This window comes from Microbulbifer sp. MCCC 1A16149 (assembly GCF_050368945.1).
Lineage (GTDB): Bacteria > Pseudomonadota > Gammaproteobacteria > Pseudomonadales > Cellvibrionaceae > Microbulbifer.
The window spans coordinates 4,008,529-4,239,214 of the sequence record NZ_CP185959.1; the positions used below are offsets into that span (position 1 = coordinate 4,008,529).

The 230,686-nt window shown below is 59.2% G+C and carries 200 protein-coding genes (2 of these 200 running past the window's edge); 82 read left to right on the plus strand and 118 right to left on the minus strand.

Annotated elements, in window-relative coordinates; all coding sequences use genetic code 11:
- Positions 1-328, plus strand: the 3' portion of a protein-coding gene (gene dtd / locus ACONT6_RS16525) for a D-aminoacyl-tRNA deacylase (protein ID WP_181254935.1). 119 nt of this gene lie to the left of the window's left edge; the window shows 328 of its 447 coding nt (coding positions 120-447); its start codon lies off the left edge, out of view; it ends in the stop codon at positions 326-328.
- Here dtd and ACONT6_RS16530 read toward each other — a convergent pair.
- The gene (locus tag ACONT6_RS16530) at positions 259-1,359 is read right to left on the minus strand and encodes an aminopeptidase (RefSeq protein WP_428819514.1); all 1,101 of its coding nucleotides are present in this window, start codon (positions 1,357-1,359) and stop codon (positions 259-261) included. The genes dtd and ACONT6_RS16530 overlap by 70 nt on opposite strands.
- Positions 1,360-1,438: 79 nt before the next feature.
- Here ACONT6_RS16530 and ACONT6_RS16535 point away from each other — a divergent pair, with 79 nt between their 5' ends.
- On the plus strand, positions 1,439-1,672 hold the full coding sequence (locus ACONT6_RS16535) for a hypothetical protein (protein ID WP_181254933.1): 234 nt from the start codon (positions 1,439-1,441) through the stop codon (positions 1,670-1,672).
- A 27-nt stretch (positions 1,673-1,699) separates the two neighbouring features.
- Here the strand turns inward: ACONT6_RS16535 and ACONT6_RS16540 are convergent, their stop codons facing one another.
- From ACONT6_RS16540 to ubiE, 9 genes are all read right to left on the minus strand, one after another.
- Complete coding sequence (locus ACONT6_RS16540; RefSeq protein WP_428819515.1) at positions 1,700-2,476, minus strand: esterase/lipase family protein; 777 nt, start codon at positions 2,474-2,476, stop codon at positions 1,700-1,702.
- 176 nt (positions 2,477-2,652) lie between these two features.
- Positions 2,653-3,399, minus strand: coding sequence for a twin-arginine translocase subunit TatC (tatC, locus tag ACONT6_RS16545; RefSeq protein WP_428819516.1), 747 nt, complete (start codon positions 3,397-3,399; stop codon positions 2,653-2,655).
- A complete protein-coding gene (gene tatB / locus ACONT6_RS16550) occupies positions 3,396-4,121 on the minus strand; it encodes a Sec-independent protein translocase protein TatB (RefSeq protein WP_428819517.1) in 726 nt (241 codons plus the stop codon). The genes tatC and tatB overlap by 4 nt, the downstream gene beginning before the upstream one ends.
- A gap of 42 nt (positions 4,122-4,163) precedes the next feature.
- Entirely contained in the window at positions 4,164-4,418 is a 255-nt protein-coding gene (tatA, locus tag ACONT6_RS16555) for a twin-arginine translocase TatA/TatE family subunit (protein ID WP_078083979.1), read from the minus strand.
- 60 nt (positions 4,419-4,478) lie between these two features.
- A complete protein-coding gene (locus ACONT6_RS16560; protein ID WP_428819518.1) occupies positions 4,479-4,826 on the minus strand; it encodes a phosphoribosyl-ATP diphosphatase in 348 nt (115 codons plus the stop codon).
- Between the two features lie 8 nt (positions 4,827-4,834).
- The gene (hisI, locus tag ACONT6_RS16565) at positions 4,835-5,233 is read right to left on the minus strand and encodes a phosphoribosyl-AMP cyclohydrolase (protein WP_428819519.1); all 399 of its coding nucleotides are present in this window, start codon (positions 5,231-5,233) and stop codon (positions 4,835-4,837) included.
- A gap of 59 nt (positions 5,234-5,292) precedes the next feature.
- Positions 5,293-6,930 (minus strand): ubiquinone biosynthesis regulatory protein kinase UbiB, encoded by a 1,638-nt coding sequence (gene ubiB / locus ACONT6_RS16570; protein WP_428819520.1) that lies wholly within the window; start codon positions 6,928-6,930, stop codon positions 5,293-5,295.
- A 1-nt stretch (position 6,931) separates the two neighbouring features.
- Positions 6,932-7,603: a ubiquinone biosynthesis accessory factor UbiJ gene (locus tag ACONT6_RS16575; RefSeq protein WP_428819521.1), complete on the minus strand. Its 672-nt coding sequence runs from the start codon at positions 7,601-7,603 to the stop codon at positions 6,932-6,934.
- A gap of 183 nt (positions 7,604-7,786) precedes the next feature.
- Positions 7,787-8,536 (minus strand): bifunctional demethylmenaquinone methyltransferase/2-methoxy-6-polyprenyl-1,4-benzoquinol methylase UbiE, encoded by a 750-nt coding sequence (ubiE, locus tag ACONT6_RS16580; RefSeq protein WP_181254925.1) that lies wholly within the window; start codon positions 8,534-8,536, stop codon positions 7,787-7,789.
- 341 nt (positions 8,537-8,877) lie between these two features.
- Between ubiE and ACONT6_RS16585 the strand changes: the two genes are divergently transcribed.
- Entirely contained in the window at positions 8,878-11,736 is a 2,859-nt protein-coding gene (locus tag ACONT6_RS16585) for a TonB-dependent receptor domain-containing protein (RefSeq protein WP_428819522.1), read from the plus strand.
- Between the two features lie 157 nt (positions 11,737-11,893).
- On the opposite strand, the gene ACONT6_RS16590 is transcribed toward ACONT6_RS16585, so the two are convergent.
- The 6 genes from ACONT6_RS16590 to hslV form a co-directional block, all read right to left on the minus strand.
- A complete protein-coding gene (locus ACONT6_RS16590; RefSeq protein WP_428819523.1) occupies positions 11,894-13,495 on the minus strand; it encodes an alkaline phosphatase in 1,602 nt (533 codons plus the stop codon).
- Positions 13,496-13,635: 140 nt separating this feature from the next.
- Complete coding sequence (locus ACONT6_RS16595; RefSeq protein ID WP_428819524.1) at positions 13,636-15,291, minus strand: hypothetical protein; 1,656 nt, start codon at positions 15,289-15,291, stop codon at positions 13,636-13,638.
- Positions 15,292-15,411: 120 nt separating this feature from the next.
- On the minus strand, positions 15,412-17,262 hold the full coding sequence (locus ACONT6_RS16600; RefSeq protein ID WP_428819525.1) for a PhoX family protein: 1,851 nt from the start codon (positions 17,260-17,262) through the stop codon (positions 15,412-15,414).
- A 167-nt stretch (positions 17,263-17,429) separates the two neighbouring features.
- The gene (locus ACONT6_RS16605) at positions 17,430-17,831 is read right to left on the minus strand and encodes a gamma-butyrobetaine hydroxylase-like domain-containing protein (RefSeq protein ID WP_428819526.1); all 402 of its coding nucleotides are present in this window, start codon (positions 17,829-17,831) and stop codon (positions 17,430-17,432) included.
- 73 nt (positions 17,832-17,904) lie between these two features.
- On the minus strand, positions 17,905-19,218 hold the full coding sequence (gene hslU / locus ACONT6_RS16610) for an ATP-dependent protease ATPase subunit HslU (protein ID WP_428819527.1): 1,314 nt from the start codon (positions 19,216-19,218) through the stop codon (positions 17,905-17,907).
- Positions 19,219-19,439: 221 nt separating this feature from the next.
- Positions 19,440-19,979, minus strand: a complete 540-nt coding sequence (gene hslV, locus ACONT6_RS16615; RefSeq protein ID WP_428819528.1) for an ATP-dependent protease subunit HslV — start codon at positions 19,977-19,979, stop codon at positions 19,440-19,442.
- Positions 19,980-20,099: 120 nt separating this feature from the next.
- On the opposite strand from hslV, the gene ACONT6_RS16620 reads away from it, so the two are divergent.
- A complete protein-coding gene (locus ACONT6_RS16620; RefSeq protein WP_428819529.1) occupies positions 20,100-20,336 on the plus strand; it encodes a DUF2798 domain-containing protein in 237 nt (78 codons plus the stop codon).
- Between the two features lie 18 nt (positions 20,337-20,354).
- Here ACONT6_RS16620 and ACONT6_RS16625 read toward each other — a convergent pair whose 3' ends face one another.
- Together ACONT6_RS16625 and ACONT6_RS16630 are read right to left on the minus strand one after the other, a co-directional pair.
- Entirely contained in the window at positions 20,355-20,921 is a 567-nt protein-coding gene (locus ACONT6_RS16625) for an SPOR domain-containing protein (protein ID WP_428819530.1), read from the minus strand.
- A 77-nt stretch (positions 20,922-20,998) separates the two neighbouring features.
- Positions 20,999-23,194, minus strand: coding sequence for a primosomal protein N' (locus ACONT6_RS16630; protein WP_428819531.1), 2,196 nt, complete (start codon positions 23,192-23,194; stop codon positions 20,999-21,001).
- A 454-nt stretch (positions 23,195-23,648) separates the two neighbouring features.
- Here ACONT6_RS16630 and ACONT6_RS16635 point away from each other — a divergent pair, with 454 nt between their 5' ends.
- From ACONT6_RS16635 to rsd, 12 genes are all read left to right on the plus strand, one after another.
- Positions 23,649-24,233: a hypothetical protein gene (locus ACONT6_RS16635; protein ID WP_428819532.1), complete on the plus strand. Its 585-nt coding sequence runs from the start codon at positions 23,649-23,651 to the stop codon at positions 24,231-24,233.
- Complete coding sequence (locus ACONT6_RS16640) at positions 24,230-24,535, plus strand: winged helix-turn-helix domain-containing protein (RefSeq protein ID WP_428819533.1); 306 nt, start codon at positions 24,230-24,232, stop codon at positions 24,533-24,535. Before ACONT6_RS16635 ends, ACONT6_RS16640 begins: the two co-directional genes overlap by 4 nt.
- A 178-nt stretch (positions 24,536-24,713) precedes the next feature.
- Positions 24,714-24,926 carry a 50S ribosomal protein L31 gene (gene rpmE, locus ACONT6_RS16645; protein WP_078082942.1) on the plus strand — a complete coding sequence of 71 codons (213 nt, stop codon included), beginning with the start codon at positions 24,714-24,716 and terminating at the stop codon, positions 24,924-24,926.
- 32 nt (positions 24,927-24,958) lie between these two features.
- On the plus strand, positions 24,959-25,786 hold the full coding sequence (locus tag ACONT6_RS16650) for a thermonuclease family protein (protein WP_428819534.1): 828 nt from the start codon (positions 24,959-24,961) through the stop codon (positions 25,784-25,786).
- Between the two features lie 169 nt (positions 25,787-25,955).
- Positions 25,956-27,209, plus strand: coding sequence for a malic enzyme-like NAD(P)-binding protein (locus tag ACONT6_RS16655; protein ID WP_428819535.1), 1,254 nt, complete (start codon positions 25,956-25,958; stop codon positions 27,207-27,209).
- A gap of 236 nt (positions 27,210-27,445) precedes the next feature.
- Positions 27,446-27,904 (plus strand): hypothetical protein, encoded by a 459-nt coding sequence (locus ACONT6_RS16660; protein WP_428819536.1) that lies wholly within the window; start codon positions 27,446-27,448, stop codon positions 27,902-27,904.
- 146 nt (positions 27,905-28,050) lie between these two features.
- Positions 28,051-29,640, plus strand: a complete 1,590-nt coding sequence (gshA, locus tag ACONT6_RS16665) for a glutamate--cysteine ligase (RefSeq protein ID WP_428819537.1) — start codon at positions 28,051-28,053, stop codon at positions 29,638-29,640.
- A 153-nt stretch (positions 29,641-29,793) separates the two neighbouring features.
- Positions 29,794-30,387, plus strand: coding sequence for an ACP phosphodiesterase (locus tag ACONT6_RS16670; protein ID WP_428819538.1), 594 nt, complete (start codon positions 29,794-29,796; stop codon positions 30,385-30,387).
- Between the two features lie 34 nt (positions 30,388-30,421).
- Positions 30,422-30,922, plus strand: a complete 501-nt coding sequence (locus ACONT6_RS16675; RefSeq protein ID WP_428819539.1) for a disulfide bond formation protein B — start codon at positions 30,422-30,424, stop codon at positions 30,920-30,922.
- Between the two features lie 3 nt (positions 30,923-30,925).
- On the plus strand, positions 30,926-31,321 hold the full coding sequence (locus ACONT6_RS16680; RefSeq protein ID WP_428819540.1) for a CidA/LrgA family protein: 396 nt from the start codon (positions 30,926-30,928) through the stop codon (positions 31,319-31,321).
- Positions 31,311-32,057, plus strand: a complete 747-nt coding sequence (locus tag ACONT6_RS16685) for an LrgB family protein (RefSeq protein WP_428819541.1) — start codon at positions 31,311-31,313, stop codon at positions 32,055-32,057. The genes ACONT6_RS16680 and ACONT6_RS16685 overlap by 11 nt, the downstream gene beginning before the upstream one ends.
- 140 nt (positions 32,058-32,197) lie before the next feature.
- Positions 32,198-32,665 carry a sigma D regulator gene (gene rsd, locus ACONT6_RS16690; protein WP_428819542.1) on the plus strand — a complete coding sequence of 156 codons (468 nt, stop codon included), beginning with the start codon at positions 32,198-32,200 and terminating at the stop codon, positions 32,663-32,665.
- Positions 32,666-32,751: 86 nt separating this feature from the next.
- On the opposite strand, the gene ACONT6_RS16695 is transcribed toward rsd, so the two are convergent.
- On the minus strand, positions 32,752-33,537 hold the full coding sequence (locus ACONT6_RS16695; RefSeq protein ID WP_181254905.1) for an FKBP-type peptidyl-prolyl cis-trans isomerase: 786 nt from the start codon (positions 33,535-33,537) through the stop codon (positions 32,752-32,754).
- A 521-nt stretch (positions 33,538-34,058) separates the two neighbouring features.
- On the opposite strand from ACONT6_RS16695, the gene ACONT6_RS16700 reads away from it, so the two are divergent.
- Positions 34,059-35,075 (plus strand): histidine kinase, encoded by a 1,017-nt coding sequence (locus ACONT6_RS16700; RefSeq protein ID WP_428819543.1) that lies wholly within the window; start codon positions 34,059-34,061, stop codon positions 35,073-35,075.
- A 49-nt stretch (positions 35,076-35,124) separates the two neighbouring features.
- On the opposite strand, the gene ACONT6_RS16705 is transcribed toward ACONT6_RS16700, so the two are convergent.
- Positions 35,125-35,691: a TIGR02444 family protein gene (locus ACONT6_RS16705; RefSeq protein ID WP_428819544.1), complete on the minus strand. Its 567-nt coding sequence runs from the start codon at positions 35,689-35,691 to the stop codon at positions 35,125-35,127.
- A 68-nt stretch (positions 35,692-35,759) separates the two neighbouring features.
- On the opposite strand from ACONT6_RS16705, the gene ACONT6_RS16710 reads away from it, so the two are divergent.
- Positions 35,760-37,679 (plus strand): ATP-binding cassette domain-containing protein, encoded by a 1,920-nt coding sequence (locus ACONT6_RS16710; RefSeq protein ID WP_428819545.1) that lies wholly within the window; start codon positions 35,760-35,762, stop codon positions 37,677-37,679.
- 33 nt (positions 37,680-37,712) lie between these two features.
- Here ACONT6_RS16710 and ACONT6_RS16715 read toward each other — a convergent pair whose 3' ends face one another.
- The 7 genes from ACONT6_RS16715 to ftsY all read right to left on the minus strand — a co-directional run bounded on the left by ACONT6_RS16715 (position 37,713) and on the right by ftsY (position 44,663).
- The gene (locus tag ACONT6_RS16715) at positions 37,713-38,549 is read right to left on the minus strand and encodes an outer membrane beta-barrel protein (RefSeq protein ID WP_428819546.1); all 837 of its coding nucleotides are present in this window, start codon (positions 38,547-38,549) and stop codon (positions 37,713-37,715) included.
- A gap of 93 nt (positions 38,550-38,642) precedes the next feature.
- Positions 38,643-39,380: a tRNA (guanosine(46)-N7)-methyltransferase TrmB gene (trmB, locus tag ACONT6_RS16720; RefSeq protein ID WP_428819547.1), complete on the minus strand. Its 738-nt coding sequence runs from the start codon at positions 39,378-39,380 to the stop codon at positions 38,643-38,645.
- Positions 39,381-39,591: 211 nt separating this feature from the next.
- Positions 39,592-39,969 (minus strand): DUF423 domain-containing protein, encoded by a 378-nt coding sequence (locus ACONT6_RS16725; protein WP_181254900.1) that lies wholly within the window; start codon positions 39,967-39,969, stop codon positions 39,592-39,594.
- Positions 39,970-40,233: 264 nt separating this feature from the next.
- On the minus strand, positions 40,234-41,088 hold the full coding sequence (rpoH, locus tag ACONT6_RS16730; RefSeq protein WP_078082715.1) for an RNA polymerase sigma factor RpoH: 855 nt from the start codon (positions 41,086-41,088) through the stop codon (positions 40,234-40,236).
- Positions 41,089-41,468: 380 nt separating this feature from the next.
- A complete protein-coding gene (ftsX, locus tag ACONT6_RS16735; RefSeq protein ID WP_428819548.1) occupies positions 41,469-42,467 on the minus strand; it encodes a permease-like cell division protein FtsX in 999 nt (332 codons plus the stop codon).
- Positions 42,451-43,134, minus strand: coding sequence for a cell division ATP-binding protein FtsE (gene ftsE / locus ACONT6_RS16740; protein ID WP_078082713.1), 684 nt, complete (start codon positions 43,132-43,134; stop codon positions 42,451-42,453). Before ftsE ends, ftsX begins: the two co-directional genes overlap by 17 nt.
- Positions 43,135-43,391: 257 nt before the next feature.
- Positions 43,392-44,663, minus strand: a complete 1,272-nt coding sequence (gene ftsY, locus ACONT6_RS16745) for a signal recognition particle-docking protein FtsY (RefSeq protein ID WP_428819549.1) — start codon at positions 44,661-44,663, stop codon at positions 43,392-43,394.
- A 149-nt stretch (positions 44,664-44,812) separates the two neighbouring features.
- Here ftsY and rsmD point away from each other — a divergent pair, with 149 nt between their 5' ends.
- The 3 genes from rsmD (at position 44,813) to ggt (ending at position 47,848) form a co-directional block, all read left to right on the plus strand.
- Positions 44,813-45,406 carry a 16S rRNA (guanine(966)-N(2))-methyltransferase RsmD gene (rsmD, locus tag ACONT6_RS16750; RefSeq protein ID WP_428819550.1) on the plus strand — a complete coding sequence of 198 codons (594 nt, stop codon included), beginning with the start codon at positions 44,813-44,815 and terminating at the stop codon, positions 45,404-45,406.
- A 109-nt stretch (positions 45,407-45,515) separates the two neighbouring features.
- The gene (coaD, locus tag ACONT6_RS16755) at positions 45,516-46,004 is read left to right on the plus strand and encodes a pantetheine-phosphate adenylyltransferase (protein ID WP_428819551.1); all 489 of its coding nucleotides are present in this window, start codon (positions 45,516-45,518) and stop codon (positions 46,002-46,004) included.
- Between the two features lie 68 nt (positions 46,005-46,072).
- Positions 46,073-47,848, plus strand: a complete 1,776-nt coding sequence (ggt, locus tag ACONT6_RS16760) for a gamma-glutamyltransferase (protein WP_428819552.1) — start codon at positions 46,073-46,075, stop codon at positions 47,846-47,848.
- 52 nt (positions 47,849-47,900) lie between these two features.
- On the opposite strand, the gene ACONT6_RS16765 is transcribed toward ggt, so the two are convergent.
- The 6 genes from ACONT6_RS16765 to radC all read right to left on the minus strand — a co-directional run bounded on the left by ACONT6_RS16765 (position 47,901) and on the right by radC (position 51,270).
- Positions 47,901-48,482, minus strand: coding sequence for a disulfide bond formation protein B (locus ACONT6_RS16765; RefSeq protein WP_428819553.1), 582 nt, complete (start codon positions 48,480-48,482; stop codon positions 47,901-47,903).
- Between the two features lie 10 nt (positions 48,483-48,492).
- Positions 48,493-48,645 carry a DUF5993 family protein gene (locus ACONT6_RS16770; RefSeq protein WP_428819554.1) on the minus strand — a complete coding sequence of 51 codons (153 nt, stop codon included), beginning with the start codon at positions 48,643-48,645 and terminating at the stop codon, positions 48,493-48,495.
- Positions 48,646-48,712: 67 nt separating this feature from the next.
- Positions 48,713-49,528: a bifunctional DNA-formamidopyrimidine glycosylase/DNA-(apurinic or apyrimidinic site) lyase gene (gene mutM, locus ACONT6_RS16775; RefSeq protein WP_428819555.1), complete on the minus strand. Its 816-nt coding sequence runs from the start codon at positions 49,526-49,528 to the stop codon at positions 48,713-48,715.
- Between the two features lie 233 nt (positions 49,529-49,761).
- Positions 49,762-49,917: a 50S ribosomal protein L33 gene (gene rpmG / locus ACONT6_RS16780; RefSeq protein ID WP_066960071.1), complete on the minus strand. Its 156-nt coding sequence runs from the start codon at positions 49,915-49,917 to the stop codon at positions 49,762-49,764.
- A gap of 32 nt (positions 49,918-49,949) precedes the next feature.
- On the minus strand, positions 49,950-50,186 hold the full coding sequence (gene rpmB / locus ACONT6_RS16785) for a 50S ribosomal protein L28 (RefSeq protein WP_010132080.1): 237 nt from the start codon (positions 50,184-50,186) through the stop codon (positions 49,950-49,952).
- A 409-nt stretch (positions 50,187-50,595) separates the two neighbouring features.
- Positions 50,596-51,270, minus strand: a complete 675-nt coding sequence (gene radC / locus ACONT6_RS16790) for a RadC family protein (RefSeq protein ID WP_428819556.1) — start codon at positions 51,268-51,270, stop codon at positions 50,596-50,598.
- 141 nt (positions 51,271-51,411) lie between these two features.
- Here radC and coaBC point away from each other — a divergent pair, with 141 nt between their 5' ends.
- The 4 genes from coaBC (at position 51,412) to slmA (ending at position 56,899) form a co-directional block, all read left to right on the plus strand.
- Entirely contained in the window at positions 51,412-52,632 is a 1,221-nt protein-coding gene (coaBC, locus tag ACONT6_RS16795) for a bifunctional phosphopantothenoylcysteine decarboxylase/phosphopantothenate--cysteine ligase CoaBC (protein WP_181254890.1), read from the plus strand.
- Between the two features lie 100 nt (positions 52,633-52,732).
- The gene (locus tag ACONT6_RS16800; RefSeq protein WP_428819557.1) at positions 52,733-55,081 is read left to right on the plus strand and encodes a phosphomannomutase/phosphoglucomutase; all 2,349 of its coding nucleotides are present in this window, start codon (positions 52,733-52,735) and stop codon (positions 55,079-55,081) included.
- Between the two features lie 56 nt (positions 55,082-55,137).
- A complete protein-coding gene (gene argB / locus ACONT6_RS16805; protein ID WP_428819558.1) occupies positions 55,138-56,070 on the plus strand; it encodes an acetylglutamate kinase in 933 nt (310 codons plus the stop codon).
- A gap of 217 nt (positions 56,071-56,287) precedes the next feature.
- Positions 56,288-56,899, plus strand: coding sequence for a nucleoid occlusion factor SlmA (gene slmA / locus ACONT6_RS16810; RefSeq protein WP_078082858.1), 612 nt, complete (start codon positions 56,288-56,290; stop codon positions 56,897-56,899).
- Positions 56,900-57,098: 199 nt separating this feature from the next.
- Here the strand turns inward: slmA and ACONT6_RS16815 are convergent, their stop codons facing one another.
- Positions 57,099-57,695 (minus strand): hypothetical protein, encoded by a 597-nt coding sequence (locus ACONT6_RS16815; protein ID WP_428819559.1) that lies wholly within the window; start codon positions 57,693-57,695, stop codon positions 57,099-57,101.
- 97 nt (positions 57,696-57,792) lie between these two features.
- The gene (gene pyrE, locus ACONT6_RS16820; RefSeq protein ID WP_428819560.1) at positions 57,793-58,449 is read right to left on the minus strand and encodes an orotate phosphoribosyltransferase; all 657 of its coding nucleotides are present in this window, start codon (positions 58,447-58,449) and stop codon (positions 57,793-57,795) included.
- Between the two features lie 123 nt (positions 58,450-58,572).
- On the opposite strand from pyrE, the gene ACONT6_RS16825 reads away from it, so the two are divergent.
- Positions 58,573-59,340 carry an exodeoxyribonuclease III gene (locus ACONT6_RS16825; protein WP_078083116.1) on the plus strand — a complete coding sequence of 256 codons (768 nt, stop codon included), beginning with the start codon at positions 58,573-58,575 and terminating at the stop codon, positions 59,338-59,340.
- A gap of 94 nt (positions 59,341-59,434) precedes the next feature.
- Here ACONT6_RS16825 and ACONT6_RS16830 read toward each other — a convergent pair whose 3' ends face one another.
- Entirely contained in the window at positions 59,435-61,132 is a 1,698-nt protein-coding gene (locus ACONT6_RS16830; RefSeq protein ID WP_428819561.1) for a hypothetical protein, read from the minus strand.
- A 201-nt stretch (positions 61,133-61,333) separates the two neighbouring features.
- Positions 61,334-62,053, minus strand: a complete 720-nt coding sequence (gene rph / locus ACONT6_RS16835; protein ID WP_181254884.1) for a ribonuclease PH — start codon at positions 62,051-62,053, stop codon at positions 61,334-61,336.
- Positions 62,054-62,192: 139 nt separating this feature from the next.
- Here rph and ACONT6_RS16840 point away from each other — a divergent pair, with 139 nt between their 5' ends.
- Genes ACONT6_RS16840 through ACONT6_RS16850 form a run of 3 tightly spaced genes read left to right on the plus strand, consistent with a single transcriptional unit; the run spans position 62,193 to position 65,587 of the window.
- Positions 62,193-63,068, plus strand: a complete 876-nt coding sequence (locus ACONT6_RS16840) for a YicC/YloC family endoribonuclease (protein WP_181254883.1) — start codon at positions 62,193-62,195, stop codon at positions 63,066-63,068.
- A 7-nt stretch (positions 63,069-63,075) separates the two neighbouring features.
- Entirely contained in the window at positions 63,076-64,314 is a 1,239-nt protein-coding gene (locus tag ACONT6_RS16845; protein WP_428819562.1) for a glycosyltransferase, read from the plus strand.
- Positions 64,280-65,587: an MFS transporter gene (locus ACONT6_RS16850; RefSeq protein WP_428819563.1), complete on the plus strand. Its 1,308-nt coding sequence runs from the start codon at positions 64,280-64,282 to the stop codon at positions 65,585-65,587. Before ACONT6_RS16845 ends, ACONT6_RS16850 begins: the two co-directional genes overlap by 35 nt.
- 86 nt (positions 65,588-65,673) lie before the next feature.
- On the opposite strand, the gene ACONT6_RS16855 is transcribed toward ACONT6_RS16850, so the two are convergent.
- The gene (locus tag ACONT6_RS16855; RefSeq protein WP_428819564.1) at positions 65,674-66,225 is read right to left on the minus strand and encodes a DUF805 domain-containing protein; all 552 of its coding nucleotides are present in this window, start codon (positions 66,223-66,225) and stop codon (positions 65,674-65,676) included.
- 460 nt (positions 66,226-66,685) lie between these two features.
- Between ACONT6_RS16855 and ACONT6_RS16860 the strand changes: the two genes are divergently transcribed.
- Positions 66,686-68,773, plus strand: a complete 2,088-nt coding sequence (locus ACONT6_RS16860) for a S8 family peptidase (RefSeq protein ID WP_428819565.1) — start codon at positions 66,686-66,688, stop codon at positions 68,771-68,773.
- Positions 68,774-68,868: 95 nt separating this feature from the next.
- Here the strand turns inward: ACONT6_RS16860 and ahr are convergent, their stop codons facing one another.
- Complete coding sequence (ahr, locus tag ACONT6_RS16865) at positions 68,869-69,876, minus strand: NADPH-dependent aldehyde reductase Ahr (protein ID WP_428819566.1); 1,008 nt, start codon at positions 69,874-69,876, stop codon at positions 68,869-68,871.
- A 145-nt stretch (positions 69,877-70,021) separates the two neighbouring features.
- Between ahr and ACONT6_RS16870 the strand changes: the two genes are divergently transcribed.
- From ACONT6_RS16870 to ACONT6_RS16890, 5 genes are all read left to right on the plus strand, one after another.
- Complete coding sequence (locus ACONT6_RS16870; RefSeq protein WP_428819567.1) at positions 70,022-71,266, plus strand: sterol desaturase family protein; 1,245 nt, start codon at positions 70,022-70,024, stop codon at positions 71,264-71,266.
- 239 nt (positions 71,267-71,505) lie between these two features.
- Positions 71,506-72,126 carry a guanylate kinase gene (gmk, locus tag ACONT6_RS16875; protein ID WP_181254877.1) on the plus strand — a complete coding sequence of 207 codons (621 nt, stop codon included), beginning with the start codon at positions 71,506-71,508 and terminating at the stop codon, positions 72,124-72,126.
- A 205-nt stretch (positions 72,127-72,331) separates the two neighbouring features.
- Positions 72,332-72,595 (plus strand): DNA-directed RNA polymerase subunit omega, encoded by a 264-nt coding sequence (gene rpoZ / locus ACONT6_RS16880; RefSeq protein WP_428819568.1) that lies wholly within the window; start codon positions 72,332-72,334, stop codon positions 72,593-72,595.
- Between the two features lie 56 nt (positions 72,596-72,651).
- Positions 72,652-74,769 carry a RelA/SpoT family protein gene (locus tag ACONT6_RS16885; protein WP_428819569.1) on the plus strand — a complete coding sequence of 706 codons (2,118 nt, stop codon included), beginning with the start codon at positions 72,652-72,654 and terminating at the stop codon, positions 74,767-74,769.
- Positions 74,770-75,096: 327 nt separating this feature from the next.
- Positions 75,097-75,480, plus strand: coding sequence for a RidA family protein (locus ACONT6_RS16890; RefSeq protein ID WP_181254874.1), 384 nt, complete (start codon positions 75,097-75,099; stop codon positions 75,478-75,480).
- 53 nt (positions 75,481-75,533) lie between these two features.
- On the opposite strand, the gene ACONT6_RS16895 is transcribed toward ACONT6_RS16890, so the two are convergent.
- A complete protein-coding gene (locus ACONT6_RS16895; RefSeq protein ID WP_428819570.1) occupies positions 75,534-76,412 on the minus strand; it encodes an NAD-dependent epimerase/dehydratase family protein in 879 nt (292 codons plus the stop codon).
- Positions 76,413-76,627: 215 nt separating this feature from the next.
- Positions 76,628-76,879 carry a GlsB/YeaQ/YmgE family stress response membrane protein gene (locus ACONT6_RS16900; RefSeq protein ID WP_428819571.1) on the minus strand — a complete coding sequence of 84 codons (252 nt, stop codon included), beginning with the start codon at positions 76,877-76,879 and terminating at the stop codon, positions 76,628-76,630.
- A gap of 236 nt (positions 76,880-77,115) precedes the next feature.
- On the opposite strand from ACONT6_RS16900, the gene ACONT6_RS16905 reads away from it, so the two are divergent.
- The 4 genes from ACONT6_RS16905 (at position 77,116) to ACONT6_RS16920 (ending at position 81,978) form a co-directional block, all read left to right on the plus strand.
- Complete coding sequence (locus tag ACONT6_RS16905) at positions 77,116-78,039, plus strand: hydrogen peroxide-inducible genes activator (protein WP_078082899.1); 924 nt, start codon at positions 77,116-77,118, stop codon at positions 78,037-78,039.
- On the plus strand, positions 78,036-80,141 hold the full coding sequence (gene recG / locus ACONT6_RS16910; protein ID WP_428819572.1) for an ATP-dependent DNA helicase RecG: 2,106 nt from the start codon (positions 78,036-78,038) through the stop codon (positions 80,139-80,141). The genes ACONT6_RS16905 and recG overlap by 4 nt, the downstream gene beginning before the upstream one ends.
- 202 nt (positions 80,142-80,343) lie before the next feature.
- The gene (locus tag ACONT6_RS16915) at positions 80,344-81,027 is read left to right on the plus strand and encodes a hypothetical protein (protein ID WP_428819573.1); all 684 of its coding nucleotides are present in this window, start codon (positions 80,344-80,346) and stop codon (positions 81,025-81,027) included.
- A gap of 270 nt (positions 81,028-81,297) precedes the next feature.
- A complete protein-coding gene (locus tag ACONT6_RS16920) occupies positions 81,298-81,978 on the plus strand; it encodes a hypothetical protein (protein ID WP_428819574.1) in 681 nt (226 codons plus the stop codon).
- 93 nt (positions 81,979-82,071) lie between these two features.
- Here ACONT6_RS16920 and ACONT6_RS16925 read toward each other — a convergent pair whose 3' ends face one another.
- Positions 82,072-83,382: a dicarboxylate/amino acid:cation symporter gene (locus tag ACONT6_RS16925; RefSeq protein WP_428819575.1), complete on the minus strand. Its 1,311-nt coding sequence runs from the start codon at positions 83,380-83,382 to the stop codon at positions 82,072-82,074.
- Positions 83,383-83,567: 185 nt separating this feature from the next.
- Here ACONT6_RS16925 and ACONT6_RS16930 point away from each other — a divergent pair, with 185 nt between their 5' ends.
- The 4 genes from ACONT6_RS16930 (at position 83,568) to phoR (ending at position 87,428) form a co-directional block, all read left to right on the plus strand.
- Positions 83,568-84,143, plus strand: coding sequence for a chorismate--pyruvate lyase family protein (locus ACONT6_RS16930; RefSeq protein WP_428819576.1), 576 nt, complete (start codon positions 83,568-83,570; stop codon positions 84,141-84,143).
- Between the two features lie 18 nt (positions 84,144-84,161).
- The gene (ubiA, locus tag ACONT6_RS16935; protein ID WP_428819577.1) at positions 84,162-85,043 is read left to right on the plus strand and encodes a 4-hydroxybenzoate octaprenyltransferase; all 882 of its coding nucleotides are present in this window, start codon (positions 84,162-84,164) and stop codon (positions 85,041-85,043) included.
- 131 nt (positions 85,044-85,174) lie between these two features.
- Complete coding sequence (gene phoB, locus ACONT6_RS16940) at positions 85,175-85,879, plus strand: phosphate regulon transcriptional regulator PhoB (protein WP_428819578.1); 705 nt, start codon at positions 85,175-85,177, stop codon at positions 85,877-85,879.
- Between the two features lie 235 nt (positions 85,880-86,114).
- Positions 86,115-87,428, plus strand: a complete 1,314-nt coding sequence (gene phoR, locus ACONT6_RS16945; protein ID WP_181254864.1) for a phosphate regulon sensor histidine kinase PhoR — start codon at positions 86,115-86,117, stop codon at positions 87,426-87,428.
- A gap of 70 nt (positions 87,429-87,498) precedes the next feature.
- Here phoR and ACONT6_RS16950 read toward each other — a convergent pair whose 3' ends face one another.
- From ACONT6_RS16950 to ACONT6_RS16965, 4 genes are read right to left on the minus strand one after another with little or no spacing between them, the layout of a single operon-like run.
- The gene (locus ACONT6_RS16950; protein ID WP_428819579.1) at positions 87,499-87,858 is read right to left on the minus strand and encodes a hypothetical protein; all 360 of its coding nucleotides are present in this window, start codon (positions 87,856-87,858) and stop codon (positions 87,499-87,501) included.
- 20 nt (positions 87,859-87,878) lie between these two features.
- Positions 87,879-88,475: a DUF938 domain-containing protein gene (locus ACONT6_RS16955; RefSeq protein WP_428819580.1), complete on the minus strand. Its 597-nt coding sequence runs from the start codon at positions 88,473-88,475 to the stop codon at positions 87,879-87,881.
- A gap of 6 nt (positions 88,476-88,481) precedes the next feature.
- Entirely contained in the window at positions 88,482-89,261 is a 780-nt protein-coding gene (gene yaaA, locus ACONT6_RS16960; protein ID WP_428819581.1) for a peroxide stress protein YaaA, read from the minus strand.
- Between the two features lie 56 nt (positions 89,262-89,317).
- Complete coding sequence (locus ACONT6_RS16965; protein WP_078083360.1) at positions 89,318-89,809, minus strand: DUF4265 domain-containing protein; 492 nt, start codon at positions 89,807-89,809, stop codon at positions 89,318-89,320.
- Between the two features lie 98 nt (positions 89,810-89,907).
- Here ACONT6_RS16965 and ACONT6_RS16970 point away from each other — a divergent pair, with 98 nt between their 5' ends.
- Entirely contained in the window at positions 89,908-91,200 is a 1,293-nt protein-coding gene (locus ACONT6_RS16970) for a M48 family metalloprotease (protein WP_428819582.1), read from the plus strand.
- A gap of 86 nt (positions 91,201-91,286) precedes the next feature.
- Here the strand turns inward: ACONT6_RS16970 and ACONT6_RS16975 are convergent, their stop codons facing one another.
- The 6 genes from ACONT6_RS16975 to ACONT6_RS17000 form a co-directional block, all read right to left on the minus strand.
- Positions 91,287-92,087, minus strand: a complete 801-nt coding sequence (locus ACONT6_RS16975) for a putative porin (protein WP_428819583.1) — start codon at positions 92,085-92,087, stop codon at positions 91,287-91,289.
- Positions 92,088-92,524: 437 nt separating this feature from the next.
- Positions 92,525-93,220 carry a phosphate signaling complex protein PhoU gene (gene phoU, locus ACONT6_RS16980; RefSeq protein ID WP_078083357.1) on the minus strand — a complete coding sequence of 232 codons (696 nt, stop codon included), beginning with the start codon at positions 93,218-93,220 and terminating at the stop codon, positions 92,525-92,527.
- A 25-nt stretch (positions 93,221-93,245) separates the two neighbouring features.
- The gene (gene pstB / locus ACONT6_RS16985; protein ID WP_255463603.1) at positions 93,246-93,986 is read right to left on the minus strand and encodes a phosphate ABC transporter ATP-binding protein PstB; all 741 of its coding nucleotides are present in this window, start codon (positions 93,984-93,986) and stop codon (positions 93,246-93,248) included.
- A 222-nt stretch (positions 93,987-94,208) separates the two neighbouring features.
- On the minus strand, positions 94,209-95,495 hold the full coding sequence (gene pstA / locus ACONT6_RS16990) for a phosphate ABC transporter permease PstA (protein ID WP_428819584.1): 1,287 nt from the start codon (positions 95,493-95,495) through the stop codon (positions 94,209-94,211).
- Positions 95,488-96,867: a phosphate ABC transporter permease subunit PstC gene (pstC, locus tag ACONT6_RS16995; RefSeq protein WP_181254853.1), complete on the minus strand. Its 1,380-nt coding sequence runs from the start codon at positions 96,865-96,867 to the stop codon at positions 95,488-95,490. Before pstC ends, pstA begins: the two co-directional genes overlap by 8 nt.
- A gap of 155 nt (positions 96,868-97,022) precedes the next feature.
- Positions 97,023-98,090, minus strand: coding sequence for a PstS family phosphate ABC transporter substrate-binding protein (locus tag ACONT6_RS17000; protein WP_428819585.1), 1,068 nt, complete (start codon positions 98,088-98,090; stop codon positions 97,023-97,025).
- Positions 98,091-98,353: 263 nt separating this feature from the next.
- Between ACONT6_RS17000 and ACONT6_RS17005 the strand changes: the two genes are divergently transcribed.
- Together ACONT6_RS17005 and ACONT6_RS17010 are read left to right on the plus strand one after the other, a co-directional pair.
- Complete coding sequence (locus tag ACONT6_RS17005) at positions 98,354-98,989, plus strand: TRAP transporter small permease subunit (RefSeq protein WP_428819586.1); 636 nt, start codon at positions 98,354-98,356, stop codon at positions 98,987-98,989.
- Positions 98,986-100,344, plus strand: coding sequence for a TRAP transporter large permease (locus ACONT6_RS17010; RefSeq protein WP_428819587.1), 1,359 nt, complete (start codon positions 98,986-98,988; stop codon positions 100,342-100,344). Before ACONT6_RS17005 ends, ACONT6_RS17010 begins: the two co-directional genes overlap by 4 nt.
- A gap of 351 nt (positions 100,345-100,695) precedes the next feature.
- On the opposite strand, the gene ACONT6_RS17015 is transcribed toward ACONT6_RS17010, so the two are convergent.
- From ACONT6_RS17015 to ACONT6_RS17030, 4 genes are all read right to left on the minus strand, one after another.
- Complete coding sequence (locus tag ACONT6_RS17015) at positions 100,696-103,824, minus strand: efflux RND transporter permease subunit (protein ID WP_428819588.1); 3,129 nt, start codon at positions 103,822-103,824, stop codon at positions 100,696-100,698.
- Complete coding sequence (locus ACONT6_RS17020; RefSeq protein WP_428819589.1) at positions 103,821-105,464, minus strand: efflux RND transporter periplasmic adaptor subunit; 1,644 nt, start codon at positions 105,462-105,464, stop codon at positions 103,821-103,823. Before ACONT6_RS17020 ends, ACONT6_RS17015 begins: the two co-directional genes overlap by 4 nt.
- An 18-nt stretch (positions 105,465-105,482) precedes the next feature.
- Entirely contained in the window at positions 105,483-106,772 is a 1,290-nt protein-coding gene (locus ACONT6_RS17025; protein WP_428819590.1) for a TolC family protein, read from the minus strand.
- An 81-nt stretch (positions 106,773-106,853) separates the two neighbouring features.
- Entirely contained in the window at positions 106,854-107,234 is a 381-nt protein-coding gene (locus tag ACONT6_RS17030; RefSeq protein ID WP_428819591.1) for a hypothetical protein, read from the minus strand.
- A 196-nt stretch (positions 107,235-107,430) separates the two neighbouring features.
- Here ACONT6_RS17030 and ACONT6_RS17035 point away from each other — a divergent pair, with 196 nt between their 5' ends.
- Together ACONT6_RS17035 and ACONT6_RS17040 are read left to right on the plus strand one after the other, a co-directional pair.
- Complete coding sequence (locus ACONT6_RS17035) at positions 107,431-107,820, plus strand: acyl-CoA thioesterase (protein ID WP_078083180.1); 390 nt, start codon at positions 107,431-107,433, stop codon at positions 107,818-107,820.
- Positions 107,821-108,055: 235 nt separating this feature from the next.
- Complete coding sequence (locus ACONT6_RS17040) at positions 108,056-108,346, plus strand: hypothetical protein (RefSeq protein ID WP_428819592.1); 291 nt, start codon at positions 108,056-108,058, stop codon at positions 108,344-108,346.
- 57 nt (positions 108,347-108,403) lie between these two features.
- Here ACONT6_RS17040 and ACONT6_RS17045 read toward each other — a convergent pair whose 3' ends face one another.
- The 3 genes from ACONT6_RS17045 to uvrD form a co-directional block, all read right to left on the minus strand.
- Positions 108,404-108,940, minus strand: a complete 537-nt coding sequence (locus ACONT6_RS17045; protein WP_428819593.1) for a demethoxyubiquinone hydroxylase family protein — start codon at positions 108,938-108,940, stop codon at positions 108,404-108,406.
- Positions 108,941-108,985: 45 nt separating this feature from the next.
- The gene (locus tag ACONT6_RS17050) at positions 108,986-110,134 is read right to left on the minus strand and encodes a TRAP transporter substrate-binding protein (RefSeq protein ID WP_428819594.1); all 1,149 of its coding nucleotides are present in this window, start codon (positions 110,132-110,134) and stop codon (positions 108,986-108,988) included.
- 67 nt (positions 110,135-110,201) lie between these two features.
- On the minus strand, positions 110,202-112,430 hold the full coding sequence (uvrD, locus tag ACONT6_RS17055; RefSeq protein WP_428819595.1) for a DNA helicase II: 2,229 nt from the start codon (positions 112,428-112,430) through the stop codon (positions 110,202-110,204).
- A gap of 276 nt (positions 112,431-112,706) precedes the next feature.
- Between uvrD and hexR the strand changes: the two genes are divergently transcribed.
- The 3 genes from hexR to ACONT6_RS17070 all read left to right on the plus strand — a co-directional run bounded on the left by hexR (position 112,707) and on the right by ACONT6_RS17070 (position 116,769).
- Entirely contained in the window at positions 112,707-113,561 is an 855-nt protein-coding gene (hexR, locus tag ACONT6_RS17060; protein ID WP_428819596.1) for a transcriptional regulator HexR, read from the plus strand.
- Positions 113,562-113,573: 12 nt separating this feature from the next.
- The gene (locus ACONT6_RS17065) at positions 113,574-115,367 is read left to right on the plus strand and encodes a DUF4153 domain-containing protein (RefSeq protein ID WP_428819597.1); all 1,794 of its coding nucleotides are present in this window, start codon (positions 113,574-113,576) and stop codon (positions 115,365-115,367) included.
- Between the two features lie 154 nt (positions 115,368-115,521).
- The gene (locus ACONT6_RS17070; RefSeq protein ID WP_428819598.1) at positions 115,522-116,769 is read left to right on the plus strand and encodes a multidrug effflux MFS transporter; all 1,248 of its coding nucleotides are present in this window, start codon (positions 115,522-115,524) and stop codon (positions 116,767-116,769) included.
- A 7-nt stretch (positions 116,770-116,776) separates the two neighbouring features.
- Here ACONT6_RS17070 and gstA read toward each other — a convergent pair whose 3' ends face one another.
- From gstA to ACONT6_RS17100, 6 genes are all read right to left on the minus strand, one after another.
- On the minus strand, positions 116,777-117,376 hold the full coding sequence (gene gstA, locus ACONT6_RS17075; protein ID WP_428819599.1) for a glutathione transferase GstA: 600 nt from the start codon (positions 117,374-117,376) through the stop codon (positions 116,777-116,779).
- Positions 117,377-117,457: 81 nt separating this feature from the next.
- Positions 117,458-118,069, minus strand: a complete 612-nt coding sequence (locus tag ACONT6_RS17080) for a hypothetical protein (RefSeq protein WP_428819600.1) — start codon at positions 118,067-118,069, stop codon at positions 117,458-117,460.
- 201 nt (positions 118,070-118,270) lie between these two features.
- On the minus strand, positions 118,271-119,245 hold the full coding sequence (locus tag ACONT6_RS17085) for a glutathione S-transferase family protein (protein ID WP_428819601.1): 975 nt from the start codon (positions 119,243-119,245) through the stop codon (positions 118,271-118,273).
- A gap of 13 nt (positions 119,246-119,258) precedes the next feature.
- Positions 119,259-119,663, minus strand: a complete 405-nt coding sequence (locus tag ACONT6_RS17090; RefSeq protein WP_428819602.1) for a DoxX family protein — start codon at positions 119,661-119,663, stop codon at positions 119,259-119,261.
- A 176-nt stretch (positions 119,664-119,839) separates the two neighbouring features.
- The gene (locus ACONT6_RS17095; protein ID WP_428819603.1) at positions 119,840-120,826 is read right to left on the minus strand and encodes a Gfo/Idh/MocA family protein; all 987 of its coding nucleotides are present in this window, start codon (positions 120,824-120,826) and stop codon (positions 119,840-119,842) included.
- Between the two features lie 57 nt (positions 120,827-120,883).
- Positions 120,884-121,771 (minus strand): LysR family transcriptional regulator, encoded by an 888-nt coding sequence (locus ACONT6_RS17100; protein ID WP_078083714.1) that lies wholly within the window; start codon positions 121,769-121,771, stop codon positions 120,884-120,886.
- 139 nt (positions 121,772-121,910) lie between these two features.
- Between ACONT6_RS17100 and ACONT6_RS17105 the strand changes: the two genes are divergently transcribed.
- The 3 genes from ACONT6_RS17105 to ACONT6_RS17115 all read left to right on the plus strand — a co-directional run bounded on the left by ACONT6_RS17105 (position 121,911) and on the right by ACONT6_RS17115 (position 126,105).
- Positions 121,911-122,801, plus strand: a complete 891-nt coding sequence (locus tag ACONT6_RS17105; RefSeq protein WP_428819604.1) for a pirin family protein — start codon at positions 121,911-121,913, stop codon at positions 122,799-122,801.
- 62 nt (positions 122,802-122,863) lie between these two features.
- Positions 122,864-124,162, plus strand: coding sequence for a cation:proton antiporter (locus ACONT6_RS17110; RefSeq protein WP_428819605.1), 1,299 nt, complete (start codon positions 122,864-122,866; stop codon positions 124,160-124,162).
- Positions 124,163-124,209: 47 nt separating this feature from the next.
- Entirely contained in the window at positions 124,210-126,105 is a 1,896-nt protein-coding gene (locus ACONT6_RS17115) for a monovalent cation:proton antiporter-2 (CPA2) family protein (RefSeq protein ID WP_428819606.1), read from the plus strand.
- A gap of 20 nt (positions 126,106-126,125) precedes the next feature.
- Here ACONT6_RS17115 and ACONT6_RS17120 read toward each other — a convergent pair whose 3' ends face one another.
- From ACONT6_RS17120 to glmU, 16 genes are all read right to left on the minus strand, one after another.
- On the minus strand, positions 126,126-127,292 hold the full coding sequence (locus ACONT6_RS17120; RefSeq protein ID WP_078083717.1) for a lipase family protein: 1,167 nt from the start codon (positions 127,290-127,292) through the stop codon (positions 126,126-126,128).
- Between the two features lie 17 nt (positions 127,293-127,309).
- Positions 127,310-127,714, minus strand: coding sequence for a DUF6795 domain-containing protein (locus ACONT6_RS17125; RefSeq protein ID WP_428819607.1), 405 nt, complete (start codon positions 127,712-127,714; stop codon positions 127,310-127,312).
- Positions 127,715-128,078: 364 nt separating this feature from the next.
- Positions 128,079-129,401 (minus strand): c-type cytochrome, encoded by a 1,323-nt coding sequence (locus ACONT6_RS17130; protein ID WP_428819608.1) that lies wholly within the window; start codon positions 129,399-129,401, stop codon positions 128,079-128,081.
- Between the two features lie 2 nt (positions 129,402-129,403).
- Positions 129,404-131,011 (minus strand): GMC family oxidoreductase, encoded by a 1,608-nt coding sequence (locus ACONT6_RS17135; RefSeq protein WP_428819609.1) that lies wholly within the window; start codon positions 131,009-131,011, stop codon positions 129,404-129,406.
- A 3-nt stretch (positions 131,012-131,014) separates the two neighbouring features.
- A complete protein-coding gene (locus ACONT6_RS17140) occupies positions 131,015-131,551 on the minus strand; it encodes a sugar dehydrogenase complex small subunit (RefSeq protein WP_428819610.1) in 537 nt (178 codons plus the stop codon).
- Positions 131,552-131,689: 138 nt separating this feature from the next.
- On the minus strand, positions 131,690-132,232 hold the full coding sequence (locus tag ACONT6_RS17145) for a lipocalin family protein (protein WP_428819611.1): 543 nt from the start codon (positions 132,230-132,232) through the stop codon (positions 131,690-131,692).
- A gap of 7 nt (positions 132,233-132,239) precedes the next feature.
- On the minus strand, positions 132,240-132,479 hold the full coding sequence (locus tag ACONT6_RS17150) for a VF530 family DNA-binding protein (RefSeq protein WP_181254820.1): 240 nt from the start codon (positions 132,477-132,479) through the stop codon (positions 132,240-132,242).
- Between the two features lie 141 nt (positions 132,480-132,620).
- Positions 132,621-133,196, minus strand: coding sequence for a cysteine hydrolase family protein (locus ACONT6_RS17155; protein WP_428819612.1), 576 nt, complete (start codon positions 133,194-133,196; stop codon positions 132,621-132,623).
- Between the two features lie 139 nt (positions 133,197-133,335).
- Positions 133,336-136,797, minus strand: coding sequence for a GlyGly-CTERM sorting domain-containing protein (locus ACONT6_RS17160; protein WP_428819613.1), 3,462 nt, complete (start codon positions 136,795-136,797; stop codon positions 133,336-133,338).
- Positions 136,798-137,249: 452 nt separating this feature from the next.
- The gene (locus tag ACONT6_RS17165; protein ID WP_428819614.1) at positions 137,250-144,356 is read right to left on the minus strand and encodes a GLUG motif-containing protein; all 7,107 of its coding nucleotides are present in this window, start codon (positions 144,354-144,356) and stop codon (positions 137,250-137,252) included.
- 444 nt (positions 144,357-144,800) lie between these two features.
- Complete coding sequence (glmS, locus tag ACONT6_RS17170; protein WP_428819615.1) at positions 144,801-146,630, minus strand: glutamine--fructose-6-phosphate transaminase (isomerizing); 1,830 nt, start codon at positions 146,628-146,630, stop codon at positions 144,801-144,803.
- A 204-nt stretch (positions 146,631-146,834) separates the two neighbouring features.
- Positions 146,835-147,596 (minus strand): DeoR/GlpR family DNA-binding transcription regulator, encoded by a 762-nt coding sequence (locus ACONT6_RS17175; protein ID WP_428819616.1) that lies wholly within the window; start codon positions 147,594-147,596, stop codon positions 146,835-146,837.
- 83 nt (positions 147,597-147,679) lie between these two features.
- The gene (locus ACONT6_RS17180) at positions 147,680-148,879 is read right to left on the minus strand and encodes a dihydrolipoamide acetyltransferase family protein (RefSeq protein WP_428819617.1); all 1,200 of its coding nucleotides are present in this window, start codon (positions 148,877-148,879) and stop codon (positions 147,680-147,682) included.
- On the minus strand, positions 148,879-149,883 hold the full coding sequence (locus ACONT6_RS17185) for an alpha-ketoacid dehydrogenase subunit beta (protein WP_428819618.1): 1,005 nt from the start codon (positions 149,881-149,883) through the stop codon (positions 148,879-148,881). Before ACONT6_RS17185 ends, ACONT6_RS17180 begins: the two co-directional genes overlap by 1 nt.
- Positions 149,884-150,999 (minus strand): pyruvate dehydrogenase (acetyl-transferring) E1 component subunit alpha, encoded by a 1,116-nt coding sequence (gene pdhA, locus ACONT6_RS17190; RefSeq protein WP_428819619.1) that lies wholly within the window; start codon positions 150,997-150,999, stop codon positions 149,884-149,886.
- Between the two features lie 297 nt (positions 151,000-151,296).
- The gene (gene glmU, locus ACONT6_RS17195; RefSeq protein ID WP_428819620.1) at positions 151,297-152,658 is read right to left on the minus strand and encodes a bifunctional UDP-N-acetylglucosamine diphosphorylase/glucosamine-1-phosphate N-acetyltransferase GlmU; all 1,362 of its coding nucleotides are present in this window, start codon (positions 152,656-152,658) and stop codon (positions 151,297-151,299) included.
- 158 nt (positions 152,659-152,816) lie between these two features.
- On the opposite strand from glmU, the gene ACONT6_RS17200 reads away from it, so the two are divergent.
- On the plus strand, positions 152,817-153,710 hold the full coding sequence (locus ACONT6_RS17200; RefSeq protein WP_428819621.1) for a cation diffusion facilitator family transporter: 894 nt from the start codon (positions 152,817-152,819) through the stop codon (positions 153,708-153,710).
- Positions 153,711-153,720: 10 nt separating this feature from the next.
- Here the strand turns inward: ACONT6_RS17200 and ACONT6_RS17205 are convergent, their stop codons facing one another.
- Entirely contained in the window at positions 153,721-154,524 is an 804-nt protein-coding gene (locus ACONT6_RS17205) for a formate/nitrite transporter family protein (RefSeq protein WP_428819622.1), read from the minus strand.
- A 270-nt stretch (positions 154,525-154,794) separates the two neighbouring features.
- Between ACONT6_RS17205 and ACONT6_RS17210 the strand changes: the two genes are divergently transcribed.
- Positions 154,795-158,121 (plus strand): amidohydrolase family protein, encoded by a 3,327-nt coding sequence (locus ACONT6_RS17210; RefSeq protein WP_428819623.1) that lies wholly within the window; start codon positions 154,795-154,797, stop codon positions 158,119-158,121.
- 304 nt (positions 158,122-158,425) lie between these two features.
- Positions 158,426-159,523 carry a class I SAM-dependent methyltransferase gene (locus ACONT6_RS17215; protein ID WP_428819624.1) on the plus strand — a complete coding sequence of 366 codons (1,098 nt, stop codon included), beginning with the start codon at positions 158,426-158,428 and terminating at the stop codon, positions 159,521-159,523.
- An 84-nt stretch (positions 159,524-159,607) separates the two neighbouring features.
- Here ACONT6_RS17215 and ACONT6_RS17220 read toward each other — a convergent pair whose 3' ends face one another.
- From ACONT6_RS17220 to rpmH, 22 genes are all read right to left on the minus strand, one after another.
- Positions 159,608-161,071: a tetratricopeptide repeat protein gene (locus tag ACONT6_RS17220; protein WP_428819625.1), complete on the minus strand. Its 1,464-nt coding sequence runs from the start codon at positions 161,069-161,071 to the stop codon at positions 159,608-159,610.
- Complete coding sequence (locus ACONT6_RS17225) at positions 161,068-162,084, minus strand: patatin-like phospholipase family protein (protein WP_428819626.1); 1,017 nt, start codon at positions 162,082-162,084, stop codon at positions 161,068-161,070. The genes ACONT6_RS17220 and ACONT6_RS17225 overlap by 4 nt, the downstream gene beginning before the upstream one ends.
- A gap of 143 nt (positions 162,085-162,227) precedes the next feature.
- Positions 162,228-164,681: a hypothetical protein gene (locus ACONT6_RS17230; protein WP_428819627.1), complete on the minus strand. Its 2,454-nt coding sequence runs from the start codon at positions 164,679-164,681 to the stop codon at positions 162,228-162,230.
- Positions 164,678-165,286: a hypothetical protein gene (locus tag ACONT6_RS17235; RefSeq protein ID WP_428819628.1), complete on the minus strand. Its 609-nt coding sequence runs from the start codon at positions 165,284-165,286 to the stop codon at positions 164,678-164,680. The genes ACONT6_RS17230 and ACONT6_RS17235 overlap by 4 nt, the downstream gene beginning before the upstream one ends.
- A 384-nt stretch (positions 165,287-165,670) precedes the next feature.
- On the minus strand, positions 165,671-166,090 hold the full coding sequence (locus tag ACONT6_RS17240) for a F0F1 ATP synthase subunit epsilon (protein ID WP_428819629.1): 420 nt from the start codon (positions 166,088-166,090) through the stop codon (positions 165,671-165,673).
- Between the two features lie 66 nt (positions 166,091-166,156).
- Positions 166,157-167,554: a F0F1 ATP synthase subunit beta gene (gene atpD, locus ACONT6_RS17245; RefSeq protein ID WP_428819630.1), complete on the minus strand. Its 1,398-nt coding sequence runs from the start codon at positions 167,552-167,554 to the stop codon at positions 166,157-166,159.
- Positions 167,555-167,592: 38 nt separating this feature from the next.
- Positions 167,593-168,453, minus strand: coding sequence for a F0F1 ATP synthase subunit gamma (atpG, locus tag ACONT6_RS17250; protein WP_428819631.1), 861 nt, complete (start codon positions 168,451-168,453; stop codon positions 167,593-167,595).
- A 71-nt stretch (positions 168,454-168,524) separates the two neighbouring features.
- Positions 168,525-170,069, minus strand: a complete 1,545-nt coding sequence (gene atpA / locus ACONT6_RS17255; protein ID WP_181254802.1) for a F0F1 ATP synthase subunit alpha — start codon at positions 170,067-170,069, stop codon at positions 168,525-168,527.
- Positions 170,070-170,120: 51 nt separating this feature from the next.
- Positions 170,121-170,654 carry a F0F1 ATP synthase subunit delta gene (locus ACONT6_RS17260; RefSeq protein ID WP_181254801.1) on the minus strand — a complete coding sequence of 178 codons (534 nt, stop codon included), beginning with the start codon at positions 170,652-170,654 and terminating at the stop codon, positions 170,121-170,123.
- An 11-nt stretch (positions 170,655-170,665) separates the two neighbouring features.
- Positions 170,666-171,136, minus strand: coding sequence for a F0F1 ATP synthase subunit B (locus tag ACONT6_RS17265; RefSeq protein WP_181254800.1), 471 nt, complete (start codon positions 171,134-171,136; stop codon positions 170,666-170,668).
- Positions 171,137-171,191: 55 nt separating this feature from the next.
- Positions 171,192-171,440 (minus strand): F0F1 ATP synthase subunit C, encoded by a 249-nt coding sequence (gene atpE / locus ACONT6_RS17270; RefSeq protein WP_010131056.1) that lies wholly within the window; start codon positions 171,438-171,440, stop codon positions 171,192-171,194.
- A 93-nt stretch (positions 171,441-171,533) separates the two neighbouring features.
- On the minus strand, positions 171,534-172,475 hold the full coding sequence (gene atpB / locus ACONT6_RS17275; protein WP_428819632.1) for a F0F1 ATP synthase subunit A: 942 nt from the start codon (positions 172,473-172,475) through the stop codon (positions 171,534-171,536).
- A gap of 107 nt (positions 172,476-172,582) precedes the next feature.
- Positions 172,583-173,068: an ATP synthase subunit I gene (locus ACONT6_RS17280; protein WP_428819633.1), complete on the minus strand. Its 486-nt coding sequence runs from the start codon at positions 173,066-173,068 to the stop codon at positions 172,583-172,585.
- 178 nt (positions 173,069-173,246) lie between these two features.
- Positions 173,247-174,155, minus strand: a complete 909-nt coding sequence (locus ACONT6_RS17285) for a ParB/RepB/Spo0J family partition protein (protein WP_181254798.1) — start codon at positions 174,153-174,155, stop codon at positions 173,247-173,249.
- Between the two features lie 18 nt (positions 174,156-174,173).
- Positions 174,174-174,995, minus strand: a complete 822-nt coding sequence (locus tag ACONT6_RS17290; RefSeq protein WP_428819634.1) for a ParA family protein — start codon at positions 174,993-174,995, stop codon at positions 174,174-174,176.
- A 195-nt stretch (positions 174,996-175,190) separates the two neighbouring features.
- Positions 175,191-175,835, minus strand: coding sequence for a 16S rRNA (guanine(527)-N(7))-methyltransferase RsmG (gene rsmG, locus ACONT6_RS17295; protein WP_428819635.1), 645 nt, complete (start codon positions 175,833-175,835; stop codon positions 175,191-175,193).
- A 4-nt stretch (positions 175,836-175,839) separates the two neighbouring features.
- On the minus strand, positions 175,840-177,729 hold the full coding sequence (gene mnmG / locus ACONT6_RS17300; RefSeq protein ID WP_428819636.1) for a tRNA uridine-5-carboxymethylaminomethyl(34) synthesis enzyme MnmG: 1,890 nt from the start codon (positions 177,727-177,729) through the stop codon (positions 175,840-175,842).
- A gap of 812 nt (positions 177,730-178,541) precedes the next feature.
- Positions 178,542-179,915 (minus strand): tRNA uridine-5-carboxymethylaminomethyl(34) synthesis GTPase MnmE, encoded by a 1,374-nt coding sequence (mnmE, locus tag ACONT6_RS17305; protein ID WP_428819637.1) that lies wholly within the window; start codon positions 179,913-179,915, stop codon positions 178,542-178,544.
- Between the two features lie 115 nt (positions 179,916-180,030).
- Positions 180,031-181,689 carry a membrane protein insertase YidC gene (gene yidC, locus ACONT6_RS17310; protein ID WP_428819638.1) on the minus strand — a complete coding sequence of 553 codons (1,659 nt, stop codon included), beginning with the start codon at positions 181,687-181,689 and terminating at the stop codon, positions 180,031-180,033.
- A gap of 31 nt (positions 181,690-181,720) precedes the next feature.
- Positions 181,721-181,966: a membrane protein insertion efficiency factor YidD gene (yidD, locus tag ACONT6_RS17315; protein ID WP_181254792.1), complete on the minus strand. Its 246-nt coding sequence runs from the start codon at positions 181,964-181,966 to the stop codon at positions 181,721-181,723.
- Positions 181,963-182,445 (minus strand): ribonuclease P protein component, encoded by a 483-nt coding sequence (gene rnpA / locus ACONT6_RS17320; protein ID WP_428819639.1) that lies wholly within the window; start codon positions 182,443-182,445, stop codon positions 181,963-181,965. The genes yidD and rnpA overlap by 4 nt, the downstream gene beginning before the upstream one ends.
- 44 nt (positions 182,446-182,489) lie before the next feature.
- Entirely contained in the window at positions 182,490-182,624 is a 135-nt protein-coding gene (gene rpmH, locus ACONT6_RS17325) for a 50S ribosomal protein L34 (RefSeq protein WP_078085405.1), read from the minus strand.
- A 679-nt stretch (positions 182,625-183,303) separates the two neighbouring features.
- Here rpmH and dnaA point away from each other — a divergent pair.
- The 4 genes from dnaA to gyrB all read left to right on the plus strand — a co-directional run bounded on the left by dnaA (position 183,304) and on the right by gyrB (position 190,024).
- Positions 183,304-185,043, plus strand: coding sequence for a chromosomal replication initiator protein DnaA (gene dnaA, locus ACONT6_RS17330; RefSeq protein WP_428819640.1), 1,740 nt, complete (start codon positions 183,304-183,306; stop codon positions 185,041-185,043).
- An 87-nt stretch (positions 185,044-185,130) separates the two neighbouring features.
- Entirely contained in the window at positions 185,131-186,240 is a 1,110-nt protein-coding gene (gene dnaN / locus ACONT6_RS17335; RefSeq protein ID WP_428819641.1) for a DNA polymerase III subunit beta, read from the plus strand.
- A 150-nt stretch (positions 186,241-186,390) separates the two neighbouring features.
- Complete coding sequence (recF, locus tag ACONT6_RS17340) at positions 186,391-187,479, plus strand: DNA replication/repair protein RecF (protein WP_428819642.1); 1,089 nt, start codon at positions 186,391-186,393, stop codon at positions 187,477-187,479.
- Between the two features lie 124 nt (positions 187,480-187,603).
- Positions 187,604-190,024, plus strand: a complete 2,421-nt coding sequence (gyrB, locus tag ACONT6_RS17345; protein WP_428819643.1) for a DNA topoisomerase (ATP-hydrolyzing) subunit B — start codon at positions 187,604-187,606, stop codon at positions 190,022-190,024.
- Positions 190,025-190,138: 114 nt separating this feature from the next.
- On the opposite strand, the gene ACONT6_RS17350 is transcribed toward gyrB, so the two are convergent.
- Positions 190,139-190,606, minus strand: coding sequence for a GNAT family N-acetyltransferase (locus ACONT6_RS17350; RefSeq protein ID WP_428819644.1), 468 nt, complete (start codon positions 190,604-190,606; stop codon positions 190,139-190,141).
- A gap of 183 nt (positions 190,607-190,789) precedes the next feature.
- Between ACONT6_RS17350 and ACONT6_RS17355 the strand changes: the two genes are divergently transcribed.
- Positions 190,790-192,988 carry a TonB-dependent receptor family protein gene (locus tag ACONT6_RS17355; RefSeq protein WP_428819645.1) on the plus strand — a complete coding sequence of 733 codons (2,199 nt, stop codon included), beginning with the start codon at positions 190,790-190,792 and terminating at the stop codon, positions 192,986-192,988.
- 76 nt (positions 192,989-193,064) lie between these two features.
- Here ACONT6_RS17355 and ACONT6_RS17360 read toward each other — a convergent pair whose 3' ends face one another.
- The 4 genes from ACONT6_RS17360 to glyQ form a co-directional block, all read right to left on the minus strand.
- Entirely contained in the window at positions 193,065-194,255 is a 1,191-nt protein-coding gene (locus ACONT6_RS17360) for a class I SAM-dependent rRNA methyltransferase (protein ID WP_428819646.1), read from the minus strand.
- 93 nt (positions 194,256-194,348) lie between these two features.
- Entirely contained in the window at positions 194,349-194,897 is a 549-nt protein-coding gene (gene gmhB / locus ACONT6_RS17365; RefSeq protein WP_428819647.1) for a D-glycero-beta-D-manno-heptose 1,7-bisphosphate 7-phosphatase, read from the minus strand.
- Between the two features lie 11 nt (positions 194,898-194,908).
- Positions 194,909-196,990: a glycine--tRNA ligase subunit beta gene (gene glyS / locus ACONT6_RS17370; RefSeq protein ID WP_428819648.1), complete on the minus strand. Its 2,082-nt coding sequence runs from the start codon at positions 196,988-196,990 to the stop codon at positions 194,909-194,911.
- Positions 196,990-197,991 (minus strand): glycine--tRNA ligase subunit alpha, encoded by a 1,002-nt coding sequence (gene glyQ, locus ACONT6_RS17375; protein WP_181254782.1) that lies wholly within the window; start codon positions 197,989-197,991, stop codon positions 196,990-196,992. Before glyQ ends, glyS begins: the two co-directional genes overlap by 1 nt.
- A 185-nt stretch (positions 197,992-198,176) precedes the next feature.
- Here glyQ and ACONT6_RS17380 point away from each other — a divergent pair, with 185 nt between their 5' ends.
- Both ACONT6_RS17380 and ACONT6_RS17385 read left to right on the plus strand, forming a co-directional pair.
- Positions 198,177-199,064 (plus strand): lysophospholipid acyltransferase family protein, encoded by an 888-nt coding sequence (locus ACONT6_RS17380; protein ID WP_428819649.1) that lies wholly within the window; start codon positions 198,177-198,179, stop codon positions 199,062-199,064.
- A gap of 240 nt (positions 199,065-199,304) precedes the next feature.
- Positions 199,305-199,946 carry a CDP-alcohol phosphatidyltransferase family protein gene (locus tag ACONT6_RS17385; protein WP_428819650.1) on the plus strand — a complete coding sequence of 214 codons (642 nt, stop codon included), beginning with the start codon at positions 199,305-199,307 and terminating at the stop codon, positions 199,944-199,946.
- A 3-nt stretch (positions 199,947-199,949) separates the two neighbouring features.
- Here ACONT6_RS17385 and ACONT6_RS17390 read toward each other — a convergent pair whose 3' ends face one another.
- The 5 genes from ACONT6_RS17390 to def form a co-directional block, all read right to left on the minus strand.
- On the minus strand, positions 199,950-201,401 hold the full coding sequence (locus ACONT6_RS17390; RefSeq protein WP_428819651.1) for a TrkH family potassium uptake protein: 1,452 nt from the start codon (positions 201,399-201,401) through the stop codon (positions 199,950-199,952).
- Between the two features lie 17 nt (positions 201,402-201,418).
- Positions 201,419-202,804 (minus strand): Trk system potassium transporter TrkA, encoded by a 1,386-nt coding sequence (trkA, locus tag ACONT6_RS17395; RefSeq protein WP_181254778.1) that lies wholly within the window; start codon positions 202,802-202,804, stop codon positions 201,419-201,421.
- A gap of 239 nt (positions 202,805-203,043) precedes the next feature.
- Positions 203,044-204,381, minus strand: coding sequence for a 16S rRNA (cytosine(967)-C(5))-methyltransferase RsmB (gene rsmB / locus ACONT6_RS17400; RefSeq protein ID WP_428819652.1), 1,338 nt, complete (start codon positions 204,379-204,381; stop codon positions 203,044-203,046).
- Positions 204,374-205,342, minus strand: coding sequence for a methionyl-tRNA formyltransferase (fmt, locus tag ACONT6_RS17405; RefSeq protein WP_428819653.1), 969 nt, complete (start codon positions 205,340-205,342; stop codon positions 204,374-204,376). The genes rsmB and fmt overlap by 8 nt, the downstream gene beginning before the upstream one ends.
- A gap of 218 nt (positions 205,343-205,560) precedes the next feature.
- Complete coding sequence (def, locus tag ACONT6_RS17410) at positions 205,561-206,067, minus strand: peptide deformylase (RefSeq protein WP_428819654.1); 507 nt, start codon at positions 206,065-206,067, stop codon at positions 205,561-205,563.
- 291 nt (positions 206,068-206,358) lie between these two features.
- Between def and ACONT6_RS17415 the strand changes: the two genes are divergently transcribed.
- The 11 genes from ACONT6_RS17415 to ACONT6_RS17465 all read left to right on the plus strand — a co-directional run bounded on the left by ACONT6_RS17415 (position 206,359) and on the right by ACONT6_RS17465 (position 216,082).
- A complete protein-coding gene (locus tag ACONT6_RS17415) occupies positions 206,359-207,426 on the plus strand; it encodes a LysM peptidoglycan-binding domain-containing protein (protein ID WP_181254774.1) in 1,068 nt (355 codons plus the stop codon).
- 134 nt (positions 207,427-207,560) lie between these two features.
- A complete protein-coding gene (dprA, locus tag ACONT6_RS17420) occupies positions 207,561-208,721 on the plus strand; it encodes a DNA-processing protein DprA (RefSeq protein WP_428819655.1) in 1,161 nt (386 codons plus the stop codon).
- A gap of 116 nt (positions 208,722-208,837) precedes the next feature.
- Positions 208,838-210,031: a PQQ-dependent sugar dehydrogenase gene (locus ACONT6_RS17425; protein ID WP_428819656.1), complete on the plus strand. Its 1,194-nt coding sequence runs from the start codon at positions 208,838-208,840 to the stop codon at positions 210,029-210,031.
- Positions 210,032-210,196: 165 nt separating this feature from the next.
- Entirely contained in the window at positions 210,197-210,784 is a 588-nt protein-coding gene (locus ACONT6_RS17430) for an L-threonylcarbamoyladenylate synthase (RefSeq protein ID WP_428819657.1), read from the plus strand.
- A 59-nt stretch (positions 210,785-210,843) separates the two neighbouring features.
- Complete coding sequence (hemF, locus tag ACONT6_RS17435; protein ID WP_428819658.1) at positions 210,844-211,749, plus strand: oxygen-dependent coproporphyrinogen oxidase; 906 nt, start codon at positions 210,844-210,846, stop codon at positions 211,747-211,749.
- A gap of 81 nt (positions 211,750-211,830) precedes the next feature.
- Positions 211,831-212,262 carry a hypothetical protein gene (locus tag ACONT6_RS17440; protein WP_428819659.1) on the plus strand — a complete coding sequence of 144 codons (432 nt, stop codon included), beginning with the start codon at positions 211,831-211,833 and terminating at the stop codon, positions 212,260-212,262.
- A 39-nt stretch (positions 212,263-212,301) separates the two neighbouring features.
- On the plus strand, positions 212,302-213,129 hold the full coding sequence (gene aroE, locus ACONT6_RS17445) for a shikimate dehydrogenase (RefSeq protein WP_428819660.1): 828 nt from the start codon (positions 212,302-212,304) through the stop codon (positions 213,127-213,129).
- Positions 213,130-213,401: 272 nt separating this feature from the next.
- A complete protein-coding gene (gene purE / locus ACONT6_RS17450) occupies positions 213,402-213,893 on the plus strand; it encodes a 5-(carboxyamino)imidazole ribonucleotide mutase (RefSeq protein WP_428819661.1) in 492 nt (163 codons plus the stop codon).
- 53 nt (positions 213,894-213,946) lie between these two features.
- Positions 213,947-215,062: a 5-(carboxyamino)imidazole ribonucleotide synthase gene (locus ACONT6_RS17455; protein ID WP_428819662.1), complete on the plus strand. Its 1,116-nt coding sequence runs from the start codon at positions 213,947-213,949 to the stop codon at positions 215,060-215,062.
- Between the two features lie 197 nt (positions 215,063-215,259).
- Positions 215,260-215,661 carry a hypothetical protein gene (locus tag ACONT6_RS17460; protein ID WP_078083166.1) on the plus strand — a complete coding sequence of 134 codons (402 nt, stop codon included), beginning with the start codon at positions 215,260-215,262 and terminating at the stop codon, positions 215,659-215,661.
- A 31-nt stretch (positions 215,662-215,692) separates the two neighbouring features.
- On the plus strand, positions 215,693-216,082 hold the full coding sequence (locus tag ACONT6_RS17465) for a c-type cytochrome (RefSeq protein ID WP_428819663.1): 390 nt from the start codon (positions 215,693-215,695) through the stop codon (positions 216,080-216,082).
- 59 nt (positions 216,083-216,141) lie between these two features.
- On the opposite strand, the gene ACONT6_RS17470 is transcribed toward ACONT6_RS17465, so the two are convergent.
- Together ACONT6_RS17470 and ACONT6_RS17475 are read right to left on the minus strand one after the other, a co-directional pair.
- On the minus strand, positions 216,142-217,053 hold the full coding sequence (locus ACONT6_RS17470; protein WP_428819664.1) for a dimethylarginine dimethylaminohydrolase family protein: 912 nt from the start codon (positions 217,051-217,053) through the stop codon (positions 216,142-216,144).
- Between the two features lie 184 nt (positions 217,054-217,237).
- The gene (locus tag ACONT6_RS17475; RefSeq protein WP_428819665.1) at positions 217,238-218,485 is read right to left on the minus strand and encodes a Zn-dependent hydrolase; all 1,248 of its coding nucleotides are present in this window, start codon (positions 218,483-218,485) and stop codon (positions 217,238-217,240) included.
- A gap of 133 nt (positions 218,486-218,618) precedes the next feature.
- On the opposite strand from ACONT6_RS17475, the gene ACONT6_RS17480 reads away from it, so the two are divergent.
- The 5 genes from ACONT6_RS17480 (at position 218,619) to ACONT6_RS17500 (ending at position 226,697) form a co-directional block, all read left to right on the plus strand.
- Positions 218,619-219,596: a LysR substrate-binding domain-containing protein gene (locus ACONT6_RS17480; RefSeq protein ID WP_428819666.1), complete on the plus strand. Its 978-nt coding sequence runs from the start codon at positions 218,619-218,621 to the stop codon at positions 219,594-219,596.
- Between the two features lie 228 nt (positions 219,597-219,824).
- The gene (locus ACONT6_RS17485; RefSeq protein ID WP_428819667.1) at positions 219,825-221,252 is read left to right on the plus strand and encodes an aldehyde dehydrogenase family protein; all 1,428 of its coding nucleotides are present in this window, start codon (positions 219,825-219,827) and stop codon (positions 221,250-221,252) included.
- Positions 221,253-221,322: 70 nt separating this feature from the next.
- Positions 221,323-222,726: an APC family permease gene (locus ACONT6_RS17490; RefSeq protein WP_428819668.1), complete on the plus strand. Its 1,404-nt coding sequence runs from the start codon at positions 221,323-221,325 to the stop codon at positions 222,724-222,726.
- 188 nt (positions 222,727-222,914) lie between these two features.
- Positions 222,915-225,242 carry a TonB-dependent receptor gene (locus ACONT6_RS17495; RefSeq protein ID WP_428819669.1) on the plus strand — a complete coding sequence of 776 codons (2,328 nt, stop codon included), beginning with the start codon at positions 222,915-222,917 and terminating at the stop codon, positions 225,240-225,242.
- A gap of 39 nt (positions 225,243-225,281) precedes the next feature.
- The gene (locus tag ACONT6_RS17500) at positions 225,282-226,697 is read left to right on the plus strand and encodes an NAD(P)/FAD-dependent oxidoreductase (protein ID WP_428819670.1); all 1,416 of its coding nucleotides are present in this window, start codon (positions 225,282-225,284) and stop codon (positions 226,695-226,697) included.
- Positions 226,698-226,815: 118 nt separating this feature from the next.
- On the opposite strand, the gene ACONT6_RS17505 is transcribed toward ACONT6_RS17500, so the two are convergent.
- A complete protein-coding gene (locus ACONT6_RS17505) occupies positions 226,816-227,655 on the minus strand; it encodes a helix-turn-helix domain-containing protein (RefSeq protein WP_428819671.1) in 840 nt (279 codons plus the stop codon).
- Positions 227,656-227,966: 311 nt separating this feature from the next.
- Between ACONT6_RS17505 and ACONT6_RS17510 the strand changes: the two genes are divergently transcribed.
- The gene (locus tag ACONT6_RS17510) at positions 227,967-229,400 is read left to right on the plus strand and encodes a TonB family protein (RefSeq protein ID WP_428819672.1); all 1,434 of its coding nucleotides are present in this window, start codon (positions 227,967-227,969) and stop codon (positions 229,398-229,400) included.
- A gap of 69 nt (positions 229,401-229,469) precedes the next feature.
- Here ACONT6_RS17510 and ACONT6_RS17515 read toward each other — a convergent pair whose 3' ends face one another.
- Complete coding sequence (locus ACONT6_RS17515) at positions 229,470-230,024, minus strand: gamma carbonic anhydrase family protein (RefSeq protein WP_428819673.1); 555 nt, start codon at positions 230,022-230,024, stop codon at positions 229,470-229,472.
- A gap of 102 nt (positions 230,025-230,126) precedes the next feature.
- Here ACONT6_RS17515 and ACONT6_RS17520 point away from each other — a divergent pair, with 102 nt between their 5' ends.
- Positions 230,127-230,686, plus strand: the 5' portion of a protein-coding gene (locus ACONT6_RS17520; RefSeq protein ID WP_428819674.1) for a M3 family metallopeptidase. Its footprint extends 1,507 nt past the window's final position; 560 of the gene's 2,067 nt are visible here — the first part of the coding sequence; its start codon is at positions 230,127-230,129; the stop codon falls past the right edge of the window.

Genomic DNA, 230,686 nt, shown 5'->3' on the forward strand with positions numbered 1-230,686 from the left:
AACCGCGGACAAGCTGCTGCACAAGGTGCTCCACTACCGCATATTCAGCGACGAGCAGGGCAAGATGAACCTGAACGTGCAGCAGGCCGGCGGTGGATTGCTGGTGGTCAGCCAGTTTACCCTGGTGGCGGATACCGCCAAGGGCCTGCGTCCCAGCTTCAGTCGCGGCGCCACACCGCAGCAAGCGGAAGCCCTGTACGACTACTTCCTGCAGCAGGCGCGCGTGAAAACCGCCGAGGAATTCCCGGTGGCCGGCGGTCAGTTCGCCGCGGACATGCAGGTATCACTTTGCAACGATGGCCCGGTCACTTTCTTGCTGGAAGCCTGAGCCCGCTCACTGAGCACCTTCAAGCGCGCCTTGCGAGTGTCCTTGGGCAACGCACCCAACTGCTCCACCGCGGTGTAGAACGCCTCCCAGTCTTCGCCGCTATCCCGGTACAGCTGCACAAACGCGGGCACCTGGGACTGGTATTCGCTCACCAGTGCCAGGGTGGCGTTGTTGGTCTTTTCGATCATGCGCGCAAATTTCTCATCCTGCACCCAGCCCGCCGAGGCCTCGCGATAGCAGTGACGCAACCGTTGCAGGGTCTGCGCCTTGCGTGCGCGTTTTTCCTCGGTGCCCAGGTCCTTGTTGTCGTAGATGGACTTCAACTGCTTGCGCGCCGCCACCATCAATCCGTTTACCCGCCTGGCCTGGGCCACGCTCTTTACCGCGGGCTGCGGTATGCCGTTGCGACGCCGCCAGTCTGGCAGTGCAATCCGCGACACCGCGGTGGCAAAGCTCTCGTTGAAACGGGTGTCGCCGGAAATGTAAACCCGACGGTGCGCCAGCTCGTGAAACAACAGGCTGGCGAGCCGGTCCGGTTTCCAGTTTACGAAGCTCGACAACACCGGGTCATCGAACCAGCCAAGTGTGCTGTAGGCGGGCACCGGGCCCAGATAGACATCATAGCCCTGCGCACGCAGACGTCCTTCCTGGCGCACCGCGTCGCTTTTATCGAAATAACCGCGATAGCTGGCGCATCCGGCAATTGGGTAGCACCAGCGTTTCGGGGACAGGGAAAACTCCGGTGCCGCGATCAAATTGTACAGCGCATATTCCCCGTCCAGCTGGGTATAGTCGCTGTATGCGCTGTCCACGGGCAGGTGCAGTTCACCGGCGGCGTAGGCGCGGATCGCGCGCACCCACTCCAGTTGTAGTTTCAGCTTGGGATCGGTCTGCTCATTCGCCACCAGGTGATCAATGGATTTGCGCCCGGCGAGTATTTTCAGCTGGCCGGTGGCCGCCTGGGAGTAGAAATGCACGGTTTCACAACTGGCCACAGAAAACGCACCCAGGATTACCAGGGTAATTGGCAATAGCCGACACCGGCCACTGCCAATCAGGTTGGAAGCAGCTAACTTTAGGTATGCGAAGAAACGTTTAAGGGAAATATCCATGCAGCCCGTGGCAGCGGTCTCACTGGTTTTTACGATGGTTCTCGGCGCCGTTTTGTGGATTCAGGTAGTGCGGCTCAGTGTCGCTGAATCCACTGGCCTGACGGTGCTCGCTATTCTTTGCCCGCCGATCCCGTTGGCACTGTTGCTGGCCGACAGTCAGCATCGCCAGGGATTGTTGCCACTGGTGGTGCTGGTGGCCGGCTTTTCCAGCATAGTCGCAATTTATTCCTGAGGGAAAACCAGTCGTTCGGGAAAGGCGCTACTCGGTCTCCACAGGGTTTGCACAGGGGAACGCCTCCACCCCATCACCGCGAAAATTCCCGGTGTTCAGAAATGCCACCACCTGATCGATCACCCGCTGGTCGTCGGTCAGGTTGTCGTGGGTGAGCGGGTAGGTGACGCGCGCGCAAGTGCCCTCAACGTAGGTACTGGGCAGGCCAACACGGCCGTCGTCATTGCCGCTGATAATTGCCGCGAACAGGGGGTTGAGCGTGCGGGTGCCGGCAATCACCCCGAGGGGGAAGCGCACCGGCCCCATCCGGTTGGGGATGCTGCGCGGATCAATACCCATCTGTTTGCCGGCGGGGCCGTTCAGGTCCTTGATCCACGGAATACAGGAAAGGAAATTGCCCAGGCGGCTGCCCTGATTCGGGGTGCCGAGCATAACCACACTGGTGACGTCGGATGCATCGCGCCGGTCATAGTAGTAACGCACCAGCAGCCCACCCATGGAATGGGCGACGAAGTGCAAGGCACCGGTGTCGGCCTCCTCACATGCAGCCAGCCCCCGCGGAATCGCTTCACTGGCCAGTACTTCGATGGGGTTACTGCGGGAGGGGTAGTCGAGGTTGACCGTGTGATAGCCCCGCTCCTGCAGGGCGCGCTCGATGGAGCGCATCGATGAGGAATCTTTGGTGATGCCGTGCAGCAGGATGACACAGGCTTCAGCGGCTGAGGCTTTGTCTTCCGCCTCTGCAGGATGGGACTGCGCGGAGTGGACTGTGGCGGGTATGCACAATACTGCCAGTAGTCCCAAAGCCCGGGTAACTGCCAAACAGGTTTTGTGTAACACCACAGAGAGCCACCCCTCAGAAATTCCGGGAATTCCGCCGTCAAGTCGAGCACACCGCCGGATATCTCTCGCCGCTGCACCTGACAGCGGCGCGATATCTCTACGGGCTTTATACGCCGCTTACTGGCCCGCGGATGACATCAGGGCGATTCGGCTTCCGCTTCCTTTTTACCGCGCTTTTTGATCATACGACCGAATAAAATGCCCACCTCGAACAGCAGCCACATGGGAATGGCCAGCAGGGTCTGTGAGATGACGTCCGGCGGGGTGAGCAGCATGCCCACAGCGAAACAGGCGACAATCACGTAGGGGCGCTTTTTCGCCAGATCCTTGGCGGTGACGGCACCACTCCAGATCAGCAGCACGGTGGCGATGGGGATTTCGAAGGCGAAGCCAAACGCAAAAAACAGCTTCAGCGCCAGGTCCAGATAACTGCGGATGTCCGGCAGTACCTTGATATCGGCATCGGCGGAGCTGATGAAGAACTCGAAAATCAGCGGGAACACCACGAAGTAGGCAAACGCCATGCCCGCGTAAAACAGGAACACACTGGAGAACATCAGCGGTGCGATAAGACGTTTTTCGTGCTTGTACAGGCCAGGGGCAATAAATGCCCAGAACTGATACAGCACCACAGGAATCGCGACAAAAAACGCCAGCACAAAGGTGGTCTTGAACGGTGTCAGGAACGGCGATGTCACCTCGGTGGCGATCATCCCCGCGCCCTCGGTCAGGCGGGCCTGCAGGGGGTCGGCAACGAAATTGTAGATCTCGTTGGCGAAAGGCACCATACAGGCAAAGATCGCCACCACCACCATCAGGGTTTTCAGCAGGCGGTCGCGCATCTCGATAAGATGCTCAATAAACGGTTGGTCTTTCTCGGTCATTGACGCTTGTCTTCCACCTGGCCTGCACTGTCGCTTTTTGCGGGGCTTGCCGATTCTGAACTTTCTTCGGCACTTGCTTCGGCACGGTCCTTCGTCTCCGCCGGGTCCAGCCGATCCACTTCCGCCCAGGCTTCATCTTCCTCGTGCTTGAAATGATCCGGGTGGTGCGGGTTGTATTGCGGGTCGCCGTGATCGTGCAAATGCTCGGGATATTCGGGATCTTCCTGATCCTCGTCGTCCTCATCTTCCTCCGGCAGGTACTCCTCGTCGGATTTCTCATCGATGCGCGCTTCGCGATCTTCTTCCGGGAGGTAGTCCGCGGCCTGCCGACGCTGGTCCGCCGCCACATCCGGCTCTGCAGGCGGCTCTTTTTCCGGCGCTGCTTCGCCCGCGGGCTCGGCGTCCTGTTTCAGCGACTGCGCCTGGGCTTCCACCGCCTTGAGATCCTGCTCGAACTTGCGCTCGGCATCACTGAAGGTGCGCTCCATCGCCTCCTGGCTTTCGCGCAACTCGCGCAGTACGCGCTCGTTGTGCAGCTCCCGACGGATATCGTCGGCACCCACTTCCCGCTCCAGTTCGTCTTTGGCACTGCTCAGGGTCTGCTTCAGCTGCGTCCACCAGCGCACGGTGGTGCGCACCGCGTCCGGCAGGCGCTCGGGACCGATGACCACCAGGCCAACGATACCGATCAGCAGTAATTCAAAAAATCCGATATCAAACACGCGCGGTTCGCTCTATCAGTTGCGGACGATGCCGGTGCCAGGTTACTTGTCCTGGGACTGCTTTTCTTCGCTGGTTGTTTTCTGCTGGGGCTTGGCGTTTTCGTCCTTGGTCAGAAGTTCCGGATCCTTGTCGGCATCTTCTTCCTCGCCGTCTTTCTTGCCTTCTTCCTTCATGGCCTTTTTGAAGCCCTTGATGGCTCCACCCAGATCGCCACCGAGGTTGCGCAGACGCTTGGTGCCGAAAATCAGCAGAACGATGACCAGCAGAATCAGTAGTTGTTGCCAGCTAATACCCATGTGAAATACTCCTGAATAAAATTCTTGATCTTGTATCGGCCTGGGCCGGTGAAATTCAAATCAGTCCTGCTTGCGCGCGGCCTTTTCTTCCAGACCGGACAGGCCGAAGCGGCGCCCCAGTTCATCCAGTACCGCGCGGGAATCCGTCCCCAGATGTGCGAGCACCACCAGCGAATGAAACCACAGGTCCGCGGTTTCACTGATCAGCGCCTTATACGCGTCGCTATCCAAGTCCGCGCCCTCGGCGTCTTTCGCCGCGAGCACCAGCTCGGTGGCCTCTTCGCCCACCTTTTCCAGTATCTTGTTCAGCCCTTTGTGATGCAGGCTCGCGACATAGGAGGACTCCGCATCCCCCTGTTGCATGCGCATCCGCAGTACGCGATCCAGTTGTATCAGCATATTACTCATGGCGCTGTCTATTTCTCCCCTGAATAGATCTCTTTCGGGTCGGTGATCACCGGCTGGCGAATCTGCCACTGGCCGTCTTCCAGTACCTGATAAAAGCAACTGGTGCGACCGGTGTGACAGGCAATGCCGCCGAGCTGTTCCACCATCAGCACCAGCGTGTCGCCGTCGCAATCGAGGCGGATTTCGCGCACCTGCTGCACGTGGCCGGAGGACTCACCCTTGCGCCAGAGCTTGCCGCGCGAGCGGGACCAGTAGACCGCGCGCCCTTCCTCCACCGTGAGTCGCAGGGACTCGGCATTCATCCACGCCATCATCAGCACCCGGCCGCTCTTGTAATCCTGCGCAATGGCAGGCACCAGCCCGTCACTGTTCCAGCTGACTGCCTGGGTGAAATCGGTTTCGCTCACGTGTGCGTCCTTACTGCATTCGTTATTGTAGGCTGGCGAGTTCGCTTCAGGGCGGCGGCTCACGGCCAGAGCAACATGGCCAGTGCCGCTGCCCCCAGTACCCAACTGGCCACCGGTATCTGCGCCAGCAACCCGGGGGAAGCCACCAGCGCCGCACCCGCCGCGAGCAGCCCTCCCACGATCATGCGCGCATAGCGGGCACGCCCGCGCTGCCGGCTACCTGCGAGCTGATCGCTCAACTGCTGCAGTTGCGGTCCCAGCTGCTGCCCCTGCTCAAGGGCAGAGAACGCCATTTGCGGCAGTTGGGGGAATTTTTCCAGCCACTCCGGCCCGTATCGCCGGATTTCGCCGACGATGGTCTTGGGGTGAATACGCTCGCGCATCCACCGCTCGAGAAATGGATGGGCAGTCTTCCACAGATCCAGTTGCGGATAAAGCTGTCGCCCCAGCCCCTCGATATTGAGCAGGGTTTTCTGCAACAACACCAGTTGCGGCTGTACTTCCATATCGAAGCGCCGCGCCGTCTGGAACAGGCTGATCAGCACCCGTGCGAAGGAAATCTCTCCCAGGGGCTTTTCAAAAATCGGTTCGCACACCGAGCGGATCGCCGCTTCAAATGCATTAACCGGTGTATCTTTGCGCACCCAGCCGCTCTGCACATGCAGTTCCGCCACCATGCGATAGTCGCGGCGGAACATAGCCAGCAAATTACGCGCCAAATAGTACTGGTCTTCGCGGGTAAGGCTGCCGACGATGGCGGTATCGATGGCGATATATTTGGGCCGCTGCGGATTTTCCCGGGACACAAAAATATTGCCCGGGTGCATATCCGCGTGGAAGAAGTTGTGTTCGAACACCTGCTTGAAGAATATCTCCACGCCGCGCTCGGCGAGCAATTCCATATCGGTGCTCTGGGCGCGCAACTGCTCCAGGTCGGTAACCGGAATACCGTCAATGCGCTCCAGCACCAGCACATTGTCGCGAGTGTAATCCCAATAGACTTCGGGAATGTACAACAGCGGTGAATTGGCGAAATTGCGCTTCAGCTCGGAACCGTTGGAGGCCTCGCGCACCAGGTCCAGCTCCCCCTCAATGGTATGGCGGTAATCCTCCACCACCTCCACCGGGCGCATGCGGCGGCCGTCGGGCAGAAAGCGCTCGATCCAGCGCGCGATATGCCGCAACAGCTGCAGGTCCTGCTGGATGATCTTGTCGATACCGGGCCGCAGCACTTTCACCACCACGGATTTTCCCGCCGCACCCCGCTCGTCTTTCAGCCGCGCGGCGTGCACCTGGGCCACCGATGCCGAGGCCAGGGGCTCGCGCTCAAACTCTGCGAACAGCTCATCTACCGGCGCACCCAGCGCCGCTTCGATACGCGCAATACACTGATCCGCCGGGTAGGGCGGCACATTGTCCTGCAGCTGGTTCAGCTCCAGCACCATATCCGGCGGCAGCAGATCCGGACGTGTAGACAGCAGCTGCCCGAACTTCACATAGATGGGCCCCAGATCCTCCAGCGCCCGGCGCAGCCGCTCCCCGCGCCCCATCTGCGTGATCTTGCCACTTGCCGGCAGCAGTTTTGCGGGCGCCCAAAGCGCGCGCAGCCACAGGGGCTGATGCTCGGCGGGCACCAGCTCGTTCAGTCGATAGCGCAGAAAAATCCGCGCGATGGTCAGGGTTCTCGCTACTGGCACGTCAATCTTTCCCCTGACCCGGTTTGCGTTCATTCGGTGATTGGCCGCCTTCCAGCTTGCGACGCAAAATCTCGATGCGCGCCTCCAGCCGGTCTACCCCCTGGGCAAACTCCGTCACATCCTCTGCAAACGCTTCAAACTGCGCCTGCGGCGGTGTCACCTTCCACTCCTCACTCACCGCCTCGGCACCGGCCTTCGGCGCTGCACTCAGCGCGCCCTTCAGCCAGCTCGCCGCCATACGCATTCCGGTGCCCAGCTGATGAGCCGGCGTGTCGCCAATCAACCTGGCCAGCGGCTCTTCCCAGTCGATATCCAGATCCCGCAGGATCGACTGCAGCTCCGCCAGCAGTGCGCTGGAACCGCGCACCGTCACGCCCAGCTTGGCCGGCGTGGCATCGCGGTTGCGCAGCAGTTGCACAAACGCCATCGCCGAACCGGACAGCTCGGTGGACACCTCGCCATTCCAGCGACCATGCACCTCGATAAAACCGCCATCGCCGTCATCTTCGATCGCCAGAAACAGGGTCATGGCAGGTGCCGTCAACTTCACCGCCAGCACCTTGCCCGCCAGTTTGCCGAGGCGCGCGCGGGTACCCGGGTCATACCGGAGTGCGGAGTTGATGGCGGTTTCCAGAGTGGCGTCGAAGCCGGCGCGGAAGGTGGGGTCGGTCATTCTTTTGGTGATTCTGTTCCGAGCTCACAACCCCGACGAGAAGGTGTCGATTCCGGGGTCTGTTTGCGGGACTGTCGAAAAGAGGGACCTTTTCGACAAGCCCCCATGGATGGGTTCACGGCGAGTCCCGCAAACAGACGCCGGAAGCGACGCCGCCACAGGTCCATGGCCGGAGCCCTAAAATCAGGGTTTGATGCCCTTGTGCAAAGCCACAATGCCACCGGTCATGTTGTGGAATTCGCAATCCACGAAACCGGCCTCGCCCATCATGTCTTTCAGGGTCTCCTGATCCGGATGCATACGGATACTCTCGGCGAGATAACGGTAACTGTCCGCATCGTCCGCCACCAGTTTGCCCATAAAAGGCAGCAGGCGGAAAGAGTACTGATCGTAGACCTTCTCCAGCAGCTTGGACTGCGGCTTGGAAAACTCCAGCACCAGCAGGCGGCCACCGGGCTTCAACACCCGCAGCATTGAGCGCAGCGCCAGATCCTTATCTGTCACATTGCGCAGGCCAAAGGCGATGGTAATACAGTCAAAGGTATTGTCCGGGAACGGCAGGTACTGGGCATCCGCCTGCACCGTCTCCACATTGCCCGCGATACCGCGGTCCAGCAGGCGATCACGGCCCACCTTCAGCATCGACGCATTGATATCCGCCAGCACCACCTTGCCGGTAGGGCCGACAATGCGCGAAAAGCGCGCCGTCAGGTCACCGGTGCCGCCGGCAATATCCAGAATCGTCTGCCCAGGTCGCGCCGCGGACAGCTCAATGGTGAAACGCTTCCACAACCGGTGCACACCACCGGACATCAGGTCGTTCATCACATCGTAGCGGGCCGCCACCGAGTGGAAAACATCCGCCACCCGACCGGCCTTCTCTTCCACCGGTACTTCCTGGTAGCCAAAGTGGGTCGTCTTGCGTTCCGTCATCGTATGCCTGCTGAGCCAGATTTGAGGGCGGTATTGTACATGGGCCGAATTGGAATGGGACATGCAGGAACCTTTTTGCGTCGAGCACATTGGCCAACGAAAGGCTCGCCACAGCAAGATGACTCAGCCGTCAGCCGCGTTCGACCTTAGCATTAATGTCATTTTTCAGCCCTTCTTGCACAATATCTCATTAGGTTTCATCTGAAACAAAAAATATTTAATCTTGTTAATATTTTCCATGAGGGAACTTTCCTCCCAATCGTTACTGGAATACGGCACAAAACTCTAAACGCCGAATTTCTGACCAAGAACGAGAAACCCTCTGGGGGGGAATAAAAAATATGAAAGGCAACACGCTCTCCATGGCCATCCGCGGCGCCATTTTGGCGGCGGTTGGTGTTACTCCCGCATTCGCTCAGGAAGACACTCAAGCTGTAGACGCTTCCAAAATCGACGACGGCGCCATTGAACAGGTCACCGTGACCGGCTCGCGTATCGCGCGCCCCAACTCCATGAGCCCCACCCCGGTCACTACATTGACCGCGGAAGATATCAGCCTTAGTGGTGAAACCAACCTGGGTGACTTCCTCAACGAATTGCCCGCGTTGCGCTCCACCTTCTCCGGCCAGAACTCCGGTCGCTTTATCGGCACCGTGGGCCTGAACCTGCTGGACCTGCGCGGTCTCGGCACTTCCCGCACCCTGGTACTGCAGGACGGCCGTCGTCACATCGCCTCCTCTGTAGGTACTTCTGCGGTTGACGTAAACACTATCCCGGAAGACCTGATTGAGCGCGTCGACGTGATCACCGGCGGAGCTTCCGCGATCTACGGTGCGGACGCTGTAACCGGTGTAGTTAACTTCATCATGAAAGATGACTTCGAAGGCGTGAAGATCAGCGCCTTCGCCAGCGACACCACAAACGGTGGTGCGGAAACTACTGAAGCTTCCTTTACCTTCGGCCAAAACTTTTTCGACGGCCGCGCGAACGTCGCCGGTAGTGTCTCTCTCACCAGCCGCGGCGATGTGTACGGCACCGATCGCGACTGGATCACCAAAGGCTACGGCACTCTGCGCAACCCCAACGACACCGGCCCCGAAGATGGCATCCCGGATCGTTTCATCGTGCAGAACTACACCCTGCCCATCCTGAGTGACGCCGGTATCGCCTGGTTACCCGCGCCTTTCGGTGACTACACCTTTGACGAAGACGGCTCCGCACGCCCGGTTATCCCCGGTGACTACTGTGATTCCGCCGGCCGCTGTACCGGTGGTGACGGCTATCGCTGGATTGGCCAGTACCAGATGTATCCGAGCATGGATACCAACAATGTGTACGTGAAGGGTCACTTCGACCTGAACGACTCCACGCGCCTGTTTGCCGAAGCCAAATACGTTAGCCACGAAGCCGAGAGCTGGGGGCAGGCGAGCTTCAGCTACAATGGCTACTCCTCCACCAACCCGTTCTTGGACAAAGATCTGTCCGACGAGCTGGTAGCTGCCGGCATTCCCGCTTTCGGCATGTACCGCATGCATTCCGACCTGGGTTACCGCGGCGATCTGGCCGAGCGTGAAACCCAGCGCTATGTAGTGGGCGTAAAGGGTGACATCGGTAGCCGCTGGAACTACGAGGCCAGCCTCGTTTACGGCCAGTACGACGCCGACATCTTCTACCTGAACAACCGCCATAACGAGCGCTTCGCCCAGGCCATCGACGCCATCGAAGTCGACGGGCAGATTGTCTGTGCCGACGCCGACGCCCGCGCAGCTGGCTGTCAGCCGCTTGACCTGTTCGGCGAAAACCAGAATTCCCAGGAAGCTATCGACTGGGTAATGCTGGATAACACCGGTTCAGTGGAAGAAATGACTCAAACCGTCGCTTCCGGCTTTATCGGCGGCGACCTGTTCGACCTTCCTGCGGGCCCGCTGTCCGTTGTCGGCGGCTTCGAATACCGTGAAGAAACCAGCTTTGTCGACTTTGATGAAATCATCAAAAGCGGCGCTACCTTCATGAACGCGCTCGCGACCACTGATGGTGAATACGACGTATCGGAAGCCTACGTAGAACTGTCTGCTCCGCTGCTGTCCGACCTCCCGGGCGTCCAGAGCCTGGTATTCGACACCGCATACCGCGCCGCTGATTACTCCACCATCGGCAGCACCGGTGCCTGGAAGGCCGGCCTGGATTGGACTGTGGTCGATGACGTTCGTGTCCGTGCTACCTCCTCTCAGGCAGTACGTGCTCCGAACATCGACGAGCTGTTCGCACCGCTGGGCCAGAACTTCTTCAATATTGACGATCCCTGTGATGCGGACGAGGTAGCCTACGCTCCGAATCCGACTCAGCGCGCAGCCAACTGTGCCGCCCTGGGCCTGGCCGCAGACTACCAGTCCCCATGGAACGAAGGTCCGACCCTGCCGGGCTTCAGCGGTGGTAACGAAAATCTTCAGGAAGAGACTGCGACTACCCTGACCTTCGGTGTGGTGCTCACCCCGCGCTTTGCTGAAGGCCTGACCGTTACCGCGGACTACTGGGACATCGAAATCGAAGATGCGATTTCTTACTACGGTGGCCAGACGATTCTGGACAAGTGTGTTGACGCCTCCTCCATCGACAACCAGTTCTGTGGCAACATCGAGCGCGATGCCAACGGCGACCTGGTCTCCCTGACCAGCTCGGCCCTGAACGCATCCAAGCTCACTGCCCGCGGTATTGACTACGAAGTGCGTTACGAAATGGCTCTGGCCGACCTGTTCAAATCTGAGCTGGGCAACCTGACTCTGAGCCTGCAGGGTACTCGTCTGCTGGAACGCGACGACTACTCCTTCCAGAACGAGCCTGACAGTGCAGACCGCATCGACGGCGAACTGGGCGATCCCACCAACGCCTACAACATGAATGTCACCTACCGCTACGGTGACCTGTCCGTGAACTGGGCGCATCGCTACCTGGATGACATGGCCCTGTACGACATTGGCCTGACTCAGCCGGAAAGCGCAGCTCCGAGTAATACCGGTGTGATCCGCTACAACGACCTGCGTGCAGCATACCTGTACCAGGACTCTTTCGAAGTTTACGGTGGTATCAACAACATCGAAGACCAGGATCCCCCCGCATACCTTTCCGGTACCGGTGGTGGCTCCGGTATGTACGACACTCTGGGTCGCAGCTTCTACATGGGTGTGAACTACACCTTCTAACAATCTCTCTCAGAGAAACAACAAGAACCGGGGAGCCGCAAGGCTCCCGCTTCGAAAGCCGCATCCAAAGATGCGGCTTTTTTTGTTATCCGAATCCCGTCTCGCAGATTCTCCTCAGTATTTTCAATTCCGCTGTTCCCGCAGACCTGTCACTGACTCAGTCTTCCTCCAACAGGCCTCCGGAATGGGCCATCACATGAAAAATAAAGCTCTGCTCATTGGTGCCGCTCAACAGGTGCGCGCCCGGGCCGCGCGCCCAGATGCCGACATCCTCGCCACCGTGAGTTTCTGAGCCCAGTGGCACCAGTGCATCCTGGTGATAGCCCGGCGCGGTGGTATCCAGTTTGGACAGGTCCTTGCGTCCGCTGTCGATTGGGTTGTTGTAGCGCATATCGGCATCGGTCTCGTCGCCGTAGTGGGCGTGGCCGAGGCCGGTGGTGTAACCGATAGTGGTGTAGGGTTTGCCATCGGCGGCCAGGGACGGCGTGTCCTCGGCCTGACCACGGCTGTCGTTGCCCACTACTTTGCCCAGGATCGGGTTGCCGCGGGTCGGATAACCGGCGATGGTCATCACATGGCTGTGATCGGCGGTGACGATAATCAGGGTATCTTCGGCACTGGTTTTATCCATCGCCACCTGCACCGCGCGCGCCATCTCCACCGCATCATTCAAGGCATTGTAGGCGTTGCCCGCGTGGTGGCCGTGATCGATGCGTCCACCTTCCACCAGCATGAAGTAACCGTTGTCGTTTTTCTCCAGCAGGTCGATGGCCTTGGCGGTCATCTCGTGCAGCGCGGGCTCGCCGGCCACATCATTTTTGCGGTCCGCTTCGTAGCGCATATGCGAGCTTTCGAAGAGGCCAAGGAGCTTGTCGGTAGCCGCCAGATCCAGGCCATCAAACCCCTTCTGATCCTCGATATAGACCGCGCTGTCACCGTAACGCTGCTTCCACTCGTTCACCAGATTGCGGCCGTCGGTACGTTTGCCGCTTTTACCTTCCCGGTCCGTGACTTCTTGCGGCAGAAAGCTGCGGCGACCGCCACCCAGTACGACATCAACACCGTCGCCCGCAGGCAGGGCGACCAGCTGCGCGGCAATATCCCGGCAGCCTTCCGGTGCCTGGAACTCCCAGCTGCGCTCGGGCACTTTGGCGTAGGCCGCAGCCGGGGTGGCGTGAGTAATACGAGCAGTGCTCACCAGGCCGGTACTTTTGCCTTGCTGCTCGGCGAGTTCCAGTGCAGTCGTCAGGCCATGCTTGAGGCTCGCGGGGCAATCTCCGCGGTCCACCACTTCATCGACGCCGATAAATCCGGCCTTGGTTTTCACTCCAGTGACCATTGCGGTGGCGGTACCGGCGGAGTCCGGAGTCTGCTGGTTGGTGTTGTAGGTTTTGATCAGGCCGGTAAAGGGCATTTTTTCGAAACTGAGCCGGTATTCCTCACCGTCCAGGCCCTGCTGCTGGCCAGCGAGAATACGCGCGGCGGTGACGGTAGAAATACCCATGCCGTCGCCCACAAACAGGATGACGTTTCTTGCCGCGCCGCGCTTGTTGTTGACCGGCTGCGAGATAGCCTGCTGCAGGGATGCTTGCCCCTCATTGAACCAGTGGCTGGAACGCTGGTTGTCCTGCAACTGCGAGACGTCATTCCCGGAATCCTTGGCGGCAGCAATGCCCTCCGAACTGAAGGCGAGAGCCCCCCCGAGAATGGCTGTGGTGGAGAGCGCAGCGAGCACTGCGGAGAGCGTTTTTTGGATCATTCTGAATACCCCTGAGAGAACAAACGCGCCAATTAAAGAGGGGGAATATTACAGATCCGTGACCGGGGCGGCGACCGATCACCGCCCACAGCGAACAATGCGGGAATGACAGCGACAGCATATGCCGGTCGGTGTCAGTTTCAGAAATACGACAACGCCCTTTGCACACCGGTCTCCTGTCCCTCGGTCAACTCGCGAAGCAGGTTGTCGCGCGGGGACAGCACCGCGTCGCGGCCCTCGCGGAAGCTCTGCTCCACGACAATCGCGCGGTAGGCCTTGTTTAAATCCAGCGCCCGGCGCGGTGTGGGCATGATCAGCACGTTGATGTCCCCAGCGAGCCTGTCGAGCATCGCGCTCTTGAGTGCGCCCTCGCTATCGAAGAAGCGCGCGCGCACCTCGCTGTTGGAGCGGTACTCGTCTGCGTTGCCCACCTGCTTGAGGTAGTAGGCGTACTCACCCTCTCCGTCCGCACGCAGCGGCTCCGGCGTGCCGGCGAGGGATTTCTGGTTCCAGTGGTACCAGCCGCGCTGGAAACTCTTGCCCGCATCCAGTTTGCGGGTCATGGCGAAGCCGCCGTCCACATTGGCCCCGATGGCACCGTGGCAGCCACTGCAGGTGGCCAGCTCCTCGTAGGACTGCGGCCGCAATCCGCCGTGGCGATCCTCGATAAATCCGCTGTAGCGCCAGCCGCGACGGTTGCTGACACCGCGCTCGATATCCCCGATTACCGGCTCCAGGCGGTCGGGAAAATCGTGCGCGTCCTTGAGCTCATCTGCAGCCAGTTCGCGATGCTGGAAATAAGTGACCCAGCGCACCTTGCGCGCGTAGCGCAGCTCTTTCATACGCGCGGCCATGGAGACCTCGCCATTGGTATCCACATCCAGGTAGCGCACGCTGTGCAGGAATTCGGTACCCAGCGGATAGGAACCGGCAGACAGCGGAGCCTCTTTGCGCTGCTGCGCCAGCCGCGCCTCGCCCACATAGGACATATGGCGCTGCTCCAGCGGCGCCCAGTCATAGGTAATCTGTGTAGCGGTAGCCAGCTCGCCGTTTTTGTCCAGGTCCACCTTGAGCTTTTCCTCGTCTACCGGATCGATGGCAATATCCGCGCGCTTGATCAGCGCCTCTACAATCGCCAGGTTGATCCGGTACACCTCGACATCAAACTCGCCCTGCTCACTGTTGCGATAAATGGCCGGCAGGCGGATCAGCACATCGTCGGTGGATCCGTTGGTGGGAAAGAAAGTACCCGGGAATGGGGTGTAGGCCAGCGCGCGCCAGCCGCTGTACCCGCCGTCGGCATCGCGGTCAAAACCGGCACTGTCAAAATTGAACTGCACATCGGGCACATAGCCATCCCAGCGGCCGTTGCCATTGCCATCCCAGTGCGCCGGCAGGTTTTCGCGTAATTTTTCCCGCAAGGGCACACTGCCATCCGGCGCTCGGTAATTACTTTCGCGCACGTAGCCGAGAATCTGCTCGTCGCTGACTTCAGCCAGGTACTCGGACCGGTCCTTGAACAGGTTGTGCCAGCGGTTGGTGCGCGCGGGTTCCGCAAAGTCGTATAACAGTTGCAGGTCGAGGTCGTTGGTAAAGTTGGGCGCGCGGCTATCGGTGTGGCAGACGTAACAGGGATTACTCGCCGGGGCGTTTTTATTTTCGGTCTTGGTATAACACTGCGGTGGCGTCACCGCTGCCGGGTTGGACAGATACAGACGGCCGAGATTTTCCGGCTCGGCGGATACCGCACCGGAACCGAACAGTGCGGTAGTGATTGCCAGAATGATGGTACGCATGGAGTTCACTCAAAACGTTTTCAAAAGCCCGCTCGAACAGCGGATAAGACAAAACCCCGACAGTCACCTGCCGGGGTTTTCAGCCTGGATGGCTTTACCCGTGATGGGCATCAGTGCCGCTTACTCGTCGGTAACATCCATGGCCGGGAAGGGGCCCACGTAGCCGGTGTAGGCGCGGTGTTCCAGGGAGCCGGGGGCCAGCTTGTCGCCATCGGACTCGCCGTAGGGATGCTGGATCACACTCATCAGGTAACCGAAGCCGTTGATATTCGGGTACCAGTAGGGCGAGGTGGTCTCGGAGCCGTAGGGCGTGGTCTGGATCCGGGTGAGGCCCGCGGTGGAGTCCGCCGCATCGACTTCATCCAGGTTCAGCGACCAGATCACGTCGTTCTGGTGACCGGAACCGGTGTCCTCGCCGATGATCAGGGTGTTGTAACCGGTGATGAAGGTGACGTTGTCCGGATTGGCAATAGCATCCGCATCGCAGCTGTAGGTAGCAAAGGGGCTGTCCGCCGGGTACTCCGCTTCGATACCGCCGATCAGGCCGCTCATATTGGTGGCCACGTAATCGGAACCGATGTCGGTATCCGCCGCCACATCCAGCTGGTAGACCGCGCCGCAGGAATTGCCCTCGGCAATCTGGATATGACCAACGTCGTCGGTCATGCCGCGGCCCACGGAGCTCATGGCCACATACAGCTTGCTGCCGTCCGGGTCGAAGGTGACCCCTTCTTCCTTGCGGAACTCGGTGGACGCGCCCATCAGCGCGGCATAGCGGCGGGTCTCGAGGCGGGAAGCGACTTTTTCCATGCCCGGCTTGACGCTCAGGCATTCATTGTTGCCGTTGGTGGCGGTCTCGACGCAGCCTTCGCCGTCGACTTCGAAAATATCGTCGAAAGTCACCGCGGGCTGGCCTTCAGCACCGTGCACCGCCGCATCGATTTCGTCATTGCTGGCGTGACCGAGGGAAACCCATTCGAGATCGGCGCTGCCGAGGCCTTCAGCGGAAGTCTGGTTCCATTTGGCCGCGTACACGGTACCCGCACTCAGGTCGCCGGCGGTGTCCGCGATAAACATGTACAGGCCCACATTGGTGCCGTCGTCGGTCATGTATACGGTTTTGCTGTCGGGCATCACGTAGGACAGCTCAAAAGCAATACGGCCCATGGCGTAGTGCTTGACCAGGTCGGTGGTCGGCTCGGCTTCACCCTCCGCGTTGACGTTGATCTCGATATTCCAGCCGTAGAAATAGGGGTTCCACTGACTGGGATCCGCGTAGTAATCGAGCATACCGGCGGAGTAGCCGTCCTCGGAGGCTTCCATATGGGTAGGCAGGCTGCGCGCATCCGGCTCGTATTCCTCTGACGCCAGGTGGGCGTTCCACGGCGTCACCGACGCGGCGCAGTGTACCCAGCCACCATCCACACCGGACTGGTCAATCTGCCACAGATCTTTGGTGGACAGCGCACCGTTTTCCGGGTCCTGATTCAGCTCCATCAGGAACATGGCGCCGGGGCGGGTTTCCATCTGCGATACGGAGAACAGGCGATCGCCGATGGGCAGCAGGGAGGTATGCTCATTGGCATCGGTAACCTTGAGCATGCCGTCTTCGCCGTACAGGGGCTGGCCGGCGGCATCCACCAGCTGGCCGAACACCACATTGCCATTTACCGAATCGCCGGAGCGCAGCAGGGTGTGGAATCCAATCTCGTATTCTTCACCGTCCACTTCGACCTTGGGCGATGCCAGGATCTGGCGCTTTTCGCTGTCGGTTGCAGGCGCCGGTACACCGGTAAAACTCAGGGAACGCTCGGGCGTTTCTTCACCGCCTTCACCGGGATTCGGATCCGGCGTTACCACCGGCGGATTGTTGCGATTGTTGTTGTCGTCGCTACAGGCGGGAAGCAGGGCAAATGCGGCGAGCATTACCCCGAGCTTCATCGCCAGCGGTGTTTTGGAAAAAGGAATCATGATGTACCCACCCAGCTAAATTATTTTCGAGCGGGGATTGAAGCGATTAGAAATGACAGGGTCGTGACATTGCGCGTGAAGTATTGGTGAACTTTTTATTAATCCGGAATCTGTTCACAAACTTAAGTCGGTAGCGCCGAAAAAATTCTTGTCCATGGCTCACCGGATCACTGGATAAACTTCACGGCACTTTCATCCGGGTCGCGACCTTGGCCGGCAGACTCCAGTTGCGCGAGATAAGCCTGCCAGTTTGACGCTTGCTCCTCACACAACTCGCGCAAATAGGCCCAGGTGTAAATACCGCTGTCGTGGCCATCGTCAAAAAATATCTGCAGCGCATAGCGACCTGCGGCGGCTACTTTTTCAATACCCACATGTATTTTCCCGGTTACCAGAGTGCCATCGCTGGCACCGTGGCCGCGCACTTCTGCACTGGGAGAGTAGACACGCAGATATTCCGCCGGCAGCGAAAAATCGCCGTCGGGATATTGCAGAATCAGCTGTCGAGAAGCTTTATCCAGGCGGATTTTCTGCGGCGGTTTTTGCTGTTTTTTTTCTGAAGTTTTCATGCAAATAACAGAGGGGCCCTGCGGCCCCTCTTTCCTGATCAAATTGTTTTTCGCTTCTCGCAAAAATAGACAATTAAAGAATAAAGCGGGACAGGTCTTCGTCCTTGCTCAACTCGCCGAGCTGCGCGTCCACGTAGCCCGCATCGATGGTTACGGCGGTATTGCCGTCGCCGCCGGCAAAAGATACTTCCTCAAGCAATCTTTCGAGAACCGTGTGCAGGCGGCGGGCACCGATATTTTCGGTGGATTCGTTCACTTCAAATGCCACTTCCGCAATCCGGCGGATGCCGTCTTCGGAGAATTCCAGGTTTACTCCTTCGGTGCCCATCAGTGCCTTTTGCTGTTCGGTCAGTGAGGCACTGGGTTCGGTGAGGATGCGCTGGAAGTCATGGGAGGTCAGCGAGCTCAGTTCCACGCGAATTGGCAGACGACCCTGCAGTTCGGGAATCAGGTCCGAGGGCTTGGACAGGTGGAAGGCACCGGAGGCAATAAACAGAATATGGTCTGTTTTGATCATGCCGTATTTGGTGGTGACGGTGCAGCCTTCGATCAGTGGCAACAGGTCGCGCTGTACACCTTCTCGGGACACGTCGGCACCGCCGCTTTCCTGGCGCTTGGCGACCTTGTCGATTTCGTCAATAAACACGATGCCGTTCTGTTCTGCGGAACGAATGGCTTTGGTTTTGATTTCTTCGTCGTTGATCAGCTTGGAAGCTTCGTCGTCGGTCAGCTGCTTGAGTGCCTGCTTGACGGTGAGCTTGCGCTTCTGGGTTTTGCCCTTGGACATGTTCGAGAACATGCCCTGTAGCTGGTTGGTCATTTCTTCCATGCCCGGAGGCGCCATGATTTCGACACCCATGGGGTTGGCGGAGACGTCGATTTCGATCTCTTTGTCGTCGAGCTCACCTTCGCGCAGTTTTTTACGGAAGACCTGGCGGGTGCTGGAGTCTTTCTCGCTGGGCTCGGTGTTGCGTGCGGGGGGCAGCAGGGCGTCGAGCACCCTGTCTTCGGCGGCGTCCATGGCGCGCTGTTTGACGCCTTCGGTGGCGCGCTCGCGCTCGAGTTTGATGGCCATTTCGACGAGGTCGCGGACGATGGATTCGACGTCGCGGCCGACGTAGCCGACTTCGGTGAATTTGGTGGCTTCGACTTTGATAAACGGCGCGCCGGCCAGCTTGGCGAGGCGACGGGCGATTTCGGTTTTACCGACGCCGGTGGGGCCGATCATCAGGATGTTTTTCGGGGTAATTTCCGCGCGCAGTTCTTCATTGACCTGCATGCGACGCCAGCGATTGCGCAGGGCGATGGCGACGGCGCGCTTGGCGTCGTTCTGGCCAACGATATGGCGATCGAGTTCGTGGACGATTTCTCTGGGGGTCATGGACATGGTCTTTACTCGGATTTTTTGTCGCTTCGTTCCGGCTTCGGTTGCTTTGAAGCTGGTTCGGTGGCGGCGGGGCACCGGGTACTGGTTTTTGAAACCGCTGTTAATACATCCCTGTACGCTGCGTCGGCGACGTCCCTGTCGCCGACGCTTTCAAAAGCCAGTACCCGGTGCCCCGCCTTCAATTTTTGGTGAATTACTTCGTAAGTTAATTGGTTCTTAACTTAGTAATTCAGTTCTTCAATCGTATTGTTGTGGTTGGTGTACACGCAGATATCACCGGCAATTTTCAATCCCTGCTCGACGATGCTGCGCGCATCCATTTCGGTGTTATCGAGTAGCGCGCGCGCTGCAGACTGGGCGAAGGGGCCGCCGGAGCCGATGGCGATCAGGTCATCCTCCGGCTGGATGACGTCGCCGTTGCCGGTCACGATCAGGCTGGCGGTTTCGTCGGCAACCGCGAGCAGGGCTTCCAGGCGGCGCAGGGCGCGATCGGTACGCCAGTCTTTGGCGAGTTCGACGGCGGCGCGTGTGAGCTGGCCGTTGTGGGCCTGCAGTTTGGCTTCGAAGCGTTCAAACAGGGTGAAGGCGTCGGCGGTACCGCCGGCAAATCCGGCGATGACCTTGTCGTTGTAGAGGCGGCGAACCTTGCGGGCGTTGCCTTTCATGATGGTGTTGCCCATGGAAACCTGACCGTCACCGCCGATGACGACTTTGCCGCCCCGGCGGACGGAGAGAATGGTTGTACCGCGATATTGTTCCACGTGTGCCTCTGCGTTTTACATTTCAAGAGCACTAAGTGTGGTCGAAGGGGCAAGATTTCAACTTGGGGGGTGCGGCTTTATACTCCGCGGCTACTTCCTGAGGTTGGATGGAGAGTGCCTGTGGCCCGTTTGAAGCCCCGTTATTACACCCTGGTGTTCGCGTTTTTTATGTCGTTCTTTATGTCGACACTGATGTCGGGTGTGATAACGATCATCAATACCGGGGTGACCGAGGGTTTCCTGTCCCGCTGGCTGCACGCGGGGCTGGTGGCCTGGGCGGTGGCATTTCCGCTGATTTCACTGATCGCGCCGGTGGCGCACCGGATCGCGCGCAGCCTGGTGGAAACCGAGGTTTAGACTCCGCAGTCTGCGAGGTCAGCCCTTGGCAGGTCGCTTGAGCACCAGTGGCATCAGGCGGTGTTCCGCAAGCACGCTGCGCGCGGCGGCCATTTTTGAGCGGTTGGTATAGGGGCCGACGAGTACCCGGTGCCAGGTGCCGCGGGTGTCGGTGGCAGATTCGACCTTTACGTCCAGGTTGGCGAGCATCAGCTGTGCACGCAGGCGATCGGCTTCGGCTTTGTCGCGGAAGCTGGCAGCCTGGAGGATGTAGACCAGGTCGGATTTTGGCTCTACCCGCTGCGCGGTTTCACCGCTTTTCTCTTCTCCCGCTTTTACTCTCGCCTGCTGCTTCTTCGGCTCGGGCACTTTGACTTCGTTCTCTTCCAGCAACTTGTAGAAATCAAAGCGCGGCTTGGCTTCCGCAGGTGCCGGCTCGCGGGCGGCGGGCTTGTCGGCCCGGGCTGCAACCTTGCCCTGTTCGATCTTGAGGTCATTCAGCAGGAATACGAACACCGCGAAACCACCGACGAAGTTGCCCAGTACAAACCAGACCCAGGCGGGTTTGCCGGTGGATTGTTGGCGGCGGGTATTGCGGCGAGCCATGACACTTCTCTCAGTCTTCGATGATTATTGTGCGGACGGGAAATTGTAACCGCTGCGCCGGGCGCTGTGTGCGGGGTTTACGATAATTCCTGGGCATCCATATCGATCGCCCAGCGTATGCGCCGATTGCGGTTGCCCTCGGCCCAGCTACTGAATTGCGCGAGCAGTTTCTGCAACAAGCCGCGCTTGTCGGCGGTGATCTGCACATAGAAACGGAAGCGTCCGGACTTGCGCTCCAGCAGCGCCGGCACCGGTCCCAGATACTGCAACTCCGGGGAGGGCGGCGCCATAGCCTGCAGGTATTCCCGCGCGCTGCTGAGAAACTCCTCCGCCCAGCGCGGCTCCTCACATTCGGCGCGCACCAGCGCCATTGCCCGCGCCGGCGGCAGCTGGGCGATCTTGCGCTCTTCCATCAGCTGGCGAGCGAAGGCACCGTAGCCCTTGTTCAGCAGCAGCTGCAGCAATGGATGTTCCGGGTAGCGGCTCTGTACCAGCACGTGTCCCGGCAGGTCGCCGCGGCCGGCGCGACCGGCCACCTGCTCGAGCAGCTGCCCCATGCGTTCCGGTGCGCGGAAGTCGGCACTGAACAATCCGCCGTCGGCATCCTGGATCACCACCAGGGTGACCCGCGGCAGGTGGTGGCCCTTGGCCAGCATCTGGGTGCCGAGCAGCAGGCAGGGCTCCCCGTTGCGCGCGGGTTCCAGCAGTTTGTCCAGCGCCTGCTTGCTGGCGGTTGTATCGCGATCTACGCGGATTACCGGGAAATTCGCAAAGGTATGGGTAAGGAAGTCCTCACTGCGCTCGGTGCCGGCACCCAGTGCATTCAGGTTGCGGCTGTGGCACTGCGGGCAATTGTGCACCTCGCGCATGCGGTAGTCGCAGTGGTGACAGCGCAGGTGGCGCTGACGGCGGTGCAGGGTGAGCTTGGCAGAGCAGTGCGGGCAATCCGCGAGCCAGCCGCAGTCGTCGCAGGTGAGCGCCGGGGAATAGCCGCGGCGATTGATAAACACCAGCGCCTGTTCGCCACGGTTGAGGGTTTCGCCGATATGCCGCAATACCTGTGGCGCAAATCCTTCCTGCAGCTGTTGGTGAAACGTCGGTACCACGCTGATTTCCGGCGGACGCGCATTGCCCGCGCGCTGGCGCAGACGCAGGTGCTGGTAGCGCCCGCTCAGGGCGTTGTGCAGACTCTCCAGCGACGGGGTGGCGGAACCCAGCAATACCGGCACATCGGCGCGCTTGGCGAGGACCAGCGAGAGGTCGCGGGCGGAGTAGCGCACCCCGTCCTGCTGTTTGAAAGAGCCGTCGTGCTCCTCGTCAATCAGAATCACCCCCAGCCGCGGCAGCGGGGTAAAAATGGCGGAGCGGGTGCCGATCACAATGTCCGCCACACCGCTGGCCGCCGACAGCCATGCGCGGGCGCGCTCACCATCGGCGAGACCGGAGTGCAGGGCGGCGATACGGAAGTCGGGAAAGCGCGCGGCAATTCTGCGCAGGGTCTGGGGCGTCAGGCCAATCTCGGGCACCAGCAGCAGCGCCTGCTGGCCCCGCTGCAGGGCGCGGTCCATCAGGCGCAGGTAAACCTCGGTCTTGCCACTGCCGGTCGTGCCCTCGAGTAGCGAGGCGCTGAAGCCGGTGGCGGCCACGCCGTCGATCACCTGGCGCTGCTCGTCATTCAGTTCCGGAGCCGGGCGCGGTTCCACCACTTCCAACGGCGGTGGTGCGGTGGGCCCGGATACCCAGCGCGCGAGCCCGCGCTCGATCAGTGCCTTGCACACACTGCTGTTGAGCCCGCGGGCATTCAGTGCGGTGCGACTCTGGCGCCCACTGCGCAACAACAGCTGCAACAATTCCTGCTGTTTCCTGGCCCGCGCCAGCGCTGTTTCCGGCAGCCCCTTGCCCTCGGTAGTGAGCTCGAGCCACTGCTCGGCCCAGTGATCCGCCGGCTTGCCCTTGCGCAGGGCTACGGGCAGTGCGGCCGCGTAGAGTTCGCCCAGCGGCGCCTGATAATAATCCGCAGCCCAATGCAGAAAGCCGCGGCTGCGATCGTCAAAAATGGGCTGGCGGTCGATCCGCTCCAGGGCGGGCTTCAGCTCCGCCAGCGGCGAGTCGGAAACCACCTCCACCAGTACGGCTATCAGGTTGCGATTGCCAAAGGACACCCAGTAACGCTGTCCGGGACGCAGGTCTTCCGCGGTGAGTCCTTGCGGCGGCAGATAGTCGAACAGTCGACGCAACGGTACCGGCACCGCCAATCGCAGGATGCCATGCACTCCGACTGTGTGTGCCGCCGCTTGCTCCAATCTGTCCCCCAAACTGCCCGGTATCAGGTACGCGCGTTCGCGCCGCGAAAGCGCGCTAGTGTACCGGTTGGCGCCCCCGGGTACAGCACCACCATCACCGATGGCCAGCCATTACCGCACTGCGACGTGGCAGGGCGCGATGCCACGTGGTAGATGGTTACGCGCCATTTCGCGCTCGCGCTCCCACCGGAAGCGGCTAAAGGCGAAAAACTGGCGCGCAATACCACCTATACGCCTCATTTGGCGTCGCTTCCAGTTGCCAACTCTAAAATTTAAAGTACTCTACAAATCAACTCTAAATATTAGAGTTCTCTATCGGCTCCGACACGCCCCTGATCAGATTTCGCAGGCAGGGCGGGGCCGATCCGCATACGGGACTTATCCACAGTCGTCCCGCCAAAATATATCCACAAGGGAGGTGAACATGACGGACGTGAACAAATTACAGAGTGACCTGGACTATATCAGCAGCGCGGTGCGCGCAGACGCTACCGCCGGCGGTATTCCGGCACTGTATTTTCTGTGGGCCCTGCTGATTGCGGTGGGCTTCAGCCTGCCGGATTTCGCTCCCCGGCTGGCGGGAATTTACTGGCTGGTGGCGGGGATCGGCGGCGGCCTGTTCAGCTGGTACCTGGGCGCGCGCGAGAGCCGGCGGCAGGGGATTAACGACTGCCGTCTGGGCCTGCGCTACGGCCTGCACTGGTCGCTGGCCGGTGCCGCCTTTCTGTTGTGCTTTCTGCCGCTGATGCTGGGGCGCGTATCACCGGAAATGGGCGGGGCGAATTTTCTGCTGATCACCGGTATCGCCTACGGCCTGGCCGGTGTGCACCTGGAACGGCCACTGCTGTGGTGTGGCATTGTGATGCTGCTGGCCTACGGGGTAATGGTGGTGTTGCTGCCACCTTACTCCTGGACCATCACCGGTATCACCGTGGGGCTGGCGCTGTGCTGGGCAGGCTTTAGCCGCCGCGCGGTACTCAGGGCACAGGATACCGGGGCAAAAGAATGAAGGCGCTGAGCGCACTGGATCCACTGCTGGAGCACCGCCTCCGCCTGGGCACCTGTGTACTGCTGGCCAAGCACGGCGAAATCACCTTCGCCCGCCTCAAGTCCCAGTTACAGGCTACCGATGGCAATCTGGGGGCGCAGTTACGCAAACTGGAAGATCGCGGCTATATTGCAGCACGCAAGGATTTTGTCGAGCGCAAGCCGACCACCTGGTATCAGCTGACACCTGCCGGTCGCACTGCCCTGAACGGGCATATGACCGCTCTGCAGGCGTTGATCGACACCAGCGGCACCGGTGGCTGAGCCCCGGCTGGCGGGGTCTCGCGCCGCGACGGCCCCGCAGCCGCATTTGCGCTTGAATCGCCGGGCTAATCTGATAGTATGCGCCGACTTTTTAAACAGCCCGGGGTGAAGACCCCTGCACCAAAGACGATTCCGTGCTCAGCGAAAGACTGGGTGGCGGTGTCGAAAAGAGGCCATCATGAAAACCGATATCCACCCGAATTACAGCGAAATCACCGCGACCTGCTCCTGTGGCAACTCCTACAAAATGGGTTCCACTCTGGGCAAGGACATCCAGCTGGACGTTTGCGCAAACTGCCACCCGTTCTACACCGGCAAGCAGCGCGAAGCGAGCACCGGCGGCCGCGTAGACCGCTTCAAGAAGCGCTTCGGCAGCCGCATTTCCAAGTAAGTGCCGCCGAGCCGCGCACCGGAATGGCTTGTGTGATTCCGGCAGCGAAGAAAAAGACGCCCAGGGCCTCCCTCGGCGTCTTTTTTTGTGCCTGCCTGTTTCTGTTTATCAGCGCGCTGCTGCCGGCGCGGGTGTTCGCCGACTGCGTACTGGGCGAGGCGGACGAACTGGTCGCGCTCAAGAGGGTGGTGGACGGCGATACCCTGCGCCTTAAAGACGGCCGCCGGGTGCGCCTTATCGGCGTCAACACACCGGAGCTGGCCCACGGCCGGCGCCGCGCACAGCCGCTGGCGCAGGAGGCGAAGGAGTTCACCGAGCGCTTCCTGGCCGGGGGAGACCTGGAACTGGTGTACGACAAGGACCGCTACGACAACCACGGCCGCCTGCTCGCACATGTCTACAACCACCGTGGCGACAGCCTCGAATCCGCGCTGCTCTCCGCCGGCCTCGCCTTCCACATCGCGGTCGCGCCCAATCTCAGTCTCGCCGAGTGCCTTGCCAGCCGCGAGGAGCGCGCCCGGGAGTACCAGCGCGGCGTCTGGGCCCCGGGGGTATGGCCGGTGCTCGAAGCCTCCCAGGTGCGACCGGGAGATGGCGGCTTTGTGCTGCTTACCGGCAGGGTGGAGAAAACCGATCGCAACCGCTTCCTGTGGCTGGAACTGGACGGCCCGGTAGCGGTGCGCCTGGATCCGAAACGGGATTATGGCCACCGAAACGGGCGCAATTGGCAAGGGCGTCAAATAGTGGTGAAAGGCTGGCTGGTGGACCGAGGCAGGAAATATTCATCCCGCAATAGGGAGAATAAACGTTGGTTTATTGCGTCAGATTCTGAATTTACTATCGAAATTAGTAGAAATTAACTGGGGCGTTCAGTTTTTGAGCTTGTGGATATCCAGTCGTCTCGGTTATCCTTCGCGCCTCGGATAGGGGCGTCCTCCTGCCCCCACAATAAAATCAAAAATCCGCTGTAAATTGCCGCCCGCCCAACCAGTGCCGGCCGCATTCCAAACCTATAGAGATGACATCCTGATGACCGACTCCTTGCGCCAGGCAGCGCTCGATTATCATGCCATGCCGACACCGGGCAAACTTTCGGTGGAGCTCACAACCCCTGCACAAACCCAGGAAGACCTGTCCCTGGCCTACAGTCCGGGCGTGGCAGAGCCGGTGCGCGAAATCGCCAAAGATCCCGAAGCCGCCTACCTGTATACCGGCAAGGGCAACCTGGTGGCAGTGATCTCCAATGGCAGCGCCATCCTCGGTCTCGGCAACCTGGGGCCGCTGGCCTCCAAGCCGGTAATGGAAGGTAAATCGCTGCTGTTCAAACGGTTTGCCGACATCAACTCGGTGGATATTGAAGTGGACTGCCCCAGTCCCGAACGTTTCATCGAGACAGTCGCGGCCATCGCCAACACCTTTGGCGGCATCAATCTGGAAGACATCAAGGCACCGGAGTGTTTCCACATCGAGGAAACCCTGATCGAGCGCTGCTCGGTACCCGTATTCCACGACGACCAGCACGGCACCGCCATCGTCACCGTGGCCGGTATGCTCAACGCGCTGGAGATCCAGGGTAAAACGATCGAAGACGTGCGCATCGTATGCCTCGGCGCGGGTGCGGCCGCTACTGCCTGCTGCAAGCTGCTGCTGGCCGCCGGCGCCAAGAAAGACCAGATCACCATGCTCGACAGCCGCGGTGTGATTCACTCCGGTCGCAGCGACATCAACGCCTACAAAGGGGAATGGGCGCGGGATACCGAAATGCGCACCCTGGACGACGCCATCGAAGGCGCCGATGTATTCCTCGGCGTATCCGGCCCGGACCTGCTGAGCGCGGAACAACTGGCACATATGGCCCCCAATCCGGTGGTCTTCGCCTGCTCCAACCCCAACCCGGAAATCGCCCCGGAACTGGCCCACGCCACCCGCGACGACCTGATCATGGCCACCGGCCGCTCGGACTATCCGAACCAGGTGAACAACGTACTGTGCTTCCCGTTCATCTTCCGCGGTGCACTGGACGTGCGCGCCACGCGCATTAACGAGGATATGAAGCTGGCCGCCATCGAGGCGATCCGCAAGATCGCACGCGAGGAGGTGCCGGAAGCAGTGCGCGCAGGTTACGGCGGGGTGGAGCTGAGCTTCGGGTCCGATTACATCCTGCCCAAGCCCACCGACCCGCGCCTGTTGCCGGAAGTGGCCGCAGCCGTTGCGCGCGCCGCGGTGGACAGCGGCGCCGCACGCTTGCCATATCCGGCGCACTATCCGCTGAAGACGCTGTAATCACCGAGAGATCTATTCCGGACGTCCAGCGAAGGTGGCGATACGGGGTACAGCTTTGCGAGACCTTCTAAAACAGGGACGTTTTAGAAGAGCCCCCAGGGATGGGTTCACGGCGTGTCTCGCAAAGCTGTACCCCGCATCGCCACCGCCACAGGACCATCAGACACCCGTTCGCTTGAGCCTCCCCCCTACCGCCGCTAAACTGCCCCCATGTCTGAGCAAAGATGTCCCCACGCATGAGTCACGTCTATGTGCTGACCAACCAGCACCAGCAGTTTTTAAGCAAGAGCAACGAGTGGATCGATGGCCGCGAGAGCACCAAGCTGTTCCGCACCGAACACAAAGATGTCGCCATCAACCAGATGTTCGAGGCCAACACTCGCGATGTCACCCTGCGCATCGAACTGCTCGAGTGTGCGCTGGACACGAAAAAGCACCCCCAGATTCCCGCCGATGCCCTGAGCGACGAGCCACTGCTCGCCACTGAAGGGGGGATCACTGCGGGAGATCCGGAAGAGCTGCCGCAACCGGACCCGAGCGAGACGCCGCCGGAACACAACCCGGAAGCGGACCCGCAACCGGCACCGGAAGTCGAGCCGCAACCCCAGCCAGAGGTGAACCCGGATCAGTTCCCCGGCACCACCCCGGAAGTGGAGCCCAACCAGCCCCCGGAAGCCATTACTGGCCAGGCCTGACAATCCCACAGTACGCGCGCACATCGAGCCAGTGGTTGATACCCCTTGAGTTGTCGCGCTGCGCCCCCATTTAGGCCGGATGCGTAAACCATCCGGTTTGCGGCAACCCGGCCCGTTAGCCGACCGGCTGCCCACAGGAGATCCCAGTGACCACGTTCAACCTGGCCGAACTGGCCCAGCCGGAAGCTTTAGCTCTGTTAAAGGGCATTCGCCGCGGCATCGAAAAAGAAAGCCTGCGGGTATCCCCCGAGGGCGAATTGGCACATACCGAGCACCCCCGCGGCCTCGGTTCCGCACTCACCCACGAGTGCATCACCACCGACTTCGCCGAAGCCCTGCTCGAGTTCATCACGCCGCCGGTAGCCACGCCGGAACAGGCGCTGGAAAAGCTCGACCAGATCCATCGCTACACCTACAGCCAGATCGGCGACGAGCGCCTGTGGGTCAACAGCATGCCCGGCCGTATTGGCCGCGATGAAGACATTCCCGTAGCCCGCTATGGCAGCTCCCACAGCGGCACCATGAAAACCATTTACCGGCTCGGCCTCGGCCTGCGCTACGGCCGCGCCATGCAGACCATTGCCGGGATCCATTACAACTTCTCCCTGCCGGACAGTTTCTGGCAGTGGCTACAAGCGAAAGAGGGCAGTGACGAATCGCTGCAGGATTTCAAAACCCGCCGCTACTTCGACCTGATCCGCAACTTCCGTCGCCACTACTGGCTGCTGATTTACCTGTTCGGCGCCGCTCCCGCGGTGTGCGGCACCTTTGTGCAGGATCGCGAGCACAAGCTGCAGTCATTCGACGGCGATGGCCGCAGTCTGTATGCCCCGCAGGCCACCTCCCTGCGCATGGGCGACCTCGGCTATACCAGCGACGCACAGAAATCCCTGATCGTCTGCTACAACGACTTGTCCAGCTATCTGACCACCCTGTGCGCGGCCATCAGCCGACCCTATCCGCCCTACCATGAGCAGGGCGTGAAAGATGCCAACGGCGAGTACCAGCAGCTCTCCACCGGCCTGCTGCAGATCGAAAACGAATTCTACTCCCCGATCCGCCCGAAAAACCCGGCGGGCATGGGTGAGACCGCGCTCTCCGCACTGGACGCCCGCGGTGTCGAATATATCGAGGTGCGCTGTCTGGACCTCAACCCCTTCGTGCCCCTCGGCGTCGAAGCCCCGCAAATGCGCTTTATCGACGCCTTCCTGCTGCACTGCCTGCTCAGCGACAGCCCGCAGGCGGATGACGCCGACTACCGCGCAATCCAGGAAAACCAGTCGCGCATCGTCTATCAGGGGCGCGACCCGGAAATCCAGCTGGTGCACAACGGCAGCGAGCGCAAGCTCACCGACTGGGCCTCGGAGCTGCTCGACGAAATCAGCCCCATGGCAGAGCTGCTCGACAGCACCTGGGAGAGTCACGATTACCAGCGCGCCGTATCCGCCCAGCGCGACAAGATCGATGGCAAGGTCCCGACCCCGGCGGCGCAGATGCTCGCGGAAATGCACGAGCACAAGCAGACCTTCTTCCAGTGGGCCCAGGCCAAGGCCGAGCAACACCGCCAGTACTTCCTCGAGCGCCCGCTGAGTGAGGCAGAACAGGCGGAATACCAGCGCCTGGCCGAGGAATCCCTGCAGCAGCAGGCCGCGGTTGAAGCCGCAGACACGGGGACGTTCGAGGATTTTCTCGGGCAGTATTACGCCCAGTACACCTTCTGTCAGAAAGGTTTATAACCGGAATCGAAGGTGCCGCTGCCGGGTGCTGGTGCGTGAGACCTTCAAAAACAGGATGTTTTTGCAGAGCCCCCAGGGATGGGTTTACGGCGTGTCTCACGCACCAGCACCCGGTTGCGGTACCGCCACAGTACTTATTCTAAGAGTGCCGCCATGAACTACCTCGCCCACCTGCTTCTCTCCGGTCCGGACCCGGACTGGCAACTGGGCGGGTTACTGGGCGATTTCGTCAAAGGCCCGCTCAAGGGCGAACGCCCTCAGGCCATTGAAGACGGCATGCGCCTGCACCGGCGCATCGATCTGTTGAGCGACCGCCATCCCGCCTATCTCGAAGCACTCCACCGTCTCGGCCCCCAGTGGCGGCGACTCGGCGGCATCGCCCTGGATATCTGGTTCGACCACCTGCTCGCCAAACAATGGCAGAACTGGCACCCGCAATCCCTGGAAACCTTCACCCGGAACTGCTGGTCAAACTTCCACAAGCGCCGCCAATGGATACCCGACAACGCACAGGCATTTATTCAGCGCGCCGAGCAATTTAAACTGCTGCCCGGCTACCGCGAGGTAGATGTCATCCAGCGCACCCTGGAACGGGTCGGCATGCGCCTGCGGCGCCCGCAGCCACTGGCAGATATCCTGCCACTGCTGCTGGCCGATAACGAAGCGCTGGAACAGGACTTTCAACGGGTGTTTACCGACTTGTCGCAACAGGCCGAACTGTTCCGACAACAAACATTCCGCCAGTAACGAATTAAAAAGAAATACCCCGGAAAATAATCACATGACCCTGCCAAGCCCTCGCTACACCTTTCTGCTTATGTTCCTCGCCGTTGTCTTTGTACTCGGTGTCGCGTTTTATCTGGAATATGTCCAGGGCCTCGAACCCTGCCCACTGTGTATCACCCAGCGGGTCATGTTTCTCGGCGTCGGCCTCACCTCCCTGATCGCCTTCCTGCACAACCCCAATGGGGTCAACCAGATCGGGCGGCGCATCTACGGCCTGCTGGTCTCCCTGTGGGCTATCGGCGGCCTGTATTTCTCCGGCCGCCAGCTGTGGCTGCAGAGCCTGCCGGAAGACCAGGTGCCCGCCTGCGGCCCCGGTATCAGCTACATGATCGACTCATTCCCCATGGCTGAAGTGATCAAAACCCTGCTCACCGGCGACGGCAATTGTGCCGAAGTGCAGTGGACCCTGCTCGGTCTCTCCATTGCCGGCTGGGCCGCGGTGGGCTTCATCGGCCTGATCCTGTTTGGCGCCTGGCAGGCATTCCGCAAACACTGAGCCATGTCGCTACTGAAAGCATTCCCGCGCTGGCTGATGGGGGCAGGGCTGCTGCTGGGCTTTGATCTCGCCGGCCGCAGCCTCAGCACCGCCTTCTCCCTGCCGGTGCCCGGGCCGGTTGTGGGAATGCTGCTGCTGTTGCTGGCACTGGTGATCTACGGCCGCATACCGCGCGGTCTGGCAGAAGTCGCGGTATTGATTCTGCGCATGCTGGTGCTGATCCTGCTTCCCGCCACCGTGGGGATCTATTTCCTGCAGGAGCTCGCCATCCGCGACTGGCTCACCCTCGCCATCGCCATGCTGGTGGGCACCCTCATCAGCTTTACCCTCACCGCACTACTGTTGCAGCGACTGCTGCAGCGCGCCGCGGTGCGCGCAGGAAATGTGCATGTGGAGTGAGTGGCAGCGCTGGCTCACCCAGGCCCAGCAGGTAGCAGGTGATTTTTTCGAGCCTCTCTCCGCCGCCCACCCGCTGGTCATCCTGCCCCTCAACGCCATCGCCTTCTGGGTCGGACTGCAACTCTATCGCCGCAGCGGCAGCCCGCTGCTGCACCCGGTGATTGGCGCCAGCCTGCTGGTCTTCGCCACCCTGTGGCTGCTGGGCGTGAACTTTGAGGGCTACCAGCGCGGCAGCGGCCTGCTGTACCTGTTGCTGGGACCCGCCATTGTGGCCCTGGCTATTCCCCTCAAACAGAATCTGGCGATGGTGCGCCGGGCGGGCTGGCCGCTGATGCTGGGACTGCTGGTGGGCGCGATACTGGCACCGCTGGTCGCGGTGCTGATCGCCGTCCTGCTGGGAGGCAGCCGCACGGTATTGATTGCGCTCACTACCAAATCAGTCACCACCCCGGTGGCACTGGCCCTGGCGCAGGAGCTGCACGGCATCCAGAGCCTGGCCGCTGGTGTGGTCGCCTTTACCGGGGTTATCGGTGCGGTATTCGGCCCCAGTATTCTGCGCCGGCTGAACGTGACCGATGAGCGGGTCCTGGGATTCAGCCTCGGTATCAATGCCCACGCAATTGGCACTGCGCGCGCGCTGGAAATCAGCGCCCTGTGCGGCGCCTTCTCCGCGCTGGCCATGGGGCTGTGCGGCGCCCTGACCGCGCTGGTGTTACCGCTGGTCGCAACTTTTTGACCGATTATTCCCATTCTTTCACGGTGCTACCGACAGATGTCTCTTTCTGGCGTTTAATGCGGCGTCGTCCTTGCCCACGGCGGCAGAAGCTTCTACATTCCTAAGACGCAGTTGTAGAAGTCAAAAAAGGAATCTTGGAGATGTTGGAGAACTGTAAAAGTGCGCAGGAGCGCTGGGGCGGCGTAAGCCAGATCATCGACCGCTGGCTGCACTCGCGACAGTTGCTGCTGGTCAGCTTCTGCCACCTGTCGGAAAAGAAAGAAATCGCCGACGGCGACAAGGAAGCCGAAGCCAGCGTACGCACCCTGTGTCAGCAGCTGGTGGATTATATATCTGCCGGGCACTTCGAAATTTACGACCAACTTATCCAAGAGGGTCAGGCATTTGGCGATGCCGAGGGTCTGCAGCAGGCAAAATCCCTGTATCGGGAAATCGACGCGACCACCGACATTGCCGTCGACTTCAACGACAAATACCAGGAGACCGACGACCTGGAATCCCTGTCCAAGGATCTCTCCGAACTCGGCGTTGCACTGGAGACCCGCTTTGCCGCCGAGGATCGCATGATCGATACCCTGCACACGGCGCACAAGAATCAACTGGCCTGATTTTGATTTCAGGCAGGCAATAAAAAAGGGGCCGCGAGGCCCCTTTTTTATTTAGCGCTCGACCTTAGCGGTCGCGCTGAGCGCTGTTACTGCGCGGAATCTTCTTCCACCGCTTCTTCTTCCGCCGCGCCTTCATCGTTGCTGATGTCGGCCTTGTGCAGTTCCACTTCGAAAATCAGGGTGGAGTTAGGGCCGATCAGGCCGCCCGCACCGCCCGGGCCGTAGGCCAGGTCAGACGGAATATACAGCTCCCACTTAGCGCCTTCTTTCATCAGCTGCAGGGCTTCGGTCCAGCCCTTGATCACGCCATTCACCGGAAACTGAACCGGCTTGCCGTTTTTGTAAGAGCTGTCGAACTCGGTACCGTCGATCAGGGTGCCCTTGTAGTCCACCTCAACAACGCTGGTTTCGCTGGGGCTAGCACCAGAGCCTTCTGTGATCACTTTGTACTGAAGGCCGGAGTCAGTGGTCTGTACGCCTTCTTTCTTGGCGTTCTCTTCCAGGAACTTTTTACCTTCTTCCAGGTTCTTGTCCGCAGAGGCTTTAAAGTCAGCTTCCTGCTTGGCCATCAGCTCTTTCTGCTTGGCCTGCATGTTTTCCTGGAATACCTGAATGACGGACTTCTTCTCTTCTTCACTCAGGCGGGATTCACGGCCGCTGGCCACATCGTTCAGGGCCATGGCGACAATTTTCGGATCCAGGGCAACGTCCTGGCTCTTGAGGCGATTGGCCATATCTTCGGCAATGATATAGCTGACTTTCTGCTCTTGGGACTCGAGCTTGATATCGGCGGAGTCGGCGGACTCCTGTTTGTTACAGCCAGCCAGTGCAACACCCAGTGCAATCGCAGCAGCCAAAGAAGTTTTGTTCATGAGAATCGTCTCTTTATTTCCGTGTAGCATTATTAGGTTTGAGCAGGGTCCCACCCTCCTCTGCTGTTGTACACCCGAACCCCCGGCGCACTATGTGCGGCAGATCACAGTACAGCAGGTCCGGCCAGCGACAGGCAAGTCTACCCCATGCGGGTTAGGGCTGCACATCGTCCGCTAAGACTACATTTGCCGCCGGTGGTTTCATTTACCGGTAATATTTTCAGACCCGCGGGCGACGCGGTATTTCCGGTACTGCGCGATCGGAACTGCCAGGTGTCCCGCTCCATCATTCCACCCGCAGATCCCTCCACCAACAAGCGCGATCGCAAAACGCCCTAAAAAAATGCACGGATTTGCGCGGGATGCGGGGATGCACTTCCCAAATAACAGCGCTATTATCAGCGTTCAACCCTGATTTTTTTCTCCCGCAGAAAGGTGGTTATACACTGCGAACAGGAGAGGGCGCAGGGTATAGTGCTCACCGATACTCACAACCCGTTTCAAACGCAGGATTTCAACTCATGGCCGCTAAACGCAAAGCCGTTGCATCCATTTCCGATCTGGAAAAACAGATCGCCAAGATCACCACCCAACTCGACAAGGCGCGAGCCAAGGAAGCAGCCGACACCGACAAAGCGCTGAAAAAAGCCAGTAAGGAAGCGGAAAAAGCCCAGGCTCAGGTAAAGAAAGCCAAGGCCAAGCTGGCCACCGCGCGCACCTCTGCCGCCAAGGCAAAAACCCCAGCGGCCAAAACCGCCGGCAAGAAAAAAGTGGACACTGCCAAGGCTGCCGTAGCCAAGGTTGAGAAGGTCGCTAAGGACGCAGCAAAGGCACTGGCAGATTCCAAGGCTGCCGCCAGCGCCGCCAAGTTTGCCGAGAAGACCGCCAATACCATCAAAAAAGCCGGTGAAGCCGCAGCCAAGAAAGTAGCGGCCGCAGCCAAGCCGAAAAAGAAAAAGGCCGGCGCGAAGAAGGCGACTGCCAAGAAAGCCGTAGCGGCCAAGTCCAAAGCGAGCGAGAAAAAGGCCAGCGAGAAGAAACCCGCGGCCAAGAAAGCAACCGCCAAGAAAGCGGCGAGCGAGAAAGCCGCACCGAAAAAGGCAGCGGCAAAAAAAGCGACAACCAAGAAAGCCCCGGCGAAAAAAGCCGCCAGCGCCAAAGCCAGCACTGCAGCAGCAAAACCGGCAGAGAAGGCGGCCAGCAAGAAAACCACCGCGAAAAAGCCCGCGGCCAAAAAAGCCAGCCCCAAGAAAACCGCAGCACCCAAAGCCTCGGCCAAGCCGGCCAAGACCAATGGCAGCAAGCCGGCAGCGCCAGCTCAGGAAAAACCGGCAGCGCCGGTAGCGCCTGCGGAATCAAGCGCAGCGGAACCCATCATGGGCAAAACCTCGGAGCCGAAACCACTGGTATCTGAATCCAGCCCGGCGGCAGTAACCCCTGTGACTCCGACCATCACCCCCAGCACGCCCGCTAACAGCCTGTTTTCTACCGAGGAAAACCCGCACTACGGTCCGGAAGAACACAAACACAAGCACTGATTGGTTTAATCCAGCTCCCTGCGCCGGTAGCAGTTGCCGGTGCGCGGGATCAGGAAGCGGCGCGGTCGCCCGGCACATTCCCGTCGGCGCCGTCGCTAGCGACCATCGAGTTCAGTGTGCCATCGGCACCGGCGCCAGTACTGTAGGCATCGATCAGGCCCGCCCAGCGGGCCTGATCTTTTTGTAACAGGCCGTATTGCTGTCCGGCCAGCTCCAGCGGTGAACGGGTCTCCGGCCAGGTTTCGCCGTGCAGTTTCCACAGCGCCGCCAGCTGCCGCTGTTCCATGCGCAGCTCACAGCTTTTGCACCACTCGTAAACGCCACTTTGTTTGTTCATCCGCCCCAGCCAGCGCCGCAGGTTGCGCACACTGCGGATCATGCGCCTGCGCGGCGCCAGCCCGCGATCGGCCACTCTCCAGCTCTCTTCACTCAACTGCCGGCCGCAGGCACTGGTATAGCTGGCCCACAGCAGCAGGCATACATCCGCACCGCGGGTGTCCTGACATTGCAGCAGGAATTCGGCTACATGGGGCTGTTGATAGAACTCCAGGCTGAAGTGCCAAAGCGGATTTTGCAGCGGGGAGGGCGGCGGTGATGGAGGTGCGGTTTCTGTCACGATAGAATCCCGGCGATTTGTTATGCCGTTAGCCTAGTCAATTTTGGGCGAATTCAAAGAGGTTTCCATTGATTAATCTGCAAGGCGTGTCGCTGCAAGTGGGCGGACGGGATCTGCTCAACAACGCCAGCTGTCGTATTTTCCCGGGTCACAAGGTGGGCGTCATCGGCGCAAACGGCTGCGGCAAGTCGACCCTGTTCAAACTGCTGCTCAAACAGCAGGACAGCGACGCGGGCAGTATCGAGGTACCAGCAGGCTGGGAAGTGGCGCATATGGCCCAGGAGGTCTCCGCCACAGATCAGAGCGCGCTGGAGTACGCCCTGGACGGCGATCACCGCCTGCGCGACCTGCAGCGCGAACTGGACGCAGCCGAGGCCGATGGCAGCGACGGCAAGCGTATTGCCGAGCTGCACGAACGCATGGCGGCCATCGATGGCTACAGCGGCCCGGCGCGCGCGGCACAGCTGCTCGACGGCCTGGGCTTCTCCCACGCAGACCAGCAGCGCCCGGTAAAGAGCTTTTCCGGTGGCTGGCGTATTCGCCTGAACCTGGCGCGGGCACTGATGTGCCCGGCGGACCTGTTGCTACTGGACGAACCCACCAACCACCTGGACCTGGATGCAACCCTGTGGCTGGAACAGTGGCTACAGCGCTTTCCCGGCACTCTGCTGATCATCTCCCACGACCGCGATTTTCTCGATGCTGTGGTAGATGGCATCGTCAGCTTCGAGCAGCAGGAGCTGGTGCTGTACAGCGGCAACTACACCGCATTCGAGCGCGCCCGCGCCGAGCGCCTGGCGCAGCAGCAGGTCCAGTATGAGAAACAACAGGCACAGCGCGCGCACATGGAAGACTTTGTGCGCCGCTTCCGTGCCAAGGCCACCAAAGCCAAGCAGGCCCAGAGCCGCCTGAAAGCCCTGGACCGCATGGCGGAGATTGCCCCGGCCCATGTGGACTCACCGTTCCGCTTTCGCCTGCCCTGTGCCGACAAGGTGTCCAATCCGCTGATCGACCTGCGCGAGGCCGAGATTGGCTACCCGGGCAAGACCATCCTCCACAAGGTGGAAATGGGTATCCAGCCCGGCCGTCGTATCGGCCTGCTGGGCCCCAACGGCGCCGGCAAGTCATCGCTGATCAAAACCCTGGCGGGGGATCTGCCGCTGGTGTCCGGGGTACGCCAGTGCGGCGAGCACCTGAAAATCGGTTACTTCGCTCAGCACCAGCTGGAGGCGCTGGATGCCAAGGCGTCACCAATGCTGCACGTGCAGCGCCTGTCTCCCGATGCCAGCGAACAGCAGCTGCGGGACTTTCTCGGCGGCTACGGCTTTATCGGAGACCGGGTTTTCGAGCCGGTGGGCGGTTTCTCCGGCGGCGAGAAAGCACGGGTGGCGCTGGCGCTGCTGGCGTGGCAGAAACCCAATCTGCTGCTGCTGGACGAACCCACCAACCACCTGGATCTGGAGATGCGCCACGCGCTCACCCTGGCCCTGGCAGAATTCCCCGGCGCCATGCTGCTGGTCTCCCACGATCGTCATCTGCTGGCCAACACCACCGACGAGTTCATCCTGGTCGCAGATGGCCGCGCCGAGCCCTACGACGGCGACCTGGACGATTACAAGCAGTGGTTGCTGTCCTTCAAGCGCGACGAAAAACGTCGCCAGGATAGCGGCGTGGACACCGGTGACACCGGGGCGGAGAACCCCGTCGAGGACAAAAAAGCCCAGCGCCGCGCCGCTGCGGCCCTGCGCGAGCAGCTGAAGCCGCTTACCAACAAGCTGAAAAGCATCGAACAGAAAATGGCAAAGGCGGAGAAAGAGCTGGCCGCGCTGGAGAACCAGCTCGCCGATGAGGGCCTGTACAGCGGCGGTCAGCAGGATGAGATTGCGCGCCTGACCAAGGCCCAGGGGGAAACCCGGGACGCCCTGGACGAGCTGGAGATGGAGTGGCTGGAAATTTCCGAACAGTTGGAGGCGGCGCGCGGCGAATAGATCCGTCTACTTATCCGGCCTGCGCGCACACTCCTATTTGGCGAAGTCAGCGGGGTCGTAGGGCTCGCGCTGACAACCGTCCTCATTCACCGCCATACCCATGGGCGTCGTCGGACACTGGTCAAGATAGTCAGGCACGCCATCGCCATCGCTGTCCATGGGACAGCCGCGGAAGTCTACATCGATGCCCGGCGGGGTCTGCGGGCATTCGTCCACATCGCTGAATACTCCGTCGCCATCGCGGTCGTACACCACCGGATCGGAACCCCACTGGTAGCCGATGGCAAGGCTCAGAAAACTGTCCAACCCGCCTTCTTCCACGCCCTGGAACCCGCGCGCGTCGCCGCGCAACTGCCAGCGCGGTCCGAGGCGGTATTTGATACCGGCGCCGAAGTTGACCATGGTCTGGCGCTCGTGCCAGTTGTACGGATAGCCGTAGGTATCCTCGTTCACGCGCAATTCACCGGCGCCAACTACCACGTAGGGCTGCCAGTCGAAGTTGCCACAGAAACGTCCGGCAAACTGGTACATCAGGTCGAGGTGGTAATTCTCGACAGTCACGTCCTCGTAGGAATCCTTCAGGTTGACGCTGAAGTAATCGTAGACCCCTTCGACCACCCAGCGATCGGTAACGTTGTAGCCAAAACCGATGCCGCCGCCGCTGCTGTCTTCCAGCTCATCGCCGAAATAGGGGGTGCCTGAGAGACGGTCTTTATCGAACCAGTACTGACCGCCATTCAGGTAGAGATTGAGGGTGCCTTCGCGGTCGGCCAGGGTCTGCGCGCTGAGCAGCGCGAGGCAGGTACCGAGTACTATTCTGGACAGGTAATGACGCAGGTTTTTGCGTGCGGCAGTGGGTCTTGTTGTCATTGTTACTCCGGAGCTTCCGTTTACCGGCGGTAGTGTGAAGATAGCACAGTGGACCGGGTGACCTTGTGGCAGGACACCCGACCGGTTGGCATTTTATTTTCTTTTATAAAGCAGATCCCACACGCCGTGGCCGAGGCGCTCGCCACGGCGCTCGAATTTGGTCTGCGGGCGGAATTCGGGACGCGGGGCATAGTTGCCTTTGCCGGCGGTGTTCTCGAGCATGTCTTCCGCCTCGAGTACTTCCAGCATCTGCTCGGCATAGTTTTCCCAGTCGGTTGCCATGTGCATCAGACCGCCGGGCTTCAGCTTGCTGCACAGAAGCTTCACAAAGCTGGGCTGTACGATGCGGCGTTTGTTGTGCTTCTTTTTGTGCCAGGGATCCGGGAAGTACAGCTGGAAGCGATCGAGGCTGGCGTCCGGGATACAGTCGTGCAATACATCGATGGCGTCAGCCATGTACACACGCAGGTTTTTGATTTCTGCTTTACCGGCATTGTTAATCAGGCGACCGACACCGGGAGGATGGACTTCGATGCCAATAAAATCTTTGTCCTGTTCGGCGGTGGCCATTTCCAGCAGGGAGTCACCCATGCCAAAGCCGATTTCGAGAACGACGGGCGCTTCGCGACCGAAGATTTCTTGCGGCTCGATACCACAATCGTACAGAGAGAGACCAAACGGCCCCCAGTAAGTATCGAACGCTTTGCGCTGGCCTTCCGTCATCCGCCCACCGCGAATCACGTAGCTGCGGATGGATTTCTTTTTGAATTCGGTGCGGTAGGGGAAGTCTTCTTCCTCGTTACCTTGTTCGTTGTTGGGTTCTTCTTGCATCTTTTACCTCTAGGCCCGGAGCACTGTTCTTCGGTGCTTCATGGCTTGTGCTGTGGCGGCCAAGCACCGGGTATGGGGTTTCAGAACCGCTGTAAATACATCCCTGTACGCTGCGTCGGCGACGTCCCTGTCGCCGACGCTTCTGAAACCCCATACCCGGCACTTGGCCTTCGAATCATGCTTCTAAGTTTTTACCACCCTATGTTGGTGGTTATTTTGAGTAATTAAGTGCCGTGATAAACAGTGATATCCAGCCGCCGATCAACAGAGTGCCACCCAGTGGTGTGATCGGGCCCAGTATTCTCGGACCACCAAATGTCAGGCCGTAGAGGCTACCGGAGAAAAGCAAAATGCCGATGGAAAACAGCGCGCCACTTACGATCAGTGAAGTTTTTGCACCGATCTGATGAATCAGGATAGCCACAGCAATAAGCGCCAGGGCGTGAATCATCTGGTAGTGCACACCGGTTTTATAGGTTTCCAGCAGATTTTCCGCGACTTTGTTGCGCAGACCGTGAGCACCGAATGCACCAAGGATCACGCCAGTGCCGCCAAAAAATGCGGCGAGCAATAGATACAATTTAGCCATCGTTATGCCTTTCTTTCGAGCTTACGAAGTACAGAGATCAAATCGAAGGGGAGGTGCCGGGTGCTGCTTTTTGAAAGCGTCGGCGACAGGGACGTCGCCGACGCAGCGTACATGGATGTATTCACAGCGGTTTCAAAAAGCAGCACCCGGTGCCTCCCCGCCACCGAACCAGCTCCAAAGCAAATACCACAGAAGCCCGGGACCACATACGAAAAAACCGCGCCAGTAGCGCGGTTCTTGAATCCGGTTGAATCTGTTGGCGTATCAGGCCTCCATCGCCACCCGGACTTTTTTCATGGCGTTCTTTTCGAGCTGGCGAATGCGCTCAGCAGAAACACCGTATTTGTCCGCCAGCTCATGCAGCGTGGACTTGCTCTCGCTCAACCAGCGCGCCTCGATGATATCGCGGCTGCGGTCGTCCAGTTGCTCCATGGCGGAGGTCAGGTTGTTTACGCTGGTTTCCTGCCAGTTATCGTTTTCCAGCATGGTGGCCGGATCGTAACGGCGATCTTCCAGGTAGTGCGCCGGTGCCTGCCACGCGGAGTCTTCGTCGTCGTCCACGCCCGCGTCAAACGCCGCATCGTGGGCCGACAGACGGCCTTCCATATCGTGCACATGCTGCACATCCACATTCAGCTCAGCAGCAACCCGCTTGGCTTCATCACTAGTCAGCCACGCCAGCTTCTTCTTCTGGCCGCGCAGGTTAAAGAACAGCTTGCGCTGCGCCTTGGTGGTCGCGATCTTCACGATACGCCAGTTGCGCAGAATAAACTCGTGAATCTCCGCCTTGATCCAGTGCACCGCAAAAGACACCAGACGCACACCCTTCTCAGGGTTGAAACGCTTCACCGCCTTCATCAAGCCCACGTTACCTTCCTGAATCAGGTCGCCCTGGTTCAGACCGTAACCGGAGTAGGATTTGGCGATATGCACCACAAAACGCAGGTGAGACATAACCAGCTGACGGGCTGCCTCAAGGTTTTCGTGGTAGTAGAGATCTTCCGCGAGCTTCTTTTCTTCCTCGGCGGAGAGCACCTCGAAGCCACTCACTGTCTGGATATAGGCGTTCAGATTGGCGCCCGGGGACAGTGTATGGATCGGCTGCAGATTGGTTCCCATTCAGGATTCTCCTCGTAACTCTTGTTGCCCCGCTTGGCACTTGCTGCCCGGACTATTTCTTACCGGGACCAGTAGTTTGCGGCGGCTTGCTCCTCCGGCCCTGAGCTGATCAGCTTTTGAGCGGCACCGGGAGAGCAAAGTTGGCCACAGTGTAGCACTCGCAACGGGAAATGGAACCCCGCCCGCGATTGCCCGACATACCGCGCCAGGCCTTGATATACGGGAGGTTAGAGCGGTTATCCACAGGGGAAGTTCCACGCGGGAAGGCGGCTTTACGAATCTTGACTGACCATGAGGTCATGCGATCGATATGCGAGGTAAGCCGCGTCAAAAACATGGACTTTGCGGCGAAGGCGGCGTGAACGGGCTCACGGAGACACTTACCGCGGCTGGATCGCCGAAATATGTCGCGCCACCGCCAGCCAGGCACCGGTCAGTCCCAGCAGGGCGGCACCGCCGGCCAGGCCGATCAGATAGGTCATGCCCGGTCCGTCGAGCTGGAAACCGCTGCCGTACAGGTTCGCCAGCCCGCTCACCGGCCCCGTCAGTAGCCACACACCGACACTCACCAGCAACCAGGCAATCAGACCGCCCACCAGGCCGTACACCAGCCCGGTGTACAGGAAGGGACGCCGCACAAATGCATCCGTCGCCCCCACAAGCTTCACCACCAGAATCTCCTGCCGACGATTCTCAATGTGCAGGCGGATACTGTTCACCACCACCAGCAACACCCCCAGCGCCAGCAGAAACGCCAGCCCCAGACTCATGCGCCGGCCCAGCTCGGTCAACTGCGACAAGCGCTGTACCCAGGCCATATCCAGCACCACGGAATCGGTCAGCGCGCTCTCCCGCAAGCGCCCCGCCAGCGTCTCGAGCCCGGCGCTATCTGACCCTGAGGGCCGCACCAGCAGCACCGCCGGCAGCGGATTGCTGTCCATACCTGCCAGCGCATCACCAAGTCCGGACGCCTGCTGGAACTCCGCCAGCGCCTGCTCCGGGGAAATGTAAGTCACCTCCGCCACCAGCGGATCCCCACGCAGATCGTCCGCGTAGGCAGTCACCGCGCTGTCCTTCGCGCGCTTGTGCAGGAACACCGAAATCTGCGGCTGCCCGTCCCAGCCAGCCACCGCCTTCTGGAAATTAGTCAGCCCCAGCTGCAGTGCCGCGGGCAATGCCAGCGCGATCGCGATCACCAGCGCCGTCATGCCACTGGACATGGGCGAAGCAAAAAAGCGCACCCAGGACTCCCGCCACATCTCGCGGTGATGATCCAGCCAGCTGCTGAAGCGGTCGCCGACGCCAGTGCGCGCGGTCACCGCGCCGGCGGAGCGGGCGCGTTCGGTAGCCGGGGGAGAGGGTTTAGTACGCTGGTTCACGGCTCGGGTATCCGTCGTAAATGAGTTGCCCCTGCTGCAGGGTCAGCACCCGCTGGCGCATACGCGCAATCAGCTCGAGATCGTGGCTCGCGATCAGCACCGTGGTGCCCACCGCGTTGAACTGCCGGAACAGCTGCATGATTTCTTCCGACAGCTTGGGGTCCAGGTTACCGGTGGGCTCGTCCGCCACCAGCAGCGCGGGCTTGTTCACCACCGCGCGCGCAATCCCCACCCGCTGCTGTTCACCACCGGAGAGCACGATGGGGTTCTGTTTTTCCTTGTGCAGCAACCCGACCTTGTCCAGCGCCGCACGCACCCGGCGCCCCACCTCGCGTTTGCTGCAGCCGGAGACCGACAGCGGCAGAGCGACGTTGTCGAACACACTGCGATCAAACAGCAGCTGGTGGTTCTGAAAGACGATGCCGAGATTGCGGCGATAGAAGGGGATCTGACCATTGCGCAACCGGTTCAGGTTCTGCCCGCCGACGATGATGCTGCCGCGGGTAGGGCGCTCGATGGCGGTGAGGAGTTTCAGCAGGGTACTTTTGCCGGCGCCGGAATGGCCAGTAAGGAAAACCATCTCCGCGCGATCAATCTCCAGACTGACACGCCCCAGCGCATCCTGGCCGGACTCGTAGCGTTTATTGACGTTATCGAATTGGATCATGAGCGCGTTTTTGTTGTTTTAGTTCTGGGGAGAATGCACAAGCATTTTTCAGGCCCCTGTGGCGGTGCCGCTACCGGGTGCCCCCTTGTGAGACACGCCGTAAACCCATCCCTGGGGGCTCGGATGCGGCCATCCAGGCCGCATACGGTCTCACAAGGGGGCACCCGGCATCGTCACCTTCGCGTCCGAGTTCATAAACCTAAAAAGCCGGGGCAATTCAGCCCAGCTTTCGGCTAATTAGCCCTGCGCCCGGTTAATCAGCCCTGAGTCCGATTAAACAGCGCCGCCACAAAGTCTTTAGCCACAAACGGCTGCAGGTCTTCCGCCTGCTCCCCAACGCCGATAAAGCGTACCGGAATCCCCAGCTTCTGCGCCAGCGCGAAAATCACCCCACCCTTGGCAGTGCCATCCAGCTTGGTCAGTACCAGACCGGTCACACCGGCCGAATCGCGGAAGGTCTCCGCCTGGGAAAGCGCATTCTGACCAGTACCCGCGTCAAGCACCAACAGCACCTCGTGGGGCGCGGAATCGTCCAGCTTGCCCATCACCCGGCGCACCTTGGACAACTCCTCCATCAGGTTCGACTTGTTGTGCAGACGCCCGGCGGTATCCGCAATCACCACATCCACACCGCGGGACTGGGCGGACTGGATCGCATCAAAAATAACCGAGGCACTGTCGGCACCGGTGTGCTGGGCCACCACCGGCACATCGTGGCGCTGGCCCCAAACCTGCAGCTGCTCCACCGCCGCCGCGCGGAAAGTATCCCCCGCCGCCAGCATCACAGACTTGCCCTCGTTCAGATAGCGGTGCGCCAGCTTGCCGATGGTAGTGGTCTTGCCCACACCGTTGACACCCACCACCAGAATCACGAATGGTTGCCTGGCGGTATCGATATCCAGCGGTGCCTCCACCTTGTCCAGCAGGCCGGCCAGCTCTTCCTGCAGCGCCGTGTACAGCGCTTCACCATTGGACAGCTCCCGGCGGGACACTCGATCGGTGAGGCGGTCGATGATCTCGGTGGTGGCATCCACGCCCACGTCCGCCATCAGCAGCTGGGTCTCCAGCTCCTCCATCAGATCTTCGTCGATTTCCTTGGCGCCCAGGAACAGATTGCCCATGCCCTCGGCAAACTGGCTGCTGGTGCGCGCCAGGCCGCGGCGGATACGCGCAAAGAAGCCCTCTTTCTTGGGCTTTTCCTGCGGGGTTGGCTGGGGTGCGGGATCCGCCGGAGTATCTGTGGCAGCGGCGACCTCGGCAGTTGCGTCAAACGCCGCCTCCGGTGCTTCCTCTACCGACAGTTTTTCTTCAGCCTTTTCCGCAGTCTCCTCCGGTTCGACCTCTACCTGCGTCGGGGCAGTCGCCGCAGCGCCCTCGGCCTCCGCGGTATCCGCCAGCAGGTTATCCGGGATCTCGAATTCTGGCTCCGCCTCAGGCTCTGGCGATTCCGGTGCCAGGGGGTTATCCACCTTCTCTTCAGTGGACTCTTCAGCCTCGGGCTTCTTCTTGCGCAGGAAATCAAAAATCATCGGGTGTGAATTCTTTGACTGGAAACTTGGATGACAGGGTCACCGACAGCCGCTGGCGGCCGGTGGCAGAAAGGCGCTAATCTTAGCACCGCTGACTGTTTAGCACACAGTGATGCCCCGCTTAATTTTCCCCATCACCCGGATACCGAATGCCCAGAAACCGCAGACCCCGCACCAGTGACCAGTCAAAACCGGCCTCGTCCTCGCAGTTGCGCATCATCGGCGGCCGCTGGCGCGGGCGCAAAGTCGCTTTCGCCCCCATCGACGGCCTGCGCCCCACCGGCGATCGCCTGCGCGAGACCCTGTTCAACTGGCTGCAGTTTCACCTGCCCGGCGCCCGCTGCCTGGACCTGTTTGCCGGCTCCGGCGCACTCGGCCTGGAGGCCCTGAGCCGCGGCGCCGAGACCGTGGACTTCGTGGAGCTGGACCGGGGTGCTGCACAGACCCTGCGCCAGCAGCTGGACCTGTTGCAGGCTGAGGGGGGACAGGTGCACAACTGTCCGGCGGAGATATTCCTCAGCCAGCCGGCCGCCCCCTACGACGTGATCTTTATCGATCCCCCGTTTGCCAACGACCTGTGGCAAAGTGCGCTCAGCGGCCTGGTGGAGGCAGGGTGTATCGGCGAGGGCACCCTGATCTATGTGGAATCCCCTCGAAATACCCTCATTGAGGCTCCGGCAGACTGGCAACTGGAGAAGGAAAAGCACGCTGGGCAGGTCTGCATGCGATTATTTGTCCGCTGAATCCCCCATATTCACTCCAGTTTGGCGCATTTTTGCAGGACTTTTTGAGAGCAGGGCCTAAATTGTTTAACATGCGCGTCCGTTTCCGGCCGGCAAGGCGAATTGGCTTATGAAAAAAGTGGTTTACCCGGGTACTTTCGACCCCATTACCAATGGTCATATGGACCTCGTGGAACGGGCCTGCCGCCTGTTCGATCACGTGGTGGTCGCCGTTGCCGCCAGCACCCGCAAGAATCCGCTGTTCACCATGGAAGAGCGGGTTGAACTGGCCCAACAGGAACTGTCCCACCTGGACAACATCGAGGTGATCGGCTTCGACATCCTGCTCGCCGACCTGGTGCGTCAACTCGACGCCTACGGTGTGGTGCGCGGCCTGCGCGCGGTGTCCGACTTCGAGTACGAATTTCAGCTCGCCAACATGAACCGTCAGCTGGCGCCGCAGATGGAAAGCCTGTTCCTGACACCGGCGGAACATCTCTCGTACATCTCGTCTTCCCTGGTGCGCGAAATCGCCTCCCTCGGTGGCGACGTCACCAAGTTCGTGCCCCCGGGCGTGCAGAAAGCCCTGCAGGAAAAGTACAGCAAGCAGACTCCCTAACCTGCTTCAGTCACTGACTGTCTGGTACACTCGGGCGATCCCTGCAAATTTGGCAACCGGATCGCCCTGTGAACAGATTTCTGCGTTACTCAGTAGCTCGTCTCATCCTCTCTGCCTCCCTGACCTCCGCCACCGCGGTGGCCGCGTCTTCCGCCTATGCCGGACAGGATGCGCAACCGGAGGTACAGCCTGAATTCGCCACCGGGCGATCGGAAATCAAGTCCGCCAGCGCCGCGGAATATATGGCAGTCACCGCCAACCCCCACGCCTCTGCTGCCGCCGAGCAGATCCTCGCCCGCGGCGGCACCGCGGTCGACGCCGCCATTGCCGCACAGCTGGTGCTGGGCCTGGTGGAGCCGCAGTCCTCCGGCATCGGCGGTGGCGCCTTTATGCTGAGCTACCGCGCCGACCAGAAACAACTCCACTATTACGACGGCCGCGAAACCGCGCCCATGGCAGTGGACGAAAACTATTTCATGCGCGACGGCAAGCCGCGCGGATTTTTCGAAGCGGTGATCGGCGGTAACTCGGTAGGGGTGCCCGGGGTCATGCGCATGCTGGAACTGGCCCACAAGCGCGACGGCAAACTGCCGTGGAAAGACCTGTTCCAGCCCGCGATCAGCCTCGCCGAACAGGGATTTGAAGTGTCACCGCGCCTGCGCGAACTGCTGGTGCGCATGCCGCGGGTAGCGGTGCGCCCGGCGATCCGCGATTACTTCTTCGACGCCGATGGCGAACCGCTCGCGGTCGGGCATCTGCTGAAAAATCCCGACTACGCGCAAACCCTGCGCACCCTGGCCGAAGAGGGTGTGGCACCGTTCTATCAGGGTGAGATCGCCGCGGCCATTGTCGATGCGGTGCGCAACGACCCGGAAAATCCCGGCGTTATGACCCGCAATGACATGGCCGATTATCAGGCCAAGGTGCGCGAGCCGGTATGCAGTGAATTCCTGGTTTACCGGGTGTGCGGTGCCGCGGCGCCGTCTTCCGGCGGCACCACCGTGGGGGCCATCCTCGGCATGCTGCAACATACCCCCATCGACAATTTTGATGCGGGCAGCGCCGAACTCACCCACCTGTTTACCGAAGCCTCGGAGCTGGCGTTTGCCGACCGGAATACCTACAGCGCGGATAGCGACTTTGTCGAAGTCCCCACCAATGCGATGGTCGCACCGCACTATCTGGCGCAGCGGGCCAAACTGATCAACCTGAAAACCGCACAGCCTGCGCGGCCGGGTGTCCCGGGAGAATTTTCCGGTGCCCGGATCAAGGCGAAATCGCCGGAAATGCCTAACACCAGCCACCTGTCCATCATGGACAAGTACGGCAACGGCGTGAGCATGACCACCAGTATCGAGACCGGGTTTGGTTCACGCCTGCTGGTCAAAGGATTCCTGCTCAACAACCAGCTCACCGACTTTTCCTTCGTGCCCACCAACGCGGAAAAGGAGCTGGTGGCCAATCGCGTACAGCCGGGCAAGCGTCCGCGCTCGTCTATGTCTCCCACCATCGTGTTCAATAAAGACGGCAGCCTGCGGTTACTGGTGGGCTCCCCTGGCGGCTCGCGCATTATCGACTACACCGCGCGCACCATCCTCTACCATCTGGGCAAAGGGATCCCCATCGCCGAAGCCATCGACGCGGGCAACATCGCTGCTATCGGTTACCGGCTGGAAGTGGAGCCCGATACGGTCTCCGCGGCGGATATCGCAAAGCTGGAAGCCATGGGCCACAAGGTAGTGCAGAAAGAACTGAACAGCGGTATCCACGCCATTGCGCTGATGGATGGGAAACTCCACGGCGGCGCCGACCCCCGCCGCGAAGGCAGCGCGCTGGGACGCTAGAAAAACCGGAAAAAAGCGATCATCCCCGGGGTGATCGCTACCGTGTGATGATTTATCCCGGCAACCACAGATAATCGGTGGGGTTGTCGGGACAGGCACCCACACCGCACTCGGCCAGTGTCGACAGGACATTCAGAACCAGAACCAGCAGAAAGCTGATCCCCGCCAGCCTTCCCAGCCAACCGGCTTTCCGCGGTGTATCCGCGGCTTCTTTCAGCTTCATCCCGTCGATCATCAGCAGACCACCCAGGTACAGGGCGAGCGCAAAGAAGGCCACCAGTGCCCAGGTGTAAAAATGCATTCCCAGAAACGGCGAGCCGTAGCCGGGATCACCCGGTGCGATATGCAGCAACACCTGTCGCGCAGACGACACCATGCCAGCCAGTGCAGACACAATCGCAATGCCATAGTGCGCGGGGCGACTGCCAAAACACACATTCAGCAGCAAACCGAGCCCGACCATGACAAAGGCCACGCGCTGCAGCAGGCACAGAGGGCAGGGCAGCTCGTGCAGGAATATCTGCCAGGCAAATGCGAACCAGAGGATACCGCTGATACCCAGCAGGCCGAGGGCATTGAGGCAATCGGACCAACGACCGAGGCCATGTACAGCGCCAGCGGTAGTATTCGCCACAACGTACCTCCTACAGGGAGATCTTCAGCGGGTCGGTCATATGGTAGAAGCACCAGGCCACATAGATGGCCGCAGTAACCGCCCACCAGCTCATGGCAGCACGACGACCACCGCGCCAGCAGTACCACGCAGAGATCAGTGCAGTGAGAAAGGGCAACATCATGACCATAAGCACGAGACCGATTGGAATATCGGACTCAAACCTAGGGTGGCACTGAAAGAGTTCCCAATCAGCGCTGACAGCGGGGGCAGAAGAAGGTGTTGCGCTGGCCGATGATCTGCTCGCGGATGGTGCCGGGGCAGCGTGGGCAGGGCTGGCCGGCGCGGCCGTAGGCGTTCAGTTGCTGGGCGAAGTAGCCGGGCTTGCCGTCGCCGCCGACAAAGTCCCGCAAGGTGGTACCGCCCTGCTGGATGGCGTTGCCGAGAACGGTCTTGATGGCTTCCACCAGCTTTTCGTAACGGGGCCGGGAAATTTTTCCGGCCGGGGTCTGTGGACGGATACCGGCCATAAACAGGGCTTCGCTGGCGTAGATGTTGCCGACACCGACGACGATGCGACCATCCATGATGAAGGTTTTCACTGGGGCTTTGCGACCGCGGGAGCGGCTGAAAAGGTAGTCCGCGTGAAAGTCATCGCTCAGGGGCTCCGGGCCCAGGTGGGCGATGAGTTCGTGGTTGGCGATGGCTTCGGTGGTCCACAGCAGGGCACCGAAGCGACGGGGATCGTGGAAACGCAGGCGTTGGCCGCTGTCCAGCAGCCAGTCGATGTGGTCGTGTTTCTCCGGAGGCAGTTTGCCATCGACGATGCGCAGGCTACCGGACATGCCCAGGTGCCAGATGGCGAGGCCCTTGTCTGTCTCCACCAGCAGGTATTTGGCGCGTCGGTCCAGGCGCTGGATACGGGCGCCCTGGATCTTCTCCGCAAAATCCGCGTCCACGGGCCAGCGCAGGCTGTGCTGGCGGATTTCGCACAACTTAACCTTGCGGCCTTCCAGGTGGGGGGCCAGTCCGCGTTTGGTGGTTTCTACTTCTGGTAGTTCAGGCATCTTAATAGGTTCCGGGGCGCCACTAACTGATTGAGTGGCGGCTCCGCTAGTGTCTCCCCTTCGCCAGACACGCCGTGAACCCATCCATGGGGGCTCTGCAAAAACATCCTGTTTTTGAAGGTCTGGCAAAGGGGAGACACTATCGAAGCCTTAGCGTCGGCGTACAGTATTTTTTTCCAGACACAAAAAAGCCCGGAAAACCGGGCTTTTTCGCGAACTAGCAAGGCAATCAATTACTTGATTTTGCCTTCCTTGTACATAACGTGCTTGCGAACAACGGGATCGTATTTTTTGATCTCCATTTTCTCAGGCATGTTGCGCTTGTTCTTGTCAGTGGTGTAGAAGTGGCCGGTGCCGGCGCTGGAATTCAGGCGAATCTTGTCACGCATTGTTCTGTCTCCAATCTGCGGTTAAGCAGTAATTAAACTTTCTCGCCGCGCTTGCGCAGCTCTGCCAGTACGGTATCGATACCTTTCTTATCGATAATGCGCATACCTTTAGTAGAAACACGCAGTTTAACGAAGCGCTTCTCTGCTTCCACCCAGAAACGGTGTGACTGCAGGTTCGGCACGAAGCGACGCTTGGTGCGGTTTTTGGCGTGAGAAACGTTGTTTCCGGTTACCGGGCGCTTGCCGGTTACCTGACATACCTTAGACATCTGATTGGCCTCTTCAATAACTCTCGTGCCCTCAGCTCGGGGGCGGGGCAGGGACTAAATTCGGTATCCAGCGCGACCGCGGGATCTGTACAGAATCTGGCCCGGCCGCAAAGAGCGGCGTTTTATACCAGAACACCCTGGGTGGGGCAAGTTTTGACCAGTTTTTTTGCTGTCTGGGCGGCCACTTTGGGTCAAGGGCACCAATCCCATCGGAATCCGGGTGCAGAACGTCCCGGTGACGGAGCACAAGAGTCTGATGCGAAGGCACCGATACCGGATACAGGCTTGCGAGACCTTCCGCGAGAGGGACCTCGCGGAAGAGCCCCCATGGATGGGTTCACGGCGTGTCTCGCAAGCCTGTATCCGGTAGCGGAGCCGCCTCTGAGGCCGCTACAGTGCGCTAAAGGGCTCAAATCAAACCTCGCTCGGCGAAGGAACAACCACCCCCTTCACCGACAATCAGATGGTCCAGCACCCGGATATCCACCAGCGCCAGGGCGTCCTTCAGCCGGCCGGTGATATGGATATCCGCCTGGCTGGGCTCGCTGACCCCGGAAGGGTGGTTGTGGGCAAGGATCACAGCCGCTGCGCCTTTGGCCAGCGCCGCCTGCACCACCTCCCGCGGATATACGCTGGCTGCGTTCAGGGTGCCCTCAAACAGCTCTTCATAGGCAATCACCCGGTGCTGACTGTCCAGGAACAGGCAACAGAAGACCTCGCGGGTGCGGTGGCGCAATTGCGCGGATAAATAGTCGCGCACCGCCTGGGGACTGGTGAGGGCATCCGAGCGCTGCAGACCTTCCGCCAGGTGACGACGGCCCATCTCCAGCACCGCCTGCAGCTGCACAAACTTCGCATCGCCGAGCCCCTTGCCCGCACAGAACGCCTTGCGATCGGCCTCCAGCAATGGCCGCAGGCCGCCAAAATCCGCCAGTAACTGGCGCGCCAGGTCCACCGCGGAAACCCCGGGCAGGCCGGTGCGCAGGAAGATTGCCAGCAGCTCGGCATCGGATAACGCCTGCGCGCCCCTGGCCAGCAGCTTTTCCCGCGGCCGCTCCTCTGCCGGCCAATCCGTAATCGCCATATCCCCTCCCTGGGCGGAACCACATAGTCAAAGTGAATGCTCGCTTCCATTGCGCGCGAATTACTGCTGCCCATGGGCCGTATTGCCACAGGCGCTAAAATGGTAATCTTACGCGTTCTCAGAGTTCCGGAACCACAGAATATGCCCTCTCTGGCCGATAAACGGATACTGCTTGGTGTTACCGGCGGCATCGCCGCCTATAAAAGCGCCGACCTGGTACGCAGGCTCCAGGATCGCGGCGCCACCGTGCGCGTGGTCATGAGCGCTGGTGCCCGCGCGTTCGTACAGCCGCTCACTTTCCAGGCACTGTCCGGTAACCCGGTGCATACCGACCTGCTGGACCCGGCTGCCGAGGCCGCAATGGGGCATATCGAGCTGGCCAAATGGGCGGACGTAATCCTGATCGCCCCCGCCAGTGCCAGTGTGATGGCCAAGCTCGCCGCGGGCATGGCCGACGACCTGCTGACGACCCTGTGCCTGGCCAGCGAGGCACCCCTGGTGCTGGCCCCGGCTATGAACCAGGCGATGTGGCGCAACAGCGCGACCCAGGACAACGCGCAAACCCTGCGCGATCGCGGCGCCACGCTGCTTGGCCCGGATGCCGGTAGCCAGGCCTGCGGCGACGTGGGCCCCGGGCGTATGCTCGAGCCGCTGGATATCGTCGAGGGACTGATCAATACCATCGCCCCGGAACCGGTGCTGGCAGGCAAGAAGGTCACCATCACCGCCGGCCCCACGCGCGAGGCACTGGATCCGGTGCGCTACCTGAGCAACCACAGTTCCGGCAAGATGGGCTTTGCCATTGCCGCTGCCGCCGCGCGGGCCGGCGCTGACGTCACGCTGATTGCCGGGCCGGTGCGCCTCGATACCCCCGCCGGGGTCACGCGCGTGGACGTGGTCAGTACCGAGGATATGCATCGGGCTGCGGAAACCGCCGCAGACAACTGCGACCTGTTTATCGCCGCCGCTGCGGTGGTGGACTTCCGCCCGGCGGTGGTCGCCGCGCAGAAGATCAAGAAAGAAGATGGCAATGACAGCGATGTGCTGCAGCTGGTGAAAAACCCGGACATCGTCGCCGCCATTGCCGGGCGCGAGCACAAGCGACCGTTTGTAGTCGGCTTTGCCGCGGAAACCGAAAAAGTGGCCGAGCACGCCAAGGGCAAGCTGGCGCGCAAGAATCTGGACATGATCATCGCCAACGATGTGAGCGATCCTGCAGGGGGCTTCAACAGTGATCGCAATCAGGTGACGGTTATCGATCGCGATGGTGAGCAGCCATTGCCGGCGGCACTGAAATCTGAACTGGCAACGCAACTGGTTGCACTGATCGCGGCGCGGGCTTTCCCCGCCAGCAATATTTAGCGCTTATAAAAGCCGAACAAGAAACAACAACACACAAGATTCAGACAATACTGAACCGGTCCGGGGGCTGGTCTGGGAAGACTGGGAGACTGCACAAGTCGTGGCTTCACATATTCAATCGCAAACAAAACCCCTGTGGCACAGCGGCCTGACGCTGCCCGCACTGCTGGCAGCGGCGGTGTGGCTGGGTGGCGCGCACCTGCTGATGACCAATGTTATCCAGGGACATAATGCCGACAGCGTACGCAGCGCCGCGCAGAAGCTGACGAACGGCTATGCGCAGCAGCTTGGGGATTTTTTCAGTGCACGCCAGCAAAAGCTCGATGGCCTGAAGAGTGTCCGCAAATCTACAACCGGCACCCCGAACCGCACGCTGACGCAGGCTTCAATCCAGTTTTTTACGCCCGATCAACTGCAGGTGGGCACCGGTAATCCGCCACTGGATTTCGCGCTGGTCGACCTGCTGAAGCGCAGCCGTGAAGACGGACAACCAAAACCTGAATTCCTGCGCGGCAGCGACAAGCAGTGGCAACTCTACAGCGCCCGCGCGGAAAGCGACGGCGCATTGCTGATCAGCCAGCCATTCAGCGTATTCCAACGCGCCCTGGACCAGCTCGACCAGAATCCGGGCAGTTTCCAGATCATGCAACAGTTCCCGGACGGCCCCGCGCGTGGACTTTGGCAGTCTCCCGGCAGCGCAGCCGGTGGAGAGGCGGTCAGCGCACCCATCGCCGGCTCCTATCTGCAGCTGGTGTTTACCCCGTCCACAGCCTTTGCCGGGGATCACAGTATCGCGGCCTACTGGATTTACACAGCGGCGCTGATCGGGCTGCTCGCAACCCTGTTCGCGCTGCGCACCCTGGTCCCCGCCGAAGGCGATGCCGCCCCCTGGGAAAAATCCTCCCGCAATGGCCCCACGCCCGCCAAAAAAGGCCTGCGCAAAGAAGACCTGGATGCGCCGCCCCCGGCCAGCGACGACCACCTGGCTGCGGTCGCCGCCGCGCCGGCCCCGGCACCCGCGGCACCTGCGAAACAGGCTCCTGCAGCCAGTGCGTTGATGCGCACACCCAGCACAGAAATCCCCGCACATGTGTTCCGCGCGTACGATATCCGCGGCATTGCCGGGGAGGAAATCAACGAGCCCTTTGCCTATCAGCTGGGCCGCGCGCTGGGCACCATTGCACTGCAGGCCGGGGAAAAACTGCTGCTGGTAGGGCGCGATGGACGCAACAGCAGCGAGCTGCTGCGGGACTGCCTGATCGAGGGCATTCTGGAGAGCGGCTGTAACGCCGTGGACCTGGGACTGGTGCCGTCGCCGGTACTCTATTTCGCCTGCGCACGGGGCAAAAATGCCAACAGCGGTGTGATGGTGACGGCAAGTCACAACCCCGCCGAGTACAACGGCTTCAAGATCGTGATGAACGGCCGCCCGCTGGCAGATAATCGCCTGCAGAAATTGCGCACGCTGATGCAGTCCGGCAAGTTCGCCAGCGGCGAGGCCAGCAACAGCCGCCAGGATATTAGCGAAACCTACATCGACGAAATCTTCAACGACGTGGCGCTGGCGGGCCAGCCGCGTATCGTCATCGACGCCGGCAACGGCGCCACTTCCGAACTCGCCCCGGAACTGTTTGAACAGCTGGGCTGCGAAGTGGAAACCCTCTACTGCGAAGTGGATGGCAACTTCCCCAATCACGCGCCGGATCCATCGCGGCCGGAGAACCTGCAGGACCTGATCACCGCGGTCAAAGGCGAGGGCGCCGACCTGGGCATCGCGCTCGACGGCGACGGCGATCGCGTCACCCTGGTTACCGCGAGCGGCCGGATTGTATGGGCAGATCAGCTGGTGATGCTGCTGGCGCGGGATATCCTCGCGCGCAACCCGGGCTCGGATATCGTGTTCGATGTGAAGAGCACCCGCGCGCTGGCGGACCTCGTCACCCAGTACGGTGGTCGCCCGGTGATGTGGAAAACCGGCCACGCGCCGATGAAAGAAAAAATGCTCGAGACCGGCGCGCTGCTCGGCGGCGAGCTCTCCGGGCACATCTTTATCAAGGATCGCTGGTACGGCTTCGACGACGGCATCTACGCCGCGGCGCGAGTGCTGGAAATCATGGCCCTGCGTGAACAGTCCCTCGACGAGCTGCTCGACTCCCTGCCGCAGATGGTCAACACCCCGGAAATTCTGCTGCCGGTACCCGAGCAGAGGAAATTTGGCCTCATCGACAAGCTGCGCGAACAAGGGCACTTTGGCGATGCCGATCTCAATACCATCGATGGCCTGCGTATCGAATTCGCCGACGGCTGGGGGCTGGTGCGCGCGTCCAACACGGGCGCTGCACTGACCCTGCGCTTTGAAGCCGACGATGAACAGGCTCTGGAACGTATCCGCAAGATTGTGGCGATCCAGCTTCAGTCCATCGATCCCGCCCTGAAGATTCCGGGCTGATCAACCGATCCAAGCAGTAACACACAGCAGTAACCCAAAGCGGTAAGGAAAACGCTATGTCCCTGGACCAGAAATCCGCCCTGCGCGTCGCACAGGTACTCAACGAAGCACTGCCCTATATCCAGCGCTTTATCGGCAAGACCGTGGTGGTCAAGTTCGGCGGCAACGCCATGGTGGATGAAGAACTGCAGAACAGCTTCGCCCGCGACGTGATCCTGATGAAACTGGTGGGCATGAATCCGGTGGTGGTCCACGGCGGCGGCCCGCAAATTGGCGACCTGCTCGACAAACTCAGCATTGAATCGCGCTTTGTGGATGGCATGCGCGTTACCGACAGCGAGACCATGGACGTGGTGGAAATGGTGCTCGGCGGCACCGTGAACAAACAGATCGTCAACCTGATCAACAAAAACGGCGGCCGCGCCGTGGGTGTGACCGGTAAAGACGGCCTGCTGATCCGCGCACGCAAACTGCGCCGCAAGGACCAAGAAGAAGACAAGGCCGGCCTGCACGCATCGGAAATCATCGACATCGGTCACGTGGGCGAAGTGGAAAGTGTCGATACCGGCGTGATCGATATGCTGATCAACAGCGACTTTATCCCGGTGATTGCACCGATAGGCGTCGGCAAGAACGGCGAATCCTATAACATCAACGCCGACCTGGTGGCCGGTAAAATCGCCGAATACCTGAAAGCGGAAAAGCTCATGTTGCTCACCAACGTGGCCGGCCTGCAGGACAAGGAAGGTGAGGTCCTCACCGGCCTCTCCACCCTGGAAGTCGACGGCCTCATTGCCGACGGCACCATCTACGGCGGCATGCTGCCCAAGATCGCCTGCGCCCTGGATGCGGTAAAAGCCGGCGTGACTTCCGCCCACATCATCGACGGTCGCGTACCCCACGCGGTGCTGCTGGAAATCTTCACCGACACCGGTGTCGGCACCCTGATCACCAATAGCAACCTGCAAACCGAACCAGATGGCGCGTGATATCCATCACATTACCGTTGTTAACAGGCACTAACAATTGATGCCGCGGCGGCGAATGGTTACGATTCTGCCGCCGGACAATGCGCTTTTCTGCGACTTATAACGGGCTTCTGACACCCCGCTCACAACACAAACGCTTAAAAGCCGCGCAACGAGAACCATACCGGTACAACAACAAAATCAGTTCCCGGCTGAATATTCCGGGTAAAGGCAGTTCATGAGCAGCGAAAAAATCAATCGGCGCCAGCAGATCCTGCAGGCCCTGGCCCACATGCTGGAAGCCAGCCCCGGCGCCCGTATCACCACCGCCGCACTGGCCAAAGAGGTGGGGTTCTCCGAAGCGGCGCTCTACCGCCACTTCCCCAGTAAATCCAAGATGTTCGAAGGGCTGATCGAATTCATCGAAGAAACCATCTTCAGCCGCATCAAGATCATCATGCAGGATGAGCCCAGCGCACTGGCCCGCTGCCAGAAGATCCTGCACCTGCTGCTCGCCTTCTGCGAACGCAACCCCGGCATCACCCGCCTGCTCACCGGCGACGCACTGACCGGTGAAACCGAGCGTCTGCACGGCCGTATCCTGCAGCTGTTCGACCGTCTGGAAACCCAGCTCAAGCAGATCCTGCGCGAAGCAGAACTGCGCGAGCAACTGCGCCCCGCCATCCCCCTGACGGCCGCGGCCAACCTGCTGCTGGCCAGCGCCGAGGGCCGTATCGTTCAGTACGTGCGCAGCGGTTTCAAGCGCAAGCCCACCGAATTCTGGGCTGAGCAGTGGCCGGTTCTGGTTGCAGGATTCTTCAGGGAGAGTGCGCTGGCTGCGCAGGGGTAACAAATCTTTTTCAGGCGCACTAATCACAACGATGCGCAGTGCCCAGAATCGAAGGGGAAGTACCGGGGAAAGTTTTTCAAAACCGTCGTCGCCATGGATGGCGGCGCCGGAGCGCCCAGGGATGGGTTCACAGCGATTTTGAAATGCTTTGCCCGGTGCTTCACCGCCCCCGGGCCCACTTCAAAACCAGCAGGAAAACCTATTTCCCCGCGATTTCCTGATAGCGGTTGGCGGCGTGGTCGAACTCGCTGTTGATCGTTACCGCTTCCTTTTTGCGCAGTGCCAGACGCTCGCTGACCACCTCAACCTCTTTACGCAAATTCTCAATCCGCTGCAGCAGCTCCGGGGAAACCGTACCGCCGTTGCGCTGGGTGCGCGCCGCCGAGGATTCTTCGCTTTCGATCTGTCGGTTGAGGGAAGCTAAATTGGAACGCAGGATCGCCATATCCTGCTGTACGATGGCAAGCTTGCGATTGCGCGCGGATTCGATGTCGGCAACGCTGTTGTAGCGTTTCAGCAATTGCAGGTCGGCGGCCATGCGCGCCTCGCGACGCTGCTTCTCCGCCAGCTCCTTGCCGGTCAGCTCCGGTTCCACCACCTCCAGCACGCGGCCGGTCGCGGTCAGAACCTCATAGCCTCCAGCCACATAACGCGGGGGCACCACGTCATCCAGTACCTGAACACCGTGTTCGTTGGTATAGCGGTATAGCTTCTTGCCATTCCACCCCTGGTCTGCGGCTCCGACGTCCATTGTCAGAAAGGCGCCGGCCAATGCCAGCGCTATTGCGGTTTTCAAACCTGCCTCTTTTTATATTTTGCGTACATCGTTCAAGTTTTGACCTCTAGCACCCGTCCCTAGCGCCCCGGTACCAATAACTGACGAAGAGGGGGCTTTACCCCTCAGAGCGTACGCCGTATTGCTGCCGGTAGTCGATGATGCGCTGCAGCAGCTCTTCGCTGGCAGCCTCGGACTTAAGATAGGAAATAATATCGCCCAATTCCACAATACCGATCACAGGAATACTGTATTCCTGCTCCACCAGCTGAATGGCGGACAGGTCGGTGTCGTCATTCGCCTTTTCCTGGCGGTTCAGACCGATCACCACACCGGCGGGTTCGGCACCCTCGGCCTTGATGATCTGCATGACCTCACGCACCGCCGTGCCAGCGGTAATGACATCATCAATAATCAAAACCTTGCCTTTAAGCGGCGCACCCACTAAGGTTCCGCCCTCGCCGTGGTCCTTGGCCTCTTTCCGGTTGTAACAGAAGGGTTTATCTACCCCTTTCTGCGCCAGTGCCACCGCGGTCACCGCACCCAGCGGGATGCCCTTGTAGGCCGGTCCGAAGATGACATCAAACTCCACTCCAGAGGCAATAATCGCCTCCGCGTAGGCATTGCCCAGGGCGGCGAGCGCCGCACCGCTGTGGAATCGGCCGGCATTGAAGAAATAGGGGCTCTGGCGCCCGGATTTCAGCGTAAAATCCCCGAAACAGAGCACATCGTGCTCCAGGGCCAGTTGTATAAAGTCGCGCTGGTACTGCTGCATGGCAATTTGATAACTATTGGCTAAGGTGAAGGAAGGTCCCCACGGAAAGGGGAGCGGCAATCGAAAAATGTTCAGACGAATAACGACTGCAATTTTACACAGTCCGCTGGTAAGGGGCTAATAATGCGAATAGTGAGTTTGTCCGTTGATGGTGTGCACCAGGCTGCACAGCGCGGACTGTACGATTGGTTGTCAGATCAGGATGCAGACATCATCTGCCTCCAGGACCTGCGCTCACTGGAACCGGAGCTGGATCACCCCATCTTCCATCCGGACGGCTACTACAGCTACTTCTTCGACTCGGGCACCCCCCACGAGAACGGCGTCGCCATCTATACCCGCGCCCAGCCCAAGGCCCTGATCTTCGGCATGGGCTTTGCCAATGGTGTGGATATGTACGGCCGCTACCTGCAGGCGGACTTTGAGCGCCTCAGCGTCGGCTCCCTGCTGGCGCCGGTTGCTACCGACGAAGCGTCGCTGGAAACCAAGGTGCAGTTCTTCGACGACATGCAGGCCCACCTGGCCAAGATCAGCCGCAAACGCCGCGACTTCATCTTCTGCGGCAACTGGGGCATGGCCCACCGCCGCGCGGATGTGGAGAACTGGCAGGACCATCAGGACACCCCGGGGTTCATGCGCCACGAACAGCGCTGGCTCGATCAGTTGTTCAACGAAATCGGCTACGTGGATGCTTTCCGCCGGGTAGTGAAGGACGCGGACGAGTTCACCTGGTGGCCGAGCGGCGAAATCGGCAAGGGCGATGGCTGGCGCACCGATATGCAGATCGTTTCCCAGACCCTCAAGAACAAGATCGAGTACGGGGCCATCAACAAGAACGTGTCCTTCTCGAGCCACCTGCCAGTGATCATGGATTACGACCTGGAAGTCTGATGCCGCTGTCGGACGACCGATACGCAACACCGGACAAAAACAAAGGGCGCACCATTAGGTGCGCCCTTTGTGTATCCGGGACAGTCGAATCTCGCTACAGTCGCGACGCCGTCAGCTTCACATCCGCATCCCGCCAGGCTTTCCTGAACCGCGCCTCGATCAATTCTGCTTCATCCGCCTTGTGCTGCTGCTTCAGCGCCTCGGTCAGTCCGAACAGCGCCCAGCCATTTTCCGGGTAACGGCTGAGGTTCTGCCAGTACACGGTTTCTGCCTGCGCGGGCTTACCGGCCTTCAGCAGTACTGCACCCAGCGCCAGGCGCGGTGGGTAGTGCCATTCGGTGGGCTCGGTATACACAAGCCCGTCTTCCATGCGCACCGCCCGGTCCAGGTGCATGATCGCCGTGTCGTAATCGCCTTTGGCTGCCGCCAGTTCGCCGTTCAACACTTCCGGGGCAATAGCGAGAATGGACGCCGCGGTGTTCGGGGAAAACAGGGTGTAATCCAGCGCCGGGCTTGCGGCGATCTTTTGCACCGCCGCCAGTTCTTTCTCGGCCTGATCCAGTTGGCCCTTGCCAATAAATGCCAGGCCACGCACATAGTGCCGGGCACCTTTGAGAAAGAGGTCTTCCGCTGGCTCCGGTAACGCCAGCACCTCATCCCATTTGCCGAAGCGCGCCAGCGCCCAGTAGGGCGTCACCCGGAAGGTCACCAGAATCGGCATTGCCGCCAGCGTCTCATCAGAGATCTGCGCCGCCGTTTTGTTGGCGGCTTCGATGGCGGCGGCGCCGCGGCCGCGGGCACTTTCGGCAAACCACAGGAAATGGATATTGTGCGGGTAATAGGCCATGGGATAGATACCCTGCGCCCGGCACTGGGTGATGTAATCCTCATCGGCGGCAATTGCCCGCACATTGGTGCTGGCGGAATCCGCGTAACGTCCCACCCGCTGATAAATGTGCGCTGGCATATGCACGATATGTCCCGCCCCCGGCATCAGCCCCTTCAAGGTATCCGCGGCTTTTTCGGCGCGGGCTGGATTGTTGGTGGGCTCGATCAGGTGAATGTACAGGTGCAGGGCGCCGGGATGCCTGGGATTTTTTTCCATCACGCCTTCCAGCAGAGAAACTATCTCCTCGGTGCCCTCGTAGGGCGTACCGTCGCGCATCCAGTAATTCCATGGCCGCAGGTCCATCATCGACTCGGCATACAGGGTCACAATATCCAGATTATCCGGAAAGCGCTGCGCCACTTTTTTCATCGCCGCGGCATAGTCGCTGTCCCGCTGGCGCCTGTCGGTAGGATCACCGGAATAGCGTTTGGACAGTGCTTCTATCAGAGCGCGCTCGCGATCATTGGCGGTATTTCGCAGCGACATGGCTTTCTTTACCAGCTCCAGAGCCTCGGGCTCCTTCTCCTGATCCATGGGCGCGTTGATATTCGGGCCCAGCACCAGCGCCTGCCCCCAATAGGCCATGGCACAGTTTGGGGCAAGACGCGTGGCCTCGCGGAATGAGCGCCCCGCCTCGGCATGGTTGAAGGCGTAGGCGAGGTTCACGCCCTGGGTGATGAACTTCTGCGCGCGCTCCGACTGACAGCTGACCGGAAACTTGTGGTCGCCGAGGTTCTGCAGGCGCGGCGCCAGAGCGCCAGTCGGGGAGGGCTTATCCTGTTCCGGTGCGCGGTAGTGTTTGTGCTGGGGACGGGCTTCTTTATCGTCACCCTGTGCGTGCAGCGGAAAATTAAAGGTGAGCAGCGTTACAGCGAGTGCCGCAATAATCAGTGTCTGATACATGGCTTTCTCGTCGGTATTCCACGGGGCGGAAAGAAAGAAAGAAAGAAAGAAAGAAAGAAAGAAAGAAAGAAAGAAAGCCTAATAGATGCGGAAAGAAGGGATCATCAAAAGGGCGACAAGGAAGGATTTATTGGCGTCAGTTTGTTACCGCGGATAAAAAGTGGGCGAACGAGCGCTACCCGTCCACCCGGTATCGGCAGGTTATTCCGCCAATGCCTTCTTCTGCATTCCGATCAACTCCTTGATGCCCGCCTTGCCCAGCGCCAGCATCTCGGCAAATTGCTGTTCGGTAAATGGTGCACCTTCCGCGGTGCCCTGTACCTCGATCATGCCACCATCTTCAGCCATCACCAGATTCATATCGGTATCGGCATTGGAATCTTCCGGATAATCCAGATCCAGCACCGCTTCGCCGTCATAGATACCCACAGAAATCGCCGCCACCATATTTTTCAGCGGATCGGTGGCAATCATTTTTTCCCGTTGCATATAACGAATCGCATCCACCAGGGCCACACAGGCGCCGGTTATGGAGGCCGTACGGGTACCGCCATCCGCCTGGATCACATCGCAATCGAGGGTGATCTGGTGTTCGCCCAGCAGTTTCAGATCCACCGCTGCCCGCAGGGAACGACCGATGAGACGCTGGATTTCCACGGTGCGACCGCCCTGTTTGCCGCGCGCGGCCTCGCGCCCCATGCGCGAGCCAGTGGAGCGGGGCAGCATGCCGTACTCCGCGGTGATCCAGCCGCCGCCCTGTCCGCGCAGGAAACGCGGCACTTCCGCCGCTACTGACGCGTTGCAGAGCACTTTGGTGTCACCAAACTCAACCAGTACGGATCCCTCCGCGTGACGAGTGTATTGACGGGTAATGCGCACATCGCGCAGTTGCTCTGGCTTGCGGCCGCTTGGTCGCTGCATATTGCACCTCTGGTTTGAAATCGATTTAGGCTTGAAAGCGTTCAAGGTTCGGCATTATAGCCATCTAAGCACACAATCACCCTGTGCTATGCTTTGCCGCTCTTTTTTCAAGCAGCATTCTTTTCTGGAGCCCGGCAGTATGGCCAAAAACAAAGTGCGCAGCATGACCGCTTTCGGTCGTGCGGAAGTCAACTACTCCACCGGTACCGCCGTATGGGAGATGCGCTCCGTCAACCACCGCTATCTCGAACCTCATTTCCGTCTGCCGGAGGCTGCCCGCGCACTGGAGTCCAAATTGCGTGAAATCCTGCGCAAGACACTCAATCGCGGCAAGGTAGAGATGACCCTCAACCTCAAGGCGAATAGCGGGGAAGTCGCGGGTATAGAAGTCAATCAGGCGCTCGCCGAGCAGCTGGTCAAAGCCGCCGGGCTGGTGGCACCGGCGAGCGACAGCCTGTCGCTGAATCCCCTGGAAATCCTCAAGTGGCCGGGCGTGATTGCCGAACCGGAAACCGACGCGGACGAGCAGGCCAAAGCCATCCTCGATGGCTTCAAGCAGGCGCTGGAACAGGTAGTGGACAACCGCGAGCGCGAGGGTGCAGAACTGGCCGGATTTATCGAAGCGCGACTGATCGGCATCAACGAGCAGGTCACCACCGTACGCGCGTTACTGCCGCAGATCCTGCAGAACCAGCGCGACAAACTGAAAAGCCGGCTGGAAGAATTACTTGAAGAGATCGATAAGGACCGTATCGAACAGGAAATTGCCCTGCTGGCCCAGAAAGCGGACGTAGACGAAGAACTCGACCGCCTGGATGCCCACATCACCGAGACCCGCCGCGTGCTGAAAAACGGCGGCCCCATTGGCCGGCGCCTGGATTTCCTGATGCAGGAATTTAACCGCGAGGCGAATACCCTGTCGTCAAAAGCCGTGGTCACTGACACCACCCAGGCCGCGGTGGAATTGAAGGTGCTGATCGAGCAGATGCGGGAGCAGGTGCAGAACATCGAGTAATTAGCGAATGGCCAGCACCGCGCCCATCAAGCGCGCACTTTTAATCGCCAAGCAGTGGCCAGAACCCACCTCCACCGCTGCCGGTCGTCGCACTCTGGATATTCTGGATCTGCTGGCCGAAGCCGGTTATCAGGTGGAGATTGCGAGTCCGGCACAGCCCACTCCATTCCAGGCGAAGACCGGTTTTGGCGAGCACACGATCGCGGTCAATGACACCAGTTTCGATCAATGGGTAGCTGCGCTAAACCCCGCCCTTGTGATCTACGATCGCTTTATGATGGAAGAGCAGTTCGGCTGGCGGGTGCGCGAGCAGTGTCCGGACGCCGTTACGCTGCTCGACACCAGCGACTTCCACAGCCTGCGCGAGGCGCGTCACCAGGCGCTGAAAACTGGTGAACCGGTTAACCTGTTCAACGCCAGTGCCGAACGCGAAATTGCGGCCATGGCGCGCTGCGATCTCACCGTGATGATTTCCCAGGTCGAAGTAGAGCTGCTCAAACAGCATTTCTGCCTGCCAGAATGGCAATTGCACTATCTGCCATTTCTGGTGCGTGAACTTCCTGATGTTAATAAGCTGCCGGATTTTGACGAACGCGAGCACCTCGTGATGATCGGCGGCTTCAAGCACGCGCCCAACCGCGATGCCACCACGTGGTTTGCACAAACCGTGTGGCCGCGCTTACACACCCTATTACCCGGCGTGGAGTGCCATGTGTACGGCGCCTACTCGGATCACGCCATGCATCGTCTCAGTGACCCGGCAACGGGATTGCGGATTCACGGACGCACTGAAGATGCCCTCGCCACAATTGCCCGCTATCGACTGAACCTGGCACCACTGCGCTTCGGCGCCGGACAAAAAGGCAAGATACTGGAGGGCTGGCTCAGCGGCACACCCACGGTAACCACGCCCGTTGGCGCCGAGTCCATGGCTCCGGAAAATACGTGGGGCTATACGCTCAGCGACAATCCCGATCAGCTTGCTGCAACCATCGCGCGCCTTTACCAAAGTAAATCAGACTGGCTAAACGTGCGCGACGCGGGTATTCGTGCACTTGCCGCAGGATTTTCCTATCAGGACCATGCAGCGAACTTTATCCAGCGGCTGCAGGACATCGCCGAAAATCTGGAGGCGCACCGTAACCGGAATATCTGGGGGCGCATTCTGCGGCGTACCGAGCACCGGGCGGAGGAGTTTATGAGCCGCTGGATTGAAACAAAAAATAAACTCGCGAATAGAGACTAATAAAATTTTTGATCGCGATCGTCATCTATCTTTATTCGCCAACCCTGTAAATTTCATGCGTTTTTTCGGCCCAGTTTCGATTATCGCCGCGGCACAGCTATTAGGCACATCCCTGTGGTTTAGCGCGAACAGTGCTATCGACGATCTGACTTTAAAATGGCAAATATCAGCGACAGATGTTGGCTGGCTGACAAATGCAGTCCAGAGTGGTTTTATTCTGGGCACCCTGACAATCGCACTAGGTGGTATCGCCGATCGTTACCGCGCCAGCAATATTTTCATTCTTAGCGCCTGCGCCGGTGCGCTATTCAACGCCTGTTTTGCTTGGGTGGCGGATGGACTTCATAGCGCACTTTTCTATCGGTTTCTGGTAGGCATATCCCTGGCTGGCATTTATCCCATGGGAATGAAACTGGTAGTAAGCTGGGCACCGGACCGGGCTGGGGCCGCTTTGGCACAACTTGTCGCGATGCTAACGTTGGGAACAGCCCTTCCACACGGGCTGCGGGAAATCGGTGGCGATTTCCCGTGGCAAATCATAATCAGTGCTTCATCATTACTTGCCTTAGTGTCCGCTTTACTCATTTTCCAACTGGGAGATGGGCCACACCTGCGACAATTGACGCAAAATAATTCAAAAGAATTCAGGCGTACCGGGCTTGCCCGACCAGCGGTGCTTGAAGCCTTTCGAGTCCCAAGATTCCGTGCGGCCGCATGGGGCTATTTCGGACATATGTGGGAGCTTTACGCATTCTGGGCCGTAGTTCCACTATTGATTTCTAACACGACGCTAGCTCAACAATATCCACAGCTTGGAGTTTCAGGCTTGTCTTTCTGTATTATCGGGTTTGGCGCTGTTGGGTGTTTGCTTGGAGGATTGCTTTCACGGACGATCGGAAGCAGTCGGGTAGCTGTTGGCGCACTGGCCAGTTCCGGATGTTGTGCGCTCATATTCGTCCTCGTATGGGATACATTGTCGCCCACATGGCTATTTATTTTATTACTACTATGGGGGTCTACCGTAATTGCGGATTCTCCGCAATTCTCCGCCATGTCCGCTAAAGCCTGCCCCCCGGAATTGGTCGGCGCGGCCCTTTCTATTCAGAACTCGTTCGGTTTTGCAATTACGATAATTTCGATAGCCGGGGTCAGTACGCTGTTCGAACTAACCGGCCCTGAATCGGTCTGGATTTTACTGCCGGGTCCGGCACTGGGTTTGCTCGGGTTTTGGCTTACATTACGATCTAATACAACAAGTATCGAAAAAATGTAACAGGCTCTGGGGATTGATATCTGTTTCTCGCAACTCAACAAGCCGCCCAATCGGGCGGCTTTTTAGTTGTTCTGAAACCAGATTTTTTACTGCGCTGCCTGCTGCGCTCGCTCTACGTACTCCTGATAAGCCGGCAGTGCTATCACCATTAGCGTACCCACATAGGCAAAACTCAATAGCAGGCTCAAGGCAAATGCGATAAACACACCAATCCCATTGCTAGTGGGTTTATCACCAAACCCATTGCGACGTTTACTACCCGGAAAAAAAACCAGAAAAACCATCAACAGCAAGTTCAGTATCGGCAGTGCCATCAGAAAAGACCACCAACCGGACTTATCCAGGTCGTGCAAACGGCGCACATTCAGCGAAAGTCCGTAAACGGTGATACAGATAAAAAATGCACCGTATACGTACAGACTTGCTGACAGATCTACCGGAAGCAACATCGCCGCCGCGATACCGGCAACAAACATCAACAAAATCGAAGACAGCACCAGATAGGAAAAATAGCGCATCCTCCCGATACGGCCATTGAAGGAAAACAGCGGTGGCTGGCTGAAGGTTTCCGCTGTCGCGCTGTCCAGGTCAGAAGTTTTCGGAGAGGCGTAGGGATCCTCAGCTATAGAACTGGTCATAGAAAATCCTTGTATGGCGGCTCGCGTTCAGCGATCCACTCGTCGTTATCGGTATCGTTTATCTTTTGAAAACCTCACCGCAGTGTGAGCTCTCCCCGCCGACAATTATCCCCGCACCAATCAGGTGCAACAAGCCGGCAACGTATTCCACGATTTTTTCACGGAAAAATGGGCTTCGCTCAAATCATCCGATTATTGAGATCAACTTCACGCGGCTTTTGTAATGGGTGACAAACGTACCAATTAGATCCTAATTTTGGCGCGTATTACAAAGAGTTGTCCCCGTTTTTACTTGGGGGGGCAATTCACCTCCTCGTTAAACAAAGGCCTTAGGAGAAATCCCCACAACAAAATTGTGGGGCCGTTTCCGGGGGAAGCGCTGCACTGGGGTAACGCAGCGCGATCGCGGCGGAAGCACCCATTTCTGCCGACAAAAATAATCAAGGAGAAATTCGCAACAATGAAATTATCAGCATTATTCAAACGAGGTCCGAGTACCGTACTCGGCGCGGCGACGCTGATCGCCAGCGCCACTATCGGTATCAGCTTTACGGCACAGGCGGTGGAGCCCGAGCTGTCCTCTATGGCGGTAGCGCCGGATGAAGTGATAACGGATCGGATCATCGTCAAATACAAAAGCACGATGGCCGGCGCCAATGCCTCAGCCATGTCGCAAACGGCGATCGATCGCCTGACACAGACCGCAGGTCATCGCTTCAAGCATATGCGCCGTCTTGCTACCGGTGCGCAGCTGATGAAGCTGGAAAAGCGCGCGAGCAAAGCAGAACTCGATGCAATCGTTGCACGCTTGCAGCAGGATCCGCAGGTAGACTACGCCGAGCCAGATCGCCTGATGCAGCCCATGGCCACCCCCAACGATACTAACTACAGCCAGCAGTGGCATTACTTTGAATCCACCGGCGGGCTGAACCTGCCCTCTGCATGGGATATCACCCAGGGTGAAGGCGTAGTGGTAGGCGTGATCGATACCGGTTACCGCCCACACGCGGACCTGAACGCGAATATCCTGCCCGGCTACGACATGATCTCGGACACCACCGTGGCCCAGGACGGCAATGGCCGCGACTCCGATGCCAGCGACCCTGGCGACTGGTCTCCGGCCGGTGCCTGTGGCGCAGGCCAGCCCGCGCGCAACAGCAGCTGGCACGGCACCCATGTGGCCGGCACCATCGCTGCGGTAACCAACAACGGTAGCGGTGTGGCCGGTGTTGCCTACAAGGCGAAGGTCGTGCCGATCCGTGTACTCGGTCGCTGTGGCGGTTACACCTCGGATATTGCCGATGGCATCATCTGGGGCGCCGGCGGCAACGTGAGCGGCGTACCGTCCAACCCCAACCCGGCACAGGTTCTGAACCTCAGCCTCGGTGGCGGCGGCAGCTGTGACAATACCACCCAGAACGCGATCAATACCGCGCGCAGCCTGGGCACTACCGTGGTGGTCGCTGCGGGTAACTCCAACGCCAATGCGGCGAACTACAGCCCGGCAAGCTGTTCCGGCGTAGTGACCGTGGCCTCTACCAACCGCGCCGGCAGCCGCGCCTACTACTCCAACTACGGCAGTGTGGTGGATGTGGCAGCCCCGGGCGGCGAGACCTCGACCAATTCGAATGGTGTACTGTCGACCCTTAACAGCGGTACCCAGGGACCGGGTAGTGACAACTACGCCTTCTACCAGGGCACCAGTATGGCGGCACCCCATGTTGCCGGTGCGGCAGCACTGCTGTACGCGGTAGACAGCGGCATTACCCCGACCGAAGTGGAAACTGTCCTGAAAAACACTGCCCGCAGCTTCCCCGGCTCCTGTAGCCAGTGCGGTACCGGCATTGTGGATGCGACAGCAGCGGTGAATGCGGCCAATGGCGGCGGCAACCCGGATCCAGACCCGGAGCCCGGTGACGGTGTGTTGACCAACGGTGTTACCGAAACCGGACTGTCCGCCAGTACTGGCGGTGAACTGCGCTACACCCTGGAAGTCCCCGCAGGTGCATCCAACCTGAGCTTCCAGATTTCCGGTGGCAGCGGTGATGCAGACCTCTACGTACGCTACGGCAGCCAGCCCACCACCTCCACCTACGATTGCCGTCCCTACCTGAACGGCAACAATGAAACCTGCTCCATCAGCAATGTTCAGGCCGGCACCTATCACGTGATGGTGCGCGCCTACAGCAGCTTCTCCAGCGTCAGCCTGGTCGGTAGCTTTGATGAAGGTAGCAGCGGAGGCGGTGCCACTGGCTGGACGGAAACCAACGTGACCGGCAGCAGCGGCAGCTGGCAGCACTTTACTCTCGACGTGAACAGCGGCATGTCTTCCCTGGAAGTACTGATGTCCGGCGGCAGTGGTGATGGCGATCTGTATGTGCGCTACGGCTCACAGCCCACTACCAGCAGCTATGACTGCCGCCCGTATCGCTGGGGCAACGACGAGAGCTGCAGTATCAGCAACCCGCAGGCGGGCACCTGGTATATCAGCATTCGCGGATACAACAGCTATGCGGGCGTGACCCTGCAGGCCGAAGCCGCACCCTAACCGATAGACGCTCTCTCAAATCGCAAGACCCCAACCTTGCTTGGCCGGCATTCGCCGGCCTTTTTTATGCGCGGCTTTCCCGCTTACCTGTCCGGTTACTTGCCCGCCTCCAGCACGATGCGATAGCGCGCCTCGCCGCTCTCGAGTCGCGCGAACGCTTCATTCACCTTGCTCATGGGGAAGTGCTCCACTTTCGGCGCGATATTGTGGCGCGCGGCAAATTCCAGCATGTCGGCGATGGTGGCGGGACTGCCCACCGGCGAACCGGAAACCTCGCGCTGGGCCATCAGCAGGTTGAACACATTGAGATCCAGTGGCTCGGTGGTGGCGCCGACAAAGTGCAGGCGACCACGGGGTTTGAGGGTGGTGAGGTAAGTGTTCCAATCCAGCTTGACGTTGACCGTAGAGATGATCAGGTCGAACTGCCCCGCTGCGGCCTTGAGCGCTTCCGGGTCGCGACTGTTCAGGGTGTGGTGGGCACCGAGCTCCAGCGCTTCATCGCGCTTGCTATCGCTGGAAGTGAAAGCGGTGACATCACAGCCCCAGGCGTTCAGGAACTGCAGCGCCAGGTGACCCAGCCCGCCGATGCCGATCACCGCCACGCGGCTGCTGGGTTTGATACCGAACTGCACCAGCGGGTTGTACACAGTGATGCCGGCACAGAACAGGGGGCCGACCACCGCCGGATCCAGGCCGTCTGGCACCGGCACCACGCTCGCCGCGCTCGCCCTCACCTTGTCGGCAAAGCCACCGTGATGACCGATGATGGTGGGCTGGGCCTGGGCACAGAGGTTCTGGTGGCCGGTATCGCATTCGCCGCAGTGCCCGCAGTAGCCCGAATGCCAGCCCAACCCCACGCGCTGACCCTGTTTCAGGTGGGTCACCCCATCGCCCAGGGCAACGACATGCCCGACTACCTCGTGCCCGGGGACCACCGGAAATGCAGTCATACCCCACTCGTCGTTCACCACACTCACATCGCTGTGGCAGAGGCCACAGTATTCCACCGCAATCTCTACCTGCCCGTGCTCCAGGGCACCCGGGTCATAACTGAACGGCTTGAGTTCCGCGCCGGCGGACTCGGCGGCATAGGCGTTGATCATATTGGCTCCCGTTTATTGGGTTATTGACGAAAAATGCTCACGGATTTCGGAATCCGGTCTCTGGGGACATTGTTCACTTTCGCGGCTGTGGCAACATTACCCTCGAGGTTAGAACAAAAATAGTTAGACAACTTCCGAGGTGCCCGTGGGTCTTGTCACTGCTGCCATCCCCTTCTTTCTGCTCGCTGTACTGCTGGAGCTCGCGCTGGATCGCTGGCGCGGCTGGGGTCTTTACCGCCTGAACGATGCCATTGGCAGCCTCGCCGCCGGGGTGATGAGCCGGATCCTCGGGTTGATACGAGTAGGTATCCTGCTGCTCATTTACGTGCCGCTGTACCAGTGGCTGGAGCCCACTTACCAGGCCCTCGGTATCCAGTGGTCCCTCGAGAATCCCTGGCACCTGCTGCTGGCGGTGATCGCCTACGACTTCTGCTACTACTGGAATCACCGTTTCAGCCACGAAATTAATATCTTCTGGGCCGAGCACCTGGTGCATCACCAGAGCGAGGACTACAACCTGACCACGGCACTGCGCCAGTCCACCGATGTGGTTCCCCTGGGCTGGATTTTCTACCTGCCGCTGCTGCTCATCGGTATGCCCTGGGAGATTCTGGTGACCGCAGGGGCCATCGACCTGATCTACCAGTTCTGGGTCCACACCCAGAAGTTCCCCAAGGTGCGCTGGATGGAGTGGTTCCTGGTCACCCCCTCCAACCACCGGGTGCACCACGCCCAGAACAAGGTCTATGTGGACCGCAATTACGGCGGTGTGCTGATCATCTGGGATCGCCTGTTCGGCACCTATCAGGAGGAGCTGGACACCGAACCCTGTATCTACGGAGTGCGCAAACCGCTGAATACCTTCGACCCCCTGGCGGCCAACTTGCAGCACTACAAACGCATGTGGCTGGATGCCGTGTTCACCAAAAGCTGGAAGGAAAAGCTCACCCTATGGTTCCGCGCCACCGGCTACCGCCCGGCAGATGCAGAAGCGGCGATGCCGGTTCCCAGTGGTGACCTGGACAATTTCCAGCGATTTGACCCTGAAATCCCCCGCGCTCAGGGCTGGTACGCGCTGATACAGCATCTGGTTTACTCCGGCGCCGCACTGGCACTGATGGCCAGCGCCCAGCAGCTGGAATACGCCACAACGGCATTGATGGTACTGATGCTGGTAATCGGCCTGGTGGTAAACGGCCGCATCCTGGACGGCGAGCCGCGCGGCAAACTCTGGGAGCTGGGCCGGCTGGCGCTACTGGCGGCAAGCCTGCCGCTGCTGCCGGCGGCAATATGGCTGCCAGTGACCGGCTACTGCCTTGCCAGCGGCGCCGTGTGGTGGTGGTTGGTTTTTAACAATAAAGACGATACAGTCACTGCCGTTCGCAATTAGCAACAGGAATCCGCAGTAGCCCTCCGCCTTCCCCAAAGGCGAAGCGGTTGAGATTCCGCAGGCACCCCCGACCGGCTTCGGGAGACCCGCCGCTCCGCGGCAGATATTCCGGAAAAGCCCAACACTTTGCCCCCAGCACCGGTCGGGGGACAGCCTGTTTACGGTTCGCACGTCACCGCTGGCTTTCGCTATAATCCCCGCCCATCATTCCAATCACCACCACTGCAGCAAGGTTCGCCGTGTCCACAGGTACTTTATATACGGTCTCCGCGCCCTCCGGCGCTGGCAAAACCAGTCTCGTCAAAGCGCTGATCGAGGCGGATAGCGGAGTTACCGTGTCCGTATCCCACACCACCCGGCCCATGCGCCCCGGTGAGATTGAAGGCATCAACTATCATTTTGTGGATCGCGATGAGTTCGTGGAGATGCTGGGGCAGAGCGCGTTTCTGGAACACGCTCAGGTGTTTGACAACTTTTACGGCACATCCAAGGCGTGGGTCGAGGAAACCCTCGCCAGCGGACGTGATGTGATCCTGGAGATCGACTGGCAGGGCGCCGAACAGGTACGCAAGCAGATGCCCGAGACGGTGGGGATCTTTATCCTGCCGCCGTCCCAGCAGGCACTGCTCGAGCGTCTGACCGGCCGTGGCCAGGACGACCAGGCGGTGATCGACAAGCGCATGGCACAGGCGATCGACGAGATGTCCCACTATGTCGAGACCGACTACCTGATCATCAACGACGATTTCGCCACCGCGCTTGCCGAACTGCGTGCCATCATGGTGGCCGAGCGCCAGCGGCTCGGGCGCCAGCAGGAGATGCACGGGGCTCTGTTGCAGTCACTGTTGCGACAGCAATAAGCCATCCAAGCAACTTGAGCTTGCCGCGAAGAAACCCAATAAAACCGGGGATTGTGCGCAATCAACCCACTGATCGATTTGCGTACACCGCGCGGTCCGGTAGAATAGTCACACTAGGTCCGTCCGCGGCAATGGCCAGCCGGTCGGACAACAGAATTTGCCCATCTCGCCCGGCCGGGCGAACCCACACTGGAACTGAAATTTTATGGCACGTATTACCGTTGAAGATTGCCTCGACCACGTAGATAACCGTTTTGAGCTGGTTATCGTTGGCAGCAAGCGCGCCCGCCAGATCGCTACCGGCGGCCGCGACCCGATGGTTGCAGAAGAGAATGACAAGCCCACCGTGATCGCCCTGCGCGAAATCGAAGAAGGCTTTGTAGACGCCAGCATCCTCGACGAGCCGGAAGAAGAGCCGGTAAGACACGCCGCGCCGGCGCCGGTATTCCTGTCCGAACAGGATATGTAATCCCGATTGATCGAACGATGCAGGAATTGCTGGAAATTTAAGAGGCGAGCGCGGCTTTGCACACCATAGACAGTCTGGCCCATCGCCTCTCGTCCTATCTTCCCTCCGACCAGATTCAGTTCGTCCGCCGCGCCTACTTCTATGCGGAGCAGGCGCACGAAGGCCAGAAACGGCGTTCCGGCGAACCCTATATCACCCACCCCCTCGCGGTTGCCACCATCCTGGCGGGCATGCACATGGATGCCCAGAGCCTGGCCGCGGCCATGCTCCACGACGTGATCGAAGACACCGGCATTCCCAAGGCCGCGCTGGCGGAGCAATTCGGGGATGAGATTGCCGATCTGGTGGACGGGGTCTCCAAGCTGACCCAGTTCGAGACCGACAGCCCCGCGGAAAAGCAGGCGGAAAACTTCCAGAAAATGGCCCTAGCCATGGCGCGGGATATCCGTGTCATCCTGGTCAAGCTGGCCGACCGCCTGCACAACATGCGCACCCTCGGTTCACTGAAGCCGGAAAAGCGCGCGCGCATTGCCCGCGAGACACTCGAGATCTACGCCCCCATCGCCAACCGCCTGGGCATGAACGATGTGCGGATCGAATTCGAGGACCGCGCCTTCTTTGCCATCTACCCCCTGCGCGCCAGCCGTTTGCGCGCAGCCCTGGTGGCCGCCCGCGGCAACCGCAAGGAGCTGCTGGAGAAAATCCAGAACGCCATCGAGCTGCGCCTGGAGCGGGAAAAAATCGATGCGCTGGTGATCGGCCGCGAAAAGCACCTGTTCAGCATTTACCAGAAGATGCGCTCGAAGAAGAAGTCGTTCCGGGAAATCATGGACGTCTACGCCTTCCGCATCATCGTCGACAGCGTGGACACCTGTTACCGGACTTTCGGGGTTATCCACAACCTGTACAAGCCGGTGATCAGCGAGTTCAAGGACTATATCGCGATCCCCAAGTCCAACGGTTACCAGTCGCTGCACACGGTACTGCTGGGCATGCACGGGGTGCCCATCGAGGTGCAGATCCGCACCAAGGAAATGGACGAGATGGCCAACAGCGGCATCGCCGCACACTGGCTGTACAAGTCCTCCGGTGACGAGGTCCTGAATACCGGCGGTACCAGCCAGGTGCGCGCGCGCCGCTGGGTGCAGGGGCTGCTGGAAATGCAGCAACGGGCCGGCGACTCGCTGGAATTTATCGAGAACGTAAAAATCGACCTGTTCCCGGACGAGGTCTACGTGTTTACGCCCAAGGGCAAGATCATCGATCTGCCCGCCGGCGCTACCGCGGTGGATTTCGCCTATTCGGTACACACCGATGTGGGTAATTCCTGTGTGGCGGTGCGCATCAACCAGCGCCTGGCGCCACTGTCGCAACCGCTGGAAAGCGGCCAGAAGGTGGAAATCCTCACCAGCAAGAACGTGCAGCCAAATCCGAACTGGCTCAATTTTGTGGTAACAGCCAAAGCGCGCAGCGCCATCCGTCACTACCTGAAGCATCAGCGTCACCACGATTCCATTGAGCTGGGCCGGCGTTTGCTGGAAAAGGCGCTGGTGAAGTTCCGCCTGAAGATCAGCGAACTTTCCGAGGAGCAGATCGCGCGCGGTGTGCGTGAGGCGAGGTGCGATAGTTTCGATAATCTGCTGGAAGAAATCGGACTGGGGAACCGCGCGGCGTTTTCTGCAGCCAAGCTGCTGATTCCGCCGGGCACCATGGAAACCGAGGCCAGCAGTATTTCCTCTCCCCTGACCATCGATGCCCAGGAGGGCATGATGATCAGTTTTGCGCGCTGCTGCCGCCCCATTCCGGGCGATACGATCATGGGTCATATCAGTTCGGGCAAGGGCGTTGTGGTGCACCGGGATACCTGTCGCAACGCGGCGGAACTACGCGAGCATCCGGAGAATATTATGGCGGTGGCCTGGTCGCCGGATGTGAAGGGTGAGTTCCTTGGCGATGTGCGGGTAGAGGTAGAGTCTGAACGCGGCATCATCGCCCGTTTGGCAACACGCATCACGGAAGAGGGCGCGAGTATCGAACAGATCCACGTGGACGAGAAAGACGCTCAGCACAGTGTGATTGCGCTGACCCTGGAAGTAGCCAACCGGGTGCACCTCGCCCAGGTGATGAAACGGCTGCGCAACCTGCCTGCAGTGATCAAGATCGCGCGTCCCTGAGTAGCACTTGCTTTTGGCGGGTTTGACTGGGGCCGACCCAGTGCCGATGCCCATCCGCCAAACAGCCTCGTCGGCGAACGTTTGTCGGATGGGCATCGGCACTGAGCCTCCGAGCTAGCTTCGGGCATTTCTGTTTCTGCGGATAGTTATTGCGACAGCAGACGGAAAACGGGTGGGGTTTTGCGCTTATTTTCCCGGAATGTGGACAGGTTCCGCATATCATCAATCTGCCTGCAGCACCGCTCCCCAAACCCCATAAAGCGCGCTATATTCTCCCGCTTTCTTTTTCAGCAAGCAGGCCTTGTCAGGCCGGGAGAGAAGTAACCAATGCCCAATCGCGCCGTGATAAAAACAGATAAGGCACCGGCCGCAATCGGCAGCTATTCGCAAGCCGTCAAGGTCGACAACACCATCTACCTGTCCGGCCAGATCCCCCTGGTACCGGAAACCATGGAGCTAATCTCTGACGATTTCAGGGAGCAGGCTGTACAGGTGTTCAAGAACCTGAAAGCGGTGTGTGAGGCCGGCAACGGGACGCTCGACAGTATCGTGAAGCTGAACCTTTACCTCACCGACCTCAGCAACTTCGCTACCGTCAACGAAGTCATGGAAGAGGTGTTTACCAAGCCGTTCCCCGCGCGCGCGGCAGTAGGCGTGAGCGAGCTGCCCAAGGGCGCCCAGTTCGAAGCCGAAGCGGTGATGGTGATCTGACAGCGGCTTGAAGGAGATCGCGCCGCTGCGAACGAGCGGCGCGGTTATCGAATTCAGTCGTTTTCCAGCAGGGTGCTGTAGCCGGCACGGTAGTCGGGATACAGCATTTCATAGCCGCTATCCAGCATGCGCTTGTTGCTCATTTTCTTCGAGCGGCGTTCGCTGGTGGCCACTTCCTCGCGCAGGTGTGCACTGGTATATCCCATGGATTTTGCCAGCCAGCTCTGCAACTCGTACATGGGTACCGGCGTGCAGTCGGCACCGATATAAAGCTTCTCCAGTGCCATGCCGGTTTTCTGTCCCTCGATCAGATGGGCCAGGAATCCCACGGCATCGTCCACATGGATACGGTTGCTGAATTGCGGCGGTGAGGGCGGTGCGCAACGACCGGCGCGTACCTGGGATAACAGTCGATCGCGGCCGGGGCCGTAGATACCCGCAAATCGCACGACACAGGTTTCTGTGGGCGCAGTCTGGGCAATTTTTTCCGCGGCGAGCAGGGCTTCTCCCTGAAAACTGCCGGGCAGAGGTTGAGAGCGTTCGTCCAGCCAGTGGTCACCACTCTGGCCGTACACCCGGGTCGAAGAAATCCACAGCACCAGGCGCGGGGGCTTTTCCATTTCGGCGAGGGCGTCGCGCAGGGTTGTGGCAGTTTCCACATAGGCGCGCTGATAGGCTTGGGGAGTGCTCGCGCCCGGAGTGAAAGTAGCGATGACAATATCCGCACCATTGTTCAGGTGACGACGGATATCTTCAGGCTTGGTGGCATCGCCGCGGCGCCAGTTGACCACATCGGCGCGGCGCTTACGTGCCAGTGCCTGCAGCGGGTTACGCCGCACGCCAAACACATCGTATGCCTTGCGATCCAACTTCAATGCCAGACGAGTCCCCAGATCGCCACAACCGAAGATCCAGACTTTTTCCTTTGCCATAACCGCTCGAATCAACCCCCGGTGCCAAATTCCGGCCCCACAATACACGATGCCAGAGTAGAAGCGGCACCGCATTTAAATAGTTTTTATGAATTTGCGTAATAAATCAGTCGGCAAAAGCCTTTATAACCTGTTTGCCAACGACAAACTGTGAACAGGGCCCACAGCATCCTGTGGGCCCTGCACGCATTTTCAATGAATGTGATCAGGTGACGTCAGCGGGACTTCACCATGCGGAAAATGAACAGCAAAATAACTGCCCCCACTACCGCGGTGATAATACTGCCCAGAGACAGGCCACCGGTTGTGCCGAGGCCGACAAAGCTGCCGACCCAGCCGCCGATGAAAGCGCCGATGATGCCGATCACCATGGTGACAATCCAGCCACCCGGATCCGGGCCGGGCATGATCCATTTGGCCAGGGCGCCTGCGATCAGGCCCAAGATAATCCAAGACAAGATTCCCATAGAGCGTTTCTCCGCTTTGTGTGTATTGAACACTTGCCCTTACACGTATAGCAAAAAAAGCGCCACGCCACCGAACAAGACAGCATGTTAATAGCAACTTTTACTAACCATAAGACCTGTTAATAGCATTTTTTTCTAGATTGAGACATTTACCCACCTCGTCTGCAGTTTTGCTGGCCGCACGGGGGCATTTATGAATAAACTCTATCGCAAAGTTTTATCTGATTGCGTTTACCATGACATTGAATGAATTGCGCTACATCGTCACCCTGGCTCAGGAACAGCATTTCGGGCGCGCCGCGGAGCGCTGCTTTGTGAGTCAGCCGACGTTGTCCATCGCCGTCAAGAAACTGGAAAAGGAACTGGGTGTAGCGCTGTTCGAGCGCTCCAAAACCCGGGTTCAGGCCACGCCGCTGGGGGAACGCATCGTGGCCCAGGCGCAGCTGGTGCTGGAGCAGTCGGCGGCGATCAAGGATATTGCCAGCGCCGGCAAGGACCAGCTCAGCAGTCCGCTGTCGGTGGGTGCAATTTTTACCATCGGTCCCTATCTTTTCCCGCACTTCATCCCGCAGCTGCAACAGCTGGCACCGCAGATGCCGCTGTTCGTTGAAGAAGGCTACACCTCCACACTGCGTGCACGCCTGCGCAAGGGTGAACTGGACGCGGTGATTATTGCGCTGCCGTTTACCGAGCCGGATGTGGTGACCCAGCCGCTGTACGATGAGCCCTTCGTGGTGCTGATGCCCTCGGACCATCCCCTGGCCAAGTTCGACGCGCTGTCTCCGGAGCAGCTGTGTGAGGACAACGTGCTGCTGCTTGGTGAAGGCCACTGTTTCCGCGATCAGGTCCTGGAGGCCTGTCCGCAGCTGCAACAGTCAATCGAGAAGGAATCCGGCAACGGACATATCCGCACCGCCGCGGATGGCAGCTCCCTCGAAACCCTGCGCCATATGGTTGCCTCGCGTCTCGGCATCACCGTGTTGCCGCTGTCGGCGGCGGCCGCCTCCCAGTACGCTACCGGTGTACTGGTGACCCGCCCGTTTGTGGCGCCGGCCCCGCAACGCACCGTGGCCCTGGCCTGGCGCGCCAGCTTTCCGCGACACCGCGCCATCGATATGCTGCGCGATGCCATCAATCAGTGCCAATTGAAGAGTCCGTGAATCGACCGCAGAAACCGCTGGCCGAAATCCCGGTGACTGCCCTGAAAGGGGTGGGCGCCAAGCTGGCGGAAACCCTCGCCAAACTGCACATCAGCTCCCTCCAGGATCTGCTGTTCCACCTGCCCGCACGCTACCAGGACCGCACCCGCGTGGTGCCCCTGGCGGGACTCCGTCCCGGTATGGATGCGGTAATCGAGGGCGAGGTACGCGCCGCCGACGTGGTATTCGGCCGCCGCCGCAGCCTCGCGGTGCGCCTGCAGGACACCACCGGCAGCGTCATGCTGCGCTTTTTCCACTTCACTGCCGCGCAGAAAAGTCGTCTGACGCCAGGCACCCGGGTGCGCTGTTACGGCGAGGCCCGCCGGGGCAGTGCGGGCGTGGAACTTTATCACCCGGAAACCGAGATTCTGGGGGAAGATATTTCTCCTGCTGCGGAGACCCTGACGCCCATTTACCCGCTGACCGAAGGCCTGGGCCAGGGCCGCCTGCGCGCGCTGATCGGCCAGGGGCTCGATTGGCTGGCCGAGGGCACTGTCACCGAACTGCTGCCTGCACAGCTGCTGCCAAGCACCCTGCAGATGCCTCTGGCGGGCGCACTGATGTACCTGCACCAGCCACCCGCCGACGCCGACCTGGAACAACTGGGGGAGGGCCAGCATCCGGCCCAGCAACGCCTGGCGCTGGAGGAGCTGCTCGCCCACCATCTTAGCCTGCTGGAACTGCGGCGCACCGCCTCCCGTGTCGCGGCTCCACCGCTTGCGCACAACGCTGCGCTGGAGCGGGACTTTAGCGCCCGCCTGCCGTTCAGCCCCACCAATGCACAGCAAAGAGTGGGCAAGGAAATCGCGGCAGATCTCGCGGGGTCCCGCCCGATGATGCGTCTTCTGCAGGGCGATGTGGGCGCAGGCAAAACCCTGGTCGCGGCTCGGGCAGCGCTGCAGGCCATCGGCGCCGGATACCAGTGCGCGGTCATGGCCCCCACGGAAATCCTCGCCGAACAACACCGCATCAATTTCTGCGGCTGGCTGGAGCCCCTCGGTATCACCGTGGCCTGGCTTACCGGCAGCATGAAAGCCGCGGAGCGCCGCGCGCAGCTGGCGGCGATCGAAAGCGGCGATGCCCAGCTGGTAGTGGGTACTCACGCACTGTTCCAGGAGGGTGTGACCTTCCACCGGCTGGCGCTGGTGATCATCGACGAACAGCACCGTTTCGGTGTGCGCCAGCGGCTGCAGCTGCGCGAGAAGGGCGCGGCGGAGGGCTCTGATGAAGGCCAACAGCGCACCCAGCCACACCAGCTGATCATGACCGCGACGCCGATCCCACGCACCCTGGCCATGTCTGCATTTGCCGACCTCGACTGTTCGGTGATCGACGAATTACCTCCCGGGCGTCAGCCCATCAACACCGTGGCCATTTCCAACGAGCGCCGTTTCGACGTGATGGAACGGGTACAGGGGGCGGTGGCCGATGGGCGTCAGGCCTACTGGGTATGCACCCTGATCGAGGAGTCGGAAACCCTGCAAGCACAGGCGGCAGAGTCCACTGCTGAGGAGCTGGCAGAAACCCTCGATGGTGTAAGGGTGGCGCTGGTGCACGGGCGCATGAAGCCCGACGCCAAGGACCTGGTAATGAAAGCTTTCAAGGCCGGCGAGGTCGACCTGCTGGTGGCCACCACGGTGATCGAGGTGGGAGTCGATGTCCCCAACGCCAGCCTGATGATCATCGAGAACCCCGAACGGCTCGGCCTCGCCCAACTGCACCAGCTGCGAGGGCGCGTCGGCAGGGGCAGTATCGCCAGCCACTGTGTGCTGATGTACAGCACGCCGCTGTCCGCCAACGGTCGCGCGCGCCTGCAGGCACTGCGCAGCCATGCAGATGGCTTCGCCATCGCCGAGGAGGACCTGCGCCTGCGGGGCCCGGGGGAGATTCTCGGCACCCGTCAGACCGGTGAGATTCAGCACCGCATCGCCGACCTGCAGCGGGACGCGCACCTGTTGCCCCAGGTACAGAAAATCGCTGCAGCGCCACAACTGGGCGAAGATGCCCGCGCCGCTCTGGTGCGCCGCTGGCTGCACAACAAACCCCGCTTCGCCGAGGCCTAGGCGACTCGCACACCCCACCCGTGGAATCCAACGCACAAAATGCGAACTGGCACCCGCCCTGTTCGTGCGCCACTCGATAGCCAGACCGATTAGTCATTTTCGGTCACCAATAATTTTGCACTCCTGTGCCAGCAGTGGCAGCCTCAGTAAAAAGGGCTTACCCGGCCCACCAACTCCCGACCACCAGTACGGGAAATACCGGATGATCCACTTGCACACATATATCAAGCGCTCTGCAGCCACGATCGCTCTGCTAATCGGCAGCCCCGCGTGGGGACAAGGTTTTTTTGGTGGCGGCGACGAGCCCACACCGCATATCACCATTGCCCACACCAAAGTCGCCGCGGAAATTCCCACTCCACTCCAAGGCAACGATTTCGATGCGCTACTCGCCCAGGCCACATCCAGTGAAGGTCTCAGCGATGTGCGCAAAAAAGCCATTGGCATCTTCAGCGAACAGCTGCGCTTCAAGCTGGATTCTGCGCTGCGCGAATTCTTTGCCGACGAAGAAGTGGCACTGATTACCGACAACAATTCCCTCACCCTGCACAACAGCGTCGACATTTCCGTGGTCAAGCAGCTCAGCGGTCTCAAAAACCGCGGCGACTTCGAGGTGGAGAAGGGTAATCTGAGTGCCAGCGGCGACTACCATTTCAGTCTGAACACACCGAGCGGCCTGGTGCTGAAACAAAAACGGGTGGATATCGCCGGCCTCAACGTGAAAGGTAAATACCAGATCAAAACCCCTCTGGGAGCCGGTGAAGCCGAAGACAATACCGAGGAGCAGCTGCAGAAAATGGTCGACGTACTGGTGGCACGTATCATCGACCGTATCGAAGACGACCTGGAAGCAGACAGCCTGCGTGAACTCGCCAAAGGGGGCTGATCAAGCCCCCGCTTCAATTCCCCGCCACCTCTCTAGCGCCTCCCAATCCCTACCGACCAACTGCCCCTACTGTAACTTGCAAATTCCCGCCGAGACCCCGCGCACAAAACCGACTACTACTGACGCACAAGTCACGAAAATTTTTTGCTCTCCGCACCGATAAGTGGCAGCCTGTGATGGTTATCGCATAAATAAAGAGCGAATCCATTCGCCGATTTACAAATAGCAAATAGCTTCCCGGCATAAAAATCAAAACAGGGAGAGAGATGCATGAGAACCCAAGGACTCCGCAGGTTGGCGCTCGCCAGTCTGTTCACTATCGGCCTGTCCGCGCCGGCCGCTGCCCAGAATGGCTTCTGGGGCGGTGACACAACCACCCCCAGCCTGGTTATTGCCCCCACGGATATCCGGATAGACGTGCCCATGCCCGGCTCTAGTGGCAACCTGCAACTGATGCTGGCCCAGGCTGGTAAAGGCGGCGGTCTTGCCGAGCTCAAACAACAGGCGGTACGCAAATACACCCAGCACCTGCACAGCGAGCTCGCGCGCGAGCTGTACGAGTACCTCGAGGACGAAGAAGTCCCGCTGGTTAAGGAAGAGGGCGTATTGAGCCTGCAAAATGCCCTGAATCTGCGGGTCATCAAGCATCTCAGTGCCATGACGCCGAAAAAGGATTACGACCTGGAAAAGGGCGATATGGCCCTCTCCGGTGAGTTTCGCTACATCCTGAAAAACCGCAGCGGTACCGCTTTGCGCGAGCAGCGCATCGACATCGGTGAACTCGACATTTCCAGTAAATACATGGTGCGCACCTACCACGACGGACGCACAGGGGAAGACAGTACCGAGGAAGCCATCAAGGACGCCCTCAGCGAACTGGCAGAAGAACTGGTGGAGTCCATGGAGGACAACCTGGAGGCAGATGAACTGCGGGATATGGCAGCGCTTTAATTCCGGGTTTTCCAGGCCACAAACAGAAAGGGCGAGCCGCACCGCGACTCGCCCTTTTTTATTTAAGCCCTGGCGAACTCTTCCCGAGAGGCCTCACGATGTCGCGGTGCCGTCCCGGCCGGCCGCGACCACACTGTTGTAGTTGTCATCGTTGAACGTGCTCTCATTCAGCGCACCCTCACTCTTCGCCACAATGGTGCTCACCACGGAATCACCGGTGATGTTCACCGCCGTGCGCACCATGTCCAGCAGGCGATCCACACCCATCACAATGGCAATACCCTCAAGCGGCAGGCCAACCTGCTGCAGCACCATCGCCAGCATGATCAGGCCAACTCCGGGCACACCGGCGGTGCCGATGGATGCGAGGGTGGCGGTCAGGATGACCGTCAGGTAACCCATCAGGCCGATATCGATCCCGTACAGCTGGGAAATAAATACCGTCGCCACCCCCTGCATGATCGCAGTGCCATCCATATTGATGGTTGCACCAAGAGGTACGGTAAACGAGGCCACCTTGTTATCCACACCCAGACGCTTTTCCACCGTCTGCAGGGTAACCGGGATAGTGGCCGCGGAAGATGCGGTACTGAAGGCGAACACCATCGCCGGGCGCATTTTCTTGATCAGCTTCAGCGGACTCAGGCCCGAAAGCAGCTTCAGCAGCAATGGATAGACCCCGAGCGCATGCAGCAACAGCGCCAGCAACACCACGCCGAAGTATTTCGCCAGCTGTGGAATCGCATCAAAGCCGAGCTGCGCAATCTTGGTTGCGAGCAGGGCAAACACACCGTAAGGCGCAAACACCATCAGTACCCCGACCATGCGCAGGATGACTTCGTTGAGGTCGTTGAAGAAGCCGGCGATACGCTGTCCCGGCTTGCCGCTGCGGGAAATCGCGTAACCCATCAACAGGGCAAACACGATGATCTGCAGCATATTGCCTTTGGCCATCGCATCCACCGGGTTGGTCGGGAAGATGTTGACGATCACTTCAGACAGCGACGGCGACGCCTTGGGTTCAAAGCTCGCATCTCCGGCCAGGTGTTCCATGCCGACCCCCGGCTGGATCGCCAGCGCCAGCACCAGCGCGAGGGTGATCGCTGCTGCGGTAGTCAGCAGGTACAGCAGCAGGGTCTTGCCGGCGAGTACCCCCACACGGCTGCCTTCAGACAGCGCACAGGCACCGCAGATCAGGGATACCAGTACCAGCGGCACCACCATCAACTTCAGCGAGGCGATGAAAATCCGTCCGACGATATCGAACAGGCCATTGGTCAGGTAGTTGTTGATAAAACCGGTTATCCCGGGCCCCAGCACCTGGCTGGTATTGAGAAGATTGCTTATCAGGCCAACCGCGATCCCCGCAATCATGGCCAGAACGATTTTTTTGGTAAGCCCCATGGTCCGTCCTGTTACTTCGGCGATCGCCGATTATTTATTGTCGATAAAAATTCAGCACACTCATACAAAGTGCGGCAAACAGACCGCCACTATATCGGCAGGCTGAAAGCGGAGCAAAATCTGGACCATTTCCCCAGGCCGTCGGTCGGTTACAATGGCGCTTTTGAGCTTGCGCGGAGTCAGCGTTGTTCCACTCCCCCTTTGAAGCCATCGGTGACTGGCACCCACAGCCCCTCGAGAGCCTGCACGGACACACGCCTCCGGAGCACCTGCTGCCGTGGCTGCTGCACCCCGGCTCACTCACCGCTGCGCTCAAACTGTTGAGCAACGGTGAGTTTAGCGTGCAGATCCTGAGTCAGGGCTGGCAGCAGCCACAACTGGAGGAGCGCCGCGCCCTCAACCTGCGCGAGAGGACCCGCGCTCTGGTGCGCGAAGTGCTGCTCTACGGCAGCGACGAGCAGCCCTGGGTATACGCCCGCAGTGTGCTCCCCGAACGCACCCTGGCGGGCAAATCCCGCTACCTGCGCAGCCTGGACAACCGCCCCCTGGGGGAACTTCTGTTCAGCCAACCGGATATTCGCCGCGGTCCCATCGTGCTCAATCGTCTGGCGCGCAACCCGCGCAGCCAGCAGCCCGAGCTGGACTCGCTGGAGAACACCGCCTGGGGCCGCCGCTCCACCTTCTGGCTGCACGATAAACCCCTGCTGGTTGCAGAGACTTTCCTGAGCAGTTTCAATCCCCACAAACCGCCCATGACCTGAATAACGGACGAGAAACCCATGATCAGCCAACAGATCCAGCAGCGCTGGCCCGCCGCCCTCCCGTACTGGCAGCTCGCCCGCCTGGACAGGCCCATCGGCTCCCTGCTGCTTCTGTGGCCCACCTGGTGGGCACTGTGGATTGCCGCCGCGGGCTGGCCCGGTATCCATCTGTTTGCGGTGTTCACCCTCGGGGTCATCCTGACCCGCGCGGCGGGATGTGCGGTCAACGACTTTGCAGACCGCAACATCGACGGTCATGTAAAGCGCACCAATCAGCGCCCCCTGGCCACCGGGGCTGCGACGCCCAAAGGGGCGCTGCTGCTGTTTGCCGGCCTGATGCTACTGGCCTTCCTGCTGGTACTCACTACCAACAAGCTCACCATTTTGCTGTCATTACCTGCACTCGCGCTGGCGTTCTGCTATCCATTTGCCAAGCGCTATACCCACCTGCCGCAGGTGGTGCTGGGGGCGGCGTTCAGTATGGGGATTCCGATGGCGTTTGCCGCGGCCACCAATGAGGTACCGGCGGTCGCCTGGCTGCTCTTCACCGCCAACCTGCTGTGGACCGTGGCCTACGATACGTTTTACGCCATGGTGGATCGGGACGATGACCTCAAGATCGGGGTGAAATCCACGGCGATCCTGTTCGGCGATATGGACAAGGTGATGACCGCCAGCCTGCAGGTGATGGTGGTGCTGGCGCTACTGATGCTGGGTAGCCGGGCGGAATTGGGTGCACTCTACTACTGCGGAGTGGCAGCGGCGGCGGGACTCTTCGGCTACCAGCAATGGCTGGTGCAGAATCGGGAACGGGACAACTGCTTCAAGGCATTTTTGAATAACAACTGGGTCGGCGCAGCGGTGTTTTCCGGGATTTTTCTCCATTTTCTGGTCAATTGAACCCGGTGTTTTCCTGCAGATTCGTGATCGTTGGGCACTTGTCATATATTTGTCATTAAAGTGACGTTAAATGGCCACTCTAAGGAATGTCAGTTGGATGACACACTCATCAGTTAGGGTACGGCAGGCAGATGCACAACAAAACGATTCTCATAGTCGACGACGAGGCCCCGGTACGGGACATGCTGCGAATTGCCCTGGAGATGGCGGATTACCGCTGTCTCGAGGCGGAAAATGCCCAGGCGGCACACGCGCTGGTCATCGATGAGAAGCCGGACCTGATCCTGCTCGACTGGATGCTGCCGGATGTCTCCGGGGTGGAACTGGCGCGGCGCCTGAAGCGGGATGAACTGACCTCTTCGCTGCCGATCATCATGCTGACGGCGAAGGGCGAGGAGGATCACAAGATCAAGGCGTTGGAGACGGGTGCAGATGATTACATCACCAAGCCGTTTTCTCCGCGCGAACTGGTGGCGCGCCTGAAGGCGGTATTGCGCCGGGCGGGCCCGAGTACCCCGGAGGAGCCGCTGACCGCCGGCGGTCTGGTGTTGGACCCGATCAGCCACCGCGTGACGATCAATGGCAATCCGGTGGAGATGGGGCCGACGGAGTTTCGTCTGCTGACCTTCTTCCTGTCTCACCAAGAGCGCGCCTATACCCGCACCCAGTTGCTGGACCACGTGTGGGGTGGCAATGTGTATGTGGAGGAGCGCACCGTGGATGTACACATCCGCCGCCTGCGCAAGGCGCTGACCATCGATGGCCACGAGCGCTATATCCAGACTGTACGCGGCACCGGCTACCGCTTTTCTGTACAGACCGTGGAAAGGGTGTAATCCTACCGTCCTGGAAGAATTTGGGCTTCCAATGTGAATGCCCGGTGGCGGCGGAGCACCGGGTGCGGGATTTCAGGACCGCTGTGAATACGTCCCTGTACGCTTCATCGGCAACATCCCTGTCGCCAACGATCCTGAAACCCCGCACCCGGCGCTCCGCCTTCGCTTAGAGTCCTGCGCATTACCGATTTCAGTATTGCTCCGACTCCCCACTCAAAAAGATGGCCCAACCATCATGCTCGATCGCAGTATTGGCGAGTTCTCGCGTTTTATCGTCATCGCCCTCGGCACCACCATTTTCGGTTTTTCTACCGGCCACTGGTGGCTGGCGCTCTGTGCCGGCCTCTCTGTCTACCTGTTCTGGCTACTGTGGCAGCAGAGTCAGTTCGACCGCTGGCTGTCCAACGGACGACGCGGCCCCGCGCCCACCAGTTTCGGTGTGTGGGGCGATATCTCCGACGATTTTTACCGGCTGCAACGCCGCCATCGCAAAGAAAAGCAGAAGCTGCACTCGATGCTGCGCCGGGTACAGGACAGTACCAGTGCACTGCGCGAGGGCATTGTGGCGCTCGAGGACGAGGGCAACCTGGCCTGGTGGAACCCGGCGGCGGGCGAGATGCTGCGTCTGCAGGGGGACGATGCCGGACAGCCGCTGGTCAACTTTGTCCGCGATCCGCGTTTTGTGGAGCACATGTACCAGCGCATGCTGGAGCAGAACAACAAGACCCAGGAGCCGATCACACTGCCGGCACCGGGGGATGATTCCCGAATCCTGCAAATGGAAGTCACCCGCTTCGGCCAGGACGAGGCGCTGGTGATCGTGCGCGATGTGACCCGGCTGCACAATCTCGAGCAGATGCGGCGGGATTTTGTGGCGAATGTTTCCCACGAGTTGCGCACACCGCTGACGGTGATCGCCGGTTACCTGGAGACTCTTCAGGCCAGTGGCCAGGCACCGCGCAACTGGGAGCGGCCGCTGGGGCAGATGAGTGAACAGACGGTGCGCATGACCAGTCTGGTGAACGATCTGTTGCTGCTGGCGCGGCTGGAGACTTCGGAGCGCGACAGCGGTCGCGACCGGGTGTCGCCGCGGGAGCTGATGGAGCGGGTGGCAAGTGAGGCGCGCTCGCTGAGTGGTGAGCGCCATGAAATTTCGGTGCACTGCGACGAGGACTGCACGATTACCGGCGACGCCGGCGAGCTGCACAGTGCCTTTGCCAATCTGGCATTCAACGCGGTGAAGTACAGCCCCGATGGCGGGCCTATCGAGCTGCGCTGGAAAGTGGATTCCGCGGGCGGTCATTTTTCGGTGAAGGATTCCGGTATCGGGATAGACCCGTTGCATATCCCGCGCCTAACCGAGCGCTTCTACCGGGTAGATGCCGGCCGCTCCCGCGAGAGCGGTGGCACCGGGCTAGGGCTCGCCATCGTCAAGCACGTGCTGCTGCGCCACAGCGCGAATATGAGCGTAACCAGTGTGCCCGGTCGCGGCAGCACCTTTACCCTGAATTTTCCCAAGCAGAAGCTGACCCTCGCCAGCTCCGCCTGAGCGCGCACGGATAAAGTACTTCGAATAAAAAATAGCGGGCGGGGAAACGCGGAGAAAACCGCCGAAAGCGTTACTCCAGCTCTTGCAGGGGGCGCTCCTCGCCACCCACGCGGTAATGCACCACATCTTCCTTGGCCACGGGCGCAGCGCTTCTCTGCACGGTGATATGCACCAGCTTGCGCGCGCTGTCGCGGATCAACAGGTGCTCGCGACCTTCGTCATCCACCGGCAGGTTGCGCTCGCCGATCAGCCCATCGCGCAGGGCGCGCAGCTGGGGCACATCGCGATAGCGGTCCAGATCCTTGGACAGTTTGCGCTTCATACGCTCGGACTCGTGCAGCGCGGCAGCGGCCTCACGGTATTTGCCAAAGAAAAAAACCGCGGCAATAGCAGCAATAATGGCGAGGGTAGTTTCAAACCACGGGGGCATAGTGCACTCCTGTCATCGGGTTAACGTCGCCACACCAACAACTGGTTGTTGGCGGGCAGGTAATTGATTTCGGTCCGGCGTAGGCCCTGGGATTCAGCCAGTTGATCCAGCCACTCCAGGTCGCGGATACCACGTGCGGGATCCTCTTCTTTCAGCCACTCATCAAAGCCCGCATTGCCCGGGCCGATATAGGCACCGTCGATCTTCACCGGGCCGTAGGCGATAAACTGGCCATCGGCAGTGAGCACCTCCGGCAAACGCTGGAACAGCGTTTCCACCGCCTCTGCAGGCATGATATGCAGGGTATTCGCAGTGAATACGGTATCAACCGAGATCGTCGGCCAGGAACCGGTAACATCCAGCTCCAGTGGCGCCGGCAGGTTGTCCGCGGGGGCATGTGCCAGCCAGCGCTGCACCTCGTGCAGGTTTACCCGGCGCTCCGAGGTCTGCCACAGCACCTGCGGCAGGCGCGGGGCAAAATACACCGCGTGCTGGCCGGTACCACTGCCGACTTCCAGCACACGGCGGCGGTTGGCCAGCAGTCTCGTCAGATGTTCCAGGATGGGTTCCCGGTTGCGCCCGGTAGAGGGGGCGTTGGGCAGTGCCTGATCGGTCACGGACGATCAGGCCGGCTGTTCGTCGCGCAGGAATACCCAGTCGCGATCGCTGGAGTGCTCGGCGCTGAAGTAGTAGCCCGCACTGTCGAAGTCTTTCAGCTGCTCTGCTTTCTTGACGCGGTTGTCGATGGCCCAGCGGCTCATCATGCCGCGGGCCTTTTTGGCGAAGAAGCTGATCATTTTGTACTGGCCGTTTTTCCAGTCCTTGAAGTGGGGAGTGATGATCTCCGCATCCAGGTTCTTTGGCTGTACCGACTTGAAGTACTCGTTGGAGGCCAGGTTCACCAGCTCGCGGCTTTTGAGCGCCTGCAGCTGCTGGTTGAGGGCGTCGGTGATCTTGCCGTCCCAGAACTCGTACAGGTTCTTGCCGCGCGCATTGGCGAACCTGGTGCCCATTTCCAGGCGGTAGGGCTGCATCAGATCCAGCGGGCGCAGCAGGCCGTAGAGACCGGACAGCATGCGCAGGTGCTTCTGCGCAAATGCGAAATCCCGCTTGCCCATGGATTCCGCCGCGAGCCCGGTGTAGACGTCACCCTTGAAAGCCAGCAGGGCCGGACGGGCATTGTTATCGGTAAACGGGCGCTTCCAACTGTGGAAGCGGTCGTAATTGAGCACGCCCAGCTTGTCGGAAATTTTCATCAGGCTGGAGATATCCTGGGGGCTGAGCGCCTTCAGCTCCTTGATCAGGGCTGCGGATTCCTTGAGGAAATCCGGCTGGGTCGTTTCCAGCTGGGGAATCTCGCTCTCGTAGTCGAGGGTTTTTGCGGGGGAAATGACTATCAACATGACAACAACTTCTCGGTCTTTAACGGTATGCAGCGAGTGTTATACGCAGTTTGGACTTATTCGGGCTTTAAAATGTCCTGCCACCAATTCAGCGGCGTCTGCCCATCCACCGGGTCGTAGACATTGCCGTAGTACCAGACGCTATTGGCCCCGTCGCACACGCTGTTCAGGATCTGCTCGATTTCGCCAAAGCCGCAGCTCACGTGGATGCTGTATACCAGCAAACGCGGGCTCTCCATATCCAGTTCGCCACCGAGTTTTTCCAGCTGCGGGGTGAGCTGGTCGGAGAGCTTGGTGCTGTCACTGCGGCAGAAAACCCGCACGGCGAGGTTGCCCGAGCGCTTTACCAGTTCGAAACTGGGCTTCTCCGGGTCTTCGCGATTGACCTTGATGGTATCGCCGCTGGCAATGCCCTTGATAAACGCGGGTGAGCGCACCAGCTGTACGCTGTCGTCCTCATTGACCCGAACCTGCATCCGCTCCACCACCGGCTCGCCATCGGGGTTGGTGCCAGCGAATAGTTCGATAATCTGCAGTGCGGTCGTCATAACCTCGGTCTCCGGACTGTGTACAATAGCTTCATTTAAATGCTGCCAAAGCCACCGCTACAGCAGCTTTGAATCGAACATTATACAGGGAGTGATCTATGATTCCGCGTTCAATCTCCAACCGCCTGCTGGCCGCGGCTGTGGCCGCTTCTGTGACCGCGGGCATCGCCGGCTGTGCGGTCAACCCGGTCACCGGCAAGAAAGAGTTGTCGCTGATGTCCCAGGGCCAGGAAGTGGCGCTGGGCGAGCAGCAATATCCCCAGGCACAGCAGACCCAGGGCGGTGAATACCTGATCGACCCGGCCCTGCAAAGCTATGTGAGCCGCGTGGGCCAGAAGCTGGCGAAGGTCTCCGACCAGCCGCAGCTGCCCTACGAATTTGTGGTGCTGAACAACTCCACCCCAAACGCCTGGGCACTGCCCGGCGGCAAGATTGCGGTCAACCGCGGCCTGCTGGTGCTGCTGGAAGACGAGGCCGAGCTGGCCGCGGTACTGGGTCACGAGATTGTGCACGCCGCCGCGCGCCATTCCGCCGCAGCCATGTCCCAGCAGCAGATCCTCGGCGCGGGCATGGCCATTCTCGGCGCCACCACCCAGAACACCGGTTACGGTGACCTGATCTCCCTCGGCAGCCAGTTCGGCGGCTCCGCATATATCGCCAAGTACGGCCGCGACAACGAGCTGGAATCCGATCAGTACGGCATGAAGTACATGGTTGCCGCGGGCTACGATCCCTACGGTGCGGTGCGCCTGCAGAAAAAGTTTGTCGAACTGTCCAAGGGCAAACAGGCCGGTGGCCTGGAAGCGCTGTTTGCCAGCCACCCGCCATCACAGGCGCGGGTAGACGCGAATATAAAGCACGCAAAAAAACTACCAGGCGGTACCGCAAACCGCAGCCAGTACCAACAGGCCATCGGACAGCTGAAGCGCGATGCGGACGCCTACAAAAGCTATGACGATGCGCTCGCTGCGGTGAAGAACAAGCAGTACGACCGCGCGCTGACCCTGACTCGCAAGGCGCAACAGCAACAGCCCAAGGAGGCGGCCTTCTACGCACTCGAGGGTGACCTGCTGGCACACAAAAAACAGTACCAGTCCGCACTCAACTCCTATGAAACCGCGGTGCAGAAAAACCCATCGCTGTTTTCCAACTGGTTGATGCGCGGCATGCTGAATGCCGAACTGAAAAACTACACGGCAGCGGAGCGGGACCTGCAGCGCTCCACCCGCTATCTCGACACACCACACGCGCACTATTACCTGGGGCAGGTATACGAGCAGCAGGGCAACACCCAGAACGCCCTCAGCCAGTACCAGATTGCCGCCAAATCTTCCGGTGATATCGCCACCAAGGCACAGGCGCGGGTACAGGCGCTGAGCAACAAGGGCTAGTGCTTCGCGCAGAAAACTTACGGACATAAAAAAAGCGGGTGAAGAAATTCACCCGCTTTTTTTGTCTGCGTATTTCCCTCAGGAAATTACAGCTGAACGGTTACGCCCAGACTGAACACATCCAGATCGTCGAAATCGCGATTGGAGCCGTAGGCAACCTTGCCGGCAACGTTGCGATTGAAGAAGTGGGTAGCGTTGAACTCGTAGCTTTCCGCTTCGTCGTAAGCCGCACCGATGGAAGTGTTTTCGTTGAAGTAGAACTCAACGGCACCACCCCAGTACAGGTCGCTGAAATCGGTATCAATCAGGCTAAGCTCGGCGGTCAGGTACTGGCCACCGGACAGTGCGGTGAAGTACTTGGAGGAAACGGAGCGGTAGTCGAAGTCATCGTCCACCTGCGCGGTGAAACCGATGTAATCAGAACCGCTCAGCTGGTGGTTGTAGGTACCGCGAACAAACAGTTCGGTATCGGTGTCTTCCACTTTTACCGCTTCAACTTCAGCGAGGAAATTCGGGGTAAACAGGAAACCGGCACCGGCACGATAGGCGCTGGTAGAGTCGAAATCGTTCAGTTCGCCGAAGAATTTCCACTGACCAGTGAAGTACTCACCACCGATCTGCACGGCATCGCTGTCGCCGCCATCGTAATCGATGTAATCAAAACCACCGTAGATATTGGAAACCGGCAGGATGTAGTTGAACTCCTTGCGCGGACCCAGAGTTTCCAGAGCACCGAAGTAGTACTGAGATTGGAAGCTCAGGGTATCGACCTCGGCAACGCCGTAATCTTCTGAGGTGTAATCAGCGTCGGTGAAAGAATTGTACTGCTCTGCAGAAACCACGGCAGAGGCCAGCATAAGAGGAAGTGCGGCAAACTTGAACTTCATGGAAGTGTTCCCTGTTTAATTTACATCTGTACGTTAACGACTGTGTTCTCGCTCCCGTACCCACCTTTTTACCCTGGGGGGCAATTCGGCGCGGATTCTAAGCGCAAGAAAATGGTTGTGCAACGAAAAGAATTAATTGCGACGAACGTCTCAATTACACGTTTATTTCCGTAGCTTAACTACAGTCGCGGGGCATTGTGGAGGGAAGTAGCTGAATCAAAGCTGAATACAGTTCGCGCGCAATAAAACGGTGTTTTACCGCAGGTTCGGCCAGACAAATGCAGGCAATTAAATAGTTTGGCCATACCAAAAAACCATTTAATTCTTGTAACTAATTCTCAATTAAAACTGGTACTAATAAAAAAGGCCGCCGAGGCGACCTTTTGTAAAAATATTTACTGCAGAAAATTTCTGCGCCTATCCGACGCGTTATTTATTCAGCGCATATTTTTTTCATTGCCGTGACGGATATCCGCACCTTTCACCAGGTACACCACCTGCTCACATATATTCTTCGCATGATCGCCGATGCGTTCCAGTGAACGCAGGGTCCACAGCACATTCATCACCCGGGAAATACTGCGCGGGTCTTCCATCATGTAGGTGATCATCTCGCGCACCGCACTGCGGTAGTCCATATCCACCTGCTCGTCTTCGGCGAGGGTTTCCATGGCAGAGGCGACATCAAAACGGGTGTAGGCATCGAGGGCGTCATTGAGCATCTTGCGCACCGCATTGGCGATGTGACGGATCTCGGTGTAACCCCGCGGTGCGGTGCCTTCGTCAGTGAGGGCGATGGCCATCTTCGCTACCTTGCTGGCCTCGTCACCCACGCGCTCCAGATCGCGTGCGATACGAATCACAGACATGACCATGCGCAGGTCCGATGCCGCCGGCTGTCGCTTGGCGATAATCAGGGTCGCATGCTCGTCCAGTTCCATTTCGCAGCGGTCGATTTCCTCTTCCACCTTGAGGACTTTCTCTGCCAGCTCGCTGTCGGCGTTGGCCAGGGCTTCCACGGCGTCAGCTACCTGGCGGGTGACCATGCCACCCATTTCCAGCATTTCCGTCTTGAGGGACTCAAGATCTTCGTTGAACTGGCGGGAGATGTGTTGATCGAAATGCATTTCCATAATCTTTTGCGGGCTCCCCCCAACCTTAGCCGAAACGGCCGGTGATGTACGCTTCTGTGAGTTCGTGTTCAGGATTGGTGAACACGGTCTCGGTGTCGTTGACCTCTACCAGCTTGCCCAGGTGGAAGTAGGCGGTGCGCTGGCTTACCCGCGCGGCCTGCTGCATGGAGTGGGTCACGATGGCGATGGTGTAGTTCTGGCGCAACTCGTCAATCAGCTCTTCGATACGCGCGGTGGCGATCGGGTCCAGGGCCGAGCAGGGCTCATCCATCAGGATCACTTCCGGGCTCACGGCGATGGCGCGGGCGATACACAGGCGCTGTTGCTGGCCGCCGGAGAGACCGGTACCCGGCTTGTCCAGGCGATCCTTCACTTCGTTCCACAGGCCGGCGCGGCGCAGGCTGTTTTCCACGATCTCATCCAGTTCCGCGCGGCGGCTGGCGATGCCGTGAATCTTGGGGCCGTAGGCGACGTTGTCGTAAATGGACTTGGGGAAGGGGTTGGGCTTCTGGAACACCATACCCACGCGCGCGCGCAGCGGCACCACGTCGACCTTGGGTCCGTAAATCGCTTCGCCATCCAGGGTTAGTTCGCCCTCGACACGACACCCCTCAATGGTGTCATTCATACGGTTGAGGCTGCGCAGGAACGTGGACTTACCGCACCCGGACGGGCCGATCATCGCCACCACCTGGTTGCGGCCGATATCCAGGCTCACGTCGTGAATGGCCTGGGCCTCGCCGTAGAAAACGTTGACGTTGCGCATACTGAGTTTGGCGTCGTCGCAAAAAGGACTGCCGACGGTGCCGGTAACTTCGATATTGGTATTGGCCGCTCTGGCTTTCACTGCACTTTGCTCCACAGCAGATTCGCTGGCTGGGTTGGCGGTCTGATCTTCAGCCGGACCTGCTTCGCCGGCTTTCAGTGTCATGGTGGTCATGGATCTATCTCGGTTCGCAATCTTAGCATTCGTTGGCAGCGCAGCGCGTTACCAGCGGCGCTCGAGTTTTTTGCGCAGCCACACTGCGCAGGTGTTCATGGTGATCAGGACTGCCAGTAGCACCATGATCGCGGCGGAGGTGCGCTCGACAAAGGCGCGCTCCGGGCTGTCGGCCCACAGGAAAATCTGTACCGGCAGCACTGTGGAGGGGTCGGTAACCCCGTGGGGCACGTCGACGATAAACGCCACCATGCCGATCATCAGCAGCGGCGCGGTTTCGCCCAGGGCCTGCGCCATACCGATGATGGCGCCGGTCAGCATGCCGGGCATGGCGAGCGGCAGCACATGGTGCAGCACCACCTGCATGCGCGAAGCGCCCATGCCCATCGCCGCTTCACGGATGGAAGGCGGCACAGACTTGAGTGATGCGCGGCTGGAAATGATGATCGTCGGAAGGGTCATCAGGGTCAGCACCAATCCCCCGACCAGCGGCGCGGAGCGCGGCAGCTCGAAGAAGTTGATGAAAATGGCCAGGCCCAGCAGACCGAACACGATGGACGGCACCGCCGCGAGGTTGTTGATATTCACCTCGATCAGGTCGGTCCAGCGGTTCTTGGGCGCGAATTCTTCCAGGTAAATCGCCGCGGCCACGCCAATGGGGAAGGACAGCACCAGGGTTACCAGCAGGGTGAACAGGGAGCCCACCAGCGCCGCGCGAATACCCGCCTGCTCCGGCTCGCGCGAGTCGCCGTTGGTAAAGAAGGTGGTATTGAAGCGCTTTTTCAGCTCGCCGGACTCCCGCAGGGTCAGGATCCACTGCGCCTTCTGTTCAGAGGTGCGACCGAGGAAACCGCTTTCGGATTTCGACAGGCTTTTTACGTAGGTATCCACATCGTCGTCGGCGTTGAACCACAGGGTTTCGGACTTGCCGAGCAACTCGGGATGGTTCTGCAGGCGCTCGCGCAACTCGAAGCCGGCACCGTTGGATACCAACGAATACAGTTCGCGCTTGTCGCGGCGGCCACTGACATCGGGAAAGCGCTCGCGCAGGGCCGCGCGAATCACACCGTCAAAATTGGCCCAGGCCAGGCTCTCTTCATCCACCTGCTCGATACCGAGCTCGGCCGGATCGTAGGTCACCTGCAGCTGGATATCCGTCTGCACGAAAGCGCTGGCGCCCTTGCTGATGATGTCGGTGAACAGCACCAGTACCGCCAGTACGCCGAACGCAATACTCGCAATACCGAGACCGCGGAACAGTTTTTCCTTGCGGTGACGGCTGGCGAGGCGCGCGGCAATACGCTCGCGCACCTGGGTTTGAGTCAGATCAGTCATACTGTTCCCGGTATTTTTTCACTACGTGCAGGGCGATAAAGTTCAGAATCAGGGTGCTGATAAACAGCATCAGACCGAGGGCGAAGGCAGCCAGGGTTTTCGGGCTGTCGAATTCCTGGTCGCCCACCAGCAGGGTGACGATCTGTACCGTCACGGTAGTGACCGACTCCAGCGGATTGGCGGTGAGGTTGGCGGCCAGGCCGGCGGCCATCACCACAATCATGGTCTCGCCGATGGCGCGGGAAACTGCCAGCAGCACGCCGCCGACAATGCCGGGCAGGGCCGCGGGGATCACCACCTTGCGCACGGTTTCCGATTTGGTGGAACCGAGGCCGAGCGCACCGTCGCGCAGGGACTGGGGCACCGCGTTGATTACGTCGTCGGACAGGGAAGATACGAACGGGATAATCATCACCCCCATCACCAGGCCCGCGGCAAGGGCGCTTTCACTGGAAGCTTCGAGGCCCACGGACTGCGCCAACTCGCGCACAAACGGCGCCACGGTAAGTGCGGCGAAAAAGCCGTAAACCACGGTGGGCACACCGGCGAGAATTTCGATCAGTGGCTTGGCGAAGGCGCGCACCTTGTTGCCCGCATATTCGGCCAGGTAAATCGCAGACATTAGGCCTACGGGTACGGCCACCAGCATGGCGATGGCAGACACCATCAGCGTACCGGTAAACAGGGGCACCGCACCGAAAGCGCCGCTGGAACCTACCTGGTCCTCGCGCATCGCCATCTGCGGACTCCAGTGCAAACCGAACAGGAACTCGGTGACCGGGACCGCCTGGAAGAAGCGCACGGACTCGAACAATACCGACAACAGGATGCCAACGGTGGTAAAGATGGCCGCACAGGCACACATCAACAGAATCGCCCGCAGCACCTTCTCGACTTTTTCCCGCGCGCGCATCTCCGGGGAAACCTTCAGCAGCGCATATGCACCGAGACCAACGGACAGAATCAGGATCAATGCAGTCTGCAGCCACTGGCCACTCTGGCGCAGGCTGTTCAGATGTGCCGACGCTGCCTCCAGCTGTGGCGTAGCCTCGCCCACCAGATTGCCCGATGCCATATTCTGGATCTGCGCGTACAGCAGGTTCTGGCCGGAAAGGGATTCGGGCTTGTCCGCAATTCCGCCCATCACCAGCGTGCGGATAATGGCGTCGTCAAATACCAGCCACAGGCCCAGGATGATCAACGCCGGCAGGCCACACCAGAGTGCGGTGTGCACACCGTAATAGCTGGGCAGGGAAGCCAGGCTGCGGATTCCGCCGCGGCTGCGGGCAGCGCCAATGGCGCGGCTGAAACCGGTACCGTAGGCCACCAGTATCAGCAGCAACAGCAGGGCAAATAGAGTGGGAGTCTGCATCGATTCACTCGGTTAAAAAATTTGTCGGCCATTATCGGTGCTTGTGGCCGCAATTGCATGAGGCGATAAAACCTGTGCCTCTTTTATACGTAAAAGGCCAAGCCCTTCTTATGGGGCTTGGCCGGTAATTCCATCTACCAGTTACTGCGAGATGGTTATTTTGCCGCGAGGTTGGTCAGGGCATTCAGCTTGCGCACATCGCTGGCAACCTGCTGGCGCTTGGCGTTGGGCAGGGGAATCATGCCCTTGTCCGCCAGGTAACCCTCTTCACCCCAGGCGCGCGCGTTGGTGAACTCGCTCAGGAACTGCTTGATACCGGGCACCACGTCCACATGTGCTTTTTTCACATAGATGAACAGCGGACGGGAAACCGGGTAGCTCTGGTCGGCGATGGAGTCGAACGTCGGCTCCTGGCCTTCGATCAGGGAGCCCTGCACCTTGTCTGCGTTCTGGTCCAGGAAGCTGAAGCCGAAGATACCCAGCGCATTCGGGTTCGCCGCAAGCTTGTTCACGATCAGGTTGTCGTTCTCACCCGCTTCGATATAGGCACCGTCTTCGCGGATGTTATGACAGATGGCCTTGTAGCCATTCTTGTCGGATTTCTTCTTGGCCGCGATCCAGTCGAATTTTTTACAGCCACCTTCCATCGCCAGCTCGGCAAAGGCGTCGCGGGTACCGGAAGTCGGGGGCGGGCCCAGAACTTCGATGTCGTGCGCGGGCAGGGACGGATTCACGTCTTTCCAGGTTTTGTAGGGGTTGGCCACCAGTGACTCGGAACCGTCCGGGTTGGGCACGTCTTTGGCCAGGGCCAGGAAGATGTCTTTGCGGGACAGCTCAAACGGCTCGGCAGTCTTGGCATTGGCCAGCACGATACCGTCGTAACCGATCTGCACTTCCACCACGTCGACGCCGTTGTCGTTACACATGTCCAGCTCGGACTGCTTGATGCGGCGGGAAGCACCGGTGATGTCCGCGGTGTTTTCACCCACGCCCTGGCAGAACAGCTTCATGCCGCCACCGGTACCGGTGGACTCGACAACCGGGGTCTTGAACTGGGTAGCGCGGCTGAAGCGCTCGGCAACCACGGTGGTGAACGGGTATACGGTGGAAGAGCCGACAATGCTGATGTGATCGCGCGCGGCGAGGGCAGCGCTGGAGGCGGCAACGGTCAGGGCGGCCAGGGCCGAGGCCAGGACTTTCTTTCTCGCAGAACGGTTGTTCATGGATATCTCCAAAAGTGGTCGCTTAATTGCTCAAAATCTCTGCACGCGGCGCATGCTATGTCGAACTGGTGACGATTCTATGAATGAAAAGTTACAAAAAGATTACAGAGGCCGACACATTGCGTGACTAATCAGCCATGATTCAGCCACTTCGCCCCAGAGCCCGGCTGGCGGCAGCCCCGGCAGAACTGGCGCAAACTTTGACCAGCAGGTAGTCTCTGCCCTGAATAACAGAACAATAAAGATGATGTGAGACATTCCCCATGAAGTCTTCCCCACAAAATCTGCTCCTCGGCACGGCCGGAATTCTGGACCGTTTCGCCGGCCTAAGCGGCCGCGTACTGGGCTGGTTTACGCTGGCGATGGTGCTAATCCAGAGCCTGGTGGTGGCCCTGCGCTACGGATTTGACGGTGGCTCCACCGCCCTGCAGGACACTGTGGTCTACCTGCACGGCGCGGCCTTTATGCTCGGCCTGGCCTATGCGCTGCAGGCCGGGGCCCATGTGCGGGTGGACGTGTTCTACCGGACCATGTCCGCTCGCGGCAAGGCCTGGGTCGATGCGGTGGGCTGCCTTATTTTCCTGCTCCCGGTTTGCACCTTCATTGCAGTGGGCAGCTGGCAGTTCGCCGCCAGCAGCTGGGCGGTGCTGGAATCCAGCGCCAGCGCCGATGGTCTCGGCGGTGTATTCCTGCTGAAAAGCCTGATGCCCCTCGCCGCCGCGACCCTGGCGCTGCAGGGGATCGCCCAGTTTACGCGCGCACTACATACCCTGATGCAGGTTGAAAGCCGCGCCGGCAGCACCACCCCCATCAATACGGAGTCCACCCAGGCTGCGGAAAGGGCCGCGGAGAAACCCCGCCCACTGGTGCGGGAAGCGGCTGGGGAGGCAAGCGCATGATGGAACTGATCCCCCTACTGATGTTTGTCGCCGTGTGCGCAGCGCTGATGTTCGGCTATCCGGTAGCCTTCACCCTGGGCGGTACCGCGCTGATTGCCGCCGGCCTCGGTATCGTCACCGGAATATTCGATGCGGAGCTGCTGCGCGCCTTCCCCGATCGCCTCTACGGCATCATGCAGAACGGCACCCTGATGGCGGTCCCCTTGTTTGTACTGATGGGCGTGATGCTGGAGCGGGCGCGGATTGCCGAGGAGCTGCTGGTGAACCTGGCGCGGGTTTTCTCCGGTATCCCCGCGGGGATGGCAGTGTCGGTAGTGGTGGTGGGCGCACTGCTCGCCGCCAGCACCGGTATCGTCGGCGCGACGGTGGTAACCATGGGATTGATGTCCCTGCCGACCATGCTGAAGCGGGGCTACTCACCCAAACTCGCCACCGGCACCATCTGCGCCACCGGCACCCTGGGCCAGATCATTCCTCCGTCCATCGCACTGGTGTTGCTGGGCGATACCCTGTCCAACGCCTACCAGCAGGCCCAGCTCAGCCAGGGTATTTTCAACCCGAAACCGGTGAGCGTCGGCGACCTGTTTATGGGCGCAATCATTCCCGGCCTGCTGCTGGTAGCGGCGTATATCATTTACTTACTATTTATCGCCCGCCGCGAACCCGCCACGGAACGCGCTGCGGAAGACGTAGATCTACTGCAGACCCTGAAGAGCCTGTTTCCCCCCATTGCGCTGATGCTGTTGGTGCTGGGCTCGATCATTACCGGTGCCGCCACACCCACAGAGGCCGCGGCGGTAGGCGCGCTGGGTGCGGGCATCCTCGCCTGGAGCCGCGGCGCACTGAACTGGGCGCGCGCTGGTGAAGTGGGGCAGAGCACGCTGCAGGTCACGGCGATGGTGTTCGCCATCCTGATCGGCGCATCGCTGTTCTCGCTGGTATTCCGAGGATTTGGCGGTGAGGAAGTGGTTACCCACCTGTTCGAAAGCCTGCCGGGCGGCGTGGTCGGCGCAACCCTGCTGGTGATGCTGGTGATCTTCCTGCTCGGCTTTATCCTCGACTTTATCGAGATCACCTTTGTGGTGGTGCCCATTGTCGGCCCGGTACTGCTGGCCATGGGACTCGATCCAGTGTGGCTGGGCGTGATGATTGCCCTGAACCTGCAGACTTCGTTCCTCACCCCACCGTTCGGTTTTGCACTGTTCTACCTGCGTGGCGTGGCCCCGGCGGAAGTGGCTACCGGGGCCATATACAGCGGGGTGGTGCCGTTTATTGCCATCCAGTTGCTGGTGATGTTGTTGCTCGCAGTTTGGCCTTCACTGGCGACCTGGTTGCCTGGCTTCGTAGCCGGGTAGGTTGCGTGGTTTCTGCGCTGGCCCGGTGGCGGTAGAGCACCGGGTATGCGTTTTTGAAACCGGCATGAATACGTCCCTGTAGCCTGCGTCGGAAACATCCCTGTTTCCGACGCTTTCAAAAACGCATACCCGGCACTCTACCTTCGCATTGAACTTTCATACTTCGTGAGCAGTGACAGCCGCGGCTACAGAGTGTGTAACTCGAAGCGAAGGTGGGGTGCCGGGTGCAGGTTTTCAGGAGCGTCGCAAACAGGGACGTTTGCGACGCAGCGTACATGGATGTACTCGCAGGGGGGCGCCTAGCTCGGTCCTGAAAACCTGCACCCGGTGCCCCGCCGCCACAGCACTTCGCTACGAAGCCCCCTGCAGACCCCGCCCTTTCCACAGTCGATAAACCGCAGGCAAAACCATCAGAGTCAGAAGCATCGCACTGACCATACCCCCCACCATAGGCGCGGCAATCCGCTGCATCACTTCCGAGCCAACCCCGGAACCAATCATCACCGGCACCAGACCGATAAACACCGTGGCCGTGGTCATGAGTACCGGGCGCATACGCTGACCGGCACCGCGGCGGATCGCATCGCGCAGGTCATCCAGCGTCGGCTTGCGGTCAGTGGCTGCGCAATCTGCCAACACCTGTTTCCAGGCCTGGTTGAGGTACACCAGCATGATCACGCCGATCTCCACCGCCACGCCGGCGAGCGCGATAAAGCCCACGCCCACCGCTACCGACAGGTTGTAATCGAGCCAGTACAGCAGCCACAGGCCGCCGATCAGCGCCAGCGGTAGGGTGCCCATGATCACCAGCACCTCACCCCAGTGGCGGAAGCTGAAGTACAGCAACAGGACGATGATGCCCAGGGTCACCGGCAACAGCAGACCCAGGCGCTCGCGGGCGCGCTCCATGTATTCGTACTGCCCGGACCACGCCAGGGAATAGCCCGGTGGCAGCTCCAGTTCGTTTGCCACCAATTGCTGCGCCTCCGCCACCCAGGAACCCAGGTCGCGGTTGGCGATATCGATGTAGATCCACCCATTGGGGCGGGCGTTCTCGGTCTTGATCATCGGCGGACCGCTCTGCACCTCGATGGTCGCCACATCGCCCAAGCTCAGGTGGGTGCCGTTGGGAGCCACCAGCGGCAGGCCGCGCAAGCTTTCCGGCGAGTCGCGCCAGGCCTGTGGATAACGCACATTGATCGGGTAGCGCTCCAGGCCTTCGGTGGTCTCGCCCACCTTCTTGCCGCCCACCGCGGTGTCGATCACCGTTTGCACGTCCTGGATATTCAGGCCGTAGCGGGCCGCCGCGCTGCGGTCGATATCGATATCGATATAGCGGCCGCCCTCGACGCGCTCGGCAAACACCGACGCGGTGCCTGGCACATTCTTGAGAAGGGACTCCAGTTGCGTACCGATCTGCTCAATCTGGTGCAGGTCGGCACCGGCCACCTTGATACCCACGGGGGTCTTGATGCCGGTGGCGAGCATGTCGATACGGGTCTTGATCGGCATCACCCAGGCGTTGGTGACCCCGGGCAACTGCACCGCGGCATCCAGCTCCGCGCGCAGTTTTTCCGGGGTCATACCCGGCCGCCACTGGTCGCGGGGCTTGAAGCGGATAATCGTCTCCACCATGGTGAGCGGCGCCGGATCGGTTGCGGTCTCGGCGCGGCCCATCTTGCCCCACACCTGCGCCACTTCCGGTACCTGCATGATCATCTTGTCGGTCTGCTGCAGCAGCTCGCGGGCCTTGCCAATGGAAATACCGGGGTGGGTGCTGGGCATATACATCAGGTCGCCCTCGTCCAGCGGCGGCATGAATTCACTGCCGGTGCGCGACAGGGGATACAGGCTGCTGGCAAGCAACAACAGGGCGGTGATGACGACGAGCAGCGGATGGCGGATCGCCAGTTCCAGCGCCGGGCGGTAGGCGGCAGTAAACGCGCGATTGATGGGGTTGGCCTGTTCCGGCTTCACCTCGCCACGCACCAGGTAGCCCATCAGTACCGGCACCAGGGTGATGGCGAGACCGGCGGCCACCGCCATGGCGTAGGTCTTGGTATAGGCCAGAGGCGCGAACAGCCGCCCCTCCTGGCCTTCCAGCGCGAATACCGGCAGGAAACTCAGGGTGATGATCAGCAGGCTGAAGAACAGTGGCGGCCCCACCTCACTGGCCGCTTCACCTACCACCTGCCAGCGGTTTTTTTCGGTGAGCGGGGTGCGCTCCATATGCTTGTGCAGGTTCTCGATCATCACGATGGCGCCGTCCACCATGGCGCCGATGGCGATGGCGATGCCGCCCAGGCTCATGATGTTGGCGTTGATGCCCTGCAGGCGCATCACGATAAAGGCACCGATAATCCCCAGCGGCAGGCTGATGGCGATCACCAGCGATGAGCGCAGGTGGAACAGGAACAGGGCGCACACCAGTGCCACCACGATGAACTCCTGCAGCAACTTGTGCCACAGGTTGTCCACCGCGCTGTCGATCAGCTCGCTGCGGTCGTAGGTGGGCACGATTTCCACACCCGCCGGCAGGCTGCGCTGCAATTCTTCCAGTCGCTCACGCACGCGGTCGATCACCGCGCGCGCGTTCTCACCGAAGCGCATCACGATCACGCCACCCACGGCCTCGCCCTCGCCATCCAGCTCGGAGAGGCCGCGCCGCATCTGCGGTCCCAGGTGTACATCCGCCACATCCCGCAGCAGCAGCGGCGTGCCGGCGGCATTGACCAGCAGCGGCAGCTGGCGCAGGTCTTCCACGCTCTGGATGTAGCCGCTGGCGCGCACCATGTATTCGGCTTCCGCCATTTCCACCACCGAGGCGCCGGACTCGCGGTTGCCGCGCTCGATCGCCGCCTGCACCTGGGCCAGGGTGAGGTCGTAGGCGCGCAGGCGCAGGGGATCCACCTGCACCTGATACTGGCGCACCATGCCGCCCACGGTGGCCACCTCGGACACCCCGGGCAGGGTCTGCAGCTCGTATTTCAGAAACCAGTCCTGCAGTGAGCGCAGCTGCGCCAGGTCGTGTTTGCCGGTGGGGTCCACCAGGGTGTAGCTGTAGATCCAGCCCACGCCGGTGGCATCCGGCCCCAGCTCCGAGCGCGCGGCACTGGGCAGGCGCGGGGCCACCTGGCTGAGGTATTCCAGTACACGGGATCTGGCCCAGTAGAGGTCGACATCGTCGTCGAAAATGACGTAAACGTAGGAATCGCCGAAAAATGAATAACCGCGCACCGTATGCGCACCGGGCACACTCAGCATGGCGGTGGTGAGGGGGTAGGTGACCTGGTCCTCCACCACCTGCGGTGCCTGGCCCGGGTAGCTGGTCTTGACGATCACCTGCACGTCGGAAAGGTCCGGCAGGGCATCCACCGGCGTATTGCGCAGGCTGTAGAGGCCGGCAATCGTCAGGGCCACCGCGCCGATCAGCACCAGTGCGCGGTTGTGCAGGGACCATTGGATGATACGCGCGATCATTTCTGCGGCTCCTGGTGCCCATCGTGATCCCTTTCTCCATGATCCATCTCATCATGATCCATCTGCGAATGATCCACATCATCGTGGTTCATGTCGCCGTGCCCCATCTGCGAGTGGTCCATTTGTTCGTGGCCTTCATGCCCGGGCACCAGGGAAGCACCGGCCAGCGCGCGGGTAGCGATCACCTCGTATTTGCCGTCCTCGCGCTGGCGCATCTGCACCCGCAGCGGCGCACCGCTTACCAGCGCCTCGCGCAACGCCTGTTGCGCGGCTTCCGCCACGTGGAAACCCATCACCATGCCGGGCCAGTCCCATTCGGGTACCGGGCCGTGCTCGAGGCGCGCGTAGTGATTGTCGTCGGGCATACTGAGCACTGTCGCTTCGGCCCAGGCAGTCTCGGCTTTTGCCGATTTTTCGCTGCTGTTCGCGCCACCTTCCCCTTCGATACGTTGCAGATCGGCGCTGATACTGGACTCGGAGTCCAGCAGGAACTGGGCCGAGGTGACCACCTCGGTACCGGGCTCGATGCCGGCGAGAATCTCCACCCGCTTGCCCAGCTCGCGGCCCACCCGCACCCGCACGGAGCGATAGCGCCCGCCGCCCTCGGCGATCACCAGCCGGTCCATGTCACCGGTGCGGATCAGGGCGCTGCGCGGCACCGTCAATGTATCCACCTTCGGTCCCTCCAATTGCAGGCGCACAAACATGCCCGGGCGCAGGGATTTGTCGGCATTGTCCACCAGCACCCGCACGCGCAGGGTGCGGGTCTTGGGATCGAGATCGGGCAGTATGTGCACCAGTTCGCCGGTCCAGCTGCGGCCGGGGGCGAATTCGCCCTGCAGGGTGGCGGTGTCGCCCACCTGTACCTGGGCACCCTGTTTCGGGAACAGCTCACCTTCCACCCACACTGTGTCCAGTGGGCCAATGCTCATCAGAGTGGTTGCGGGAGTGATATACATACCGTCGCGGGCGGCGAATTCGTTCACGTAGCCGTCGGTGGGTGAGTAGAGGGTGATGGTCTGGCTTACCTTTCGGGATTTGACCAGCGCGCGCACCTGCTCTGCGGGCACCCCGAGGCTGTCCAGGCGCTCGCGGGTGGCCTCGATCAGGGTGCGGTTGCCACTCTCCAGGGCCGCCACCAGTTCGCTCTGCGCCTTGACCAGCTCCGGGGAGTAGATGGCCACCAGTGGCTGCCCGTTGCGCACACGATCACCCACCGCCTTGACCCAGCTCTTGTGCACCCAGCCGCTCAGACGGGTGTGCACGTGGTGCAGCTTGTCTTCATCCAGCTGCACCAGGCCCACGGTATCGACCTCGATCTGCACCGGGCCTTTCTCGGCGACCGCAGTGCGCACGCCCAGGTTGTTTTCCACCTGGGGGGCAATGGAGACGGTGCCCGGCTTTGCTTCACCCTCTTCACCCTCTTCGCCCTCGTAAACCGGCACCAGGTCCATGCCCATGGGTGACTTGCCGGGTCCATCGCGACGGTAGTTGGGATCCATGGGGGCGACCCAGTAGAGGATTTTCTTTTCACCACTGGCGCCCGGTGCGGTGTCGTCACCACCGGGCAGGCTGCGACCCACAAGAATGCCCACCACCAGGGCGATGATGGCGAAAACGACAATCAAAATTCTGTTCATAACTTGGCAGACCGCTGGTTATTTGCTGTTGGCGTCGGGCTTGACGGCGCGGAAGTAACGGATGCGCGCCAGGGCGCGGAAGTAGCCGTAGGTGAGGCGCGCGGCGCTGATCTGGGTCTCGATGTCGTCCATGCGCGCGGCGATCGCCGCTTCCAGATCCGCGGTATTGCTGGCGTAGCCCCGCAGGACCGCATCGGCGGTAGCCTCCGCCTGCGGCAGCAGATACTCGCGATACTCCGCGCGGCGGCGATCGAGGGTCTGGGCCATGGCCACGGCACTGTTCAGCTCGGCGTGCAATTGCTGCAACAGGTTCTGGTGCTGCAGGATGCCGGCACTCTCGCGCGCGCGGCTGGCGGCGAGGCGACGGTCCTGGCGGTTCTGGCGGAACAGCGGCAGGTCAAACGACACCATGACGCTGGCAAAGTCCGAACCGTCACTCATCGGGGTTCTGTCGCGCTGGCCATAACTGAAGTCGACACCGAACTGCGGCTTGTAGGCCTCCTGCGCCAGCGCCACATTGGCCCGCTCCGCAGCGACGCGGGCACTGCTGGCAGCCACCGCGGGGTGCTGCTCCAACAGTGCCATCGGCACCGGCAGGGACTGCGCCGCCAGCCAGTCGCGGGTATCGCGCCAGGCCGGTGGGGTTGCATCCAGCGCGCCCCAGGCGGCACCACCGATCCAGCGGCTCAGGTTACCGCGGGCGCGATTGATCTCCCCATCCACCGCGGCGATACGATCATCCAGGCGCGCCAGCGCCAGCTGCGACTGCAGCAGCTGCTGGGACTGGATCTGGGCACTGGCGAGGCGCGCGCGGTTGTAACCCACCAGCTCCTGCATCCAGCCGCGGTTTTCCATCAGCAGTTCACGCACGCGCAGCTGCTCCGACACGGTGAGAAACGCGAGGCCCACTTCCCGCTCCAGCACCAGCGCCATATCCGCGGCACCGGCGAAACCCGCCTCGGCCGCATGCCCACCGCGCTCGCCGGCCAGCGCAGCCGAATCGCCGCGAGGCAGTTTCTGGCTGATGCCGATCACTTTCTGGGTCATCGGCTGGTCGTCGAAGGCGAAACTGTCGGTGGGCAGGTTGGCGATGCCGAGTTTCAGCTTGGGGTCCTCCCACTGACTGTCGGCCACGGCGGTTTCCGCGGTCGCCTCCGCCGCGGCAATGGCCGCTGCGGTCTGTGGGTCCTGTTCCCGGGCCAGCTGTACCGCACTCTCGAGGCTCAGCTGCGCCTGTGCGGGCAGGGCAATCGCACAAATCAGCAGCGCCGGGACCAGTGGGCCCAGGGCGCGCAATGCATATCCCATGGATAAATCCTGTCTGTCTGATACCTGATCGATGGCTCGATCGTTGAATTCAACGCCTGGTGAGACGTTGAGCGGGAAGCATCAGGCGCTTATGGGTGGGCGCAACAGGTTGCGCTGCGAAGCAGCGAGGGGGGAAGGGGAGATCGGCTGGAACAGGGCAACACCGGGCAGTGCCGCGTGCTGCCATTCCTGGGCCAGGGGCGCGGCGGCACCACAGCCGCCAACGGCACAGGTCATCAGGCAGAGTTCAGCGGCAGAGCTGTCCTCGGCCTCATCACAGCAGGGCATGCTGTGGTGGTCATCGGCTTGCATATCGCTGGCCGAATGCATGCCGGCTCCGGCCATCATCGCGGCGTGATCACCGTGGGCATCGGCGCCCGGATCGCAGGCAGGCGCAATCGCCAGAGCCAGGCTCTGGGCGGCAAAACACCACAGGATCAGGGTCAAAATCAGTGCACGCATGGAGCGGAGTCTAGGAGATGTTGGAAAATCAGACAAGCTGGCGCAGATTGTGCTGCAGTTTCTCAAGAGATTCGCAAGAATTTACTCGACCACTACTGGCTAATTAGTGCCCAGTTTGTGCTAGAATGCGCCACCCCGACGGAGGCCCGAGCGCCATTCCGGGGGATCAATAAATCTAAGAATGTGAGCACCTGCGATGTCCGCCATAGATGAAGAGCCGCAACCCAGCGGTACCCTGACCCTGCAAACCCAGTCCATGCCCCGGGATACCAATCCCCAGGGTGACGTCTTTGCCGGCTGGCTGATGTCGCAGATGGACGTGGCCGGCGCGATCCTCGCCCAGGGCATCGCCCGCGGTCGTGTGACCACCGTCGCCGTCGGCAGCATGGTATTCCTGCGCCCGGTACCGGTAGGCTCCACCGTGAGCTGTTATGCCGAGGCCGTGGAAGTCGGACGCTCCTCCATCAAAACCATGGTGGAAGTGTGGCTCACCCGGGTCGACACCGGCGAGCAGGTGAAAGTGACCGAGGGCGAATTTGTCTTCGTCGCCATAGACGACCGCGGACGTACACGACCGCTGCCCTGAGCCTGTCGTTCACCACAGTATCTCGCCCGACCGAATAAGAGGCGGCCGCTATACAGCCGGCCGCCACTTCCTGCATTTTCCTTTTCCCTGCCGTCCATCATGTTTTTCAGCGAGCACTTTTATCGACCTTCCGGCAACAGCCCAGTTTGAAAATACGTACCAGTTTGACGGTAGCGAAGTTCAGCAGAACAATACGCGCCAACACCAAAGGATATTTTCAAACAGGGAGAAGTCGATGATCGTAAGCGCGTTAATTATCGCAGCCACATGCACCATTATTTTTTATGCGGGACTGGCGATAGCCAGGAGGACTCAGCGCACGCTCTATCGTTCGCTGATTCGCACTGGCACGGTGCTGGTAACGATTGCTGCGGCCGGTGTTGTTCCATCCATACTGGAGGTGAGCCTGGCAACGACCGAGCTGGCCGGTCGCTACCTGTTTTTCATGCTGATCGGCGGAGCACTGGTTTACAAACTGCTACTGGTGCGATTTATTCCACTGCCTTCAGAGCAGGCCGAAAGCTGAGTGGTCAACTAGTCACAATACAACGCGATTGTCGGGCCATTACCCACAATCGCGTCGTCAAAGTTTGGTGGACAGCCAGATCGCAAATTCCGTCGCCCTGCGCACTACCCAGAAAATACACCGGTGCGCATCCGGGCTGGTGCCGTACTTGAGCCCCTTGTCCCGGTGCTCCTCTTCATCCGCCTGAATACTCTGTACCGCATCAAAGACTTCGCGATCGTGACGATCGAGAAATTCCAGCTGCCATTCCAGATGATGTAACACCGTGGATTCAATGGAATAGGTACAGACCCAGATCGCATTGCGTCCCAGCAACGCCGTAAAACTCCCGAGCAGCAATCCACCCAGTGCCCACAGTTTCAGTGCATAACAGTGGCGAATGGATCGCCGACTGAGGATTTCATCAAACCTGCGGAAATGCTCGCGTTCATGGGCGAGCATTTCGTCAAACTCGGATACGATGTCGGGATAGAACCGGCGGGCAATAAATCGCTGGGCGCGATAAATGTGAATGGCGCCATACTCGCCGGCGTGATCGACACGCAATATGCGCTCGACTTCGCGAGTAACCGCAAGTTCGGCAGTTGTTTCCACGGTATAGACACTCCCTTGTCTTTACACCAAGTCAACAAATATAGCCTACTGCGCTCCCAATTCCCGGGTCTTGTAATACGCCTCTTCGCTAATCCGGTGATATGGAATTACCTGGGATTCAAATTCCTGAAAGGCTTGGTAAACGCGATTGAACTGTGGGTCTTTGGCCGCGGTCTGCTGCATGATCTGGGAATTGATTGCCTTCAGATGTGCGATGACATCGTCGGGTAATTTGCGCAGCTCCACACCGTGTTCTTCTACCAGCTCTTTCAGGGCGCGGTTGTTGCGCGCGGTGTACTCGTCGAGCATATCCTGGTTGGCGTCGCGGGCGGCGGTGCGGACGATGGCCTGCAGGTCTGCGGGGAGTTTCTCGAAGGCGGTTTTGTTGACGATGATCTCGAGGATGGAACCCGGCTCATGCCAGCCGGGGTAATAGTAGTATTTGGCAATCTGGTGAAAGCCGAAGGCGAGGTCATTGTATGGGCCGACCCACTCGGTGGCATCGATCACGCCGGTCTGCAGGGCGGTATAGAGCTCTCCGCCGGGGATGGTAACGGCGGTACCGCCGGCGCGGTTCAGCACTTCGCCACCGAGCCCCGGGATACGCATCTTGAGACCTTTCAGGTCCTCAACGGAATTGATTTCCTTGTTGAACCAGCCCGCCATCTGCACACCGGTGGAGCCGCCGGCCATGGGGAGCAGATCGAAAGGTGCGTAGAGTTCTTCCCACAATTCCTGGCCGCCGCCGTAATGCAGCCAGCCATTCATTTCCTGGGCATTCAGACCGAACGGCACGGCGGTAAAAAACTGCGCGGCGGGCACCTTGCCCTTCCAGTAATAGGCAGCGCCGTGCCCGACCTGGGCGGCACCACTGGATACCGCACCGAACACGCCCATCGCCGGCACCAGCTCGCCGGCCCCGAACACCTTGATCTTCAGGCGGCCATTGGACATGGCGTCGACCTTCTTGGCGAAGCGCTCCGGCGCACTGCCGAGACCGGGGAAATTTTTCGGCCATGTAGTAACGAGTTTCCACTCGAAAGTCTGCTGGCCGGAGTTTTTCAGGGCGGCACCCTTTATCTCGGTGACCGTCTGCTCCTGATCCGAGCGAGACACGACCAGAGCACCGAAGGTGAGCACCAACAGCGCGAGCAGCCCCAGGATTACAGGGGGATACCAGTTTATTGTTTTCATATCCGTTTGAATTTTTATTGTTTGTCTTGTTTTGGTCGCGGTAACCCGGAGCCATTCCGGGATGCCGTCAGAGGGGCTGCAACTTGGCCATGGATACTACCAGCCATTTGCTCCCGGCATCATCGAAGTTTACCTGCACCCGCGCACGCGGACCGCTGCCCTCGAACTGGACCACGGTACCCTCGCCAAACTTGGCGTGGTCGACGCGGCCACCCAGCGCCAGCGGTGGCAGGTCATCGTCAAATTCCGGGGCGGCATCGGAGTAGGGGTTAACCCCACCGCCGAACTTTCCATAATTCGGCTGGAACAATGGCTTGGAGACTTCCGTCTTCAGGCGCACCTCGTGAATGTATTCCACGGGAATCTCACTCACAAAGCGCGATGGCTTGTTGTAGGTCTCACTGCCAAACAGACGCCGGCTCTCGGCGTAGGTGATATACAGCTTCTGCATCGCGCGGGTGATACCCACGTAACACAGGCGGCGCTCTTCCTCCATGCGCCCGGGTTCCTGGGCGGACATCTTGTGCGGGAAGAGGTTTTCCTCCACACCGGCCATAAATACCAGCGGGAATTCCAGCCCCTTGGCGGAGTGCAGGGTCATCAGCTGCACCGCATCTTCAAACTCGTCTGCCTGGCCTTCGCCGGCATCCAGGGCGGCACTGTCGAGGAACTGGTTGATCAACGGGATCTCCTCCTCGTCCACCGCCTCGCCATCGGCATCCACCGTGGGCACACCGTCGAAAGCGCGACAGGCACTGACCAGTTCCTGCAGGTTCTCCACCCGGGTCTGACCCTTCTCGCCCTTTTCCTTGCCGTGAAAGTCGATCAGGCCGGTCTGTTCGATGGCCATTTCGGCAATATGGTCGAGGGTTTTGTCGGTGCTCTCTTCGTCCAATGCGTCGATCAGACTGAGAAAATTGGCCAGCGCGTTGCCGGCGCGGGCGGCGAGCACCTTCTGCTGCAACATCTTGGCCGCGGCATCCCACATGGAACTGCCGTGCTCGCGGGCGAACTCGCGCACGGTATCCACGGTGCGCGCGCCAATACCGCGGGTGGGGGTATTCACCACCCGCTCGAACGAGGTGTCGTCGTGGCGGTTAGTGATCAGGCGCATATAGGACAGCGCGTTCTTGATCTCCATGCGCTCATAGAACCGCTGGCCACCGTAGATGCGGTAGGGCACCTGCTCGCGCAGCAGTCCTTCTTCCAGCACCCGCGACTGGGCGTTGGAGCGATACAGGATGGCGATGCTGTCACGACGGTTGCCGTCGCGCACCCAGTCCTGGATACGCTCGACAATAAAGCGCGCCTCGTCCTGTTCGTTGTAGGCGGAGTAGAGCGAGATAGGCTCGCCCTTGTCACCCTCGGTCCAAAGTTCCTTGCCGAGACGGCCGGAGTTGTGCGCGATGACCGCGTTGGCGGCGTTGAGGATGGTGCTGGTGGAGCGGTAGTTCTGCTCAAGGCGCACCGTCTGAACACCTTTCAGGTCGGCCTCGAAGTGCTGGATATTCTCGATCTTGGCACCGCGCCAGCCGTAAATGGACTGATCGTCGTCTCCCACCGCGGTGATACAGCACTGATCGCCGGCCAGCAGGCGCAGCCAGGCGTATTGAATAGTGTTGGTATCCTGGAACTCGTCCACCAGAATGAACGGGAAGCGGCGGCGATAGTGGGCGAGAATGCTGTCGTTATTCAGCAGCAACTCGTGTGCGCGCAATAGCAGCTCGCCGAAATCCACAACACCAGCGCGCTGACAGGCCTCTTCATAGCTGCTGTAGATCCGCACCATGGTCTGCAGCCAGGGATCGCCGGTCAGCTGGATATACTGCGGGCGTATGCCCTCATCCTTCTGTGCGCCGATCCACCACTGAGTCTCGCGCGGGGACCACTTCTTGTCGTCCAACCCCAGTTCGTTCTGCACCCGCTTGATCAGGCGCAGCTGGTCGTCGCTGTCGAGGATCTGGAAGTTCTGCGGCAGCTTTGCTTCCTGCCAGTGGGCGCGCAGCAAGCGGTGGGCGAGACCGTGGAAAGTGCCCACCCACATGCCGAAGGTATTCACCCCCAGCAGTTCCTCGATGCGGCCGCGCATCTCGCGCGCGGCCTTGTTGGTGAAGGTCACTGCCATAATGGAGTAGGGCGATGCCCCCTCCACCTGCATCAGCCAGGCGATACGGTGCACCAGCACACGGGTCTTGCCCGAGCCGGCGCCAGCCAGAACCAGTTGATTGCCCGGCGGCGCCGCGACGGCTTCGCGCTGGGGGTCGTTGAGGGGGTCTAAGAGTTCAGATACGTCCATGGGGGCGGATTGTATCAGGGGTTTTGGGATAACTGGGTATATAAACAGGGTTTTGTGGTGCGCCCGAATAAGGTTCAGTGGCGGGCCTATGCGGGACCTTCCGCGAGAGGGACCTCGCGGAAGAGCCCCAGGGATGGGTTGAGGGGGGGCGCCTAGCTCGTGTCCCGCATAGGCCCACCGGTATCACTACCGCCACCAACTCCAAAACAAGCCAAGGCTCGCCAGCACCCCGCCATGCCGCTAAACTGCACAGCTTGAACCATAGAAGGTAGTGTCGTGAAGCCAGCGGAAGTCACGCAGCGGATCAGCGAACAGCTGAGCGCCATGCGGAAATCGGAGCGCAAGGTCGCCGAATACATCCTCGCCAATCCCGGCGAAATCATTCATATGCGGATAGTGGATCTCGCCACCGAAGCCCAAGTGAGTGAACCCACTGTGGTGCGCTTCTGCCGTGCCGTCGGCTGCTCCGGCTTCCAGGAATTCAAGCTCAACCTCGCGCAGCAGCTGGCCTCCAGCCCCAGCTTCGGCCAGATCGCGGTTACCGAAACCGACACCATCGCCGAATACAAACGCAAGGTCTTCGACTCCACCGTCGACACCCTGCTCAACGTGCGCGACAAGATCGACGGGCGCGCGCTGGAAGCCGCCGTCGCCGCCATCGCCGCCTCCAAGCGGGTGGAATTCTTCGGTTTCGGCGCCTCCGGAGCCGTCGCCGCCGACGCCCAGCACAAATTTTTCCGCCTGCAGATGGCCACCGCCGCCCATTCCGACCACCACATGCAGAGCATGTCCGCCATGAGCATGAAGCCTGGTGACGTGGTGGTCGCCATCTCCCAGAGCGGCCGTACCTCCTCCCTGTTGCGCTCCATGGACATGGCCAAACAGCAGGGCGCCACCGTTATCGGCCTCGGTCCCAGTGGCTCACCCATGACCCGCCAGGCCAGTATCCCCCTGGAAGTGGACGTGGAGGAAGATATCGAACTCTACACCCCACTTTCCTCCCGCATCGCCCACCTGGTGGTGATCGATGTACTCGCCATCGGCGTCGCCCAGCGCAAGGGCCCCCAGCTGCAGGAACACCTGCTCAAGCTGAAAAAGGGCCTGTATAACCTGCGCGAGGAAAAGCACTGATTAGGACGCGAAATGCAGGGAAGCAGCAGCGAAGTAACAGAAAGCGAGCGGGATGATTCCGATCTCGGCCTCAGCGAAAAACGCCTGATCCTGATTGCCGCACTGCTGCAGGGGCTGGTGCTGTACGCGCTGAAATCCTCGGCCGCGGTCGAAGCCTGGTCGCCGGTGTGGCAATTCCTGTGTTACACCATCACCCTCGCCATCCCGCCACTGGTCATCATCAGCATCGCCCCGCGCCTCGCCCACAGTTACTGGTGGATCATCGGCGGATACGCGCTCCTGCTGGCATTGCTCGGACTCTACCAGGGATACCAGTGCACACCCGCAGACCAGATCCGCTGCGACTGGCCGGTGGAATTCTCCATCACCATGGTGATCGCTACATTTATCCTCGCGTTTATGCTGCGCGCCAGCGCCACCGGCGTGCAGCACCTGAAAACACCGGAATACAGCGGTCTTTTCCACTACTCCTGGGACAACGCCCTGACCGCAGCGCTGACCCTGGTTTTCGCGGGTATCTTCTGGCTGATCCTGCAGCTGTGGCAGGCGCTGTTCAAACTGGTGGGCGTGGATTTCTTCCACTACCTGTTCCGCGAAGAGTGGTTTATCTTTCCGGTGACCTGGCTGGTGGCGGGCTGTGGCGCCATCCTGTTCCGCTCCCAGCAGAGTTTCGTGCTCACCCTGAAACGCCTGCTGCGCACCATGCTGGTGGCGCTGCTGCCGCTGCTGGCGGTACTCACTATCGTGTTTCTCGCCACCCTGCCATTTACCGGCCTGCAGCCGATCTGGGATACCGGCCACGGCAGCGCGCTGTTGCTGTGGCTGGTGGCACTGTTGCTGTTCTTTACCAACGGGGTGATCCAGGACGAGTTCCCTTTCTCCCGCTACCCAAAGTGGATCAACCGCGTATTGCTGCTCGCCCTGGCGATAGCACCGTTTTACGCGGCATTCGGGCTCTACGGCGTGTACCTGCGGGTGGACCAGTACGGCTGGACCCCGGAGCGGCTGTGGGGGTTCGTGGTGGCACTGACCCTGGCACTGCTGGCGCTCAGCTACAGTATTTCGATTCTGCGCCGCGGCGCCCACTGGGCCGACTGGTTGCGCCGGATCAATACCGGGCTGGCACTGTGGGTGCTGGCCGTGTGTGTTGTCACCCAGTTGCCGCTGCTGAACTTCGCGCGCATCAGCGCCGACAGCCAGGTGGAACGACTGCGCGACGGGCGCGTGGCGCTGGCGGATTTCGACTTCTTTTTCCTGCGCCAGAAACTGGGGCGGGCGGGGCTCGATGCCCTCGAAGAGCTCCGGGAAATGCCGCAGGTCCAGCAAAATACAGAAGTGGCCGACCATCTGGATGCGCTGCTGACGCCGGGACGCCCGGACTGGGCGCTGCGGGAAAATCCGCTGCAGGCGACAGCGCGCGCGCAACGCCTGCGCGAAATTCCAATTTTCCCCGAAGGTGCTGAACTGCCGCCGCACAGCGCCGCGCTGCAGGTTGAAGGCAAGGACTGCGAGCGGCAAGAGCGCGCCTGCCTGTGGCTGGCGCAGGACCTGGACGGCGACGGCACCCTGGAGTACCTGCTGTTCGTCCACAGCGCCAGCGGCAACAAGGATCGGCACTGGCTGCAAGTAATAGCCTATGCCGCCGGTGACAGCGGCTGGCAGGTAGTCGGCAACAACAGCCGCGAGACCGAAGAGCCCTTCGACGCGCTGAAACAGCGACTCGCCACCGGCCAGATCAGTCTGCGCCCATCGCGCTGGCAGGGTCTTTATCTCAACGACGAGCTGCTGTTCGATCCCACCCAGTAAACATTTGAGCGAAATCTGGCCGCCGGTGATGGAAACCGCGGACTGCCCCCGTTAACATGCCGGCGCACGGCACTGGCTGCCCAGACAGCCCTGTGCCGACCTCTCTGCAAACTTATCCGCTGCCGTACCCGAATTACCCCTTATACGAGTTGTTATGCCGCCGAATTTCTTCGACGCCGATGGCAAGCCGCCACGCTGGCTCGCCCCCTGTCTCGCCGCATTGGTGGCGCTGACCCCCTTTGCCATCGATACCTATCTACCGGCAATCCCCGCCATGGCCGTGGCGCTGGGCGTGGAAGTGGCGCAGGTGCAGCATTCGGTGTCCAGTTATCTGCTGGGGTTTGCGGTGGGGCAGATCTTCGGTGGGCCGCTGTCGGATCGCTGGGGGCGGATTCTGGTGGGTACCATCGGCCTCAGCATCTTTATCGTCAGTTCCATGCTGATTCTGTTTACCAATAATGTGGAAGCCCTGGTGGCCCTGCGCTTCTGCCAGGCGGTGGGTGGTGGTTTTGCCACGGTGATCTGCGGCGCCATCGTGCGCGACCTGTACCACGGGCGCGAGGCCGCGCGGATCATGTCGATGATCGCCACCATGATGCTGATTGCCCCCATGGTGGCACCGGTGATCGGCGCCACCCTGCTGACCTTCGGCGACTGGCACGCGATCTTCATCTTCCTGGTGGTGTACGGCCTGCTGATGATGGTGCTGGTGCGCGGAATTCTGCCGGAGACGGTTTCCCGCTTCCGCCGCGCCAAGCGCCAGCGCCAGTCCCGGCGCAGTATGCTGCAGGGTTACGCACAGATTTTCCGCTGCCGGCGCGCCCTGGGCTTCCTGTTCGGGCAGGCGTTTGTGAGTGGCTGCATGTTTATCTACATCACCACCGCACCCTTTGTGTTTATGGAGCATTTCGGCGTCAGTTCGCAGAACTTCCCCATACTGTTCGGCAGTTGCGTGCTGGGGCTGGTGATTCTGGTGCAGCTGAACATCCGCCTGCTGAAAGTGTTCGAGCCGCGGCAGATTCTGCTCGTGGGGATTAGCCTGCAGGCGCTGTCCTGTTTACTGCTGCTGGCCAGCACCCTGTATTTCGGGGGTGAACAGCCACTGCTGGCGTGGATGATTCCACTGGTGATGGCGATGGGTGCGATCGGTATCATCACGCCCAATTCCGCCGCCTGTTATCTGGAGTTTTTCCCCAATATCAGCGGCACCGCGAATGCGCTCTACGGCGCATCCCTGTTTATTTTTGGCGGGGTCCTGGGCGGCGCGGTGAACGCGGTGCATACCGGCACCCTGGTGCCGATCGCGGTGGGAATGCTGTGCTGTTCGGCGGCCGCACTGTGCCTGGTGCTGTTTGTGGCCAGGGCGAGGCAGCCGATCGGGATTGAGGAGCGGGTGAAGTAAGAAGAGGTCAGATTAGTCCTTCCGCCTTCATCGCTTTCTGCACCCCCTCGCGCTGAGACATACGCTCGGCGAAGGCCTTGAGTTTTGGCCAGCTATCGGTGTCCACACCGACCTTGTCACACCAGTTGTACACGGTAAACAGGTAGGCGTCGGCAATGCAGAAGTTATCCCCCAGCAGGTAGTCGCCACCGAGACGGTCCTCCACAAACTGGAAGGCGCTGCCGACCTTTTCCTTGGCCGCCGCCTTCTCGTCGTCGCTGCCGTCCCAGAACAGGGGCACAAAGGACTTGTGTATTTCGGTGGAAATGTAATTCAGCCATTCCAGCACCCGGTAGTGATCCAGACTCCCGTATTCCGGAGCCAGCTTCTTCTCCGGCTTCTGCTCCGCCAGGAACTGTACTATCGCCGGCCCCTCGGTCAGCACTTCGCCACCTTCCAGCTGCAGCGCCGGCACATAGCCTTTCGGGTTGACCTGCGTGTAGTCGCCGCCGGTTTCGGTTTCCTTGGCTTTCAGGTCGACCTTGCACAGCTCCAGGTCGATGCCCGCCTCGCAGGCGACAATATGCGGGGAGAGGGAGCAGGCACCGGGGGCGTAAAACAGTTTCATCGGAATCTCCGGGTTCGGAAGGTTGCCTCGAGTATAGCCACGACGGAAGCGCACCAGCGGGCAACCTTCACTCCAGATCGATCACCGCAGAAAGCGTGAGGAATAGAGCGAACGCAGCTTGTAAAGGAGGCCCTTCTTCTTGCGTGCGTACTTGTTGCCGCTTTTCACCGTGCGCAATGCGCCCAGGATTTTATCGCGATCACCCTGCACACCGGCGGCATCCATAAACTTGAAGAAATCCTCCTCCAGGGACTCCATACGCACGGTCACCCAGTTCTGGCGACGGCTCAGAAAGAAGGTGACATTGTCATGCACCGTTTCCACAAGCAGTCGGCAGGTATCCAGCGCGCTCTCCATATCCGGTTTCTTGCGGCACATCAAAATACCGTGATAGAAGTGCCGCGCCACGCAGATCGCCCCCTGCCAGCGGTCGCGATAGCTGCGCGCAATCTTCTCGTGATCGCGGGTCAGGTGGACGTAGAAGGTGTTCTCATCGTCATACATATGATCCAGCGTGCCCAGAAACCACACCAGGCGGTTGTCTGACTCAATATGGTTGTCCGGATACTCCAGGCGTCCGTTGATCATGCCCGCATGAATCTCATGACCGGAGGTCATGCCCTCGATGTGGGTACAGGCCTCGGCGAAAGTCGTTGACCCGGAACGCCCCGTCGTTAATACAAAAATCCGCATATTGATCTCTTACAGCAATGAAGTTCCCCGGTGACCCCACCCGATCTCCCTGAAAACGGGCATTCGGACGTGAGTACTCACTCTCGGGCAAAAAAATCTGCCAGATAATACGCTGACCGCACCGCGCTTATCCACCGACGCGGTCGCGGTTGATGGCTTAGCGCCACCTGCGGAAGATGCTCCAGGTCGCTAATGGCCTAATCAGGCGCCGCGGCCGTGGGGTGCCGAGTAATCCAGCTCCGGCCCCGCCGGAACGATACCGGTAGGATTGATATTGCGGTGGCTGGCGTAGTAATGGGTTTTGATATGGTGGAAATCCACCGTGTCGGCCACCCCCGGCCACTGGTAGAGCTCGCGCACATAGCCCCACAGGTTGGGGTAGTCCGCCAGCCGCTGTTTGTTGCACTTGAAGTGGCCGTGATACACCGCGTCAAACCGGATCAGGGTGGTGAACAGTCGCCAATCCGCCTCGGTGATCCGCGCGCCAGTCAGGTAGCGATTTTCTGCAAGTCGCTGCTCCAGCTTTTCCAGCACCGCAAACAGTTGGTGATACGCGGCCTCATACGCCTCTTTGCTGGTGGCAAAGCCCGCGCGATACACGCCGTTGTTGACGTTTTGATACACCAGCTCGTTGGTGGCATCGATATCCCCGCGCAGGTCTTCGGGGTAGAAGTCCTGCGTATCCCCGGTCAGCGGGTTGAACGCGGTGTTGAACATGCGGATGATTTCCGCCGATTCATTGCTGACGATGCGCTCCTGATCCTTGTCCCACAGCACCGGCACGGTAACCCGGCCGGAATAGTCCTTGCGATTGCGGGTGTAAATCTGGTGCATGAACTCGCTGCCGTAGAGTGCGTCGCCGGTGCTGCCTTCATCCTGATTGAAGGTCCAGCCGTTCTCCATCATGTACGGACTGACCACAGACACGCTGATGTAATCCTGCAACTGTTTCAGCTGGCGGAAAATCAGCGTGCGGTGTGCCCAGGGGCAGGCGAGGGACACATACAGGTGGTAGCGACCTTTCTCGGCGGGAAACCCGCCCTCGCCACTGGGCCCGGCACTGCCGTCCTCAGTGACCCAGTTGCGCAGCTGGGCTGCCTCACGCTCAAAGGCGCCACCGTGCTTTTCGGTGTCGTACCATTGGTCTTTCCACTCTCCGTTGACCAGCAGTCCCATTTATTTGCTCCTGTCAGCTACTTTTGACCCGCGCCATGGCGTGATCAAAACTGAATTTACCGGCACCGGCGCAGGCGAGTATCAGGAAGCCGCCGGCGATGGTGACATTTTTCATAAACATGATCTGCTGCATCTGATCCCCGGGAACGTTGTGAAACATCCACGCGCTGATCAGGCAGAAGGCGGCAAACGCCAGCGCAATCCAGCGGGTGAAAAACCCGAACAGGATTGCGAGACCGCCACCCAGCTCCAGCAGAATCACCAGTGGCAACAGAAACCCGGGCACACCGGCCGAGGCCATATACTCCTGGGTACCGGCATAGGCGCCGATCTTGCTGTAACCGGCAACGATAAACATCACCGACATCAGAATACGCGCCACCAGCTTGGTGAAGTCACACATAACACCGTTACTCATACTCAAGCTCTCTAATGGACAAACAGAGAGCTAAGTGTATGGAGTGACAACGCTGTTCAGTGTAATTCGAGTTTTCGAAACAAAAATTGCAGATTTTCGACGGAAAACGTCGATTTTTTAGGAGGGAAGGCGCTCTTTAGCGGTAAAAGAGCGCCTGGAACAGGCTCTGCAGAGGCTCAACCAACCCCCGCCAGAATCTGGTCCATTACCCGTGACGCCTTGCCGCCCTCGGGACCAGATACCGGGTGTTGGCCGTCGCCCGTCAGGTGCTTGACCATATTCTCGATGTGGAAGTACTGGATATTTTGCGGGTGCGGAATTTCCACGGTTTCGGATCTGTCACTGCTTTCCAGCACCAGCGGCCTATCCGCGAACACTGAAAAACGGATACTGCCGCGGTTGCCGTAGATCACTACCTCGTCACCGTATTCACTGGCGCCGAAATTCCAGAAGCCGGCACCGGTGGCGCCGCTGTCAAACACCCAGCAAGCGGAAACCGCATCTTCGGCTTCATACAGAGCCTGCTGATTGACGGCGATCCCGCTGGCATCGCGGATATCACCGGCGAGATGGATAAACAGGTCCAGGCCGTGACAGGCGAGATCGACAAAATGACCGCCGCCAGCAACCGCCGGATCGGTGCGCCAGTCGTATTCCGGCGACAGGTCCGCGGCGGAAGGCGGGCGGAAGTAACTCCAGTTAATGTGGCGAATGACGCCGATCTCGCCGTTGTCGATCCACGCTTTCACCTGATTGAAGCGGGGCAGTGAACGGCGGTAATAGGCGACAAACAGCTGCGCCTCCTTGCCCGCGAACGCCGCGGCTATTTCTTTGCACTCGGCAAAATTGAGCGCCATCGGCTTTTCCAGGCAGCAGTGTTTGTTAGCACTCGCTATCTTGAGCGCGTACTCCCGGTGGCTGCCCGGCGGCGTGGCCACATAGATGGCGTCGATCTCGGGGTCATTAATCAGGTCGTCGGCACTCACATGGGTCCGGGGGACACCGTGGCGCTCGGCGTAGTCCAGCAGCTTTTCCCGATCCCGGCGCATCACCGCCAGCAACCGGGAGCCGGCCACCTTGTTGAATGCGGGGCCACTTTTTACTTCGGTGACATCGCCGCAGCCGATGATTCCCCATTTGATTTCGGTGTCCAGCGGGTTCATTGCTTACATCCTGTTTAAATTCGTTTGGGTCGAGCCAGGGCAAAATACCTGCGACGATCAATCCAGCGGGGGCAGCCCCTCGCGCAGCGCCCGCAACAGCAGGCAGGCCGCCGGCCCGGCGCGATCCTGATCCGCGTACACCAGGTACACGCTCACATCCCGCTCCCAGGGCTCCTCGGTGCGCAGGGGCAACAGGCGATCCGCCGACAGGGAATCGCGGATCCGGGTCTGCGGCAGCCAGGCGAAACCGAGGCCGCGCTCGATCAACTCGATGGAAGTGTGCACGTTGGTGACCGTAATGCGCTGGTCAGATCCCAGCCAGCCGGCATCCTGGCGGTTCTTGAGCGCCGAGTCGCGCATCACGATCTGGCGGCTCGCCTTCAGGTCCTCCCGGTTTACCGGGCGTCCCAGCTGGTGCAGCGGGTGATCCGGGTGGGCGACCGGCACGAACTTGACCCGGGAAATGGGCTCGCCGACAAACCCCTGAGGCACCCGCGCGGTGATAATGAAGTCCACCTCCTGCTGGAGCAGCAGTTCCTCGGCACCGGACAGCACCGTCTCGCGGAGTTCCAGGCGGGTGTGGGGATACTCGGCGGTAAAACGCTCCACCGCATTGAGCAGCGCCTCGTAGTCAAACAGCACATCCACCGCCAGGCGCAGCTGCGCCTCAGTGCCGGCGGCGAGACTCGCGGCCACGGACTCCAGTGCTTCCGCCTCGTCCAGCAGGCCGCCGGCGCGGTTCAACATGACGCGACCGGCATCGGTGAGCTCCGCCTTGCGCCCGCGCACCTCCAGCAATGCCACGCCGAGGCTCTCCTGTAATTTGTGCACCGCGTGATTGATCGAGGATTGGCTCTTGTGCACTGCCTCTGCGGCCTGGGAGAAGCCGCCGTGCTCCACCACCGCTTGAAACATGCGCCACTGCTCGAGGGTTACCTTGGCCATGGACTGTCCTTTGTCTGATTCCGTTGGGCGAACTGTTTTAACTGAAGATCTGTCGAGCTGTTCGAATATTAGCTGCGATTATTTGCCATTTTCTGGCGATTTAATCGGCCTATACTGCCGCAAACAGAGGAGCAGAACCATGCAGGAATTCACACACAACAAAGCATCAGGCGCCAGCGTGCGCCCGGCGGCCCGTGTAGTGGCGGGCCATCCGTCGGCGGATGGCGCCGGCGTGAAGATCCATCGCGTCGCTGGCTTCCAGTCTCAGGAGTTCAGCCCGTTCCTGATGATCGATGAAATCCGCTCGGAAAATCCCGACGACTATATCGCCGGCTTCCCGCCACACCCGCACCGGGGGATCGAAACACTCACTTATATGTTGAGTGGCGAATTTGAGCACCAGGATCACCTGGGCAACCGCGGCGCCATTGCCCAGGGCGGCGCCCAGTGGATGCGGGCCGGCCGCGGCATCATCCATTCGGAGATGCCCTCACAGGGCGAGGGCGGAATGCACGGCTTCCAGCTGTGGATCAACATGGCGGCAAAGGACAAGATGAACAAACCCGGTTGGCGGGATATCCAACCGGACCAGGTGCGGGAGCTTTCCCTGGATGAGCGGGGATCCCTAGCGCGCCTGATCGCCGGCCAGTGGCAGGTGAATGGCGAACCCCAGTGCGGCCCTCTGCAGGAAACCGCCGCCGAAGCTGCGGTGGCGGATGTGCGCCTGGCGGCGGGTGCTGATGTCTCCCTGTCCCTGCCGGCGGAACACTCGGTGCTGGTATATATCTACCGCGGCTCCCTCGCCACCGAGCGCGGCACCGTGCAGCGCGGCAATCTGGTGTTGTTTGGTGCCGGTGAATCGCTACAATTGCGCGCGCCGGAGGATGCAGCCGAAGGCACCGGCCTGCTGGTGCTGCACGGACGACCGCTCAATGAACCGGTGGTGCACTACGGCCCGTTCGTGATGAATACCCGCGAGCAAATCGAACAGACCCTGCGCGACTACAATAACGGCACGCTTACGGATTGACCCCGGGCGCGCCGGCCGGGCCCCCGGCGCGCAAACCTTCCAATCGAGGTACCCCCCAGGGCATGGACGTCTATTACATCTTCTGCTTTCTCGCCGCCGTGTCCGTGTTCCTCGGGTTTCTCAACCAGTATGTGCTGCGCACCCAGACCACCATTGCAATTACCGCCGGCTCGCTGGCGCTGTCGCTGATCGTCACCGGTCTCGGCAAGCTGGAAGTGGTGGAGTTGCGCGACTGGATATCGCAATTGCTCCCGCTGATGAACCTGGAAGATCTGCTGCTCAAGGGCATGCTCGGCTTTCTGCTGTTTGCCGGAAGCCTGCATATCGACCTGTTGATGCTGCGCAACCAGAAGCTGGAAATCACTGTGCTCGCGATTTTCGGCACGCTGATTTCCACTTTTGTGGTGGGCTACCTGCTCTACTGGCTGTTTGGCGCCATTGGTATGCCTGTGGACCTCGTCTACTGTCTGTTGTTCGGTGCGCTGATTTCTCCCACCGACCCCATTGCGGTGCTCGCGATCATCAAGAGCATGAAGGCGCCCGAGCAGATATCGATCCAGGTGGAAGGGGAATCGCTGTTCAACGACGGTTTCGGCATGGTGGTCTTTGCGGTGATCTACGCGCTGGCATTCGAGGGCACAGACCCGACCCTGCCCGCCATAAGCCATCTGTTCATGGTGGAAGCGTTGGGGGGCATCGCCCTCGGCCTCGCCATTGGCGGATTGTTCCACTGGCTCATCTGCTCCACCAACGACCACAGCCTGGAACTGTTGCTGACCCTGGTTATCCCCACCGCCGGGTTTGCCACCGCCAATATTCTCGGCGTATCCGGTGCCCTGGCGATGGTGGTGGCCGGCATCATCATCGGCAACTTCACCCGCGAGCGCGGATTTTCCCGCGTGAGCCAGCACGAGCTGGACAACTTTTGGACCATCACCGAAGAGTTCATGAACGGCATCCTGTTCCTGCTGGTGGGGCTGTTCCTGATTACCATCGACTTCAGGCCCATTGACTACGCGCTGATTGTTGCCGCCATCATCATTGTGTTGCTAGGCCGTATCGCTGCGGTCAGTGTGCCGTTCATGTTCCTCAAGCGGCGTCGCAAGTACCATCCTTACACCGGGCGCATATTGGTCTGGGGTGGGCTGCGGGGCGGCCTGGCACTGGCCCTGGCGATGTCGATTCCCGCCGGTTACATCGTCGGCGGCAATCACGACCTGCGACACCTGTGGGTGGTAATGACCTACGGCGTGGTAGTCTTCTCCATTGTGGTCCAGGGCTCGACCATTGCGCCGCTGATTCACCGCAGCCGCGCCGCCAGCTGCCCCGAGGTCGACGGCCCCAGCCCGCAACCAGACTGAGATTGCCGGACTCGCGGCATACCTTCTAACTCCAACAAGAACAGGCCATGCCGCACGACAACTACCTACTTCAGACCGTTATCTTCCTCGCTGCCGCCGTCTTTTCCGTGCCCCTCGCCAAACGTCTCGGTTTCGGCTCGGTACTGGGTTACCTGGTGGCGGGGGTACTGATCGGCCCCCACGCCTTCGGCCTGGTCGGCGACACCAGCGACGAACTGCACTTTGCAGAGTTTGGTGTGGCGCTGATGCTGTTTCTGATTGGCCTCGAGTTACAGCCGCGCAAGTTGTGGGCCCTGCGCGGCTCCATCTTCGGCACCGGCGGCGCGCAGGTGCTGCTCTCCGCTGCGGCAATCTCCCTGATCGCCGTCTACCTGTTCGGCCAGAATACCAATGCGGCCATTGCCATCGGCCTTATCCTCGCGCTGTCCTCTACGGCCATCGTGCTGCAATCGCTGTCAGAAAAGGATCTGCTCAAGACCGAGGGCGGTCGCAATGCGTTCAGCGTGCTGCTGTTCCAGGATATCGCCGTGATCCCGATCCTTGCGCTGCTGCCGCTGCTGGCGACGGTGGAGATTTCCCAGGATCCCGATGACCTGCAGGGCTGGACTTACGCCCTGGCAGTGCTCGGTGCGATCGCCGCGCTGGTACTGGCCGGACGCTACCTGCTCACACCGCTGTTGCGCCTGGTGGTGGGCACCCGTACACGGGAGCTGTTTACCGCCTGTTCGCTGCTGATTGTGCTGAGCGCCGCAGCCATCATGAGCTGGCTGGAACTGTCACCGGCACTGGGCACATTTATCGCCGGTGTGGTGCTGGCCGACAGCGAATTTCGCCACGAGCTCGAGGCGGATATCCAGCCGTTCAAGGGACTGCTGCTCGGGCTGTTCTTTCTCGCGGTAGGTGCCAACCTGGACCTGGCGCTGGTACTGCAGAAACCGCTGCTGTTGCTCGGGCTGCTGATCCTGCTGGTGACGGTTAAGTTCGCCATCCTGTTCGCGCTGGCACGGGTGCGGGGGATGGCCAGGGGAGAAGACTGGCTGTTTGCACTGTCACTCGCCCAGGCGGGGGAATTCGGATTTGTACTGCTGGCCTACGCCAGCCAGAACAAGGTGTTACCCGACGACGTCAGTAGCGTACTGGTGGCGCTGATCGCGCTGTCCATGGCGGTTACCCCGCTATTGCTGCTCGCGTATGAACTGCTGATCCAGCCGCGCTTTTTCGCCGGGCCGCGACAACCGGACCTGCCGGACTCCAATCCCCACGACGACGGTTCTCCGGTGATCATTATCGGCTACGGACGCTACGGGCAGATCGCCGGGCGCCTGCTCAATGCCAGCGGATTCGATACCACCCTGCTGGAACACAATGCCGAGCAACTTGAGCTGGTACGTCGCTACGGTATCAAGGCCTACTACGGCGATGCATCCCGCGAGGACTTGCTGCATGCGGCCGGTGCCGAGAACGCAAAAATCGTGATCCTTACCCTGAGTGACCAGGCCGCATCCCTGGAGATCGTCAGCCGTATCCAGAAGCACTTTCCGCACCTGACCATTCTCGCCCGGGCGCGCAACCGCATGCACCAGTATGCGCTGATGGAGGCAGGGGTGAAGTACATCTACAGGGAAACCGTAGACAGTGCGCTGGAGATCGGCGCCGGTGCGCTGGAACTGCTGGGGCTCTCCAGGCACCAGGCCCAGCGCGCCGCGCGCAAATTCAAACAACACGACCAGCGCATGCTGGAATCCCTGTTCCCCTACTGGCGCAACGAGTCCCAGCACATCGCCCAGACCAGGATCTACCGCGAACAGCTGCTGCAGGCACTGCAGGAAGATCGCCGGGATCCGGATCTACATCTGGACCATCACTGGGGAGACAGGAATAAAGAAGGGAAACGAGAAAAAGATAGCAAGACGTCCGGACCGAAAGCCAGACCGGGGCTGTAGCCCGGTCTGGTGGCAGACGATCAGTGCAGGGTTCGGCCGGCCTGGCGTACCAGCTCGGATACCGCGTGGTGCGCCTGGATAAATACCTGGCGAATAAATCGCATGGTCATTTCGGCGCCTTCGCGCACGACAATACCGAGCATCTGCGCCATACGCTTGATCAGGCGCGTTACCCAGATTGAAACATCCTTGGCCAGCTCCAGGCCCTTGCTCATCAGCATGGCGAGGCGGTCCAGCAGTGTGAATGTGGTGCTACCCGCAATAACCACAGAGATACCCAACAGGTTGGTCAGCTTCTTCACCACCCACAGAATGGCCGCGCTCAACAGTCGCGCGGAATTGAGGGTAAAGGATACGATGCTGTTGGATTTCAACCAGGCTTCGACACTGGAATCAAGGAAATCCTGAGGGCGGCGTGAGCGCAGTGTTGACCACTCCAGGGATTGACTGCCATCTCCTTTACTGGATTTTATGTACCGCTTCATGCTGTGGAATTCCCACGGCTTCAGGTGCAATCCGGAGGGCAAAAGGAAATCTCCCTCGCCACCATCGGGAATATGGAAAAACGGCCAGGTAGGAACCATCGGTACCGGATCTGTCTTGTGATACACCCGGTAAATATTCCCGGCGCCTATACTCCTTTGCGCCTTGGAAGCGTAATGCTCCAGACCGACACGGGGAGAACCGAAAGTATACAGTTTGACTTCTTTACCGGAGGTGGACTTCAGCCAGTCCGCGGTAAGTGTCGCCAAGGCTCCACCAAGACTGTGCCCCACACAGTGAATTGTATGGATATTTGAAGACAGGGTTGGCAGTTTTCCCGCATAGGAATCAAACACATCGAGAAAACCCTGATGTACCTTGCCCCCGGTTCTTGCGTTTTTAATTCCCGCATTCAGATCCGTCAGGGCATCCATCAGTCCGGCGGTACCTTTTACCGCAAACACAGCCTGCCCATCGAAGGAAGTTTTTTTCTTACCCTCAATCATCACGGCCATCATATGCGGATACTTCAATAGTATGCCGCCAGTTTTCCCTTTTATACCAGTATCAGAGAGGCCGGAATCTTTTCCCAGCTCAAAGCGATCTTTATATTTTTCGTAGAAAATCTCACGCGTAAATTCATCTTCGACCTGGTAAATATCGTCTGCCAGTTCTGCGGCATTCAATGGATCCAAAGCGGTCATGCGACATTCCCTTGTATTTATATAATTTCACAACTTGTTAAAAAATCAGACTCATAATCCGAAACGAGTCGACGCTCATCGGTAAGTTCACACTTGAGATGGATATCGCTTCCATCCAGTTCGGAGTTTTTTTCCGGGCTGCGCTTGCTGTTTACCCAGATTTTGTATTCCTCATCCATATAGGTGACTACGATCGCCTGGGATACCACGAATTCAGATGGAAGCAGTTGCATAACGGATCTCTCCATTATTTCCGGGAGCTCAACCCGGCCTTCTTCATCCGTTTTGAATTCGTCAATTTTTTCTTTTTGCCATTTAACCCGTCGCCATACTTTGGCAGCGGGAGCCGGCTCCCCTTTGTAGGTGATTTCCAGCTGCATCTGGGAAAAAGTGCAAGCCTTACCGAGATCTAGAATCGACATACCAAACCCAAAATTTGAAAACGTTATCAACAAAAAGAAGGATAAATTTCTTACCATGTCACTGGTCTTTTATCTATTTGATTAAACTCAAGCCGGCCCCATCAAAATCCAAGATAAAAATCGGCTAAAACTGCACAAGTTAAGCAATCTATTAGCCCAGTGCTAACAGAGTCTAATATCTGCACAGGGAAACTTTAACGGACTTGATAGGAGTTAAAAACCGCTAATTCAACACGGTATTGGTACTGTCGTATCACTTTCACGGAATTTCGGGGCCTGCAAAAATAGTTCCAGAGTCAAATATCATTATTTTTTTCCAGTACATAACTGAAAAATCGCTCCGGGCCTTACGTGACCGGGTGTTCTATGTGTTTTCGGCGGGTTTGGCGAACTGTCGGCGAAGATATTCCAGGAGTTTTTTCAGCTGTGCTTCATCCAGATCTCTGGCAAAACCCGGCATCATTATTTCGTCATCGCCGATTTTGCGGCGCACGCCCTGCAGGATCGTTTGCCGCAGGTTGTGCTCGCTTTCGGCACCGACGGTGGAGTTGTTTATCAGGGAGGGGTAGTAGCCATCTTTGCTGCCACGGCCATCCACACCGTGGCAGGTAGCGCACAACCCCAGATACAGACGGGCGCCATCAGATTTCAGGTTGGCCGCGCGGTCCACCGCCAGCGGATTGCCTCGCTTGATGATCACATCGGTAGCCGGTGTGCCCAGCGAGTGACGTGCGACACGCGCCTTGCCCCGCACCGCTGGGACCGTACGCAGGTAAGTCACCATTGCAGTTATATCGCTGTCGCTGAGCCGCGACAGACTGTTTTCAATAGCTTCTGCCATGGGACCCGCTGCCTGGGCAAGGCGATTGACATGCCCGGTTTTCAGGTACTGCGTTAACTGTTCATCGCTCCATTCGCCGATGCCGCTGACCGGGTCGGAGGTAATATTGTAAGCCTGCCAGCCGTCGAGCACCGGGCCACCCGCGAGGAATCTGTTGCCATTTTCGTCGTAGGCTTTTTCCTGAAACGCGATACCCCGCGGCGTATGACATGCGCCGCAATGGGCCAGTCCCTGCACCAGATAGGCGCCGCGATTCCATGCATCGCTCTGCGACGAATCCGGTGTAAAAGCTTCATCGGGGGCAAACAGGAAATTCCAGACTTTAAGTGGCCAGCGCGCCTGTAACGCCTTGTGAATCTTGTTCGCTGGTGGTGCTTCATGTACCGGGGAGACACCGAAAAGAAAATAGGCATAGAGCGCTTTTATATCGTCGTCGGTAATTTTCGCATAGGACTCATAGGGCATTGCCGGATACAGATTGCGCCCGTCCTTGCCGATACCACGACGCAGTGCGCGATCAAACTCCGGCAGTGTCCAGCCACCGATCCCGGTATTGATATCTGGGGTGATGTTGCTGGTATAGATGGTGCCCAGTACGGGCATTTCCATCGCGCGCCCGCCAGCAAAATCACTGCCGCCGGGCGCGGTATGGCAGGCTTTGCAATCACCAACGATGGCCAGATAGCGGCCTTTTTCAATCAATTCCGGCCGGTTCAGCTCCTGATTCACTTCCACTGCCGCAGCGCGATCCCAAACTTCCTGGGCGACAGAGTCGCCAACACCACCCGTCAAAGCAGTGAGAAACATCAACAGCGGAGTCATCAAGACGCGCTTAACATACTGCACGTCTAGCCCTCCCGGATCAGCGTATCCGCCAGGCGCAGGGCGAGGGCGGCAATGGTGAGGGTGACATTGACCGTACCCACCGTGGGCATCACCGAGCTGCCGGCGATAAACAGGTTGGGGTGGTCGAAGGCGCGGCAGTCTTTGTCCACCACGGAATCCTCCGCTTTTTCTCCCATGATGGTAGAGCCGGTAATGTGATTATTGGGGGCGAAGTCGTCGGAGAAGCGCACCTCGGTGCCACCCATGACCCGAGCAATTTCCCCGTAGATTTCCCGGGTATGCACCGCGCTCTTCTTTACATAATCGTCGATGCTGTAGGTGATCTCCGGCCGCGGAATGCCACTGGCATCTTTTTCCGAGGTGCTGGGGCGAATGCGGTTTTGTGGCTGGGGCAGGATCTCGTGAAAGCTCGCGAATTCTACAAAACGGGCGGCGCGATCGCGCAGGCGCGCGGTGAGATCCGGCACATTGAGAGAAGATTCTTCCTGCAGGATTTCCCGGGTTACTTTTTCCACCGGGGAGATATTCGACAGGTTGAGCTTCTTGCCCGCGTATTCCGCGCGGAAGTCACCGTCGCGAAACCCCACTACCGAGGTCATTTCCTGCGGGCCGCGTCCCGCCCATAATTTTTCGTCTGCAAAAAACCGCACCCCGGTGCCCGGGTGATCCATCAGGTTGCGACCCACCATATCGGAGCTGTTGCCAACCCCGGTGGGATGTTTGCGCCCGTAGGACATGAGCATCAGTTTGGGCGTCTCGATACCGTTGGCGGCGAGGATAAAGGTTTTACCGGAGATGCGATGATCATTGCCCGCGGGGTCCTTGTATTCGGCGGCAACAATGCGGTCGCCCTCGCTCACCAGGCGATTTACCACCGCGCTGTGAATGAGCTCGGCGCCATTGGCTTCCGCCTTGTCCACGTGGACGATGCCGTTGTACATGGCGCCGATCGGGCAGATGGGCATGCAGTTGTTGTTGCCGCAGCAAATGGGGCGACCATCGTAGGGGCGACTGTTGCGCGCCGCCGGCTCGGTCACTACCTTCCAGTCGGGGTTGTGTCGGTTCATACGGCTGGAAACGCGCTGTTCACTGTAGGAAACCGGCAAGGGTTGCATGGGGTAGGGCGCGGAGCGCGGTGACCCCAGGTCTTGGTCATTGGGGCCCCATACGCCCAGCTCCTGTTCTGCGCGGTAGTACCAGGGTTCCAGATCGTCGTAGTCGATCGGCCAGTCCCGTCCCACGCCGTACAGTGTCTTGATCTTGAAGTCGCTGGGCAGGTAGCGCCAGCAACAGGCGGCCCAGTGCCAGGTGGTTCCGCCCACCGCGCGGATATACTGGGAATTGAATTTGTGGGAGCCCTTGAAGATCAGGTAATCGTTGGCGCGCTCTCCGTACTCCGGATGCGGTGCCCAGGAGGGAGAGGGGTAGGGCGCCATCCAGTCCATTTTGTCCGGCTGGTTGCGAAAGCGCTCCACGGTCTGCCAGCGGCGTACCCGCGGGCCCGCCTCCAGGATCAGCACAGATTTGCCCGCCTTGGCCAGCTCATTCGCCACCAGTGCCCCGGCCACACCGGAACCTATCACCACGTATTCGGCTTCCTTGCCCGCCACGCTTTAAACCCTCCCGAATTTCATTTCTGGAGCCTTCGCCCAGGCGCCGGGCTCACCCACACAGTAGGAGCGCACGGGAAAGACGTCCGAAGTCAGCCGGTACATCATGGCGCGCTCGTAGGTAACCAGCTCCTTGCCGACAATTCCGAGAAACCACGCGGCAATAATCAGGCGCGCCATGGGCGAATGCTGCTCACCCTCCCCCGGATTGTCGGGAAACAAATCCAGCTGCTGTGGAAAACTCGGGTACTCGCGATTCAGCGCAGCGAGCAAACGCGCCGCCACCCGCCTGTCCAGATGGGTGTCCACCGGCAGTGGATGCAACAGTTTCTGCGACACCGCAAAGAACTTGCTCAAGCGGGTTTCCGCCTCCCTTACCTGGCCCGGCTGTGCATTGAGCAGGGCTGCGGGGCACGCCAGCAGGCCGCCGGCCACCAGGAACTGGGTGCGAACAAACTGCCGCCGGCCGAGCGACAGCGGGCGGAGGGATTTGGGGGAAACCGGTCCGGGTCCGGATATGGAGGAAACGCCTGAGCTCACACCATCCTCACTGCACGGAAATTTTTCAGCTACAGGCAGTATAGGAAAGGCTCAGGAAGCGATACGGATTGGGAAAAGAGACACAGTTGGTGCTTTTTGACGGAACGGTATTTTATCTGGCACCGATTCGTGCGCTCTTCACGGAGATTGCTGCTCCACAAAAATCAGCGCATTGGTATCAAAGCCCAGCGCGCGGGCCTTGTCGATAAAGCGCTGTTTCAGCGTGTCATCCACCGTGGGCGTGCGCGACAGCAACCACAGATAGGAGCGGTCGGGCCCCGAGATCATGGAGTAGCGGTAATCGGCACCCAATTCGAACACGATATAGGAACCGTAGAAGGGCCCGAAAAAGGACACCTTGAGGTGGCCAATATCCGGCTCACCGACAAAATACGCCTTGCCTTCCGCCTGCTCCCATTCGCCCTTTGCCGCGGAGTAGCCGCGGTTGATAACCCTAACACCGCCGTCCTCGCGCAGGCTGTACTCCGCGGTCACCCGACTCAGGCCGCGCTCGAAGGAATGATCCAGGCGTGCGATCTCGTACCACTTGCCCAGATAGCGCTGCAGTTCGAAATCGTCAACGGGCTCGACCCCCTGTGGCAACCCGGTACACGCAGAGAGTGCGCCAATACACAGGATCAGCAAAGGTTTCAGGATTCGGTTGCGCAGGGTCTCGATCATCGCCGGTTCAGCTCTTCCAGGGGTTATTACCAGTAAAGGTGGAGATATACAGCGCCTCAACCTTTTCCCGGGCCCAGGGGGTTTTACGCAGGAACTTCAGACTGGATTTCACTGACGGGTCATTTCTGAAGCAGTTGACCGGCACCCGCTCGGCCAGCCCCTCCCAACCGTAGTGTTGCTCCAGTTTCACCACAATGGTTTCAAGCTTGATTCCGTGCAGTGGGTTGTTGGGTTGCTCATGATGCATGGCGAATTTCATCCAAACAGACGATTCAATTTTGACCCTTTCACCATACTGGATTTTATCCCGCCTATCTGGTTTTTGTTTCCCGTCAAAACCGCCTGCGATGCGGGATAGGTCGAGTCAGCTAATAAATTACCCGCAACACTAGGCCTGATTGGCCGATTTTTGGAAAGAAGACAGCAATTCTGCTGTGCTGGAAACCCGACAGTATTCGCCGTGCAGATTACTCAGATAAATCCACTGGATATCCTCCGCCGACACAAACTTCCCATCCAGTCGCTGTAGTGGAAAAGCCGCGGTTGCATCCTCGGGAACCAAAACCCGATATCCCAAACCCGCCGCAACGCGCACCGTCGCATCTATCGAGTTGTTGGTAAGCACACCGCAGATAACCACTTCACTGATACCGCATTCGTTCAACCAGCTCTCGAGCCTGGTGCCGATAAATGCACAGTTTTCCGACTTGGTGAAAACCGGCTCATCGCCCTCCGGCATCACTTCCGGTTTGAACGCGAAATGGGGAGAGGCGGGGTGGTAGGGCGACTCCGGGAATTTTGAAGCGTGGCGGACGTGGGCGATGGGCAGCCCGGACTTTCGCCAGTGATCCAGCAGTAGAGCGATGGTTTTTTCCGCATCGGGATTGTTGCGGTAGCCATCGTCGAAGTGATCGATTGCCTGTTGAACATCGATGATCAGAAGGACGGGGTTTGGCGATTGCAAAAGCGTCTCCCTCATTGCGAAATCCCAGAGCTATAAAAGGCTATTCACTCAGGCTAACGCAAGTTAACTATTAATTCTGCACATAACCGAAAAAGCCGGTGGGATTACCACCGGCTTTTAGGTTTTTAATGGGCCGTGTTTAACCCAGGGATCTCCGACGCCACAGGCCAACGAACATCATCATGCAAAGTAGCCAGAAGCCAACGCTACCGCCGCTGGAGCCGCCGCCGGAGTTGCCAGTCTCTTCAGGCACTGGAGTTTGACCACCGCCGGTAGAGATTCCATCGCCAGTGTCGTCATTGCCGCCATCGCCGTTATCCCCGTCATCGCCCCCATCCGCGCCATCGGCTTCCTGGAGGGTAAAGGTGAATTCCACTTGCTCCGAGGACAACATCGGTACGCCATCATCGGTAACCACAATACTGACACTGTACTCACCCACGGCCATAGATTGCGGGTTAAAAGTGAAGGATGCCTCGTCACCCGGTGTCACCGGTAGCTCACTCGTATACCACTGGTAGCTGTGGCTGTCGCCGCCGTTGACGTCGGTGACTTCGGCATTCAGGGTCACTTCGCCGGCATCGGTGACGAATACCGTACCCTGCTCACCGTTTTGTGCCGCCGTGACCGTTACCGTCGGCGCGATATTGGTGTCGGTTATTGTCAGACGGTGGCGCTGATGATCAGCGTTGATTGGCATTTCGAACGTAGTATCACTGCCTGCCAGTGCAGCCGCCAGTTCAAGTGTCAGATACTCGTCCGGCTCCACTTCCTCATCCGCGGCTACAGGAATCAGTAGCGCGGCATCGTCCTGCGCTTCGGCAGATTCGATGGTAACGATCAGTTCACTCAGGTTTACACCGTTGTCGCCTTCGGTCACTACGTCTGCCGACGTGGCGATACTCTCGGACTCTACCCAACTGACCAATATCGAAACCGGGTATTCCGGAGATGGGCCCGAGAGACGCAGTGCAACGGGAGCTACACGCTGCTCACCGGTGATTGAATCGGCTTCGGCAAAGCGCACCTGCGGATAGATGTTTACCATCTGCGCCAAGGGCTCGGAGCGGTTACCCGCGTCGTCTACGGCAAACCACTGCAGGGACAAAGCGCCGCTCGGCAGCGAAACCTGCTGATCCTCATTACGTATCAGCAGCTCGCTATTGAGCTCTACCTGAAACTCGAGTTCGTCATCGAAGTTATCAATCGCCTGCGCTTCCATGACATTCAGCGTTACCAGGGTGGAGTCGCCGGTGGCCGCCATGCTGATCGCTTGTGGTACTTGCAGCAGTTCCGGCGCGTCGGCGTCGACGGAGCGTTCGTTATCCAGCGGGTAGGGATCCTCGCTGTTGACCACGCCATCGTTATCATTGTCTTCATCCAGCGTCAGGCCTGAGGCGGATTGACAGGCACTGTCACAACTATCGAGCCAAGCGTCGGGCTGGCCATCACCATCGGTATCCACTGCCGCAGCAGCGTTATTTACAAACGCATCATTGCCATTCACTACACCATCGTTGTCGGTGTCGTTCAGGGAGGTATCCAGGGTCAGGCCAGAGTTGGACTGGCAGGCGGTGTCACAGCTTTCGAGCCAGGCGTCCGGCAGACCATCATTGTCTCCATCAACGGATGCGGCAGCATTGAGCGGGAAGGCATCTTGGTTATTGGCGACACCATCGTTGTCATTGTCGTCGTCCAGGGTCAGGCCTGAGGCTGATTGACAGGCGCTGTCGCAGCTATCGAGCCAAGCATCCGGTAGACCATCGCCGTCGGCATCAACTGCGGCCGCCGCATTGACCGGGAAAGCATCCGCTTCGTTGGCAACACCGTCATTGTCGTTATCGTCATCCAGGGTCAGCCCGGATGCGGACTGACAGGCACTGTCACAGGTCGCAAGCCAGGAATCCGGGTAGCCATCGCCGTCAGTATCCACGGAGGCTGCACTGTTGTTAATGAAATCATCTTCCTCGTTCACCACGCCGTCGTTGTCGGTGTCGTTCAGGGAGGTATCCAGGGTCAGGCCAGAATTGGATTGGCAGGTGCTGTCACAGCTTTCAAGCCAGGCGTCCGGCAGACCATCATCATCGGCATCAACTGCCGCGGCGCTGTTGTCGACAAATGCATCCTGGTCATTTATTACGCCGTCGTTGTCAGTATCGTTCGGCGAAGGGTCCAGAGTGAGGCCAGATGTCGCCTGACAGTCGCTGTCGCAGGCGGCATGCCAGGCGTCTGGCATACCGTCATTGTCGGCATCTGCGGCTGCGGCGGGATTCGCGGGGAAGGCATCGTCAATATTGGCAACACCATCACCATCATTGTCATCATCCAGGGTCAGTCCGGATGCGGATTGGCAAGCGCTGTCGCAGTCGTCATTCCAACGGTCGGGCAGGCCATCCATGTCGGTATCGATGGTGGCAGCGAAGCTGTCGGGGAACTGGTCCAAAACCAGGCCGCTTGCGATGCGGCATTCTTCCTCGCAGCCGATTTTCCAAAAGTCCGGTGCACCGTCGCCATCACTGTCGACGCTTGCGGCAAATTGCACGGGAAAATCGTCATAGTCCGCTTCTGCACCATCCCCATCACCGTCGCGATACAGGCGGCCCTGCAGGCGCAATCCCGGAAGTTCGCTATCGGTCCCATAGTCCCAGTAGGGATTCCCCTGAGCGTCGGTGTATTCGGCCCAGGTTTCGTAAAGGGTGGGTTCTGCACAGCTGGTGTTATCAGCGCTGGTAGGGCACTGAAGTTCGGTAAGCGTGACCGGCGTACCGCCGTAACTGATCTTTTGGCCCGACGCATCCGTCGCCCAGTAACTCACATAGGTATCGGCAGAATCGCCCGAATAACTGTAGCCGACCAAGCCGCCAATCACGCTGCTCTGCATGTACGCGGTGGACAGGCTGGCGATGACATCGCCCGCCAGGCGATACCCCACCAAACCGGCGATTTGCCTGTCTCCCTCCCCGTTCACGAGCCCCGTTACATAACTGGCAACTATGTTTGTGCCAAGTGCCGATCCAACCAAACCACCAATACTAGTCCCCTTGCCATCAATATAACCGCTTACAAAGGTTGCAGTAATCTGACCTCCCTGTGCATAACCGACCAATCCGCCTACCGCAGACTTGCCCTGGATATGCATCATCGGTCCGGACAGGCCAAGCTCTTGCACCGTGGCGTCTACCATAGCGCCAAACAAGCCCTGGTTGTCCACATCCGGTCGTGCGGTCATCAGGTTGCGAATAAGGTGACCGTTGCCGTGAAATACCCCGCTAAATGCATCGCTCGAACTGCTACCTATCGGTTGCCAGCCTTCACCGCCGTTCCAGAAGGTATCACTGCTATCAAGTGCACCATCACCGTTGGTATCAAAATCCAGATCCGTGGTGAGTTCAAAACCAATACAGCCATCCACGGGACAACCGGCACTACTACCATAGAGTGCTGAACCATCGAGGTTGTTACGCACTTCATGCAAGTCGGCCCAGTCGTTAATCTCGATCAGGCCATTGTCATCCAGGTCGTAATCGGATCGACCGTCGACCGCCCAGGAATAAGGGACGACTGTAAAAAGGAATAGGAATAGGAATAACGTGCGCGACATAGCACTCTCCATGTGATTAGCGACAGGGCCTCCGGCCCGATGGACATTTATTTGCGTTGGTCTCGCCCAATTTTGGGCAACGCTATAAGTGGTTGGCGACGTTATCAGGTTTGCTGATCAAGAAACGGTATTTGTTTCAAAAAAATCGGAGACACAGGCAGGCGCTCAGGAATTCTTGCTAAATTTTTATTTCTAAAATTAAATTTTCAGTTTTTAAGCACTTAGTGGTACACACGTGCGTACCGATAGGTTAAGGGCTTTTGCGCTTTTTCACGGAAAGAAAATCTAATCGGGTATTTTGTACAACCCTAAAAAGTTGAGAATTTTCCAATACAGAAAATTATGAATAAACGCTCATCTCCGGAATTAAATTACGAACATCAATTTACAATCACCAAAACAGAAAAGCCGATGGGTTTACCATCGGCTTTTTCTGTTAAACGGTATCGCGGTTAAATAGCCATTTTGCGGCGCCACAGGCCGCCGAGCATCATCAAGCACAGCAGCCATAAGCCAACGCCGCCACCGCTGGAGCCACCAGAACCACCGGTGTTACCACCATCTGGCACAGGTGTTTCACCTCCACCGGTATCACCACCGTCACCATTATCACCATCGTCGCCGCCATCGTTGGTATCGGCTTCCTCAAGGGTAAATGAGAAGGTCACTTCCTCGGAGGACAACATGGGGTTTCCATCATCGGTGACCACGATACTGACACTGTACTGACCCACCGCCATTGCTTGCGGATCAAAGGTGAAAGATTCCTCGTCACCCGGTGTCACCGGCAGCTCGCTGGTGTACCACTGGTAGCTGTGGCTGTCACCGCCATTGACGTCGGTCACTTCGGCGCTGAGGGTCACATCACCCGCATCGGTGATAAATACCGTACCCGGTTCACCGTTCTGCGCCGCCGCTACAGTGACCGTCGGCGCAATGTTGGTGTCGGTGATTGTCAGGCGGTGGCGCTGTTGTTCGGCATCAATGGGCATTTCGAAGGTGGTATCACTGCCCGCCAGGGCGGCTACCAGTTCCAGGGTTAGATACTCGTCTGCCTCGACAAGGTCATCGCCGACAATGGGCGCTACTACGGCGGCATTTTCCAGGTCATCGGCAGATTCGATGGTGAGAATTAGCTCATTCAGGTTTACAGCATTATCGCCATCGGTAACAACATCCGCAGCGGTTGCATCACTTTCTGATTCTACCCAGCTCGCCATGATGGTAATGGGGTATTCCGGGGACGGGCCGGACAAACTTACCGCCACTTCCGCCTCGCGATCTTCGCCCGTGATTGACTCGCCTTGAGTAAAGCGCACTTGCGGGTAAACCTTGACGGATTGCGGCAGAGGCTCGGAGCGGTTGCCCGCATCGTCCACGGCAAACCAGTCCAGACTCAGAGCCCCGCTTGGCAGAGATACCTGTTGCTCATCGTCGCGCACCAGCAGGTTGCCATCGAGCTCCACTTCGAATTCCAGCTCGTTGTCAAAATTGTCGTTGGCCCACGCTTGGATAACTCTCAGGCTTACCTGCGTGGTTTCGCCTGTAGCGGCCACACTGATTGGCTCTGGCGCTCTGAGCATTACGGGAGGGTCTTCATCAATTACACGTGTGGGGTCAGTCGGGTAGGGGTCCTCGCTGTTCACGACTCCGTCATTATCGTTGTCGTCGTCCAGAGTCAGGCCAGAGTTCCGCTGACAGGTTGTAAAACACCCATGGAGCCATGCATCTGGTTTGCCGTCGCCGTCAGTGTCCAACGAAGCAGCTGCGTTTATCGGGAAAGCATCTTCGGCATTTAGCACCCCGTCGTTGTCGCTGTCGTCGTCCAAGGTCAGACCTGAAGCGGATTGACATGCACTATCGCAAGCTTCTAGCCAGGCGTCAGGCTTGCCATCGCCATCGGTATCCACTGAAGCAGCTGCATTGACCGGGAAGGCGTCTTCATTATTTACCACGCCGTCATTGTCATTATCGTCATCCAGCGTTAGGCCAGAGCCGGACTGACAGGCGCTGTCGCAGCTTTCGAGCCAGGCGTCCGGCTTCCCATCACCATCGGTATCCACTGAGGCAGCACTGTTGTCGACAAAATCGTCATCTTCATTCACCACGCCGTCGTTGTCGGTATCGTTTAGTGAACTGTCCAGTACTAGGCCGGATCCAGTCTGACAAGTGCTGTCGCACGTATCGAGCCAAGTGTCCGGCAGGCCATCGCTGTCTGTATCAACTGAGGCGGCAGCGTTAATTGGGAAGGCGTCTTCCTCGTTGACCACACCGTCATTGTCATTGTCGTTGTCGAGAGTCAGACCTGACGAGGATTGGCAGCTACTATCACAGTCGTCGTTCCATTGATCCGGTAAGCCATCAAGGTCAGTATCTACAGAGGCGGCTGGGTTATCGGGAAACTGATCCAAAACCAATCCGCTAGCAGCGCGGCACTCGACTTCACAGCCAGCTTTCCAGAAGTCGGGTGCGCCATCGCCATCACTGTCGGCGCTGGCGGCGTACAGCTGGGGAAATGCGTCATCATATCCTTGTGCGCCGTCGCCGTCGCCGTCTCTATATACAGTGCCATTTAACAGCAAACCGGGCAGCTCGATAGTGGAGCCAAAGTCCCAATATTTATTGCCATCATCATCGATTGCGTTGGACCACTCGGTATAGAGGGTGGCCTCAGCACAGGTAGTATTGTCAGCATCGGTTGGGCACTGTAATTGGGCGAGGGTAGCAGAAGACCCTCCGCGGGAACTGTACGTTGCTCCTGATGTATCTATTGCCCAATAGCTGTTATTTACCTGAGTATCATATCCATATCCAATCAGCCCGCCTGCGGAGCGCCGTGCAGTTAAGTGTGCAGCAGACACGCTGCGGAAAAGTTGGCTGTTGCGAGCTCCCCCAACCACGCCGCCGATGTCATCATTTCCGGCTACAGACCCGGTTATGTAACTGTCACTGATCTTTGAATAGCTGGTATAGCCAACCATACCACCAATATTATTGTTCGCCCCTACTACAAAGCCGCTGACGTAAACTGCATTGATTTCGCTAGAAGTCGCATACCCTACCAGTCCACCAACGTAGGAATTTCCATGAATGGTCATCAGGGGTCCGGTTAAGCCCAGCTCTTTTAACCTTGCTCCACGAAGATAGCCGAACAATCCCTGATAGCTAGCACCCGGGCGATTGATCATCGGGTTGCGAATAAGGTGACCATTACCGTGAAAAAAACCGCTGAAGCTTTCGTCTAAGCTATTACCAATCGGCTGCCAACCCTCGCCGCCATTCCAGTAATCATCGTTTATATCCAGGGTGCCATCGCTATTGGTGTCGAAGTCCAAGTCGGAAATCAACTCGTAACCATAACAACGAACCTGCAATACACCGGAAAATGAAATAGCTGGGCAACCAGAGCTGTCTAGTTCACCGTCGGCACTTAAACGCTGACCAACCCCCCCAAGGCTATATCGGACAGCATCTAGTTCTGCCAGCGAACTGATCTCTATCAAACCATCAGAGTCGACATCTACGTCTTCAATACCATCATTGTTATCATCATTATCATCTCGGTTATTGATCCCATCGTTATCGGTATCGTCGGGCATATTGTCCAAGACAAAACCCGAGCTGGATTGACAGGCACTGTCACAGTCTTGATTCCATTGTTCTGGCAAACCGTCCAAATCAGTATCGAGCGCAACGGCAACATTTTCGGGAAACTGATCTAATACCAGTCCACTAGCTGTTTGACAGTCGGCATCGCATCCAGGTGTCCAGTAATCGACGGCGCCGTCGCCATCGCTATCTACACTGGCCGCAAAGAGAGTGGGAAATTCGTCATTAGCGTCCAGAGCACCATCACCATCGCCATCGCGATAAACGGCGCCGTTTAAAGATAAACCGGGAAGCTCGGTCTCAGAGCCAAAATCCCAAAAGCTGTTAGCGTCGATATCCAGATAGCCAGACCAACCTTCATAGAGTGTCTCAGTAGCACAGGTGGTGTCGTCGGCATTGGTGGGACACCGAAGCTCCACCAGGGTAACCCCTGTGCCACCATCGCTAGTAGTTATTCCCGATACATCTTTTGCCCAATAGCTGGTAATGACAGGGGTTTTATTTGCGTTCCCAATCAGACCACCAGCATGGTCGCGTGCGGACACATATGCGGTGGAAAGACTGCCTGCAACCTGACTATTAGTACTTGAGCCAACTAGACCACCAACATTTTCACTACCAAAAGCAGAGCCCGTGGTGTAACTGGCGGTAATACTCGTGTAATCACTATCACCGACCAAACCACCAACATGTTGATCACCAACAACGGAGCTAGTGGTGTAGCTTCCCGTGATTTCTGTGTGGTAACCACCACCAACCAAGCCGCCGACCAAACCACCAGTGCCTGTCACAGAACCATTGGCATAGGTCGCAATGATCTGACTGTATTGAGCGAAGCCCGCCAGACCACCCACAACGCCACCGCCTTCAATGGCCATTAACGGCCCGCTGAGGCCCAGCTCCTTGACGGTAGCATTTTCAAGAATGCCAAACAGGCCCTGATCATCCTGGCTGGGGCGCGCGATCATCAGGTTCTGAATCCGGTGGCTATTGCCCTGAAACAAACTCGTGAATGGATAGTCCCAATCGCCGATAGGCTGCCAGCCCTCACCCGCGTTCCAGTAGGTATCATTGCTATCGAGTACACCATCGCCATTGGTATCAAAATCCAGGTCGGCAACAAGCTCATATCCCTGACAGCGCTCTTGTAACAGACCGTCCACTATAATTTGCGGACAGCCCGATTTATCCAGTCCACCTTCCGCTGTAAGTTTCTGCCCGACTCCGTCCAGACTATGCCGAATGGCATCCAGCTCGACCCAAGAAGCTACATCGATCAAGCCGTTGGAATTCGCATCCGCATCCACAACACCGTCATTATTGTCGTCATCGTCGATGTCATTGGTAATGCCATCGTTATCAGTATCATTGGGGAAACTGTCCAGCGTGAGGCCGGATATAGATTGACAGGTACTATCGCAACCGACATTCCATTGATCAGGCAAGCCATCCCAATCCGCATCAACAGTGGCTGCTGCACTTTGGGGAAATTGATCCAATACCAGACCGCTGGACGTACGGCAGTCGGTATCACATCCCGGTGTCCAATGATCGATAGCGCCATCACCATCGCTATCACGACTCGCGGCAAATAGCGTGGGAAACACATCGTCCACCTCATGTGCTCCGTCGCCGTCACCATCTCGAAAAACTCTGCCCTTCAATCGCAGACCTGGAAACTCGGAATCGTTGCCGAAATCCCAGTAGGTGTTTTCGTCAGTGTCTTTGTAGCTTGACCAATCCTTGTAAAGGGTGGTCTCCGCACAGTTAGTATCATCAGAGCTGGTGGGACACTGAAGCTCGACCAGAGTGACACCCGTACCGCCCTCACTGGATGTTTTGCCCGATGCATCCACAGCCCAGTAGCTCGAGTTAACGGAACCTTTATTTGCGAAATAATAATCGCCAATTAGGCCACCCAAGTTGGCACCCCCAGACACATACGCTGCGGACACGCTTGCGAAGATATGACTGCCGGAGCTGTATCCCACCAAGCCACCAACATAATTGATTCCTTTCACGGAACCTGTGACGTAGCTGGCGGAGATTTTTGAGTCCGAAGCGGAGCCAACCAAACCCCCAGTACTTCCAAAAGTGCCGTAAACAGAACCACTGACGAAGGTAGCGGTGATTTGACTTTTGTGTATTTTTCCTGCCAGCCCGCCTACGTATTTTGACCCCTTAATAAGCATCAAAGACCCGTTCAGGCCTAGCTCCATGACGCTGGCATTGTCCAAATAGCCGAATAGACCCTGAAAATCATCATTGGGACGTACAGCTATCAGGTTGCGAATAATATGGCCGTTGCCATGGAACACTGCGGTAAATGCATTAATGGAACTGCCTCCAATTGGCTGCCAACCCGCACCTCCATTCCAATAGGTATCATTGCTGTCAAAAATCCCATCGCCATTGGTATCAAAATCCAGGTCCGCAACCAGCTCGTATCCCTGGCAGCGCTTTTGCGATACACCCGCTTCAATAATGTTTGGACAGCCCGATAAATCCAGCTCGCTTTCAGCCGTGAGCCTTTTCCCTGTTCCATCTAGGCTATAGCGAATAGCATCCAGCTCTGCCCAGGTAGCGACTTCAATCAATCCATTCGAGTTTGCATCCGCATCGATGATGCCGTCATTGTTGTCATCGTCGTCGATGAGATTCGTGATACCGTCGTTGTCGGTATCATTCAGAGAATCGTCTAGCGTTAGCCCGGACGCGGATTGGCAGCTATTGTCGCAGCCCTCGCGCCATTGATCGGGTAACCCATCCCAGTCAGCATCCACACTAGCGGCCGCAGAATCGGGGAATTGGTCCAGGTTCAGACCACTCTCTCTACGGCAGTCGGCATCGCAACCCAAGGTCCAGAAATCGATAGCGCCATCGCCATCACTGTCGAAACCACCGGAAAATTCTGTAGGGAAGGGGTCATCGGCATCTGCGACACCGTCGCCATCGGCATCCCGGTGCACGCGACCACCCAGGCGCAGCCCGGGCAGCTCGGTATCACCGCCAAAATCCCAATAGGCATTTCCGTCAGAGTCTTTGTAGTTTGACCACCCCTCATACAGCTTGGTATCGGTACAGCTTGTGTTGTCGGCATCAGTTGGACACTGAAGTTCTATCAAATTAACAGCTACACCGTAGTTGCTATCTTTTTTACTAGAAATGTCCTCGGCCCAATAACTTATGTCTGCAGAACCCCACCTGCCGATCAAGCCACTCGAGAAGCGAGCAGAAACAACATACGCGGTTGATACGCTGGCAATGACATTTCCCCTCCCCCCGATTAGTCCGCCAACATAATCTTCTCCAGTGACTGTACCTGTTACATAGCTAGCTGTAATTTCGCTGTCACTGGCACTACCGATCAAGCCGCCTACATAGTCGCCGGTACCTGTGACGGAACCGCTAACAAAGGTGGCTGTAAACTGGCTTGAACTTGCATAACCTGCCAGGCCACCGACGCTTTGTCCTCCCCGGACGCTCATCAAGGGCCCATTCAAACCCAGCTCTTTGACAGTGGCATGATTGAGAGCACCGAACAATCCTTGTAAACCAACACCTGGGCGTTCAATCATCAGATTGCGGACAACATAGCCATTGCCATGGATTACTGCGCTGAATGAATTGCTGGAAAGGTTACCAATCGGCAACCAGCCTTCTCCCGCATTCCAGTAGGAATCATTACTGTCAAGAAAACCATCGCCATTGGTATCAAAGTCCAAATCCGTGGTCAGCTCAAAACCAATACAGCCATCGACCGGGCAACCCGTATTGCTTCCATACAGGCTCGAACCATCCAGGTTATTGCGCACTTCATCCAAATCCGCCCAGTCGTTAATCTCGATCAAACCGTCATCATCGAGGTCGTAATCCGCGCGGCCGTCCGCCGCCCAGGAGTTGGGAGCGATAACAAAAAGAATGAGCAATAAGAAAAAAGCGCGCGGCATAGCACTCTCCATGTGATTGACGATAGAGCTTCCAGCTCGGAGATATTTATTCGCGTTTTATTTCCGCCATTTTCGGGCGACGCAAAAAATAGTTGGCGACCTTAACAGATTTTTGCGCCGAAAAAGAATGTTCACACCAGGAAACCAGGGAGATACACGTAAATATTGGCGCGAATTTTATCTTTTGTTTTTTATTCTAATTATCTTGAAGTTTTCCGGATTTGGTTGGTACAGGTGTGCCGAAAAAATAAAATTTTTTATGTTGTAGTGCATGATCGCGTGAAGATAGTTGGGACTATTGTGTTAAATGAAAAGGCGGAGCGTTGATACAGAAGGGATTATCGGAATATTTTTTAATTAGGTGTGATATGGATTTTTTCAAACCTTCCGCAGCCCAGAGGTTAATCCGTTTATAGGCTGCGGGAAGGTTTATTGATTTCCGAATTATTCTACGGTTACTGATTTAGCCAGATTTCTCGGCTGATCCACGTCGGTGCCTTTCAATAGTGCGACGTGATAGCTCAATAACTGCAGCGGTACGGTGTACAGAATCGGTTGCAGGCTTTCCGGTGCATCCGGTACTTCAACTACGGTCAACCCTGATTCACTTTTAAATCCGGCCTCGGGGCTGGCGAATACAAATAGTTCGCCACCCCGCGCGCGCACTTCCTGCAGATTGGATTTCAGTTTTTCCAGAAGCTCATCATTTGGCGCCACGACGATTACGGGCATATCCGCATCTACTAACGCCAGTGGGCCGTGCTTGAGTTCGCCCGCCGGATAGGCCTCAGCGTGGATATAGGAAATTTCCTTCAGCTTCAGCGCCCCTTCCAGTGCGATTGGATATTCGACGCCGCGCCCCAAAAACAGTGCGTGATTTTTTTCTGCGAAGGCTTCACTGGTGGCTTTTACCAGTGCATCCAGACCGGTGAATTTTTTCATCAGCTCCGGCAGCTGGTGCAGGGCGCTTACCAGTTCGGCTTCGCGATCGCCGGTCATGCCATTGGCTTTGGCAAGGGCGATACAGAACAGCTGCAGGGCAACCAATTGAGTGGTAAATGCTTTGGTGGAGGCGACGCCGATTTCGGGGCCGGCTTCGGTCATCAGTTGTAGTTCAGACTCCCGTACCAGTGAGCTATTGGGGACGTTGCAGATGGTCATGGACGCGAGGTAACCCAGCTCCTTGGCCTGACGCAAAGCAGCGAGCGTGTCTGCAGTTTCCCCGGATTGGGAGATGGTGACAAACAGGGTACCCGGGCGCACCGCGGTTTTGCGGTAGCGGATTTCACTGGCGACTTCGACGGAGCAGGGGACACCGGCCCAGTCTTCGATCCAGTAGCGGGCGACGAGACCGGCATGGTAGCTGGTGCCACAGGCGACGATCTGTACCTGTTTAACCTGGGGCAGGATTTCGTTGGCGGCAGTGCCGAGGGCCTGGGAAAGCACGGAGTGTTCGCCGATGCGGCCGGCCATGGTGGCTTCGACCACTTTGGGCTGCTCGAAAATTTCCTTCTGCATGTAGTGGCGGTAGCGGCCTTTGTCTGCGGCATCGTGGCCGCCCTGCAGCTTGTTGACCGGACGGCTGACTTCTTCACCGGTTTTGTCCCATACGGCGATGCCGTCGCGGGTGACTTCGGCGATGTCGCCTTCCTCTAAAAAGATAAAGCGGTCGGTGACCTGTTGCAGGGCCATGGGATCGGAGGCGATGAAGTTTTCTTCAATCCCGACACCGATAACCAGCGGGCTACCCAGACGGGCACAAACCAGTCGCTCGGGTTCAGTGGAGCAGACAACGCCGAGGGCGTAGGCACCGTGGAGTTGTTGGGTGGCGGCGGTAACGGCCTGCAGTAAATCGCGGCCGTCTTTGCAGAGGTCGTTGATCAGGTGGACCACAACTTCGGTGTCGGTTTCAGACTGGAATTCGTAACCTTTTGCGATCAGCTCATCGCGCAGTTCCAGATAGTTTTCGATGATGCCGTTGTGCACCAGGGCGATGTTGCCGGAGGTGTGCGGGTGGGAGTTTTTGTCCGACGGTACGCCGTGGGTGGCCCAGCGGGTGTGGGCGATACCGAGCTGGCCGGCGGTGGGGCTGCCGTCGAGAGCGGACTCGAGATCGGCGACCTTGCCCTGGGTTTTGCGCAGCTGCAGTTTGCCGTCGCCGTTGACGAGGCACACGCCCGCCGAGTCATAGCCGCGGTACTCCAGTCGGCGCAGGCCTTCCAGCAGGATTCCGGTTACATTGCGTTGGCCCAGGGCGCCTACGATTCCACACATTTTTTTAGCCTCGTTTGTTAGTGCCTCCGGGTTTTAGTCCGGTGGCGGCGGCGCTACCGGGTGCAGGTTTGCAAGACACGCCGTGTACCCATCCTTGGGGGCTCTGCACCGCCATCCATGGCAGTGAAGGTCTCGCAAGCCTGCACCCGGTATCACCACCTTCTCGTCATGCTTCAGTGTGTTTTACACACTCGACTTCGTTGTTTAATTCACTTCCGCACAGATTACGCGCAGGCCTCGGTTTTCCAGCTGCGCGCAAACCTTGTCGTCAATTCCGCTGTCGGTCACCAGGGTGCCGAACATCTCCCAGCTCAATTCGAGATTGGGGATTCTTCTTCCAACCTTGCTCGACTCCGCCATCACGATGACTTCGCGGGCGACGTCAGCCATCACCCGCGAGAGCCCGATCTGCTCGTTAAATGTGCAGGTGCCGCGCTCCAGGTCGATGCCGTCGGCACCGATAAACGCCTGGTCGAAGTCGTAGCCGCGCAGGACCTGTTCCGCCACCTGTCCCTGGAAGGCTTCAAAGTGGGGGTCCCAGGTGCCGCCGGTCATCAGCAGGGTGGGCTCGTTTTCCAGTTCCCGCAGCTGGTTGGCGACGTGCAGGGAGTTGGTCATGACCACCAGGCCGCGTTTTTTGTCGAGCTCGGTGATCAGTCCGGTGGTGGTGCGGCCGTAGTCGATGACGATGCGGTTGTGGTCGCGGATCAGTTCGGCGGCGGCGCGGCCGATGGCACGCTTGGTGATAGAGAGCGGGTCCTCGGCAACCAGTTCCCGGGGCAGGGGGATGGCGCCGCCGTGACGGCGCAGTAGCAAGCCACTGTCTTCCATCGCCGCCAGATCCTTTCGGATCGTAACTTCTGAGGTTTCGAACTGGCGTGCCAGTGCTTCGACACTGGCTTCGCCGGCTTCGTTGATCTGCTGCAGTATCTGATGGCGGCGCTGTTGGGTGTTGCGTTTGGACATGGCTGCTTAAGTTTCGATTCGTAAGTTAAGGATAGCAAACCGAAATTTAATATCACAACCCGAATTTGGAGAAACGCATCTCACTACGAGGCGGTTTCCAGGTATTTCTTCAGTGCCTTCAGGAATCTCGCCAGTTCGCCGCCGGTAACGGCTCGGTGGTCGGCGGTGATGGACAGTGGCAGCAGTTTGCGCACCCGCGCCTTGCCTTTGTGGGGAAGCACCGCCTTGTGCGCGCGGCCGGCGCCGACAATGCATACCAGGGGTGGCACGACGATCGGGGTGGCAAAACGGCCGGCGAGGCTGCCGAAGTTCGAGAGGTGGATGGTGGCGCCCTGAAGTTCTTTCTGCGGGATGGCGCCTGCCTCGACCTGTTGTTTGAAGCGGGCAATGCTCTCCAGTATCGCTTCGTCGGACTGGGCGCCGATGTCTTGCAGTACCGGGACGAATAAACCTTTGGGTGCGTCCACCGCCAGGCCCACGTTTACCGGGGTTTTCGGCTCCAGGGTTTCGTTTTCAAAATGGGCATTCAGATTCGGCTCTTCCGCGGCGGCGTGAGCAATCGCTTTGAGCAGGTACAGGGTGGGGCTGATGCCTTTAGGCCAATCGGAGATATCGACCTCGTCGAACAGGGTCATCGGGCACACCTGGTCGCGGGCGCGATTCATCGCCATCACCATGGCGCGGCGGGCTGGAGCCGTTTCCGCTGAGGATCGCGAAGAATCGGTAATTTCGACGTTTTTTGGCAATTTTTCACTACTTTTATCCGCCTTTTCACTCCACCTTGGCAGCGTTTCGCCGCGGGCGGCGGCGCGGACTTCCGCTTCGCTGAAGCGGGCGCCGGAGGGGTGCAGGCTATCCAGGTCGACACCGAGGCGACGCGCCAGAGCACGCACTGCGGGAGTGGCGCAGCGAGGACGGCTGGTGATTGGGCGTTGCTCGACGGCGAGGGCTTCGCTGCCCTGCTCAATCTTGCCAACGACGGTACCGCTATCGCTGGCCGGCTCTGCGGGAGGCGGCTGGCGTGCCGGCGCCTCACCGGCATGCGATTCAGCTTCCGCAAAACCGATCAGCGGCTGCCCCGTTTCCAGTGTCTCACCCTCGGCGGCGAACAGGGTTTGCACGGTGCCGGCAAACGGCGAGGGCACTTCCACCAGTGCCTTGGCGGTTTCCACGCTGACCAGAACCTGGTCTGCCTTGACGGTGTCGCCCTCATCCACATGCCATTCGCGGATGACCGCATCGGGCAGTCCCTCGCCCAGGTCGGGCAACCGGAAGATCTTCATCACTCTCCCTCCCGCGCATAGTTCAGCGCGGCGCGAGCGCCGGCCAGAATTCGCTCTACACCGGGGAGGTAAGTGTTTTCCAACTGGTAATAGGGCATCACGGTGTCGTAGCCGGTTACGCGCTGCACCGGTGCCTCCAGCAGGTCGAAGGCGTATTCCTGTACCTGCGCTACGATCTCCGCGCCGAGCCCGCCGAAGCGCGCGGCCTCATGCACCACAACACAGCGGCGTGTCTTTTCCAGGGAGTCGATGATGGTGTGAATATCCAGGGGCTTGAGGGTAGCGGGGTCGATGACCTCCGCCTCAATACCCTCGCTGGACAGTTGCTCCGCAGCGGCTAGGGTTTCCCGCACACTGGCGCCCCAGGCAATCAGGGTGAGGTCGCTGCCCTCGCGCAGGGTAAAGGCGCAGTCCAGTGGCAGCGCCTCGCCGTTGTCCGGCACTGGTTGCTTCGCCGCGCGGTAGATGCGTTTGGGCTCGAGAAACAGCACCGGATCGGGATCGCGTATCGCGGCCAGCAGCAATCCGTAGGCCCGCGCCGGGGAAGAGGGCACCACGACGCGCAAGCCGGGGATATGGGCAAACAAGGCTTCGGTGCTCTCGGAGTGATGCTCCGGCGCGTGGATACCACCGCCGTAGGGCGCGCGATACACAATGGGACAGGACAGGCGACCGCGGGTGCGGTTGCGCATGCGCGCAGCGTGATTGAGGATATGGTCGAGGCCGGGGTAGATAAAACCCATAAACTGGAACTCGGCCACCGGCCGAAGTCCCTGGGTGGCCATGCCCACGGCAATACCGGCAATCATGGTTTCCGCCAGCGGGGTATCCAGTACGCGCGCGCCACCAAATCGCTGCTGTAATCCGTCTGTTGCCCGGAATACGCCACCGTTGGCACCAATATCCTGACCGAACACCACAACGTCGCGGTCCCGCTCCAGTTCGTGGGCCAGTGCCTGGGTCACAGCCTCCACCAGGGTGATCGCCTTGGTTTCTTCTCCCATCTACTCCCCCCGGTTCGCCGTTTGCGCCTGCTCATCGCGCAGCTGGTCGTACTGTTCGTAAAACGCAGCCGGCAGCTGGGCATACAGGTGATCGAAGATGGCTGTCGCCGGTTCCGGGTCGCGGGACTCCCAGCGATCCAGCGCGGCCTCCATGATCTGCGCCAGCTCCCGATCCAGATCCTGCTTTTTGGCATCGCTCCACAGGCCCTGAGCGCGCAGATAGCTATCCAGTCGTTTGATCGGCTCCCACTGCCAGGCATCCTCCAGTTCCTGCGCACTGCGGTAGCGACTGGCGTCGTCGGCGGTGGTGTGATCGCAAAGACGATAGGTCATGGCCTCGATCAGCGCCGGACCGTCCCCCTGGCGCGCGCGGGCGATGGCGTCCCGCACTGCCCAGGCGACGGCTACTACATCGTTGCCATCTACCTGCAGGGCGGGGATGCCCGCGGCAATGCCTTTCTGGGCGATAGTCTGGGTACCGGTCTGGGCATGGCGCGGGACGGAAATGGCCCACTGATTGTTGTTTACCACGAACACCACCGGCAGCTGCCAGGCGCCGGCGAGATTCATAGCCTCGTAGAAATCCCCCTTGGAGGTGGCGCCTTCACCGGAACTGGCGACGGCTACCTGCAGTGGCCGGCCATCCTGTGTGTGGCGATATTTGAGCGCAAAGGCGACACCGGCCGCGTGCAGGGCCTGGGTGGCGATAGGAATACACACGGGAAGGTCGCCGGGTTGGTGTTGAAAGTTCTGCCCGCGCTCGTCGCCGCCCCAGTTGGCGAGAATCTCCTCGATCAGTACGCCGCGCTCGAGAAAGGCGCCGGTTTCCCGGTAGTAGGGACAGTAGATGTCTTCGCCGATCATGGCATTGGCGGTGGCGACGCCGATGGCTTCCTGCCCGAGTGAGGAGGGGTAGGTGCCAAGGCGGCCGGTGCGCTGCAGTTTTACCGCTCGGTCATCCACCAGGCGGGCGAGCTGCATCTGGCGCAGGCAATAGCTGAGCCACTCCGGAGTGGCAAATTCCGGCAGGGGCTGGGTTGCCTGACCCTGTTTATCCAGGAATTGCAGACGCGCGATATCGAAGGAAGCCTGGAGCTGCAGGCGAGGTTTGAGCATCGGCTTGGGTTCCCTGAATTCCGATGCTTTTAGTGTAGTTGGGGGTTCTTTGCCGGCAGGACGTTACGGGGTGCGTTTTATCAAAGTTCCGGGATGACAAATCACCGGGTATTCGTTTTCGCTACGGAGTAAGGAAGGGAAGACTGAAGGAGGGGTGCCGGGTGCAGATTTTCAGGAGCGTCGTAAACAGGGACGTTTGCGACGCAGCTTACATGGATGTACTCGTAGCGGTCCTGAAAATCTGCACCCGGTGCTCCGCCGCCACCCAGACATCTTCAAGCACCCGGGCCAAGGAGCTCATGACTTCTTGGTAGGTCGCTGCCAGCCCGCAATATTGCGCTGCTTGCCACGCGCCACTGCCAGTTCGTCAGCACTCACTTCGCGGGTAATGGTTGAACCAGCACCGATGGTAGCCCCGGCGCCAATTTCCACTGGGGCGACCAGCGCGGAATTGGAACCGATAAAGGCGCCATCGCCGATCAGGGTTTTGGATTTGTTCACACCGTCGTAGTTACAGGTGATGGTACCGGCGCCGATATTGACGCCTTCACCCACCTCCGCATCGCCGATGTAGGAGAGGTGGTTTACCTTGCTGCCGAGACCGATTTTCGCTTTCTTGGTCTCGACGAAATTACCCACCTTGGCACCGTTAGCGAGTTCGGTACCCGGGCGCAGGCGGGCGAAAGGTCCCACTGTGCAGGCCTCGCCTACCATCGCATCCTCAACAATCGAGCTGGCTTCCAGCACCGTGCCCGCCGCCAATGCACAGTTCTTCAGCAGGCAGTTGGGGCCGATTTTGACCCCAGCGCCGAGCTTCACCTGGCCCTCGAAAATACAGTTGATATCGATGCTTACATCGCTATCGCATTCCAGCTGGCCACGGATGTCGATACGCGCCGGATCCAGCAGCGTCACCCCGGCAGCCATCAGCGTCTCCGCCTGCTCCCGCTGCAGCGCACGCTCCAGCTCTGCCTGCTGGGCTCGGCTGTTTACGCCGGCAACTTCGTCGGGATCTTCGGCGATCACGCCGGCAACGGCGATATTCTCGCTTACCGAGCGCGCAATCACGTCGGTCAGGTAGTACTCGCCCTGGGCGTTGTCGTTGGAGAGTTCCGGCAGCCACTGGGCGAGCAGGTCGCCGGGGGCAGCGAGGATACCGGTGTTGATTTCGCGGATGGTGCGGGTAGCGTCATCGGCGTCTTTCTCTTCCACGATTGCCTGCACCGCGTTGACGGTGTCACGCACGATACGGCCATAGCCGCTGGGGTCATCCATTACCACCGACAGCAGTGCAGGGCCACTCGCGGAGGCCTTGAGCAGGTCCTGCAGGGTTGAGGTTTTCACCAGTGGAACATCGCCGTACAACACCAGTACCGTGCTGCCGGGACGGAAATTGGGAATCGCCTGGGCCACCGCGTGGCCGGTACCCAGCTGTTCGGTCTGCTCCACAAACTGCACGCCGCTGTCGGCGAATCGCTCGCGTACCAGCTCCGCACCGTGACCGATCACCACGGTGATCGCGACATCCCCGAGTCCTTTTGCTGCCTCAATCACCCGTCCCAACATCGGTACACCGCCAATGGGGTGCAGCACCTTGGGCAGGTCGGAGCGCATACGGGTGCCTTTGCCGGCAGCGAGGATGACGATATCGATGGCCATAGAAGTACCTGGTCGAACAACTGTTTACTAAGAATGGCTGCGAATTGTGGCCACTTCACCCCGACTCCACAAGTACAGGCCGTGTTGCGTAGGTAAAACGCATCTAGAATTTCGCTGATCCTATTTTTACGACACTTAGCAACGGGAATACTGAAACGATGGAAACACGCGGCTTGTGGCTGTCGATTGTGGGCTGCCTGTTCATGGCGGCGCTGGGCTTCGGCTTCGCCCACTGGACCGGATCCACCGCAATCTTTCTGGACGGTGTTTTCTCACTGGTGAGCTTCGTCATGTCACTGATGATGCTGGTGGTATCGCGACTGATCCGTCGCAGTGCGGACCGGCGCTTCCCGTTCGGCTATGCCAGCTTTGAGCCCGCTTTCAACGTGCTGCAGAGCATGGTGATCCTGGGTGTAATGGTGATGGCACTGTCTTCGGCGATAGCAGCGCTGTATCAGGGCGGGCGGAATCTGGATGCGGGAATGGCGACGATTTACGCCGCCATCGCCAGTAGCGGTTGTCTCGCCGTCTTTTTGGTGCTGCGGCGTATTGCCAGGCACACGGGCTCAACGCTGATAGAAGTAGACGCGTTTGCCTGGATGATGGACGGCGTGCTCAGTGGTGTGGTGCTTATCGCGTTCACCCTGGTGTGGCTATTTGGCGAAGCGCTTGGGGACCAGTTGCCATATGTGGATTCGTGGATGGTAATCATCATGGTGATGGTGATGTTGCCGGTTCCGCTGCGCATCCTGATCCGCAACCTGATGGAAGTACTGCTGGCGGCACCGCCGATCGACGTACAGCGAAAAATCCGGCGCGCATTTCGCGATGCCATGCACGATATCCCGGGGGAGGAATGGTCGCTCAGCATCACCAAGATCGGTCGCTCGGTGTATTTGCACGCGCGTATTTTGCTCAGCGAAGCGCATAACACCGCGGGGATCGAGCAGGCGGATGCGTGGCGGGAACAACTGACGGAGCGCATGGCAGAATTCGTCGCCGAACAGGAGTTTGACGTGGTGTTTACCACCGACGCCTCCTACATTGGCTGATTACCTGGTATCACCGTCCATTGCGCGGAGCGGTAAAGCTGTACTTCACTCGCCCCACGAATATTGAACCTCCGATGGTGTTCCCCACTGTGGCAATCGCGAGGAACTGCAGCACATCCACCAACCCCACGGTGGTGCTCTTGGCGAACCAGGCGCAGAACATACCGACAGCGCCGGCAATACAGTGGGGCAGGCCGCCGAGACCGATCACAAAGGTAATAATCGCCACCGCGGCAATACGACTCATGGTCTCGGTAGATGAGGTCACCATCCACGCCAGCAACCCCATCAGCCATCCGGCAAATATCGCTCCCAGAAACTGCCCACTGACACTATCCGCGGTCATTTTTTGGCCGTAGTAGCCGAACACGGACTCATCGAAGCGATCGGTCATCCCCACAAACTGTACAAACAGCGCGCTGAACACGGCCGCACCCAGCAGGTTACCCGCGTAAATCAGCCCCCATACCCGCAATAATTGCCGCACCGTCTTGCGGCCATCGAGCACCGGCAGGATCGCGAGCGTGGTGTGCTCAGTGAACAGGTCTGAGCGGCCAATAATGACCAACATAAAGCCAACCGGGTAACTCAGCGCCGCGAGCAGGTACAACAGCTGATGGGAAATACTGGCGTGGAAGTGGCTGTAAAAGGCCGCCATCAGAAAGATGCTGAAACCAATCTCCATGCCCGCAGACATTGACGAGAGTATCAGCGCTTTGTTGTCGCGGTGATACTCGCGCAGGCTCTCATCCATCTGCTCGGAGAGAATCTGGCGATCACTCTTGGGGCGCGCTCGATCCTTGTGGTGACTCATAGGTGGTCCGCAACTGGGAAGGTGGCCCGTTGCGGCACCTTTTATCCCAGTTTAGTCAGTGTCTACGGCGGTGCGTTGCCGTGCCACTCCAACGCCCCACAGGCAAAAATCCGGTAACGACCCGATATCCCGAGTTTTCTCCTATTCGGCGCAGATTCGTTGTCTTTTGCCACAATTGCGGTAATTTGGCGAAACAGTCATTTTTTAAACAGCGGCGCCATAGCCGGCAGTCGCGACGTCAAGACAACTCCAGTAATCCAGGAGCCCTGAATGATAAAAACCAAAATCAGCCAGCTCGCACGCCTGATCGGCGGCGCCGGCCTCGCTCTTACCCTACCGCTGGCCGCAGCCGCAGAAGACGCCAAAAAAGAGGCGGACAAGTGGGATGTGAACAAGCCACCCTACGAGTTCAAATTCATTCCCCTGGATACCCGCGAGACCACCTGGAGCAACCTGGATATCAGTCCCGATGGCAAAACCATCATCTTCGATATGCTGGGTGATATTTACGAAATGCCGGTAACTGGCGGCGACGCCAGGGCCATCACCAGCGAAATCGCGTGGAATACCCAGCCGCGCTTCAGCCCCGACGGCAAGTCGATCGTGTTCGTGAGCGACCGCGACGGCGCCGACAACATCTGGCTGATGGACCGCAATGGCGAGAACCTGCGCCAGTTGACCACCGAGCGCGAAAACCTGGTACACGCTCCCAGTTTCAGCCCCGACGGCCAGTACCTGGTAGCGCGCAAGGGCTTCATGTCCGGCCGCAGCATCCCCGCGGGCGAAATCTGGATGTACCACTACGGCGGGGGTGAAGGCCGCCAGATCAAGGCGCGCCTTGGCGGCGATATCGCGCAGAAGAATATCTCCGATGCGGTGTTCTCCGCGGACGGCCGCTACATTTATTACGCCATCGACACCACCCCGGGCACCGTGTGGGAGTACAACAAGAACTCCACCCAGCAGATCTTTGCCATCAACCGCTACGACCTGGAGGACGGCAAGGAAGAGACCTTTATCTCCGGCCCCGGCGGCGCCATCGCCCCGGTTCCATCCCCCGACGGCAAACAACTGGCATTTATCCGCCGTCAGGACGACCAGACCTCCCTGTTTGTAAAAGACCTCACCAGCGGTCTGGAAAAGCCGATCTACTCCGGCCTCGAGCGCGACCTGCAGGAGACCTTCGGCTCCCACGGCAACTATGTGCAATACGACTGGATGCCGGACGGAGAATCCCTGATCGTGTGGAGCGGCGGTAAATTCCTGCGCATCAACGCGGACGGCAGTAGCCTGGAGCGCGGTGCACGGGAAATCGTCGCGCACATCAAGACCGAGAAAAAGGTCGCCGACGCGGTGCGTTTCCCGGTAGACGTAGCCCCGGATGCATTCGACGTGAAGATGATCCGCTGGGCGCAGAAGTCGCCGGACGGCAAACAGATCGCCTTCCAGGCTTTGGGCAAGATTTACGTTCAGGATGCAAACAGCGGCGAACGTCGCCGATTGACCCGTCAGGATGAGCAGTTCGAGTTCTATCCCAGCTGGTCGCGGGACGGCAAGCAGATCACCTACGTAACCTGGGACGATGAAGGCCTCGGTCAGGTGCGTGTGGTGTCCGCACGCAACGGTCGCGGCAAGACCATCACCCGCGAACCCGGGCTGTATGTGGAACCGAGCTTCTCCCCGGACGGTGAAACCGTGGCCTTCCGTCGCTTTACCGGCGGCTACCTGCTGAGCCCGGAATACTCCCTGGAGCCGGGCATCTACCTCGCGGATGCAGGCGGTGACTGGCAGCGCCGCATCGCCAAATCCGGCTACGAGCCACATTTTGGTGCCGACGGCGAGCGCATCTATTTCTCCGAATACGTCTACGGCGACGGTGGCAAACGGGTGTTCAAGAGCGTCGACACCCGCGGCAAGGACGAGCGCGAGCACCTGCATGGCGCCGAGATCACCTCATTCCGCCTGTCCCCGGACGGCCGCTGGGTGGCCTTCACCCAGGACTTTAAGGCGTTTGCCGCGCCGTTTATGCACACCGGCAAGTCCGAATCCATCGGGCCCAAAGCCAGCGCGGTAAAGGTCACCCAGGTGTCCAAGCGGGCGGGTGAGAACCTGCACTGGTCAGCCAACAGCCAGACCCTGGGCTGGTCCCACGGCCCCAAGCTGTACGAGCGCAACCTCAAGGAAGCATTTGATTTTGTCGCCGGCGCGCCGGAACAGCTGCCGGAGCCGGTCAGCGAAGGTATCGACCTCGGTTTCAAACAGCAATTCGCCAACAGCGGCAAGCTGGTGGCCCTGACCGGCGGCACTGTGGTGACCATGCGCGATGCGGAAACCGCGCAGGAAGTCATCGAAAACGGCGTGGTGCTGTTCCGCGGCAACCGCATCGTCGCAGTGGGCTCCGCCGGTGAGGTGGAAATTCCCGCGGGTGCCCAGCGCATCGATGTCACCGGCAAGACCGTATTGCCGGGCCTCGTTGACGCTCACGCCCACGGCGCCCAGGGGCGCGAGGAAATCATCCCGCAGCAGAACTGGAACCTGTATTCCAGCCTGGCGTTCGGGGTGACCACCATTCACGACCCGTCCAACGACAGCAGCGAGATCTTCTCCGCCGCGGAAATGCAGAAGGCCGGCATCATCAACGGTCCGCGCATCTTCTCTACCGGCACCATCCTTTACGGTGCCAAGGGCCCGGGCTACAAGGCCAAGATCAACAGCCTGGAAGACGCTGAGTTCCATGTGGGCCGCCTCAAGGAAATGGGCGCGATCTCCGTGAAGAGCTACAACCAGCCGCGTCGCGAACAGCGCCAGCAGGTGCTGGAAGCGGGTCGCAAGCTCGGCTTGATGGTGGTTCCGGAAGGTGGCGGCAAGTACCAGCACAACATGAATATGATTGTGGATGGCCACACCGGTGTGGAGCACTCTCTGCCAATCGCCAATATCTACTCCGACGTGGAACAGCTGTGGGGCCAGACCAGCGTCGGCTACACCCCGACCTTTGTGGTGGCTTACGGCGGTCTCTCCGGTGAGTATTACTGGTACGACCGCACCGAGGTGTGGAAGAACGATCGCCTGACGCGCTACACCCCGGACTTTATCGTCAACCCGCGTTCCATCCGTCGCCCCACCGCGCCGGACCACCACTACAACCATGTGGACGTGGCCCACCACGCTAAACAGCTGCGCGAAAAAGGCGTCACCGTACATATCGGTGCCCACGGCCAGCGTGAAGGCCTCGGCGCCCACTGGGAGCTGTGGATGATGGAGCAGGGCGGCTTCACCCCGTGGGAAGCGTTCCGCGCCGGCACCATCGACGGCGCCCGCTACCTGGGTATGGATAAAGACATCGGCAGCCTGGAAGCCGGCAAACTGGCGGATATCATCGTGGTGGATGGCAATCCGCTGGAAAACCTGCGCCTGTCCGAGCAGGTGAAATACACCGTAATCAACGGCAAGGTGTTCGATGCGGCCACCATGAACGAAGTAAACGGGGACGAGCGCCTGGCGTTCTTCCACGAACGCCTGCCGGTGAGCGCCATGCCCACGCCCACCGCGGAAGCGATTCAGGAAAAGCAGCAGCGTCACCACTGGGTGCACTGATTTCCCTATCCGCAATCGTTTGCAAAAATCGGAAAAACCCGCGAGAAATCGCGGGTTTTTTTATTCCCATTCGAGCCCCACACTCCCAGCCCGCGTTTATCTGTCGTCCATTACCACTCCTTGTACATGCATAACAGCCGCAATCTCACTACTCGTCGATTCGTATGACTTTTTAACCCGGCACTCGGGAAGTCGCTGAAGTGTTTGCGGTACGCTCGGGTTATCGATGCTCATCGGACGAGCAGCTACGCCGTTGATCTCGTTGAAGTCCCCCCAAAAATTTTCTAGATAAAGGACGTATACGATGGAAACGCTCTCCCCGGATATGGAATCCGCAAGTAATACACCCGTTGTCGATTTTGAAAAAGTAGAAGAATTTGCCGGGCGCGTGCTCAGCGACCTGGCCGCTGCTGGCGCACATGCGCTTGTATATGTCGGCGATCAGCTGGGGTTATTCAAAGCCCTCGCCAAGGGACCGGCCACCGCGGAACGCCTGGCGCAACGGTGCAATCTCGACGCACGTTATGTGCGCGAATGGGCCAGCGGCTTGGCCGCGATTGGCTATTTCGATTACGAACCTGCCGGGGGTACGTTTATCTTGCCACCAGAACGGGTTGCGGTACTGGCAGACGAGAATTCCCCCGCGTTTATGGCCGCCGCAGCTTCGGTAGTTCGCACCATGTATCATTCAGCGGATGAGATCGCTAACGTGTTTAAGACCGGAGCAGGGTTTGGCTGGCACCAGCACCATCAGTGCCTGTTTCACGGTATCGAGCGGTTTTTCCGTCCGGGTTATGACACTTTTCTGGTAGAAGACTGGCTCAAGCAACTTCCCGGAATCACCGAAAAACTGAACGCGGGTGGCAGCGTGCTTGATGTAGGTTGCGGCCACGGCGCATCTACCATAATCATGGCCAAGGCCTTTCCTGAATCACGCTTTATCGGCATCGACTATCATCAGGAGTCTATCAATGCGGCGGTGCAGGCGGCGGCAGACGCAGGGGTATCCGACCGGGTGGAATTTCTGGTTGCCAAGGCCCAGTCGCTTCCGCAAGGGCCCTTTGATCTCGTTTGTTACTTCGATTGCCTGCACGACATGGGCGATCCGGTAGGCGCAGCCCAGGCTGCGCGTGATGTAATAAAACCCGATGGTAGCGTTCTTTTAGTCGAACCACTGGCCGAAGACCAATTGGAAAAAAACCTGAATCCGCTCAGCGCACTTTTTTATGCTGGGTCGACTTTTCTTTGTACCCCCTGCTCAAAATCCCAGAAGGTCGGGCTGGCATTGGGTGCTCAGGCTGGCCCCGGCAGGCTTACCGGAGTACTTGAAAGCGCCGGCTTCAGTCAGGCACGGGTTGCGACCCGATCCATGGCAAACCTGATCATCGAGGCTAAACCCTAGGTTTCCCAATACAAAAAATCACCTGGGGTCATTGCGATAGACAGCGGTAAAATACTCACTGTTGGATGGGTGGTTTGTCGCTGTTTACTGCAGAATATCTTGCGCGCGGGAACGCAAATCATCGGAATGACTCCAGGCAATAACTCGCTCCAAATACGGGCGAGCGTCGGCAATCCGATCAAGATGCGCGAGATAAAAACCAATCGCAGCATTCAGGTTGAGGTGATTGGGCTCCTGCTGATGGGCGCTCAGCATAATCTGCAGTGCCGGTTCGCTTTCCCCTTTCAATTGATAAACAGTCCACAGGGTGCGATACGCCGGCAAATAGTCCGGCCCCGCCTGTACTGCGATTTTTGCGTACTTTTTTGCCGCTGCGTAGTGGTCGTCATCCCAGTCCCGGGTCAGGGTCAATGACTGCAGTCTCAGCAGGTAAAAGCGGGCCAGGTTAGCTGCGGTAAGGTGGCTGACCATTCCATATTCACCGATATCCTGCGCAATTTTTTCACCGAATTTGAAGTCCTTCTGCTCAGCGTGCAGCACCGCCATGGCGGTGAGGTTTTCCTGCCAGCCCAGATCGTGTTTTTTGCTCTGCTGTAGATAGTCCATGGCCAACTGTGCTCGGCCAAATTCCATTGCCTCATTCGCAAGCAGGAACAGATGTTCGTTGTCGGTAACGGCGCGACGGGGTATCGAATAGGAGTAGTCGGCAATGTCCAGCTTGTGACGCAGGATGTCATCACGCATGTAGGCACGTATTTCCGCCTGCATTTCCCGTACACTTTTATTGAAATGCTCTTCGAAGATTTTTACCGGGTCATCACCGGCGGCGACCGCCTTTAAGTAGCTTTCGCTGGCTGCGCGGTAATCCGGGTGTCCCGCGTGGTGGCCCAGTTGCAGGTAATGGGTCAACAGCCAGGCGCTGGCATAGTAGTTGTTCCAGTAACGGCTATCGTCGCCATTCGTTGCGACGCCGATCGATGGCGGATGCAGAAGCTGTTCGACGGTGAGCGGTTCCTCGCTGGCCCAGGCACTCAGACGCCACTCGGGAATACCGCCGACCACGACCGAATTTTTTTGCAACTCCGCGCTCGCCAGCAACTCGGCGAACCCCTCCGAATACCAGCGCGGATAAGTCATTCCACTGTGCTCACGCGTCAGGTGGTGCACATATTCGTGAAAAATCAGCCCGGAACCAGTAATCCCGTGATCGCCATCGCGGGAGAATATAACCGGCCCCTGCCAGGTCTCCCGGTAAAAGCCCGCGATTTTGCGATCTCCGGAAAATTTTTCGAACTCGCCCGAGTTGCGAAAATGGAAAACCTGCAGGTTGCGGTTTTCCGGGATTTCCTCCAATCCGGTAAAAGCGAGGGCGGCGCGGCGAAAACGCTCCAGATCGCGCATCAGCGCGTTGACCCTGGGCTCGGGCACATCGGAATAGACAGTGAAATTTTCGGACTGGTATTCAAACCATGTGCGGTCACCGCCTACAGCAGAATGGGGCAAGATCAGTGCGACAGCGGCAGCTAGTGCGCGAATGAGACGATTCACTTTCGGTACACCATATCCTCTATCCAGGTGCGCAGGCGACGGGCTTCGGTTTCCCCCAGCTCGATCGCCTCTCCGGCGCGGGCATATTCATTGCCGCCGATGGGTCCCACTTTCGGCATGATCAGTACATCCGGTGGCGAGCCCATCATGCGCGTGCGCTTGTGGCGACGCTCGAGAATCTCCATGGCCTGACGCATGGTGTCGAACATGCCGGGCGGTGTGGCCCGCGCCTCCCGACGGGAGCGCAAGCTGTTCAGTTGCTCCCGTCCCTGTTCCACCAGCCGGGTAAAACTACTGGCAACGCCGTGGTCTTCGCTGTGCTCATCATTCTCCGGCTCCAGACGGGCAATCTCCTCACTTTCCACCTCGAGCGTTAACTCCTCGGCAGACGAAGACTGGGTACTGATCACACTGCGCACTTCGCCCTGTTCTCGTTTGCCACGGGGCGCCGCATCTTCGGTTACATCCACTGCGATCACAGTGGTAGCCCCCATTGCACGACACACATCCACCGGCACAGGATTCACAACGGCGCCATCAACCAACCAGCGCCCCGCCAGGGATTTGGGGGACAACAGGCCCGGAATGGAGCAGGAGGCACTGACCGCGTCCTGCAGATTGCCCTGTTGTAGCCAGATTTCCTGGCCGCTGTGCAGGTCGGTAGCCACGGCGGTGAAGGGCAGGGGAAGCTCCTCTATATCCGTGAACTCGAAGTCCTCAAAGAAGCTGCGAAATGGTTTGATGCCACCAATCACACCACCGCTGAGCGACCAGTTGATATCCAGCAGGGAAAATACTTTCCAGTTATCCAGCTGACGCACCCAGTCTTCCATTTTGTCCAGGCACCCTGCGGCGTAGGCCGCGCCGACAAATGCACCCATGGAGGTACCGGCGACAACGCTCGGGCGAATACCCATTTCATCCAGCACCTTGAGCACACCTATATGGGCAAATCCTTTGGCAGCACCGCTGCCCAGAGCGAGACCGATTACCGGTTGATCAGAAGATTGCACTCGTTCGACTCCAAATTGCGGAGAGTAAATTTACAGCTCGCTAGCAAACCATATAGACAACAAAAAAGCAGCCTCAGCTGCTTTGTTCGGGCATAAAAAAGCCCGCCGTGAAGGCGGGCTTTTCTTTAGATGGCTGACGTCAATCAGTCATTGAGGTGTGCACAGCGGCCGAATTCGGCACCATTCTTAACCTCGGCAATGAGCTGTTTCGGGAAGCTGACTTCTCGATCCTGCCCATTTTCACACACGAAGGCGGTGTCCATATTGATATCGAAAGTAATGGTGGCACCAGCCAGGTTACCCATCATTTCCGAACCGTCACCACTCAGCGCCAGGGGGTTGTCCGCCGGGTACTGGGACGCCTCAACCACACCCTGCTTGGCAAAGAAGTCACGGGTGTTAATCCAGCCGATACCGTCCAGGTAGACCCCGCCGATAAAGCCGGTGAAGTAGCCGCCGGCACGACCGACGATTACAGAACCGTCATCGTTCATGTCGGTGGGCATTACCGTGATCGGGCCAAAATTACTCTGTACGAATTCCGGACCGTAGATCGGGTTGGTACACAGGTTACCCAGGAAGAAATGGTTGTAGTCCATATCCTCACACCAGGTCAGGCCGCCCAGATCTTCCAGTTCATCGGTTTTGGTATTCCACAGCTTGACGCCGGTATCAGTGTCGATGGCAACGATACCACCGTCGCGTGTCATTGCGGTGGCGTTTTTGGCACCGAATTCGGCATAGATATCGCGGAACTCACCATTGACCCAGGCCACCTGTTTGTAGGTGCTGGAACCGGTGATCACGCTGCCGTCACCGGAAATGCGATCTGCACGCACCCACTGCACGAAGCCGGGGAGGTCGTAGGGAAGTTCCTCGATATTGCCGTGCTTGTCCCATTTGACCGGCACCATTTCACCAGTACCAGAGCGCTGACAGATACCGTCACCGTCCACATCCTTGTAGCCAAGGCCGACCATGACTTCGCCACTATCGTCCATATCCCACACGGCTGCGGACTGGGTTCCGAGTGAACCTGAACCACCACAGGTGTTGCCGTTCAGGTCCTGCATTGGCTCTAGTTTGTTGCTGAGCAGGTCCCACATTGCCGGCTCGCGGATGCCATTGTTATCCAGGTCTGCAGTAATCACCGCCTTGGTGGCATTTTTGTTCATCTTGCCGCCATTGGTGCGCACATCTACATTCGGGTGCAAGGCGTAGTTCTTCTGTACCGAGTCATAAACAAACGGAATGCCGTTGCCTACGATACCGAATGCCTTCTTGCCATTCTTGGCCAGATCGGTAACAAACGCTTCTACCAGTGGTGTGTACTGGATGCCATCCTGATAACCGTTGAAGTACATATCGGTGTGTTTGGTCTCACCGGCCTGGACGGTAATCGGGGTGAAATTACAGGCGCGGTCCTCACCCGGGTTGGTGCTTTCACCGGCATTCCAGTATTCGGCCTCGGAGACAATGGCGGTCGGGCGAGTCGGGTAACCACCAGCCTTGATGGTGTCGGTATACAGTACGTAACGCGCGCCCGGCTGCAGACCATTGATGGTAAAGGTACCGTCCGGACCGACCATACCCTGGGTCATGTTGCCGGACTGCTGGGTGATCACGTCGTACATAGGGTTGTCGATGTTACGCGCCACCATATTGATGCCGGAGTATTCACTGACGCCGTCTTTCAGGTACAGCTTGCCGGTGATGGAACCGTACTGGGTTTTGTATGCATCGGTGGGGTACAGGTCGGAAATGTTGACGATGTCATCGCGCACACTGATGCTCGCCTGCTGTCGTCCTGCCTCGCCGCGCACATTGATGAACGGGAACATGGTTTCGATGGTATCTGCGGACGGAACCTGTGAGCCGTTGAACACATTTGCAGTGTCACACCCGGGGACGCCGTCGTAGTATGGGCGATAGCCAGCGGCCATGTAGCTGAAGTGGCCATTGGCCTGGGAGTGCGACATGTTCATGGCGTGGCCGAATTCGTGGGTGAATACACCGGCAACCTTTTCGCCTTCGGTATCACTGATATCCACAAACCAGCCGTTCATCAGCGCGGTGGCTTCGGTAATCTCACCGGTCTCTTCGTCCGCCCACTCGGGGAAGGCAATACCCAGCACCTGGTTTTTCGGCACACCGAAATACTGCTCAAGGATCTCCCCGTCGGTGTCGTAGTTGACCCAGAAACCGTAACCGTTTTCCTTCGAATAGATTTCGCCAACGTTGGTTTCGTTGACGTCGGCGATACCGGTCTGCTGTTCGATGGTGCCCTGAATGGTCATCGACAGGGTTGAGGTTTCAACGTTGGACCATTCGGCAATTGCCTTGGCGGTAACCGCATTGGCCTGTTCGATGGTCAGAAACACGGTGCCGTCGTAGTTCACGGTAAACGCAGGCGCCTCGCCACCATCGGCGGTGGGGGTCATCGGGCCGCCGTCGGTGTATACCGGGATATCACCCTTTGATGTATCCCACTTGTATGGCTGCATGGTCGGCTCGTGGATATATAGCGGGCCACCAGCCTGCGCACCGGCGGAAGCGAGAGCCAGCGCCATCGCGATATTGAGCTTTTTCATTTTCATTGTTTGCCCTCCTCAACCAGTTTGCCCACCAGACCAACGAAAGTGGCTGCACTCACGGCGTCCGGATTGGTAATCATGTTCTGTTCTTCGGCGGACAGGCTCGACGTGTCCATACCCTCAAACAGGCCGTGGTTGTTGAATGCGTTAGTAGCCTTGTCGTTGCTCACAATAAACTTGCCCTGGGCCATACCGGTGGTGGTCTGGAAGCCGGTCATTTCGGCTTTTTTGTACATGAATGCAACGACTTGCTCGCCTTCGTTCCACTTGGCGAAACCTTCCGGGGTCACACCCAGATAGACTTTTCCGTTGCCCATGGAACGGGGCTTGGTCAGGCCGAACTGACGGAAAGTGTATTCACTGTCTTCTTTGACTTTGCCCTTGGCATCGCTGCCCACGCGAATGGTGACTTCGGTGTAGGGCGCACCGTTCTGGAATCCATCGGTGACACTGCTCACCTGACCGATGATGATGCTCTCGGAAGTAGTAACCAGCTGTTCCAGGTTTTGTTGTTTGATTTTCATGGCGTGCGCGGAGACGGACAGCAGAGCTGCGATCGTCAGCGTCGCCAGTAGGGATATGCGCGAGAAAATTTTCGCGAGTGGCATGAAGGCCTCCTGACTGGGTTATTTTTATTTCAGGGCCGCTGCAGCGATAACACTGAGCGACACCAGTCCTTCAAATAGAGCACAAGTATTTTTGTCACGGAGTAACACTGTGTAACAGAAACGCCTTAGGCGGTTTTGGTCATTTACACCGGTTACCGCGCTCGATCCCAGTTTTGACGCGGGCTGCAGAGCAGGGGGAGTGAATTGCGAGGAAGGTCGAACGAAGAGTCAGTAACAATGTACAGGAAAAGCAGGTTCTGCTTTTGTGAAGCAGGGTGCAAAGTGAATGTGTGCCAATTGCCGTTCGGATTGTGAAGTTCTGTCAGTCGCAAATAAAAAAAGCAGCCGAAGCTGCTTTTTTCGATTCCAGCACAGTGGCGGGAATTATTTGCCGGCTGCCCTGCGGATTGCCTGCAGGGTGCGCAGACGCGCTTCAGCTTCGGCCAGCTGCGCGGAAACGCGGGTGTAGTCGATTTCCGCCGGGGCACTGCGCAGGGCGTGTTCCGCCTCTTCGCGCGCCTTTTTGGCCGCATCTTCGTCGATTTCGCGCTCGGCGATATCGGCGAGGATAGTAACCATGTTCGGCTGGATTTCGGCATAGCCACCGCTCAGGAACAGCACCTCTTCCTCACCATCATCTTTGATGATGCGAACCGGGCCAGGCTTGAGATGGGTCAGCAGCTGCGCGTGGCCATAGGAAATACCGAGTTCCCCTTCCACGCCGCTGACGATCACCATCTTCACCAGGCCGGAGAAGAGGGATTCCTCTGCGCTAACGATGTCGCAATGTACGGTCATAGCCATAAGGCTACCTCATTCTCAGCTGTTTGCCTCATAGCGCCCGAAATTTTCGGGCGCTACACGCATGCCTTACTTCTTGTTGGCTTTCTCGACGGCTTCGTCGATGGTGCCGACCATGTAGAAGGCCTGCTCCGGCAGGTTGTCGTAGTCACCATTCAGGATGCCCTGGAAACCTCGGATGGTTTCTTTCAGGGATACGTATTTGCCCGGTGCACCGGTAAATACTTCCGCAACGTGGAACGGCTGAGACAGGAAGCGCTCGATCTTACGCGCGCGGGCTACGATCTGCTTGTCTTCTTCAGACAGCTCGTCCATACCCAGGATCGCAATGATGTCCTTCAGCTCTTTGTAGCGCTGCAGAACACTCTGTACGCCACGGGCACACTCGTAGTGCTCCTGACCAATTACCAGCGGATCCAGCTGACGGGAAGTGGAATCCAGCGGGTCAACGGCCGGGTAGATACCCTTGGCGGCGATGTCACGGCTCAGTACTACAGTGGAGTCCAGGTGCGCGAAGGTGGTTGCCGGAGACGGGTCGGTCAAGTCATCCGCCGGTACGTATACCGCCTGGATTGAGGTGATGGAGCCGGTCTTGGTGGAGGTAATACGCTCCTGCAGAACGCCCATCTCTTCCGCCAGGGTCGGCTGGTAACCTACCGCAGACGGCATACGGCCGAGCAGTGCGGATACTTCGGTACCGGCCAGGGTGTAACGGTAGATGTTGTCGACGAACAGCAGTACGTCACGACCTTCATCACGGAACTTCTCGGCCATGGTCAGGCCGGTCAGTGCTACACGCAGACGGTTGCCGGGCGGCTCATTCATCTGGCCGTAAACCATCGCTACCTTGGACTTGGAAAACTCTTCGACGTTTACAACGCCAGCTTCCTGCATCTCGTGGTAGAAGTCGTTACCTTCACGAGTACGCTCACCTACACCCGCGAACACGGACAGACCGCTGTGCTCGGTGGCGATGTTGTTGATGAGCTCCATCATGTTTACGGTTTTACCTACACCGGCACCACCGAACAGACCAACTTTACCACCCTTGGCAAACGGACATACCAGGTCGATTACCTTGATGCCGGTCTCCAGCAGTTCAGTGGAGCTGGACTGCTCTTCATAGGTCGGCGCAGCACGGTGGATAGAGGAGCGCTCTTTCTCACCGATAGGGCCACACTCATCGATAGGGTTGCCCAGTACGTCCATGATGCGGCCGAGGGTCTCGGTACCAACCGGTACGGAAACCGGCGCACCGGTGTTCTTCACCGGCAGACCGCGGGAGATACCCTCGGAAGAACCCATAGCGATGGCACGTACGATACCGTCGCCCAGCTGCTGCTGCACTTCCATGGTGAGGTTCTTACCCTCTACCACGAGTGCATCGTATACATTCGGTACGGCGTCGCGCGGGAATTCCACGTCGATGACCGCGCCGATAACTTGCACAATTTGCCCGTTACTCATTTCCCGATCCTCAAAGTTCAAATCTTTCTGCGGTGGCGTTAAACCGCCGCGGCGCCGCCAACAATCTCAGACAGCTCTTGGGTAATCGCTGCCTGGCGCGCCTTGTTGTAAACCAGCTGCAGTGCGTCGATCAGCTCACCGGCGTTGTCGGTGGCGCTCTTCATCGCAATCATACGTGCAGCCTGTTCACAGGCCTTGTTTTCAACTACTGCCTGATACACCTGGGATTCGATGTAGCGAGTCAGCAGGCCGTCGAGAAGCTCGACCGGCTCCGGCTCGTACAGATAGTCCCACTCGTGCTGCAGTTGCTCGTCTTCGTCTTTTTTCAACGGAAGCAGCTGCTGAACCTGCGGCTTCTGGGTCATGGTGTTCACGAATTCGTTGGACACCAGGAAAAGACGGTCGATGTCGCCACTGGCGAAACGATCGAGCATTACCTTGACGGAGCCGATCAGCTGCTTGGCCTGAGGCTGGTCGCCCAGGTCGCGCACCGCTGCTACGACGTTACCGCCGATGTTGTTGAAGAAGCTGGCCGCTTTGTTGCCAACTGCGCAGATGTCCACGCCCACGCCCTGTTGATCCCAGGACTGCATATCGCGGATAGCCGCCTTGAACACGTTGATGTTCAGGCCACCACAGAGACCGCGGTCGGTGGATACCAGGATGTAACCCACGCGCTTAACTTCGCGCTCCTGCAGGTAGATGTGCTGGTATTCCGCGTTGGCGTTGGCAACGTGGCCAATCACCGCGCGAATGCGGCTTGCGTAAGGGCGCCCCAGAGCCATGCGATCCTGAGCCTTGCGCATCTTGCTCGCCGCAACCATTTCCATGGCCGAGGTGATCTTCTGCGTGCTCTTGATGCTGGCAATTTTTGTGCGTACTTCTTTTCCGCCTGCCATAGTCAGTTACCTTTTTGCCGGAAGTTAACCAGTAGAAGCCGGCTTGCGGGCCGGCTTCTACGCATGGGTACTTACCAGCTACCAGTAGCGACGAATTTTTCGATCGCGGCCTTGAAGGCGCTGTCGATTTCGTCGTTGTAGTTACCGGTGCTGTTTACTTGCTGCATCAGCTCTGCGTGTTCGCTGTTCATGTAAGCGAGCAGGGCGGATTCGAAGTCCAGCACCTTGTTAACTTCTACGTCGTTCAGGTAACCCTTGTCCGCGGCGTAAACGGAAACAGCCATGTCCGCGATAGACAGCGGAGAGTACTGCTTCTGCTTCATCAGTTCGGTAACGCGCTCACCGTGGTCCAGCTGGGCCTTGGTAGCCTCGTCCAGGTCGGAAGCGAACTGGGAGAAGGCTGCGAGTTCGCGGTACTGAGCCAGCGCGGTACGGATACCACCGGACAGCTTCTTGATGATCTTGGTCTGGGCAGAACCACCAACACGGGATACGGAGATACCCGGGTTGATCGCCGGACGTACACCGGAGTTGAACAGGTCGGTTTCCAGGAAGATCTGACCATCGGTAATGGAGATTACGTTGGTCGGTACGAATGCGGAAACGTCACCCGCCTGGGTTTCGATGATCGGCAGTGCGGTCAGGGAGCCGGTCTTGCCTTTCACTTCACCGTTGGTGAACTTTTCTACGTACTCGGCGTTTACACGCGCGGCGCGCTCCAGCAGACGGGAGTGCAAGTAGAAAACGTCACCCGGGTATGCTTCACGGCCCGGAGGACGCTTCAGCAGCAGGGAGATCTGACGGTAGGCCCAGGCCTGCTTGGTCAGGTCATCGTAAATAATCAGGGCGTCTTCACCGCGGTCGCGGAAGTACTCACCCATGGTGCAGCCTACGTACGGTGCCAGGAACTGCATCGCAGCCGGGTCGGCAGCGCCGGCGGCAACCACGATGGTGTGGTCCATGGCGCCGTGCTCTTCCAGCTTGCGTACAACGTTGGCAATAGAAGACTGCTTCTGGCCTACGGCAACGTAGATACACTTAATGCCGGTGCCTTTCTGGTTGATGATCGCATCGATCGCAACCGCAGTTTTACCGATCTGGCGGTCGCCGATGATCAGCTCACGCTGGCCACGACCGATCGGGATCATGGTGTCTACCGCTTTCAGACCGGTCTGTACCGGCTGATCTACGGACTGACGGGCAATTACGCCGGGGGCTACTTTCTCAACCGCGTCGGTCAGCTTGTTGTTCAGAGGACCTTTACCGTCGATCGGATTACCCAGTGCGTCAACCACGCGACCCAGCAGCTCCGGACCAACCGGTGCCTCCAGGATGCGGCCGGTGCAACGGCACTTCTGGCCTTCCGCCAGGGACTTGTAGTCACCCAGTACGATGGCACCAACGGAATCACGCTCCAGGTTCAGCGCCATACCGGTGACGCCGCCCTCGAACTCGATCATTTCACCGTACATCACGTCGGCCAGGCCGTGGATGCGGATGATACCGTCGGATACGGAAACAATGGTGCCCTCGTTCTGGGCCTCGGTGCTCACATCGAGATTGTCGATGCGGCTCTTGATAATTTCACTGATCTCAGAGGGATTCAGTTGCTGCATGCTCTGTTCCTCGAATTCCCCTCCACCGCGTACGGTAGAGGGGACGATAATTTAGGAGTTCATCGCCTCGGCGAGTTTGGCCAGTCGACCGCGCACGGTACCGTCGATCACCGTGTCACCAGCGCGAATGATTGCGCCGCCCAGCAGGTTTTCATCCACCGCGTTGTGCAGGTGCACCTCGCGGGAAAACTTCTTGCTGAGAGCCTGGGTGAGGCGCTGGGACTGTTCGTCGCTGAGCGGGCGGGCAGAAATAACTTCCACTTCGAGAGTGGCTTCTGCCTGGGCCTTCAGGTCTTCGAACAGTTCGGAAATTTCCGGCAGCAGCGGCAGGCGGTGGTTTTCCGCCAGCAGCTTGATGAAGTTCTGCAGGGACGCATCGAAGTCGCCACAAACAGACAGGAATTTTTCCGCGCGCACTTCACTGGTCAGCTGTGGGTTATCCAACAGCTCGCCAACTTTTTCGTTCTGGCTGACCGCCGCTGCAGTTGCCAACGCAACGCTCCAACCGGAAAGGTTGGAGGCTTGCTGTGCGTGGGCAAAGGCCGCTTTCGCGTAGGGCCGGGCCAGAGTGCTGAGTTCCGCCATGGGTTCCTCGCTTACAGCTCGGCTGCCAGTTTCTCGATCAGGTCATCGTGTGCCTTGGCATCGATGTTGACCGAGAGAATTTTCTCGGCGCCGGCAACAGACAGGCTAGCGACACGCGAACGAAGCTGTTCTTTCGCACGGTTCACTTCCTGCTCGATTTCCGCCTGGGCGGCAGCTTTCAGGCGATCGCCTTCGCTGCGCGCGGCTTCTTTGGCTTCATCAACGATCTGATTGGCGCGCTTGTTAGCGCCATCGATGATTTCTGCAGCCTGGGCCTTGGCTTCTTTCAGTTGCTCGGCAGCTTTGCGCTGAGCCAGTTCGAGATCTTTCTCCGCGCGCTCGGCTTCTTGCAGACCGGTAGCAATCTTTTGCTCACGCTCTTGCATAACACCCAGCAGGGCCGGCCAGACAAACTTCCAGCAGAACCATACGAAGGCGAGAAAGGTGATCGACTGGCCGATCAGAGTCAGGTTGATATTCACACCGACACCTCTTGCTCTTTCAAAAATGGGTTAAAGGGCAATTGGAACGATGGAATTAACCAGCCAGACCAGGAGCAACCGCGAAAATCAGGTACATAGCGATACCAACACCGATCATCGGTACGGCGTCGAGCAGACCAGCCATCAGGAACATTTTGCCCTGCAGAGCGGGAGCCTGTTCCGGCTGACGAGCAGAACCTTCCAGCAGTTTGCCACCCAGGGTGCCGAAACCGATAGCAGTACCCAGTGCGCCCAGACCGATCAGCAGTGCAGCAGCTACGTATACCAGACCTAATGCTTCCATTGTTTTCTCCAAAGTAAAGTTAAAGAGTTGTTGAAGTTAAAAGTGAGTGAAAAAAGTCAGTAAACCGACAAAACCGTTACATCCGGCACGACATTACTGGTCGTGCGCGTGCTCCTCTTCCCGGTCGTGCGCCATCGCCATGTACACGGTGGTCAGCACCATGAATACGAAGGCCTGCAGGGTGATCACCAGGATGTGGAAAATGGCCCAGCCCATCTGCAGCAGGCCGGCACCGATAAAGCCGAGAACACCTACGCCAAACACGATGGCGATCAGGATAAAGATCATTTCACCTGCGTAGAGGTTGCCGAACAGACGCAGGCCCAGGGAGACCGGCTTGGCAATCAGGGATACCGCTTCCAGCAGGAAGTTGAACGGGATCAGGAAAATATCGATGTACCACTTGCCGGAATGGAAGGGGTGCAGGGTCAGCTCTTTGACGAAGCCCATCAGGCCCTTCTCACGCACACTGAAGAAAATCATCAGCGCGAATACGGCCAGCGCCATACCCAGAGTGGCGTTGAGGTCGGTAGTCGGTACCACCTTGAAGTAGACGTGATGCGGATCCACTCCGGTAATCGCAGAAGTACCGTGGGCGAAGGCCAGCGGCAACCAGTCCACCGGCACCAGGTCCATGAGGTTCATCAGGAACACCCAGGTGAAAATGGTCAGGGCCATCGGCGCGACCATGCTGTTGCGGTGGGGGAAGGTGTCCTTGACGACCTTGTCGATGAAATCGACGATCAGCTCGACAAAGCTCTGGAAACCGCTCGGCACGCCGGCGGTGGCTTTCTTTGCGGCGCGCGCGAACAGGAAACAGAAAAGCATCCCCAGACCAATGGACCATCCCAGGGTGTCCAGGTGGACCGCCCAGAAGCCCATGTCGGCTGCTTCCTGACTGCTGTGCGCAACAGTCCAGGTGGATTCAGTGAGTACGGTCCCGTCGGCACGGGTGTAACCCGCGGGAAGTTTACCGTAAGCCAGATTTTGCAGGTGGTGCTGGATATAACCCGTCGCGGTTTGTTCGGCAGCCATAGTTCCTCAACACGTTCTAAGATAAAAAACTTTTACGGGAACCCCTGCCTGCGCCTGCCATCTATCATTGGCGCAGTCACTCTTCGGGGTTCCAGGCCGCCGGCTATTTAATGCCTCGTTGCATGCAGGCGGGCCACTAGAATCCATTGCAAAATCACACACAAGCTGTAGCTGATAAACAGCACCGCCGCGTTCAGCGGTTTTACCGCGGCGAACACCGCCGCGAACCCAGCCAGGGTCATTACGAACTTGCCGGTTTCAGCGCGGTAGAAACTTGCCACCGTGCGCTGACTTGCGCGGGCTCCGCGCAATTTGCGTCCGCCCGGGCTCAATAGCTCAAAGGCGCGCAGGCCAAAATAAAGATTGGGCAGCACACACAGGGTGCCGCCGAGCAGGGCGGAGACGGCGATCACCCGACCAAGTGTCAGTTCGAGCGCCAGCGCAGCCAGCAAAACAGCTGCCAGCTGGATCAGCGAAATCTTTACTACCGGGGGATTACGCATAGGCAGGAACTGGCCGACCGGATTTTGATCTCCGCCCAAATTTTGGGCGTGCGAATTATGTCGGAACAGGCCAGCCGATTCAACTGGCAAATATCGTCAGTTGGTATGGCTTTCGCGTTCTTTTGTCACCCCCCAAAGCGATAGTGAACACTCACCTTTTTACAGGAATGTCCGCCTTGGGAGGATCGGTTGTGCGACATTCTGGCGCACCAGTTTGGCGCACAATTTCTGCAACCGTTGCAATCGTAACGGTTGCAGAGGGGGCGAGTCAGTCCTCGCTGTATCCCAGGTGGGCAAGGATACCGTCCAGCTCATCGAGACTGGTGTATTTGAGCACCAGCTTGCCGGCGCCCTTTTCACCGTGATCGATGGCAACCGGCACGCCAATTTTTTCGGCCAGGCGCTCACTGAGGCGTCGAATATTCGGATCCACTTCCGGTTTCTTCGCCTTCGGTTTGCCGGCCTGCTCCTGGATACGGCGTACCAGCGCCTCCGTCTGGCGTACGGTGAGGCCGCGATCCACCACCTGGCGGGCTGCCTCGCGCTGACCATCGCCGGACAACCCCAGCAGAGCCTTGGCGTGACCGGTTTCAATATCACCGCGCTCGAGGAAGGTACGGACTTCGTCGGTCAGGCTCAACAGGCGCAACAGGTTGGTCACCGCGGTGCGGGATTTACCCACTGCTTCTGCCACCTGCTGCTGGGTGAGCTCGAACTCGTCCTGCAGACGCTTGAGGGCGACCGCCTCTTCGACCGGATTGAGGTCTTCACGCTGGATGTTCTCAATCAGCGCCATGGCGATGGCGGCTTCGTCAGCCACATCGCGGATCAATGCAGGAACCTTGTCCAGTTCGGCCAGCTGGGCTGCGCGCCAGCGGCGCTCACCGGCAATGATCTCGTACTTGTGCTCGCCGATCGGGCGCACGACGATGGGCTGCATGATGCCCTGGGCGCGGATGGAATCGGCCAGCTCCTGCAGGGATTCCTGCGGGAAGTCGCGGCGCGGCTGATAGCGGCCGCGCTGCAAAAATTCGATGGGCAGCTCTTTGAGCTCGCCGTCGACGCGCTCGACGATATCGCCATTGCGCTCACCAGTGGCGACAGCAATCGCCTCGCTGGCATTGTTGCTGATCAGATGGGAAAGCCCTTTCCCGAGGCCTTTGCGTTTCGCGGCCATAAGTCTTCTACCTCAGTCTTATACCGCTTCCGCTACCGGACGGGGTCCACTGTTTGAATTGCTGTTGCTCTGGTTGGCTGCGGCATGGCGACGAGTGATCTCGCCGGCGAGCGCCAGGTAGGCGATGGCGCCCTTGGAGTTGCGGTCGTATTCCAGCGCCGGTTTGCCGAAGCTGGGGGCTTCCGCCAGACGCACATTGCGCGGAATGCAGGTGCGGTACAGGCGATCGCCAAAGTATTCGTTGAGCTGATCTGAAACATCCCCGGTGAGGCTGTTGCGCGGATCGTACATGGTGCGCAGGATACCCTCGATGCGCAGGTCCGGATTGGCGGCCTGCTGTACCTGGGTGATGGTATCGATCAGGGAGGAGAGCCCCTCCAGTGCGTAGTACTCGCACTGCATCGGGATCAATACGCCACCCGCGGCACACAGTGCGTTGACCGTGAGCATGTTCAGCGACGGCGGACAGTCGATGATGATGTAGTCGTAGTCGTTGCTAATCTCCGCCAGCGCCAGGCGCAGGCGCGACTCGCGGCCATCCATTTCCAGCAGCTCCACCTCGGCGGCGGACAGGTCGATATTTGCCGGCATCAGATCGAAACCGCTGGAGGTGGTCACGATTGCCTTGCGCGGCGGCAGCAGGCTGGCGAGCACGTCGTAGCTGGAAAGCTGCAGCTCGCTCTTGTCGACACCGCTACCCATGGTCGCATTGCCCTGGGGGTCGAGGTCGATCAGCAGCACGCGTCGCTTGCTGGCAACGAGGGAGGCTGACAGGTTGACGCAGGTGGTGGTTTTACCCACACCCCCTTTCTGGTTGGCTACCGCAAAAATCTTGCTCAAGGTTCTGGTCCTGTTGTTCCCGGTGGCTCGGTATCCTGTGGCCGGCCGGGCTCGCCGCTGGGCCGGGGTCACCGGAAGGCGCGGCAGCAAAAGCGCACTCGCGAACATCGGCCCGGTGCGCAGGTGTCGAATTTCATTCGGATATCTGGCCACGCCAGACATTGTTTGCAGTGGCGATTCCGTCGAACCGCCGCCTCAACCCTCGCGTACGAGGACGATCAGATGGCGCTCGGCATCGCAGCCGGGCACCTGCAGGGCATGCAGCTGTTCGACCTTAATGCCTTTTGGCAATGCACTCAACTCATCTTCCGGGATCTTGCCCTTCATCGCATAGAATCGGCCACGCGGAGCTAGTAAATGCTCACTACCAGCGACCATGTCCTGCAGCGAGGCAAATGCCCGCGATACCACGCCGGCATAGGCCTGCCCAGGCTGGTAGGCCTCAACCCGCTGGTTCACCACGTTGATATTGGCAAGCTTGAGCTGGCTGGCGACCTGGAACTGGAAGCGGGACTTTTTGCCGTTGCTGTCGAGCAGGCTGATCGGGCGCTCGGGGTGGATAATGGCCAGGGGGATACCCGGCAGGCCGCCACCGGAGCCCACATCGATCAGCGGCGAACAATCCTGAGGGCTCTCACCACACAGGTTGACCACGCTCAGGCTGTCGATGATATGGCGCTCGAGCATCTCCGACGGATCCCGCACCGCGGAGAGGTTGTACGCCGCATTCCAGCGCGCAAACAGATCCAGATAGGCCAGCAGTTTGTCCTGCTGCTCGGCGGTCAGTGACAGCGCTAACTGTTCTGCAGCCTGCTGCAGGCGGGGGCGAAACTGTTCCATACCGTCAGACCGCCTTCTTGCGGCTCAACAGGCCGCGCTTCTTCAGCTGAATCAGCAACAGCGACACTGCGGCCGGGGTCACGCCGGGAACCCGGCCGGCACGGGCGAGAGTATCCGGGCGCGCATCGCTCAGCTTCTGGATCACCTCGTTGGACAGTCCGGAAACTGCCGCATAGTCGAAATCCGCAGGCAGCGGCGTGTCTTCGTAGGCCTGCAGTCGCTCGATCTCATCCCGCTGGCGATCGATATACCCGGCATACTTGGCCGCAATTTCGACCTGTTCGGCCACTTTCTCGTCCGCAACCGGTTCGCCCTTGAGGGCGGCTACATCGCCGTAGTTCAGTTCCGGGCGGCGCAGCAGGTCCTGCAGGCTGTACTCCCGCGCCAGTGGCTGCGGCAGCTTCTGTTCCACAATCTTGGCGGCATCACTGCCCGGCTGGATCCAGGTCTCCTTGAGGCGCTGCTGTTCGCGCTCCATGGACTCGCGCTTTTCACAGAACGCCTGCCAGCGGATGTCGTCCACCAACCCCAGTTCGCGCCCCTTTTCGGTAAGGCGCAGATCCGCATTGTCTTCACGCAGCAGCAGGCGGTATTCCGCACGGCTGGTAAACATGCGATAGGGCTCCTTGGTGCCACTGGTGATCAGGTCGTCCACCAGTACTCCAAGATAGGCCTCGTCGCGGCGCGGCGCCCAGGCGTCTTTGTCCTGGGCCAGCAGTGCAGCATTGGCGCCTGCCAACAGGCCTTGAGCGGCGGCCTCTTCGTAGCCGGTAGTGCCATTGATCTGGCCGGCGAAGAACAGCCCGTGGATAAATTTGGTTTCCAGCGACGGTCGCAGGTCCCGCGGATCGAAGAAATCGTATTCGATGGCGTAACCCGGGCGGGTGATATGTGCGTTTTCGAATCCCTTGATCGAGCGCACCAGATCCATCTGCACATCGAACGGCAGGCTGGTTGAGATGCCGTTCGGATACAGCTCGTTGGTGGTTAACCCCTCGGGCTCGATAAAGATCTGGTGGCTGTTCTTGTCCGCAAAGCGGTGCACCTTGTCCTCGATGGAAGGGCAGTAGCGCGGGCCGATGCCCTCGATCACCCCGGAATACATCGGGGAGCGGTCGAGGCCGCCGTGAATAATCTCGTGAGTGCGCTCGTTCGTATGGGTGATCCAGCAGCATACCTGGCGCGGGTGCTGCTCGCGGCGGCCAAGGTAGGACATCACCGGCAGCGGCTTGTCGCCCCACTGCTCCTCAAGGCCGGAGAAATCCACCGAGCGCGCATCGATTCGCGGTGGCGTGCCAGTCTTCAGGCGCTCTACACGGAACGGCAGCGCGCGCAGGCGCTCCGCCAGGGCGATGGAAGGGGGATCTCCGGCGCGACCGCCCGCGTGGTTGTCGAGGCCGATATGGATACGGCCGCCGAGAAAGGTTCCCGCGGTGATCACCACCGATTTCCCGCGGAAGCGCAGGCCGGCATTGGTCACGACCCCGGTAACACGGTCGTTTTCCACGATCAGATCGTCGGCAGCCTGCTGGAAGATATCCAGGTTGGGCTGGTTCTCCAGGATGCTGCGGATCGCGGCGCGGTACAGGGCGCGGTCAGCCTGGGCGCGGGTGGCGCGCACCGCCGGGCCTTTGCGTGCATTGAGCACGCGAAACTGGATGCCGCCGAGGTCGGTGGCCGTGGCCATGGCGCCCCCCAAGGCATCCACTTCTTTCACCAGATGGCTCTTGCCGATACCACCGATGGCGGGATTACACGACATCTGACCGAGGGTCTCGATGTTGTGGGTCAGCAGCAGGGTACGGCTGCCCATACGCGCAGCGGCGAGGGAAGCTTCGGTACCGGCGTGTCCGCCGCCAATCACGATCACATCATATTGTGTGGGGTAATCCATAGGGTCGAGCTCTGGCGGCCTGTGGCACGCGGTAGGGGGTGAATCCTGTGGGCACTGCACCGGGGCAGGCAAAAATTCGGCCGCACATTATAGGCACCTTCAGCTGTGCAAAAAAGCGGCACGGCAAATTTACTTTTCCGCTTTCTCTTCAATACATAAATAAAGTTATACATACCTTACGTATAAGTACGTGTTTATATTTAATGTAATTATTAGAGGGGGCGGATTTGCTGTATAGATCTAAAAAGTCTAAATAAAACAGTAACTTACATCAATGATAACTACCCCTTAAACCCCTGCTTTTGCGGGGGTACAACCCATGTACGCGGGTGTGGACAGGCGGGATAACTTTGCCCCCTTTGCTCGACTCTGCAGGTTATCCCCGGATTCGTACCGTTTTTTGTGACCACTTTCCCAGTGATTCATCCACAGCCGGCCGAAACACCATACTGCTTCCACTTGTCTGTGAATAACTCTGTGGGTTTACGGGATAATTTGCTGTGTTGGGATCTTGGATAGGTGGTCCATCTGGATAACCTTGTGGATTGCTGTGAGCAACTCCTGTGGTTTGTGCGGGGAAGGGCTGTTGTCGGAATCTGGCCCGCTGCTTAATTTCCCGTTGTGGACAAATGGATCGGCGAAATTGGCCGCTGCGGTCGGCAGGCGACTGACCGGTTCTGCTGACGTTGATGGGTATTCGGGTGGGGATCTAGGGCGGATCTAGGGCGGATCTAGGGCGGATCTAGAGGGGATCGCGGGCAGGTTTGGTGCTGCCCGCAGTCATTTTCCGGTAGGAAAGGGGGGGGCAGGGCTTATTTGCCGATACAGAAACTACCGAAGATTTTGCCGAGTAGTTCGTCTGCGGTCATGGCGCCGGTAATCTCTCCCAGCGCCTGTTGTGCCTGTCGCAGGTCTTCCGCCAGCAGTTCCCCGGCGCCACTGGCAGTGAGTTGGGCGCGGCCTTCGAGAATAAACGCCCGCGCGCGTGCCAGGGCATCCAGATGTCGCCGTCGTGCGCTGAACGCCCCTTCGTTGCCGGACTGGTAGCCCATGCACTGTTTCAGGTGGTGCTGGAGATCGCCGATACCGGCACCGGTTTTGGCACTGATTGCGATGATCGGTATGCCGTCGCTGTGCGCCTGTAAACCGGCGCTGTACTCGGTGAGGTCGATCTTGTTGACCACCAGGGTGAGTTTCTCTGCGTCCGGGAGCTGGCGGGTAAAGTCCGGCCAGGCCTGTTCCGGATCCAGTGAGGTGAGTTCGCGGGCGTCGACCACCAGCAGTACGCGGTCGGCACTGCGGATCTCGTCCCACGCCCGCTGCATCCCTATCTGCTCCACCTGGTCTGGTGATTCTCGCAAGCCGGCAGTGTCCGCGATATGCAGTGGCATGCCGTCGATATGGATGTGCTCGCGCAGCACGTCGCGGGTGGTGCCGGCGATGTCGGTCACTATTGCCGTGTCTTTTCCCGCCAGTGCATTGAGGAGGCTTGACTTGCCGGCGTTGGGTTTACCGGCGATTGCCACCTGCATCCCCTCGCGCATGATGGTGCCCTGGCGCGCCTGGGCGTCGACCGTGTCGAGCTGCGTCAGCAGGGCATCAATATCCGCGGCAACCTTGCCATCGGCGAGAAAATCGATTTCTTCTTCCGGAAAATCGATCGATGCTTCGACGTAGATACGCAAAGCGGTCAGCTGAGTGGATAACTCTTCGATTTTTTCGGAAAAAACACCCTGCAGGGATCGCAGCGCATTCTGTGCTGCCTGTGCACTTCCCGCGTCAATCAGGTCGGCCACCGCCTCGGCTTGCGCCAGATCCATCTTGTCATTGAGAAAGGCGCGCTCGGAGAACTCGCCTGGCCGCGCCTGGCGCGCTCCCATTTCAATCAGGGCTGACATCAGCGTATCCAGGATCACCGGTCCACCGTGCCCCTGGAGTTCCACCACGTCTTCACCGGTGAAAGAGTTGGGTCCTGGGAAGAACAGCGCGAGCCCCTGGTCCAGTAACTGGTCGCCGCGGGCAAAATCGCAATAGTGAGCAAAGCGCGGTTTGAAGGTTTTACCCGCGAGCCGTTCACCGATTTCCCGGGCCCGGTGACCGGACAGGCGAATCACGCCGATACCCCCGCGTCCGGGAGGCGTGGCGACGGCGGCGATGGTCTCTTTGCTGAGGCTTTGCTGGGACATGCTCTGAGTTTATCCAGAATTCTCAAATTTGTTGCAGATAAAAGAAGGGCCGCGCAATGCGGCCCTTAACGTTCTTGTGATTTCCGGGGCATTCTGCCTCGGTAAATTCGCCGGCCTACTTGCCCGCCGCTTCGACCTGCTTATTGATAAACCAGGTCTGGGCAATGGTGATCAGGTTGTTCGCGATCCAGTAGATGACCATGCCGGCGGGGAACCACAGGAAGAAGAAGGTCATCATCACCGGCATCAGCTGCATGATCTTGGCCTGGGTCGGATCTGTGGGCTGCGGGTTCAGCTTCTGCATAAACCACATGGACAGTCCCATGATCACCGGCAGGATGAAGTAGGGGTCCTTCACCGACAGGTCGTGAATCCAGCCGATCCACGGCGCGTGGCGCAGTTCGACGGTTTCCATCAGCATCCAGTAGAGGCCGATAAATACCGGCATCTGCAGCAGAATCGGCAGACAGCCACCCACCGGATTGATCTTCTCCCGGCGGTACAGTTTCATGGTCTCTTCCGCCAGTTTCTGGCGATTGTCCTTGTACTGCTCCTGCAGTTTCTTCATCTGCGGCGCGAACTTGCGCATGCGCGCCATGGACTTGAGGCCCGCGGCAGACAGCGGAAACAGCAGTGCCTTGATGAACACCGTGAGCAGGATGATGGACCAGCCCCAGTTGTCGACGATGTGATCGTGGATCCAGTTCAGTACCCGGAACATGGGTTTCGCCAGCCACCACAGCCAGCCGTAGTCCACGGTCAGGTCCAGATAGGGAGAGATTTCTTCCAGGCGATAAACGTCTTTCGGGCCCGCGTAGAAGGAAGCTTCCACGGTACCCTGCTTACCGGGCTCAATACGCAACTGCGGGCTGGTAAAGCCCATGCTGTAGAGGCCGTTGCCGATGGGCTGCAGGGCAAAGGTGTTGTTTTCCTGCTGATTGGGTACCCAGGCGCTCAGGAAGTAGTGCTGGACCATGGCAACCCAGCCGCCCTGAATGGTTTCAGTGGTCGGCTTTTTGCTGATGTCTTCAAAGTCCTGCTTGTAATAGTTTTCCTCACTGGTGTGCAGTGCTGCGCCGAGGAAGGGGGACATGCCGATGCCCACATCCACCGGGGGCTCCAGGCTGTCGCGCACGATCTCGCCGCACATACCGGCCAGCAGAGGCTTGTCGCGGCCGTTGTCGACCAGGTAGGAAACCTTGATCAGGTAGTCGCCGCGGTTGAAGGTAAAGCGCTTGGTGAAGCCGATACCGTTCTGGGTCTGCTTGAGGTCGACGGTGAGGGTGTCTTTGCCTTCCTGCAGGGCGTATTCGCTGGCGTCGCTGGTAAACGCCGGGCGGCCTGCGGAGCAATTACCCTTGCCGCCGACCAGACCGCTTTTCGCCACATAGGTGTGGCTGCGGGTCTGGTTGAGCAGGATCAGGGGGCGGTCCGGTGTATCGATCTCTTCGTAATATTTGCGCAGCGCCACTTTGACGATATCACCGCCATTGGGGTCGATCAGCAGGCTCAGGGTATCGGTATTGACGCTGATCAGTTTCGGCTGGCTGGTGGACCCCACTTCCGGGATGGCGCCGTCCGGCAGTTCGCCATCGCCGCTATCAGCTTGTGCCTGGCTGCTGGGCAGGGTCTCGGAACCCTGGGCCTGAGAGTGCACCACGGTTTTCTGGTCGAGGGCGGGGGTGTGCTGCTCCTGGAAAGCGTTCCATTGGTAAATCAGGGCCAGGAGGACCGCGGCGATGCCGCCGACCAGCGTGTAGCGTTGCCAATCCATTATTTCGATAGCCTTGTTGCGGTGGCGGAATTTATTCGGCCGCCGGAGTTTTTGATTCTTTGGAAGCGGGGGGAACGTGGTCCAGACCGCCGGGATGCCAAGGGTGGCATTTTATAAGGCGGCGCAGGGTTAAATAACCCCCTTTGCAGAATCCGTGGGTTTTTAATGCATCTTCAGCATAACGGGAGCAGGTGGGGTAGAAGCGACACTGGTTACCCACCCAGGGGCTGGCGATCAGACGGTATAAATGGATCAGCTTGATGGCCAGCCATTTCACGGTTGATCTCCCGGTGAGGATGTTGCCCGCGGCTTGCCGCCGCTAGCCCCCCGTTTTTTACCACCGCGCTGGTTTCGCGGACGGTTGGATCCGCCATTATCCGGCTGGGGATTGCGCGCACGCTGGTCCAGCTTGCGCCACAGTTTGCCGAATATTTTGTGTAATGCCGCGTTGTCCAGTTCACCGGCACCGGCGCGCGCGAGTATCACCGCGTCGAGGGGGAACAGTTCGTGTTGGCGCAGACGGAAAGTTTCACGAGCGATACGCTTGATGCGGTTGCGGTCGGTAGCGTTGCGGACGTGTTTTTTGGCAATTACGAGGCCGAGCCTGGGATGCTCCAGCTCGTTCGGACGGGCGAGGATCAGGAATTGAGGCTGCGCGGCGCGAACCGGCGCAGAATCAAAAACGGCGCGATACTGCGCCGCATTGAGCAGCCGCAGCGGCTTGGCGAATGCGAAGTCGCTGCGTGGGCACTGCATGATGATTCAGTGGCAAATATAAGGTTGCTCGCAGAGCGGCAATCTTATGCGCACAGAACCTTGCGGCCTTTGGCGCGACGACGAGCCAGTACTTTGCGGCCGTTCTTGGTGGCCATACGGGCACGGAAACCGTGGTTGCGCTTGCGCTTCAAGTTGCTGGGCTGAAATGTGCGTTTCATGGTGTTACTACCTGGAGTTATGTCCCGGAGTTATGTCCTGGAAGTTTGCGTAATTCTGGGCCGCTTGCGGCAATAGCCCGTTGCGGCACGCCCTGATGGGCCGACTTCGGAGCGGGCTATGCGCTGCGAAGGCGGCGGATTGTATAGAAACAAGCCAGCTAAAGCAACGGAATTGGGGGATTCCTGTGTAGGAAATTCCTCGACCGGGATTCGGTTCGTCTCAGGCGGGCCTGTTTCCATCTATGCACCGTTTGGCTGTGGTGTTAGAGCAATCCAGCGAGGGACCATTATAAGGAAGGATGTGGAAACTCGGGGTGCGTTTTCCGGTCGAACGCAGGTACAAACTCGGGTAGAAAAGCACGCTATTTTTACAAGCTGTTGTATTGGTTGCAGTATTCGTGGAAGTTCACCGGTTTACCCCAAGCTATCCACAGGTTGCTGTGGATAACCTGGCTCCATTATGACCCGCTGTTCGGTTATTTTGTGCTCAAGCCTTTGATATTACAGGGCTTTCCGTATGGAAAGTTGTCCCCATTTCCCGGTTATTTGTGGATAACCTGCGGAGCAACCGATATACTACCCGCCTTCTTTTGAGGTGCTGCCCGGTGTTTTCGGGGGCAGCTTTCTGCTGGCACTTTTTGGGCGCAGTCGCACCTCGATCCGTGTTTTAGGGGGTTCCTTGTCTGATTCCGTTTGGAAGCAGTGTGCTGCTTGTTTGCAGGATGAATTGCCACCACAGCAATTCAATACCTGGATTCGGCCGCTGCGCGTCAGTGACGACTGTTCCGAGGGGGAGCTGCGTCTGGTGGCGCCCAATCGCTTTATCATCAACTGGGTAAGCGACAAGTTTCTCGATCGTATCCGTGAGCTCGTGCAGCAGTTTGCGGGCCGTTCCCTGCCCGTAGAAGTGGTCGCCATGGAGCGACGCACCGCGCGTTTCCGGCGTAACCTGGGTGGTGCGGATGCTCCGCACCACCAGGGATATCATCAGCCCCAGCCGGCGGCAGCGCCGCCGGTTGCGCGTGCCCCATCTTTTGGTGGCAGCAACGCCCATAGTGGGTCCCATGGTGCTCAGCACAACGACGCTGTCCCGCCGGGAAGTACTCCGGGTTTTGCATTCGGCAATACCGGCGGTGAGAGTTCCGAGCGCCGCGCTTCCGGATATAGTGATCGCAACCACCGCTCTTCTGTACCTCCTGCTCGCAGTCCGTCTTCCGGAGCGCCCGGTGTTTCCCCGGATGCCCGCAATCTCGCGGCTGAGGAGGCGGGTGCTGACGCATTGACCGCGGCAGAGCGTTTGCCTGCAGACCTGCATTCCGGTAGTGAGGTGGTTGTTCCGCCGGCGCAGCATACCGGCGGTGGCCAGCGCAAAGTCGAGGTCGAGGGTGCGATCAAGCACGGCAGTTCACTTAACCGCGGCTTTACCTTCGCGTCTTTTGTAGAGGGTAAGTCCAACCAGTTGGGGCTCGCGGCTGCACAGCAGATTTCTGACAACCCGGGCGGCGCCTATAACCCGCTGTTTATTTATGGCGGCGTCGGCCTCGGCAAGACCCACCTTATGCATGCCGTGGGTAACGCGCTGGTGGACCGTAACCCCAACGCGAAGGTCGTGTACCTGCACTCCGAGCGTTTTGTGGCGGATATGGTGAAGGCGCTGCAGCTCAACGCGATCAGTGATTTTAAGCGTTACTACCGCTCCGTAGATGCGCTGCTGATTGACGATATTCAGTTTTTTGCCGGCAAGGAGCGCTCCCAGGAAGAGTTTTTCCATACCTTCAATGCGCTTCTGGAAGGTGGCCAGCAGATCATTCTTACCTGCGATCGCTACCCCAAGGAGATCGACGGCCTCGAGGAGCGTCTCAAGTCGCGCTTCGGTTGGGGGTTGACGGTGGCTGTGGAGCCGCCGGAGCTGGAAACCCGCGTTGCCATTTTGATGAAAAAGGCCGAGCAGGTTGGTGTCGACCTGCCGCATGATTCCGCGTTCTTTATTGCCCAGCGCATTCGCTCCAATGTTCGAGAACTTGAGGGTGCACTGCGGCGCGTGATTGCCAATGCGCAGTTCACCGGCCGCGCGATTGACGATATTCTGGTGCGCGAGGCGCTGAAGGACCTGCTGGCACTGCAGGATCGGCTGGTGAGTATCGACAACATCCAGCGGGTGGTTGCCGAGTACTACAAGATCAAAGTGGCGGATCTGCTTTCCAAGCGCCGTAGTCGGTCGGTAGCGCGTCCACGACAGGTAGCTATGTCGCTGGCCAAGGAACTCACCAACCACAGTCTGCCGGAAATCGGTGATGCATTTGGCGGGCGTGACCACACCACCGTGTTGCATGCCTGCCGCAAGATCAAACAGCTGCAGGAGTCCGACGGCGATATCCGTGAGGATGTGCGCTTGCTCACCCGCTCCCTGACAACCTGAAGTTATTGATATATAAAGAGTTTTTCCGGACCCTTGGAAGGGGAGCGGAATTGCAAAAATGACCTAACAAAGATCAAGGCAATAATTATGAAATTCAGCGTAAGCCGCGATGCCCTGGTAAAGCCGCTGCAACTGGTTGCCGGCGTGGTTGAGAAACGCCAGACCCTGCCGGTTTTGGCCAATGTGCTTCTGCAGCTGCAGGGGCAGGAGCTTTCGCTCACCGGTACCGATCTCGAAGTAGAGATTGTCGGTCGTTTGCAGCTGGATCAGCCCGCCGAGATGGAGGGTGAGGTTACCGTTCCCGCGCGCAAGTTGTTGGATATTTGTCGCTCCCTGCCGGACGGTTCCGAGCTCAAGTTCGAGCGCGATGGCGAGCGTCTGGTGCTGCGCAGCGGCCGCAGCCGTTTTCAACTCTCCACACTGCCGGCCAGTGACTTTCCGAATCAGGAAGAGACCACTGCCCAGAGCCGGTTTAGTATCTCCCAGCGCGAAATTCGCCGCCTGATCGAAGCCACCGGTTTTGCCATGGCGCAGCAGGATGTACGTTACTACCTGAATGGTCTGCTGCTTGAGTGTCGCCCGCAGCAGCTGCGCGCTGTGGCCACCGATGGCCACCGCCTGGCCCTGTGTGACCGCGATGCACCGGGTCTCAATGTCGAGACGCCGATCCAGGCAATTGTGCCGCGCAAAGGCGTGCTTGAGCTTGCCCGACTGCTCGAAGATACCGATGTGAGTGCCGACGTGGTGCTCGGCAACAACCATATTCGCGTTAACAGCGGTCCATTCACTTTTACTTCGAAGCTTGTGGATGGGAAATTTCCAGACTACGAACGTGTACTGCCGCGCGGTACCGGTAACGAAGTGTTTGCCGATCGTTTGATGCTGCGTCAGGCGTTCCAGCGCGCTGCGATCCTTTCCAATGAGAAGTACCGCGGTGTACGCCTGCAGTTGTCAGAAGGGCTATTGCAGATCGTGGCCAACAACCCGGAACAGGAAGAGGCGGAAGAACAGCTGATGGTGGATTACCACGGTGATCCGCTGGAGATCGGTTTTAATGTGGGTTACCTGCTGGATGTGACGGCAGCTATTCACAGTGATCAGATCCGTATCGGGCTCGGTGATGCCAATAGCAGTGCGCTGCTGCAGCAGCCGGAGCAGGGCGACTCTGTCTACGTGATTATGCCCATGCGGCTTTGATTCAGGCGCTGATCCAGGGGCTTGCCGGTTTATCACTTTGATCTTCTGCCTTAAATTATCCCGTTTGTCGCAAAAGACCGCCACCCAACCAGGGTGGCGGTCTTTTCGTATGTGTCTGTCGGTGTTTTTTGGCGGGGTAGTGCTGTGGCGGTGAACAGATTGGTCCTGAGTCATTTTCGGAACATCGTGTCTGCGGATTTGCAGTTGGCTCCGGCAGTGAACCTGTTCTGCGGTGCCAATGGCAGCGGCAAGACCTCGCTACTCGAGGCGGTGCATATGCTGGCCAGTGGGCGCTCTTTCCGCTCCAGGCAGAGCCAGACAGTGATTCGTCACGAAGCCGATGCATTGGCGGTTTTTGCGCGTCTGGCTGGTGGTACAACCCTGGGCGTGGAGAAGCGTCGGGATGGGCAGGGCCGGATCCGTATCAATCAATCGCCGGCGGAAAGCAGTTCCCAGCTGGCGTCTTGTCTGCCGCTACAGGTCATAAACAGTGAAAGTTTTGCTGCGCTGGACGGTGGGCCGGGTGTTCGTCGGCAATTACTGGATTGGACAGTGTTCCACGTGGAACACGGTTTCGCATTGCAATGGAAGGTCTATCAGACTGCATTGAAGCAGCGCAATGCACTGCTTCGTCGTGGTAAAATCGACTCCAAATCCCTGGCTCCATGGGAACAGCAGCTGGTTAAAAGTGGAGAGGCGGTAGATGTGCTTCGCCGAGAGGTTTTCTCGAGGCTGGAGGTCCAGTTCAAACGCCGTTTACAGGATCTTCCCGAGTCAGTGTTCGGGGCGCTACAGCTTCACTACAGAGGTGGCTGGAAAAAAGAGTTAAGCCTGGGGGAGGCCTATCAGGCTTCCCGTGATGGCGATCTGGCTCAGGGCTTTACCCGCGTCGGGCCTCACAGGGCCGACCTGCGCTTTGTTATCCACGGCCAGCCTGCCCATGCAGTACTTTCCCGCGGGCAGCAGAAGATGGCGGTGTGCGCGTTGCGAACCGCAATGGCGTCGGTAGTTGAGGGTGCACAGAAGGCGGTTTTCCTTGTGGATGATTTGCCCTCGGAGCTCGATGAGGCAAATCAGGCGCTATTTGCCCGCTGGGTAAGTGACTGTGCTAGCCAGGTTCTGGTTACCGGGATCGAACACTCCGTCACGGCGCGCCCCTGGCTACAGCTGTCCACGCCATGGAATGCGCCGAAGATGTTCCACGTGGAACATGGGGTCGTGGATGCAGTAGAGGATTGAAACCTGTCGGGTAGATACAAGGCCGGGCAGGGCGTGCCAATGCACACAGAACGATTGTCAGACCGAAAAGAATTTCAAACTCAGAGTGCCGGGCAACCACGCCGGGCGTGAACGGAGCAACAGAATGTCGGAAGAGAATAACTACGATTCCAGTAGCATCAAGGTGCTCAAGGGCCTTGATGCAGTGCGCAAGCGCCCCGGGATGTATATTGGTGATACCGATGACGGCACCGGCCTGCACCACATGGTATTCGAGGTGGTGGATAATTCCATCGACGAGGCACTGGCGGGCCATTGCGACGAGATTCGAGTGATCATCCATCCGGACGAATCCGTCAGTGTTTCCGACAACGGCCGTGGTATTCCCACCGAAATGCACCCGGAAGAGGGCGTTTCCGCGGCCGAGGTGATCATGACCGTACTCCACGCGGGCGGTAAGTTCGATGACAATACCTACAAGGTGTCCGGAGGCCTGCACGGCGTGGGGGTTTCCGTGGTGAATGCCCTGTCGGCGGAGCTGAAACTGACTATCCGTCGCGCAGGCAAGATCCACGAGCAGGTATACCGTCACGGTGTCCCCGATGCGCCGCTGGCCGTGGTTGGAGACTCCGATACCACCGGTACCACCGTGCATTTCAAGCCCTCTGCGGACACCTTTACCAATATCGAATTCCACTTCGAACAGCTGGCCAAGCGCCTGCGCGAACTGTCGTTCCTTAACTCTGGTGTACGGATCGTGTTGCGCGATGAGCGCAGTGGTAAAGAGGAAGTCTATGAATACGAGGGCGGTCTGCGCGCCTTTGTGGAGTTCCTCAACCAGAACAAGACCCCAATCAACAAGGTTCTGCACTTCCAGAACCAGCGCGAAGACGGCATCGCCGTTGAAGTCGCGCTGCAGTGGAATGACTCTTTCCAGGAAAATATCTACTGCTACACCAACAATATTCCCCAGCGCGACGGTGGTACTCACCTTGCCGGTTTCCGCGCGGCACTGACTCGTGGCCTGAATAACTACATCGAAAAAGAAGGTGTAGGCAAGAAGGACAAGGTCAGCACCACCGGTGACGACGCCCGGGAAGGTCTTACCGCGATCATTTCGGTAAAAGTTCCGGATCCGAAATTCTCCTCCCAGACCAAAGACAAGCTGGTTTCCTCGGAAGTTAAACCCGCGGTTGAGCAGGAGATGGGGCAGTCCTTCAACGATTATCTGCTGGAAAACCCGCAGGAAGCCAAGGCCGTTGTGGGCAAGATGATCGACGCGGCACGCGCCCGGGAAGCGGCGCGCAAGGCGCGGGAAATGACCCGCCGCAAGGGCGCACTGGATATCGCCGGCCTGCCCGGCAAGTTGGCGGACTGTCAGCAGAAAGACCCGGCGCTTTCCGAACTGTACCTGGTGGAGGGTGACTCCGCTGGCGGTTCTGCCAAGCAGGGGCGCGATCGCCGTACCCAGGCGATCCTGCCGCTGAAGGGCAAGATCCTGAATGTGGAGAAAGCCCGCTTCGACAAGATGCTGTCGAGTGCCGAGGTCGGTACCCTGATTACCGCACTGGGTTGTGGTATCGGCAAAAGCGAATTCAATCCGGACAAGCTGCGCTATCACTCCATCATCATCATGACGGATGCCGATGTGGATGGTGCACACATCCGAACTCTGCTGCTGACCTTCTTCTTCCGCCAGATGCCGGAACTGATCGAACGCGGACACGTATTTATTGCCCAGCCGCCACTGTACAAAATCGGTAAGGGCAAGCAGGAGCAATACCTGAAGGATGAGGCGGCACTGACCCAGTTCCTGACCAATGCGGCCCTGGAAAGCGCCACCCTGTACGTGAATCCGGAAGCACCGGGACTGTCTGGCACTGCACTGGAATCCCTGGTGAAAGAATACCGTGCGGTGATGGCTACCATCGATCGCCTGTCCCGTCTGTACCCGGAAGAAGTGCTGCAGAGTATGGTCTATCTGCCGAGCCTGAAGCCGGAAGAGTTGCAGTCTGAAGCGCATATGCGGGAGTGGACGCAGAAGCTTCATGAGCTGCTGGAAAGCGAAGGCGAGGGTGGTGGACGCCGCCATGCGGTCACCGTCTCGGAAGATTCTGAGCGCAACCTGTTCCTGCCCACCATCGACATCGTGGCTCACGGTGTGAGCAGTCGCTACACGGTCAGCCACGAATTCTTCGAATCTGCAGAGTACCGCTCTATCTGTCAGCTGGGCGAGAAGATGCAGGATCTGCTGGAAGAGGGTGCCTTTATCCAGCGCGGTGAAAAGCGTCAGCCGGTAAGCAGCTTCCCGGAAGCATTGGCCTGGCTGATGAACGAAAGTCGTCGCGGCTACAGTATCCAGCGCTATAAAGGGCTGGGTGAAATGAACCCGGAGCAGCTGTGGGAGACCACCATGAATCCGGAAAGTCGCCGTATGCTCCAGGTTACCGTCGAAGACGCGATCGCCGCCGACCAGATCTTCACCACCCTGATGGGGGACCAGGTGGAGCCGCGTCGGGAATTCATCGAGAGCAATGCATTGGCGGTGGAAAACCTGGACGTTTAAGGTTTCAAGTCAGGTTGCGGGAACGGGTATGTAGCATGTAAGTGCTTACTTATTTCCCCATTAAAAGCCCGATCAGTTTTCACTGATCGGGCTTTTTCGTTTCTGGAAAGATCGTCAGGCAACACGGCAGCTCATCACGATCTCTTCCTGGTTCGCGGCTTGATTGAATTCCCGCTCGGTTTCCGCGAAACCGTGCTGTTGCAGGAAGTAGCGTCCCCGCAGGTTCTCCTCCAGCACTCGCGTCTCGAGCTGGATACGGCCAAATTTCGCCTGTGCCATCAGCTCGCTGCCAACCCCGCGCCCCTGTTCTCCGGGGGACACAAAGATGGTTTCCACATGCACGTTATCAGTGATGGTCACCAACCCCTCTGCAATGTCGCTACCGGGACGGGTGTAGACCCAGTGGCTGACCCCCGTTGAAGACGACTGACTGGCGCGATACTGGGCGGTGAGTTGCCTGCGCAATACCCGCGCTTCCGCCATCCAGAATTTTACGGGCACGCTCGGGTGACTGCTGCAAGCGAGATGCAACCACAGTTGCGACAGACGCTCTATATCGGACTCCTGAAGCGGTCTCAGCATAGATTCTCCACCTACTGGATAGATGTAACTGGTAATCCTAGGCTCGGCGGGATATCCCTCCAAACAACTCCGCACCGCTTGAGTGCAAAAATGGCACCTGGATCATGACAAGAGTTGTATAAAGAAATATAATCAATCTCATTAACAAATTTGATAACAGTTTGATCCCTTCAAGGAGGACCTGTGCGCCGCTTTGCACTGCACCCCATTTCCCTGTCCCTGGCCATAGCGATGAGCAGCCCCGCGCTTGCAGCGCAAGAGGGCACAGGCGCATCTGCTGAAACCCTGGAAACCGTCTCCGTACTGGGGGATACCCAGATCCTGCACAAACTGCCTGGCTCGGCTCATCTGGTGAGCGCCGAAGAGCTCGAGAAATTCGAGTTTGTGGATATCAACCGCATGATGCGCAGCGTGCCGGGTGTCTATCTGCGCGAGGAAGACGGCTATGGCCTGCGTCCGAATATCGGTATCCGCGGTGCCGACGGCGGTCGCTCTAGCAAGATCTCACTGATGGAAGACGGCGTACTGGTAGCTCCGGCTCCGTACTCCGCACCGGAAGCCTATTACTTCCCCACCGCTGGTCGCCTGAACAGCATCGAAGTCCTCAAGGGCCCGGGCACCCTGAAATACGGCCCCTTCACCGTCGGTGGTGCGGTCAACATGCTGAGCACCCCGATTCCCGAAGCCAGCGCCGGTAGCGTGCAGCTGGAAGCGGGTCAGTACGGTGAAAACCGCCTGCACACCTATTACGGCAGCAGTACCGAAACCACAGGCTGGCTGGTTGAAACCCACCAGCAGCAGGCCGATGGCTTCCGCGATATCGACCGCGCCGACAGCGCCGACATTGCCAAGGAAGATTACCTGGTAAAAGGGCGCCTGAAGTCCGCCGAGGGCGCCGAATATGCCCAGCAACTGGATATCAAGCTGCAGTACTCCGAAGAGGAGTCCGGCATGAGTTATCTGGGCCTCACCGATGCGGACTTCGCCGCGGATCCCAACCGTCGCTACGGTATCAGTGCCCTGGATGAGATGCAGAACCGTCACAGTACCGTGCAGCTGAACCACAGCATTGCGCTCAGTGACAGCTTCAACGTAAACACCCAGGCTTACTACAACAAGTTCAAGCGCGACTGGTTCAAGACCAGCCTCGGTGGTTTGATCAATGACGCCAACGACGGCGACAGCGATGCCCAGGCGGTGCTCAACGGTACTCAGGATTACGACTTCGGTATCAAGCACAACAACCGCAATTACGTATCCCGCGGTGTACAGGTGAGCGCCGACTGGGCGCTGCAGACCGGCGATATTGCGCACGAGCTCGAATTCGGTGTGCGCCGCCACTGGGACGAGGTTGATCGCTTCCAGCCGGTGGAAAACTACAGCCAGGTGAACGGCACGCTGGTATTCAAGGAAGTGGTCGATCCAAGTTCCAGTAATAACCGCGTCGAGGATGCGAGCGCCAAATCCCTGTTCATCTACGACCAGATACAGATGAGCGATGCCCTGGCCGTGACCGCCACCCTGCGATATGAGGACGTGAACACCGCACAGCAGCGCTACAACGATGTCGACCGTACCGAAAAGGGCAGCAGCAAATCCAACTCGGTGAGCGAGTGGCTGCCGGGCCTGGGCCTGACCTATCAGCTGAATGGTGACTGGACCCTGCTCGCTGGTGTTCACCGTGGCTTTGCGCCTCCCGGTGGCGGTTCCAGCGACGGCGAAGCCGGCGACCTCTCCACCAACTATGAGTGGGGCGCGCGTTTCACAGGCGGCACCCTGCGCGGTGAAGTGATCGCCTTCTTCAGTGATTACGAAAGCTCGGTGCAGAACTGCTCCGTGGCGGCTCCCTGTGCCAACGGTGCTGAGAGTGGTAACTATGCCTTGGGTGAATCCGAGATCCGTGGCCTGGAGGCCTCCCTGGGGTCGGAGTGGGTACTTGCTAACGGCTGGACCCTTCCGCTGACAGCGAGTTATACCTGGACCGACGCCGAAATCAGCAAGGACAGCGACGAATACCTGGAAAGCGACGGCCAAAGTGGCCTCGCAGCGGGCGACAACTTTGCCTATCTGCCTGAACAGGTATTTGCCCTGACTACCGGAATCGACAGTGGCGCCGCTTGGCGGGTCAACCTGACCGCGGCTTATCAGGATGAGATGTGTGTAAACAACAGTTGTAACCGCGCTGCGACCAGCCGTTCCGATTACACCGAATCCCTGTGGGTGCTGGATGCGGCCGCCCATTATGATTTCACCGACGACTTTGTTGGCTACCTGAAGATCGACAACCTGCTGGACAAGCAGGCCATTGTGAATCGCGCCCCGGACGGTGCCCGTGCCAACCGCCCGCGCACTGCCTCGGTCGGTATGACCTATCGCTTCTGATCGGTTCCCCCCACCGCGCAAAAATAAAAAACCCGGCATTGCCGGGTTTTTTTGTGCCTATATCAAGCAGGCTTCTTTAAACGGTAACCGTCCCCGAGAGGTGTGCGAAATGCGCCTTCAGATAGCGGGTTTCCGGTATGGAGGGGTGTATCGGGTGGTCAGCGCCCTGGCCGCCGCTGCCAATAATACTGATGGACTTGTCCAGATGGCGACCCGCACCGCGCAGGATCTCCAGCAGCGTATCCGATTCCAGATGCATGGAGCAGGAGGCGCTCACCAGTAAGCCATTCTTTTCCAGCAGACGCAGTGCCAGCTCGTTGATGTGACGATAGGCGGCCTCACCGGATTTCTGGTCTTTGCGACGTTTGATAAATGCGGGCGGATCCAGCACGATGGCATCGTAGCGCTCGCCGGCGGTAATCAGTTCCTTCATCGCATCCACGGCTTTGCCCTGGATGGTAATCAGGTCAGCCTGGCGGTTGTTCAGTGCCGCATTCTCGTCGCACCAGTCCAGAGCCTGGCCAGAAGCATCCACACAGGTGACTTCCCGGGCGCCGTGAGCGAGTGCCTGCACACCCCAGCCGCCCGCATAGGAAAACAGATCCAGCACGCGCTGGCCCTTCACCCATTGATTCAAGCGCGCGCGATTCTCGCGGTGATCGTAGAACCAGCCGGTCTTCTGTCCCTCGTATACCGGTGCCAGCAACGGCACACCGTTTTCCTCGAACGGCGCCATCTTTGGTACCTCGCCGTGGGCCACTTCACACAGGTCAGGCAACTCTTCCACCTTGCGCCCCTGGTGATCGTTGCGCAGCAAAATGCCTTTAGGGTTAACCAGCGTCACCAGCGCATCGACAATCTCCTGCACCAGGTTTTCCATGCCCCAGCTGCTGATCTGCACCACCAGATAATCGCCGAACCGATCCACCACCAACCCGGGAAGGCCATCGGAATCCCCGTACACCATCCGGTAACTGGGATGCGGGAAGTAGCGCTCGCGCATGGAGAGTGCACTTTCCAGGCGGCGCTTCAGCATCTTGCTGGTAAACGGCCCTTTGCGGGAAACCAGTCGCGCACAGATCAGCTGGTTGGGATTCACCAGTGCATAGCCGAGGCTCTTTTCCTTGCTGTCGAGAATCTCACACTGGCTGCCCGGCTTGAGACCTTTCAGCGGGCTGCGCGCTGTGTCCACTTCGTTGCTGTAAATCCACAGGTGGCCGAGTTTGAGTCGACGCTCGGCGCGGGGGTTAAGAATCAGTTGTTGCACGGTGGAACTCCGGAAAGAAAAGGGTGCGCCACCGGCTAATGCGAAGTGCGCGCGATGACAGGAAACAAATTGAAAATGGAGAAAGCTATAGATCTATTGCAGCACAAAGTCCGCAAATTGAGAGAGGTCGGCAAACACTGCGGTTGTGGTCAATCCGGGGTCTGGGTTTTCCAGCAGTGAAGCCAGGGTCTGCTCACCGCGTCCACTCTGTACCAGTGCGGGCTTACACCCTTTGGCGACAGCGCACTCCAGATCCTTGCGCTGGTCACCCACGAAATAACTTTCGTGCAGACTGGTGTCGAACTCCGCTTCGATGGCATCCAGCAGGCCGGTTTTTGGTTTGCGGCAGCGACAGTGGTCCTCGTCGCTGTGTGGGCAGTAAAAAATTCCCGCCACTTCGCCGCCGGCATCCTCGACCAGTGCACGCAGTTTTGCGTGCATGGCCTCGAGGTCGTCGAGGTCGAACAGCCCCAGGGCGAGGCCGCTCTGATTGGTGGCAATCACCAACTGGTGGCCCGCCTGACTGAGGCGCGCCATGGCCTCGATGCTCCCGGGGAGGGGAGTCCATTCGTCGACACTGGTCACGTGGCCATCGGGCTGGTGATTGATGACGCCGTCGCGGTCGAGAATGATGATGGCCATGGCGTTAACTACTACTTCGCGGGAGCCAGCAGGGAGATATCCGCGGCTTCGAGGAACAGGGCGCGCAGCTGTGCCAGCAGTGCCAGGCGATTGTTGCGCAGTTGTTCGTCGTCGGCCATTACCATCACCCCGTCGAAGAAGTTGTCCACGGTTTCGCGCAGTCCGGAGAGACCGGCAAGACCTTCTTCAAAGCGTGCTTCGGCGTAAAGTGGTGCAACGGCTTCTTCCGCATCGCGGATCGCCAGGTACAGCGCTTTTTCCGCATCTTCCTGCAGCAGCGCCTGGTCCACTTCGCTCGGCGCGTCGCCATCGAGCTTTGCGAGAATGTTGGATACGCGCTTGTTGGCAGCGGCGAGCGCTTCTGCTTCCGGCAGCTGGCTGAAGCTGTGTACGGCCTTCACGCGGTTGTCGATATCCAGTGGACGGGACAGCTTGCGCGCGGAAACCGCGAGGAAGACTTCCGCCTTGATACCGGCATCTTCGTAACGGGCGCGGAAACGCTCGATCATGTACGCGAGTGTCTGGTCGACCACAGTGTCGTGTTCTGCCAGCGCGGTGCGCGGGTAGCCATCGCGGGCGAGGGTGAGCAGTTCGCGAAGGTCCAGGTCGATATTCTTCTCCACCAGAATACGCAGCACACCCAGGCTGGCGCGACGCAGTGCGAACGGATCGCGGGAACCACTGGGCGGCTGGCCGATACCAAAGATACCCACCAGAGTGTCGATACGATCTGCCAGTGCCACGATGGTGCCGGTTTCGCTGACCGGCAGCTGGTCACCGGCAAATTTCGGCATGTACTGTTCGTACATGGCCTTGGCCACGTCCAGTGGCTCGCCGTCGTTCTCGGCATAGTAGTAGCCGGCGATGCCCTGCATATCCGCGAACTCGAACACCATTTCGGTGACCAGGTCGGATTTACACAGCTGCGCTGCGCGTTGCGCCAGTGCCGTATCGCCGCCAATTTTTTCAGCAATTGCAGCGGCGAGTTTTGCCAGACGTTCGGTCTTGTCGTACACAGTACCCAGCTTTTGCTGGAATACGATGGACTTGAGCTTTTCGCGACGGGCTTCGAGGCTGGTCTTCTTATCGGTATCAAAGAAGAAGGCGGCATCGGACAGGCGCGGGCGGATTACCCGCTCGTTGCCCTCGATCACCTGCTTGGCGTCAGTGCTTTCGATATTCGACACGGTGACAAAGAACGGCAGCAAGTTGCCGGCTTCATTTACCACGTGGAAATATTTCTGGTGCTCCTTCATGGAGGAGATCAATGCTTCGGCGGGCACGTCCAGGAAGCGTTTTTCGAAGCGTCCGGTTAGCGCCACCGGCCATTCCACCAGCGCAGTTACTTCATCCAGCAGATCGTCGTCGATCACGGCTTCGCCGTTGACGTTATTGGCCTCGGCCTGAACCTGTTCGCGAATCATTTCGCGGCGCTCGGCAAAATCGACCACAACATAGCCAGGGTCGCGAAGCTTCTGCACGTAATCTTTGGCGGAGGCTACCGGCAATTCCTGATTGCAGTGGAAGCGGTGTCCGCGCGTGGTGTTGCCGGACTTGAGGCCGAGTACTTCCGCATCCACCACTTCATTGCCCAGCAGCATCAACAGCCAGTGCACCGGACGCACAAACTCTTCCTTGCGCGCGCCCCAGCGCATACGCTTGGGAATCGGCAGTTGCGCCAGGGAGCCGGCGACGATATCGCCCAGCAGGTTTTTGGTCGCTTCACCTTTCTGCTCGCTGATAAATGCCAGGCGTTCACCCTTGTCGGTTTGTACCCGCGCCAGCTCTTCAACGCTGACACCGGCGCCGCGGGCAAAACCCTGCGCCGCTTTGGTGGGGTTGCCGTCTTTATCAAAGGCAGCGGCTACGGCCGGGCCGTGTTTCTCGACCTGCTTGTCCTGTTGCTGCTCTGCCAGATCACTCACCGCAACTGCGAGGCGGCGGGGGCTGGCGTAGGCTTTGACTGCACCGAAATCCAGTTCGGCATCTTTCAGACCTTTTTCAATACCTTCGGCAAAGGCCTGCATCAGTGTGTGCAGGGCTTTCGGGGGCAGCTCTTCGGTGCCCAGCTCAACCAGAAAATCCTGAGCCATTACTTCTTCTCCTTCTTCGCTTTGCCTTTGCTTTCGGCTTTTTCAGCCTGGGCCAGCACTTCGTTGCGAACCTTCTCATCGGCAAGCGGGAAACCGAGCGCCTTGCGCGCATCGAAATAGGCCTGGGCTACTGCGCGCGCCAGGGTGCGTACGCGCAGAATGAATCGCTGGCGCTCAGTGACGGAAATCGCATGGCGAGCGTCTAACAGGTTGAAGGCGTGGGAAGCTTTCATTACTTGCTCGTAGGCGGGCAGCGGCAGGCCGAGGTCGATGAGTCGCTGGCTGTCGCGTTCGCAGTGGTCAAAGGTGGCGAACAGGAACTCCACATCGGCGTGTTCGAAATTGTAGTGGGACATCTCCACTTCATTCTGGTGGAAGACATCGCCGTAGGTGACCGGAGTACCGTCCGCATTGCGGGTCCACACCAGGTCGTAGATGGATTCGACACCCTGCAGGTACATGGCGATACGCTCAATACCGTAGGTGATCTCGCCGGTGACCGGATAGCACTCGATACCGCCGACCTGCTGGAAATAGGTGAACTGGGTCACTTCCATACCGTTCAGCCACACTTCCCAGCCGAGGCCCCAGGCGCCCAGGGTCGGGGATTCCCAGTTGTCCTCAACAAAGCGGATATCGTGTACCGCGGGATCAATGCCCAGTGCGCGCAGGCTGTCGAGGTACAGATCCTGGATATTGCTGGGGGAGGGCTTCATCACTACCTGGTATTGGTAGTAGTGCTGCAGGCGGTTGGGGTTCTCACCGTAGCGGCCGTCGGTGGGGCGGCGGCAGGGCTGCACATAGGCCGCGTTCCAGGTTTCCGGGCCGATGGCGCGCAGGAAGGTGGCGGGATGAAAGGTGCCGGCGCCCACTTCCATATCCAGAGGCTGTAGAATGACGCACCCTTGGCGCGCCCAGTATTCTTGCAGGGTAAAAATCAGTCCCTGAAAGGTGCTCAGGTCCTGCGCGGGGGCAGAACTGCTGGTTTGTTGCTCGGACACCACAATCTCCGGTTTCAGCTGGGTGAAAAGACAAGGGGCGCAATTATAGCGGCAGCGGGTTGCGCGCTAAACAGCGCACAGAGCATAGAAGGTAAATTGATGGCCATAAAACGGCCATACTGCTAAGAATTTGAAGCTCCCAGTGAGTTTCCGGGGCGGCAGCCCCAAAGAGAAGGATGTAACGCTTGGATATCAAAGGGCAATTGGCCGCGGGCACCCTGAAATTGATTGGAAGCCTGCCGTTGAGCTGGTCGCGCCGGCTGGGCAAGCTGGCTGGTTATGGCACCGTGTGTGTCCGCGGAGACGGGCTGCGAGTGAGCCGTATCAATCTGGCGCACTGTTACCCGGAAATGGCCGCCGAAGAGCGCGAAAAGCTGGCGCGCACCAGCGTCATCAGCACCGTAACCACCGGTTTCGAAATGGCGACCCTGTGGCGCAAGCCCTGGAGTCACGCCGAGGACCATATCGCGCGGGTGCGCAACCAGCAGCTGCTGACCGACGGGGTAGAAGAGGGCAAGGGGGTACTGGTACTCGCGCCCCATATCGGCAACTGGGAAATCTTTGGTCAGTTTCTGGCCACCGTCGGCCCCACCACCAGCCTGTACGCGCCGCCGAAAATCGAAGCGCTGGATCCGGTCATCCGCGACGGCCGCGAGAAAACTGGCGCCAAGCTGGTACCCACCAACGTGCGCGGTGTGCGCTCGCTGCTCAAAGCCCTGCGCGATGGCGGCATCGTCGGTGTCTTGCCGGACCAGGAACCGGACCTTTCCGGTGGTGACTTTGCCCCGTTTTTTGGCCATCCCACCCTCACTATGACCCTTGCCTACAATCTGATCCAGCGCACCGGCTGCAAGGTCGTATTCGGTTTCGCCAAGCGCGTATCAGATGGCTTTGAACTGGTGCTGTTGCCCGCGGAGCAGGCAATTTACAGCGAGGAAGTAAAGGTCTCCCTCGCGGCCCTCAATCGCGGTGTTGAATCGTGTATTGCTGAAGCGCCGGAACAGTATCAGTGGGAATACAAACGTTTCCGAAAAATTCCCGATGGGAAGAGCCGCATATACAAAAAACGCTGAGACGAAAGTGGCCGTAAAAGTTAAAAAATTGTCGACCTTTGCAGTCAATTTCATGACTCGTGATCTTTAGGATACCTGCAGTCTTACTGCGCAGATCAGAGTCTTTGGCCACAACTGGACCGGCGGCATAGGGCGCACCGACCAAAGGTACCGACCACCGTGGCGGCCAATGCCACGGTTCGGTCGTCCCGCCAAATATCTATTAAGCTCATACGTACGCGTGATTGACACCGACGTACCATGAGCCGAAGAAAGCACAAGATAAAACCTGCACAGGCTGGCGGAGAAAGCTCTCCGTGGCGGCATCTGCCCAATGGGATTTCGCTGTTCAGGGTGGTCCTGATACCGGTGATTTTCTGGTTGTCCCTGTCTGGCCACAATCTGTCGGCGTTGATCGTGTTTTGCGTGGCTGCTGTCAGTGATCTGCTCGACGGTTGGTTGGCACACAGGTTTCACTGGCAAACCCATTTCGGCTCGGTACTGGATCCGGTGGCAGACCGGCTTTTTATCCTTTCCCTTATTCCCCTGTTGTGGAGCTACGGATCGATCAGTGGCGTCTATACCGCCTTGGTTATTCTCCGCTTCTCAATTCAGTTGAGTGTGGTGCCGGTGGTGTTCTGGTGGTTGAAGAAAGAGGTGACGATCGCGCCGGGATTGCTCTCCAAAGCGGCCATGGCGCTGGCATTTCTGGTACTGGGGATGGGATTTGCGGAACAGGTCGCCATTGAGTATTTTCCGGAGACGTCCGGGGCGGATAAGATTTTCGAGCAGAGCCTGGATGCGCTGACCCTATTGGGGGCACTGCTGGAAATCTGGGTGCTGGTGAAATTCGTTCCGCGCTACTGGAAGATCGTTCGCGGCGAGAAAGATCTGATTGAATAGAAGTCAGTGACGCCAGAATGCGGGTGTCAGCAGAACCAGCAGGGTGAAAATTTCCAGTCGTCCCATCAGCATCGCGAGAATCAGGAAGCACTTGGCCACTTCGTTGACCTCCCCGTAATGCGCCGCGGCATCACCCAGGGCTGGACCGATATTGCTAAGGCAGGAGGCGACGGTGGAAAACGAGGTTACGAAATCTTCTCCTGTCGCCATCACCACAATGGTGAGCAGGAAGAACGACAGGATATAAATCGCAAAAAATCCCCACACGGCATCGGTAACCCGCGCGGGGACGATTTTGCGGTTTACCTTGATCGGCACCACGGCATTGGGGTGTACCAGTCGGTTCAGTTCCCGCAGGCCGGATTTTACAATCAGCATCACCCGCACCGCCTTGATACCACCGGAGGTGGAACCCGCACAGGCACCCATAATCCCCAGCAACAAAAGGATATACGGCAGGAAAGCCGGCCACAGGGCAAAGCTCTCCGAGCCGAAGCCGGCGGTGGTACCGATCGACACTACCTGAAAAGCACCGTGCAGCATGCTGCCGCGCATATCAAAGGTGCCGGACATATACAGGTAGCCGATGATGATGGCACTGGCCCCGAGGGTCACCATGACATAGAACCGGAATTCAGAATCTTTCCAGTAGTGATGTACGGTCCTGTTGCTGAGCGCGTAAAAGTGCAGGCCGAAGTTGATTGCCGCCGTCAGCATGAAAATGATCGCAATCGCCATGATCGCGTTGTTGTGGGCGTAAAACCCCATGCTGGCGTCGTGGGTGGAGAAGCCCCCGTTGGCCACGGTGGAAAAGGCGTGGCCCACTGCGTCGAACACGCTCATGCCGGCCCACCAGTAACCAATGCCGCACAAAATTGTGAGCACGATATAAATCACGAACAGGGCGCGCGCCGTTTCTGCGATGCGCGGGGTGAGCTTGGTGTCTTTGACCGGGCCGGGCATTTCTGCCTTGTACAGCTGCATCCCCCCGATACCGAGCATCGGCAAAATGGCGAGTGCAATGACAATTACCCCGATACCACCAAACCACTGTAACTGCTGGCGGTAATACAGAATCGCCGGGGGCAGGGTATCCAGCCCGACAATGGTGGTGGCGCCGGTGGTCGTGAGTCCAGAGATGGACTCGAAAATGGCGTTGACCACGGTCAGGTCTGGCTGGGTCGCAATAATCAGCGGCAGGGCACCGAAGCTGCCGAGAATCAGCCAGAACAGGGAGGTCACCACAAAGCCGTCGCGGGTGCGCAGGTCCTGCTTGAGGTCATGTACCGGCAGCCACATAAACAGGCCGGTGAGCAGGGTAATACCGAAGGCCACGGTAAACGCGACGTGAGTGCCGTCTTCGTACCACAAGGATACGCCGATGGGCGGCAGCAGTGTGAGGCTGAACACCGTCAACAATATGCCGAATACCCGCGCTATGACCGCAAATCGCATCTATTCGCTTCCTGCCGTCAGAAAAAGCTGAAGCCGACCTGGAACAGCTGTTCCACGTGGCGGGTGTGGCGGCGGTCGACCAGGAACACGATGACGTGATCGTCGGATTCGACAACGATATTGTCGTGGGCGATGAGTACCTGGCTCTCGCCATCCCGTTCGCGCACGATGGCACCGATCGCTGCGCCCTCCGGCAGGTCGATATCCTCGATTTTTCTCCCCACAACCTTTGACGTGCGTTTGTCGCCGTGGGCGATGACTTCAATGGCTTCGGCAGCGCCGCGGCGCAGCTGGTGCACATTGACCATGTCGCCGCGCCGCACGTGGGTGAGCAGGCTGCCGATGGTGTTCTGCTGGGGGGAGATGGCGATGTCGATTTCGCCGCCCTGTACCAGGTCGACGTAGGCGCGGTTGTTGATCAGGCTCATCACCTTGCGGGTGCCGAGGCGTTTGGCCAGCAGGGACGACATGATGTTGGCTTCGTCGTCATTGGTGAGAGCGAGGAACACGTCGGTGTCTTCGATATTCTCTTCCAGCAGCAGATCCTGATCGGAGGCGCTGCCGTGGAGCACGATGCTGTTGCTGAGTTCTTCGGAGAGGAAGATGCAGCGGTCGTGGTCCTGTTCGATGATTTTGACGGAGTATCGATTCTCCAGTTTGTGTGCAAGACGCAGGCCGATATTGCCACCCCCGGCAATGGTAATGCGCTTGTAGCCCTGCTCGAGCCGGCGCAGTTCGCTCATTACGGCGCGGATGTCCTGCTTGGCGGCGATAAAGAAGACTTCGTCACCAGCCTCGATGACGGTGGAGCCCTGGGGAATGATGGGGCTGTTGCGCCGGTAGATGGCGGCGACCCGGGTATCCACTTTGGGCATGTGTTCGCGCAGGTAGCGCAACTGGTGGCCTACCAGTGGCCCGCCCTGTACGGCACGCACGGCGACGAGCTGCACGCGGCCGTCGGCAAAATCGAGGACCTGCAGGGCGCCGGGGTGTTCGATCAGTCGCGCGATGTATTCGGAGACAATCTGCTCGGGGCTGATGAGGACGTCGATAGGAATCGATTCGGTGGAGAACAGTTCCGGGTACTGGAGGTAGGCGGAGGCGCGCACGCGGGCGATTTTGGTGGTGACGCGGAACAGGGAGTGGGCGATTTGGCAGGCGGCCATGTTGGTTTCGTCGTTGTTGGTGACGGCTACCAAGATGTCGGCGTCTTCGATGCCGGCTTCCTGCAGGATGTCCGGGTGCGAGGCGTGGCCGGTGACCACGCCTATGTCGATGCGGTCGCGCAGTTCACGCAGGGTTTTCTCGTCGCTGTCCACCAGAACGATGTCGTTGCGTTCCGAGGCCAGGCTTTCTGCCAGGGATCCGCCGACCTGGCCGGCGCCGAGAATGATGATTTTCATAATTGGGTTTCGGGGCCTGTGTTATCTGGCCATTGTGCCACTCATTGCTCTTTGAGCAGGTAGGGTGGCGGCCGAGTACCGGGGGCGAGTTTTCAGGACCGCTGTGAATACGTCCCTGTACGCTGCGTCGGCAACATCCCTGTTGCCGACGCTCCTGAAAACTCGCCCCCGGCACTCGGCCTTAAATTTCTATATTTGTACTTCGTAAGCCGGAGAACAGTTCAGCGAATCTTCCAGGGTCAGCCCTCTGGAATCAGCTTTTCCAGCTTCGCGTAGTAAAACCCATCGCCTGCATGAATACCGGGCAACAGTTGCATACCGGCTTCCTGCGGCAGCCCCCAGGGCTGATCGTGCAGCAATTGCGGCGTATTGTCCCTCGCATCCGGTGTCTCCGCAACGAAGCGCGCCACCTGAGCGCTGTTTTCCTCTGGGAGTATGGAGCAAGTGGCGTAGAGCAGGGTGCCGCCGGGTTTGAGCAGCGGCCACATTGCACGGAGTATGCGGCCCTGTAATTCGGCCAATTCGGCAATGTCTTCGGGGCGCCGCAGTAGCTTTATATCCGGGTTGCGGCGGATGACGCCGGTGGCGGAGCAGGGGGCGTCGAGCAGGATGCGGTCGTACTGTTCGCCGTCCCACCAGTGTTCCGGCTCGGCGGCGTCGGCGCAGATGATCTGCACGGCGATGCCGAGGCGTTCCATGTTCTCGATCACCCGGTCCAGGCGCTCTTCTTCTATATCCAGTGCGCTGAGGTCGAGGTCGGGTTGCAGTTCCATCAGGTGGCAGGTTTTGCCACCGGGGGCGGCACAGGCGTCGAGGATTTTTTCTCCTGCCTGCGGGTCGAGCAGGTGTGCTGCCAGCTGTGCGGACTGATCCTGCACACTGACCAGGCCCTCTTCAAACCCGGGCAACCGGGTTACGGCGACGGGGGTTTCCAGTATCAGTCCGGAATCTGCGAGCTCACAGGTTTGCGCGGGGATACCCGCCTGTTTCAGCTGCTCCAGGTAGTCGTCGCGGGTGGTCTGGGCAGCGTTCACCCGCAGGGTCATGGGTGGGTTTTCGTTGTTGGCGGTGAAGATGGTCCTGGCTTCACTGCCCCAGGCATTTTTGATCGCCTGCTGCAGCCACTCGGGGTGTGCAGAGCTGAACTGGGGGTTGCCGGAGAGTTTGCGAGTGAGTGTTTCCTTATTGCGCAGGGTGTTGCGCAGCACACCGTTGACCACACCAGTGGCATGCCCGAGCTTGATCGCACGGGCGGCCTCCACGGTAGCGGCGATGGCGGCGTGATCTGGGATACGGGTGTATTCGAGCTGGTACAGGCCCACCAGCATCAACGCTTCCAGTTCCTCATCCTTCACCGGCTTTCGCAGCAGCTTTTTCAGCATCAGTTCCAGGCGTGGGGCGAAACGGGCGGTGCCGTAACAGAGCTCGCGCAGCAGCGCGCGGTCTTTTTCATCCACCTGTTTTTCCGCCCAGGGCAGCAGGCGTTGCAGGGAACCCCGATCCTGGTAAAGACGGGCAATCACCCGGGCGGCGAGGGCGCGGGCGTCTTTGAGGGTTTTGCTGGAAGAATCACTCATGGGTTTGGCCTAATTGGGTACCCGCGCTGAACAGTTCGCGGTAGCCCTTGAGGATCTCCGCAACCGGCAGGGCCTTCTTGCCCGGCAATTGTAGTTGAGTCAGGCGCAACGCCTCGCGCCCGCAGGCCACCAGAATACCTTCATCATCGGCGCTCAGGATGGTGCCCGGTTGCTCGGTGTGGCAGCCCTGTTCGTGTTTGGCCGCGTAGATTCGCAGGCGCTGGGGTTTGCCCTTGCCGTCGAGATACTCGGTCCAGCACACCGGGAAAGGGTTGAACGCGCGGATCAACCGCGCCAGTTCTGCGGCGGGACGCTGCCAGTCGATGCGTGCCTCTTCCTTGGAAATCTTGCCGGCATAGTTGGCCAGCGCATCATCCTGCACCTGCGGTTGTGCGGTGCCGTTCTCCAGCGCCTGGAGCGCTTCGAGCAGCGCCGGCCCACCGAGGCCCGCAAGTTTGTCGTGCAGGCTGCCGCCGGTCTCATTGGCAGTGATCGGCGTGCGCACCTCAACCAGCACCGGCCCGGTATCCAGCCCGGCCTCCATCTGCATGATGGCGACGCCGCTCTCCGCATCCCCGGCTTCCACCGCGCGCTGGATCGGCGCCGCGCCGCGCCAGCGTGGCAGCAGCGAGGCGTGCACATTCACACAGCCCAGGCGCGGGGTATCCAGCACAACCTGCGGCAGTATCAGGCCATAGGCCACCACCACCATCACATCGGCATTCAGCGCTTCCAGTTCCCGCTGCGCGTCTTCGTCGCGCAGGGAGAGCGGCTGGTAAACAGGGATATCGTGCTCAAGCGCCAGCTGTTTCACTGGACTCGCCAACAGTTTCTTGCCGCGCCCGGCGGGACGATCAGGCTGGCTGTAGACGGCGATCACCTTGTGTTCGCTGTCGAGCAGGGTTTGCAGGTGTACCGCGGCAAAGTCGGGGGTGCCGGCGAAGATGATGTTCAGGCTCATGAAGGGGTATCGGTTTTGGTCAGAAAAGAGAATTTGCTATGGAGCGCAAAAATACGATGCGAAGGCGCGGTGCCGGGTACCTGTTTTCAGAAGCGTCGGCGACAGGGACGTCGCCGACGCAGCGTACAGGGATGTATTCACAGCGGTTCTGAAAACAGGTACCCGGTGCCGCGCCGCCACTGCGCCTGCTTCGGGACCCAAAAGAACCGGCTTAAAGCTTAGGCTTTCTGTCGGTGGGCCTTTTCGAGCTTGGAACGAATACGGTTCCGCTTTAGAGGCGAGATGTAATCCACAAACAGCTTGCCATCGAGGTGGTCGATCTCATGCTGGATACATACCGCCAGCAGCCCCTCAGCCTCCAGCGCGTAGGTCTCGCCGTTGCGATCCAGCGCCTTCAGGCGAATCTTGCGCGGGCGCTGCACCGTCTCGTAGAAACCTGGCACCGACAGGCAGCCTTCATCGTACTTGTGGATCTCCGGATCGAGCACCTCGACCTGGGGATTGATCATCACCAGCGGCTCGCTCTGATCTTCAGAAACATCAATAACCACAATGCGCTCGTGCACATTGATCTGAGTCGCCGCCAGCCCCACGCCGGGCGCGTCGTACATCGTTTCGAACATATCATCGATCAGCGTACGGTGTGCGTCCGTCACCTCGGTAACGGGCTCTGCAACCTTGCGCAGACGGGGATCGGGGAATTCCAGGATTTCCAGTTTGGCCATAACACCTGTGACAAACTTCTAGTCTTAGTGGAACTTGCGCTGATAACATAATGATCGCGCTTGAAATTTGCTGAATTGGGGGGCTGTTTCCGCGCGCTGATGACTCAGCGATACTGCGGGCAGGATCTCGCCAGATGGCGTCCTATTTGCTCCTCCACCCCGGCGACGTCAGCCGCCACCGGTTCAGCGCTGTGAGATTATAGCGATATAAGCCCTCAGTGATAGCCGTATAAAGATTCAGCAGACACTATGGCCCCCAGCGTTTGCGATAAAAAGCATAGGAATGCTTCCATGAAAAAAATAATTCTGGCCGCTGCCGCCACACTGCTGGCGACCTTTGGTCTGCAGGCGCAAGATGTGCGCCTAAATCCCGACCACCCAGACACCTACGTGGTGCAGAAGGGCGACACCCTCTGGGATATCTCCGGGACCTTCCTCTCCCAGCCCTGGTACTGGCCGGAAATCTGGCAGGTGAACCCCCAGGTCGAGAACCCCCACCTTATTTACCCCGGCGACCGCCTGAACCTCGTGTATATCGACGGTGAACCCCGTCTCGAGCTCGAGCGCGCGCCCACCGCCTATAAACTGAGCCCTGCCAGCAATAACCGCCTGGGCCCGGCGGTGCGTCGCGAACCCATCGACAGCGCCATTCCGGCCATTCCGCTGGACGCCATCAACGCTTTCCTGTCCCGCACCCGCATCGTTGGTCCCAACGCCTTCAAGGGCGTGCCCTACGTTATTTCCGGGCAGGACCAGCGCATCCTGATGGGTGCCGGTGAGAAAATTTACGCCCGCGGCGACTTCCGCGAGCCGCTGGCTTCCTACGGTATCTATCGCCCGGGCCCAGTTTACGCCGATCCTTTTACCGGTGAAGAACTCGGCCAACAGGCACTCGACGTAGGCTCTGTGGATCTGCGCCAGTTGGATGAGGACAACGCCAACAGCGAATACGCCGTGGCCACCCTCGACGTTACCCGTACCAGCCGCGATATCCGCCTGCAGGACCGCCTGCTGCCGGTTGAAGAGCGCGCCATTGCCGCCCTGTTCCAGCCCGGTGCTCCGTCTGTCCCGGTAGACGGCATCATCCTCGGGGTGGAAGAAGGTGTGACCCAGGTTGCCAAATACGATGTGGTTGCGATCAACCGCGGCCTGCGCGAAGGCCTGGAACCGGGCCATGTACTGGCGATCTACAAGCGCGGCGCCACCGTGCGCGACCAGCTGGCCCGCGAGAGCGTCAAGCTGCCGGACGAGCGCGCCGGCGTACTGATGGTGTTCCGCAGCTTTGAGAAAATGAGTCTCGGCCTGGTACTGGAAGCGGACAAGCCGCTGGCAGTCATGGACCTGGTGCGCAACCCGTAACGCGTGTTTCGGGGTCTACCCGTTAAACAGGTGCCTTCCAAAAATCGGATTTTCATACGAGAGCAGGGAGGCACCGCGTACAGAGCCGACGCTGCTCTCGTACAAAAAAGATAATTTTTAGAGGTACAAGACGCATGGATGCGTTGACGGCTTCCCTTATTCTTCAGCGTCTCGAGGGCGTAGGCCCCGGGATCTACTGGCAGCTGGTTGAGCGTTTTGGCTCTGCCACCGCTGCCCTCCAGCAGCCCCTGCAAGACTTTCCCCGCAAACTTCCGGATCGCGCCCGCACCCAGCTCGCGGAACTGCAGCGCCTTGAGCTCGACAGCGAACTGGGTCAATGGGCTCTGAGAGAGCGCCAGCGCTGTGCGGAAGAGTGCATTTATCTGCTGCACTTTGACGACGAACACTATCCATCATTGCTCAAGGAGATTTCGCGGCCGCCACCGGTGCTCTATGTCACCGGCAACCTCGACGCCCTGTCACTGCCGCAGGTGGCGATTGTCGGCGCGCGGCGCGCAACACGCGCTGGCCTCGACAACGCCCAGGCCTTCGCCACCGATCTTGCCAGTGCCGGTTTCGCCGTTACCTCAGGCCTGGCGCTGGGTGTAGATGCCGCTGCTCACCGGGGGGCGCTGAAGGGCGGCGGCAAAACGGTCGCAGTAATGGGTACCGGAGTAAACCGCGTCTATCCGCGCCGCAATGCGGTACTGGCTGAACAGATCCTTGCAGCAGACGGCACCATCGTCAGTGAGGTGCCGCTGGACGGTGCGCCGGATGCGAGCCATTTTCCCCGGCGGAATCGCATTATTTCCGGCCTAAGCCTCGGGACCCTGCTGGTGGAGGCGGCGGTGCGATCCGGCTCCCTGATCACCGCACGCCTGGCGCTGGAGCAAAATCGCGAGGTATTTGCGATTCCCGGCTCCATCCACAACCCGATGGCACGGGGTTGTCACCATATGATCAAACACGGCGCCCACCTTGTGGAAACCAGTGCCGATATAGTGCAGCACCTCGGCGGTCTGCTTTCCGGAATGGCGCAACAGCCGGGGCTGTTCGATGCAGTGTCGGCGAACGCCGGAGTGGAACTGCCCCCGGATCAGAGTGCCATTATTCGTGCCCTCGGCGGCGACCCGCGCAGTATCGAGCAGCTGGTGCGGGATACCGGCGGTGACACCGGAGACCTGATGGCCAACCTTTTACACCTGGAACTGGAGGGGCTGGTGGAACAGTTGCCCGGTGGCTACCAACTCACCGGCGGTGGCGCGCAGACCCTGAGTGCGCTGGTTGAGGGTTAAAGACTCGCCATTAAAGACTCTGGCCGAATGCCACAAAAGCCGATAGGGTCACGCCTGACACCTGCGCGTTGCGGAAAAGCGGCGCCGCCGAGAAAAAACACAGGAGTGACCAGTTGATGGGTCTGTTCAAGCGATTCTCTTCACACCTTTGCGCACGCCTTGCACACAATCCTTCCTTTTACCGTACCGCCTCCCGTCAGTTTGCCGCGTGTACCGGCAGCCTGCTGATTGCAGTGGGCGCGGGAGCCGCACAAGCGGAAGAGGGCGGTATCCAGCTGGAAAAGCTGAATCTGCCCGAAGGCTTCAAGATCGAGGTCTACGCCGATGATGTGCCCAATGCCCGACATATGGTGCGCGGCGACAAGGGCACCCTGTTTGTGGGCTCCATGCGCGAGGGCAAGGTTTACGCCATCACCGATGAAAACGGCGATAACAAGGCGGATGCTGCCAAGGTTGTAGCCGAAGGGATCACCTCGCCGACCGGCGTCGCCTTCCGCGATGGCGATCTCTACATCTCCGCGGTCAGCAAGATACTGCGCCTGGACGACATCGAGTCACGCCTCGACAATCCCCCCAAACCAATCGTGATTACCGATCAGTTTCCCACCGAGCGCCACCACGGCTGGAAGTACATCGCGTTTGGTCCAGACGGCTGGCTATATGTGCCGGTGGGCGCGCCGTGCAACATCTGTGACGAAAAAGGCTTCGCCAATATCCAGCGCCTGAAAATCGAGGGCGACAAGGTGGTGAAAACCGAAACCTGGGCCGAGGGGGTACGCAATACCGTTGGCTTCACCTGGCACCCGGAGACCGAGGCCCTGTGGTTTACCGACAACGGGCGCGACATGCTGGGAGATGATATCCCGCCGTGCGAGCTGAACACCGCGCCGAAAGCCGGCATGCACTTCGGCTACCCCTATTGTCACGGTGACGATGTGCTGGACCCCGAGTTTGGCGAGGGCAAACAGTGCAGCGCCTATGTGCCGCCAGTGCAGGAACTCGGCCCCCATGTGGCACCGCTGGGCGTGAAGTTCTACACCGGCGAACAGTTCCCGGCGGAGTACAAAAACCAGGTGCTGATTGCCGAGCACGGCTCCTGGAACCGCAGCAAGAAAATCGGTTACCGGGTAACCAAGGTGACCCTGGATGAAAACGGCAAGGCGACGTCTTACGAGCCGTTTATTGATGGCTGGTTGCAGGGCGAACAGAATTGGGGTCGTCCGGTGGATGTACTGGTGATGCCGGACGGCGCGCTGTTGATTTCCGATGATCAGGCGGGCGCGGTTTACCGGGTTTCCTACAGTAAGTAGTAGTGCCGGCGGAACGAGCGCGATGGCCGGCGCCTGTTCAGTTGCCGGCAAAATCTTGTTCCACCGCTATCGTTCCGCTAAATTGCCGCGCATCCCGAGCTGGCCACCCTAACCGGCAAGGCGGCTGGGTGCGGAACCCGTTTATGAGCAGAAAGAGTCAAATCCTTGCCAGACGCTAACAGTTTGTCCACACCCTATGGTGCCCTCACCATCGCCAGTGCCGTGCGCGCACTCGCTGCCGGTGGGGTGATCGCCCATCCCACCGAGTCGGTGTGGGGCCTCGCCTGTGATCCGAACAATCCCGATGCTGTAGCCCGCCTGGTGCAGCTAAAAAACCGGCCGCTGGAAAAGGGGCTGATCCTGGTTTCCGGGGATGCCGATGATTTCAGCGGTCTGCTGCACAACCTCAACGGCGATCAGCGCGCGAGAATCGACGCTACCTGGCCGGGGCCGGTGACCTGGCTGGTGCCGCACTTCGATCAGGTGGCGCCATGGATTTCCGGTATTCATCACAGTGTGGCGTTGCGCCATACCAGCCATCCCTTTACCGCGGCATTAACGCGCGCTTTCGGCGGTGCTATCGTATCCACCTCCGCCAACCCCACCGGTTGCCAGCCCGCGCGACACAAGTTCCAGGTGCTGCGTTACTTTGGCGACCAGCTGGATTTTGTCGGCGGTGGCAACACTGGCGGGCGCAAAGCGCCCAGCGAAATCCGCGACGCGGCGAGTGGCCGTATTGTGCGCGCCGGCTGAACCAGACCCGTATTTTGCTCCGTGCAGCGGAGCCTCTCAGAACCGATCGTGAGCATTCCATGAGTGAAGTGAATATCCAGGCCGTCAAAGATTATCTGTTGAATCTGCAGGACCGTATTTGTGCGGAACTCGCGGCGATTGATGGCACCGAGTTTTTTGAGGATGCGTGGGAGCGCGAGGGCGGTGGTGGCGGTCGTACCCGTGTGCTGGAAAATGGGAATGTCATTGAGAAGGGCGGGGTAAACTTTTCCCACGTGTTTGGTGACAAGTTGCCGCCGTCTGCCACTGCGGCGCGCCCGGAGCTTGCCGGGCGTTCGTTTGAGGCCATGGGTGTGAGCCTGGTGATCCACCCGAAAAATCCGTACGCGCCCACCAGCCATGCGAATGTGCGATTGTTTGTCGCGCAGAAGGAGGGGGCGGAGCCGGTGTGGTGGTTTGGTGGCGGTTACGATCTGACACCTTACTATGGTTTTGAGGAAGATGTGGTGCACTGGCACCAGACCGCAAAAGACGCCTGCGCACCATTCGGCGAAGATATCTATCCGCGTTTCAAGAAGTGGTGTGACGAGTACTTTTACCTGAAACACCGGGATGAGGCGCGCGGAGTGGGTGGCCTGTTCTTTGATGATTTCAACGAGGGTGGATTCGACAACGCGTTTGGTTTTATGCAGGCGGTAGGCAATTCGTACCTGTATGCGTATTTACCGATACTGAAAAAACGCAAGGATACCGAATACGGTGAGCGCGAGCGGGATTTCCAGCTGTATCGCCGCGGTCGCTATGTGGAATTCAATCTGGTTTTTGACCGCGGTACGCTGTTCGGCTTACAGAGTGGCGGCCGCACCGAATCCATTCTGATGTCGCTGCCATCTGAGGTACGCTGGAAGTACGATTGGCACCCGCAGCCGGGTACACCCGAAGCCAAGCTGTATACGGATTTTCTGCCGCACCGGGAGTGGATTTAAGTCTGTTCCGTTGGGAATTTCTTTTCGTTAAGACCATCCAAGTTTTTCTGACGTGAAAAATCCGTTTAAAAGGAAGTCGCCATGCACAAGGCCCGACTGGAAGAGATCAGCAAGTTATTTCTCGAATACCGTCGCCTGTTCGAAGCCCGCGATGCCGAACAGATCGCCGACTTCTATCGGTTCCCCATTCACTATTACTTTTCCAACGGAAAGAAATCTGAATTAAGCCGGGAATACTTTATCGGGCGAGTGGAAAAATTACTCAAGCTGTATGAAAAGCTCGGTGTGAGTCAGATTGTCGGCGCGGTGACGGATGTGATCGAGCTGAATGAAAATGCCAGTCTCGCCACGCTCAACTGGGTGCTGCTCGATACCTCGCAGGAAAAACCCCGGCAGGTCTACAGTGCGATCACGCGCTATCTGGTTTGCGACTATAACGGCGAGCTGAAAATAGACGGCTTGATCGGTGTGGATGAAACGCAACAACTGAAGCAAGCCCTGAGTGCAGCCTGATTCCTGCGCGAAAATACGTTGAAAAGAGCCGAAGTAAAAATGGACAAGTACGCGGTCATCGGTAACCCCATCCAACAATCCATGTCTCCGGATATCCACAGTGCTTTCGCACAGCAGACCGATCAGGATATCGAATACGGAAAACTGTTTGCGGAAGTGGATGGTTTCAAGGAGGTGGTGGATCAATTCTTTGCCGGGGGCGGCAAGGGGCTGAACGTCACAGCGCCGTTCAAACTGGATGCGTTTGACTATGCCGATGAACTCACCGAGCGTGCGCGCACCGCGGGTGCGGTGAATACACTCGCGTTGCAGGGGGATGGTTCCCTGCTCGGCGACAATACTGACGGTGCGGGCCTGGTATCCGATATTACCCGTCACCTGGGCTGGGCGATCGCCGGCAAGAAGGTACTTATTCTTGGTGCCGGTGGCGCCACCCGTGGCGCCCTGCTGCCATTATTGAAGCAGGGCCCGGCCCGGCTGCACATTGCCAATCGCACCGCACGCAAGGCGGAACAGCTCGCCGAGGGCTTCTCCGAGTACGGCACTATCGGAGCCAGCGGCCTCGATGCGGTGCCAGAAGAATTCGATCTGATCATCAACGCCAGTGCGGCGAGCCTTTCCGGTGAGCTGCCGCCACTGTCGCCACGCGCGCTCGCCGAAGGCTGCCGTGCCTACGATATGGTGTACGGTGCCCAGCCGACACCTTTCATGCACTGGGCCACCGGCCTGGGCGCCGAGGTATCCGACGGCCTTGGAATGCTGGTGGGGCAGGCGGCGGAGTCTTTCGCACTGTGGCGGGGTGTGCGGCCCGAGGTTGCCCCGGTGCTGGCCATGCTGCGCGAGCGATTGCTGCAAAAAGCTTCGTGAAAAAAACCCGACATCCAGTCACTTCTCAACCCGTGATCGCGGAAAGGCATGCCGTGACCACTTCGCCACACTACGGTTAACCTCGGGGAAAGGCTGCTTTGTAGCGCCATTCCTGCGGGTTCATCGCACCTATCCCGGGAAATCACCGCTAAAACCGGCGGAAGGCCCCGTATCACGTGCTTTCTCGCTGAGTTTTGGTATCCTCTCCGCCCTAAATTTTGGGCGGCGAGTGCCGTACCCCGGTTTGCGCGTAACTCTGGAGTTAACAGCTAGTGAATCAGCTTCCGTTTGAAAAAGTCACCATCGTGATGGGCTCCCAGTCCGACTGGCCGACCATGGAAATGGCGACCAAGCCCCTCACCGAGCTGGGTGTACCCTTTGCCACTGCGGTTGTCTCTGCCCACCGCACACCGGCGCGCATGACAGAATTCGCCACCACCGCCCACGAGCGCGGCACTCAGGTGATCATTGCCGGCGCCGGTGGCTCTGCACACCTGCCGGGTATGATTGCGGCAATGACCCCGCTGCCGGTTATTGGCGTACCGGTGGCCAGCAAGTTCATGACCGGTATGGACAGCTTGCTGTCCATCGTACAAATGCCCAAGGGCGTTGCGGTGGCCACCCAGGCGGTGGGCGCATCCGGTGCGTACAATGCCGGCCTGATGGCGGCACAGATGCTGTCCCTGACCGACCCGGAACTGCAAAAACGTCTGATCGCCTGGCGCGAGAACCAGAGCGCCAGTGTTCCGTTTGAGGTCGAGTAAGGCGACCCTGAATGCGGCTCAGTGAAGCCGGATATGATTGAGGATTATTCGAAATGACAGTCAGACGCGTAGGTATTGTCGGCTGTGGCCAGCTGGCCCAGATGATGGCCCAGGAAGCTCGCCCGCTGGGAATCGAATTCAGTTTTCTCGCCGAGGGTGACGAGAATACCACCTGTGTGGAAGGCCTCGGCACCATCGTGCATGCCCGCGAAGGCGATGACATCGCGGCGCTTTACCAAGCCATGGGGAGTCCCGAGGTGATCACCGCCGAGCGCGAGGGCGTACCCGTGGAACTGCTGCGCGCACTGGAAAAGTGTTGCCCGGTATACCCGCGCCCGGATGCGTTTGAAAAAACCCAGCATCGCCTGCGTGAAAAAACCGCCATCACCGCCGCCGGACTGCCGGTTGCGCCGTTTCTTCCCGCGAACAACTACGACGAGATCTGCGCGGGGGTGAAACAGCTGGGTTACCCGTCGTTTATCAAGAGCTGTGAACACGGCTACGACGGCAAGAACCAGTGGCGGGTCAACAGCGACGAAGATCTCGCGGCCATCGCCAATGCGGTGCCTGAGTCAGAATACGTGGTGGAGAAGGGCATCAACTTCTCCCGCGAGGTTTCCCTGATCGGCGCGCGCACCGCGGACGGCAAGGTGGTGACCTACCCGCTGGCGGAAAACGATCACTACAATGGCACCCTGCTGGTTTCCACCGCACCGGCGCCGCATGTGGATGAGAAGCTGCAGGCCACTGCAGAAGAATATCTCTCTACGCTGATGAACGCCTGGGATTACGTGGGCGTGCTGGCGATGGAGTGCTTCGTCACCGACGACGGCCTGTTGATCAACGAGTTGGCGCCGCGGGTACACAACAGTGGTCACTGGACTTTAGCAGGCGCGAAGACCAGCCAGTTTGCCAACCATGTGCGTGCGATTCTGGGCATGGAACTGGGTGATACCGAAGCGGCGCGCCCTGCGGTGATGATCAATATGCTCGGCGTGGACAAAAAGCCGGCGCTGCAGAATGAAGGTGTCTGGTCTTACGGCAAGGGCCTGCGCCCGGGCCGCAAGATGGGCCACGTGATTCTGCTGGACGATTCCCAGGATGAACTGGCGGCGCGTATCGACGCAATGCTGGAAGAGCTCTACGGCGAAACCAAGCGTCCCGCCTGAATCTGACATTTCCTTTCTAAACGTATTGCCCCGGACTTCTCCTTGCCTATCGGGGCAGTACGTTTTTTATCTTATCCCCACAAAGTTCACACCGAATTCCAAATCTGAACACCAGATTGCGCTTGTCGTTGGTGGATCTGGCATACTGCTTCCAATAATCAAGCCGAGTTAGCGGGCGTCGTCTCTGGAGGTAGTAAGTGCGAGAATTTCTGAGAAACCTTTCTTTTTGTTTTGCTGCGGGCTGTTTTGCCGGGCTGGCCTACGCCATCGGCCTGTGGGCTATGGGATACTACGGTTTCACTAGGTTTCTACATGTAGATATCGCCCCCTATCTTTCCAACGCTTATATATACCAGCGCGTGGTTTGGGGTGGTGTATGCGGGCTGATTTTTATGCTGCCATGGCAGAAAAGCTGGGTTACGCGCGGTTTCCTGCTATCGCTGATTCCTGCGGGCATTATGCTGCTGGTGCTGCTGCCGATGCGCGGTTACGGTGTAGGCGCGCTGGCGCTGGGCACGTTGACGCCACTGGTGATTGTACTGGCCTGTGCGGCCGGCGGTATTGCCGGTTCCGGTTTGTTACGGGCGCAGGGAAAATAAAAAAGCTGTTATCTGCCACAGGATACATTGCATGAAATTCAGAGTATTGACCGCTCTTTTACTCGCTGCATTTTCACTTGAAAGCGCTGCCTCGGAGCAGGAGACCCGGGATCTGGTTGGGTTTGGTGCGCTTACCTTTGCCGACAATTGCAAGAAGTGTCACCAGATCGATGGCTATGGTGAGGAGGCGTTGTACCCCTCCCTGCACGACCCCGCGTTACTGGCGAATAAAAAACTGCTGGTCGAGACCCTGCTGCACGGCCGCTCGGCACCGCGTCGCAATGGCGGTGAAGAGGACCTGATGCCGGCGCTGGAATTTCTGACCGACCGCGAGATCTCGGCGATCATTGCTTTTATTAGCAATACCTGGGGTGATGAGGTGTTGCTCGTGAGTGAAGAGGAAATCAAGGCGGCTCGCTGAATGGAATCTCCGAGTGAAAAAAGGGCGGCCATTGGCCGCCCTTTTTATTGCCCTTTTGTTTATGCAGGCTTGCGCGCAAGCGGCTGACACATACAGTGCACACCGCCACCGCCGGCGGTGATCATGGAGATATCAGGGTCGATCACGTCCAGGCCGTGGGCGCGACACTTTTCTTTCAGTTCGGTGTTGTCGGACGGTAGCATGACGCGGTCTTTACCCAGCGCCACCACGTTCACACCCAGCTCCATGACCTGCGGGTAGGAGATGTCGATGATTTCGAAGTTTCGGGATTTGAACCACTGCACCAGTTCCGGCTCCACTGCGTCCACGCACACGGCGACGAGTTTTTCTGCCAGCGCGGCGACCAGCACGTCGATATGCAGGAAGTAGGGATCGAATTCGTAGCCCTTGACCTGCCAGCCTTCCTTTTCGATCCAGCTTTTCATCTGGTTGAAGCCTTGCGGTGAGGTGCGCTCGCCGCTGTAGCCACACAGGATGACACCCGGTTCCAGCACCATAAAGTCGCCACCTTCCAGGCTGCCGGCGGTGATGATGTCGTAAATGGGGATGTCGAGCTTCTGGTAGGTCTTCACGACGTCCACCCATTCGCCGCGGCGCCAGGGGGAATACATCTGGGTGACGATGGGGCCCCATGGGGTCATGACGCTGCTGTCGCGGGCGTAGAGCTGGTAGGGGAGGTTTTCGTCGGCGGGCAGCAGGTGAGTATTCACACCGGCGTGTTTGTAGGCGTCGAGCATTTCCTGATGCTGACGTTTGGCGACAGTGGCATCGAACTGGCGGCCGAGGCGCACGGAGCGGCGGGAGGCGGCATTGCCCATCTGCCAGGTGTAGTTGTCAATGGGACCGACGAGCAGGTCGGTGAGCACGCCGTATTCGGAGTCGATGCCCCAGTTGTCGAGGCGCGCGGTATTGCCGTTGTCGTTGCGGTGTTTGTAAGTAAATTCGGTCATGGTTCTTTTCTCGAATCTTTGTCGGAGCTTTGTTTTCGCTCTGGTGGCGCGGCCACTGCCGGTAACGGTCCGCTAGACACGCCGTGAACCCATCCCTGGGGGCTCTTCCGCGAGGTCCCTCTCGCGGAAGGTCTAGCGGACCGTTACCGGCAGCCGCCGCTTCGCATTAAATTTCTGTGCTTCGTCAGCTGGTCTTGTTTGCCATCTTCAGCATTGCGTGCAGCAGTACATTCGCGCCCGCTTCCAAGTCATCTGGTACCGCATTTTCCGCTTCGTTATGGCTCAACCCTTTCTCGCAGGGCACGAAGATCATGCTGGTGGGGGCCACGCGAGAGATGTACACGGAGTCGTGTCCGGCACCGGAGACCATTTCCTTGTTGCTGTAACCGAGTTCGGCCACAGAGCTGCGCACGGCTTCCACGCAGTTCGCATCGAAGGCGACGGCGGGGGAGCGCCATTCGTCACGGATCTGGTGTTCGAGGCCGATGTCGTCGGCCACACGGGCGGCGATTTCGCGGAAGCGCTGGTCCATGGCGTCGAGGATGTTCTGGTCCGGGTGGCGCAGGTCGACGGCGAGGACGAGTTTTTCCGGCACGGTGTTGCGGCTACCGGGTTCGACGCGGATGTCGCCGAAGGTGGCGCGGGCCCAGGGGCCGTGTTCTTCGGCGAGTTTGTACAGCTGGTCGAGGATGCGGTGCAGGCCCATAAAGGGGTCGCGGCGGGTTTCCATGGGGCTGGGGCCGGCGTGGCAGGGCTGACCGACGAGGGTGAGGTCGTACCAGTACATACCCTGCACGCCGCTCAATACGCCGATGGTTTTCTCTTCGGCCTCCAGGATGGGACCCTGTTCGATGTGCACTTCAAAGGCGGCGGCGAGTGGGCGCGGCTTGGCGGGGGTGTCACCCTTGTAGCCGATACGCTGCAGTTCTTCGCCGAAGGTTTTGCCTTCCCTGTCGGTGCGGGCGTAGGCGTAGTCGAGGTCGAACTCGCCGCTCCATACGCCGGAGCCGATCATGGCGGGGGAGAAGCGGGCGCCTTCCTCGTTGGTCCACACCGCGACTTCCAGCGGCGCTTCGGTTTCGATGCCGGCGTCGTTCAGGCTGCGCACCACCTCGAGTCCGGCGAGTACGCCGTAGACACCGTCGAACTTGCCGCCGGTGGGCTGGGTGTCAAGATGGGAGCCGGTGAGTACCGGTGGCAAATCCGGGTTTTTGCCCGGGCGCTGCGCGAAGATGTTGCCCATTTCATCGAAAGTGACGCTGCAGCCGGCGTCTTCGCACCACTGTACGAAGAGGTCGCGGCCCTGCTTATCGAGGTCGGTGAGGGCCTGGCGGTTGCAGCCGCCCTTGTCGGTGGTGCCGATCTGGGCCATCTCCATCAGGGTGTCCCAAAGGCGTTGGCCGTTGATACGGACTTGGCGGGTATCAGTCATGGAATGCGTCCGACTTTTATTATGTGAATGGATGTATAGGGTTTAGCACAAGTCTATGGTTTGATTTTTGGAACACAATTAACTATTAATTGCCATTCTGGTGCCATGAAGGCACCGACATGAGAGTCGAACCATGGCCGCCGAGCTTCGAAACCTGTCCCTGACTTCCCTGCGCAGCTTCCATGCGGTGGGGCGTCACTGTCATCTGCGCCGGGCAGCGGAGGAGCTGCATGTGTCGCACCCGGCGCTCAGCCGTCAGATCCGTCAGCTGGAGGAGCGGTTGGGCACGCCGCTGTTCCTGCGCACCGGCAACCGCCTGTCGCTGACCGCCGCCGGCAAGCGCTTGCACCGCTCGGTGTCCGACGCTTTCGGTCGCCTCGAACAGGGCTTACTGACGCTGGACCCGGGTAACCTGTCCGGCGAGGTGGTGATTGCCACCACCGCGACCATTGCCAGCCGCTGGCTGCTGCGGATTCTGGCGGAGGTCCAGCAGCGCTATCCCGAGCTCCGTCTGCGGGTGACCACCATCGAACCCCGCGCGCGGCGACTCGACGATGAGGCGGACATCGCAATCTGTCTGGGTGAGCCGGAAGCTCCGGGCCGGCAGGTAACCCCGCTGTATCAGGAGCACTACCTGCCGGTGGCGAGCCCGCAGCTGCTGCGGGCGCGGGAGGACCTGAGCCGAGCATTGCGCCCGCAGGATCTGCTGGCATTGCCGCTGCTGCACGATCGGCAGCAGCAATGGCCCGGCTGGTTTACCGCCCAGGGGGTGGAATATGCGCCGTCGGTTAACGGCGTATCGGTGGATTACGCCTATCAGGCGATTGAGGCCGCGCGCCTGGGGATGGGCGTGGCGCTCGCGGATCGTCTGGAGGTGAGCGAGGATCTGAAAACCGGCCGCCTGGCCACGGTCATCGAGCGTTCCTATACCATCGGCCAGTCCCTGTACCTGGTAAACGACCACTGCGGTGCGCTCAACCAACGCACCCGACTGGTGCTGGAGCGGGTATTTCGCTGGCTGGAGAGCCGCGGTGCGGCACTTGCTCCGGAGGCGCAGCGTCTGCAGCAGACACTGGCCGCCACCTTGAGCGGCGCATCCCGGACCTCGTGATCTCTCCCGCCCAGCCCCGACGTGCAATGCGCTCGCCATATCACCTGTTCAGGTGATTGGGGCCCGCTTGACCTTCCCGCATACTGAATAATCATTCGAAAAAGTCTAACTATTGCGCAGATTGTCCGTTTGGTAGACGATGCGCGCCAGTTTCCGCCGATGAAATTGGCGCCATGCGTCGCGAGGCTTCAATCTCGCCGCAAAACTGCAGTAAGCAAGTCGAGTAAGATGGAAAACCATAACAAGATTTATATCGATGGCCAGTGGACCGAGTCCACTTCCGGCGAGTGGCTGGAAGCCATCAATCCCGTAACCGAATCCATCATTACCCGGGTGCCCGCGAGCAGCGTGTCCGATGTGGATTGCGCCGTGCAGGCCGCTGCCCGCGCCTTCGATGCCTGGGCTAACACCCCCGCCAGTGAGCGCAGCGCGCTGCTGTTGCGCGCCGCAGACCTGATGGAGGCCCGCCAGGACGAGCTGGTGGCCGCGGTATCCGACAGCCTGGGCTGTCCCCGTCATATCACCGGCTGGCTGCACGTGGAGGGGCCCATCCAGGCCATGCGCCTGTTCGCCGAGCACACCGGGATTACTGAGGAGACCGCCGAGCACGGCCACTCCCTGGTGTGGCGGGAAGCCGCCGGCGTATGCGGTTTTATCAATCCCTGGAATTACCCCCTGCACCAGTTCGTGGGCAAGGTCGGCGCCGCACTGGCGGCGGGTTGCACCATGGTGGTCAAGCCATCCGAGCAAACACCGCTGCAAGACTACCTGATGGCGGAAATTTTCCACGAGGCCGGGCTGCCGGCAGGGGTATTCAACCTGGTGCCCGGTCGCGGTCCCGTTGTCGGCCAGGCGCTGTGCGAACACCCGCTAGTGGACATGCTCTCCTTCACAGGCTCCACCCGTGCCGGTATCGAAATTGCCAAGGCGTGTGCGCCCACCGTAAAGCGTGTCACCCAGGAGCTGGGTGGCAAGTCCCCCTACATCGTCACCGCCGACAGCGACTTCGAGACGGCTGTCCGCTACGGCGTGGACGATGTGATGATCAACAGCGGCCAGACCTGCACCGCACTCACCCGCATGCTGGTGCCCCGGAGCCGCTACGACGAGGCGCTGGAAATCATTCGTGCGCGCGTGGCCGAGATCGAAGTGGGCATGGGCGAAAACGCGTTTATGGGCCCGCTGTCGTCCCACCGCCAGTGGCAGCAAGTGCAGGACTATATCCAGATCGGTCTCGACGAGGGCGCAACCCTGCTGTGTGGCGGCGCCGGTAAACCGGAAGGGCTGGCGCAGGGCTTTTATGCGCAGCCGACGGTATTTGCCCATGTCACCAACAACATGCGCATCGCCCGCGAGGAAATTTTCGGCCCGGTGCTTTGTGTGATTGCCTATGACGATCTCGATCAGGCGATAGCCATCGCCAACGACACGCCTTATGGCCTGTCGTCCGGTGTCTACGCGAAAGATCACAAGGACGCGCTGGCCATTGCACGACGCATTCGCGCCGGCCTGTGTTTCGTCAACGGTGGTGAGTTCAACTATCAGGCGCCTTTCGGCGGCTACAAACAGAGTGGCAATGGCCGCGAGTTTTCCCACCACGGGGTGGAAGAATTTACCGAAATCAAATCTGCGCAATTGGGTGTGCCCGCGGAGTAATCCGCGGTGCGCCAGCTGAAACTGACCGACACAAACTAAATAATAAAATAAGTAACGCGGGAGAATCTCCGTGACAGAAGTAGCCGTCAAAAAGAATCTGGGTAAACGGGACATGATCCTGTTTACCGTGTCCGCCATCCTGCTGGTAGACACCCTTGCCGCCACCGCCGCCATCGGTACCTCGAGTATTTTCTGGTGGCTCTTTCTAGGGCTGTTTTTCTTTGTGCCCTTTGCCCTGGTATCCGCCGAGCTCGGCTGTGCCTATCCGGAAAAAGGGGGCATCTATGCCTGGGTGCGGGACGCATTTGGCGGCCGCTGGGCGTCGCGTATCAGCTGGAGCTACTGGGTCAATGTGGCGATCTGGATGCCGGCCATTTTTATCCTGTTTGCCGGCGTGGCGAAGCAGCTGTTCTGGCCTGACATGGGGGTCGCGGTGCAGATCGGCCTCGGCATTGTACTCACTTGGATTGCGGTAATCGCCAACGTTGTGACGCTCAATGTGGGCAAGTGGGTGCCGAACATCGGTGCCATAATCAAGATCGTCATCTTTTTCGTGATCAGCGCTGGCGCAGTGTTTTACGCTGCGGAAAACGGGCTCGCCAACCCGATCACTCTTGACAGTATCAAGCCCAATCTCAGTGACAGCCTGCAGTACATTCCCGCGATCATATACGGCATGCTCGGTTTCGAGCTGATCAGCGCCAGCAGTGAGGAAATGCGCAATCCGCAGCGGGATGTACCGCGCTCGATCCTGATTTCCGGTGCGATTATCTTACTGCTGTATATCCTCGGCACCACTGCCATTCTGGCGGCCATCCCGGCCAAAGATATCGACCTCGTAGAGGGCCTGGTGGATACCCTGGAGCTCTTCTTTGTCTCGCTGCCTTTCGGCGAAACCGTTGTGATGATGCTGGGTGTAGGAGCGCTCTATACATTTTTCTCCAACGGCGTGACCTGGGCAATCGGCGGCAACCGCGCGGCGGCAGAAGCGGCAGAAGAGGGTGAACTGCCGAAAGCATTTGCGATTAAAAGCCGCAGCCGTAATACCCCGGTGGGTGCGGCGGTACTGATGGGCGTGATGAGCACGTTTATTCTGGTGCTGTACGGATTCCTGGTGGAAACCAATGAAGACCTGTTCTGGTCGCTGTTCGCGTTCAGTGGAGTGATTTTCCTGCTGCCCTACGTGGGCATGTTCCTGGGGTTCCTGAAAATGCGCTGTACCGATGGCGCGCGCGCGCGTCCCTTCCGCGTGCCCGGTGGAGACGGTTTTGCGCGGGCGTTGACGCTGTTCTGTGTTGCGGTGCTGGCCGGCAGCATTTTCCTGTTTATCTACACCCCCGGTGAGGGTGTGCAGTGGCCGGTGTTGATCGGATCCATCGTCACCCTGTTGCTGGGTGAATTGGCGATCCTGTGGGCTGAGAAGCAGAACGGTAAGCTGGCGAGCGAAACTCCCGGAGTTCTCACTACGCCGTAGCCTACTAAACGCCCAAAACTCATTCCAACGCTCTGGCAAAGACCCGCTTCTCGCGGGTTTTTGTGCTTGCCTTTAAATCTGAAGGAATATTCGGTTTCCTCACCCGTTGGGGTGATACCTGAATTCTTATTCGGTTTTTATAGTCTCTCTCAACATAAAACAGATAAATGAATCAGAGGGACATCGTCATGGAATTATCGGGTCGTACAAGCCGACGCTTTGCCAAGAATTCGCTCGCTGTTGCCGTGACCGGCGCATTTTTGTCTACGCTGGGAATGTCATCCGACGCACTCGCCAACCAGATTGAAGAAGTTGCCGTCACCGCGCAGAAGCGCGAGCAATCGGTAAATGACATCGGTGTATCCGCCAACGCGTTCAGTGGCGAAATGATGCAGAACCTGGGCATCGACAGTGCCGTGGACCTGGGCGCACACACCCCGGGTTTGGTTACCGTCAACAGCACCTCCGGTGGCACCCCGGTATTTGCCATCCGCGGTATCGGTCTCGATGATTTCAGCCCCAACAACAGCAGCGGCGTGGGTATCTATACCGACGAAGTGTTTGCCAGCAACCCGTCCTTCCTCGGTGGCCAGCTGTTCGATATCGAACGAGTGGAAGTATTGAAAGGCCCCCAGGGCACCCTGTACGGCAAGAACACCACCGGCGGTGCGATCAACTTCATCAGTTCTAAGCCCTCCAGCGAATTCGAAGCCTTTGTGGACGCCGGCATTGGCAACTTCGGTTCACGCGAATTGACCGGTGTAGTGAGCGGCGAGATCAGTGGCGAAGTACTGGGCCGCCTGAGCCTGAATACCTCCAATGCCGGCGGCTGGCAGGAAGATCTCGAGACCGGCCGCGAGTTCGGCGGCGTGGACCGCACGGCGGGTCGCGGCCAGATCCTGCTCCCGTTTGCGGACAACGGCGAGGCGCTGGCTAAGGTTTACTTCAGCAGCGACAAGTCCACCCCGGTATCACCGCAGGTCAGCGGGCTTGGCGATGCCTTCGGCGATGCCTCCTTTGATGCACTCAACAGCAGCGACGATCCTGCGATCGTCAACGTCGGCGACCTGAACGTCGGTCGCGACGAGTCCGGTTACGGTGCGTCCCTCAACCTGAGTTACGGCTTCGACACCGTCGACTTTATTTCCATCACGGCATTTGATGCCTACGATCGCAAGGTGGTGGATAACTACGGTGGTTCCTCCGCTGCAATCCTCGACCTGTATCAGGATAACGATATCAGCCAGTGGTCCCAGGAATTCCGCCTCGTCAGCAACGGTGACGGCGCCACCAACTGGGTGGCCGGTGTGAACGTTTCCGAAGACACGGTAAATGTGCGCGACGTGTTCGATGATTCCTTCTTTGTGACCGATTCCGTGGCCAGCACATTCGTGCTCGACCCGGCGGATGTGAGCGTACAGGGCTGGGATCTGCTTACCGCCGAATACGAGCAGGTCACTAAATCCTGGGGGGCCTACCTGCACACCGAAACCGCGCTGAACGATACGCTGAACCTGATCGCCGGTATTCGCTACAGCGCCGACGACCGCACCTTCGACGGACTCTCCACAAATCACGACGATGTGTATTCGTTTAACGACACCATCGCGGCGCTGAACGACAGCAGCAGCGAAAATGCGCTGACCGGCAAACTGGGTCTCGACTGGGTCGTGCACGAAGATCTGTTGTTGTACGCAAACATGGCTAACAGCTACAAGGCTGGTGCCTACTACGGCGCGGCGATTCTCGACGACGCCAGCTGGGCCTATGTGGAGCCAGAAAAAGTCTTGTCCTATGAGATGGGCTTCAAGGCCACTCTGTTCGATGCCTCGCTGCAATTGAACGCTGCCCTGTTCAGCCTCGACTACACCGATCGCCAGTCTCTGGTAACCATCATCGTCGACGACTTCAGTAACTACCTCGAATTCCCCGTGGCGGATACCACCCTGGTCAACGTACCGGAATCCAAGACCAACGGTTTCGAGCTCGACCTGCACTGGCTGCCCACCGACAACCTGACCGTGATCGCCGGCGTTGCCTTCCTGGATAGCGAGGTGACCAAGGCACCGAGTAGTGCCGACATGCGCGGCATTGCCGCGGACCCATCGGTGAACGACAACGCCGATGGTGTAAACCATCTGTTCGTGGATGCCCTCGCCGCACCACTGCCCGCTGGTGCGACCCTGTCGCAGGCACCGGAGTGGAGCTACAACAGTCTGGTCGCCTACGACCTGCCGCTCGCCGACTACAACCTGCGGCTACAGACGAGCTACACCTACAGCGATGATATGACCGCACAGCTGGCGGACGATAACGCCCTGTCGGGCCCGGTGCATTCCTGGGATGCGGAAGCTTCGCTGAGTGATGCCGACGAGCGCTGGCAAGTAGCCGGCTGGATCAAAAACATTGAGGACAGCAGCGCGGAGACTTATGCCTTCTCCAGCTTTGCTGGCCGTTCCTACTATCGCCAGGCGCCGACCACCTTCGGGGTTTCGGTTCGCTACAACATTTTCTAATTACAGCGCCGGCGATAACGCGATGATGAAGAGGTAATCATGTGTGACCCACAAACCAGGGCAGATGCCCTGGATGCACTACAAAAAACGACCTTCTTTCCCTACTGGCTGGATGCGCCGCAGCGTCCGCGGGATGAGCCCGCACTGCAGCGCCCGTTGGAATGTGACCTGTTGATTGTCGGCGGCGGTTTTACCGGGCTTTGGGCCGCAGTGCAGGCCAAGGAAGCCAATCCCGAGCGGGATATTGTACTGATCGAAGCCAACAGTATTGCTATCGGCGCTTCCGGGCGTCCGGCGGCAATCCTGTCCACGTCAGTGATGCACGGCCTCGCCAATGCGCAGCGTCTGTTTCCTGAAGACATGGATACGTTGGAACAACTGGGCAAGGAAAACCTGGACGGATTTCGCGAGACCATCGAGCGCTACGGTATCGACTGCGATCTGGAGTGGGGCGGTGAGCTGACCGTTGCCGTCGGCGATGAGGGTCTCGAGGACATTGAGAAGGAATTCGAGCTGTACCGTCACTACGGCCACGATGCGCACCTGCTGGATAAAGAAGCGGTGCAGAAAGAAGTAACCTCGCCGCTGTTCAACGGCGGCCTGTGGTCGAAACAACGCAGCGGCACCGTGCACCCAGCAAAACTCGCCTGGGGGTTGAAGCAGGTGGCGCTCGAACTGGGTGTAAAAATTTACGAAAATACGCCCATGGTCAACAACGCCAAAAACAGAAAAGGCGTTCAGGTTAAGACACCGAAAGGACGTGTGCAGGCCAACAAGGTGCTTCTCGCAACCAACGCCTTTGCGTCCGGCAACAAAAAAATCCGCAACCGGGTTGCCGCAATTCGCGACCGTATTGTGGTGACCGAGCCACTGAGCGAAGAGCAGCTGGCAACCATTGGCTGGGAAAACCGTCAGGGTATTTACGATACCCGCACCCAGCTGAATTACATGCGCCTGACCCCAGACAATCGCATTCTGTTCGGTGGCCGCCTGGACTATTTCTTCGGCAACAATACCGACCCGGAAGATGACAAGGCGCCGGAACCCTATGTGCGTCTAATCGATAATTTTTACCGCACTTTCCCTTCACTGCGCGGTATTAAATTCAGTCACGCCTGGAGTGGCCCCATTGCCTTGACCACCCGTATGGCGGTGCACTACCAGCACTACCACGGCGGAAAAATGTTGTACGCCGGTGGCTATTCCGGTTTCGGTGTAACTGCTACGCGCTTTGGTGCCCGGGTTGCCTTGGCGATTCTGGACGACAAAAAAGTGCCGGAGCGCTCACTGAATTTTGCCCGCTCGCAGCCGGCCTATATTCCGCCGGAACCTTTCCGCTGGATTGGTGCCAAGATCACCATGTATGCCCTGGATACCCTGGATGAAAAACGCGGTTGGCGTATCCCGTGGGTGCGCATGGTGGAGAAGATGGGTTTTCCGATTACCCAGAAGTAAACCTGTTGTAATTTTTGTTTTTTCTTGATCTCTGTCTTGTGGACACTTGCCCGCACCGCTGTTCCGACACCTACCTCGTTGGAAACAGTGGATGCGGGCATTTTTTATGTCTGTGTATTTATTTTTCCAGGCTGGTCAGCGGATCCGGGTCGGTGCCGGAATGGTAGCGCAGCGCGCTGATGAACAGGTAAAACAGCTCGGACTGGGAGGTGACATCGAGCTTGGAGTAAATATTTTTTCGATGGGTCTTGATGGTGTCCACGCTGGCATCGAGCTTTTCCGCCATCGACTTGATCGAGTGCCCGCGCATGGTCATATGTAAAACTTCACACTCGCGCTTGGTCAGCAGTGAACTGCCGAAATTCTCCAGTGCGCTTTCCAGGCGTTTGCCGAAAGTCTCCACCTGGTTGCCACTGCGGTTGTAATTGTAAATCCACTTGCGCAGTACGCTTTCCACGATAGGCACCAGTGATTTCAGCAGTGAAACCTCGTGGAGAGAAAAGCGGCCGCCACCCAGGTCTGACGAGCGCCCGATAGACAGGCTGGCGATAATGCCGTTTTCCCCGCGTAGCAGGTAACAGCCCTCATCGCCGAGATTGGCCTCGCGGTAGTAGCGTCGGAAATATTCTGTCTGTCCGAAGGCATCCGGTGCGACTTCGCGCAGCAGGTAAAACCCTTCCTTGTCTTCATCCACCGCGGCGCGATAGAAGGGGTCGAACAGATAGGCGCCCTCGATATAACGATCCACTTGGGTGCTCAGCTGCTCGTTGGCCAGTAGGCGGTGATGGGTAATTTCCGGGGGACCATCGGCGGGATAGAGAATCGCCATGCTGCTGTTACCGCGCACCAGAGATTCGGCGCCGCGCAGCAGCTCATAGATGCGCTCGGAATCGGACTCGCTATCCAGCAGGTTGGCCACACACTGGTGCCAGTGGGTGAAGTCGGAGTCGGCACTCATGTTTTTCATCGATAGGGGACAGCTTTAGCGTGCTGGATATTGGAGTTTTATTCCGGTGGATTTTCGGAAAGCTTGGTAAATCCAAAGAAGAAATAATATCAAAAAATCCAGCTTTTAAGGGCTTTTAAACAAGCTAAATCGGGAACTTTCAGGCGATATTTCAGGGTGCCACGCGACTTCTTGCGCCTTGATTGTGCAGGGGGGCGAAAACTCGCTGCGGAGCGTGATCGGAGGGCAATGTGATAAATTGAGTGCCAAAGTGTTACGCTTTGCCAGCTGATAATATCGTGAAGATTTGGTAGGAGATTTTAGTGAAACGGATTTTGCTTGTTGCGCTGTTTGTAATTGTCGGCGGTGTGCTACCCGCACATGCCAGCTTTGATAAAGCCATGCAGGACTATACCGAGGGGAACTTTGCCGAGGCATACCGCAGTTTCGACGCTCTGGCCGCGATTGGTGATTACAGTTCGGCGTTCAATATTGGCGTAATGTATTTTCGTGGCGAGTATGTGGAGCGCGATCCCGTTGAGGCCTGGGCCTGGATGCAGTTGGCTGCCTCCCAATCCGGCGCGGAAAACATGACACAAACTGCCGGCAAGATTTTTGCAAAGTTTCCGCCTGGGGCACAGGAGGCTGCCCAGATGCGGCTCGAGGAGCTGATGCATAGCCACGGCAAGGATAAATTGCTCGCCGACCTGAATCCGGTAATGCTTTCGGACGAGGAGTGCGATATCGAGCGGACGCCTCTGGAAAAGGAGCCTCCGCGCTACCCTCGTATGGAGCTGAAGCGGGGCCGATTTGGCCGGGTTGTGCTGGAGTATTCGGTGATGCCAGGTGGCCATGTTCGCGATGTTACTGTTGCGCAATCCAGTGCTGATAGCTTTGCCAAGGCCGCAGGCGAGTCTGCGCTGTCATACCGTTATGAACCGGCTGCAGTGGCCGAGCCAACCAGTGGCGTAAAGACTGCGGTCACTTTCAATATTGCGGGTCCAGTCGGTAACAAGCGTCGACTGGTCGCTGAACTGAACGAGTGGAAAGATAAAGCCGAAGCCGGAGATCCGGTGGCTCAGTACGTGTATGCCTACAGGCTCGGTGTATTTCGTTCTTTTCGTAAGCACATGAAGGGGGTGGATCTCGAATATCGGACCGCCAACAAGTGGTATCTGCAGGCGGCTCAGCAGGGCATACCCCAGGCCCAGTTCGAAATCGGTCGCAATATGGTCATGGGGCGCGGATGCAAGGCTGACGTCAAAAACGGTTTGAAGTGGATCAGCGCCGCGGCGGTAGGCGGTATTCCCGAGGCACAGAAATATCTCGCGACAAGTACTGGCGCAATGCCTGAGGTCGAGCGTCGGGAGCACGCTATACGCTGGCTGAAGAACGCCGCGCTCAACGGTCATTATTTTTCCGGGCTTCTGCTGGCGTGGGAGCTGGTTTCCGGTCCGGAGCAAGCTTCGGAGGAGGAGTTGTTGCTGGCTGAGGAACTGGTAGCTGCGGAACCGGTGGATTATTTTGACCGGGTCCGCATTCTGGAAACAAAAGCCGCGGTTGCTGCAGCTGGCGCTGACTTCAAGACGGCGCAACATCTGCAACAACAGGCCATCGATACCGCCGAACGGTTGGAGTGGGACCTGCGGGATGTGAATCACCGACACGAAACATACTTGCGCAGTGAGAAATGGAGCGGGCCCTACTATTACGATATCGAACTGGAGCCAGAGCTACAGCAGGCGTCCGTAAATTAAACGCCGGGGAATACCCCGGCCCGGGCGGCGGCGCCATCCTGACCTCAGGGGAGCCGCCGGCCGTCCCGTTTAGTTCTGCAGATATTCGTTTTTAAGCTTCACGTAATTCCCCGCGGTATAGGTGAAGAATTTTTTCTCTTTTTCTGTCAGTGGCCGCGCCTGTTTTGCCGGTGAGCCCACGTACAGATATCCGCTCTCCAGCCGTTTGCCGGGAGGCACCAGGGCCCCGGCGGCGAGTACCACTTCGTCTTCGATCACCGCGCCGTCCAATACAATCGCGCCGATACCGATCAGCACCCGGCTGCCCACGGTGCAGCCGTGCAGACACGCCTTGTGGCCGATGGTGACATCCTCGCCGATGGTCAGTGGCCATCCGCCCTCGTTGAAGTCGCTGGCGTGGGTGATATGCAGTACCGAGCCGTCCTGAACGCTGGTGCGGGCGCCGATACGTACCCGGTGCATGTCGCCGCGGATAACGGTCATTGGCCACACGGAACAGTCGTCGCCCAGTTCGACATCGCCGATCACGCAGCTCTGGGGATCGATAAATACGCGCTCTCCGAGTGTCGGGGTGTGGCCGCGATGTTCGCGCAAGGTGTGTTGGGGTAAATCGGATTTGGACAAGGCTGACCTCCGCTTGGGCAATCCACTAGAATACTGGGCATATGTTAACCCTTCTCCGCGCCCGGTGTTGCATCATCGGGGGCCCGTCGACAAGGAATTCCGATGTCTGAATCGCCCGCATCCAACCCGCTGTTGAGCGCTCCGCTACTACCCCCGTTTGATACCGTAAAGCCACAGCACGCCGAGCCGGCAATCGCAGAGCTTATCGCCAAATGTCGAGAACAGCTGCAATCTTGTCTGCAAAATGCGGGAACTAACCCCAGCTGGGAAGAGACCATGGCGCCGTTGGAAGAGGCGCAGGATCAGCTGAGCAAGGCGTTTTCGCCGGTCTCACACCTGAACAGTGTGCTGAGTGGCGACTGGCGCGCGCCCTACGAGGCGTGCCTGGCCCAGGTCACCGAATACTGGACCGAGCTCGGGCAGAACCCGGAGCTCTACGCTGTCTACCGGGCGCTGGCCAAGTCCGCAGATTTTGCCAGCTGGCCGCAGGCGCGCAAACAGGCGGTGCGTCATGGTCTTCGCGACATGCATCTGGGTGGTGTCAGCCTGGAAGGCGACAAGCGCGAACGTTACGCCAGCATCAGCAAGCGCCTGGCAGAACTGAAAAGCAAGTTTGCCAATAATGTGCTGGACGCCACCAATGCGTGGACACTGAATATCAC

Coding starts and splice junctions, on each gene's coding strand:
- ACONT6_RS16535 (WP_181254933.1), top strand. CDS start 1,439: ATGCAGCCCGTGGCAGCGGTCTCACTGGTTTTTACGATGGTTCTCGGC.
- tatC (WP_428819516.1), bottom strand. CDS start 3,399: ATGACCGAGAAAGACCAACCGTTTATTGAGCATCTTATCGAGATGCGC.
- tatA (WP_078083979.1), bottom strand. CDS start 4,418: ATGGGTATTAGCTGGCAACAACTACTGATTCTGCTGGTCATCGTTCTG.
- ACONT6_RS16560 (WP_428819518.1), bottom strand. CDS start 4,826: ATGAGTAATATGCTGATACAACTGGATCGCGTACTGCGGATGCGCATG.
- ACONT6_RS16575 (WP_428819521.1), bottom strand. CDS start 7,603: ATGACCGACCCCACCTTCCGCGCCGGCTTCGACGCCACTCTGGAAACC.
- ubiE (WP_181254925.1), bottom strand. CDS start 8,536: ATGACGGAACGCAAGACGACCCACTTTGGCTACCAGGAAGTACCGGTG.
- ACONT6_RS16585 (WP_428819522.1), top strand. CDS start 8,878: ATGAAAGGCAACACGCTCTCCATGGCCATCCGCGGCGCCATTTTGGCG.
- ACONT6_RS16590 (WP_428819523.1), bottom strand. CDS start 13,495: ATGATCCAAAAAACGCTCTCCGCAGTGCTCGCTGCGCTCTCCACCACA.
- ACONT6_RS16595 (WP_428819524.1), bottom strand. CDS start 15,291: ATGCGTACCATCATTCTGGCAATCACTACCGCACTGTTCGGTTCCGGT.
- ACONT6_RS16600 (WP_428819525.1), bottom strand. CDS start 17,262: ATGATTCCTTTTTCCAAAACACCGCTGGCGATGAAGCTCGGGGTAATG.
- ACONT6_RS16605 (WP_428819526.1), bottom strand. CDS start 17,831: ATGAAAACTTCAGAAAAAAAACAGCAAAAACCGCCGCAGAAAATCCGC.
- hslU (WP_428819527.1), bottom strand. CDS start 19,218: ATGTCCATGACCCCCAGAGAAATCGTCCACGAACTCGATCGCCATATC.
- ACONT6_RS16625 (WP_428819530.1), bottom strand. CDS start 20,921: ATGGCTCGCCGCAATACCCGCCGCCAACAATCCACCGGCAAACCCGCC.
- ACONT6_RS16635 (WP_428819532.1), top strand. CDS start 23,649: ATGACGGACGTGAACAAATTACAGAGTGACCTGGACTATATCAGCAGC.
- ACONT6_RS16640 (WP_428819533.1), top strand. CDS start 24,230: ATGAAGGCGCTGAGCGCACTGGATCCACTGCTGGAGCACCGCCTCCGC.
- rpmE (WP_078082942.1), top strand. CDS start 24,714: ATGAAAACCGATATCCACCCGAATTACAGCGAAATCACCGCGACCTGC.
- ACONT6_RS16655 (WP_428819535.1), top strand. CDS start 25,956: ATGACCGACTCCTTGCGCCAGGCAGCGCTCGATTATCATGCCATGCCG.
- ACONT6_RS16660 (WP_428819536.1), top strand. CDS start 27,446: ATGAGTCACGTCTATGTGCTGACCAACCAGCACCAGCAGTTTTTAAGC.
- ACONT6_RS16670 (WP_428819538.1), top strand. CDS start 29,794: ATGAACTACCTCGCCCACCTGCTTCTCTCCGGTCCGGACCCGGACTGG.
- ACONT6_RS16675 (WP_428819539.1), top strand. CDS start 30,422: ATGACCCTGCCAAGCCCTCGCTACACCTTTCTGCTTATGTTCCTCGCC.
- ACONT6_RS16680 (WP_428819540.1), top strand. CDS start 30,926: ATGTCGCTACTGAAAGCATTCCCGCGCTGGCTGATGGGGGCAGGGCTG.
- ACONT6_RS16685 (WP_428819541.1), top strand. CDS start 31,311: ATGTGGAGTGAGTGGCAGCGCTGGCTCACCCAGGCCCAGCAGGTAGCA.
- rsd (WP_428819542.1), top strand. CDS start 32,198: ATGTTGGAGAACTGTAAAAGTGCGCAGGAGCGCTGGGGCGGCGTAAGC.
- ACONT6_RS16695 (WP_181254905.1), bottom strand. CDS start 33,537: ATGAACAAAACTTCTTTGGCTGCTGCGATTGCACTGGGTGTTGCACTG.
- ACONT6_RS16700 (WP_428819543.1), top strand. CDS start 34,059: ATGGCCGCTAAACGCAAAGCCGTTGCATCCATTTCCGATCTGGAAAAA.
- ACONT6_RS16715 (WP_428819546.1), bottom strand. CDS start 38,549: ATGACAACAAGACCCACTGCCGCACGCAAAAACCTGCGTCATTACCTG.
- trmB (WP_428819547.1), bottom strand. CDS start 39,380: ATGCAAGAAGAACCCAACAACGAACAAGGTAACGAGGAAGAAGACTTC.
- ACONT6_RS16725 (WP_181254900.1), bottom strand. CDS start 39,969: ATGGCTAAATTGTATCTATTGCTCGCCGCATTTTTTGGCGGCACTGGC.
- rpoH (WP_078082715.1), bottom strand. CDS start 41,088: ATGGGAACCAATCTGCAGCCGATCCATACACTGTCCCCGGGCGCCAAT.
- ftsE (WP_078082713.1), bottom strand. CDS start 43,134: ATGATCCAATTCGATAACGTCAATAAACGCTACGAGTCCGGCCAGGAT.
- ftsY (WP_428819549.1), bottom strand. CDS start 44,663: ATGATTTTTGATTTCCTGCGCAAGAAGAAGCCCGAGGCTGAAGAGTCC.
- rsmD (WP_428819550.1), top strand. CDS start 44,813: ATGCCCAGAAACCGCAGACCCCGCACCAGTGACCAGTCAAAACCGGCC.
- coaD (WP_428819551.1), top strand. CDS start 45,516: ATGAAAAAAGTGGTTTACCCGGGTACTTTCGACCCCATTACCAATGGT.
- ACONT6_RS16770 (WP_428819554.1), bottom strand. CDS start 48,645: ATGATGTTGCCCTTTCTCACTGCACTGATCTCTGCGTGGTACTGCTGG.
- mutM (WP_428819555.1), bottom strand. CDS start 49,528: ATGCCTGAACTACCAGAAGTAGAAACCACCAAACGCGGACTGGCCCCC.
- rpmG (WP_066960071.1), bottom strand. CDS start 49,917: ATGCGTGACAAGATTCGCCTGAATTCCAGCGCCGGCACCGGCCACTTC.
- rpmB (WP_010132080.1), bottom strand. CDS start 50,186: ATGTCTAAGGTATGTCAGGTAACCGGCAAGCGCCCGGTAACCGGAAAC.
- radC (WP_428819556.1), bottom strand. CDS start 51,270: ATGGCGATTACGGATTGGCCGGCAGAGGAGCGGCCGCGGGAAAAGCTG.
- coaBC (WP_181254890.1), top strand. CDS start 51,412: ATGCCCTCTCTGGCCGATAAACGGATACTGCTTGGTGTTACCGGCGGC.
- argB (WP_428819558.1), top strand. CDS start 55,138: ATGTCCCTGGACCAGAAATCCGCCCTGCGCGTCGCACAGGTACTCAAC.
- slmA (WP_078082858.1), top strand. CDS start 56,288: ATGAGCAGCGAAAAAATCAATCGGCGCCAGCAGATCCTGCAGGCCCTG.
- pyrE (WP_428819560.1), bottom strand. CDS start 58,449: ATGCAGCAGTACCAGCGCGACTTTATACAACTGGCCCTGGAGCACGAT.
- ACONT6_RS16825 (WP_078083116.1), top strand. CDS start 58,573: ATGCGAATAGTGAGTTTGTCCGTTGATGGTGTGCACCAGGCTGCACAG.
- ACONT6_RS16830 (WP_428819561.1), bottom strand. CDS start 61,132: ATGTATCAGACACTGATTATTGCGGCACTCGCTGTAACGCTGCTCACC.
- rph (WP_181254884.1), bottom strand. CDS start 62,053: ATGCAGCGACCAAGCGGCCGCAAGCCAGAGCAACTGCGCGATGTGCGC.
- ACONT6_RS16840 (WP_181254883.1), top strand. CDS start 62,193: ATGGCCAAAAACAAAGTGCGCAGCATGACCGCTTTCGGTCGTGCGGAA.
- ACONT6_RS16845 (WP_428819562.1), top strand. CDS start 63,076: ATGGCCAGCACCGCGCCCATCAAGCGCGCACTTTTAATCGCCAAGCAG.
- ACONT6_RS16855 (WP_428819564.1), bottom strand. CDS start 66,225: ATGACCAGTTCTATAGCTGAGGATCCCTACGCCTCTCCGAAAACTTCT.
- ACONT6_RS16860 (WP_428819565.1), top strand. CDS start 66,686: ATGAAATTATCAGCATTATTCAAACGAGGTCCGAGTACCGTACTCGGC.
- ahr (WP_428819566.1), bottom strand. CDS start 69,876: ATGATCAACGCCTATGCCGCCGAGTCCGCCGGCGCGGAACTCAAGCCG.
- rpoZ (WP_428819568.1), top strand. CDS start 72,332: ATGGCACGTATTACCGTTGAAGATTGCCTCGACCACGTAGATAACCGT.
- ACONT6_RS16890 (WP_181254874.1), top strand. CDS start 75,097: ATGCCCAATCGCGCCGTGATAAAAACAGATAAGGCACCGGCCGCAATC.
- ACONT6_RS16895 (WP_428819570.1), bottom strand. CDS start 76,412: ATGGCAAAGGAAAAAGTCTGGATCTTCGGTTGTGGCGATCTGGGGACT.
- ACONT6_RS16900 (WP_428819571.1), bottom strand. CDS start 76,879: ATGGGAATCTTGTCTTGGATTATCTTGGGCCTGATCGCAGGCGCCCTG.
- ACONT6_RS16905 (WP_078082899.1), top strand. CDS start 77,116: ATGACATTGAATGAATTGCGCTACATCGTCACCCTGGCTCAGGAACAG.
- ACONT6_RS16915 (WP_428819573.1), top strand. CDS start 80,344: ATGATCCACTTGCACACATATATCAAGCGCTCTGCAGCCACGATCGCT.
- ACONT6_RS16920 (WP_428819574.1), top strand. CDS start 81,298: ATGAGAACCCAAGGACTCCGCAGGTTGGCGCTCGCCAGTCTGTTCACT.
- ACONT6_RS16925 (WP_428819575.1), bottom strand. CDS start 83,382: ATGGGGCTTACCAAAAAAATCGTTCTGGCCATGATTGCGGGGATCGCG.
- ubiA (WP_428819577.1), top strand. CDS start 84,162: ATGATCAGCCAACAGATCCAGCAGCGCTGGCCCGCCGCCCTCCCGTAC.
- phoB (WP_428819578.1), top strand. CDS start 85,175: ATGCACAACAAAACGATTCTCATAGTCGACGACGAGGCCCCGGTACGG.
- phoR (WP_181254864.1), top strand. CDS start 86,115: ATGCTCGATCGCAGTATTGGCGAGTTCTCGCGTTTTATCGTCATCGCC.
- ACONT6_RS16950 (WP_428819579.1), bottom strand. CDS start 87,858: ATGCCCCCGTGGTTTGAAACTACCCTCGCCATTATTGCTGCTATTGCC.
- yaaA (WP_428819581.1), bottom strand. CDS start 89,261: ATGTTGATAGTCATTTCCCCCGCAAAAACCCTCGACTACGAGAGCGAG.
- ACONT6_RS16965 (WP_078083360.1), bottom strand. CDS start 89,809: ATGACGACCGCACTGCAGATTATCGAACTATTCGCTGGCACCAACCCC.
- ACONT6_RS16970 (WP_428819582.1), top strand. CDS start 89,908: ATGATTCCGCGTTCAATCTCCAACCGCCTGCTGGCCGCGGCTGTGGCC.
- ACONT6_RS16975 (WP_428819583.1), bottom strand. CDS start 92,087: ATGAAGTTCAAGTTTGCCGCACTTCCTCTTATGCTGGCCTCTGCCGTG.
- phoU (WP_078083357.1), bottom strand. CDS start 93,220: ATGGAAATGCATTTCGATCAACACATCTCCCGCCAGTTCAACGAAGAT.
- pstB (WP_255463603.1), bottom strand. CDS start 93,986: ATGCGCAACGTCAACGTTTTCTACGGCGAGGCCCAGGCCATTCACGAC.
- pstA (WP_428819584.1), bottom strand. CDS start 95,495: ATGACTGATCTGACTCAAACCCAGGTGCGCGAGCGTATTGCCGCGCGC.
- pstC (WP_181254853.1), bottom strand. CDS start 96,867: ATGCAGACTCCCACTCTATTTGCCCTGCTGTTGCTGCTGATACTGGTG.
- ACONT6_RS17000 (WP_428819585.1), bottom strand. CDS start 98,090: ATGAACAACCGTTCTGCGAGAAAGAAAGTCCTGGCCTCGGCCCTGGCC.
- ACONT6_RS17005 (WP_428819586.1), top strand. CDS start 98,354: ATGAAGTCTTCCCCACAAAATCTGCTCCTCGGCACGGCCGGAATTCTG.
- ACONT6_RS17010 (WP_428819587.1), top strand. CDS start 98,986: ATGATGGAACTGATCCCCCTACTGATGTTTGTCGCCGTGTGCGCAGCG.
- ACONT6_RS17015 (WP_428819588.1), bottom strand. CDS start 103,824: ATGATCGCGCGTATCATCCAATGGTCCCTGCACAACCGCGCACTGGTG.
- ACONT6_RS17020 (WP_428819589.1), bottom strand. CDS start 105,464: ATGAACAGAATTTTGATTGTCGTTTTCGCCATCATCGCCCTGGTGGTG.
- ACONT6_RS17025 (WP_428819590.1), bottom strand. CDS start 106,772: ATGGGATATGCATTGCGCGCCCTGGGCCCACTGGTCCCGGCGCTGCTG.
- ACONT6_RS17030 (WP_428819591.1), bottom strand. CDS start 107,234: ATGCGTGCACTGATTTTGACCCTGATCCTGTGGTGTTTTGCCGCCCAG.
- ACONT6_RS17035 (WP_078083180.1), top strand. CDS start 107,431: ATGTCCGCCATAGATGAAGAGCCGCAACCCAGCGGTACCCTGACCCTG.
- ACONT6_RS17040 (WP_428819592.1), top strand. CDS start 108,056: ATGATCGTAAGCGCGTTAATTATCGCAGCCACATGCACCATTATTTTT.
- ACONT6_RS17050 (WP_428819594.1), bottom strand. CDS start 110,134: ATGAAAACAATAAACTGGTATCCCCCTGTAATCCTGGGGCTGCTCGCG.
- uvrD (WP_428819595.1), bottom strand. CDS start 112,430: ATGGACGTATCTGAACTCTTAGACCCCCTCAACGACCCCCAGCGCGAA.
- ACONT6_RS17065 (WP_428819597.1), top strand. CDS start 113,574: ATGCAGGGAAGCAGCAGCGAAGTAACAGAAAGCGAGCGGGATGATTCC.
- ACONT6_RS17070 (WP_428819598.1), top strand. CDS start 115,522: ATGCCGCCGAATTTCTTCGACGCCGATGGCAAGCCGCCACGCTGGCTC.
- gstA (WP_428819599.1), bottom strand. CDS start 117,376: ATGAAACTGTTTTACGCCCCCGGTGCCTGCTCCCTCTCCCCGCATATT.
- ACONT6_RS17080 (WP_428819600.1), bottom strand. CDS start 118,069: ATGCGGATTTTTGTATTAACGACGGGGCGTTCCGGGTCAACGACTTTC.
- ACONT6_RS17085 (WP_428819601.1), bottom strand. CDS start 119,245: ATGGGACTGCTGGTCAACGGAGAGTGGAAAGACCAATGGTACGACACC.
- ACONT6_RS17090 (WP_428819602.1), bottom strand. CDS start 119,663: ATGAGTAACGGTGTTATGTGTGACTTCACCAAGCTGGTGGCGCGTATT.
- ACONT6_RS17095 (WP_428819603.1), bottom strand. CDS start 120,826: ATGAACCCGCTGGACACCGAAATCAAATGGGGAATCATCGGCTGCGGC.
- ACONT6_RS17100 (WP_078083714.1), bottom strand. CDS start 121,771: ATGGCCAAGGTAACCCTCGAGCAGTGGCGCATGTTTCAAGCGGTGGTG.
- ACONT6_RS17105 (WP_428819604.1), top strand. CDS start 121,911: ATGCAGGAATTCACACACAACAAAGCATCAGGCGCCAGCGTGCGCCCG.
- ACONT6_RS17110 (WP_428819605.1), top strand. CDS start 122,864: ATGGACGTCTATTACATCTTCTGCTTTCTCGCCGCCGTGTCCGTGTTC.
- ACONT6_RS17115 (WP_428819606.1), top strand. CDS start 124,210: ATGCCGCACGACAACTACCTACTTCAGACCGTTATCTTCCTCGCTGCC.
- ACONT6_RS17120 (WP_078083717.1), bottom strand. CDS start 127,292: ATGACCGCTTTGGATCCATTGAATGCCGCAGAACTGGCAGACGATATT.
- ACONT6_RS17125 (WP_428819607.1), bottom strand. CDS start 127,714: ATGTCGATTCTAGATCTCGGTAAGGCTTGCACTTTTTCCCAGATGCAG.
- ACONT6_RS17145 (WP_428819611.1), bottom strand. CDS start 132,232: ATGATCGAGACCCTGCGCAACCGAATCCTGAAACCTTTGCTGATCCTG.
- ACONT6_RS17150 (WP_181254820.1), bottom strand. CDS start 132,479: ATGCATCATGAGCAACCCAACAACCCACTGCACGGAATCAAGCTTGAA.
- ACONT6_RS17160 (WP_428819613.1), bottom strand. CDS start 136,797: ATGTCGCGCACGTTATTCCTATTCCTATTCCTTTTTACAGTCGTCCCT.
- ACONT6_RS17165 (WP_428819614.1), bottom strand. CDS start 144,356: ATGCCGCGCGCTTTTTTCTTATTGCTCATTCTTTTTGTTATCGCTCCC.
- glmS (WP_428819615.1), bottom strand. CDS start 146,630: ATGTGTGGAATCGTAGGCGCCCTGGGCCAACGCAATGTAACCGGAATC.
- ACONT6_RS17175 (WP_428819616.1), bottom strand. CDS start 147,596: ATGTCCAAACGCAACACCCAACAGCGCCGCCATCAGATACTGCAGCAG.
- ACONT6_RS17180 (WP_428819617.1), bottom strand. CDS start 148,879: ATGAAGATCTTCCGGTTGCCCGACCTGGGCGAGGGACTGCCCGATGCG.
- ACONT6_RS17185 (WP_428819618.1), bottom strand. CDS start 149,883: ATGGGAGAAGAAACCAAGGCGATCACCCTGGTGGAGGCTGTGACCCAG.
- pdhA (WP_428819619.1), bottom strand. CDS start 150,999: ATGCTCAAACCTCGCCTGCAGCTCCAGGCTTCCTTCGATATCGCGCGT.
- glmU (WP_428819620.1), bottom strand. CDS start 152,658: ATGGCCATCGATATCGTCATCCTCGCTGCCGGCAAAGGCACCCGTATG.
- ACONT6_RS17200 (WP_428819621.1), top strand. CDS start 152,817: ATGGAAACACGCGGCTTGTGGCTGTCGATTGTGGGCTGCCTGTTCATG.
- ACONT6_RS17205 (WP_428819622.1), bottom strand. CDS start 154,524: ATGAGTCACCACAAGGATCGAGCGCGCCCCAAGAGTGATCGCCAGATT.
- ACONT6_RS17210 (WP_428819623.1), top strand. CDS start 154,795: ATGATAAAAACCAAAATCAGCCAGCTCGCACGCCTGATCGGCGGCGCC.
- ACONT6_RS17215 (WP_428819624.1), top strand. CDS start 158,426: ATGGAAACGCTCTCCCCGGATATGGAATCCGCAAGTAATACACCCGTT.
- ACONT6_RS17230 (WP_428819627.1), bottom strand. CDS start 164,681: ATGAAAATGAAAAAGCTCAATATCGCGATGGCGCTGGCTCTCGCTTCC.
- ACONT6_RS17235 (WP_428819628.1), bottom strand. CDS start 165,286: ATGCCACTCGCGAAAATTTTCTCGCGCATATCCCTACTGGCGACGCTG.
- ACONT6_RS17240 (WP_428819629.1), bottom strand. CDS start 166,090: ATGGCTATGACCGTACATTGCGACATCGTTAGCGCAGAGGAATCCCTC.
- atpD (WP_428819630.1), bottom strand. CDS start 167,554: ATGAGTAACGGGCAAATTGTGCAAGTTATCGGCGCGGTCATCGACGTG.
- atpG (WP_428819631.1), bottom strand. CDS start 168,453: ATGGCAGGCGGAAAAGAAGTACGCACAAAAATTGCCAGCATCAAGAGC.
- atpA (WP_181254802.1), bottom strand. CDS start 170,069: ATGCAGCAACTGAATCCCTCTGAGATCAGTGAAATTATCAAGAGCCGC.
- ACONT6_RS17260 (WP_181254801.1), bottom strand. CDS start 170,654: ATGGCGGAACTCAGCACTCTGGCCCGGCCCTACGCGAAAGCGGCCTTT.
- atpE (WP_010131056.1), bottom strand. CDS start 171,440: ATGGAAGCATTAGGTCTGGTATACGTAGCTGCTGCACTGCTGATCGGT.
- atpB (WP_428819632.1), bottom strand. CDS start 172,475: ATGGCTGCCGAACAAACCGCGACGGGTTATATCCAGCACCACCTGCAA.
- ACONT6_RS17285 (WP_181254798.1), bottom strand. CDS start 174,155: ATGGCCGCGAAACGCAAAGGCCTCGGGAAAGGGCTTTCCCATCTGATC.
- rsmG (WP_428819635.1), bottom strand. CDS start 175,835: ATGGAACAGTTTCGCCCCCGCCTGCAGCAGGCTGCAGAACAGTTAGCG.
- mnmG (WP_428819636.1), bottom strand. CDS start 177,729: ATGGATTACCCCACACAATATGATGTGATCGTGATTGGCGGCGGACAC.
- mnmE (WP_428819637.1), bottom strand. CDS start 179,915: ATGTCCCAGCAAAGCCTCAGCAAAGAGACCATCGCCGCCGTCGCCACG.
- yidC (WP_428819638.1), bottom strand. CDS start 181,689: ATGGATTGGCAACGCTACACGCTGGTCGGCGGCATCGCCGCGGTCCTC.
- rnpA (WP_428819639.1), bottom strand. CDS start 182,445: ATGCAGTGCCCACGCAGCGACTTCGCATTCGCCAAGCCGCTGCGGCTG.
- rpmH (WP_078085405.1), bottom strand. CDS start 182,624: ATGAAACGCACATTTCAGCCCAGCAACTTGAAGCGCAAGCGCAACCAC.
- dnaN (WP_428819641.1), top strand. CDS start 185,131: ATGAAATTCAGCGTAAGCCGCGATGCCCTGGTAAAGCCGCTGCAACTG.
- gyrB (WP_428819643.1), top strand. CDS start 187,604: ATGTCGGAAGAGAATAACTACGATTCCAGTAGCATCAAGGTGCTCAAG.
- ACONT6_RS17350 (WP_428819644.1), bottom strand. CDS start 190,606: ATGCTGAGACCGCTTCAGGAGTCCGATATAGAGCGTCTGTCGCAACTG.
- gmhB (WP_428819647.1), bottom strand. CDS start 194,897: ATGGCCATCATCATTCTCGACCGCGACGGCGTCATCAATCACCAGCCC.
- glyS (WP_428819648.1), bottom strand. CDS start 196,990: ATGGCTCAGGATTTTCTGGTTGAGCTGGGCACCGAAGAGCTGCCCCCG.
- ACONT6_RS17385 (WP_428819650.1), top strand. CDS start 199,305: ATGAGCCGAAGAAAGCACAAGATAAAACCTGCACAGGCTGGCGGAGAA.
- ACONT6_RS17390 (WP_428819651.1), bottom strand. CDS start 201,401: ATGCGATTTGCGGTCATAGCGCGGGTATTCGGCATATTGTTGACGGTG.
- trkA (WP_181254778.1), bottom strand. CDS start 202,804: ATGAAAATCATCATTCTCGGCGCCGGCCAGGTCGGCGGATCCCTGGCA.
- rsmB (WP_428819652.1), bottom strand. CDS start 204,381: ATGAGTGATTCTTCCAGCAAAACCCTCAAAGACGCCCGCGCCCTCGCC.
- fmt (WP_428819653.1), bottom strand. CDS start 205,342: ATGAGCCTGAACATCATCTTCGCCGGCACCCCCGACTTTGCCGCGGTA.
- def (WP_428819654.1), bottom strand. CDS start 206,067: ATGGCCAAACTGGAAATCCTGGAATTCCCCGATCCCCGTCTGCGCAAG.
- ACONT6_RS17415 (WP_181254774.1), top strand. CDS start 206,359: ATGAAAAAAATAATTCTGGCCGCTGCCGCCACACTGCTGGCGACCTTT.
- dprA (WP_428819655.1), top strand. CDS start 207,561: ATGGATGCGTTGACGGCTTCCCTTATTCTTCAGCGTCTCGAGGGCGTA.
- ACONT6_RS17425 (WP_428819656.1), top strand. CDS start 208,838: ATGGGTCTGTTCAAGCGATTCTCTTCACACCTTTGCGCACGCCTTGCA.
- hemF (WP_428819658.1), top strand. CDS start 210,844: ATGAGTGAAGTGAATATCCAGGCCGTCAAAGATTATCTGTTGAATCTG.
- ACONT6_RS17440 (WP_428819659.1), top strand. CDS start 211,831: ATGCACAAGGCCCGACTGGAAGAGATCAGCAAGTTATTTCTCGAATAC.
- aroE (WP_428819660.1), top strand. CDS start 212,302: ATGGACAAGTACGCGGTCATCGGTAACCCCATCCAACAATCCATGTCT.
- ACONT6_RS17455 (WP_428819662.1), top strand. CDS start 213,947: ATGACAGTCAGACGCGTAGGTATTGTCGGCTGTGGCCAGCTGGCCCAG.
- ACONT6_RS17465 (WP_428819663.1), top strand. CDS start 215,693: ATGAAATTCAGAGTATTGACCGCTCTTTTACTCGCTGCATTTTCACTT.
- ACONT6_RS17470 (WP_428819664.1), bottom strand. CDS start 217,053: ATGACCGAATTTACTTACAAACACCGCAACGACAACGGCAATACCGCG.
- ACONT6_RS17475 (WP_428819665.1), bottom strand. CDS start 218,485: ATGACTGATACCCGCCAAGTCCGTATCAACGGCCAACGCCTTTGGGAC.
- ACONT6_RS17480 (WP_428819666.1), top strand. CDS start 218,619: ATGGCCGCCGAGCTTCGAAACCTGTCCCTGACTTCCCTGCGCAGCTTC.
- ACONT6_RS17485 (WP_428819667.1), top strand. CDS start 219,825: ATGGAAAACCATAACAAGATTTATATCGATGGCCAGTGGACCGAGTCC.
- ACONT6_RS17495 (WP_428819669.1), top strand. CDS start 222,915: ATGGAATTATCGGGTCGTACAAGCCGACGCTTTGCCAAGAATTCGCTC.
- ACONT6_RS17500 (WP_428819670.1), top strand. CDS start 225,282: ATGTGTGACCCACAAACCAGGGCAGATGCCCTGGATGCACTACAAAAA.
- ACONT6_RS17505 (WP_428819671.1), bottom strand. CDS start 227,655: ATGAGTGCCGACTCCGACTTCACCCACTGGCACCAGTGTGTGGCCAAC.